Genomic DNA, 230,686 nt, shown 5'->3' with positions numbered 1-230,686 from the left:
ATCATTGCAAATGAAAGTTTGACATTATCAAATTCGTAGGAATATGTTTTTCCATTCTTTCCTTTGAAAGAAACTTTCAGTCCAGCCCAGTTTGGATTCACTGTAAATAATGTTGTATTTCCTGATGTTTCCACACAGACATCATCGAAGCCCTGATAAACAAATACATCTACATATTTTGTGCATACCTTGCCTGCGCTCTTGCTTGTAGAAACTGTAATCTTTGCATATCCACCACTCTTAGCTGTGATCTTTCCTGTGGAACTTACTGTTGCTACTTTTGTGTTACTGCTTTTGTAATACAGTTTGGCATTTACCATTTGTTTTCCACCCGGATATACTTTTGTCTTAATCTGGGATGTCTTTCCTTTTCCAAGGGTCAGGGATGCTTTTGAGGTCAGTTTGATGGAAGTCACTGGTTTTCTTACATAGACTTTCACTTTCTTTGTGCTCATTCCACTTGCTTTAAGTGTGATCACCGCTGTTCCGTATTTTTTACCTTTTACGATTCCTTTCGAACTGACTGTTGCAACAGATTTCTTTGAACTTTTGTATGTAATTTTTTTCTTTTTATTTACTGCCTTTGCTTTTAAATTCAGAGTCTTTCCACATAATACCGTGACTTTACTGCTGACTCCTGTTTTAATATATGCCTTTTTTGATGCCGCATGAACTGGTTCGGCAGTCATTACAGCAAGCAGGCATACAGACATTAAAAATGCTGTGATCTTTTTCTTCATTGATATGATCTTCCTTTTATACTTTCCTGTATGTTTGGTTTTCTATCTCGTAACCAATCTCTTATAACAAAACAGGAATCCCAGAAAAAAATCTCCTCCAGAATTCCTATGATGATCATTTGAAATGATTATTTTGTTACTGTAACAGTCTGAGTGATTGTTAAATCTTTTCCGATAGATGCTGGTAATTCGATTGTGTATTTACCATTAGATTTTTTAGCTGTGTACACATGACCATTCTCTATGTTTTCAGCTGTAACTGTTCCGTTAGGTTCAACTGTTACTTTGATGTTGCGTGTTGCACTAGTAGAATTCTTAACTGCTTTTACGCTGTATTTTGTTCCAGCTTTTTCTTCTGTTACAGTTACTGTGTATTCACCATTATACTGATCGTTTACATTTGTAACTTTTACAGTCTTTGTTGCGCTGCCTTTTGTACCTTCTACTGTCACGAATAATTCTGTACGTAATGTTGTTGCTAACCATTCTTTGTAAGCAGATGCTGGATTACCAAGGTATCTTAATGCTTCTTGTACATCAGCTGCTGAAAGGATTGCTTCTTTACCATTGCGTTTTACAACATACTGTGTTGCATTTGCATCGATTCCGCTTAATGTAGCTTTGTTACCAGAAACAACTGGGTTAACTGTTGTAGTTTTAGTAGTTGTTGTAGGTTTTGCTGGTGTTACTGCTTTTTTCTTAACAGTTACTTTAAAAGTAGCTTTCTTCTTACCAGCATCTTTACATGTTGCTGTAATTGTTACTTTACCAGCTTTCTTTGCAGTTACTTTACCTTTAGAAGTTACTGTAGCTACTTTCTTGTTGCTAGATTTGAATGTTACAGCTTTTGTAGAAGCTTTCTTTGGTGAGTAAGTTGGGTGAAGAGTGAATTTCTTTCCAGCTGTTACTGTTTTCTTTGTTCCTTCTTTGAACTTGAGAGTTTTTACAACTTTACCAACAGTCAGTGTCATTGTAGCTTTTGCTTTCTTATTATTCTTAGCAATTGCTGTGATTGTTACTGTACCTTTTTTCTTCGTTCTTAAGATACCTGTTTTAGAAACTGTCGCAATCTTTTTGTTGCTTGTTTTGTAAGTCAGATTCTTAGTTTTAGAGCTTTTTGGTGAAAAGTTCAGACGGATTCTTACGTTCATCCAACGTCCTGCACTCTTCATTACATAGCCTTTCTTTTTGAAAGAAAGTTTCTTAACTTTTTTTGTTGCAGCGCTTACATTTGTTGTCTTTGGTGCATCTGTAACTGCAACAAGTCCGAAAGCCATAACTGCTGATAATGTACAAGCTGTTGCTTTCTTGATCATTTTGTTACTCATACTTACATTCCTCCTTATTAAATATTTTAATGTCTGTCTTCCGCATCAGAATCACCATAGTATGAATATGAATATTTATAATCATAAGCTCCATACGCTCCGATACGTTCATCAACTTTATTTAATACAGCCCCAAGGATACGCACCTTGCCCCTCTTAAGCTGCTTGATGACATCTTGTACTACTTTACGTTTGATAACTCCCTGCTCGATCACAAGAACTGCACCATCACAGTATTTGCCAATGATCGCTGCATCGATCACTACTCCAAGAGGAGGGGCATCAATGATCACATAGTCGTAATCTTCTCTTACTTTGTCAATAAATTTCTGAAACTGATCAGAATCAAGAAGACTTGTTGGATCTGGTGATAATGGTCCGGCAACGGACAGATAAAATCCTTCTGTCTCTGTCTCATAGATGATATCTTCGATTTCTGCCTGTCCTGTCAGGTAATGACTTAATCCTTTATCAATTCCCTGAATATGATACTTCGCAGCCAGCACGGACTTTCTAAGGTCTGCATCAACCATCAGAATCTTCTTACCGCCTTCTGCCATCGTCTTGGAAAGATCAAATGCAACTGAACTCTTTCCTTCGTTTTGCACACTGCTTGTTATAGTAATAACTTTGATGTCTTTTCCGCAAAATGCAAGATTTGTCTTTAATTGATTTAATCCTTCTGTCAGACGATAGTCTTTGACCTCTGGCAGATTCATTGTTACTTTCTTCATTGTACTACCTCGCCCTCTTTACTTTCTTTGTACGCTTTGATGTCCCTTTTACTAATGGTAACTGCGCTAAAGTATTGATTCCAAGATATTTCTCAATATCATCTTCCTTAAGGATTGTATCATTCATCAGATACTGGATCACAATTGCTGCTGCCATCAGAATAAATCCAAGAATCGCTCCGATCGCTACATTCTTCTTGAGACTTGGGCTGTCTGGCTGTTCTGACTTATAAGCATTCTCAATGATCGTTGGTGATTTCACATCCATCTTCTCTGCAACTGTCTTTGATGTTACTTCTGCAAGATCCTGTGTGATGTTCTTCGCAAGTTCTGGATCATTATCAGATACTGTGATCTGCATGATTCGTGTATCTGTTGGATTCTCAACTGTGATCTTTTCGCTTAATTCTTTGTAATCCATATCAAGTTTCAGATCATTGATCACCTGTTCAAGCACTGGTCTTGTCTTAACAATTACCATATAATCCTGTGTAAGCTGTGTTCCCATTGTTAAGTCTGTTAACTGTGAAATTCCACTCTTAGACATAACATAAAGCTGTGCACTGGAAGAATAAACTGGTGTCATTGCAAATTTGGTAATGAGTCCTGCTGCTCCTGCAAACACGATCGTTGTAAGCAGAATCCAGACAATTTTTTTCTTTAATGCAAGAAATAACTCCCTTAAATCAATTTCAATTTCATCGTCATTTTCTAATTCATACATAGATATTGCTTCCCTTTCCTTAGATACTTTTCCCCTCCAACATATTCCTTGGATTTGTTTCAAGAATCTGTTGTGCATTCTTCTTAAGAACTACCTCTGCCGCTTTCTTCATATTCGGTCTGCGGTTTCTAAAATCATGGCAGTCACTTCCTAAAAAATGTATCAGTCCTTCTTTTGTAAGCTTCTTACAAAAAGATGAACGTTTGTCAAAGATTCCCCCGATCAGACTTTCTGCGTTAATCTGAATATATGCTCCAAGACTAACTAGTTCTTCAATCCTGTTGATATGGCAGAACACTGCTTCATAACGTTCTGCATGTGCTATGATCGGAATGTAGCCTGCATATCCGAAGCTCTGGATCGCACGATATATGTATGTATAAGGATCGTTCACTCCAAATTCTACTAAAACATATCGTGTTCCATTCATCGTCAATGCTTTACCACTGTCTAAATCTGAGATCGTACTTTCCTGATAATATAATTCACTTCCAAGATATAACTCTATCTCTGGATAATACTTCTCTGCTTTCTTGGAAATCTCTTCAAAATGTTCCATTATTATCTCTTTGTCCGGATATCCAAACTTCGGTCCGTAATGAGGAGTCATTATCACTGTATCCACACCTTGTTCACGTTCTTCATCCAGAAGTTCCATTGAATCACTGAGCGTCTTAGCCCCGTCATCAACCCCGTATAATATGTGTGTATGAATATCTATCATTCCCATAACAATCTCTTTTCTAATGTTGGCATAATATCAGAGTATTCTTTTTATCTTAAGAACTACTCTAGTATAATATATCATTCTTTTACTTAAGTTACAATCTTTTTGCTTTTCTAAAAATAATACAATTATCCGGTTTATTCTTTGCTGAATTCAACAAGCTCTAGTCCTTCATTTCTGTCTAATACAAACTGAATTCCCCATTCATTTTTAAACAGTAATAATGGATTTCCTCGCATATCTTTGACTTTCTTAACTTCAGATACACCACGAAGCTTGTTCATATCTGTATCGCGGTCTTTGATCCAGCGGATTGCCTGATATGGAAGCGGTTCTAAACGGATCTCACAGTTATATTCATTTTCCAGACGATATTTTAATACATCAAACTGCAGTGTTCCTACAACTCCTACGATGATCTCTGCAAATCCTGCCTCGTGTTCCTGGAAGATCTGAATAGCTCCTTCCTGTGCGATCTGTTCGACACCTTTGACAAACTGTTTTCTTTTCATGGAATCTAACTGAATAACTCTTGCAAAATGCTCTGGTGCGAATGTTGGAATTCCTTCGTATTCAAAATCATCTTTTGGAAGACATACTGTATCTCCGATGGAGAAGATTCCTGGGTCAAATACACCGATGATATCTCCCGCATAAGCTTCATCAACGATCTTACGTTCCTGTGCCATGATCTGCTGTGGCTGGGATAATCTCATTTTTTTCTTGCTCTGTACATGTTTTACTTCCATGTTTGCTTCGAATTTTCCAGAGCAGATTCTCATAAATGCGATTCTGTCTCGGTGGTTTTTGTTCATGTTCGCCTGAATCTTAAAGACAAATGCTGAGAATCCATTTTTCACAGGATCTACTTCTTCTCCTTTAGATGTTCTTGCAAGCGGTCTGTTTGTCATCTTTAAGAAATGCTCTAAGAATGGTTCTACACCAAAGTTTGTAAGAGCTGATCCGAAAAATACTGGTGATAATTTTCCCTGATGTACTTTGTCCATATCTAATTCTGCTGCTGCGCCATCTAATAGTTCAATCTCTTCCATAAGATTATCATAGAAATCTTCTCCGATTAAGTCTGCCGCATTATCATCGTCAGCAGAAATAATTGTTTCTTTTGCTTCTTTTGCTCCACCTGTGGATACTGCCTCGAATCTTAAGATATTTCTTGATGCACGTTCGTATACACCTTTGAATTCCTTACCGCATCCGATCGGCCAGTTGATCGGACATGTTTCGATTCCTAAAACTTTCTCGATATCATCTAACAGGTCAAATGTATCTTTGGCTTCACGGTCCATCTTATTGATAAATGTAAAGATTGGGATATGTCTCATGACACATACTTTAAATAACTTAATTGTCTGTGGTTCAACACCCTTTGATGCATCAATTACCATGACGGCACAGTCTGCTGCCATTAATGTACGGTAAGTATCTTCTGAGAAGTCCTCATGTCCTGGTGTATCAAGGATATTAATACATTTTCCTTCATATTCAAACTGTAATACAGAAGATGTTACAGAGATACCTCTCTCTTTCTCAATCTCCATCCAGTCAGATACTGCATGTTTTGAGTTTGCTTTTCCTTTAACTGACCCTGCTGTATTAATCGCTCCTCCATATAAAAGGAATTTCTCTGTCAGCGTTGTCTTACCTGCATCCGGATGGGAGATGATCGCAAAGGTTCTTCTGCGGCCAATTTCCTGCTCAATGCTGTTTGCCATAGTTTTTTCCTCTTTTCTATTCTTTCTATCTATCATTTTACTTTTCTACGCATACTTAGTCATATTATCACACACCTATAAAAATTTCTACTGATTCTTATGAAAAACAATGTTTTTCCTTATAAAATGTACGTTTTTTTACAAGCTGATTCATGGTATAATAAAAAATAATATTAAATCTAGGAGGATTTCTCATGAGCAACACAACTTTACACAATGAAAATGTATCTGTTACTTTAAAATCTCTTGGTGCTGAATTAACTTCTATCAAAGATGCTTCTGGCACTGAATATCTCTGGCAGGGGAACCCTGAATTCTGGAGTGGACAGGCTCCTGTATTATTCCCAATTGTTGGATGTCTTCGAAATGGAACTGCCACGATCGGCGACAACAAAACATGTTCTTTCGGCCGACACGGACTTGCCAGAAGATTAGAATTTGATCTTGTTTCTTCTTCTGATACAAGCGTTACATATTCTTTAAAAGCTAATGATAAAACAAAGGAACAGTATCCATATGATTTTGAACTTCAGATGACATATGAATTGACAGAACACGGCGTAAAAGTAAGTCACACTGTGATCAATCATGATTCTGTAGTAATGCCATACTGTGTTGGTGGTCATCCTGCATTTAACTGTCCTGTTTTTGAAAATGAATCCTTTGAAGATTATATCGTAGAATTTGAGCAGCCAGAGAATGCTGCCTGTGCACAACTTACAGAGGATGGACTGATCAACAACGCTGACCGAGTTTCTGTTCTTGAAAATGAAGCGGTTATCCCTGTGAGACATTCTTTATTCTATAAGGATGCTTTAGTCTTTGATGCGTTGAAATCTAGAAAAGTTGCTCTGAAACACAAGAAAACTGGTCATGGTATTTTAGTTTCTTTCCCTGATTTTGATTATCTTGGGGTTTGGTCTAGTGCGAATGATGGACCATTTGTTGCTTTGGAACCTTGGAGCGGAACTTCTACATGTAGTGATGAGGATGATGTGTTTGAGCATAAACGCGGGGTTCGATTCTTACAATCTGGTGAATCAGAAACTTTAAGCTTCTCAATCGAAATCTTATAATCAAAAAAGGAACCTCTTGATATTTTTTTTGGGGGGTTCCTTTTTTGTTAATTATATGGATTTTATATTCCAGTCCACCTCCTATATTCTTTTGCTTCTATCCCAAATGGTTCCAATAGTTTTGCTGCAATATGATATGTCATCTCCTCAATTGTCTCTGGCATATGATAAAATGTCATCATCGGAGGAATAATATGAACTCCTGGAATCATCGCCAATTCTTGAAGATTTCTTAAATGAATCGCACTTAATGGTGTCTCTCTTGCTGCAAGTACCAGTGGTCTATGCTCCTTGATCGTTACATCTGCTGCCCTTAATACCAGATTATCTGCATATCCACTGTGAATTCCTGCGATCGTCTTCATACTGCATGGAACAATGAGCATTCCTTCTGTTTTAAATGATCCACTGGCTGGGCCTGCTCCAATCTCTCTTGAATCTATGACATGATCCGCAAGTTGTTCTATTTCTTCTATTTTCATTTTTGTTTCATGTTCCAAAGTTAACTTTGCACTGTCTGTCATAATTAAATAAGATTCAAAATCATCCTGCTCTTTCATCAGTTTTAGACACTGGATCAAAATTGGCATTCCACTTGCCCCCGTTGCTCCTATGATCAATCGTTTCTTCATTAAAATAAATTTCCTTTTCTTAATTTATAACCAATGTTCTGGATCTACTTCCATAAATCTTGCTCTCTTAAATCGTTCTTTCTGATCGTATGGAACCGTACAGTCAAAGATCGTCTTGCATGCGATTCCATGATCTCTGATGCTTGGAGAACATGTTGGATCGTTGGATGGATCTAATGGATGGCATCTGACTCCCGGAATCGTGATGATATCTGCATCTCCTTGGAATCTTGTATTCATTGCCCATAAGACATCATTCATATCAAAGCAGTCAACATCTTCATCTACTAAAAATACATGTTTCAATTCACTAAACGCAGAAAATGCTAATAATGCTGCCTGTCTTTGTCTTCCTTCGTCACTGGCTTCTCGTTTCTTAAACTGTAGGACTGCCATATATTTTCCACCACCTGCTGATCCACAGTATACGTTCTGAAGACGTCCCGGCATTGCTTTTTCTACCATTCCGTAAATACTTGCTTCTGTCGGAATTCCTGCCATGGATACATGTTCTTCACTTGGTCCAATACATGTCTGCATGATTGGATTTTCTCTATGTGTAACAGCTTTTACCTTGATCAACCAGCACTGGGAACTTGCTGGTCCTGTGTATCCTGGAAATTCTGGCATTGCGTATCCTGTGTGGCTATTCTGGTCTTCCTGTACTCGTACATTTAGAATGACTTCTCCTTCGATGACATATTCTGCATTTGCAATTGCCATTTCGTTCACTGTTAAACATTTGCATAATTCGACTGGTTCATTTCTTAATGCTCCTGCAACAGCGAGTTCATCATATCCAAGTGGGGTTGTTGGTGCTTCAAAGCAGGAACCGATCTCGATCGCTGGATCGACTCCGATACTAATGGAAATTGGAAGTTTCTGTCCTAATTCTTCTGCACGTTCTGCCATTGCTCCGATATGTCTTGCTCCTGGCGTGAAGAAAATAGATAATTCATCTTTTCCCTGAATGCATAAGCGATGGATCGTCACATCATGAACTCCTGTGTCTGGATGTGTTGCATAGCACATTCCAAGGGTGATATATGGACCTGCATCATCTGGTGTGTTTGTTGGTGCTGGTACCAGATCGTATAGGTTGAAGTCTGGATCTTCTGCTTTATGAATGACCTGCTGACATGGTGGCGCTCCCTGATATTCAACTGGTGGGATTGGGTTATCTACACTGTGATAAAGTTTCTTTCCTAATTCTTCTGGTTTACAGTCTAAAAGAGCTGCTACACGCTTTCTGCTTGCTAGAACACCAATCGCTACTCTGGCATCTTTATGTCCTTTGACATTGTTAAATACCATTGCTGGTCCTTCTTTTGTCGGACGTTTGACTGTTCCACCTGCACCTACATAACGGTAAACTCCGGCAAGTTCTGCCATTGGATCAACTTCTACGTCAGTTTCTATGTATTGCCCTTCCATTGTTTTTAAACGTTCTAGGGCACTTCTTAAGTCTCTTACTTTGTCTGCCATACTTTTCCTTCTTTCTTTGTTATGATGATATCTTAATTTGCAATTTAATAATCCATTTTATGTTTTTTATTATATCTTGTGAATTTCCATGATTCAATTCATTTTTTGATATAATCATTTCCATATTTTATCCTAAAGTTTTATCTAAGGCAAAAAAATCTGATATATAACCCACAGATTACATATCAGATTTTTATTTTTATATTAGTTCTTATAAATGACGAATCTCTATCTCTTCTTCGGCTAATGCCTTGCGAATCTTCTCAACAAATAATAATGCTTTCTCTCCATCTCCATGCACGCAGATAGAGTCTGCTTTAATATCAATATCTTTTCCAGTAATTGAAGTAACTTTTCCTTCTTTTACCATGCGGATGACTCTCTTGATTGCTTCGTCTTCATCTTCGATCATGGCTCCTGGCTTTCTTCTGTTTACCAGGGTTCCATCTTCTTCGTATGCGCGGTCAGCAAATACTTCGCTGGCTGCTTTTAATCCGCAATCATGAGCGGCTTTGATCATTTCGCTTCCGGATAATCCCATGACAATCAGATCTTTGTCGTATTCGTAAATTGCTTCGCAGATTGCTTTGGACAAATCATAGTCTTTGGCTGCCATGTTATACAGAGCTCCGTGTGGCTTTACATGCTGTAATTTCACTCCGGCTGCTTTGCACATTCCGCCTAAGGCACTGATCTGATATAGTGTATATGCTTTAGCTTCTTCGTTGGAAATCGCCATACTTCTTCGTCCAAATCCCATCAGATCTGGAAGTCCTGGATGGGCTCCAATTCCAATTCCTGCTTCTTTGGCTCTCTGAATGGTCTGTGTCATTACGACTGGATCGGATGCATGGTATCCGCATGCTACATTTGCGGATGTGATCAGTGGAATGATCTTTTCATCATTTCCAATCGTATATCTTCCAAAGCTTTCTCCAAGGTCGCTGTTTAAATCTACCTGATACATAATAAATGATGCCTCACTTTCTTTTGTATACTCTGTTTATGAGTATCTTTCTTAGCTAATCTTAATAACTAGTCTAATATTCTTAATACTTAGTCTAATCTTAATAATCTCTCGATAAATCCTGTATCTGCTTTTCCTTCACAGAACTCTCGATTGTTCATCAGCTGATACTGGAAATCAAGGTTTGTATGAATTCCTAAGATTACCATTTCATCGAGGGCTGTTCTCATTTTTTGTAATGCTGCATCACGGTCTGGTGCATGTACAATGACCTTTGCGATCATGGAATCGTATTCGGATGGGATGCGGTATCCTGTGTAGATCGCTGTATCCACACGAACTCCATTTCCAGCTGGAAGATGCATATGTTTGATCACTCCAGGGCTTGGCATAAAGTTCTTCTCTGGAATCTCTGCATTGATTCGGCATTCGATGGCATGTCCATTGATATGAACATCTTCCTGTGTAAAGCTTAATTCCATTCCCATTGCTACACGGATCTGTTCGATGATCAGGTCTGTCCCTGTTACCATCTCTGTCACTCCATGTTCTACCTGAATACGGGTGTTCATTTCCATGAAATAGTAAATTCCTTTTGGATCAAGGATAAACTCTACGGTTCCTGCATTTGTATAACCTACGGCTTTTGCTGCAAGGATCGCATCGTGATTCATGGATTTTCTGATCTCATCTGTGATCGCTGGGGATGGTGATTCTTCGATCAGTTTCTGGTGATTTCTCTGAACAGAGCAGTCACGTTCTCCTAATGCTACGACATTTCCATGTTCATCTGCCATGATCTGAATCTCGACATGTCGTGGATTCTCAATGAATTTTTCAATATACATCGTGTCATCACCAAATGCATTGGCTGATTCTCTTTGTGCAGTATTGAAATTAAATTCAAAATCTTCTTTGGATTTTGAAACACGCATTCCTTTTCCACCACCACCGGAAGATGCTTTGATCATAACCGGATATCCGATCTCGTCTGCTAATTTTTCTCCTGTCACTGCATCGTAGACAGGTTCTTTTGTTCCTGGTACAACTGGAACTCCTGCTTCCATCATTGTCTTTCTTGCATTAGATTTATTTCCCATGCTGTCGATGACTTCTGCACTTGGTCCGATAAATGCAATATCATTTTCCTTACATAAACGGACAAAGTCTGCATTTTCAGATAAAAATCCGAATCCTGGATGAATTGCATCGGCATCCGTGTTCTTTGCTGCTGAAATGATACGTTCCATATTCAGATAACTATTTTTTGCAGGACCTTCTCCGATACATACTCTTCGGTCTGCAAGTTGTACATGAAGACTGTCTTTATCTTCTTTTGAATAAACCGCGATACTCTTGATTCCCATATTACGACAGGCACGGATGATCCTGACTGCGATTTCTCCACGGTTCGCGATCAATATACTTCGAAACATATAATGCCTCCTTTAGTCTTCAATTTTCTTTACTTTAAATAATGGCTGTCCATATTCGATCTTCTGCTCGTTACTTACTAAGACAGCTTCGATCTCGCAGTCAAAATCACTTTCGATCTCGTTCATTAATTTCATCGCTTCAAGGATACATACTGTCTGTCCTGCTTTAACGCGGTCTCCAACTTTCACGAATGCTTTTGCTTCTGGAGATGGTGCAGAATAAAACGTACCTACGATCGGAGATGTAATATATCCTTCATCGTCAGAATCAAGACCATCTGCTGCATTATCAACCCCCTGTGTAGAAACTGCCATCGGTGTTGATGGTGCTCCAGCACTTCCTCTTCTGCTCATTTTAATTTTTACATCGCCTTCCTGAATACTGAAATCCAGCATAGAAGAATTCTCGATGATCTTTACTAATTTTTCAATTTTTTCTAAATTCACAGTGTTTCTCCTTTTCTATTCAAATAGAGCGCTGATTCGTTTTGCAACTAGTCTGCAGTCTAATACTTCTTTACAAGGTGTATAAATCTGACTTCTGAAATCATTCAGTTCTTTCATCTCATCTGCTAACAGCTTCTGAGCTTCTTCGACTGATACGGCCTGAAATCTTACTTTTTGTTCTGTCTTTCTCTGGACAAGTTTCGGAATATCCACAGAGATGACCGTTGCAATCTTTGCATATCCACCGGTTGTCTGTCGATCTGCTAATAAGATGATCGGTTTTCCATGGCTTGGCACCTGAACAGATCCAAATGCGATTCCATCGGAAATGATATCGGATGTCGTTTTGTATGCAATAAATGGACCTTCTAAGCGGCATCCCATACGGTCAAATTCACTTGTCACTGTATATTCTGAATTTAAGAATGTCTCGCGTCCTTCTTTGGTAAACATCTTCTCCTGTGGACCCATGACAACTCTTAAGGTTACTTTTTCCTGATCAAATTCATTTAAATCCAAACTTCTTGATAAATAGTATGGAAGATATCTTCGTTTTGCTCTGAATCCGATATAATCTCCATCTTCGAGTTTACGTCCTTTAAATCCACCGATCTTGCACTTGATATTGGTTGAACGGCTTCCCATCACAACTGGTATATCAAGATAACTTGAAAATGCAATATATCCTCTTGTTCCAGTTCTTGCTCCGCCAAATGTCAGGATATCTCCACGATGCATATAAATTGCTGTATACATCTTCGCAGGTTTTCCATTGATCTGTGGGCGGAAATTTCCACCTGTGATCGAAATAATCGTCTCTGATGTAAATTCAAGAGTTGGTCCCATTAAAGTAAATTCGAGGACTGCTTCATTTTCCGGGTTGTCCAGTAAGAGGTTTGCGATCTTAAAAGAACGAACGTCCATAACTCCGGATACGCTGAATCCTTGACTCTGATATCCTGTTCTTCCAAGATCCTGCACGGTTGTCAGCATTCCACCTTTTAGTATACGAACTCCCATTGTTTACACCTCCTTTGTATGAATGACACATTCATAAGTTCCATTTTCAACCTGTTCTTTGATCTGTTTATATTCTTCTTCTGATACAGGCACAAAACGGATATAGTCTCCAGCTTCAAAAAGAATTGGATCCTCTCGTTCTGGATCATAAGTTTTTACCGGTGTCATTCCAAGGAGCTGCCATCCTCCCGGTGAATCCAGTGGATAAATTCCCGTCTGGGAACCACCGATCCCGACACTTCCTGCTGGGATTCTGATTCTTGGATTGGCAAGTCTTGGTGTATGGATTCTCTCATCCAATCCACCAAGATAAGAAAATCCTGGTAGGAATCCAAGCATATAGATTAAATAGTCCTTAGAAGAATGAATCTCAATAACTTCTTCTTCCGTTAAACCAGCATGTTTTGCGATATTTTCGATATCTGGTCCGTATTCTCCTCCATAGCATACTGGAATCTCAAAGACTCTGGATGCAGAGGCTTCTTCATTTACATCCAGTTTTAATAACTTCTGCAAACGTTTTGTCAATGATTTATAATTTACCACTCTTGGATCATAATTGATCAAAAGACTGGTAAATGCCGGGATCATATCCTGTACTCCTTCAATATGCTGTGCTTTTAAAAGATGTACAAAGGCTGTGATCCTTGCGTTGATCTCTGGAGAGATTTCCTGTCCAAACTCAATAAGCAGGGCTGAATCTCCCGCAGTGCTAATCTTTACTTCTTCCATTTTTTCACATAACTCCTTTCGGTCAGTCTGTGTTTTTTATATTTTAATCTTAACTACTTATGTAAATAACTCTACTTATGCAAACAGTGCAGTTAAGCTGCTTAATGATGTAATTCCAAGATATCCTGAAACAACGACTACCACGATTCCAAGGATCAGTAATAATACTGGATGATGATAATCTTCTCCCATGATCGATTTCTTCTGGGAAGCGATCAGGCAGACACCTAATGTGATCGGTAAGATCAGTCCATTTAAGGCTCCTGCAAGTACAAGTAATACGGCTGGCTGTCCAGCAAGTGCCATACAGATCGTGCTGACTGCGATAAATCCAACGATAAACCATTTCTCGTTCTTCTCAATCGTCTTGCTGAATGTCTTAAGGAAAGATACTGATGTGTATGCGCATCCAACAATTGACGTGATCGCTGCACATAAGATCACAAGTCCAAAGAAACGGTATCCGATCTGTCCTGCTCCCTGTAAAAATGCATCTGCTGTTGGGTTTGCTGGATCTAGTGTATGAGCTGGTGATGTTGCTGTTGCTACAACAACTCCTAAAACTGCAAGGAATAAGAAGATACGAACGATCGTTGCGATTCCCATTCCCATAACAGAACTCTTATTGATCTCTTTTAATTTTTCTTTTCCAGTGATTCCTGCATCGATCAAGCGATGAGCTCCTGCAAATGTGATATATCCACCAACAGTTCCTCCAAGTAATGTAAGGATTGCTGGGAAAATATCACTCATAGATGCTGTAGGAAGTACTGTCTCTTTTACTGCCATACCAACTGGTGGCTGTACAATAAGAATTACGATAAAGATGACAAGGATCATGATACCACCAAGGACTTTTGTAAGATTATCCATTGCATTCATAGCGTTTTTCATCAAAAATACAAGGATCGCGATCGCTCCTGCGATAAAATAGCCAACAGTTGTTGGAATTCCAAGTAATGTATTAAAACCTAAGGCTCCTCCACCAACGTTACCAATATTAAATACAAGTCCCCCAGCGACAACTAAAAACGCGATCAAATATCCAAGTCCAGGAAGCACTTTGTTGGCTACATCCTGTCCACGCATTCCAGATACACACAAAACTCTCCATACATTTAACTGTACGATCGCTGCCAAGATCACGGAGATCAGAATTACAAATCCGAAACTTCCATGAAGACTATCTGTAAATTTACCAGTCTGTGTGAGGAATCCAGGTCCAATTGCCGATGTTGCCATAAGAAATGCTGCCCCGATCAAGGCGCTTGCACTTTTCTTGTTATTCTCTTTCTTCATAGTAAATAATTTCCTTTCATTTTCAATATAATGAAACGATTATATCAAATTTTCTGATAATATGCAACTTTAAAGCGATAAATGAGTATATACAAAACTTATCAGTCAATACCCTATAATATACACTCTGTATACTGGTTTCGATAGACTTCTGTTTTATGTGACGGAAATAAGATAACAAGAAATATTGATAAGAAACCGGTGGCAACGATCAGCAGATTTTACTTCAGGAAACTCAACACTGCCTTATAAACTTTCTCCACCCCATCTTCATTCAAAATCTCATGTCTGCGATTTAAAAACAGCATTCCTCTGACATTATTGTATCCTCGTTTTTTCAATGTTGTCATAGCTTTTGCATATTGTTTCTTTGATCCGATGCATGGATCATCTGCTCCTGCGATAAATAAAATCGGCAATGATGGATGTTTTACCTGCCATCCTTTGTTATTATATGTTTCATCCATTAATAAGAAGAGATTCAAAAATCCATTATTGCTAAATACAAACCCATCGAGTGGATTTTCATCATAGGCCTTTACATTTTCTTTATTATAACTGATCCAGCCGTTTTCTGATTCTCCTTCTTCTAGTATTTTCCCGTATAAACCAAATGCCAGTTTCTGAAAGAAATCACCTCTTTTATGTGGTCTTATTTTACACGCTGCCTTTGCCAGCAAGGTTGCTGCCTTCGCAGCTTTATTCTCGCTTGGACTTCCGCATATGATCAGTGAATCTAATTCATTATCATATTTTTTCAAATAACATCTTACAACTAGTGATCCCATGCTGTGTCCAAATAAATGATATGGCATTTCTCCATATCGATCTTTTGCCCATTGAGTGATCTGATGTACATCTTCAACGATTGCTTTTCCACTTTCGTCGTAAAAATATCCGAGATCTTCTTTTGCTCTTATACTTTTTCCGTGTCCTCTATGATCATGAATTATACTGATATATCCTTGTTTACATAGCATCTCCATAAATGGCTCATACCGTTCTTTGTGCTCTGCCATTCCATGAACAATCTGTACGATTCCTTTTGGTTCTTCTTCTGGTTCCATTAATAATACGTGTAGTTTTAGTCCATCTTGTTTTGATGTCAGATATACTGTTTTCTTCACTTTTGGCACCTCCATCCTGTTTATTTCTTTTAGTTTAATTCTAATGAATTTTTGTGTCAAATATTGATTTGTGGTAAACTATGAACATAACTATCAACGCTTTTATGGAGGACTTTATTATGAAAGCAAAAATGAAAAAAATCAGTGCATTGTTTCTATCCTGCATCCTGCTTTTTTCAATTACAGCATGTCAGAAGAAACGAACAGCAAAAGAAGTTATGCAGTCATCTCTTAAACAAAGCAGCAGTCTAAAAGATGCTGATTTTAATGGAAATGCCTCTTATACAATTGAAACGGGAAAAGAGGGATCTCAATCAACAATTAATTTTAAGATGAACTTCGATACCAAACTTCAAACACTAAAAAAAGATAACCTCAAAATGTCCATGACTTCTACCATCAATATGCTTGGTCAGAATATTAACATGACAATGTATTATGCAGATGGATATTATTATATGAATTCTAATGGTACAAAGCAGAAAATGAAAATGGATATCGCCAGTCTCCAAAAACAAATTCAATCAACCACAGGACAGTCAACTTTGCCGATCAAATATTATAAAGATCTTAAACTTAGTGAAGATGATGGTAACAACGTCATCAGTTATAGTATTAACAGTGATGGATTAAATAAATATGTTGAGAATATCACAAATTCCATGTCTGCGATCACAGGCGGCAGTGATTCTATTAAGATCACTTCTATGTCTGGTAAAAAAACGCTCAATGATAAAGATCTTCCTGTGAAAGAATCTATCAAAATGGTAATAGAAAGTAACAGTAATGAAGTTGGAAAAATAACTTTGAAAATGGATCTTATTTATCATAATCCTGGAAAATCTGTTACTGTTTCACTTCCAAAAGATTTAAATACCTATCAGGAAGTATCTTCTAACAATTAGTGAACAAAGAATATAAAAAATCCCTTTTCCTATTTACATGATAAGTTAAATACAAACTTTTCGATATAAATAGAAAAGGGATTTTTATTTTATATTCGTTTATTGGCAAGATATTCTCTCATTGTCTCTGTTTTTATGTTCAATAGACATAATTCGACATAAAATATTATACTCTTTTGTAGGAAATACTGTCAATCATAGTAAATATTGATCTGAAAATAGTTTTATGAACATTTTGTAACTTAAAATCACTGGAATTTCCACATTTTTCATGCTATCTTGTATATAACAAACTTGTAGTTAGGAGTTATGATCTTATGAATTGGCACGGGAAACGTTATTATTCGTTTGACAGCTTTTTAAAAAATTATTTTGGTGAGAAAATTTATAAAGTATCTTTAGATGGCGGTTTTACATGTCCAAATCGAGATGGAACACTTGGAACTGGCGGCTGTATTTTCTGCAGTGAAGGAGGATCTGGAGATTTCGCTTCTTCATCCTGCTTATCTGTAACAGATCAGATCTCTGCTGGAATTGAGATGGTTTCTAAGAAGATTGAGAACGGAAAGTATATTGCTTATTTTCAAGCATTCACAAACACTTATGGTCCTATTGAGAAATTAGAATCTTTATATATGGAAGCGATCCATGATCCAAGAATTGTTGCTCTTGCGATCGGTACAAGACCTGATTGTCTGCCTCCTGAAGTTCTTAACCTGCTTGAGCGTTTGAATCAGATCAAACCTGTGTTTGTGGAACTTGGATTACAGACAATTCATGAAAAGACTGCTTCATTTATCAGGCGTGGATATCCTTTGTCTTGTTTTGATGAGGCGGTTTTGAATCTTCATAAAATTGGAGTGCTGACGGTTGTTCATCTGATCCTTGGACTTCCTGGTGAAACAACTGATATGATGCTTGAATCGGTTCGTTATTTAAATCAACTTCCTGTTCATGGAGTGAAATTTTCTATGCTGCATATTTTGAAGAATACAGATCTGGCAGCTTATTATGAAGAACATCCATTTGATGTTTTTACTTTGGATTCTTATGTTGATCTGCTTTTAAAATGTATTGAAAATTTAAGTCCTGAGATCGTGATTCATCGATTGACCGGGGATGGCCCGAAAAATCTGTTGATCGCTCCTGTTTGGAGTCTTCATAAGCGGAAAGTTTTAAATACGATTTCGCATGAGATGAAGATTCTTGATATTAAGCAAGGAGATCTGTTGTGATTTTTAGTTGTGTATTCTTCAGGAACATGATCATGTAATTTGATGCATTTTCAAATAGCTCTACTAATTTATATAAATATTTGTTATATTTAAGAAAAAAAGGGCCATAAAATAAACTATTTCATCTCTAAGATTACGTTTATTTTATGGCTCTTGCTATTATACCCTTGTACTATATTTTATATAATGCTTCTTCCTATTTAAAATATTTATCTAAGATCTGGCGCTCTCCTTCGTTATCATTGATATCTGTGATAATATCTGCTGCCTCTTTTACCTCATCGGTTGCATTCCCCATGGCGACTCCAAGTCCTGCGTATCTGATCATATCGATGTCATTGAAATTATCTCCAAATGCCATTGTCTCTTCCTGTTTTACATGAAAATGATCTTTTAACATGTGGATTGCATCAGATTTGGATGCTTTCATGGACATGATCTCTAAGTAGGTGTCCTTAGATCGATAGATTCTGATCTGTGGAAATTCTTTCACTAACTGTTGTTCCAATGCAGCAATATCTGCTTTATCACCCATACATAATACTTTATGCACTTCTTTATAGACTTCTTCATCTTCAAAGGATACTTCTTGTGGAATCACGCCTGTGATATCACTTTCCTGAGCTGCCCAGTATTCTTTTTTATCTTTTACCAGCCATTCATCGTTTGTGTAAATGTTGATAGAAATCTTTGGATTCAACTCATAGACTCTTCTGCATAACTTCATGGCAACTTCTTGTGGCATTGCCACACTGTAGATTGGATGATCTTCTTCATCAACAACTAAGGCACCACTATAGCAGATCATTGGACTCTTCGCCCCTAATTCTGCTCTGATAGCTGTCATACCTTTGGGCATTCTTGCGGATACTAAGACATATGGAATTCCATTTTCATTGATCTGTTTTATTTTTTCTTTTGTACTTTCTGGTATCTGATGCTTTGAATTTAATAATGTTCCATCAATGTCACTGAATACTGCTTTATATTTTTTCATCATGTCTTCATCCTTTCATTTTTCTACTTTGTTATCCATTTCTTCTATTATAAAGTAAGAAAAGCCATCTGGCGAGGATAAAATGTTCCAGATGGCTTTCTCCTTTTTTTAGGTCTTGGATCTTTAATATGCTTTCACTGATTTTGCTTTAGAATATGTTCCATATACTTTCTGATTTGTTGAATCATAATAGTAATAACGAACCTGTACGTAATATTTCTTACCTTTTTTCAGACCTGTTTTGGTATAAACGTTTTTCGCTAAACCTGTTGTTTTGTATTTTGCAGATTTCATCTTTTTACTTGTAGAATAACGGAATCTAAATCCTCGTTTTTCTCCATATTTATTTGTGTATTTGATAGATTTCGCTACAAATCCTGTTCCTTTTCCAGACTTACCTTTCAAAGATGATAGTTTCGCTGTTTCTACTTTGATTTTAACAAATTTTGCTGTTAATACAATATTTTTATCTGAAGCAGGTACTTTATTAACAACTTTTCCTTTATAAGTCCATCCTGCAAATACATAACCTTTCTTACCAGCAGCTTTATATTTTGTTTTATTCCATCCTGGTAATTTAGTTCCAGCTTTTGTTTTATTTATTGTTGTAACAGTTTTTCCACCATTACCTTTTAATGTTACTGAAATTGTTTTTGGTTTTTCTGATGGTTTTGTTGGCTCTGATGGTTTTGTTTCTTCTTTTTTATCTACATATAAATTCTTGAAACTTACTGCACCATCCCATAAACCAAGTCCCATATATCCAGTTTTGATATCAAAGAAATCTTTGTCTGACTCTTTATCTGCATCAAAAGTATAATTTAAGCATTCCTTATCATCTACATATACTTTCACTGCATTTGCTTCTTTTTCAATCTTCACATGATGATATGATCCATCACTAATGCTAGAAGACATCTCTCCTACTGCAATATCACCATCTTTATACATTCTGAACAAGCGCACTTTGTTACTACCTGGAACAAACTGAAGACAATATGCTCCATTTGGATCCGTTGATTTTGATGCAAAAATTAAGTTAACTAATCCTTTTTCAAAGGACATATCCGCTTCTATTGTTGATTTTTCATTAACTACCGCATCTTCAGACATATAAAAATCATTTGCAGACTGGTTGGAATCTGATAACACTTCTCCATCAATCGTCCAATTACCACTTACATTTACAAATTTCTTAATGTTTGTTTTGAAGTTATTTTCTTTTACATTAATCGTAAATATCTTTTTCTTTGATGGATCTGATTTACTCGATGCAGTAACTGTTGCTTTTCCTGATTTTAATGCTGTTACAACTGCTTTTCCATCTGACTCTTTGATACTTACAACATCTTTTCCTTCTGTAACATCCCATGTTATCGTCTGATCCATAGAAATTGGAAATACATATGCACTTAATTCTACACTATCACCAGCATATAATGTCTGGTTCTCATTCTGCATAGATCCAACAGATTCCACATCTGTCAATTCTTCCTTATCTGTCCAAATTGACTTCATTGGATAAATATCAATATCTGCTTTTACAGGATCACCTTCTACTAGAACAGATGCTCCTAAACTTGTTGGTGTTGGGAATATCTGGTTCGCTCCTGCTGCTGTATTATTACTGCTAAATACTTCGACACTGGCTTTGTCTACATAAATATGTAATTCTACAGAACCATCTTCATTCTTTTTCACATTAGACTGCTCATTTATTTTTTTGAATTCTTGACTGATAATCTTTCCTGATTTACTTCTATCGATAGATAGTTTCTCATTTTCTAAATCATAAATTACATCGGTATATTCTGTATCATTTTGATTCTTTCTCAGTCTGAACCCAACTTTCTTTGTTTTCTCTGATGGTTTAAATTTAGCAACAATCTCATATGTATCCTTTGCAAAATCCTTTAAGAGATCATTATCTTCTGAAATTGTAACATTTTTATAAGAAATCTTATTTTCTGCATCTCTTAAACTCTCATATGCACTAATTGGTGTCTGTGTTAAAACGTATTTTCCATTTTCCTGTTTTAATCCTACTTTAAGATTCAGATTATAAGTTCCATTAAAATTCTGTCCTACAGTATCTGCAACTTTATTACAATAATCATCCCATGTATTCATCCAATTTCCTTCAATAATCTCTGGAATCGTTGGATTTTCCTGTGTTCCGAAGTCTTGTACATAATATGTCATTGCTGCATAAGAATCCTTACCAAAGTTCATAACACCGTCACTGTTTTTGTAAGCTTCATCTGCAACAAATTTCCATTTTCCATCAACTTGTTTAAAATCACCGACTTTATAAGATCTTCCACCGCGGGAAAGTACCCATTTCACACCATCTTTTGTTTCAATTGGATAAAGGTCAGGGCACTCTGTATGAAGATCTGCATATGTAGATTCACATTTCCAATCTGTCAGATTGTCTGATGAATAAATACGAAGTGGTCCGCCTGCAATTACCATGAACCATTTATTTTCCCATCTAAAAACTTTAGGATCTCGGAAATCTCTATTTTTTAATGGATCTTTTGACCAGTCTGCTGCAATTTTATTTGTTTTTTTCCAAGTTTTTCCTTCATCTGTACTATAGGCAACTTTAATACGTTGTCCATTTCCATCTGCTGTGATCAATGCAACTAATCCACCTTCATTGCCGTTACCAAAAAGTCCTGATGTATTCTTTTCATCCGCTACAATACATCCTGAAAACATAGCTCCATTTGCATCTGGATATAATGCAATTGGCTGTTCTTCCCAATGGATCAAATCTTTACTTGTTGCATGTGCCCAATGCATTGGTCCCCATTTTGTATCATCATAGAACTGATAAAACATGTGATATGTTCCTTTATACTTAACCAATCCATTTAAATCATTTCCCCATCCGTCCTTTACAGAATAATGATACTGATTTCTGTATGCTTCATTATAATAAGTTTTATCTGCTGCTCGGCGATGCACATTTACACGATATGTTAAAGTTGCTGTCTGTCCATTTTCTCCCTGAACTGTGCTCTTTACTGTAATGTAATTCTTACCAACTTTAACTGGAATATTCTTTCCATCGTTATATGTTTTTCCATCATATTCAACCTGTACATCTGCATTTTTATTTTTCTTTTCGATATTCAAGTCTACTGTTTCTGCATTATTCTTTACATACTGAATCATAATTGGTTCTGTGGATGTAAATTGTGCTGCTTTCTCCACATCTCCAGTTGAGGAAGATACCGAGATATTTTTTAACTCTGGTGTGTTTTGATCATTTAATTCTGTATAATAGGTATTTTGGAATGTCATCTCACCATTCCAATTTAATAGACCAAGAGAACCTTCTGTCAAAACAGTACTCTGTCCTTTGTCGCCTTTTTGAAGTGTATAATCACCTGTACTTGCTATCAAAGTATCATTTACATAATAAGAAATCCATGAATCGTAAGCCACTACTTTTAAAGTATATTTCTCATCATCCGTTGCTTTTACTTCTTTTTCATCAATCAACTGATAATCACTATTTTCCTGCCATCGCCAAAACTTGCATTTATGCGAACCTCCATCGATATTTACCGCATAGCATTCTTTATTATCAAGATTATTATTACAACGGAAAATTAATGTTGCTGCACCTTGATTTCTCTTAAATGTTACGTCTGTAGAATATACAAAATTCTTAGCTGTTGTTTTACTGAATGCAAAACAGTCTCCTTTATCAACTGCATTGCTGTACAGACCATCTTTTGTTTCTTTCCAATCACCTTTCTTATAATCAAAACCTGTTAAATTCGTTTGATATCCTTGCGCTGCCTCTTTCTCCTGACTATCTGTTGCAGCATTTACAGTAATCGTTTGATATCCTGTTACTGGTGTTATGGAGGTAACTGTAACAGCTCCTGCCATCATTAGTGCCAATAATCTTGGACTTATTTTTCTCATAATTTTTCCTTCTTTCTTTGTACAAAAAAAGGACGATCAAACTATAATCGTCCTTTTCACTCAAAAAACAATAAGTTCTTATACCTATGCTTTAATCAATTGTATAATCTTATCTATGTTTTCTTTGCCTCTCTTTATCCCAAGTCCTATGACAACACAAAGTATCACACTGATGATCGTAATGATCACTCCAACTACACCAAATACTGTAAATGGCATTTTACTTTGGACACCTAGTCCCCAGTACGCAAGTATGATTCCGATAGAGGATAAAATAATGAGATTGCGAATCCATTTTTTGAGGTTATTGAGCATTTGTGTCTGAAATTCAATTTCTTTTAGCTGCTGTGCTCTTGTTTGTGTTGTCATAATATACTTCCTTTCTTAGTATTTTAATCCTGGGTTAAAGAATCCAATCATAACTCCGATAAATGCTACAACTACTAAGATCAACATTGTAACAACTGGAGATACTTTTTTCTTTGACATTAACCACCAACAGAAGATTACAAAAGCTGCTGTTAAGAATCCTGGATATACTCCGTCTAACTGATTCTGAAGATTTAAGAATTCTTTTCCTGCACTGTTTACGAGATGGAATGATGTTTTTACTGATACCCATGTTGCTGCTACAGATCCAACAACCATTGTTCCTAACATAACGATTGCTTCACGGATCGCGGTTGCTTGCTCACCAACCAGGATATCTACGGCTTTTCCACCCAGTTCATATCCTTTGAAGTATAAGAACTTCATTCCAAATGCCATAATCAAATTCCATGCTACGATATAGAAGATTGGTCCTACGACAGATCCACCTGTTGATAATCCCAGTGCGATACCAAGTAAGATAGGAATTAATGTACCTACAACTAAGGAATCACCAATACCTGCTAAAGGTCCCATAAGACCGGCACGGATACCATTGATCGCTTCTGCATCGATATCTTCATTTCCATTTGCTTTTGCTTCCTCAAGACCAGCTGTGATACCTACGATGATAGATCCAACCTGTGGTTCTGTATTAAAGAAAGCTGTGTATGTATTCATTGCTTCTTTCTGTTCTTCTTTTGTATCATATAACTCTTCTACCAATGGAAGCATTGCACACAGATAACCAAATGTCTGCATATGTTCCTGAGAGAAACATGTTAAGTTTCCATAAGCCCAGTTACGGAATGATTTATTTAACGCTTTTTTAGATAGTTTTTTCTCTGCCATATTAAATATCCTCCTCGTCATCATCGTCAAAGGAACCGCCAGAAGCTAAGGCTGCTTCTTTTGCTCTGATTCCTACCATTTTAATGTTGTAGTAAATAATTGCGAACATTGCTGCTACAACTGTTACTGATACAAGGTTTAATCCCATACTTGCTGCTAATGTAAATCCGAAGAAGAATGGTATAAAGTCAACTGCTTTTGTTACTACCTGTTTTAATAAGATCGCAATACCTACGCAAGGAAGTAAGCTACCTACTGTAAACAGTGTTTTCATTGCAATTCCATCCATTGGTAATGTTGTTTTGATCGCTTCTACAACTGGAACTCCTAATTTACACATTACAACTGCTGGTAAGAAACTGCAGATGATATGAGAAATCCATGGAAGAACCATATCTACAACGTATAATCTCTTGAATTCACCTTTTTCAACGGCCTGCCATCCAATGTGCTGCCATACAAGGTTGATCGTTGCTGTTCCATAGAATAATACTGTACCGATTGTTCCTACCATTGCTCCAAATGATGTTGCCATGGAGATACCTTTTGCTGATGCAGGATCTAATCCGTATGAATTTAATGCTAACATTGCCAGTGGAATACCGATATAAGATACGGCACGAACGTCTGCTGATACAGTTCCTCCTGGTGTAACCAATGCGATATATACAACCTGCATTGCCGCACCGACTAAAACACCTGCCTGAATATCTCCAAGTACGATACCACAGACAAGACCTGCAACTAATGGTCTTCCTAATGTGTAGTTACCAATGGTTGTACCTCCCATACCAGGCATACTGGATAAGCAGGCAAAAATACCTAAAATGATTGCTTGTAACCAACTAATTGTCATAATAGTTTCTCCTCTCTATTGGTTTTTTAGTTAAATCCAAACTGACCTCTGAATTTGTCCCATGTTCCGATGGACGCTTCTTTGATCAGTGCAAATTCGATTTCATAACCAGCTTTGCTGATTGCTTCTAAAGCTTCTGCTTCTTCCTGTGTAATAGATTGGTTATTACCAAGTTTGACAGCTCCTGGTCTGTCATTACATGGTCCTACGATTACTTTCTTTACATCACTTGGAACAAATCCATCATCCACTAAGATCTTCTTCATCTGGATTGGATCTTTTGTGATCAGGAAGTAATTGTCTTTGCTGTCTAATACTTTCTGGTTTTTCTTTTTCCATGCTTCATATGTCCAAACAAATGTTTTCTTTGTGCTGGCACTCTTGTATGCCATCTTAAGTGCATCTGTTGTTGCTGCTTTGTCGTTCACTGCGATCAGCCCATCGCATGGATACTCTAGTGACCAACGTGTTACTGTCTGACCATGAATCATACGGTCATCAATTCTTAAAAATGAAACTGACATAATATTTTCCTCCCTACTTCTTAAATATCATCTTCGTCATCATCATTTACTGGTGTCATAACAAATTCTTTCACTGCGTCTTTTGCCTCATTGATCAAGCTATCTTTTAGCATGTCTGTGTCTACGCCGTCTTTCATTAATGTTGCTGTTAATGCCATTGCCAGGTTCATTCCTCCAAAGATCATGGTCTTACCAATCAGTCCTTTGTTTGATACCTGTTCAATTGCATTTGTAAGAGGTGATCCACCCACAATGTCACCAAGAAGAATGATCTCATCGTCTTCTGTGATCTTGCTGATCGCATTGCTAAATTTCTCTGCAAATTCATCAGCACTCATTCCGTCCTCTAATCCAACGCTGATCACGTCTTCTCTTTCTCCACCAGCTAACATCTTAAGTACACTGTGAAGTCCTGGTGCAAATGTTCCGTGGCTGACTAATACTACGTATTTCATCCTCTTCTCCTTTCTTTTTTCCTATCTCTTATTTACAAGCTTATTCTACCAATCACGCAAAAAAAGGACATCTGTAAATTGTCATGACTTTCAATTTACAAATGTCCCTTTTTATGTGACAAATGTCATATTTGTGTTTTGTTTGTTTTGATCTTCTTATTATTACTGATTTAAAAGCTTATCAATCTCCTGTTTTAGTTTCAAGATATTGGAATCAAATTCTTCTTCATCTGTAAGAATTTTTGTCATCTCACTGTCAATCTTTTGGTAGGCTTCATTGTATCTTCGGAATTTTGGAATCTGCAAGGCATTGTTCATGAGTTCATCTAACAATTTCATTTTATCTGTCATATTCTCACCCATGCTTTTTTCTAATACCTGCTGTGCTTGTTTTGAATTCGTCACAGCTTTTAATGGTGAGATTCCCTGACGATACTGAAAGATCTTTTGCTGTGTCTTTGTTTCATAACATAATTTCTTTAAAAACTGCCATGCCATATCTCCTTGCTTGGTCTGATTGCTGATTCCCATCAGCAGATTATCTACCTGTGTCTTATTCTCTCCATCTGGTCCGGAAGGGAGTCTGATACAATCCCATTTGAAATCAAAGTATTTATTGATTTTCCATGGATATGGTTTATACGTTCTAAATTCTGAAAATGTCATAGGACGAAATGCAATATTTCCTGAGTCAAAATCATCTGAGGTTAGATTTCGAAATGATGATATTCTTTCAATCTTCTTTGTAAACAGAATCGCATTTTCAATTGGTTCGGATGACAAGTTGCATTTTGTTCCACTTTGATTAAACAATGTTCCGCCATTGCTCAGAGTTGCATCATTCCATTTATAATTATATACACCAAATTGGTCTAAACGGCCATCTCCATCGGTATCTTTGGTTACTTTTTGACAGATCTTATAAAAATCATCCCAAGTCCAGTGATTCCCTGGCATTTTGATATGCTCTTTTTTTAGTAGTGTCTTATTGACTAGCATCAAAGTTGGTACACTTTCATATGGAAGAGCATATTGCGTTCCCTTATAGGTTCCAGCATCATAACTTCCTTCATAATAGTTGCTTTTTTTGAACGCTTTATCAATCTTTGTATAGGAGTCTAAGTTCTTTAACATTCCTACGGATGAAAATGTGCTAAAATCTTCTGGCAAGACCATAAAAACATCTGGCAGATCTCCTTTTAGTGCCTTTTGTGACAGCCATTCTGAATAATCATCTTTCATCACACCACTTTCGTATTTGATCGTGACATTCGGATATTCTTTTTCAAATTCTTTGATTACTTGATCGATCATCTGATAGCAATTATCATCTGGAACATCCCACTTGTTTCCTGCGAACATTCCAAAGGTTAAAACAATTTTTTGTTGTTTGGGATAGATCACAAAACCAACAGATAATAAACTTATGACCAATCCAACAGCAATGATTCGTTTCCACCATTTTTCTAGTTTCTGTCTCATCTATCTTCTCCCGTATTTGGCTGAACCTGACTGTACTTCCCAGATTGCAAGCTGGGTTCTGTCTCTTAGGTCTAGTTTACTTAAGATCGTGCTGAGATAATTTCGTACAGTTCCTTCGGAAAGGCTTAGTTCCGTCGAGATTTCTTTATTTGACATGCCTCTTCCGACTAATTTAATGATCTCCCATTCTGCATCTGTGATCTCTTCTACATTCTGTGCATGAATTGATGTATCATAATTGCTTTGTGCCATTTCAGAGAAGAAATCGACCACCTTTGTTGCCACTTCTGGATTGATCATGGCCCCGCCGCTATGTACTGTATTGATCGCTTTTTCTAATTCATCCATAGAAATTCCTTTTAACAGATAACCACTTGCTCCATGTTTTAATGCATTGTATACATACTCATCATCATCGAACGTTGTCAAAATAATGATCTTGACATCTGGATATTGTTCTTTGATGATCTGTGTACATTGCACTCCATCCATTTCTGGCATACGCACATCCATTAAAATAACATCTGGCTTGTCTTTCCTGACTTCCTGAATGACTTCTCTTCCGTCCTTGGCAGTTGCAGTAACTTCGATTCCTTCTTTCATCTCAAGTACGATTTGTAAACTTTGTCTGATCAGTTCCTGATCATCTGCTATCATTACTTTAATCATAGTTTTTCACCCCATCTGATCGGTATTCTTGCTGTGACTTTAAATCCATTACTTCCATCATATTCTACAGTTCCTTTTAACATCTTGATCCTCTCTTCGATATGGATCAATCCAAATCCTGTATGAATCTCTTCACATCCGATTCCATTGTCTTTGATCTCTAGATTGAGCCACTTATCTTCCTTCCATAAGTTTACATCAATCTGCTTCGCTTTTCCATGCCTGATCGCATTTGTGATACTTTCCTGTACTACACGATAGATCATATCTTCTTCATCTTGATTGAATTTCAAGACCTCTACCTGACAATCATAATTAATCTTAACATCTGATACCTGCATCGTCTCATTGATCATCTTTTCTAAAGCTTCTTGCAATCCACTATGCTCTAAGGCATCTGGTCTTAATTTATTGACCGATCTTCGAATATCTTTAATTCCTTGCCTTGCAACCTGTGATATTTTATTTAACTGTTCTTTCGTTGCATCTACAGAAAAATCGATCATCGCGATACATGCGTCAATTCCTGCAGACAGTCCAGTCATCGTATGCCCCAGTGTGTCATGAATCTCTCTGGCAATTCGATTTCGTTCCCTTGTCTCCGCCATTTTTTCTGTCATCTCTGAATAGTCCTTCAGCTGTTCATTCATTTCTTTTAAACGTATATTGGCTGTCTGAAGCTGAAGGTTTAACAATCCAATCCTTGCATTCTCTTTCATCTGATTTCTCATCAAAATGATCATGTATGCAATAAATGCGATCGCATTCAATGCAACTAGTATATTTCTTGTTCCTTGGATCATCATACTGACTTTCGCCGGGTATACACTCAAAAATTGTTGGAACGATATCATATCTATAAACATTGATATGATATCGTAGTCTGAGAATAAATATATCATTCCCATGATGACAAAGAAAATTCCCCTAGTGTGTTTATCTTTGATATCCGTTACAATATCTGCAATGACAAGAAGAATGATTCCATTATAATTTACATAAACAAATTTAATAATGATCAGACATAACAAAATCTCTGCTGCATATAAGATCACAGATACCTGTTGCCTTTTTCTTTGTTTTCTTCGAATTTCTATAATGCCTAACAATAAGAAAAAAGCAATAAATATCAACACTGTTGATGTCACTGGTTCGTTTGGGAGATATGTGATATTCTCTAAGAAATTCCTTGCTCCAAAATCACAATTGATCTTATTTAATGTTAAAATAAAAACTGCAGAAAGGAAGGATAAAATGATGAAATTTATGACTCCCATCAGAATCTTGATATAATATAAATTTTGATTTTTTCGATCCATATCATTTCCTCTTTACTGCCAACGGCTAATATCAGTCTGCTCTACATTCTTTTTTGTTATCATTTGAACAGAGATTACCTTTTTCTTCTCTACTTTTTTCCCTTGCAAAATCTTGTATGCTGCATTGATCGCTGTGTCTGCCATCTGTTTGGGAGACTGTGCTGCTGTTCCTGTCATCATACCTTCTTTGATCAGTTTCTTTCCTTCTGGAGATCCATCAATTCCGTATACGAGAACACCTTCTCTAGCCCCCTTACTGTCAAGAGCAGCTAAAGCTCCCATCGCTGCCGGGTCATTTAATCCCATGACGACATCAATATTCTTGTATTTTTCGATGATCTTATCTACCTTGGGAAGTGCACGTTCGATCTGTCCCTGAGTATCTGCAGATGCAAGGATCTTATAGTTTTTATTTTTCTTGATCGTATCTGTAAATCCATTGATACGATCTACCGCAGATCTTGCTGCATTATGTGTTAACAATACAATATTCGCATGATCTTTTTGCTTCATCATTTCCTTTGCACATAAAACACCTGCTTTGTAGTTATCTGACACGATCGTCATTGTGACAAGATCATTTCTATAAACCTGTGAGTCGATAACGATCACTGGAATCTTCGCTTTCTTCGCTGCCTTCAATCCAGACTCTACTTCTTTCCAGTCGACTGAATTTAAAAAGATTGCATCTACCTTTCGTTTAACCAGCTGTTTGATCTGCTCATTCTGCTTCTTCTGATCAAGTGCCGGATCCAATGTGATCATCTCATCTCCATTCTTCTCAACCTGCATGCGGATCTGGTTATTGACCACTTTATAGAATTCATTATTCATCGTCATATAAGTCGCCCCGAATAATTTTCTTCTTGTTCTATTTCCTTTCAGATAATTTGAACATACACTGACATAGATTGCTATAAAAAAAACAAAAACCATGATTCCTGTTAAGCTTATGATCTTATTGGTTAGATTTCTTTTCGATTGTTGATTCATATTTGTTCTTTCATTCCTCTTTTTCGCATTTTCTTTCCGTAATATATAATCATTATAACGAAATTTATTTATAATTCCAACAAATTTTCACATATCCTAAAACAAGTTATGTTCTTTATTTTTACCAACAAACTTTCACTAAAATAAATAAAAGCCAGTTGAAAACCGTAGGAGCTCGTCGGCACTTAATGAGCAGTGACGAGTATTCGTCGCTGTCGAATTTAGTGTCCGCTACGTGCGAGTCGAGCGAAAGCGCGTTTCCAACTGGCTTTTATTTATTTTAGATCCATGCCGTTGGACTTGCGTCACTTGGCATTCTTAAATCTCCTCGCGGTGATACTGCTACACTACCAACCTTAGGTCCATCTGGCAGGCAAGAACGTTTAAACTGCTGGCTGAAGAATCTCCAATAGAATTTATCCAGCCATTTCTTGATCGTTTCATCATCGTATACACCATCAAATGTTAATTTTGCCATGCGGTATAATTTGGATTTTGGGAATCCGAATCTTAACATATAATATAAGAAGAAATCGTGCAGTTCATATGGTCCGACTAAGTCTTCTGTCTTCTGTGAAATGACTCCGTCAACTGGTGGAAGTAATTCTGGACTTACTGGTGTGTCTAGGACATCCATCAGTACTTCAGATAATTTCTTATTATCTGTTGTTTCAGCATAATAGAGTACAAGATAGCGTACTAATGTCTTTGGTACAGAACAGTTCACTGCATACATGGACATATGATCGCCATTATATGTTGCCCAGCCAAGCGCTAATTCTGACATGTCTCCAGTTCCGATGACCATACCATTGTACTGATTTGCCATATCCATCAGAATCTGTGTTCTTTCTCTTGCCTGAGAGTTTTCATAAGTTACATCGTGGTTATTTTCATCATGCCCGATATCTGCAAAATGCTGGCGGACTGCTTTTTCGATTCTTACTTCTTTGAGTGTCGCTCCTAATTCTTTGATCAGGGATACGGCATTCTGGTAAGTTCTGTCTGTTGTTCCAAAACATGGCATTGTCACACAGATCAGGTTTTCTCTTGGAATGTCTAACAGATCAAAAGCTCTTGCTGTAACTAAGACTGCTAATGTGGAATCTAATCCACCTGAAATTCCTACGACTGCATGTTTGCAGTTTGTGTGTTCCAGACGTTTCTTAAGTCCCATAGACTGTAAAGATAAGATTTCATCGCATCGTTTATCTCTTTCATCTTGATTATCTGGTACAAATGGTGCTTTCGGGAATGTTCTTGTGATCTTGTTTTCTTTGACTTCTAGTGAAAATTCCTGTTCAAAATAATCATCTGTTTGGCCTCCTGGGAAAGAAGTCATCTTTCTTCGTTCTGCTGCCAATTTCTGCACATCGATATCTGCATAGATAATCTCATTTGTAAATCGTTTTGCTTCTGCTAAAACTGAACCATTTTCACAGATGAGATGGTGTCCACTGTATACAACATCCTGTGTGGATTCTCCTTCTCCTGCATCAGCATAGATATAAGCCGCTAACAATCTTGCTGACTGATTTGATACAAGGCTTCTTCGATAAGATTCTTTTGTTGTTGTCTCTACACTTGCAGATGGATTACAGATCACCGTTGCTCCTGCCATTGCGTGATATGTGCTTGGTGGAAGTGGTACCCAGAGATCTTCACAGATTTCACATGCTACCACAAGTTCTGGAATCTCTTTGCATTTGAATAACTGATTCACGGCTACATTTACATAACCAAATTCTTCTCCAAACCAAAGATCTTCTTCTAATCCTTCTCCAGATGTAAAATGACGTAATTCATAAAATTCTGAATAGTTTGGTAAATGTGTTTTTGGCACGATTCCTAAAATACTGCCATCACTGATCACAATCGCACAGTTATATAATTTTTGTTTTATAACGATCGGACATCCTACAACAACTAACATACTCTTATTTTCAGTTGCTTTCACAATTCTTAAAAGCTGATTTTTACATTCTGTTAAAAGTGGCTGTTGCAAGAATAGATCACCACATGTATATCCACTGATCGTTAATTCAGAAAATACCAAAATACTTGCTCCATTTTTTTCTGTCTCATCGATGATCTTTAAAATTTCTTCTGTATTGTATGCAGGATCTGCCACTTTGATCTTTGGTGTTGCGGCTGCAACTTTGATAAATCCATCTTTCATTTTGTATACCTCAATTAAATATATGCAGGGGCCAGGTTTGATCACCTGACCCCTTATAAATCTCTTTGTATTATTCTTCTTCCATGTTACTTAATTTTGCTGCCTGATCTGCTGCTGTTAAGCTGTCGATCAATTCATCTAAATCACCGTTCATGATAGAATCTAATTTGTGAAGTGTCAGCTTGATTCTGTGATCTGTAACACGACCCTGTGGATAATTGTATGTTCTGATCTTTTCAGAACGGTCTCCTGTACCGATCTGGCTCTTTCTCTTTGCTGCTTCTTCATCATGTGCTTTCTGCTGTTCTAATTCATACAGACGGGAACGTAATACCTTTAACGCTTTGTCCTTATTCTTTAACTGGGATTTTTCATCCTGGCATGATACAACGATTCCTGTTGGAATATGTGTTAAACGTACCGCAGAGTCTGTTGTATTGACACACTGTCCACCATTTCCTGATGCACGGAATACATCAAACTTACAATCGTTCATATCAATTTCTACTTCCACATCTTCCACTTCTGGCATGATCGCTACCGTAATTGTAGATGTATGGATTCTTCCTCCAGACTCTGTTGCAGGGATTCTCTGTACACGGTGTACACCGCTTTCGTACTTGAATCTTGAGTATGCACCCTGTCCAGATACCATGAATACAAGTTCTTTAAATCCACCGATTCCACTCTCATTAAAACTTAATGTATTTACTTTCCAACGTTTGCTTTCTGCATAATTTCGATACATACGTGCAACGTCAGCGACGAATAACCCAGCTTCATCTCCACCGGCACCGGCACGCATCTCAACAATGATATTCTTGTCATCCATTGGATCCTTTGGAATTAAGAGAATCTTTAACTCTTCTTCTAATCTTTCCACATTTGCCTTAGATTCATTCAGTTCTTCCTTGGCAAGTTCTTTCATCTCTTCGTCAGACTCTTCTTCTAAAAGCATCAAACTATCTTCGATATTCTGTTTCTCTGCTTTGTATTCTTTGTATTTTTCCACGATCGGTGTCAGCTCATTTTGTTCTTTCATCAGATCACGGAAACGATTCTGGTTACCTGCTACATCTGGATCATTCAATTCCTGCAGTACAGTGTCCAGACGATCTACTAAACCTTCTAACTTATCAAACATCTTATTCTCCTTCTCTTGCAAATCCAAAGACCAGCCGGTCTAATCCTGCCAGGTCCTTTTTTATCTCAACACAGGCAAAATCCTGTGCTTCCATCAAATTCTTCACTGCTTCTCCCTGATCATATCCGATCTCAAATGCGAGCATTCCTTGTGGATTTAAATAGTTTTTCGCTTCTTTGATGATCTTCTTATAAAAATAAAGTCCATCTTCCTTCCCATCGAGTGCTAACATCGGTTCATAGTCTTTTACCTCCGGCATCAGCTTCCCACATTCTTCCGTTGTAATATAGGGCGGATTCGAAATGATCAGATCATAGCTTCCTGTGACATTCTCAAAAAGGTCACTTTGAATAAATTTTACCATAGGTGCGAGATTTTCGCCATTAGCTTTTGCAATTTTTAATGCTTTTTCACTAATATCCGTTCCAACACAAACTTCTGGCTTTAAAATCAATGCCAGACTGATCGCAATACATCCTGAACCAGTGCATAAATCCAAAATTTTCAGATTCTTTAAGGTCTGCGGGACCTTAAGAAGCACTTCCTCCAATACTGTTTCTGTATCTGCTCTTGGGATCAGCACATCTGGTGTTACCTTAAATGTATATCCCATAAATTCCTGTGTTCCTAAAATATATTGCAATGGCACATGTTCTTTTCTCTTCTGAATCAATTCTTTATATCTTTCTTCTGCTTCTTTATCATTGATCTCATCCGTCATTCCGAACAGATAGTCTTCCCTTGATATATGAAAACATTCAGAAAATAAATACCATGCATCACCAGATGCATTCTCAATCTGTGCTTCTTCTAGTTCTTTCTGTCCATAGAGGACCCATTCTCTTCTATTCATCTTCTTTTTGTTCCCCTTTATTCAGACTATCCAGATATTCTCTCCAGTCAAATACGCCTTCCACTGATGCGATCGCAACTTCGATCATAGAATGATCTGGTTCTTTCGTTGTCAGTTTCTGAAGTGCCAGTCCTGGTTTTGAGAAAATCTGTACAAGTGGATGGTCACTGCTTCCTGCAAGTCTGATAAATTCATAGGAAACGCCAGCCACCAATGGTAAAAATAATAATCTTAACACGATTCGTAACCAGATGGTATCCACTCTTATAAAGAAGAAAAATACCATACTGATGATCATGACGATAAAAATAAAACTTGTTCCACATCTTTTGTGTAATCTTGAATAGTTATCCACATTTTCAGTGGTAAGTTCCACACCTGCTTCTAAACAGTTGATCGTTTTGTGTTCTGCTCCATGGTACATAAATACCCGTTTGATATCTTCCATCTGTGAGATCAGTACAATGTATCCAAGAAAAATCACAATTCGGATCACTCCTTCCATCAACAGGATTCCGTATTCATTATGAATTAGCTTTCCTGCTGCTTCTGATGCAATATATGGAAGGATCATAAATAATCCGATGGAAATTGCTAATGAAAATACAAGGACTATTCCCATGATTACCTTCTCTGCTTTTTCTCCTAGAAATTTCTCCAAAAACTGTTCGGTCTTTTCTTCTGTTTGTTCTTCTTCATCTTCATAAAAAGATGCAGAGTAATTAAGCGTCTGCATTCCGATCACCATTGATTCTAAAAAGTTTACCATTCCACGAAGGATCGGTAATTTAAATAATGGATGTTTCTCTGCGAAGCTTACACATTCTTCTACTTTTGTCTCTATCTTTCCATCGGGCTTTCGCACGGATACTGCATAACGATCCATGTTCTTCATCATTACGCCTTCGATCACTGCCTGCCCGCCAATACGAACCGCCATTGTTATCTCCTATTACTATGTTGGGACTTCCCCATTGCATAAAAAAAAGGTTGAGATTTTGATAACCTCAACCTGATTTCTTAATTTTCTACTTAACACCATATTTACGATTGAACTTATCAATACGTCCACGAGCCTGAGTAGCTTTCTGCTGTCCTGTGTAGAATGAATGACATTTTGAGCAGATTTCTACGTGGATATCTTCCTTTGTAGATCCTGTTACGAATTCGTTACCACAGTTACATACTACTTTTGCCTGATAATACTTTGGATGGATTCCTTCACGCATGTTCTTTCACCTCTTCTAAAAAATTTGTTGGATTTTGCCAACATTTACATACTTTGACTTTCGTCATTTCTTGTTTAATAAACAGCTTTTTTATTCTATCACAATTTATTTGAAATTGCAAACATTTTTTTATTTTCTTAATAAAGATCTTTTTGTTAATGCGACAAACTCTTTGTTGTCCTTGGTTCTCTTGAATAGATCAAGCATCTGTTCCATAAATTCTTCGGAGCGATTTCCAGATAATTCTTTATGGAGTGCTGTGACAACTTCTCTCTCGTCTTTTGTAAGTAATAATTCTTCTCTTCTTGTTCCTGATTTGGCGATATCAACAGCTGGGAAGATTCTCTTCTCTGCGAGTTTGCGGTTTAGAACTAATTCCATGTTACCGGTTCCTTTGAATTCTTCAAAGATCACATCATCCATCTTGCTTCCTGTCTCAACAAGTGCTGTTGCAAGAATCGTTAAACTTCCGCCCTCTCTCATATTTCTGGCTGCACCGAAAAATTTCTTTGGCATGTAGAGTGCTGCGGGATCAAGTCCACCAGTTAATGTTCTTCCACTTGGTGGTACTGTAAGGTTATAGGCTCTTGCCAGCCTTGTGATACTGTCTAAAAGGATCACAACGTCTTCTTTATGTTCTACCAGACGTTTTGCACGTTCTAATACCATCTCTGATACTCTCTTGTGATGTTCTGGTAATTCATCAAATGTAGAATAGATAACTTCAACATTCTTTCCTTCGATAGATTCCTTAAAATCTGTAACTTCTTCTGGTCTCTCATCAATTAATAATACGATCAATTTGATATCTTTATAATTCTTGCTGATACTTTGTGCCATCTGTTTTAACAAAGTTGTCTTTCCTGTCTTTGGAGGTGATACGATCATTCCTCTCTGACCTTTTCCAACTGGCGATAACAGATCGACCATACGCATTGGAATGGATGATTTCTCTGTTTCCATGCTTAGTCTTTCGTGTGGAAAGATTGGGGTCAGATCTTCAAAATGCTGTCTTCTTGCTGCCATCTCTGGCTCATATCCATTGACAGATTCCACAAATAACAACGCACTGAATTTCTCACTCTGTGTTTTGATGCGGATCGCACCTGTTAAGATATCTCCTGTTTTTAAATTGAACTTACGAATCTGTGCAGGGGAAACATAAATATCATTTTCTCCTGGAAGATAATTTTCACAACGAATAAATCCATAACCATCCGGCATAACTTCCAGAATTCCATGTGCTTTCTGTCCACTGTCCAGGCTCTTGATATTTTTAGGGAATTCCTTCTGATAATGCTTTCTTCCCTGATGCTCTCCATGAGTTTCTTCTTTAGATTTTACTTCTTTATAATTCTCTTGATCATATTTTTCTAATGTCTCAATTAATTCTTTCTTCTTTAATGTTGAAATCCCTTTGATCTTTCTTTCTTTTGCAATTTCACGCAATTCGATCACCGATTTTTTTTCATATGTCATATTGATTCTTTCTCCTTTTACCTGGGAAAATGGATGAACTATCCTTTAACGATCGGTTCAGATTTGTATTGTTTTTTTCATTTTAGCATATTTTTCAAAATTTTCCAACCATTTGTCTTTTTAGCTTTTTTAAAATCTTTTTTTCCATTCTTGAAACCTGCACTTGGGAAATATGAAATAATCCAGCGATCTCCTGCTGTGTCTTTCCATCAAAATATCTATATTGGATGATCTGTCGTTCTCGTTCTTCCAAATGTTTCATCGCCTGATGTAGTAATACATGGTCGATCACTTTCTCTGTCTCATTTCCTTCCTTTGATAATTTTTCCATCAGAAGAATTTCGCTTCCATCTTTCTGGTACGCAGGTTGGTGTAAAGATTCTACTTCACTGCTTGCTTCCATGGATGTCACGATCTCTTCTCGTGCGATCTGTGTGATGCTGCTGATCTCATCGATAGTTGCTTCTCTTTGATATGTCTGGCAAAACATTTCTCTTGCTTTCATGATCTTATACGCATTTTCTTTTAAGGTTCGGCTTACTTTGATCATCCCATCATCTCTTATAAATCTTCGAATTTCTCCTGTGATCATCGGCACCGCATATGTTGAAAATTTGACATCATAGGACAGATCAAACTTGTCAACTGCTTTCATAAGCCCAATACTCCCTATCTGGAATAGATCATCCGATTCGTATCCCCTGTTAGTAAAACGCCTGACTACACTCCATATCAGCCCTACATTGTCTAAGATAAGTTTCTCTCTTGCTTCTTCATTTCCTTCTTTGGTAAGCTGCAAAAGTTCTCTTACCTTATCCATTCAGATGATTCTTCTCTCCCATTTTCTTTGTCATAATTACTTTGGTCCCTTCCCCTTCTTTTGAATATACATGCACTTCATCCATAAAAGCCTCCATAAAAGAAAATCCCATTCCTGTCCTCTCTTCTTCTGGTTTTGTCGTATACATTGGTTCCATCGCTTTCTTCACATCCGGAATTCCAATTCCATGATCTGTGATCTCTATTTTCACAATCTGTTCCTTATCAGAAATGTCCATCTCAATCTTTCCATTTTCATCGAAATACGCATGTACAATGCAGTTTGTTACAGCCTCAGATACCGCTGTTTTTACATCTTCCATTTCCTCCATATCTGGATCAAATCTCATGATATATGCAGATGTTACGATTCTTGCGATTCCTTCATTTTCTGATTCACTGTTAAATTCTAAATGCAACATATAAATCCTCCCATATCTTTTATATTTCTTCTACTAATTGATGCAATCCTGCCATATGAATGATCTTTTTGACTGATGGGCTCATATGGCTTAATCTTACGGTGCCTCCCATTGCTTGTACATAACGGTATCTTCCAAGGATCACTCCGATTCCTGAACTGTCAATAAATGGTGAGTTTGTAAAATCAAATTCTATATCCTTGATCGGATATGATTTCAAAATGATATCACACTGGTATTTTATTTTTTTCGCAAGATGATGATCCAATTCTCCATCCAGATAAATATATAGGTTTCTGTTTTCAATTTTGTACTCTGTTGCCATATTCTTTCCTCCTGACCTTTTATAGAATCTTTCATTAAAATCTTCTATAGAAAAAGATACAAAAAATAAAAGAAAGAAGCCCAAACATCTTCGTTTGTTCTTCTTTCTCTTATCTTTTGTATCTTAGTCTTTGTTATTATTTACAGACTCTTTGCATCCTTCTTGCCCATAGCATCAATTTTTGTCTGTGCTAATCTTGCCTGTGATGTTCCTGGGAATTTCTTGATCAGTGTCTCATATGTCTTCTTCGCATTCTTAGTATCTCCTGAAGCTTCATATGCCTGTCCAAGATAGCTGTATGCATAACTATTTGTATCTCTTACTTTGATTGCTTTCTTTAAGTAGTTGATCGCTGTCTTGTAGTCTTTTGACCAGTATGCATTCTTTCCTTTGCTGTATAATCCTGTTGCAGCGTTTGGATAAACCTTTGTTGTCAGATCATTATAGATGCTCTTCATATTCTTTGTTGTCAGTTTCTTGCTGTCAATATCAAGTAATGCGTCTGCTGATCCTGTATAATCACGATCACTGTATTTCTGTAATGCTTTTAATAATGAATCATAGACTCCGTCTTTCTTGCTTGTTCCGATATATTCTGATAATTCATCTTCTGCTTTCTTCTGAGCTTTCTGTGCTTCTTTTACTTTCTTGTCACTTGCTTTTAGCTGTGTATCTTTTGCTAAAATCTGTTCTTTATAATCTTCAACCTGTGTTGTACTCTTGTGATTAAAGCTTGCTCTGACTGTTGGATAGATCAAAACAGCTGCAACGATCACACCGATCACAATACCTGTTACCATATAAAACATAGGGCTCTTTCCTGCAGATTCATTTTCCTGGAAAGATGAGATCTTAAATGGGCTCTCTTTCTTCTTTGGTGGCTGCTCTGTCTGTGCCTTTGTCTGTTTTTTCTTTTCTTTTTTCTTTTCTTTCTTATCTGATTCTTTTTCCTCTGGTTCTTCTTCCACTACTTTTGACTCAAATTCCTTACCATATTCAACGGCTAATTCATTATCTGGTTCAATCTTTAAGATTGTATCAAGAAACTGTCTTGCATCATCATAATTCTCTTCTTTGATGGATAATAGAGCCATCAGAAGATATGCATCTACAAAATTAGGAATTGCTGCTACAACGTTCTTTAACTGCAGCATTGCAAGGTCATCATTGCCCTGTTTTGCATAATTCAGTGCCTGGTTATATTTCTTGATCATCTGATTTGCTTTATATAATTCTGTCTTATTCTTCTTAATCTCTTCAAGCTCTTTACCATAAATATTCTCTTCTGCTGATTCAAGATCCGCACATGGCTGGAATCTTTCTAATTCTTCATTATAATTTAACATCTTTCTCCTCCTGATTTATGAAATCTTTGGCCATGCCTGCCAGGTAAAATGACCCGACTACAAAGCAGACCGTATCTTTCTCTCTTCGATCTATCATCTGACGAAAAACATTCTGAAATTCTTCTTCTCTGATCCTTCTGTGATCGATCGCCACTGTATAAAAAGCTTCGATCTGTGGTATCTGTTTCAAAATATTCTTCATGTATTCTTCTTCATTCTTGTGAGATGCTGCAAATAATATGCGTTTTTTTCCTTGGAAATTGGCTTCTACAGTCTTTACAAAGCCTTCCATTCCCTGAATATTATGTGACACATCAACAATGATCCCTGGTGAGATCTCTTCCATCCTTCCCGGAATCTTTATCTGTGACAGTGCATTATAAATCTTGTCAGCATCTAACTGCTGGCATAAGATCTTGGCTGTCTTAAGTGCAACTGCTAAGTTTGCCCTCTGAAATGTTCCTGCAATATTCGTTCTCACATCTCTTCTCTTATCATACGCACTCGCATTTAAAAAATCAATATATTTTGCTGCTTTTTCTTCAAATTTAAGATTATCTTCAGAAACGTCATAAAATGGTGACATTTTCTGCTTTGCTTCTTCTCTTAAAATATCAGATACTGCCTGTTCCTGTTCCATTGTTACAACAGGAATCGCCTTTTTTATGATTCCTGCCTTGTGTGATGCGATCTCTTCGATCGTGTGTCCAAGGAATTCCATATGATCCATACTGATTGATGTGATCACGCTGACTTCTGGAATGATAACGTTCGTTGCATCATATCTTCCACCCATCCCTGTCTCGATCAGACAGATATCCGGCTGTTCTTCTTCCATGATACATAATGCCATCAAAAACATCATCTCAAAAAAAGAAGGCTGATTAACTCCTTTTTCCACTGCTGCTTCCACACATTCTTTCACCCGGCTGCAGGCATCTTTAAATTTCTCATCTGAAATATCCTGTCCATTCAGCCGGATTCGTTCATTTACCTTTACCAGATGTGGTGAAGTAAATGCTGCTGTCGTTTTCCCATGCTCTTTTAAGACTGCTTCCAAAAATGCACAGACTGATCCTTTGCCATTAGTTCCAGCTACATGTACAAACTTCAGATCCTTATGCGGATTTCCAAGCTGCTCTAATAAATAGTTTATATCTTCCAGAGAAGATTTTTTGGCGAATCCTGCGATTTTGTATAAATATTTTACAGATTCTTCGTATGTCATGCCAATTCTCCGCGTAATACTGCTTTTAACACCTGTAATACTCCGTCTTCTTTATAAGAAGGTGCAATAAAATTCGCTACCTCTTTTACTTCTTCTCTTGCATTTTCTACTGCAAAACTGTGGCTGGCACGTTTTAGCATTTCAATATCATTGATATTATCCCCAAACGCAAGTGTTTCATCCGGACTGATCTTATATGCTTCCTGAAAATGCTGCAGCGCTGATCCCTTGTTTCCACCTTGATTTGTGCAGTCCAGCCAGAATTTTCCTGAGACAGCAATATTCATTGTTTTGCTCCATTTGTCCACAAATTCCTGACTTACCATCTTTTCTGCGCAATTGTGGTGGAAGATGCTGATCTTACATACGTCATCCAGATAATCTTCAATATTATCAACTAATTCTCCTCTATATCCATAATCATCGATCATATAACGATATAATCCAACATTTTCAAAATACGCCATATTATCCTTATTGATCGTAATTTCACATCCTGGAAACATTCTTGCTTCACGAATGTATGCTCTTGCAACATCTTCTGGAATCTTATTTATAAACTGATAATCTTTTGAATAAACAGCTGTTCCATTCTCTGAAATAAAACTTATTTCATCAACGATCGGTGCAAACACTTTCTCAATACTAGAGCGCTGTCTTCCACTGGCTGCGATCACTCGCACTCCTCTGTTTCGCAGTTCCTTGATCACATCGTAATATTCTGGATTAATTTTTAATGTCCCATCTGCTAATAATGTTCCATCGATGTCTGTTGCGATCAGTTTTATCATTTCTTTTCCTTTCTTATCTTTGTCTGATTTATTGTAAATATCTTATTTCTTTGTTCTCTTATAACTTGGGCCTTTCCCCTTCTGCACTTTTACAGATAATCGTTTGCCGTCGCTTGTGATCACAATCGTTCCTCTGCTTCCTGTATCATAAACATTCGCAGTTTTTAATTCATTAAGTGTCTTCTTATGTGGTGCCTTGTAACTGTTTTTATAACCATTACTGATCACAGCTATTTTCGCTTTTACACGTTGAAATAAATATCGATGATCTGATCTTGCTTTTTTAGTGTTTTTTAAAATATCCTGCATTCCATGATGCGGTACTTTTAAAACCTGTGCCTGTAGATTATACCCTTTTTTCACTAACTGTTCAATTGTCTCTTTTTGTGCATCTCCTGTAAATAGAAATGAATTGCTTTTATAGGTAAGTCTGGTTACAATAGAATATTTGTTTACCTGACGATAATTCAAATCTCCTCGTCTTCCATATTTGTATTTTGCATTCATAACACCATAGAATCTCATACATGCTTTTCCAAGATAAACTTTATCTCCTGCTTTTGGAACAACATATACGGTTTCTTTTCGTTTCACTTTCTTTTGAATCTTTGCGATCACTTGTGCATATATTCCCTCATCGTCTCGATATTTGATCAGCTTTGCTGTTGATGCACTTTGTTTCTTTTTATTCTTACTACTTTGAAGTACTTTCAGATCAAAATTATTTCCATAGATCGTATCAATCTTGATCTTCGGATCATCTAAAATTTTAATCATTCCTCCAATATGATCCTGGTGTGGATGTGTCAGGAGAACAAATTTTAAATGTGTGATCTTTTGCTTTTTTAAATAGTTTCTTGCTCTGTTGGATGTATTTACATCTTTCTTATTTGTTTTGGTATAGTAAACGGGTCCTGCATCGATCATTCCGTACTCTGCTTTTACCCCACTTCCATATTGGATCAATATTGCATCCCCACACCCAACATCTATAAAATGTACTTTAAGCTTTGTTGCAGCATTTACCTGTACTTTATCTTTGGTAACTGTACCGCATACAGCCATCATAAGACTCATACAAAATGCTATGACTTTGATCCATATGCTTTTCTTATTCTTTTTCATTCTATCTTTCCTTACAATTTTATATCTATTGTACGATCTGCTGTATTTCCTTTATACGCACAGAAAGGTCGCTGTATCTTTTGATCTTACAACAACCTTTTGTTTTTATTTTTTCTTTTCAAGATCGTATGGTGTTACCTGATATACATAATAATTTAACCAGTTATAATACATTGTATTTGCATGGCATCTCCATGACTTGACTGGTTTCTTTGTTGGATCATTATCTTTGTAATAATTCTTTGGTATATCTGGATTCAGTCCGCGCTTCACGTCTCTTACATATTCATAATGAAGTGACATCACATCGTATTCTGGATGACCTGTTACAAATACCTGGCTTCCTGTGGAATTCAGAATGATATATGGTCCCGTTTCATCTGATTCCGCAACAACTGTTAATTCTTTATTTTTCTTGATCGCTTCTCCGTCAACACCTGTATTTCTTGAATGTGGTACATAAAACTTATCATCGAATCCTCGAATGATCGGAACTTTACTATGTAATGGATGATGTTCATAAACACCTGAAATCTTCTTATCTAAGACATGTTTCTTGATTCCATAATGGTAATAAAGCCCTGCCTGTGCCGCCCAGCAAATGTAAAGTGTTGAAGTTACATGTGTTTTTGACCATTCCATGATCTCTACTACTTCATCCCAGTAGTCAACTTCTTCAAATTCCTTCAATTCAACTGGTGCCCCTGTAATGATCAATCCATCAAAACGTGTATCTTTAATCTCCGAAAAATAATTATAAAATTTCTCCATATGTGATTCTGATACATGAGTTGGAACATAGGATTCTGTCTGTAAAAATGTGATATCTAACTGTAATGGTGTATTTGATAAACTTCTCAGTAAATGAAGTTCTGTATCCAGTTTATTTGGCATCAGATTTAAAATTGCAATCTTTAAAGGCCTGATATCCTGTGTGCATGCCCTTTCATTATCCATCACAAATACATTCTCTTCTTCTAAGATCGCCTTTGCTGGCAGATCACTGTCTATTCGAATTGGCATTTTATCAAATCTCCTTCTCTCTTTTTTCGATTGCTTTCTAAGCTTACAGGATTTTCCTGTCAAATATCTATTATAAAACTCTTGCCTTTTTTATGCAATCTCTATTTATCGTCCAATTAACTCTAAGAAGTCCTCTTCACTCAGGATTGGAATATCTAATTCCATTGCTTTTTTATTCTTAGAAGACTGAGACATCTTGTCGTTGTTGATCAGGTAATCTGTTTTCTTGGATACAGATCCTGTGACTTTGCCTCCCATCTGCTCAATCTCTTCTTTTAACTGTTTTCTATTATCAAAATGATTAAGTGAACCTGTGACAACAAATGTCTTTCCTTCTAATATCTGTTCAGTTTCTACTTCTTCTTTCTTTTCAAACTGCACATATTTTAAAAGTTCTTCTAAAATCTTTTCATTATGAGGTGTATGGAAGTATGATACCATTGCCTTTGCGATCATCGGTCCAATCTGGTCGATCGCTGTAAAATTTTCTTCTTTTGCTTCTCTAATCGCTTTGAAATCTTCTTTAAAATGCTTGCAGATCAATTTCGCATTGGATAGTCCTACATTTGGAATTCCCAAACTATAAATAAAGTTTGCCAATACCGGCTTTCTGGAATCTTCGATTGCTTTTGTCAGATTCTCAAAAGATTTCTCCCCAAATCCTTCTAATTCTAAAATTTCTTCTTTATGTTCTTTTAATGTAAAGAGATCATAAATTTCATTTAATAGTCCAACATCGATCATCTTCTGCAATGTTGCCTCAGAAAGTCCATCTACATTCATTGCATCTCTGGATACAAAATGTGAAAATGACTTGATCTTCTTGGCACTGCAAAATTCGTTGGTACAGATCAGAGTTCTGATTCCATTTTCATCTTCAATCTTTGTCTCTCCTCCGCATGCTGGGCATGTATGTGGAATCTCAATCTTGCCGCTTTTCGTTTTATTCTCTGCGACCTGAGGAATGATCATGTTTGCTTTGTATACAACAATCTCATCACCAATTCCTAATTCCAGTTCTTCCATCACACTGATATTATGAAGACTTGCTCTGCTTACGGTTGTTCCTTCTAATTCTACTGGTTCAAAGATTGCTACCGGATTGATAAGCCCTGTTCTTGATGGACTCCATTCGATCTCTGTCAATGTTGTATCTGCCGTTTCATCCGCCCATTTAAATGCAATGGAATCTCTTGGGAATTTGGCTGTTCTTCCAAGACTTTTTCCATATGCAAGATCGTTATAAACTAATACTAATCCATCAGATGGCAGATCAAAATGTTCGATCTTCTTTGAAAATTCTTCAATCTCACCTCGAATCGTATCTTCTGTTACTCTAATATGTTCAACTACGTCAAATCCAAGACTTGCTGCCCAGTCTAGTTTCTGTTCAAAAGAATTATTAAAATCCATTCCTTCGATGTCACTTACGCTAAATGCATAGAAATGCACATGGCGCTTTGCTGTGATCTCATTATTTAACTGTCTGACGGAACCACTGCATAAATTTCTTGGATTCTTGTACTGGCTGTCAACATCTTCAATCTCTTCATTCATCTTATAGAAATAAGAATATGGAATGATCGCTTCTCCTCGGACCACTAACGTTCCGTCGTAAGAAATGTGTCTTGGAACATTGTCAAATACTCTTGCATTGTTTGTTACAACTTCTCCGACTTCTCCATTTCCACGGGTTACTGCTTTGACTAATTCTCCATGTTCGTAAGTCAGTACGATCGTTAATCCATCTAATTTCCATGATAAGATTCCATCATGTCCACTAAGCCATGCTGCCAGCTGATCTGGTTCTTTTGTTTTGTCTAGAGAAAGCATTGGTGATGGATGTGCTTCTTTCTCTAATGATGTCATCAGTTCATATCCGACATGGATCGTTGGACTGTTGGATAATACAGTGTTTGTCTTTTTCTCCAGTTCTAAAAGTTCATCGTACATCTTGTCATATTCAAGGTTGCTCATGACTTCTTTATCCTGCTGGTAATAAGCCTTTCCTGCTTCATTTAAGATCTGGATGAGTTCTTTCATTCTCTCTAAATCATTCACTTTTTAGCTCCTTCTTTAACTCTCTCAATTCGTCCGGAGTTAATTTTCGATATCTTCCTTCTTTGAGGTTTCCAAGTTCTATGTTCATAATTCTGACTCTCTTTAATTTTGTCACACGATATCCAAAGTATTCACACATTCTTCGGATCTGGCGATTTAATCCCTGTGTCAGAATAATACGGAACTGATCTGGTCCTTCTTTTGTTACTTTGCATCTTCTTGTCACTGCATTGATCTCATCTAATGGAACCGGATTCCTCATATTATGAATGAATTCGTTTGTAATCCGCTTATTTACTGTAACTTCATATTCCTTTTCATGATAATTTCTCGCTTTCATGATCTGATTGGCTGCTTCTCCGTCATTCGTAAGAAGTATCAGACCCTGTGAATCCTTGTCCAGACGCCCTACTGGATAGATTCTTGTTGGATAATTGATATAATCAATAATATTATCTTTCTCTTCCTTGCTTGCTGTGCATACAATTCCTCTTGGCTTATGAAAAGCCAGAAAGATCAGATCTTCCTGAATCTTTACCGGCTTTCCATCAAATGTCACGCTCTGCCCCGGAAGTACTTTGGTTCCGCTTACTGCAATTTCTCCATCGACTTCTACTCTGCCTTCTTCAACATAAGTATCTGCCTGTCTTCTGGAGCAGATTCCTGCCTGACTTAAATATTTATTTATACGCACTGCATCTTCTGTTTTACGTTTTGTCTCTTTCATTGTTACCTTTCCCACTTGTCACAGAGGGCTATGATCTGATCGGCAAACTTACCAAGATCTTTGTTCGTACCGCCCTCATTATGCTCTATTACAGATTTCAAACGCTCGCTTGCTGTAAGAAGTCTGATATAAGCACTACTCTGTTTTGGTTTCTTCTGGATGCGTTCTCTTGATCCCCATTCGATCCATTCACTTGAAATAAGATCATACACATCTCCGCTGTATGGTGCTCTCGCTTTAAATTTATATTCATCTTTTAAACACGATGTAAATGCTTCACAAACTGCATCTTCTCCATGAACTACAAATACTTCTTCTGGTTTCTTCTCGAAACTATTGACCCATTTTAATAGTCCATTCTTATCTGCATGTCCACTCAAGCCTTCTAACCGAATGATATCTGCTGACACTTTGATCGTTTCACCAAATAATTTCACTTCCTTGGCTCCTTCGATCAATGATCTTCCTAATGTTCCGTATGCCTGATATCCTACGAATATGATCGTATTCTCCGGTCTCCAAAGATTATGTTTGAGATGATGTCTGATTCTTCCAGCTTCACACATACCTGAAGCTGATATGATAACCATCGGCTCTGTCTCAAAGTTGATCGCCTTGGATTCTTCGGTTGTAATAGATAAATGAAGATTGGAAAATGTGATCGGATTAATGCCCTCTTTCACTAATTCCATTGCTTCTTCATCATAAGTCTCGTCAATGTTCTTATTAAAGATCTTAGTTGCTTCTACCGCTAACGGACTGTCTACAACAACCTTGAAATCGCCATGATTCTTCACTCTGTCTTCTGCTTTGATCTGACGGATATAATATAATAATTCCTGTGTTCTTCCTACCGCAAATGATGGGATGACGACATTGCCTCCTCTGTCAAATGTTCTCTGGATCACATTGGTAAGCTCTGTTACATAATCCTGATGTTTTCCATGATAGCGGTCTCCATACGTGGATTCCATAATAACATAATCTGCCTCTTTCGTATAGCTTGGATCTTTGATCAGAGGCTGATCAAAATTCCCAATATCTCCAGAGAACACAAGTTTCTTCTCTACATCATCTTCCCTTAACCATACTTCAATACTTGATGAACCAAGCAAATGACCGATATCCGTAAATCTGATGGTAATCCCATCTGAAACTTCGATCTGTCTTCCATATGGGCATGGTACAAAATACTGCATAACATTTACCGCATCATCCATTGTATAAATTGGTACAACTTCTGGTTTTCCAGATCTCCTTGCCTTACGATTCTTCCATTCTGCTTCAAATTCCTGAATGTGCGCACTATCCTGCAACATGATCTCGCATAAATCTGTCGTTGCTCTTGTTGCAAATATCTTTCCTCTGAATCCTTTTGCATACAGCAGCGGAATTAATCCTGAATGATCAATATGTGCGTGTGTCAGCAAAATAAAATCCAGACTGCCTGCATTCACTGGCAGCTCGACATTCTCGTACACATTTAACCCTTGTTCCATTCCATAGTCAACAATAAACCTTTTGTCGCAGGCTTCCACATAGTGGCAGCTTCCGGTTACTTCATGATCTGCTCCGATAAACATTAACTTCATGGCTTATACCTCCTCTGAAATATAGATTGGGCCAGCCGGCACGATATCTTTCAGATACTCATGCTGTTTTAATATCTGTCCTGCATTGTTGTCAAAAAACACCTGTGTCAGCTCGTCAATTGAAATTTCATCTTCCCATTCTTGTGCATCTGATCGTCCTTCTTTGCATGCATTTTCTTTTGATGAATCTACACATTGAATGGATATCTTATGATTCAGGCATTGGAATTGGTATACACCATTCTGATCCTTGATATACGGATCTTTGACCAAAATCCTGAATGTAAAATCACTCTTTCCATGAAGGATCTCTCCCCACGCTGTGAGATCTGTGATCCTTGCCATAATCTTTGGTATTTTTTCTCCTTTGGTTAAATTACCTTCTGTAATATAAATCTTCTTATTCTTATATCGATATTTTATCTCATTGAGCATATTCTCTGGCTGCGTTGAATATGCCCATCGGATATACACTTTATCATCTTCAAAACTCTCTGCAAAAACACCTGTCAATTGTTCTCCCTCATAATATACCATGAGGTTCCCTTCACCACTCTGGCTTTCTTTTGAAAGTCTTCTTAAATATTGCTTATCAGGAATTGTATAAATCTGATATGGCTGCATAAATTGTTCTAAAAATATAGTAATTCGGTCATATTCTTCTTCTGGTGCTGTGACAATTCTTGCATCTTGTTGTATTGCTGGAATTATCTTGTCCGAATCATTCATTGAATGAATCATCGTTTCTTCCCAGTCCATCACAAAGGTAAACTGAAATGGCTCATAATATGCTTTATTCGCCGGCATCAGATAAGTAAACGGCTGTCTCTTCTGATGCATGTCATTTAAGCACTTTGTAAGCATTGCTGCCATTATTCCTTGTCTTCTGTATTCTTTCCATACCGCTACAGCTACAATGTAATTTAATGTGTATGTCTTTTCCCCTGTTCTTATATGGTATGGATTCAAATGTATCATTCCTAAGATCTTCTGGCCTTCTCTTGCCAGAAGCACTTCATTGGATGCATAGACTTCTTCAAAATAATACTTTGCAAATTCTTCAGGATCTTCAAAAATCTTCTGATACATGTCATAGACTGGTTTTACTTCTTTCTCTTCCTGATAAATTAATTCCATATTATTTCCTCTCGTTTAGCAAACATACAGCTTGTGCGCTAATTCCAAGCCCTTCTCCTGTAAATCCTAAGTGTTCTTCTGTTGTTGCCTTGACGTTCACCTGATCTGGATCAACTTTGAGAACTTTGCTGATGTTTTCTTTCATCATTGGAATATAATTTAATAACTTTGGTCTCTGTGCGATCACTGTTGCATCAACATTTCCTACCTCGTATCCCTTGTCTTCAATCAGTTTCACTACTTCTTCTAATAATTTCATGCTGTCTGCATTATGATATGCAGGATCTGTATCTGGAAAATGTTTTCCAATATCTCCGAGTGCTGCTGCCCCCAGGATTGCATCTGTGATCGCATGCAGCAAAACATCTGCGTCTGAATGACCTAATAGTCCCTTCTCGTAAGGTACTTTTACACCACCTAAGATCAGGTCTCTTCCTTCTACTAATTTGTGGACATCATATCCCATTCCTACACGCATATATAAGTTCTCCTTTTTTGTTTTTATTATAACATGATTAAATTTTTTTATCATCTTTTCGGCAAAATTTCTGGGGATGGTTTTGAAGAATTTTATTCATTATGTGATTGAGAAAAAGTGTAACTATCAGAAAGCCTTATAAGCATTTATAAAGAAAAAAGACATATTCCTAATGAATATGTCTTAGTTAAGTAGCGATGAGCAGATTCGAACTGCTGACACTACGGGTATGAACCGTATGCTCTAGCCAACTGAGCTACATCGCCATATGTTATGAAATTACTCCATGAAGTTCATGGATAGTGGGACCAATAGGACTCGAACCTATGACCCTCTGCTTGTAAGGCAGATGCTCTCCCAGCTGAGCTATGATCCCTTGTGTCTTTCAAGCTCTCTTGCCTGACGACAAATAATAATATACTCTCATTTTCGATAAATGTCAACACTTTTTTGAAAGTTTTTTTAATTTTTTTAAAAAGCTCGTAAAAATGGCTTATTTACGAGCTTTGTTGTGTGTTGTTTTTTTTATATTATCGAAAGTTACCATGCAGCCAAACTTCTTCTTGCCTACCATCACTGTGATCTTTGCTTTTCCTTTCTTTACTGCTGTAATCTTTCCTTTGGATGTTACTTTTACGATCTTCTTGTTGGAAGTCTTGTATTTTGCTTTATAAGTACATGTGATCGGATTGATCACTGGTTTTAACTGATAAGATCTCTTGCGTTTTAGTGTCAGCTTCTTTGGTACATTTTTAATGAATGTACAGGCTACTGCTTTTTTCTGTACTTTAACACCGATTGTCTTTTTCAGGTTTGATCTCATTGTGATCGTGATCTTTGCACTTCCAGTTTTCTTACCGGCTTTGATGATACATGTTCCATTTGGTTTCCCTGAAACAGTTACGATCTTCTTGTTGCTGCTTACCCATGACTTAACAGAATCTCCTTTTGCTATATCAGTTAATGTGAATTTCTGTGTTTTCTGTCTACATTTTAACTGTAGTTTTGGTGTATTGACCTTTAAGACTGGTTTTAGTTTGTCTCCAACAATCCTTGTTTCTTTTTTACCGCAGGCATTACAGGTACGTTTCTGTACAGCTCCGCTGTAGATACTCTGGGCTTTTACAGTCTTCCAGGAATCAAACTTGTGCCCAGTCGCTGGAATCGTCTCTGTCTTTGTTTCTCCACAGTTCTTGCAAGTATAGATCTTTGTTCCTTCTTTCTTGCAGGTCGCAGCTTCGGTTACTTTTCCACTATTCCAAGAATGTCCAGTGGCTTTCACTACTGCTCCTTTACTGATCAGCTGACCACAATCCTTGCAATAAGTGTCACCTGTGTAACCATCTTCTTCACAAGTTACTTCTTTTTTATCACGGACTTCTGTATGCTGATGCCCAGTGGCAGGAATCGTTTCTACATATGTTTTATCACAATCTGCATCCGTACAATGATACGTTTTCTCTCCGTTTTCTGTACAAGTAGCTTTCTTTGTGATCGTTCCCTGATCCAAATGGTGGGATGTAACTGGAATCTTTTCTGTCTTTGTTTCGCCACATGTCTTACAGGTGTATGTCTTAACACCTTCCTCGGTTTCTGTTGCTTCTTTTGTAATCACTCCGTTATCCCATGTATGACCGAGTTTATTGACCACTGTTCCAGATTCCAGTTTTGTATTACAGTCTGTACAGTAGGTATCTCCGGTGTAACCATCTTCGGTACAGGTAGCTTTCTTTGCGTTTCTTACTTCTTTGTGCTGATGTCCGGTAGCAGGAATGACTTCTGTCTTTGTCGTATTGCAGACAGTACAGGTATAAGTCTTTTCTCCATCTTCCGTACAGGTAGCTTCTTTTGTTACTTTTCCGTTATCCCAGGAATGCTCTCCTAATGGATTACTTAATGTCACATCTTTTGTCTCTCCACAAACGCTGCACTTATAATGTTGGATTTCTCCAATGGTGCATGTAGCAGGTGTTGTTGAGACAAGTTTCCATGAATGATCGACTTTATCAAGGACATCAACTTCTCGGTCTCCGCAGTTCTTACAGATCCTGTGTCTTACTCCGTATTTTTTGCATGTTGGAGCCTGATCAAGAACCCATTCTCCGTAGTCATGTTCTTTTTCTACCAGTTTTGGAATCACGGTTCCTGTTTCCCGTTTCTTACCACAATCTTTACAGTAAGTATCTCCAGTATAACCATCGTCTGTATAAGTTGCATCCTTTTTGTTACGGACTTCTGTATGGATATGGCCAGTCGCAGGTGTCTGTTTTTTTGATGTTGTAAGTCCGCAGTTTTTACATACATAGTAACTGACGCCTCTGGATGTACAGGTTGCCGGAGTTTCGACATGCTCTTCATAGTCATGTTTTGTTTTTGGGATCTCTTCGTTTTTTGTTCCACCACAGCGAGTACAGGTATAAGTCTTAACTCCTGTTTCGGAACAGGTAGCTTCTTTTGTAACCTTTCCTTCATCCCAGGTATGACCTAGGGCGGGTTTGGTTTCTACTTGTTTTTTTCTTCCACAAAGACTATGTGTACACGTATAAGTTGTAATTTCAGGATTTTCACAAGATTGCTCTTGAGTGATTTTTGCATTACCCCATTCATGACCAAGGGCCGGTGCTGTTTCTACATACTTTTTATATAAACATCCCTTATTTTTGCAAGAATATACTGTTGTTGCAGGGTTTTCACATGTAGCTCCATTGTGTCCACTTTCCCATAAATCATGATTTCCTTTGCATATGGAATGTTCTTTCAAGTAGTCATCCTGTGAGATATTTTTATAGGTATCCTCTATTGTAGTATTATCTGGAGTATAAAGACTGAATAGATATTTTTGACCAAGTAACAGTTCTCTTCCCGGTTCTCCATCCTCTTTAAAATAAGCATTTGTAGGATCTACATAGTAGTATGTTCCATCAATCTGAACCAGATTCCATGCATGTCGAATTCTATTACTGTTTGTTATACCATCTTCAAACAAAGCATTTAATCCTACAGCATTTGCCATATAATAAAAAGTCCCTGCATACCCATCGCAAACTGCTAATCCATCTAAAACGGCTCCGGTTAAATCGTGTTGGTATTTTGTTTCGTTATCTTCATCATATCGCACATTTGAAACAATCCAGTTTGTAACTGCTTTAAATTTATCATAATCCGATTTCCCATCAAGATTCAATGATTTAATAACTTCATCTAATTTTTTTGTCGCTTTTTGATATCTATCCCGTCTATCTCCATATCCGCCATTCCCAGAATAGTATCCTTTATATCCACCATCTGAATATTTTATCCCATCTGAACAATTCTCTGCCAACAGATTACCACCACCAACAGTAAATGCAGACATTGTATGCCCTTCATTTGGTTTCCCTGTATCTTTATAAATTTCATTACGAATATCTTTATCACATTTTCCATTCTCGATTTCTTCAATCGTATGATCCGATTTTATTTCAACGGGAATATCAAAATCATACCTTGCATATTTATTTTCAAGAAAGATTCTTTTTGCTATGGAAGCAATTTCTTTAACCATTTGATCATACGATGTGTATACACAGGTTTTATCCGTTACACACTCAATATTTCCATACTGATCTTCCCTGTAATAAAAACCATCTACACTAGAATCAGCTAATTTAGTCCACGTTCTATCCGATTCTTCTGCATGCACATAAACCGCTGTATTCGGTAATACCCCCGTTGTTACCGTAGCAACAGATAACACAACCGCCATTGCTGCAGCCATTACCCTTTTTCCTTTTCTTCCTTTACTCATAATAATCTATCCTCCATCTATTTACTTCTTGTACTTCCTTTCTTTTCGCTATTTCCTTCGTTTGATCTTGTCCAAAGAGCATTTATCTTCTTGAATAATTCATTAAACTCATTTCTTATTTCTTTCTAAAGATCACAATTCCTTTTTTCTTTTTGAAGTAATAGAATACTACAGCTAAGATCAATGCAAAACCACCGATTAATGGTACATAAGCTTTGATATTATTGAATCCACCAGTAGTTGGCAGTTTCAGGTTTGCATCATTTGTGATCTCATACGTTGGATGATAGAAATAATAAGTATCTCCCTGCTTGATGGCATTGGAGGTATCTACATTTCCCTTGTCTACTTCTGCCTGTGTTACAGATAACGGAAGAGTTACGACCAGAGGTTCTTTTAGCAGATTCTTGCCGCTGGCTGTTTTGGTTTCCGTGATCGTGTAAGTATCTGGCAGCAGATCATCAAACAGAAGTTCTCCTTTTTCATCCGTTTCCTTGGTTGCAACTTCTTTTCTATCAGAATCCTTGATCGTAAACCGAACACCTTTTAAGACTTTTCCTTTGGAGTCTTTCTTCTTTAGCTTAATGCTTCCTTTGATCATCTGGTTTCGGAAGGTTGCTTCTCCTGTGATTTTTGCAGATGCACTGCTTTCTTCCGGTCCGATGTCAAACGTAACCGTTCCTGCTTTCTGATCCACTCTTCCATTGGTACTCGTCGTTGAGAGATGATTCAGCTTAAAGTATTCTTTCATGCCGCTTTCACTGCATGTATAAGTTCCATAGTACAGATCATCAAATGTTGTTGAAAGGCTGATCATCTTTCCAGGGTTTTCTTTTGTGAAGTTTTCCACTTCATTTTTCGTAAATTTCACATCTTTTTTATAAGCATGCTTCTTTCCGTAAACATCGGTTCCTGTCAGGCCGAATGTAAATACAGCATCTCCAACATCCATGTTCAGATTGGATGGATCTAATTCTTTTGTGATGGTAATGCTTCCTCTGCCCGGTGTATGAGAGTTGGTTGCGATCGTTGTGTCAGAATCATCTTCATCATCGTATGAAACCTTGTATCCGATCTGTTCATTTCCTATCGCAACACCTTCTTTTACCTCTTCCCATGTATACTCGATCTCATTTCCATTCTCGCATTTTGGAAGGACTTTTGATCTTGTTTTCCATCCGTTTTCGGAATTTAAGGTTACGATATCTACCACATCTTTTCCGTTTGCTAACAGATTAAACCTTACGGAATCTGGACGGATCTTATCCTGATCATTTTCATCATCCCATACTTTTCGGATCGTTTTCTGTACGGTCTTTGGTTTATGTGTGTTTGTGATATTGGTTGTGATCGTTGTGATATCACTGGATTTATCTGTAGATTCCTTTACTTCATAAGCAATCTCATATCCAGTCTTGGCATTTCCATTCACAACAGAGGATGAATCCTCTTTGACTTCATATTCATACTTTTCGCCAAGATCATCTTCTTTTGGAAGATCATTAAATTCTGCCGTCCAGTTATTAGCTACACTTAATATTTGATCTTTTTGCATATCTGTTCCATTACGATATAATTTGATATTTACTGAATCCGGACGGATTCCATCACTGTTATTACTGTCATCCCAGTTTTTCTTAACAACAAGTTTTACACTTCCACCTTTATCATATTTGTTTGTATAAGATAACGTATAGGTATTTTTGTCCCAATCGCCACCTGCTTCACTGACTCTTGTATAATTAGCTGCATTACAAACCTCGCTAAACGTATAGTTTCCTTCCTCGCCTCGCTTGATATCTGTCTGCATGGCCCAGTTGTTATCCTTATTCAGCACATAAGTCTTCACTTCATGTGTGTTCTTATTTTCTGCTTTGATCGTCACTGATACTGGTCTTGTGTTCATGGAGTTGTTATCATCGATCCAATATTTCTTCACCTGCACATAGTCAGAAGGATTGTTGACCAGCGTCTTGGAATCATGGACATATGTTATTTCATCATTGTTAGTATTTCCCTGTGTCGCCACGTCATGGATGAAATCTGCGGTCTGATCATTTAAGACCTCTCCACTGAATGTCATCGTTTCATCAGACTTTCCATATCCAAGTGGTGCTTCCACTTCTTCTACGGTGTACATTTCTTTTCCAACACCGTCTTTTGCATAAATGCCAGTTGGCAGTCCAAAGAATTCCAGATAACCGAACTGATCATCTCCGGAAACCGTGGTTGCGATCGTATCTCCTTTGTGAAAGATCGTCTTTTCATCCTTATTTACGATCTCACAGGCTGCTTTTAATGCAAACTTCGCACCTGGCAACATCTCTCCTTTCTTATCTGTCTTGATAAACTGAATGCTGTACTTCTGTAACAGATCGTTACATTCCAGATTGATATCTATGTGCTTGTCAGTATCAAGAGATACATCGACATCTTCCGGATCGATCACATTGACTGTTGTTTCGATCGAATCATAGCCTTTGTATTTTCCGGAATCTTTAAAGGAGATCGTTACTTTCTGTTTTCCGGCAGCTTCTGCGGTTTCCGGTTCAAAGGTTACATCATCATCCGTTACATCAGTAAGCTCCTGTTGTCCATCATCGTCATAATCGCTTGAGAATGCAAAATCATCTGCATGATAGACTGCACCTTTTACAAAATCTGTTTTTGGTGTGGCACTGATACCGGTAACTTTTGCATCCGTGTAATCATCGTCTGCCTTTACCATCTGATCCTGTGCATAGGTCGTCTTTAAGCTTGTACAGCCATAGAACATCTTTCGTACATCTTCCACATTTGAAGTATTAAAACTGGAAAGATCTAATTCTTTTAATCCGGTACAGTTGGCAAACATTTCAGACATATCTGCAACTTTGGATGTATCAATGTTCTTAAAATTGATCTTTGTCAGACTCTTGCATTCTGAGAACATCTTACTGGAGATCGTGTTCATGTAAATGACCTGATCTGCTTTCTGGGAGGAAATATAATAATCATTTCCATCGTTCCATAAGACGATACTTCCGTCTTTGTCCTGTGAAACGTCTTTGGTATCTGTTCCATCCGGAGCATTTTCCCATGTAAATGTAATACTTTCTGCATCCTGGATCTCCTGATTCAATGCTTCTCCCGTTTCCAGTACATAGATCCCGCCGTTTGGAGAAGGTGTATTGTTTCCATGTGGTTCTTCCACATCCGGAACATCCTCCGTGTCTCTGATATCGTTCATCTTTCCAGGTTTTGTATCCCAGTTGATCACGACCTCCTGTTCTTCCTTGTCGATACAATATCCGTTTGGTCCTGATATCTCTTTCACATAATAAGTTCCCTGATAAAAGTCCGTGGTATCTTTTCCATCGTCTCCTTTTCTGGTAAATTGTACGGCTTTGTCTTTCAATGTTGTTTTCTGGTCGATCAGAGTTCCGGCTTTCCAGACAAGAGTTCCATCGTCTTTTTGGATGTCCTCTTTGGCATACAGTCCATATACAGCTCCGCTGATCTGGTCATTTTCATAAACAAAGCTGGCATCTTCAAATCCGCTTAACGTTTCACCTGTCTTTTTTAGTGAAACAGATCCATACACTGGTTCATCGGTATCTTCATAGGTGTAAGTACCATTTCCATCGCTGTCGTAGTCCACACTTTGAAGATCTAAGGTAAATTCTTTCGCTGTATCATTTTTATTGTATCCATCCGGAGATTTTGTTTCTTTGATCTTGTAATGGCCATAAGGCAGCTTGCATGTCGCATATCCGTCTTTCATCGTTCCGGAGGTCAATCTTGCGATTTCTTTTCCATCATCATCGTAAATGACATATTCTGCATCATTTAACAGTTTCTTTGTTTCTTTGGAACGTTTTACCAGAACAAAATCGATCTCATTTTCCTGATCAACATAACTGTATTTGATCGTTTTTCCCTTATCTTTCTTGGTCAGCACGATGACCTGATCTTCTAAGAATGCATGTTTGTTCGAACCACTCTTCTGATGTAATGTGTACATTCCAAGGGCGATACCACTGACTGTTGCAGTCCCCTCTGATCCTGTGGTCAGCGTTGTTACAACGTTTCCATCCTGATCGATCAGTTCAAAGACTGCTCCTGTTTCAGCTTCCGTTTTTGTATCGGATACTTTCTTTTCCTTTTTGATCTGGATCGATGCGGAATCGGAATATACATCTTTTGCAGTAAATTCATAAACTTTCATGCCATCGACTTCTTTTGGTTTATGATCTCTGGAATCATAGACAGGGGCCAAGTCATATCCTTCGGCTCCTTTTGTCTGAACAACAATAAAATCATGATCTGCTTTCAGGTCTTCCAGAAGAAGGCTTGCGATTCCTTTTGCATCTGTTGTTATCGTTCCGATCACGGCATCTTTCGCCAGGGAATCGATATAATCTTTTCTGTTTTCTTCTGTATCAAGATCTGTATTTTTATATCCATCTGCTTTGGATGCATCTAAGATGGTAAATTCTGCGGATACTTCGGCTTCTTCCACCTTATTTTTTTCCATTGTTTTCTTGATCATGAGTTTCTTTCCGATCCATGGATTCTTAAGATCATACATATGGTTTGTTTTATCTCCGTCTTTTAATGTGACATCGAAATCTTTTACAAATGCATAATTATCTGATCCTTTGATCTGATGTACCGTGTAAGTCCCAGGATCCAACTGTCTGGATGAAGCATATCCATTTTCATCGGTTGTCAGTGTCTCAACGACTTTCTGATCTGATTTTCTGATGATCTCAAATTTGGCTCCGGCTTCTGGTCTCTCTGTGTTTGTGGATGTCTGTGTATCCGTGATGACCTTTGTTTTTGAAATGGAGATCGCGGCAGCTTCTCTTGGGTTGTTCGCTTCGATCTGATAAGTTTTTATGGACCCATCGATCACTTTTATCATATCTGGGATCTTGGAGAATCCATCCGTTCCTTTGGTCTGATGTAAGCGGTAAGGACCATATGGAAGCTCTTTACTCGTTGCCATTCCATCACTTCCGGTTGTGATCGTATCGACCAGCTGATTTTTACTGTCATATATTTCAAATACCGCTCCGGATTCCGCCTTTTTATCATTATCATAGGTTTTGTGGATCTGCAGCTTTCCTTTGACTGGTGTTTCATATACAGTAATGAGCTGATCATTGTTCAGTGTGATATTTGTACTGTCTTTGTTCAGTTCAAATCCTTTCGGTGGATTCTTTTCTTTGACATAGTACTCTCCGACCGGCAGTTTCTTTGCACATCCATAACCCGTCGCATCGGTAATGATCGTTGCGACTTCACTGTCTTTTTTATATCTGACAGTTTTGTTATCGGATGCGAGAATATCAGATCTGGCATAAACTCCATATTCTGCATTTGCATAGGTTGCATCTGTCCCAAAGTCTTCCAGGATACTTCTTTTGTTCAGTTCCAGATCGATCGTTTTTTCTGTATCATACATACTTCCAAGATCGACCTTTGCCGTTTTTCCCGTTGCTTTTTTTGTTTTTGTTGTTGTGTTTTTATTATGCCTTACATCTGCTTCGATCTCTTTTGCCGTCCACGTATGTGTCTTGGATCTCTTATCCTCAATGATCCCCTGCAGTAATTTGGCGACTTCTTCTTCCGCCGCAGCTTTGGCCTTGGCTTTGGAATCATAGTATCCTTTTTCCGTATACGATTCCTGATCATCTTTCGATAATTCTTTCCAGTTCTTAATGTATTTTTTGGTTACCTTTTTTGTTCCAGAAGAAATCGTCTCATTATATGTAAGACTGGCAACACCTTTTTCATCTGTCACTGCTGTACCAACGGATTTTCCATCCCTGAAAAACTGGAACTTGACGCCGGATAATACAACAGCTGTTGCCTGATCACGTTTTGTGATCTTCACTTCCGTTTGATCACTTTCCGATGTACTGTCTGAATATATATATGAACCGGTCTTCGCCGGAGTTACATCTTTCGTCATACGATATAACATCTGATGTTTATCATGCTTCTTTCCTTTTACACAGTGTGTCACTGTATAGTAATAGATCGTACCTTTTGGATCTGTTTTCTTGATCTTATCGCAGAAAGCCTTTGCATCACTGCTTGAAAACTTATCATTCAGATTTTTTCCTGCCTGATAAACCGTTGTCTTTTTGCTGACACCTGCTCCACATGCCCAGATATAGGCCTGTGTTAATGCAAATGCCTTTGTATTTTTGGAACTCTTCCAGTAATAATAAGTCAGAGCTTTTGCAACTCCCTGATTCTTATAAGTCACAGCGTTGTGTGTCTTATACTTTACAGTGTCACCATTACACATGGATTTTCCGGAATTTAGGCAAAAGGTTCCTTTTCCATTTGCAGTGATCTTCCATAGTCCTTCACTTGCCGGCCGGTTTAACGCACTGATCTTATTACAATCCATGACCTGACTCATACCAACGGTCGCTGTTCCTTCTTTCGCCGCAACATTGACGACTGGTGCTGGCATTCCGGCCATTCCTCCAAACAACGAAGAAAAAAGTGTTAACAAGGCCAGGAAGAACGTCCCGATCTTTTTCAGTTTTCTTTTCAACTTGTATTTCATAGTTCCCTCCTGATTCATTTGATCTTATCCATTTTTATCGTAACAGCAGAAAGAGGACTTCCTGCTGTTATCTTTATCGATACCGATCTGTAAAATATCCGGGAGCATCTGTCTTATCAATGTTTGCATATTCGGAGTCCGTATGAGCATGACTATATCCTGTTCCATTCTGCCCTTCGATCTCAATGTCTCCGGTAAACATGCCTTCATCATGGATGATGTTTGTTTTATTGATGCTTCCGTCATTCTTTTTCCATATCGCATACAGCTTGATGGTCTTTCCGGCATCTGTAAGATCAGAGACAGCTGCTCCATTCGTATAATCTGCCCTGACTGCATCCGGAGTCTTTGCCCATCCTACAAACGTATATCCTTTTCTGGTAAACAGACCGGATGGTATGGTATAAGATTCTCCTGTCTTTACCGGTATGATCTTTGCATCTGCCTGTGCTCCATTTGGCATGAAGCTGATCTTATACTGGCCATTTCCCCATATCGCATATAAGGTAAGGTCAGAAGCCGTCTGATATTTGATCGCTTCCTGATCTTCGTAAGCTGCAACATCTCCATCCTTTGTCTTACTCCATCCAAGGAACTGATAGCCGTTATTTGTAAATGTATTTTTGGGAAGTGTGAACGAACCATCATATGTCACGGTACTGTCATTCATTGTTCCGCTTCCACCATTGGAATTGTAATGGATCTTATACTGATTTGCTTTCCACTGGGCATATAAAGTTAATGCTTTCCCGCAGATCGTACTGTTTGTCGTATAAGACATCCCTGTACTGTTTGCCGTATCCTTCCATCCGGTAAGGGTGTATCCTGTTCGATTTGCCACTGGAAATGTCAGTTTACTTCCACAGGCAAAACTTTTTGTTGAATCTGCGGATGCGATCGTTCCATTGTTCCCTTTATAAGTCACTTTGTATTGTGTCTTATTTAGGTTGATCGTAACTTTACAATCATAGTATCTGTAATATTTCTGGTCACTTGGTTTTTTATACGGTGCAACACCGGTGTCATAAGCACTCAGTCCGATCGTAGTTTCAAAATCCGTTTGTTCTTTCGTGCTGTGATCGGGTGTTTTTGTCAGTTTATGCGACTGGCTGGATGGTGCATCATATGTCACATTGTTATATTTTTGATGAGCCGGAACCGTATATTTTACTTTTACGCTAATCCATGAATACGATCCAGAATTGGATTTTGTTGTTTTAACTGACGTTGTAGAAAGTTTCAAACCATATGGATTCGGATTGCTTGCAGAGACCTGTTTGATATTCAGTGTCCGGCTTGCATTATCGAATGAATAGTTTTTACAGGCTAATCCAGAATGGGTTACCTGTAGTTTTAATGTGGAAGTTCCCGATGGACCTTTTACTTCAACATAGGTATATTTATCATTGTTTGGGAATGATGTACTTCCCGCATTTTCTTTCGTCTTATAGGATGCCTGTACCAAATCGTGCCATGTAAGGACGGTAATAAAACTTATGGCAATCACAAGTGCCAATATCGCATATCCTTTTTTGCCTTTCATCTTATCCCTTTTTTTCATGTCCTTTTCCTCCTTTCCTTTTGTCTGATCTTATAAGTTCCATTCCAAAAAAGAGCAAGATCCCTAACCCTGCATATCGGACGATCTTCTCTCTTTGAATATCCCATTTGGAAGATTCAAAAGAAGTATCATTCATTGTACGGATCTTTTGAGCTGGAAGCTTTTGTCCCTGATCTCTTATGCAATAAACCACATATCGAAATTTTCCATGACTGCGGTATGGATGACAGGTAAGAAGTGTTACCATATCTTTTTCTTTCTGAATCCGGATCTGATCTGAATCATCCGGTTTTATGATCTTGATCTTTTCGACCCGATAAGAAAGTTTTTCCCATGGGTTTTGAATGGTGACTTTGTCTCCTGCTTTCAGCTTCTCGATCTCCCTGAAATATAGGATCCCCTGATATCCACGATGTGCAGCGATCACACAGTTACTGTTCTTCGTGCCAAGCGGTAATGATGTCTCTCCCATGATCGCAGCACCTTTTCTCATGTTTTCTAAGGTTGCTCCAAGATACAGTGGAAGTTTGACATGCATCTTTTTGATCCTGATATATCCAAAGTTGCTCCTGCCATCTTTCAACCGGATCGGTGACGTGCGATAACTCCAGACATCCTTTAGATCTTTCTGGCCTTCTTTATAGATCTTTTGATCATACTGTACGGCCTCCTGATAGAAAGGATCTTTTTCCTTCGGAATCTTCTTTTCCTTTTGAAAGGCTTTGATCTCCTGATCTGCATTTTTTTGTTGTCTATACGCAGAAAAATCGGGAGAAAGAAACAAAAAGGTTCCGATCCCCATTAAGATAATGCCTAATAAATTGATCAGATTCCTTTTCATTCCTCTCTCCCTTTCTTTCTGTTGATTTGTCTATGTTCTGTTTTCTTTCGATGAAGCTTTTGAAATACTTTTCCTAATAAGATCAGGGCTGTAACGATCATAAGCCCGATGGCGATCGCTTTTTTATAAGTTCTCATCCACTGGGAATCCTGATTTCTTGGCCGTATCGATGATCGTTGTTTCTTTACATATTTGGTTCTGACACCCCGTACCAGTAAACGATGGTCATTGACTCCATATGGGGTACATGTTACCAGTGTCACATAATCTTTTCCTTTGACGATCTGGAGTTTTCTTGTATCCTCTGGTCTTACCACAGAGATCTGATCCACTTTATAAGCTAAGGTTCGATCCAGTACATGAATAAAGAACAAATCCTCTTTTTTCATTTCCGTCAGATCTGTAAATAACTTTGCGGAACTAAGTCCGGTATGTCCAGTTAATACACTATGGGTACTTTTTCCACCTACCGGAATCGAAGATGCTGCAAGATGCCCAACTCCACGTTCCAGTATTTCTGCATCTGTACCGTGATAGATTGGGAGATTGACTGAGATACAGGGAATTTCCAGATATCCCATCACTCCTGAATGATCGATATTTAAGATATTATTATAGATCAGTGTCTCTCCATTGCTTTTTTTGACTTTGAACGGGTCCGTCAATTGTACCACTGACTTAATCAGGTCTTTGTTATATTCTTCCGCTTTCCGAAATGCCTGTTCTTTTTGCTTCTGATCATAGGTTTTTGCCTGTTTTTCATAGGACTTGATCGTTGAACCAGCACTTTTTTCAAACATGTAGTTACTGATGAACGGATAAGACAACAAGGCAAAACCAAACAATATGATCAGTATTGGAATGATTTTTTGTCTCATATTTTTAAGATCACCCTGCCAGTTGCCTGACAGGGTTTATCAAAACATTTTTAAGTTTCTAACTCTTACTGAACTTCTTTACGTTTCTGGTTCTTTTTAACGATCATAAATCCGCATCCGGCAATAACGACACCTGCGATGATCAGTGCATAGCTTCCTGCACCACCTGTCATTGGCAGTAAGAACTGTTTCTGGTTTGTAACTTCCATATCAACAAATGCGTTTACGGATTCTCCATTTGCACTCATTGTTGCTTTTTTGCTGTCAACCGTTGCAGATGCACCTGTTGTCTGGACTGCTACATCATTAGCGAGTTCTGTACCATTTTTTACACCATCGTTTGCTGTGGAATCATTTTCGTTCTTAGACTGGATTCCTGTGATGTTTGCTTGTGTTGGTGTGATATCTGCTTTTGTTGAATTGATCTTTACGATGATCTCTTTTTTCAGTAATGTATATCCAGCATCGGAATGTGTTTCTGTAAATCCATACTCATCACCTTCAATACCATTGATGATCAGTTTTCCATCGGCTGCAGGGCTGAACTGTGTTGCACCCTCTTCTGTTGCAGATTTTCCAGTTACCTGATAAATTCCGTCACTGTCTGCTTTTGCTACTAAATAGTAATTGTCAGATTTGTTCTGGATCACGAATTTAACTTTTGTTGCATCTCCTTTGTTATCAGAGAATTTCTTTGTGAAGTTGTAACCAAAGCTATATACGATACATTTATCTTTTAAGATATCCCAGTAATCTGTAGATGTTCTCTTCCATGTTAAGGACACATCGTTAGGGTTACCTATGTCACCAAGAACGACTGTATCATCTGTGTTTACATCTGCTGTATAGTAAACAACGATATATTTGTCAGAGTATTTCTTATTGATCTCGTTTAATCCGGATTTTGTCATTTCTACTTTCATTGTAGAATCATCTCCAGATTTACCATATGTTACTGCAAACTTAGGATCTGTATCAGATGATTTCCATACTGCGATCGCACCACTTTTGTCAACGTTGTTAACGTTTGTTGTATCTGCTGCATCTTTGTTGTCATAGATCGCAATCACTGCATTTTTGTTGTATGTCATACCTTTTGCCATCTTATCATCGAACGCGTATGTTGAAAGGTATGTTGTTCCTGATGTGATGTGTGGTAATTTTGAGATAAACTGATAATCAAGCTTTTCTGCTTTGGATGCTGTAACTGTGCTCTGGTATTTGTATTCTTCTCTTGCATTTGTGAAATCTGCTAAAGCACTCTGTTCTGCTGTTGTTACATTATCCTGATCTGGATTGTTTCGAACTCTTTTATCAAGGGTTGGGATACCAGTTTCATTTTTTGGATAGCATACAACATCATAGAACCAGTCATCCCCTTCGGAATCAGTGGATGGTAACTGCACGAACCAAGGGTTTGTTGTATAAGTGACATCTTCTGGAACTTTTGTCTCTACGATCAGATAAAGACCAAGTGGCAGCTTGTCTTTCTTTGTCACACCCTGTGCATCTGTAAGATCCATGGCAGTTCCGTTGTTTGTCTTCATGTAATCTTCCAGTTTGTCTTTGGATGCAGTGTTATCTTCTAATGCAGAAGCTAACTTGTCATTGATGATCTGGCTTGTAAAGTAATCTTTACTTCCTTCTGTCTTTGCCGCATCTGAATCTGCTAATCCTAAGATCTTCTGTAATGCATCTGGCAGTTCATAGATCATCTGAACTTTACCAGCTTCACTCTGCTGCTCTACATCACCGACACGCAGATAGCTGAATTCAACACCTTTGATCGGATACTTCTTTAAAGCTTCTTCTGCTTTTGCATCCTGTTTTCCAGTAGCAGTAAACTGACTTAAATCAACTCCGCCTTTCTGTGCTGCTGTCATGTCGTATTTGTGGATTGTTAAGGATGCCGTTCTTGATGTATCGATCACATCACTCTGTGCTGCATGTACTGAACTTATTGTCTGTCCAACAGTTGCTGCAAACATTAACATACACAATGCTCCCGCTGTAATTTTTGTTATCATTTTTTTAATATTCATAATGTTTTCCTCCTGAAATTTCCTATGAAGTAAAAAAGCACAGAAAACTTTTACATTCTCTGTGCTTCTTATCTCTTACTATGTAATTTAAAATTATTCTGTTACACTTGTTTTATTAGGTTCAATCGTTACTGTATTCCAAAAAGAACCTTTGACTGCATCTGTCTTAATCTCAGATACTACTTGCTGAAGATCAACATCTGTTGTAAGTTTCTTAGACACATCCATAACTGTAACTTTATCATTGATCGTTAAAGAGCTAACTGTGACAAACTGATCTTTATTGACCAAAGTTCCTTTCTTAAGCGGTACACTCAGATGATAGTTCTTCTGTAAGACTGCTTTGATCTCTGCATACATCTTAGATGTATCTTTAAATTCTTTCTTCGCCTGAATTGTCTTAGTCTTTGTATCGGTTGTCTTCTTTGCTTTCTTATCTTTAGAGTAAATCTCCCAGCAAGGTCCTCCTGCTGAAGCAGCTTTTGTCTGGGCTACTACATCTTTTAATAGATATTTATATTGTGTACGTTCTCTGCTTCCAACATCAGCTACTGTTACCTGATCATTGTTATCAATCGCTACAAGAACAATAAAATGTCCTTTCTTTGTAAAATAACCAGGTCCCATCAGTGCTACTACCGGATGTTTCTTCTTCAAGGCACTGCGTATTTTATTAATATCTGTTCCTAGTCCATTACATGAAAGTTTATACTGCTTTGCCAATGCCGGTACCATCTCATGACTTGCACCCGCACTTGTATAATATCCATGCTTATATGCCCAAACTGTCGTATCTACTGGTGTAACCCATTTACCAGTTAATGAACTGATGCAGACAGCCATTGCTGTTGGTCCGCATCCGCTGCTATGAATCTGGTAACCATTATCATTCCATGCTGCATCTGCCTGATTAAAATAAATAAATCCTTGAATAGATTCTTTCTTTCCTTTCATCTCAATGCTATGGTCATTATAGACTTTTGGAATGATCGCTTTCTTATCTTTTTTGTCTTTCTTTTTATCTTTCTTCTTGTCTTTGGTATCTTTCTTTTTCTTCTTATGTTTCTTTATTGTATTACGCTCTGTCTTCTTAGTTGTTGCTTTCTTCTTATGACTTGTATTTGTCTTATCTTTCTTTTCTGTCGTTGGCTTAGCTTCTGTTTTCTTTTCTGTCGTTGCCTCAGTTGTCGAAGCTTCTGTCGTCTGGGCAGAATTATCTTTGCTAGTGTCAGTCTGCTCATTTGTCTGTTCTCTTGCAAATGTCTTATCATTTACCTGATCTGCACTTACTACAGACGCTGAACTAAGCATCAAAACCGCATACAGAGCCAATACAGCCGCTGTTTTTCGCGTTTTTCTCATTCTTATATTTCCCCCCTAACTATTTAAACATACTTATTATATCACTTCAAATAACATCGTCAAGAATTAAGAACTAATTTCTCAATCGCATATGCCACTCCGTCTTCATCATTTGTCTTTGTAACAAAATCAGCAATTGCTTTTAATTCTTCTCGTCCATTTCCCATAACAACACCTGTTCCTGCTGCCTTGATCATCATGGTATCATTTCCAGCATCTCCACATGCCATAACTTCATCCATTGTTAAGCCAAGACATTTGGCAAGATGTTTTAATCCATCCCCTTTATCACAGCCAAACTGATTAAGCTCAATATTATTATCAAGTGCACTTGATACACTAGCAATATTTTTTTCAGTCAATTCTTTTATTGCTGCCGATCTTTCTTTCATATTATCAAAAAATGCATTGATCTTCTCAATTCCTAATGGATTTTCTTTGAGATGCTTTTTAAGATCATCCACTGGCAGCCTTGTATCATTTACCAGTTTCAGTAAATGTCCTGATACATTATATTCTGAAAGGTGATCCAAATAACGTTTTTCCATATATCCCTGTCCATTTTGATAAATATCATGTGTGGAATGATATTTTTCAAGTATTCTAAATAACTCCAATGTCACATCCACGGATAAATGATTCGTATAAATAATCTTTTCTTCATACTGATCATATACTGTTGCTCCATTACAACAAACTGCATAACGAACACCTTCAATATTTCTCAAAAACTCCGGAATCGCTTTGAAAATACGTCCTGTAGCAGGTACAATATAAACTCCCTGTCTGATCGCCTCTTTTAACACTTCTTTTGTATGTTCTGATATTTGTTTATTACTGTCTAATAATGTATTATCAAGATCCATTGCAACCAGTTTTATCTTACTCATGTTATCCCTCCGCAAAAAAATAATTTTGAATATTGATCTGAAGACTCTTATATCCCTGATATTCATTGATCACAGGATAATAAGTGCATGTAATATACTTGTTTGTCCCCATTTTTTCTCTAAATTCTGTTTCATCCTCAAAAATCATACCATCAATCCGTGTTCCCTGACTACTCTTTAATGCTAATTTAATTACATTTTTATTTTTTCCAAACACATTGACACGTTCAATCTTTAATTTACGGTGTGCAAATAGGGGCTTTTTATTTTCTTTCCCGAAAGGTTCCAGTACTGACAACTGATGAATCAGATCCATTGTGATATAATCAACCGGCATATCGATGTCGATCTGCACCTTCTTTGCGAAATCTTTTTCATCCAATGTACAATTTTCATTGATCTTTTTACGAAATGCTTTAAGGTTCTCCTTCTCAAGAGAACATCCCGCTGCCATCGGATGCCCGCCAAATTTAGTAAACACCTCTTTAACTTTCATCATCTCTTCAAACATGGAATATTCTTCGATAGAACGTCCTGATCCCTTAATTCCATCTTTTGCATCAGTAAGTACAAAGACTGGATGGTTTAGACGATCCTTAATTCTTCCAGCAATAATCCCAGCAATACTTTCATGACAATCTGGTAAATATAAAACAAGTACTTTATCGCCTTTTGCTTCATATTTCATTGCCTGATCTAATGCTGCTTTTACACCATTCTCTGTCATACTTTTTCTAAGATCATTCAGCTCTTTTAATTCTTTTGCTGTCTGCATTGCTTTCTTTTTATCTTCTTCCAGGAACAGATTCAATGCTTTTTCTGCAGATTCCAGCCGGCCACTTGCATTAATGCATGGTCCAATAATAAAGCCAAGAGCATAAGACTGTATCTGTTTTTCCATAAGATCATGAACATCCAATAATGCTCTAAGACCCACATTTCTTGTCTCTTTGATCCTCTTTAATCCTTCTTTCACAAAAATCCTGTTCTCTCCTGTAAGATCTACAACATCACATACAGTCGCAATCGCAAGCATAGATAACAGATCTTCCAGTTTGTTTTCATCCTCGCCCATAGATTTATACAATGCTCTCACAAACTGAAATGCAACTCCTGCTCCACAAAGAAGCGGATATGGATATTTACATTCTTTTTGTTTGGGATTAATGACAACATCAGCTGGTGGAAGAATTTCTTCTTTACTTCCATCTTCATTTAAAATAAATGGTACATCGTGGTGATCTGTAATGATCATTGTAAGACCATGTTCTTTTCCAAATCTGATTGCTTCACTAGCTGCAATTCCATTATCACATGTAAGGATCGTATCAATCTGATCCTCTACTGCCTTCTCAATGATATTTTCATTGATCCCGTAACCATCTTTCATACGGTCTGGAATCTGAAAATCAATCATTCCACCAAGATCATAGATTGCTTTCCATAAAATATAGTTAGAAACAACTCCGTCTACATCATAATCTGAGATAATGCGGATTGTTTTTCTGTCTCTGATCTTCTCTCTTATGATATCCACACCTTCTCTGACTCCCTTCATCAGAAATGGATCTGAAATATCCGAAAGATTTCCATATAAATATTTATGTATTTCTTCATCCCCGATCACATCTCTGTTTCTGATCAGTCTTGCGATCACGGGATCAATCTGAAATTTCTCACCAATCTTTGTAAAATCGGCTTTTTTCTTATACAGATACCACTGTTCCATCATGTTTCTCCATCTTCTAGAAAAAGAGCATTCAGTCTTTACTGAATACTCTTTTTACTTGTCTTATTTTCTTTTCTTTTTCTTCTTTTTCTTGCGGTTTGGATTCGCTGTGATCTTCTCTGGCTGTACAGATGTCTGTCCATTACTTTCTTTTATAGCATCAGAGCCCATACGAGTCTTCATCATATACCATAATGGTCCTGTCAAGAATACAGAAGAGAATGCTCCACCAATAACACCAACGATCAATGCCAGGGCAAATTCTCTTAAAGATGATACTCCGCAGATAAATAACGCCAATACCATAACAAATGTTGTTAAACTTGTATTGATCGTACGAACCAGTGTACTTGAAATACTCTGATTTACAAGTGCTTTGATATCATCTCTTGTACGGATCGTTTGAAGTTTCAGATTCTCACGGATACGGTCAAAGATAACGATCGTTGAGTTGATAGAGTATCCGATGATCGTTAGCATACATGCGATAAATGTTCCACCCACAGATAATCTTCCGATAGAATATGCCGCAAATACAACTAACACATCATTTAACAATGCGATGATCGCACTAGATCCAAACTTAACATCTTTAAATCGGATTGCAATATAGATCAACATACAGATTGCTGAAATGATAACTGAGATAAATGCATCTCTCTGCATTTCATTACTGATCGTTGAACTGATATTCTCTGTTGTAACTGATTTAACTTTATAATCTTTCTTTAATGTCTTTTCAATCTGTTTTCTCTGATTCAGGTTAAGTTCTACACTCTTAACAACCATCTGGTTATTCGCTTTTACTTTCTGACTCTGAACAGATGTTGATTTGCTGACTTTCTCATAGGCTTTCACAATCTGTTTTTCTAAAGAATCATTTACTTTCTGATCATCTTTAAATGTGATCGTAGATGCTGTTCCTCCTGAGAATTCAAGATCATAATTTAAGATCGTACCAATCTTACTTCTGTTCATAGGCAGTGCTGCAAGTCCGACTAAAATGATCACACCTGCGACTGCAACGTATTTCTTACCAGCACAGACAAAATCTCTTGTCTTGATCGTTCTTGGTTTTCCATACCATTTCTTATCACGAAGTCCAAAGTGATATGCTGCATATACAAGGAATCGGCTGATCACAAGTGCTGTAAACATGGAAATTAGTACACTCATTCCTAATGTCTGAGCAAATCCTTTGACCGTTCCAGATCCTTTAAACCACAGTACTAAAACTGCGATCAGTGTTGTAACATTACCATCAATAATAGCTGAAGCTGCTTTTCCAAATCCAGACTTGATCGCAGCTCCTGTACTCTTACCTGCTCCGATTTCTTCCTGAATTCTTGCATAAATGATTACATTGGCATCGACCGCCATACCGATACCGAGGATGATACCCGCAAGTCCCGGCAATGTCAACGTTGCATTAAATCCATTCAGTGCAAGTAACATCATTAGCATATAAATTGCAAGTGCTACACATGCAATGATACCTGGCACTGCATAAAATGCGATCATGATCAAGCATACCAAGGCAAATCCGATGATTCCAGCCTTAATCGTTGTCTGGATCGCATTAACTCCTAACTTAGCAGACACTACGTTAGAACGAAGTTCTTTTAATTTGACTGGTAAGGAACCAATTCGAATAGATGAAGCAAGATTCTCGGCTGCTTCATAACTTTCCATACCATCGATCGTACATTCACCTTTTGTGATCGCTTCCTGTACATTTGGTGCACTGATCACCTGGTTATCATAGATGATATAAATTGGTTTCCCGATGTTTGCTTTTGTAGCTTTGGCAAAAGCTTTTGTTCCTTTGGAGTCAAATTCAAGGGCAACTAAATATTCTTTCTTACCAGTTGTCTGATTCTGATTTGTGACAGCTTTTGCTTTCTTAACATTCTGTCCTGTTAAAATGGTATCTAAAGTAGTCTGTGTTGTTGTTTTTCCATTCTGCTTTACTTTTACCTGTTTCTGAACTGCAAAAGAAAGTGTTCCTGGTTTACCAAGTTCATCTAAGATCTTGTTTGCATCTGTTACTCCGGGGATTTCGATATTGATACGATCTTTTCCTTCCTGATAAACTTCTGCTTCTGTGCTGTAACCTTCCACACGTTTCTGAAGTTTGTATACGGTATCCTTCATATCACTGTCAGATACGTTCTTACCATCAACTTCATATGTGATACTGACTCCACCTGCAAGATCCAATCCAAGTTCAATGTTGCTTGCTCGTCCAATCTTGTTCTTTGTGATTCCTTTTGTTGTAATAAATACTCCAAATACACACAACGCAATCAGTAAAATAAGCCCTGCAATATACTTGCCGCTGCTATTACGCTTCTTCATTCTCCGTCTCCTCTTCTAACGCTAATGCTGCTTTTACCATAAGTGCACATTCAACTCTCTTGCGTTCTAATTTACATCCGATCTCATAAGTTCCATTGATCGTACCATTAAAGTTATAAGAGTTTGCGCTGCATCCACCGCTGCAATAGAATCTTGCAAAACATTTTTTACATTCTTCTTTGGAGTATACATTACATGCTTTGAATTCTTTGACGATCTCATCTTTCTTAATACCTTCGAAGACATTACCCATTAAGAAATCTTCTTCTCCTACAAACTGGTGACATGGATATAAATCTCCCCATGGTGTTACTGCAAGATATTCTGTTCCAGAACCACATCCAGATAAACGTTTCGCTACACATGGTCCTCCTGTTAAGTCGATCATAAAATGGAAGAATGTAAATCCTTTTCCTTCTTTCTCTCTCTTGATCATCTCTTTTGCCAGAAGATCATATTCTTCCATGATCTTTGGAAGATCTTCTTCTTTGATCGCATAATCTGCTGTATCTGGTGCCACAACAGGCTCTACGGAAATCTGTTCGAATCCTTCATCTGCTAAATGCATAACATCTTTCGAAAAATCCAGATTATGATGTGTAAAAGTTCCCCTTACATAGTATTTCTGCTGATTTCTACTGTCTGCAAATTTCTTAAATTTATCAATAATAAAGTCATAACTTCCTTTTCCATTTCGAAATGGTCTCATAAAATCATGAACTTCTTTTCTACCATCAACACTTAATACAACGTTATCCATCTCTTTATTCGCGAATTCCATGATATCGTCGTTTAATAATACACCATTTGTTGTCAGTGTAAAACGGAACTTCTTATCATGAGTCTTCTCTAAATCACGTCCATAAGCAACGATCTCTTTGACAACATCAAAGTTCATTAAAGGCTCTCCACCAAAGAAATCTACTTCCAGATTTCTACGATTTCCAGAGTTCTCTACAAGAAAATCTAAAGCTTTCTTACCAACTTCAGCACTCATTAAAGCACGTCTTCCTTTGTATTCTCCTTCTTCTGCGAAGCAATATCGACAGGCAAGGTTACAATCATGTGCAATGTGAAGACAAAGTGCCTTTACAACTGTTGGTCTGTCTTTGAATCCGCAAATGTATTCTTCATAACAATCTTCTGTAAATAATACACCTGCATCTTTTAATTCTGTAACTTCCTCATAAGATTCTCTTACATCTTTTTCATCCCAAGATGATAATTCTTTGATGATCTCTTCTAATGTATGGTCTTCATATAAAGCGATCACTTCATAAGTCAGATCATCTACAACATGAACAGATCCACTTGCTACGTCAAGGACCATATTATATCCATTGTTCTTATACTGATGAACCATTGTTTCTTTCTCCCTTTATCTGTTATTTATTTTCTTTCATGTAAAAAATGAGGCGGCCCACAAGGAACGCCTCAAGCATAGAGTCTTTGTTTTATTTGACTATTTGCTGTGTTCGCAGGTCTGGTTACCTACTGTACAAGATGTCTTACATGCTGACTGGCAAGATGTCTGGCATTCACCACATCCACCTTTTTTTACTGTGTTCTGTAATGTTTTATTTGTCAGAGTTTTAATATGTTTCATCTTATCGTCCTCCTGATTCTCATAAAATAACTTGCTATATTGTATCATATCCTAAGTCAAATAGCAAGCATTCCACCTAAAGTTCCTCCAGCAATACATAAGAACAATGCTGTGATGCGTTCTGTTGAAAAAATAACTGTATTTTCCTGAAACACAACAGATATTAAAGTTAATATTGCGAAATATAATACTCCAACAAAAAATCCCCATAAGAACTTCCGTTTTCCAATCTTTTTTCCAATGATCATTCCTGCAAGGATTGAAGCAAAAATGTATGTAAGTGTAATGCCAAGATTCGCCATCTTCGTCCCTGTATTGCTCTGATAAACAATAAATGCAAGAAGACACAACAATAGTCCGGTAACAATATAAGCAGCAACCAGACTTTGCACAATATATAACACTTTCTTTTCTGGCCCCATAGCAAATACTCCTTTCTTTCATTTAATATATGTCTGTTGTTTTGCTTCTATGTCTTTTTGTGATAAACTAACATTAAATATGTGAAAGGAGTTTTAAAATGATTGATCTTCATATACATTCTACTTGTTCTGATGGGACTTTTACTCCGAAAGAAATTGTCCATAAAGTAATTGAAAAGAATTTATATGGTTTTTCTCTTACTGATCATGATACAGTTGATGGTATTTCAGAAATCTTGGCAATGAATCTTCCTAAAGATTTAAAATTCATTCCTGGAATTGAAATTTCATGTGATACACTTCATCGTGAGATCCATATCTTAGGTTATGGAATTGATTGCAAGAACAAGGATTTAAATACCACATTAAATGATCTGAGAGACAAAAGAATGAAACGTAATCTCGATATGATCGAATTATTCCAAAAAGATGGATTTCCTGTTACTCTTGAGAAATTACAACACGGAGACCCTAATACAGTTATTACACGTGCTCATTTTTCAAGAGTTCTTGTGGAAGAGGGCATCTGCACTTCCAGGGAACAGGCTTTTTCCAAATATCTCGGTGAAAAATGTAAATACTATATTCCAAAACCATTTTTTGATCCGAAAGACTGCCTCAAATTAATTCTTGATGCAGGTGGCATTCCAGTTCTTGCTCATCCTTTTTTATATAAATTTTCTAATAAGGATACAAAACAGCTTATCCATGATCTGAAAGATTATGGTCTTGCTGGAATTGAAGTTTACCATTCTTCCCACCATAAGGGACAAATCGCAAAATTAAGAGAATGGAAAAAAGAATATCATCTTTTAGCCTCTGGTGGTTCTGATTTTCACGGAGCAAATAAACCTGATATAGATATTGGTACTGGCCGTGGGACACTTTATGTACCAGATCATCTTCTTGATGAACTTCTTAGATAAAAAAAGAATCTGGATGAAATATGAGCTCTATTCTCATATTTTCCAGATTCTTTTTATTCATGAATTATCTTACTCGTCGTCAGATGATCCGTTTGCTTTCTCCATTGCCTGAATCGCTGATTTTTCCATTGGAATACGACAATGTTTGTCATTACCAAATTCAACAATGATCGTAGTTTCATCAACTTTATCCACAACAACTCCGTAAAATCCACTTGTTGTTAACACACTGTCTCCAACTTCCAGAGCTTCCATCATCTGTCTTAACTCTTCATCTTTCTTCTTCTGTGGTCTGATTGTTAAAAAGTACATTAATGCAAAACAAATGACCAGCATCAGAATTGTCATTGTAACCTGATCCATTTTCTTCCTCCATCTTTCTAATAAGATTACTGATTCATCATGCCATCAATCTTACGTTTCTTGTATTCTTTATAGTTTCCTTCTTCGATTGCCTGACGAATCTCACTCATCATTGTATTATAAAAATACAAGTTATGCAAGACACATAATCTCATTCCAAGCATTTCTTTTGCTTTCAGAAGGTGTCTGATGTAAGCTCTGCTGTAACTTCTGCAAGCTGGACACTGGCATCCTTCTTCGATTGGGCGATGATCAAGTTCATATTTTTTGTTGAACATGTTTAATTTCCCCTGATTAGTATATACATGTCCATGGCGGCCATTTCTTGTTGGATATACACAGTCAAAGAAATCAACTCCACGGTCTACAGCCTCAAGAATATTCACTGGTGTACCAACTCCCATCAGATACGTTGGTTTATCTTCAGGCAGATATGGAACTGTTTCTTCGATGATATGATACATCTCATCATGTGTTTCTCCTACTGCCAGACCGCCAAGAGCATATCCATCAAGATTTAGTTTTGAAATTTCTTTGGCGTGTTCAATTCGGATATCTTCAAATGTTCCACCTTGATTGATCCCAAATAACATCTGATGTGGATTGACCGTGTCTTCCAAAGAGTTCAAACGATCCATCTCTTTCTTACATCTTACTAACCATCTTGTTGTACGATCTACAGAATTCTGCATATATTCTCTTGTTGCAGGATGTGGCGGACACTCATCAAATGCCATCGCAATCGTAGACCCAAGATTAGACTGAATCTGCATACTTTCTTCTGGTCCCATAAAGATCTTTCTTCCATCGATATGAGAGGAGAAAGATACTCCTTCTTCTTTGATCTTGCGGAGTTTTGCCAGAGAAAATACCTGAAATCCGCCAGAATCTGTAAGAATTGGGCGATCCCAGTTCATAAATTTATGAAGTCCACCAAATTCTTTGATCAATTTATCACCTGTTCTTACATGCAGATGATATGTGTTTGATAACTCTACCTGAGTTCCGATCTCCCTAAGATCATCTGTGCTGACTGCACCTTTGATCGCTGCGACTGTTCCGACATTCATAAATACCGGTGTCTCAATCACTCCATGGACGGTTGTTAACCTTCCTCTTTTTGCTCTTCCGTCTTTTTTAATTAATTCATACATTCTTACTCACCATAAATCTTTTTAATATTATCCATTGTTGCTCCTAGATTCTTTAACACACCATCAAGAATCGTAACGGCTGCCATTGATTCTACCACAACTACAGCCCTCGGCACAATCATTGGATCATGGCGCCCATGAATTTCAATCTCTACATTGTCAAGATCACGGTTGATCGTCTTCTGTGTTCTCGCAATGGATGGAGTTGGTTTGACCGCTGCACGAAATACGATCGTACTTCCGTCACTCATTCCTCCAAGAACTCCGCCAGAATGATTCGTTTCTTTCACGGCTTTGCCATCCATACTGATAAAATTATCATTATTCTCTGATCCTCTAAGGTTTGCAGCTGCAAATCCATCTCCGATCTCAAACCCTTTAACAGCTCCAATAGACATAATTGCCTTCGAAAGTTCTGCATCCAGCTTATCAAATACAGTTTCTCCAATACCAACTGGCATCCCTGTGATCTGGCATTCTATAATTCCACCGATCGAATCCTGTTCTTTGATCATCTGATCTGCTTTCTTGGCTACAAGATCTGCTGCTTCCTTATCTGGCATATTAAACGGATTGTTATTCATCTCATTAAGATCAAATCTATCCTCTGAAATCTCAATACCTGCAATTGCCTTTGCATATGCCTTTACAGAAATTTCTAGTTCTTCAAGCACTTTCGCTGCAACTGCACCTGCAGCAACACGTCCGATCGTCTCTCGTCCTGATGATCTTCCACCACCACGATAATCTCTGAAACCATATTTCATATCAAATGTAAAATCTGCATGTCCTGGACGGTAAACATCCTTAATATTACTATAATCCTTAGATCTCTGATCCTTATTATATACAACCATGGAAATCGGTGTTCCTGTTGTCTTCCCTTCAAATACTCCAGAAAGAATCTCTACCTGATCTCCTTCCTTTCTCTGTGTTGTATACTTAGACTGTCCCGGTTTCCTGCGATCCAGATATTTCTGAACATCTTCTCTATCTAATGATAGCCCTGCCGGACATCCATCCACAACTACTCCAACACCAGCACCATGTGTCTCTCCCCATGTTGTGATGCGGAAATTTGTACCAAAACCTGATCCTGCCATATGACTTCCTTCCTATAATTTGATATTTGCCAGTAAATCTCCAAGACTCGTTCCTGCAGCATCTTCTGTATACTCTACTCCAGTTTCTTCTGCTTTCTTGGCTGCTTCTTTGTCATCTTCTAATGCTTTGATGCTTAAGCTTACTTTACCATTTGCAACTTTTATGATCTTAACTGTTACCTGTTCTCCTTCTTTCACAACATCTTCTGGAGATTTTACTCTCTTCTGGCTTAACTGTGAAATATGAACTAATCCGCTGATTCCATCTCCAATATCAACAAACGCTCCATAAGGCATGATATTTTCTACAGTTCCTTCTACAACTGTTCCAACTTTTAACTCATTGATCTTATTTTCACGTTCTTTTCTTGCTTTCTCCTGCTCTACTGCTTTTGCTGATAAAACAAGTCTCTGCTCTTCTGGTTCCACTGTAATGATCTTTGCTTCTACATCTTTCTGTAACCATACATTTAAATCTTCAACATATTTTGTTGATAATAAAGATGCTGGAATAAATCCACGGATTCCTTCAACATAAACAATAACTCCACCATTAACGACTCCACCAACAGTCAGTGCAAGCACTTCTCCACTTTCTTTAAGCTCTTCTAAATGATTCCATACTGCATCTTCATTTGTTGCTGCTTTATTTAAAGATTCTTCTAACTGAGTTTCGAATTGTTCCATTGTTTCTTTTACTTCTTCTGCCATAATAATCTTCCTCCGCTTTATTTTCTTAAACATTTATTTCATATTATAACATAGAATAAGAAAGATTCAAGAACGCTGATATTCCTTGTTATTTTGAATATTTTCTGTAAAACAGCCATGCTGCTGATATAACACCAACCATGCCTGCAGCTATCCATAAGCCAAGCATCGACTTTTCTCTTTTGTCCTTGACTTTTGTCTCCTTTTTCTGATCTTTTTCTACCATTTGCTTGACCGGATGTGGCAGGATTTTGGTTACCGCAAACTTTATTCTTTTGTTTGTTACATTTCCAGCTGCATCTTTTGCTTGAAGTTTTAGCACATGAATCCCTGGTTCCAGCTTCTTAAAAGATATTTTGTTTGTTAAATTTTTTATTTCTTTTTCATCCAGCTTTACCTTTGTCCAATAATCTTTCTTATTTTCCAGAGATACTGCAACGATTGTTCCATAATCACATTCACTCTTTTCATTAAGACCACTCATCTGGATCACTGGTTTTTTTGTATCATAAAAAAATGTAATCTTTTTACTTGATACCCGTTCTCCATTTGCATCTACCGCATTAAGACTTATCCTATAATTTCCATTCTCTGTAATTGGCTGTTTTATATAAACTTTATCTTTTTCCCATTCATATGAAACCTTCTGCCCATTCATAAGAAATTCTGTTACCTGTACAGGCTCTAAACTTACAACTTGAAATCCCGGTCTAAAACTTTTCTCTGAAATATTCTTTCCTGCAAGTATTTTCTGCAAAAAATAAATATGAACGCCCTTTTTGTTGATCGTAAATTTCTTTGTCACAACATTTTGATTTCCTGCCAGATCTAAAGCTTCCACTCGTAATACATAATACCCATCGTCTTTTATCTTATCCGGTATCCATCTTTTCCCATTCAGATAAATTCTTGTCTGCTTTTCATCCAGATTTTCATCTTTTACATGTAGTTTTACATTTACAAATGTTTTATAGGACTTATTATTTTTTATCCCACTAATATAAATTTCAGGTTTTTTCATATCAATCTTAAATACTTTTTCCTCACTGATCGACACATTTCCTGCCATATCTTCCACTTGAACCAAAAGATTATGCTTACCATTCCGGTCAAATACTACTTCACTCTCATAATATTCTCCTTTTTGAACAAAACCTTTCATCTGCTTCCCAGAAGTTATAACTTTTACAGCATTTTTTTGGAGATTTTCATCCTTGATCCTTATCTTTACTTTCTGATATCTGCTGACTTTTTGAAATTCATTTTGAGATCGTATCAATATTTCTGGCTTCTTTGTATCCAAAAAACAAACTGTATGGAAACTATTTTCAGATCTATTTCCTGCTTCATCCTTTGTCCATATTTTCAGCTGATACTTTCCATCTTTTTTAATCTGTGGAATCTGATCTGTTTCTGTCTGTATTTGACCTGTCTGAAGCTGAGTTAATTGTGCATAAACGTGTACCAGAGGTCCTTCCGCCTGTTCTGATTCATATGTAAATTCAGGAATCTTTCCATACCATCCATTTAGAGATCTCTCACTGCACGTTATTTTAAATAACTGCGGCTTCTTTTTCCATAAACGGCACCAGATTTTTTGAATTTCACTATATCTTCCTGCATTAGAAACTGCTCTGATCAAAACAAAATCATCCATATCACGTTTCAACTCTAGTCTGCCATATTTCATTGATCTCCACTCATTATTACCAGTCTTATATTCATAGTGAGAAATTTTCGAAACTGCTTTTGAACCATGTGCTTCAAGTAAAATATCCTGATTGGTCCATTTTCCTGCCGTGTATGATCCACTGTCAACTTTTGGTATCATTGGATTACTCAGTTCTATCGTGATTTTTCTTGTTTCCTCATATCCATTTCTATGAATCAGATGAATCTCATAATTTCCTTCTTCATAAAATGTCATCTTCAAAGTTTGTTCATAATCCCATTCTCCTTCCCACTTCTGCCGGTTTACAAAAATCATAATATCATCTTTTGTACAGGATCCTTTCAGATCTACTTCCATTACCACGCTGCTTCGAAAAAATGGTTCTTCCCCAGTTCCTTTCCATGTAATATCCCAGACTGCTGTCTCTTCCATTCCTTTGGTATCAGCAGGTATTGCAGATAAAAGGAGAAATAGTATGGCTGTCATGGTCATCAGTATTTTATGTTTTCTCTTCATAATCCAAGTTTCCTCCTCAACGCTTTTGCTCTGTTACTTGTCATTCCTGTCTGTTTTAGTCCCTGCAGATAAACATCCTTTGCCTTCTCTATCTGGTTTTTCTGGCATAGATAAATTCCATATTCAATATAAGCTTCCATGACTTTTGGATAATGTTTTATAAAACGTTCATACTCATTTCCAATATTCACAGATTTTTCTCTAAGATACGATAACTTTCTCTCATATATTTCCCATGCTTCATTTTTCTCTAATTTCTCATGAAACACTCTGTCAGTCTCTTGAAAAAAAAGCTTATCATCTCCTCTTTTTGCCTTAATCTCATACAGATCGATCTTTTGTTTTTCCAGCATCTTTTTTTGTTCTTCCTTAAGTCTGAACTTTTCTGTCTTATAAAGCAGTTTTTCTGCCTTCTTTACAACAAACTCTGGAAGTTTTTCCTGCCACAAAATATAATGATCAATAAAAAAATATGCTGACCAGAAATCATGTACGTCCTTTTGACAAATTTCTAATGCTGACACCAGTTCATCTTGTTTCACCTCCTTTTCAGGATCATTTAATACTTCTATCAGCAGAAGATATGCTTCTGTTTTCTTTTTATTTGTTTCTTCCTTCTTAAAATATTGACCGGCCAGTGTCAGATCTTTCTCTGTCCTTTCGTTTCCATAAAAATAAACCATACCTTTTTTGTAGAAATCCTCGTATGTTTTCACTGACTGTACTTTCAATTTTTCTTCTTTGTGGCTGTCTGTAAAACCCAAAATACCGATCATGCCAATGCAGGCTAAAAAAACGACACTTTTTTCTGATCTGCTTTTCCAGACAATTTTTCTAAGATCTCTCTTGATATCTCTGGCGCTCCGATAATTCTTTTTCTCATCCTCACAAAGACATTTCTGTATGATATTCTCTATAGGATACTTTTTATTCTGTTCTGTATTTAGCTGAATGATCTTTCCTATACTGTAGACATCCATAAAAAATTCAGCTCTTTCTCCTGCTTTTGTCTGTCGTTTGGAAGCATAAATCCTCGTTCCATACCCGGTCAGAAAATCTCCTTTCATTGAAGATGCTCCAAAATCGATCAAATACAGACGTCCTGATGGATGAAGTATGATATTCTCTGGTTTAAGATCCATATGTACAACACCTCTCTTATGAACCTGTTCCAACACCTTGCAGACCTTATACATAAGTAGTATCAAAGTTTTTTCTGAAATTTTTCCATGGACTGTTTTATATGTTTTTAGAGATTGTCCTTTAATATATTCCATAACCAGAAAATGATCTTCGGTGTTTTCTGCAAGGAATAATTTGGGAATACCCTTGATATTTTTTAATTGATTTAATATCTCTTTCTCCCGTTTCCACTGATTTTCATCTTTAAGTATTTTCACTGCAACCTTTTTCCCTGTCTTTAAATCTTTTGCAAGAAATACTTTCCCCATTCCACCTGCACCCAAAAGCTTCTGAGTCTGATAACGGTTATGGTATATTTGAGCTATCTCTCTTTCGGAACTTTGACGATCACACAGGATAGATTGTCTAGTTCTCCACGTTTTTTTACTTTTCGAAAACATCTTTCTACCCATTCTTTCATTTGTTCCCTGGACGCTTCCACCTGATAAATCTCTTCCTCTTCAAGTAATCCATAAAATCCATCTGTACAAAGCAAAAATTCCATTCCCGGATGCAGTCTTCCCTTATAGCAATCTACTCTGACGTCCTTCGTCACACCGACACACTGCAGAAGAATATGTCGTCTCGGATCTTTTCTTGCCTGTTCTTTCGTCAAATGTCCTGCCCGAAGTTCAAGTTCTACCAGCGTATGATCTGTTGTCACAAATTTTCTATTTCTGTCAAACCAGTATGTTCTGGAATCTCCAACATTTAATACAAAAAATTCGTGATCTTCCACAAATAATAATGTTAACGTACTTCCCATTGATTTGACTTCTTCCATTTTTCTGCTCATCAACAAAAGGTTCTGATTGATCTTTCGGATCAAATCGATCAGATTTTGTTCGATCATATTAATTCCCATTTCATATAATCCTTCAAATAAAGTTTCATCAAACCACTGTTTCAATACTTCTACAATATAACGGCTTGCGATCTCTCCTTTCTTCAAACCACCCATTCCATCACACACAACAGCCAGAAGATAAAGCTTCCCATTCTTTTCCTGCTGCCTTAATAAATAAGCATCCTGATTCGACGGTCTTCCGTTTCCAATATCCGTCATTCCAATCGTATCTATCATATGTTCCTCCAAAAAATTCTTCATAATAGAAAAAAGCCTGTAAAGATTATTCTTTACAAGCTTTCTCTGCTGTTCTTGTTTGTTTCATTATTCTTCGATGTCTTCGCCATCCTCGAATTCATCTTCTTCGCCTTCAATCTCCTGTTTGAGAATCTCAATATCTCCTCTAAGTTTCTCGATGAGATTGAACAGATCAATATATTCTGCCTGTGGGTAGTCCATATGTTCTTCAAAATATTTCTCTCCCACCTGACGATACAAATCATTCAAATCTCTTTTCGCCACTCGCAGATCATTATGTCTCTTCGCAGAATCTGCCACTTCCTTCGCCTTCTGTGCAGCTGCTTTTCCTGTTGTTGAAATAGTTTCTTCCAGACGTCCGAAAAAATCTTTTGCCATATACGCTCACTCCCAACGTTTTTCTTTCATTGTACCTTATTCAGCTGCTTTCGTCCAGCCTAAAAGCGCCTTTCAAGACTTAATGTTTCTTCTTACGATATAATAGTAAAATCCCTGAAAATGCTGCAGCTGCCATAGCAAATATCCATCGAAGATCACTTTCGTCTCCTGTTTTTGGTCCAGAAGAAGTATCTGTATTTTGAAAATCATTTCCCTTGTTTTTTGTATAAGTTATATTTTCAGGTATTTTCTGTTTTCTTACTTTGATCTCACGAACTGCTGTCACTTCTTTTGCGTTATCGGCCTTTGCTTTTGCCGTATTTTTTATCGTTCGATCTTTCATTATTTTGTTATTTAACTTTACCTGATAGATTACTTTTATTTTCTGGTCATTTGTAAGATTTTCTTTTGTTTCAATTCTGAAACTGTTATCTGATACAACAATCCTGCATTTCGAAGTGATATCTGCTTCATCTGGTGAAAAAACATGAACACTTTCCTTTATGATCTTTGCATATTTATGATCGATCTTATCTTCGATCACAATGTTCTTTGCAACTGCATCTTTCACAATCTGTGATACGAAAATCTGATATTCACAAATACCGCCAGCTTTATATACTGTCTTATCGCTTCTCTTTGTGATCAAAAGCTGTGGAATATTCTCCTCCATCGTTACAACAATATCATCTCTTACTTTATCTGCATCCTCACTGTACGCAAATGCTGTATTTTTAATATCTCCATCAATCATTGAAAGAAATGCTGTATCATAAATTACAAGAAGCTCATCCTTATCACTTAAATCTCTTCCTGTGGCGATCTTAAACTTTCTACTGGTATCATCTCTGCTGATCTCACACTGATTTGTTATATCTTCCCCATTATATTTTACACGGATCATACCAATATCCATTCCTTTCTTCTCAAATGAATCTTCTATGATAACTTTATGTGCTGTCATCCCTTCATTTTTCTGTGTCACACGAATCTTATATGATCCAGTCTGACCTTCTTTATATATCTTATGATCTGATGTTTTCTCGATTTTTAACATTGGAGGTTTTACAACAACTGTATTTTCATCCTGTGCTGGCTCTGTGTTATCACTTTGTACGATCGCTGTATTTTTTATAGCACCATCAATTCTTTTTTCAAATAATACTTTATATATGATATCAATAGAATCACTGTCTCCAAGATCTTTTCCTGTTTCTACAACAAAATTTCCATCTCTTGCTTCTATTTTACATTCATCTGTAATATCTTGTTTGTTATACATGACTTGAATATCAGAAATCTTCATTCCTTCTTTTTCAAATTCATCTGTAACTATTATATTTTTTGCTTTTACACCTTCCTTCCCCTGTTTAATATGAAGTTTATAACTTCCTGTTTCTTCCACACTGTAAATCTTTTTATCGGACTGTTTAAGAATCTGAAGTTTAGGTGCCTTGATCTTGATCATCTCTTCTGCCACACCACCTCCTGAAGGAATATCTGCATCTTCACGGATCAGTTCTTTGTTACTGTTTCTTGTTGCTGGAACTTTCATTACATTTTTTATGTCTTTTCCCTCTAGTCCATCCTGCTCGATCACTGCCTGATAGCTGATCTCAATCTTGTCCGTCATCCACAGATCATTGTAATTTGTATCTTTTTTTCCACATTCAGAAGCGAATACCGGTATTATTCCGTTCTTTAATGCGATCGGAGTCTGTATCGTATAACTTCTTTCGTTATCATCAAATTCAGCCTGACATTTTGATGTTATATTTTTACCATCTGCCATCACTGATAATGTTCCAGGTATAATACGGATCCCTTCTGCTTTGATTTCATCCTCGATTCTTATATCTCTCATAAATGTTCCAGGATTTGGATTCGTTATCACTGCCTTATATGCCACATGATCACCTTTTTTATAAATCTGTGCCGGAGCTGATTTTATAACATCATTTTTAGGAGAATTGATATATATCTGTGCCTGATCTTTTGTCTCCGGAATTCCCGCTGCCCATGCAGATGCTTCATTATCGATCAACTGGCCATTTGCTGCCACTGATGTTTTCATTGTGTATACAATCTGGATTTCATTTTCATACGGAAGAACATAATCACCTTTTGACTTTAAGATCCAGCTGTTTCCTTCTTTCTGCATTGTGTAGCAGTCTTCTGGAATTCCTGATACTTTTATATCCTTTAGCGAAACTCTGGAATTATCTGCAAATGATCTATCCTGAATCGTAAAGTATGCTGTTCCTGCTTTTGGATTTTTATTTTTCACAGTAACCTTGTAGGTAACCTCATCTTTTGCCTGATATTCATACTGCTTTGTCTCTTTTGTAAGCAAAAGGCCCGGATTACTCTCATCTTTTTTGGGCAGTTCTATGTCAACCCTGACTTCATTCGTCATTGTGTTTTTGCCATCAATGATCGTCTTTGCCTTATTATTTTGTGTAAGAACTGTTTTATTTTCATTATAATGTCCATGCTTTTCCCAAAGATTCCTTAACTCCATAAGCTGCTCTTTCGATGCATCTTTCATAATGTTCATCTTGATCTTGATCTTTAATACATATATACCGCGCTTATAAAATTCAGGATCATTCGGATCTTTTAATCTGGCTTTTACAAGATTTCCGTTTTGTGAGATATCAAATTCACTACTGACATCTTTATTGTCTCCATATACTTTGATATCAAGAATCTTCTGACATTCTTCTACATTGTCCTCGAATGCAAATCCGCTGAAATAATGGGCTTTCGGAATATCTCCGGCAATTGCCTGGCTTACTTCATAAGTCCATGTCTTTGCAAGATCTGGACAATTGTAATGCTCTGTTGATTCTCCATTCGACGTTATGATCTCTTTTTTTGGAGCTGGTGGATCAAATTTTACCATGTTCTGTCCATATCCAACATATTGTTCCTGATTTGTTGGTCCATCATCCATAATTCTTCCAAATGTATATTCAAACGTATCTGAAGCAAATGTAAATCCCGCACATGTAAAGTCTTCACTGTCATAATTTTCAGAAAAATCAGCATAATAAATACTCTTATTTCCATCTTTGTTATAACTTAATTTTGTGTTTTTAGAAACATATTCTCCATGGATGTCATCTGCTTTTACCCCGATATACTGGTGTGTATCAATATCCTGTAATGTCATATTACTTTTGATCGTTACAGGAATATTCGTTCCAGCTTTAAAAAACTGACTTTTCATTGTCATCTCTTCAATTCCGATATAAGAGCAGCCACTAAGATCACCTCCTACTGCCACATATCCTTCCATGTTCTTATATTTTTCGATTCCCGTGATCGTCATAACCAGATCAAATGTCTGCCATCTACCATGGCTTCCATCCTTGTCACACTGATAAATCTCCATATTCGTTTTCTTGATCTGTATATTTCCAGCTGTGTTTTCTGAAGTATCAAACCATAGATATTGTTTTAAAAATCCAGGCATAGAAATGTCCGGGAGTTTCTTGGTATCTTTTCCTTTGGTAATGATCGTCTTCGTCTGATCCGTTGGATGCATCTTAAATCCATAGGATGCATCCACACTTAATGCTTTCTGATCATCAAATGATGAAAAAATATGTTTGTCATCTCCCCAACTGCTTGTAATTGGCTTTGCTTTGCTACAATTAAGCTGAGCCAGTACGGATTTTTCCTTTATTTTTGCTGTCAGTGCTGCTGATAATGAAAATACTACAACACCCAATGCCATAAGAGTTCTTCTTGCTTTCTTCATGAATACTACCCTCCTTATTATTGCCTTTTCTTTTCCTCATTCTCCAGCAGACAGAATTGTCTCATAGCATCTCAGCTCCCCTCATTCTTATGACAGGCTGCACTCACCTCCATGACCATGCAGAAGTCTCATTATCATATCCTTGTTCGCTCCCTGTCTCCAGATCATGGCGGGATATGTCCTCTTCGGACTGTACTAGAAAATGGTCTTATTCAGTTGTCAAAACTTCCCTTGGATTCATCATTTGATCGTCTTGTCGTGAATGGATTATCTGATTTGATTGATCAATCATCATTTTGATTTGTTTTTAGAATTTTCTGATATTGTATTCTCTTCCATTTATTCCCTATCTTGGTTCATCATAACATTTTCACATAAAAAAAGCAACCCATATTTTTATGAATTGCTTTTTTACTTTTATTTATTCTATTATACAAGAATGTATTCCTTAGATTCCAAGAATCTTTTTCACTTCATCTTCCATTGCTACTGTTTCGCACACTGTGTCATGAAGTACTGGTGCTGTTCTGATCTCTTCGATCGCTTTTGGAATTTCTGTCTTTGATACTTTGTTAAGTTCATCAACTAATTCAAAATCATCTTCTGCATCGTATGCTGGATCGATCGCATCCATAACACTTCTTGTAAATTTGTATGGACTGGCTGTTGAAGCAATGATTGTTGGAGTTTTGTCATCTCCAGTTGCTGCTTTGTATTTGTCATATGCAACGGCTGCTACTGCTGTATGTGTATCCATTACATATCCTTCTTTGTCATATACTTCTTTGATCTTCACTGCTGTTTCTTCTTCACTTCCAAAAGCTCCAAAGAACTCAGATAATTCTGCTTTCATTGCATCTGTGATCACATATTCTCCGTCTTTTGTAAGTGCTGCCATAAATTCTGCACACTGTTTTGGATCATTTCCTGCGATTCTGTAGATCATACGCTCTAAGTTGCTTGAGATCAGGATATCCATAGATGGAGATGTTGTAACATAGAATTCTCTGTTACGATCATATTTCCCTGTCTCAAAGAAATCAAATAATACTTTGTTCTTATTAGATGCACAGACAAACTTATTGATTGGAATACCCATCTGTTTTGCATAGTAAGAAGCTAAGATGTTACCAAAGTTTCCTGTTGGAACTACAACATTCATAGGTTCTCCTGCTTTCAGGGCACCCTGTTTTAATAAATCTGCATAAGCTTTTACATAATATACGATCTGTGGCACTAAACGTCCGATATTGATAGAGTTCGCAGATGAGAACTGGAATCCATTATCATTCATAACTTTCGCTAACTCTTTGTTAGAGAACATTTTTTTAACACCTGTCTGGGCATCGTCAAAGTTTCCTTTGATTCCGATCACATATGTATTGTTACCCTTCTGTGTTACCATCTGTTTTTCCTGAATTGGACTAACTCCAGACTTAGGATAAAAGACAATGATCTTGGTTCCTGGTACATCAGCAAATCCTGCCAGAGCTGCCTTTCCTGTATCTCCAGATGTTGCAGTTAAGATTACGATTTCATTCTTAACGTTATTCTTTCTTGCAGATGTTACGAGTAAATGTGGAAGAATAGATAATGCCATATCTTTAAATGCAATTGTTGCCCCGTGGAACAATTCCAGATAATATGCTCCGTCTACTTTCTTTGTTACTGCAATTTCTTCTGTGTCAAACTTGCTGTCGTATGCATTATTAATACAAGTCTTTAATTCTTCTTCTGTAAAGTCTGTAAGGAATTCTTTCATGACTGCATAAGCAATTTCCTGATAGGACATCTTTGTCAGATCTTCCAATGCTACATTTAACTTTGGAATACTGTCTGGTACGAATAATCCTCCATCGCTTGTTAATCCTTTTAAAATAGCTTCAGAGGCGGTTGCTGTTTCTTCACTGTTTCTTGTGCTGTGGTATACTAAATTCATATTTCCCTACCTTTTCTTCTATCAAATATGCGTGTTTCTGTTGGTTTCTGATTATAACATATGTTGTATCCATCTACAACAGATTTTCATGAACTATATCTTATACAATTACAAATGTCAGCATGAGACGGACACCGCTGATCAAAGCTTTCTCATCAAAATCGAACTTTCCATGATGATTTGCAGGGTGGTCTCCACCTCCGATAAACGCAAAACATCCATCGATTTCCTCTAAGTAATTAGCAAAATCCTCTCCTAACATCATCGCAGGAACATGCGTAAATTCTGACGGATCGAACACTTCTCCTGCCTTCTCCATTACATTTTCTACAATCTCTGGATCATTGATCAGTGCTCCATGACTTGATGGCTGAAAATCAACTGTGACATCGATCCCATACATCTGTTCATGGGCTTTTGCAATATCTTTGACTCTCTCTTCGATCATTTCCTGTGCCTGCTTTGAAAATGTTCTTGCTGTTCCTTCGATCTTAGCTTCTCCCGCAATCACATTTCTTGCTGTTCCTGCTTCAATCTTCCCGATCGTTAATACTGCGGGATCTAATGGATTTAGATTTCTACTTACGATGGTTTGCATATTCATTACCATCGATGATACTGCCACCGCGGTATCAATTCCTTCATGTGGCTTTCCTGCATGACCAGACTTTCCATATAAATGAACTGCCAGCCAGTTTGTCGCCGCCATTCTTGGTCCTGCCTCCAGAGAAATCTTTCCGGATGGAATTCCATTGAAAATGTGAACTCCATAAATTCGCTTTACACTATCCAGGATTCCTGTTTTTAACATAAACCTGGCACCTTCCGCAGTTTCTTCTGCTGGCTGAAACACAAGATAAACTCTACGATTTAATTCTGCCTCATGCATCTTTAAAATCTTCGCTGTTGCCATAAGAATCGCTGTGTGCCCATCATGTCCACACGCATGCATACAACCATGATTTAATGATGCAAAATCAAGTCCTGTTTCTTCTTCCACTTCAAGAGCATCCATATCTGCTCTAAGTGCAATACTGTCTTTCCTTCCATTACCAACAACTGCAATAATTCCTGAGGGATCAAAAATCTTATACGAGATCTCCCATTCTTCCAGATGTTCTCTGATATATTCCATCGTCATAGTCTCATGAAATGCTGTTTCCGGACATCGATGCAGTGCCCGGCGAAATTCTACGACTTCTTGTTCAATTGCATATGCTTCCTGGTTTATGTCCATATTGCTTCCTTTCTTTGCTGACTACCTTCCTGTAAGATTCATGATTAAGGCAACGATCAACCCAACAATGATCACTGGTCCCAGCACGATCATCATTGCATTAAATATATGAAACAGTAAGTAAATAATGAAAATAAAAATGATCACGGATAAAAGACATCCGAGTTTAAATTTTGTAGAATTCATCGTGAAAATATGTGTATTTCCACCAAACATATCCTCTGGAGTTTCCTCCTGTTTATCCTCATAATATTCTGTCTGTGCATAACTATCATCCACACCTGCTGCGTCAATGATCGACCTTGCGATCAGTCTTGGACTACCTAATTCGTTTAAAATTTCTGCTTCTGTCTTTCCACTTCTGATCTGTTCATTGATATAATTCTCATAATAGTCAATATTTTGTTGTACTACCATCGGCGATACTATTCCCTCTAGTGAAGATCTTAACTCCCCCATAAATTGTTTTCTTGTCATAAATTTATTCTCCATCCTTATTATAGAAAATCTCTGACTCCTTTAATACGTGACAGGTTCCGTCTTTTACTTCGATCGTTGTCACTCCACAATTCTCCTGTCTTGGTGCATGCCAGAATTCCTCGATATCTCTTCCGTATATATGAGTCAGCAAACTATGTATCCAGGCTCCATGGGAAAAAACAGCAACGTGCTGATATTTTCTCTCATTCGGCAGAATCATATCTTCCAAAAATTCTACTGCCCTTCCTATAACTTCTCTATGTGTCTCACAACCATTAGTCGTTTCAAAATGTACTGGATCATTAAAAAAATCAAGAAATGGATCATTCCTGTCTTCCAATTCTTTTAATGTCATTCCTTCAAACGTTCCAAAACAAGCTTCTTTCACCCTTTCGTCCTCATATAACGGAACATTTCTTCCACCTAAAATGATCTCCCCTGTTTCTTTTGCTCTCTTTAATGGACTGGTATATCCTATATCAAATGGTACATGACGAAGTCCTTCTCTTGTCATAAATGCAAGTTCTCTTCCATATTCATTCAACTCTATATCTGAACTTCCCTGAATTCTATGTACTTTATTCCAGTCAGTTTCTCCATGCCGGATCAAATATAACTTCAAAACATTTTACCTCCAATTTAACAATAGCATACCTTATTTTTTTGATTGAGTCTAGTCCTTCTTCATTGTACATTTTTTCACTAAAATATAAAAAACTATGGATTTTTTATCGAACTTTGCTATACTAAGATTATACATATAAACTGAAATTTTAGGAGAGAAAAATTATGAACATTCATGTTGGAGACGAGATTGAATTAACAGAACAAGTAGTTCCAGAAAACACTGCAAAGGAATGGGGAAGTGGAAGCCTTCCTGTTTATGCAACACCTGCTATGATCTTATTAATTGAGAAAGCCGCTGTTAAATTATTAGATGGCAAACTTGAAGAAGGTCAGACAAGTGTTGGAACAAATTTAAACATTGCACATGTTTCCGCAACACCAGTCAATGGAACGATCAAATGTCACTGCTCATTATCTGAGATTGACCACAAACGTCTGGTATTCCATATCGAAGTAACTGATAACAAAGGACGTGTTGGAATCGGTACTCATGAAAGATTCATCGTTGCTGATGAACCATTTATGGAAAAAGCTGCTAAGAAATTAGAAGATTAATTTTTAACTCTATGTACAAAAAAATGGTGTCAGGATTTAATCCCGACACCATTTTTATTATATTTTTATCTGCTTGTTCCCTTTAAGATTGGGGAAATCTTCTTATAAATAAAGAATGTAATCACTACACTGCACATTCCTTTGATAAATGTGAATGGCATATTAAACCAGATCAGTGCATCCCATAATGTCTTCACGTTCTTGTTGATCGCCTGATATGCACCAAGAATCGCCTGCATTGGCATGAAGTTTGTGTATACTGGATATACAACAAAGTAGTTTGAAAATACGCTGACGACTGACATAAGGACTGCCCCTGCTAATGCTCCGATCATTGCACTCTTCTGTGTTTTCTTTTTCTTATAAATAAGTCCTGCTGGTAATACAAAGCATACGCCTAAGATAAAGTTAGAAAGCTCTCCAACTCCACCTGTCTGTGTATGAAGAAGGTTGATCGCATTCTTGATAAAGCATACTGCAATTCCAGATACCGGTCCCATCGCATATGCTGCTAATAATGCTGGAAGTTCTGAAAAATCAAACTTGATAAATGGTGGTATTAACATAGGAATTGGAAATTCCAAAAACATCAGCACTGTTGCCAATGCTCCCAACATACCTGTTACTGCGATCGTTCTGATATTGAACTTTGTTCTTTTCATTGTCATTGTGTCTCCTGACATGATCATTCTCCCTTTCTTATCTAAAGATTTTAAATTTGTCCGCCAGAAGTTCTTGCAAAATTTTATAATTGTTTTATACAAGAAAAAATCCTGTCCATTTATCTACATAAACGACAGGGCTTCTGACTTGATCACATATCTTATATCTTATATCTTCGTAATATCTTAAGACATGTCATCCAACTACTTCTTTCATCCAGACTATACTGTTGGTTCAGGATTCTAACCTGATCGGCTTTACGCTCGTGGACTTATCTCTCTTAGAGTATCACCACCAGTCGAGAATTGATATCTTCGATATCTCACTCTGCCCTGAAGTTGGAGAATCAATCTTCTCTACTTCAATATTCAATTACCAGAAAATGAAAGTGTTTTCTGTTCACATTTTCTATTATAATAACTTCTGTTTTATTTGTAAAGTATCATTTCATATTTCCTTATCTTTACACAAAGATTATTATTTGTTAAAATATACACAAGCAAAATGCTTTATTGTATGAATTGTTAAGGAGAAAACAACTATGGGAATGCACAAAATTGCGAAGATGCCTTCTCCAGAGGAATTAAAAGAAGAGATGCCTCTGAGTGAAGAAGCAAAACAAATCAAAGCTGCAAGAGACAAAGAGATCCGTGATGTATTTACAGGTAAATCTGATAAATTCTTAGTCATCATCGGGCCTTGTTCTGCAGATAATGAAACTGCTGTTATGGATTATCTTGGACGTCTGGCAAGAGTTCAGAAAGATCTTGCTGACAAGTTACTGATCATCCCTCGTATCTACACTAACAAGCCTCGTACAACAGGTGATGGATACAAAGGCATGGTTCATCAGCCAGACCCAGAGAAAGCACCAGATATGGCAAGTGGTCTTCGTTCTGTTCGTAAACTTCATATGGAAGCATTAGAAGAATTCCATATGCCTGCCGCAGACGAGATGCTCTATCCAGGAAACTGGCCATATATGGATGACCTTTTATCCTACGTTGCCGTTGGAGCCCGTTCTGTAGAGAACCAGCAGCACCGCCTGACAGTCAGCGGATTTGATATCCCTGCTGGAATGAAGAACCCTACTGGTGGAGACCTGACAGTTATGATGAACTCTATCACTGCTGGACAGCACCAGCATGATTTCATTGCCAATGGATACGAGGTCAAAACAGATGGTAACCCTCTGACACATGCCATTTTACGTGGTTCCGTGAATCGTCATGGAAATAATATTCCAAACTATCATTATGAAGATCTGACTCGTGTTGCTTATATGTACGAGAAATTCCAGCTTAAGAACCCTGCAGTTATCGTTGATGCAAATCACTCTAATTCAGGTAAACAGTGGGATCAGCAGCCTCGTATCGTACAGGAAGTTCTCCACAGCAGAAGTTTCTTACCTGAGATCAAAAATCTTGTCAAAGGTATCATGATCGAAAGTTACATCGAAGATGGTAACCAGTCTATCGGTAATGGTGTTTATGGACAGTCTATCACTGACCCTTGTCTTGGATGGGACAAATCTGCTGCCCTGCTTTATCGTATGGCAGATTATGTATAGAATAAATACAAGATTCTAGATACATTACTTCCAAAGTTTCAGCATTCCTGACATTATCGATGGATTTATGAAACTTTCCAGAATGCATCCCAGTATCATAAATATTATTTCAAACAGAATACTATAACGTAGAAGGAAGGAACTGCTTGTTTCATAAAGCATTTCTTCCTTTTTTTCTTCTTGAAAATTTCGTTTTATGAGCAAAATAAGGCTCATTCCATATAAAATAAACTGCGGAAACAAACTCAAAAGCACAAGAAATAATCCTCTCATTCCCATCTGTATGATCTGAAGTGATAACATCGAACCTAGAAAAAATGCCATACTAAACGTAAATCCGTACAAAAAAATCCATGGTTTTAATAAATATCCTGCCAGATAGATCATTGCATACTGTTTCACACGTTTAAATAGAATATAAAAAAATAAGCTCATGCTTGCACTATATAATTTCTGATTATGAAATACCAGATATTGCACCTGCCCTCCATATGCAAGATAATCCTGATATATAAAATTCGTAAACAAACTTCCTAGGATCAGACCTGCTATGATCCATAATCCTGAAAAAAATTTCTCTTTATCCACACATTTCCCCTCCCTGCCTCATTATATCATATGCAGTGCCTGTCTTTTATATTCTATTTTATTAGATGCTTCTCTGATGTATAAATTTACTTCTCCATATTAAGATATCCAAGAACTCCTGATATCGTCTTTGCATCGATAATCTTTCCTGAAAAGATCATATCTTTGATCTCATCTGTTGTATATTCTTCTACGTCAATAAACTCATCTTCATCAAGATGCTGCTTCGATGGCTTTAGATCCGTTGCAACATAAATTGGTATCTTTTCATCACAAAAACCTATCGCTGTGATCACAGTCATCAGATGTTGCATATGTCCTGCAATATATCCTGTTTCCTCTTCAATCTCTCTTGTGACACATTCAAGTGGTGTCTCCCCTGGTTCAATTCCTCCAGCTGGAATTTCAAGTGTTTCCTGATCAAGTGCATTGCGGTATTGTCTTACAAGTAGGATCGTTCCTTTGTCGGTGACTGGAACAACTGCTGCCGCACCTTTATGTTTTACAAGATCCCATGTGACTACTTTTCCACTTGGAAGTTTCACAATATCTTCGTAAAATCCAACAACTTTTCCTTGATGCATCAGGCGCTGTTCTAATTTCTCGTATCCTTTCATGATTCTATCTCCTTTTCTATCTATTCTCTACTGTTAATATTCCTATTAATTGGAAAAAGCGATAGATTTCTCTATCGCTTCTTGTTATTTCGCATAGTCAACAACTCGTGACTCTCTGATCACATTAACCTTGATCTGTCCTGGATAATCCAGATTCTCTTCGATCTGATTTGAAATATCTCTCGCCAGTAAGATCATATCATCGTCACTGATTTGTTCAGGAACTACCATAACTCGAATTTCTCGACCTGCCTGAATTGCAAAAGTTTTATCAACACCCTGGAAGGAGTCTGCAATCTCTTCCAGCTGTTTTAATCTTGTTGTATAACTTTCCAGTGTCTCGCTTCTTGCACCTGGACGTGCTGCTGAGATTGCATCAGCTGCCTGTACCAGACATGCGATCAATGATTCTGGCTCCTCATCACCATGATGAGATGCCACTGCATTGATGACAATTGGATTCTCCTTATACTTCTTACACAGATTCACACCGAGTTCTACGTGAGAACCTTCTACTTCGTGATCGATTGATTTACCGATGTCATGAAGCAGACCTGCTCTCTTGGCCATTCTTACATCGACACCGATCTCTGCTGCTAAAAGTCCGGATAACTGTGCAACTTCCATGGAATGTTTTAATGCATTCTGTCCATAACTTGTACGGAACTTCATTCTTCCAAGAAGTCTTACAAGCTCTGGATGGATTCCATGAACCCCAAGTTCTAATGTTGCTGCTTCTCCTTCTTCGCGCATCATAGTTTCGACTTCTTTTGTCGCTTTCTCAACCATCTCCTCGATGCGTGCTGGATGAATTCTTCCATCCACGATCAGTTTCTCTAAGGCGATTCTTGCGATCTCTCGTCGAACCGGATTAAAGCTTGACAGTACAACTGCTTCCGGTGTATCATCGATAATCAATTCAACCCCAGTAGCGTTCTCAATGGAACGGATATTACGTCCTTCACGACCGATGATTCTTCCCTTCATCTCATCGTTTGGAAGCTGTACCAACGAAATCGTTGTCTCAGCCACATGATCAACTGCACACTTCTGAATCGCAGTTACCACATATTCTTTGGCTTTCTTTCTGGCATCTTCTTTCGCTCTTGTCTCCATCTCTTTGACATACATTGCTGTCTCGTGTTTCACATCTTCTTTTACTGCTGATAATAATTGCTCTTTTGCCTGATCAGAGGTCAATCCGGAAATTCTTTCCAGTTCCTGTAGATGTTTTGCCTGCAGTTCCTGCAACTGAGCTTTCTCTGTTTCAATGTTCTTCTCTTTCGATGCTAATGACTGTTCTTTGCGCTCTAATGTTGTAGCTTTCTTCTCTACAGTCTCTTCTTTAGAGAGAACTCTCTGCTCATACTTCTGCAGTTCTGCCCTGCGTTCTTTTGTCTCTTTTTCAAAGTCATGTCTCGCTTTTATAGTTTCTTCTTTTACTTCCAAAGAAGCTTCACGTTTCTTCGCATCCGCTGCTTTGATTGCTTCATCTATAATCTCTCTTGCTTTATCTTCTGCATTACCGATTGTGATCTCCATCGCCTTCTTGCTTCTTGTATTAGCAATATAGACAGATACCGGTACAGCGATAACCAGAGTTGCGATAATGGCTATAATAATACCAACCACAGGTTTCCTCCTTATTCAATTTTTTGTGTATTCACACTTATCTAATTCTATATGTTTTCAACATAAAAGTCAAGGAAGGGATACCTCTTCTGTTCGAATTATCATTGCTGTTTTTCCTTTGATCACAAGTCCTCCTCCAAAATCTACAGATTCTCCTGTGATCAGATCTGTTCCGCATCCGGCCTGTGCATCAAAATGTGCTGTAAATTCATTATCTCCACAGTTCATTGCAAATATGATACGGTCTTCATTTGTTCTTCTCTGAAAAACAAGAACATCTGGCGCGATCGCTAACTGTAAATAATCTCCGTATTTTAATGCTGGTGACCCCTCTCTTACCTTTGCAAGCTTTGCAATATAATCTGTCAGTTCATTTTCCACTAAGTCTTCTTTGTGGATTCTTGGACGAAGGCTGTCATCGCTTCCTTGCTCTTTCTTTCCTTCCATTCCCCATTCACTTCCATAATACACTCCGGGAACCCCTGGCATTGCAAACTCCATTGCATAGATCAATAGTAAATGTTCTTTGTCCTCTAACTGACTTGCAATTCTTTCTACATCATGATTATCGACAAAGTTATATAACGGAAGTCCTTTATATAATGTCCATTCCTCTGGTCCAAACTGACGATTTAAAGAATATCCGATCTCATGCATATTGTGTGTGTTAAAACTTGAATAAAGTCCTTTGTAACATTCATAATTTGTTACAGAATCAAGTAAATCCGGATTCACAAGCTGTGTGTAATCTCCATGAAGCATTTCCCCGATCATTATAAATTCTGGATTCTTGCTGTGAACAAAATCTACTAATGCTTTCATAAAGTTTCTATTTAACATATAAGCAACATCAAGTCTTAATCCATCAATTCCAAGTTCATCCATCCATTTTCCAACGGATTCTAATAAATAATTTCGAACCTGCTCATTATCAAGATTTAATTTAACAAGTTCAAAATGTCCTTCCCATCCTTCATACCAGAATCCATCATCATAACAGCTGTTTCCGTCAAAATTGATATAAAACCAGTCTTTGTATGGAGAGTCCCATTTCTTTTCTTTCACATCCTCAAATGCAAAAAACTCTCTTCCCACATGGTTAAATACTCCATCTAAGATCACTTGAATTCCTTCTTTGTGCATCGCATCACACATTGTCTTAAAGTCTTCATTTGTTCCAAGTCTTTCATCGATCAGCTGATAATCTTTCGTATCATATCCGTGGTCACTTGATGAAAATACCGGTGAAAAGTAAACAGCATTCATTCCTAATTTCTTAATGTGTGGAATCCAGTCGATCATCTCTAAAATTCCATGGGAAGGTTGCCCATCTGTTAATGCTCGTAGTGGAAACACCTGATAAATCATTAATTCGTTCATTTTCATAGTCTCTTTTCCTTTCTGTCACTCTGTGCTTTTCAATGATTCTACCATATCAATCTTCTTTAGTTGGAAATACATAAAGAAGTTTACGAGAATCGAAAAAGCAATTGTTAGTAAAATACTGTAAACATAGCTTGGAAGATAAATCTGTCTTCCAAACATGATCAAGTCGACTTCCGTTGTAAAGATTACATATTTGTGTAAAAGAATCCCCAAAATAATTCCTGCGATCGTTCCTAAGATCGTCAACAAAATATTCTCACGATAAACATAAGCGCCGACTTCTCCATCATAAAATCCTAGCACTTTGATCGTTGCGAGTTCCATTCTTCGCTCTGAAATATTGATATTATTCAAGTTATATAATACCACAAATGCAAGTAATCCTGCTGATACGATTAATACAACAACAACAATATTTAGATTATTTACCATATCTTCCATCGTCTTTGCGTCATCAGATGAAAAATGAAGTGCTGAAGCCTCATCTTTTGTAAGAATCTTCTTTCCATTTTCCTGCATCTTTTTCTTAGATATATTCTTTTCGATACAATATATACCTGTTGGCTCTGCTTTTTTGTGATACAATCTGGCATATAATTTCGGTGTCATGTATACTTTGTGTTGCAGATAATTTTCTGTGATCTGACTGATTTTTGCCTTAATGCTTCGATCACCTGATTTCTTGATCGTTATCGTATCTCCTTTGCTCACACCGAGTAGTGATGCTGCTTTCTCTGTCAGAATGATTCCTTCATCATCTAACTTATATTTGGTCTTACTCTTTCTATCCTGTAATGTAATATATCCGTTAAAATCGTCTTTTGACATTGGGAGGATCATCGTTGCATCTTGTTTTTCACCATTTGCACGGATCGTTACCGCAGATTCACTAACTTCCATTAAATCTGTCATGTGATCTTGTTTTTTCGTCCAGTTTACGAATTCTTCTTTCTTAGCTTTTTTTATTCCATCTTTGTATGTGATAGAAAAATCATAGGTGATAATCTCTCCGTACTGATTCTTTGAAATTGCTGAAATCGAATCTTTAATTCCAAATCCCAATAGCAACAACGCCATACAGCCGCCAATTCCAAAGATCATCATAAAGAATCGTTTCTTATAACGGAACAGATTTCGCATCGTTGCTTTCCAGATAAAGCTTAACCGTTTCCATACAAATGGAATCCGTTCTAACAGGATTCGTTTTCCTTCTTTCGGTGCCACAGGACGCATCAGCTGTGCTGGCTTCTCTTTTAATTCTTTGTAACATGCAGATAGCACTGCGAATACAACAACCCCGACAGCAAGTCCTGCTGCCATAACTGAATATTCTGTTTCCAATGGCGTATACACATCTCCAAGCCCTGTATACATCATCTTATAGGCATTGATAATGATCCACGGAAGAAGCTTTTCACCGATCACTGCCCCAAGAATACTTCCTGTAAGTGTTGCTGCCAACGCATAACTGACATATTTCATTGCAATATGAAATCCACTGTACCCTAGAGCTTTCATCATTCCGATCTGTGTTCTTTGTTCCTCAACCATACGTGTCATTGCCGTTAAACTTACCAACGCTGCCACTAAGAAAAAAATAACTGGAACAACCTGTCCAAGTGCTGCAATTCTGTCTGCTTCCTGTCCGTATTCGACATAAGACTGCATCTTTTCACGATTCAAAATATACCATTTGCCTTGTTTGATATTCTTTACATCTTCTTTAGCATCTTTGATCTTATTCTCGGCATCTTTTAATTTCTTCTCGGCTTTCTTTCTTGACTTCTTTAACTTCTTCTCTCCATCATCAAGCTTTCTTTCTGCTTCTTTGATCTTGGTTGCTCCTGAATCAATCTGCTTTTGTGCTGTTACTAATTTTGCTTCATTTGACTCTATTGTCTGTTTAGCTGTCTTTAACTGACTGCTTTTCTGATTCAGTGTTCTTTCTGCATTTACAATCTTTGTCTGTGCTGCTTTTAACTGTTTTTTTCCAGAAGTGATCTGTGCCTTTGCTGTCTTTATCTGTTGCTTTCCTGCATTGATCTGTATCATAGAAGCCTGTGCTTCCTGCTCTGTGATCGCTCCTGCCTGTAACGCCTGATTGATCTGTTGTTCTTTTTTCTCTAACTGCTGTTCCTGTTCTTTTATTTTAGCTTCCTGTGTGTCAAGCTGGCTGCTTTTTGTTTTGATTGTCTGTTTCTGTGTCTTTAACTGTTTTCTTGCACTGCTGATCTGTTTGATTCCTGACTGATACTGTGCTTTCGCTGTCTGAATCTGTGATTTTGCACTTGCAAGTTTTTTCTTGCTTTGTTCTAATTCAGATTTAGAATCATTGATCTTTTGTCTTGAATCTTTCAGCTCCTTATCTGCCTTATCTAGTTTATTTAAGACTTTTTTACGTTCTTTTTTAAATGTCTTTTCTTTCTTGGAAATCTTATCAGAGGCTTCTTTCCAAACAGAACTTAAACGCTTCTTATTCTCGTCCTTAGAAATGTCTTTCAGCTGATCTTCTAACTCTTTTACTTTATCCTTATATGCATCGCTGTATGCTCTTTCTGATTTGGCACCCTTTGCTGTAAGATAAACTTCTGTATAAATGTCAGAGGAAAATTCTGATTGCTTAACAATGATAAATCCAGATAATGTTCCAGTTCCAATTGTTGTGTTTCCTCTTGATCTTGACAGATATTCTGCTGATCTTCCAATAGCTGTGATCTTATATGTCGTATCATTTAAGGTATCTTTAAGATCATCCTCTGTTCCTGAAGATAACTCCAAAATATCTCCAATTTTTAATCCATTCTGAGTCGCATACCATTCATCCACAAGGCATTCCCCTGACTTCTTCGGGAGCTTTCCTTGTACGATCGTAATCTGGTTTAATTTCTTCGTCTCTGCCACGACTTTCACTGCGTGTTCGTCGTCACTTCCCTGCTTCTTTGATATAACATCTGTAGAATGACCGCCTTCGATATCCGCTGTTTTCGAAAGCTTCTTCATCGATTCCAGATTCTCCTTCGATATTCCCAAAGTTCCCATCACTTTCACGTCCATAAGTTTCGAATCATCAAACTGATGGTCTGCTGTGATATGCATATCTTTCTGTGTTACACGGATACCTGCATAAAATGCAACCCCAAGTACCACAATAAAAAAGATGGACAGAAATCTTGGAAGCGTACCTGTGATCGTTCTGTATATATCTTTGTGTAATGCTGTCTTTTTCATACGCACTTCCCTGCCATTCTTTCTACCATTCAATCGTTTCCACCAGCTGTGGATTGTCATTTATCGTAATGTTACTGATCTTTCCATTTTTCATCTCGATCACACGGTCTGCCATTGGTGCAATTGCAAGGTTATGTGTAATAACCACAACTGTTTTACCTTTCTTATGACAAGTATCCTGAAGTAATTTTAAAATGGATTTTCCTGTCTGATAATCAAGTGCTCCTGTCGGCTCATCACAAAGTAGTATCTTGGGATTCTTCGCAAGCGCACGCGCAATGGATACTCTCTGCTGTTCTCCTCCAGATAACTGTGCCGGAAAGTTATTCAATCTATGTCCAAGTCCTACATCTTTCAGTACTTCTTCTGCATCCAGTGGATCTTTGCTGATCTGAAGTGCTAATTCCACATTCTCTGTTGCAGTCAGATTTGGAACCAGATTATAAAACTGAAAAACAAATCCGATATCGTCTCTACGATACCCTGTCAGCTGTTTTTTATTCCATTTGGAGATATCTTTTCCATCTACAAAAACAGCGCCACTAGTTGCAGTATCCATACCACCTAAAATATTCAATACGGTAGTCTTTCCTGCACCACTGGCGCCAATGATCAAGGCAAACTCACCCTTATTCACCGTAAAATCAATCCCGTCTACGGCTTTGGTGATCACCTCTCCTGTCTTATATATTTTCTTTACATTTTCTAACCGAATCAATTCCATAAATATGCTTCTCCTTTATAAAGAATTTTACCATATTTTGATTGATTCAGCCAGTCTCTTACTTAAACTGATTTAATGAATCATTATACTCATATCCAATGGATGAAAGTTTCTGTTTTATCTCATTTTCATCAAGATCAAGTGCTTTACACAGGTTCTCAAAGGAATCATAAAAATCCCTTAACTGGGTGTTAATATAACTTAGTAACATAACTGGGTCTTTTGGTACCATCTTTGTGTCTCCTATAAGATATTACTTAAGAAATTAGTTGCTGACCCTGCTGCACTTCCTAATGCAGAGAATACAAATTCTTTCATAATGAAATATGCTACAATTGCTCCTACGATCTCAACGATCAATGCGATGTAAGCAACTGCATTCTTATTTACACCAGGATAACTCATCATTGCCACCATACTATAAATGAATGTCAGTACGCTTCCAACCAGTACGATCAAAACTGCAAACTGGTACATTCCAAGCAGTAATCCTAAAATTGCAAGAATCAATGCTAAAATTGATCCTAGAGATCTCATTCCAACAATCTGGCATGCCTGAAACCAGTTGATCTTTGCATGACCCATTGCATTCATAAGTCCGAGAATAACACCTGAAATAATCAGAGATACGACAATTGACAAAATAACTCCATATCCAAAAAACTGTCCAAAAGATGGTGTCTGTCCCACATATCTTGACACTCCTAAAAAAGAGCTTACACCATTCAACGCTGTTGAAACGATTTTCTGAACAAATACATACAAATATAATCCTGCTAAAAGTGCCTGAATTCCCATAAGAATCAGCCCGTTTTTACTGTTTTCATCCGCGACAGAAGATGCAAAACCTGTGCTTGGATGTTTGATCATCTCTAATGCTTGTGTAAAGAAATTCTTTGTCATGGCTGCTACATCACTCTGATTTTGTTCAGATGCTGGGCCTTCATAATTGATTTCTTCATAGTTTGTATACTGCTGCTGTGTCTGCTGGCTTTCTGCCTGTGCAGTTTCTGACTGATATGCATTTTCCTGTGTATCTTCTGCATTCTGCTGTGTACAGATACAAGGCTGTCCGTTAATTAATTTTCTTCCACATTTTGTACAAAAGTTTGCCATAATATTCTCCTCTCTTCTCTTTAGTAATATGAAGCCGTATCGATCAGCCATTTTCCATTTTTCCTGATCATTCTAGCTACACCACTGATCTTCAATGTCTGTGTCTCATATCTATCCCATATTTTATATTTATAATCTCTTGAACCACTGACTGCAACAAATACACCATCTGCAACCGTGTTATAAGATGAATCCGAACTTGTTGCCTGACATTTTGTTAATTTTACACTTCCAAGTGATTTTGCATCACTTCCATAATACCAAATAGAATCACATAATCTGACTCCATAATTTTCTGCGGCTTCTGTTGATGTAAAATAAGATGTAAGACCTGCATTTCCTTTGTCTTTGATCTTAGCTTCTGTAATCTCCGGCATATAACTCTTTAACGCTTTTGCAGCTTCCGTTTTTGCTGTTCCTGAATACTGCACGACATTCAATGGATTGTCATCATTTGTATTGAACGTATAGCTGTCCTGATCAAATAGACCATCCGCTCCTGAAAATGTAAGCTTATGTTTTCCTGCAAACATTGTTACGTTATATGTATTTTCTGATGTATCTTCTGGAACCTTTGCTGCAATTCCATCGATTTTTAAAGTAACACCTGGCATTGTAAATAATTTTACGCTTTCTGTTGCCAATCCTGTATCTGTAGCACTTGTTACTTCATATTTATCAAAAAACAGGAAATTCTTCTTTGCTGATTTTGCGATATGAATCTCAACTTCATCAGAACCTTTCTTTGCCTGATATACATATTGTCCGGCATAAGTTCCATAATTCACATAACCACCAGTTGGTGTTGATAAAGTCTTTGTCTCATTCTGATCCATTGTCTTTTCAAATGCTTCTTCATTGATAAATGTATCTTCTGACAAATTAAACTTATCATAGATATTGGACCATTTCTTATTATTATAATCTTTTACAAACTGATTCGCTGCTGCCTCTGGACTGCTTTTGCTGTTTCCGATATAAAAAAACGCTGCGATCAGAACGACTAATACTGCAACTTCAGCAATGACGATCTTCTTGGCTTTGCTGCTAAATCCTTTAAATAATCCTCCACTCTTTGCCGGTGCTTTATTTGGTGCTTGATTCGGCTGTACTGGTCTTGATTTTTGTGTTTCATTCTGGTCTGCTGTCTTCTGGCTTTCTGTCTGCTGATTTTCTGACTCCAACGGTTCCATTCTCATTCCACATTCTCCGCAGAACATATCTCCGTCTTTTACTTCACTTCCACACTTTGGGCAAAACATATTTTCTCTTCTCCCTTCTCTTTTTTTATCTAAGTCCACGTTTCTTCAATTCTGCTGCCATTGTATCTACATTTTTCTTCTCGTATTTATTCAAAGAAATACTGTCCTGATCATCCACAGTACCGTTATACCATGCTTTCTTTTCAAAACGTTCTTTATTAACCTTTTTCGTAAATTTTAATCCATGTCTTGCATAGATTTCATTCACTGCATATTGAAGTTCGCTGTCAGATAATTTCTTTATGTCAGATTTGCTGATATATTCTGTATCGGCATCTGGAAAAACATATCCATCATCGGCATCCATGATCTCACTTGCTGACTTTGTATCACTATCAGATGCTTCCGTTGTTGTTTGTGCTTCTGTTGTGTTGTCGTCTGTTGAATCAGCCACGTTCCCATCCCCAACATCTTTTCCTTCATTATTTTTCTTGTTATTTGTTTCTTCTTGTACGGCATTTTTCAATGATGTACTGGCACCTTCATTGTCTGTTGTGTCTCTGCTTGTGACCAACATGGCAATGAGAATAACCGCTACGACTGCGATAGCTGCAGCAAGTACTGCAATTACCTGTTTTTCATTTTTCTGCATTTTTCTCTCCTTCTCTTTGGTAATATCTGTCAACTCCATCTGCAATTCCTTCTGCAAGCATTGTCTGATAATGACGATCTGATAACTTCTGATCTTCGTCTGGATTTGACATAAATCCCATCTCTACGATTGTTACAGGAATCTTACTCCAGTTGATCCCTGTCATCTCATCTGTCTGTGTTACCCCACGATTTTTAGCACCTGTTCTGCGGCACAAAGTACTAACTACACATTCAGATAATCTCTGACTGTCTGCTGCAATTACCTTGCAATAAGGATTGGATGAAGTAGGACTCATTGTTAAAGCTCCATTTGCTGACTGTGAATCTGCACTATTGCAATGGATCCTAAGTAAAATACCAGCACCACTTTCATTTGCCATCAAAGCTCTTTTTTTGTTGCTTAATGATACATCATTAGTCTCTCTGATCATATAAACATCATATCCTCTGGCGATCAATTCACTCTTAAGCTTTAATGACACTTCTAAATTTACCTGATATTCTGTTCTCTTCGTAACGACTCCTTCCGTTCCTGAAGATACCATTGGCTTTGTCTTGTCAGCACCTGGTCCGATCGCTTCCTGTTCACTCATCTGTTTCTTTTGATGTCCTGCGTCAATTGCGATCTTTATACGTTTTTCCTCTTTGGGCAGTGTTGTTGTCTCTTTCTTATTTTGTGTCGTCTTCTGAGACGCTTTCTGTGTTGTCTTCTGCTTAATAATCTCTGTCCGCTTCTCTGTTGTCTTCTCTTCTGCTTTCTTATCCTGTGTGATCACTTCATCATCTTTGCACCCCACACAAAAAATACTAAGCATCACACAAAGGATCAGAACTTTCCATATCTTTTTCATACTTATCCCTCTTTCGTTTCGATTTATGGTTCGACTACTTTTAATTCACCTGTTACTGAATCCATAACGTATCCTGAAATCTTTACATCTTTTGGAATCAGTGGGTGTTTTCGAAGCATTTCCACAGAATCTCTTACAGAACTTTCTACACAGTCAAAACCTTCTAACCATGTATCAAAATCAACTCCACAGTGACGGATCAGCTCAATCTTCTCCTCATCGATTCCGCGCTCCATCATATGTCCGATCATCATATCACTGTTGATATGCTGTACTCCACAGTCTGTATGTCCGATCACCATGACTTCCTCAATGCCTAGCTCAAATATACCGACTAAAATACTTCGTACCACACTTCCGAATGCATGACTTACAACTCCTCCTGCATTCTTAATGATCTTGACATCACCATTTTTAATTCCAAGTGCTGCTGGTAAAAGTTCAGTAAGTCTTGTATCCATACAAGTAAGAATCGCAATCTTCTTATCAGGGTACTTACTTGTCTTATACTGTTCATATTTTTTCTCTTTTACAAATTCCTGATTGTATTTTAAAATCTCATCAATCATCTTATACTCTCCCTTCTATAAAGTAATATCAGCAGTCTTTCCTTTGCATGCCTTAAGATAATCCTGTGTCGTAAGCTCAATCTGAATTCCATTCTTTCCACCACTTACAATGATCTTCTCCTGATCATTTGCACTTGCATCAAGAACTGTTGGATAATCTTTCTTCATGCCAATTGCTGTACAGCCTCCACGAATATATCCTGTGATCTTATTGATATCTTTTACATGGATCATCTCAACAGATTTCTCCCCCGCTGCCTTTGCAGCTTTCTTAAGATCAAGTTCCTTATCGATTGGAACTACAAATACAAAATATCCTCCGCTTTTTCCTTCTGTTACCAGAGTTTTAAACACTCTTTCATATGGTTCATTTAACATATCAGCGATCGTAATTCCATCGATAAATTCTTTGCACTCATAACGATGTACTTCAAATGGAATCTTCGCTCTCTCAAGCATTCTCATTGCGTTTGTTTTTGGTTCTTTCTTTGCCATTCTCCTGCTGCCTCCTTGCTGATTTATTTATCTAGCAAACATGTTATGGTGTTCATTTTACACCACCTTTGCACATTATATCATATTTTTTCATATATTGAGAGTAAAAGATATTCCGAGGATATTTTTATGCCAGAAATACAAAATAAAAATCTTGTCGATCAAGGCCGTTTAAAAATACAGGTAACTTCAAGCATCGGATCAGTTCCCATTCCTGATGCTTCGATTGAAATTTCTTACACTGGCGATCCTGACTCTGTTCTTGAAACAGTAAATACAGATGAAAATGGCCAGACTCCTGTTATTGATCTTCCGGCACCACCCGTCGAATACAGTATGTCACCAGGAGAAAACCAGCCTTATTCTGAATATAATTTAAGAATCCGTTCCAAGGATTATGAATCCGTCACGATTTCTGGTGCACAGATTCTCTCTGGTGTCCAAGGTCTTCAATCTGTTTCCTTGATCCCTGAAGAAACCAGTATTTCTACAGAAGAAAATCCTATTGTGATCGGTCCTCACACTCTGTGGGGCAATTATCCACCGAAAATTGCGGAATCTGAAATTAAGCCTGTTAACGAAACTGGTGAGATCGTCTTAAGCCGAGTTGTAATTCCAGAATACATTATTGTTCATGATGGTTCTGTTGGTGATAAGACTGCACAGAATTATTATGTGCGTTATAAAGATTACATCAAAAATGTTGCTGCCTGCGAAATTTATTCTACCTGGCCTCGTGCAACTCTTGAAGCAAATATTCTTGCGATCATGTCATTTACTTTGAATAGAGTATATACTGAATGGTATAGAAATAAAGGGCATGACTTTACGATTACATCTTCTACAGCTTATGACCACAAGTTTATTCCTGGAAAGACAACTTATGATTCTATTAATACGATCGTTGATGAGATTTTTGCAGATTATCTGTCCAGACCGAATGTAAGACAGCCGATCCTTACGCAGTATTGTGATGGAAAGAAGGTTTCTTGTCCCGAATGGATGACGCAGTGGGGTTCTAAATACTTAGGTGATCAGGGTTATGCACCAATTGAGATTTTGAGATATTATTATGGAGAAAGTATGTATATCAATACCGCCGAACAGATTTCTGGGATTCCATCTTCCTGGCCGGGATATGATTTGACGATTGGGAGCAGCGGAGATAAAGTTCGTCAGATGCAGCAGCAATTAAATCGGATTGCGCGGGATTATCCTTCTCTTCCTACAATTGCTGCGGATGGTGTATTTGGAGAATCTACAGCTAATGCGGTTCGAAAATTTCAAAATGTCTTTGGGCTGCCTCAGACTGGAATTGTGGATTATCCTACTTGGTATAAGATTAGTGAGATATATGTTGGAGTCAGTCGGATCGCAGAATTGAATTCTTAGGTAACTTATTTTAAGCCCCACTAGGTCATCCATGTGGGGTTCAAAATTTTAGTCAATACATTTACAAAAAAGCCTGTGCATTTATATTTTGCACAGACTTTTTATCATCTTATTTACATCTCACAAGACACCTTTTTTTATAAAATGAAATTCCATAACACAAAACCTCATCATAAGTATCTTCAAATTCTTTCGCATACATCTTTGTATCAATCTGATCCAATGCTTTTTGACAATCTCTTTCCAGATCATCTAATTTTCTAGAATATTTTGCTTCAAATACTGCAACCTGTCCCGTCACATCATTGTAGATTACAATATCACTTCGTCCTTCTCCATGTTCCCTGTTAGACTCCACACTATAACCAGCTCCTGCAAAGATTCCTGCAAGAAATGCATGGTAGAAATCTTCTCTGTAATCATAATAACTGATCGTCATTCGAAGCAAGGTACTGATCTCTTTTGTTAACTTGTCCGTATCTTTATTCCACACAGCATCGAACAAAGCCTTTCGATTCATCACCCTTGTGCTGTCTTCAAACCATTTTCTTACCGTTGATTCAAAAATCTCTTTGATTTCTTTGTTTGGAATTCTTAGCTCAACCAATCCCTCTGCATCACATTCCCCTGCTTTTGTAAGATATCCGGTAAGATAAAGAATGCTCCACAGATTATCCTCTGATGAATGCAGATAATCATATGTGAGATCTTCCTCTATCTTCTGACGGATACTTCCACCAGCAATCAGTGTTTCCAATTTCTTTCGAATAGCTGCTCCCGTATAATCAATAAATGAACGAATGATCGCATTATCACTAGTGTTCTTCCAATAACTTACTGGTCTTGCCTGAATATTATTCTGAAGATCTCTCAAGTAATTCATAACATCCCAAGGACAATACACTTCAAATTCGCCAAAATTATATCCATCGTACCATTCCTTTATCAAATCCGCTTTTTCTTCCATCCCCGCATCTGCTAAAAGTTTATCTACATCCTGTTGTGTGAATCCGTAATATTCATTGTATCTGGTTGAGGAAATCGTATCTGATACAAGGTTATTTGTTCCAGTAAAGATACTTTCCTTTGCAATCTTTAAGCAGCCAGTGATTACCGCAAATTTTAATGATGAATTATCCTTTAATGCAGTACTGAGCATGCCCTTCATGATCTCTAACATTTCTTTGTAGTAACCATTACTGCTTGCTTTTGCAATCGGAACATCATATTCATCAATTAGAAGTATAACTGGTTTTTTGTAGTAACCTTCCAACATATTAGTGATTCTTAATATACAACTTTGAATTTCTATCAAACTGGCATCACCGCTCTTTAATTTTTCATATACCAGTTTATCTTCTTTATCTACATCATCACTATCCAGCAAATACATATGCTGCTTGCATACCTCTGCCACAATATATTTAAGAAAATTAAATGCATTCTCAAATATACTACCATCCACATCTTTAAATGACAAAAACAAAGTCGGATACTGATTCATCCATCTTTCACAAATTGCTGTCTCCTTAGATATTTCAAGCCCCTCAAACAACTCCCTGCTATCCTTCCTAATATCCAAGAAACTATTCAACATGCTCATCGCCATCGTCTTCCCAAAACGCCTAGGACGAGTAATCAACGTCACCTGATCCATCTCACCCCGCAGCAACGTCTTAATCAAACCAGTCTTATCCACATAGTAATAATCCAACTCCCGAATCCTCTCAAAATCCGAAATCCCAACAGGAATATTTAAATTCTTCATCTTCTACTCACTCCCTCCTTTCTTTTATTAATTATATATCAATAAGTAAATTCACACAATTCAATATTTAAATTCTAAAACAACAAAAATTATCGCCAACTATTTATTTACATTCAAAATGCTGATAATCCTTAGAACTTCTCCAATTTCCACCCCAGCTAAATCCATATTTCTTAAAGATCTTATAAGCCGTATCATTCTTATGAATCATATAACGTTTATATTTTCCCTTGCACTTTGATGTCTTTCTCTGTTTATAAACCTTTCCATTCGAAGGAGAAACCTTATTTCCCTTTACCCATGGATTGATCCTTGGATTGATATCAATTGCTAATCCATAAGAATGATTAGACAATTTCTTCGTTCCACTGATCACACGATAATTAAACGCAGAAGTATTATTCGCAGACATAGACTTATTATCATTCGCATTATAATCATCGATCAGACGCATTCTCTGTATTCTGTATTTCTTCTGATATAATTCGTAAAATACCTTCACTGTTTTCTTTGCGATCTTCTTATTAACGATCAATTCACCATGCTTCACTTTTCCATCAAACCCATAATGAAGCACCTGAACATATCGAAGATCAGATAACTTAACATTCTTATTCTTACGATAAGACTTCCCCGTAATCCTCTTTTCAATCTTTGGAGAAATCGTCTCATAAGTAAAACCCTTTTTATATGTATATTTTGAAGCCGCATTTGCTGACTTCTTCTGTAAACAAACTGGTACCGCAACCACAGTAAGTGCCGTCAATGCAATCAAAGTCTTTAATTTCCATTTTGAATTATTCATATCCATTCTTCCTTTCCAAATTTTGATTTCATTATAACATAGTTTTCCCCATCTGTAGAAAAAGAAACACACACCAAATTCCTCAGCAATCACTATCCATTTCTATGTATCACCATATATTCATATTCATCTATCCATATTCCCAATAACCTACAGCCAAGAATATTTTAAATAATAACTGCCCCGTGACCGTATGAGCTCGTCGGTGCTTAATGAGCAGTGATGATTTATCATCGATGTCGAATTTAGCATCCGCTACGTGCGAATCCGAATGGGTCACGGGGCAGTTATTATTTAAAATATTCATTGAAAGACTAAATTATTTACCATACACAACAAATTGATACTCAATATCAAAGTACGTCTCTTCTTCACTTTCTTTCACAAGTTTCCACTCTGGCATCTCATCCAGATTTGGAAAATAAGTATCAGCATCATAAGCAAAGTCTGTTCTTGTAACATACGCTTTATCACAGTATGGAAGCATCATACGATAAATACTCTCTCCACCGATAATAAAAATATCTTCATCTTTATATTCTTCAAGTTCATCTAATAATTCTTCCTTGCTTCCAACAACGATCGCTCCTTTGGCATCGTAGTCTTTATCGTGTGTTAAAACAATATTAGTTCTCTTTGGAAGCGGCATTCCATTTGGAAAGCTTTCTAAGGTTTTACGTCCCATAACAACAACTTTTCCTGTTGTCATCTGACGGAACATCTTCATATCATTGGGGATATGAACTAAGAGTTCATTATTCTTTCCGATTCCCCAGTTCTTATCTGCATTTACAATAAGGTTCATTTGTTTTCTCCTTCTTATATCGCAATTGGAATATCTTTGATCTGTTCTCCTGCCTGATAATCTTCGATCTTGAAATCATCTGTTGTAAATTCATAGAAATCTTTGACTTCTGGATTCAGTGTTACTTTTGGTGCAGGATATGTCTCTCGTTTGATCATTTCTTTAATGATCGGAATATGACGATCATAAATATGGGCATCTGCGATCACATGTACTAATTCTCCTGCTTCCATATCACATACCTGAGCCATCATATAAACTAAAGCTGCATACTGTACAACATTCCAGTTATTTGCTGCTAAAATATCCTGTGAACGCTGATTTAAGATTGCATTTAATGTCAGTTTATCATGTCCTGGCTTCTTTGTTACGTTAAATGTCACGCTGTATGCACATGGATAAAGATTCATCTCATGTAGATCCTGATGAACATAAATATTGGTCATGATCCTTCGGCTGTATGGGTTATTCTTAAGATCGTAGATCACACGATCTACCTGATCCATCATTCCCTCTTTGTATTGATGTTTGATTCCCATCTGGTATCCATAAGCTTTTCCAATGGAACCGTCTTCATCTGCCCATTCATCCCATACGTGACTCTTAAGATCATGAACATTATTTGATTTTTTCTGCCAGATCCATAATAATTCATCGATTGCTGACTTGATATATGTCTTTCTTAATGTCAGAGCTGGAAATTCTTTTGACAGATCATATCGGTTTACAACGCCAAACTGTTTGATCGTATACGCAGACTCTCCATCCGGCCAGTGAGGGCGGACTTTCTCGCCTTCTGTACTTGTTCCATTCTCTAAAATATCTTCGCACATAGATATAAATACCTGATCTGCATAACTCATTCTTTCTTATTCTCCTTTTCTTCTTCCTCACTATTTGTTGTAAGCATCTCAAATCTTCGTTTGAAAAATGCGATCTTACGGTCAAATACACCTAATCTGTATAAGTTGATCACAAACATTCCAAGGATCAGTGCCAGTAACATTCCGCCTAATCCTCCAAATTTCAGACCAACATAGATCAAAAAGATTGTTGTCAGCGCAGAAATTCCCATGCTGTCTCCCATCATCTTTGGCTGCAGAACCTGTTTTAACACTAAACAGATTGCGTACACGATCAGTAAGAGGATTGCTGTCTTGATATCGCCTGTGATCATCTTAAATATTGCCCATGGTATAATGACTGTACCTGTTCCAAGAATTGGAAATATATCGACAATTCCTACTAAAACAGCATAAATGAATGAATGTCCAATGCCTGCAACAAAAAATCCAATCCACAAAATTGCTATGATCACAACCATAATCTTTAACTGTGCAAAACAGTAGCTCACTAAAACTCCTACAGAATTCTTCATAAATACATCTATTTTATGTTTTACAAATCCTGGAATACATTTTTCATACCATGCAATGATCTTTTCTCGTTCTAGCGAGAACATATAAGCTGAAAATAACATAACGACAAGTCCCAAAAGTCCACTTGTCACACCTTTGGCAACTCCTCCTGCATGAGCTACCCCATAGTCTCCTGCAGATGTTGCTGCTTTCTTCAACAATTCTCCGATCGAACCACTCCACTGTTCAAACTGTTTTCCAAAGGAAAGTGGTAAAATACTTAAAAAATGTTCTATCTTCTTCTGGAAAATAATTCCCTGTCTCATAATTTCCTGTCTGATATCCGGCATATCTTGTACAAATCCGATGACCTGCAGTGCAATTCCTCTCACTGCAAAATACAAAACTGCAATGATTGCTGTTATAACAACTGCAATTAGTATCGCAGAACCAAATTTCTTCGGCAATTTTACTTTCTTCTCCAGATATTCAATCACTGGGTGTGCTATCATTGATATGATCCAACCAGCCACAAATGGCCACAAAAATGCCAGTGTCTTAGGCAATACAAAGATCAAAAGCAATGCTCCCGCGAGTATTACCAGTAATTCCATGATAATATCCAGATAAATCTCCCAACGTTTCATAATCGTATCACTCCTTGATGTAATTAGTATATCATTGAATTTTCATACCATTTTCCATCTCTTAAAGAACCATTATACGTTACAATCTCTTACTTGGCAATTCTAATCTCATCTTTCTCTCTGTCATAATAATATACATGATCTGATAAAATTTCTTCCCTATCCACAACGATACGATTTGTCTCTCTTACCATCCTGGCAAGTTCTTCTGGGGCTTTTGCATATTCATTATCTAATAAAATGATAACCTCATGAATGCTGCTTGGCAGAATATAAAGATCATGTTCCATATATTTTGCAAAATCCCTCAAAACATCTTTGTAAAGGATCACGGATGCTCCGTTCATATAATCTCCATTCGACATAACAAACAATGGAATCTCTTCTTCAATGATGTGAATTGGAAGTACAGACTGAATCTTTCTCATCACTGGTGGAAAAATCTTCTCTGTGTTCTCTCTAGCATCCTTCATCATCTGATCTTTTGAAATGCCCCACATCAAAAGTTCCTTGTTGCGGACTAATGCACTTGCCATTCCATCATGATTCCGGTACGCTGCCCATCTATAAGTCACTGCAAGATCTAAAAAGCGTTCATGTGGTGTATATTTGAGCAATTCCTTATTCTTCTCATAGTTAATGATCCTGTAGAACAGATTCTTTTTAATATACTCATAATCTGAAACTTTATCCTCATCAAGGTAAAATCCCACCTGGTGTCCCTGATAAACACTTGCGATCTCTCTCATCGTCTCTTCAATCGTCTGTCCTCTTAAATGAGTACGATAAAACGGTTCAAGATATAATACTGGAAGCAGATAATTCTTCTGCTCTCCGATCGATAATCCCATCATAGAAACCTGATTGTTTTTCTTAACCCTCTGTACCATAACCTTCTGATCTTCCATCTCTGGAAGATACTTTAAAATATTCTTCTCTACATACAAATAAAATTCTTTCTCGCTTAACATGGCTTTCTCCTTCCTGTTGGCCGAAAACTCATGCCATAACCCCTTAATTTCTTATTTTCCTCACTTGTTCTCGTATGTAAATTTTTTCCATATAATCATACAATATTTTCCAGTTAATTGCAAGAAAAAAAGAAATTTATTTTTCAAAATTCCTTTTCCCCCACAATGTCGCATTCTGCTTATAATAATTTTATTGTGCTGTAAATTCTTTTAGGAAATCAAGCAATGTTTCCATTTCTTTTCTTGTACCGATCGTGATTCTTAAATAATTATCGATTCTTGGCTGATCGAAATAACGAACATAAATCTTTGCTTTCTTCGCTGCTTCAAAAATCTCTTTAGCAGGAACACGCTCATGCGTAGCAAAGATAAAGTTTGCCTTAGAATCTGCAAAATTAAATCCGATCTTTCTCATTTCTATCTGGAACCATTCTCTTGTCTCAATAATTTTCTTTCTTGTCTCCTGAAAATATTCTTCATCTTCTAAAACAGCTGTTCCAAGAACGATCGATGGTTCATTCATTGTATAAGAATTGTAAGAATATTTGACATCGTTCATTGCTTTGATCAGTTCTTTGTTACCGATCGCATATCCGATTCGAAGTCCCGCTAACGATCTTGATTTAGAATATGTCTGAACGACTAATACATTGTCATATTTTCTTGTCAGTTCTTTTGCTGTGTCACCACCGAAATCAATATATGCTTCATCAACGATCACGACAACATCCTGGTTATGTTTGATGATATCTTCTACAACATCTAAGGATAAAAATGCTCCTGTTGGCGCATTTGGATTTGGGAACACAACTCCGCCATTTTCCGCATAATAATCTTCTTTCTGAATCTCAAATGCAGCATTGACTGCTTTCTTCTCATATGGAATTCCAAATAATTCTGCCCATACAGGATAGAAAGAATATGTGATATCTGGGAAGAAGATTGGTTTCTTGCCGTTGAAAAATGTCATAAATGCAACAGCAAGCACATCATCAGATCCAACTCCTACAAACACTTCTTCTTTATCAAATCCATGATAAGATGCAATTGCTTCTACCAGTTTGGTTGCTGCAGGATCTGGATATTTGCGAAGATTTTTGATCTCGCTCATCGCTTCCTTGATCTTCTCTGATGGTGGATAAGGGTTTTCATTTGTATTTAACTTGATCACACCTTCTTCTTTTGGTTGTTCCCCTGGTGTATAAGGCTCTACTTTTCGTACATTATCTCTCCAGCTTTTCATGAAAGTCTCCTTTATCTGTATTGGCTTATTTGCGGTAATCGTCGATCAGTTTCTTAAATAATGGAAGGGCTTTTTCAATACGTTCTGTTGGTACGCAGTATGAAATACGCACATAACCTGGGCATCCAAAGCTGTCTCCAGGCACGATCAGAAGATCGTATTCTTTTGCCTTTTCACAAAATGCATTAGCATCTTCTTCTAATGCTTTCGGGAATAAATAGAATGCTCCACCTGGTTCTACGCATTCATATCCCATGTCAACTAATGCATTGTAGAATAAGTCTTTGTTCTTCTGATAAATAGAAAGATCAGAAGTTAAATCTACACATTCTCCAACAACTTTCTGATACAGTGTTGGCACACAGACATAAGAAAGTAAACGTGCGGATGCAATAAATGCTGGCAGTAAATTATCAAAATCTTCTGCTTCATTTGGTGCTACAATATAACCTACTCGTTCTCCTGGCAGTGATAATGATTTACTGAAAGAATATGCAACTAATGTATTATCATAAAAATGTGGAACATATGGCACTTCAAATCCATCATATGCGATCTCTCTGTATGGTTCATCAGAAATGATATAAATACTGTGTCCGTATTCTTTTTGTTTCTTCTCTAATAATGCAGCTAATTTCTCAATTGTTTCTCTGGAATAAACAACTCCAGATGGATTGTTTGGAGAGTTAATGAGGATTGCTTTGGTATGCTCGCTGATCGTTTCTTCTAATTCTTCAAAATTGATCTGGAATGCTTTGGTATCTGCAGAAATAACTCTTAATTTACATCCTGCTCCCTGTGCATAGACTGCGTATTCCGGGAAATGTGGTGCAAATGTAATAATATCGTCTTCTGGTCCATCAACTAATGTCTTAAAACAGATTCCAAGGGCTGCTGCTGCTCCGATCGTCATAAAGATATTTGCTGCTGTATAATTTGTATCAAATCTTCGATTTAAAGATTTGGCAATATTTTCTCTTACTTCTAACACTCCGGCATTGCTTGTATATCCGTGGATATCCACTGGATCAGATGTCTTTAACAGACGAAGTGCTGTCTTATCAATTTCTTTTGGTGCTGGAACACTTGGATTTCCGATACTGAAATCAAATACATTCTCTGCTCCAACTTCTTTTGCTCTTTTCATTCCATATTCGAAAATATCACGGATAACGGAATGCTGTTTGGATAATTCTACTACTTCTTTTGATAACATGATCTGTTTCTTCCTTTCTTTGCCATTAGTTTTATTTTACAAAAAAATGCAGAAAATTACAACAATCCTCGCTGATTGCTGTAATTTTCACTTCATTTTATTTGCAGATCATTTTATTCATCTAAAGCATCTCTTAAGCTCTTTGTAAATTCATAAACTTTTTCAGGACTTTCTTCGCCATATTTGCTGATCAGTTTCACGATCGCACTTCCAACAATAACACCGTCACAGTAAGTACTCATTTTCTTCGCCTGTTCTGGGCCTGAAATACCGAATCCTACAGCACAAGGAATCGTTGCATTTTTCTTGATGATTCCAAAGAATTCGTCAAAATCTGTTGTAAATTCATTTCTTGTTCCAGTCACCCCAATAGATGAAACACAGTATAGGAATCCTTCCGCATCTTTTGCGATCTTAGCGATTCGATCATGTGAAGTTGGTGTTACCAGGCTGATATTATCAACGCCATGAGCTGTCGCAATTGGCTGAATCTCGTCCTTTTCTTCGTATGGCATATCTGGAACGATCACTCCCTGAACCCCGCATTCATTACAAAGCTCAAAGAATCTCTCTGTTCCAAAACGATAAATTGTATTGATATACATCATCATGACAAATGGTGTTTCTTTAATCTCTTCTCTTAATTCTTTCACCATCTGAAAAATACCTTTTAATGTTGTGCCACCTGCAAGAGAATGCTGGCTGGCTTCCTGAATGACAACACCTTCTGCGATTGGATCTGAGAATGGAATTCCGATCTCGATCACGTCAGCGCCTGCTTTTACCATCGCTCTGATATTTTCTTTTGTTGTCTCATATCCATAATCTCCAGATACAATGTAAGTTACTAATGCCTTTTGTCCATTCTTTTTTCGATTCTCAAATGTTTCTCTAATTTTCATCTAACTGCACTCCTCTGTATCTTGCTACCTGATAAACGTCTTTGTCTCCACGACCGGACAGACAGATCACGACTGACTGGTCTTTGCTCATTGTTGGAACGATATCCATGGCTGCTGCCACTGCATGAGATGATTCGATCGCTGGAATCACTCCTTCTGTTTTAGATAAATATTCAAAGGCTTTGACTGCCTGTTCATCTGTGATACTTACATACTCCGCTCTTCCGATTTCATGAAGATGTGCATGTTCTGGCCCGATTCCTGGATAATCAAGTCCCGCAGAAATAGAGTATACAGGATCGATCTGCCCTTCTTCGTTCTGTAAGAATAAACTCTTCATTCCATGGAAAATACCTTTGCTTCCTTTGGCGATCGTTGCTGCATGATCTAAGGTATCAATTCCACGCCCAGCTGCTTCTGCACCGATCAGTCTGACACTTTCATCTGGGATAAAATCATAGAACATTCCCATCGCATTGGATCCACCACCAACGCAGGCAAAAACTGCATCTGGAAGTTTTCCTTCGGCTTCTTTCATCTGTGCTTTTGTCTCTTCTCCGATGATCTTCTGGAAGTCACGCACCATGGTTGGATATGGATGAGGACCCATTACAGAACCGATGCAATAAAATGTTGTCTCAATATTTGTAGCCCAGTCTCTCATGGCCTCATTGATCGCATCTTTTAAGGTTCTTGTTCCGCTTTCTACCGCATGAACTTTCGCTCCAAGGAGTTCCATACGATAGGCATTTAAACTCTGGCGTTCCACATCTTCTACTCCCATATATACAACACATTCCATATCAAATAATGCTGCAACCGTTGCTGTGGCAACTCCGTGCTGTCCTGCACCTGTCTCTGCGATGATCCTTTTTTTGCCCATTCTCTTTGCTAGTAAGATCTGTCCTAATACGTTGTTGATCTTATGAGCACCTGTATGGTTTAAATCTTCTCGTTTTAAATATACTTTTGCCCCGCCAAGATCTTTTGTCATCTTCTCTGCGTAATATAAAAGAGATGGACGGTTTGCGTAATCTCTGTATAACTGACGTAATTCAGATAAAAATTCTGGGTCATTTTTATATTTTTCATAAGCCTCATTTAACTCATTTACTGCATTCATTACGATTTCTGGTACATACTGTCCACCATACTCTCCGAATCTTCCTATTTTACTCATGTCTTCCTCCTATTATCTGCATGATTTCTTTCATTTTTTTCAAATCTTTGTATCCATCCGTTTCGATCCCACTGGAAATGTCGATCCCATATGGATGAACTTTTTTTATGATTTCTTTTATATTGTTGCTGTGAAACCCTCCTGCAATGAAAAATGGTTTGCTGATTCCTTCTTTTGGAATCAAGTTATAATTCATTACTTTTCCAGTACCTCCATACATATCTTTTTCTTCTGTAAATGTATCCAGTAACAATTTATCGACTGGAAGCTTTTCAACTTCTTTGATATCGTTGGTATCCTTTACTCTGACAACTTTCCAGATTTCTTTATCTGTCTGTTGTTTTAACTGTTCAACGTAAGTATGATCTTCATCTCCATGTAACTGGATCACATCTAATGGAACTTGGTTTGCGATCTCTATGACTTTCTCAATTGTTTCGTTTACAAAAACTCCAACACTTAAGATATCCTGATCTAAATCTTGGTCAAATTCTTTTGCCTGCTGTCCTGTCACATATCGTTTGCTTTTCGGAAAGAAGATATAGCCGACTGCATCTGGTTTTACTTCATTTGCATATGCGATATCTTCTTTTCTTCTCATTCCACACATTTTTACTTTCATAAGCAACTCCGTAACTGTTCCATGGTTTCTTTGATATTGTCAGATCTCATAAATGTCTCACCGATCAGTACAGCATCGGCTCCCTGTTCTTTGACATTTTTCATATCATTTTCATCTTTCATTCCACTTTCAGAAACTAAGACGGCTTCATATGGAATGAGTGGTGCAAGTTTGCTTGTTGTATTGAGATCAACATCAAATGTCTTTAAGTTACGGTTGTTGATTCCAATGATGTCACATCCACATGCGATAACTTTCTTTAATTCTTCTTCGTTATGAACTTCTACCAGACAATCAAGGTCTAAGCTTTTTGCCAGATCATAAAATTCTTTGATCTTTTCTTCGGAAAGAATAGCTGCGATCAAAAGAATCGCATCAGCTCCGAGCACCTTTGCTTCGTAAATCTGGTATTCATCAAAAATAAAATCTTTTCTTAACATTGGGATATTTACTTTTGCTCTGATATCTGCAAAATATTTGCTGCCACCTTTGAAATAATGTTCCTCAGTTAAGCAAGAAATCGCTGCTGCACCTGCCTCTTCATAGGCGATCGCTGTTTCCACCGGCCGAAAATCTTCTGCGATCACACCTTTGGATGGGGATGCTTTTTTGACTTCTGAGATCACGGATAATCCAGATTCCTTTAAGGCTTCTTTAAATCCATGATTTTTATTCTTGGAATTTAACGCCATTTCCTTCATATCTTGTGGCTCAATATTATCTTTTTCTCTCTGTAATTGTTCTTTTCGCTTTTCTACGATATCATCTAAGATCATATTTCACCTCATCTATCTTGCATTTGTATATGCAATAAACTGTTCTAATTTCTCATTTGCTTTTCCAGAATCGATCATCTTGGCTGCTAATTTCACCCCGTCTTTGATCGTTTCTGCTTTTCCGATCGTGTAAAGAGCTGCTCCTGAATTTAATAAAACGATGTCTCGTTTTGCTCCCTGTTCCTTTCCAGTTAAGATATCTTTTGTGATCACTGCATTTTCATCGGCTGTACCACCGACGATATCTTCTTTCTTCGCAAGTGTGAATCCTAATTTTTCTGGATCGATCGTATATTCTTTGATCTCATCTCCATTGATCTCACAAACACTTGTTGTAGATGAGATTGAGATTTCATCTAATCCGTCATCTCCGTAAACGATCATAGCTCTCTTCACTCCAAGATTCTTCATAACATCTGCCATCGGACGAACTAGCTCTTTTTCATAAACTCCAAGTACGATATAGTTTGTCATTGCTGGGTTTGCTAAAGGCCCTAAGATATTAAATACAGATCTGACTCCAAGCTGTGCTCTGACTGGCCCTGCATATTTCATGGAACCATGATGTGTCTGTGCAAATAAGAACGCTGCTCCAACTTCATCCAAACATTCCTTACTTTCTTCTGATGTTAATCCGATCTTTGCTCCCAAAGCTTCTAAGACATCGGCTGCACCGCTCTTTGAAGATACGCTTCGATTTCCATGTTTTGCAACTTTAGCTCCTGCTGCTGCGATCACAAAGGATGATGTGGTGGAAATATTAAAGCTGTTTGCAAGGTCCCCACCAGTTCCTACGATATCGATCGCTTCTGTTTCTTCTGGAACGATCGCTGCTTTAGCTCTCATAACTTTCGCAAATCCTGTGATCTCTTCTGGTGTTTCATGATTCATCCGAAGACCTGTTAGGAAACTTCCCATCTGTGCGTCAGTCGCATTTCCTGACATGATGCAGTCCATCGCTTTATAAGCTTCTTCTTCTGTCAAATGATTTCCTTCTACGATCTTTGCTAAAAATGGTTTTAATGTTTCTTGATTGACTGCGCTCATAGTTTCCTCCTTTGTAGAATCTCCAAGTCTGATTCCTGCGATGTTTGTTAAAAAATTTTCTAAGATCTTCATTCCCATTTCGGTTAAGATGGATTCTGGATGGAACTGAATTCCATAAACCGGATATTCTTTGTGGCACACTGCCATGATCTGTCCTTTTTCATCTCTTCCGATGATTTCTAATTTATCTGGGATTGTTTCGTCGTCAATGATCAGTGAATGATATCTTGCGGCATATATTTTATCTTCTAATCCTTCGAATAAAGGATTTTTATTATCAATTGTGATCTCGCTCATTTTTCCATGCATCAATTCTTTTGCTGGAACAACTTTTCCACCATATACTTCTCCAATCGCCTGATGTCCTAAACAGATCCCTAAGATTGGGATATCTTTTCCAAATGTTTTGATCACATCTTTTGAAATTCCAGCACTATCTGGATATCCAGGTCCTGGGGAGATAACAAGTGCTTCTAGGTTTTGTAAGTTTTTGATCTCTTCAATTGTGATCTCATCATTTCGTACCACCTGAATCTGTGGATACAAAGATCCGATATACTGATATACGTTATAAGTAAATGAATCATAATTATCTATCATTAAAATCATAACTTTGCTGCCTCCTTCACTGCATTTACAACAGCTAATGCTTTATTCTTTGTCTCCATAAATTCTTTTTCTGGAACGGAGTCGTTGACGATTCCAGCTCCTGCCTGTACATATCCTTTTCCATCTTTAAATACAACTGTTCGGATTGCGATACAAGTATCAATATTTCCATCAAATCCAAGATATCCGACGGTTCCACCGTAAACACCTCGTTTTTTGTTTTCCAGCTCATCGATGATCTCCATCGCTCTTACCTTTGGCGCTCCAGATAAGGTTCCTGCTGGTAGAACGCTCATCAATGCATTGATTTGATTTTCGTCATCTCTTAATTCTCCCTGTACATCACTGACTAGATGAGTGACTTTGGAATATTTCTCAACTGTCATAAAGTTTTTGACTTCTACTGTTCCGAACTTGCTGACTTTTCCAACATCATTTCTTCCAAGATCGACTAGCATTGTGTGTTCTGCTCGTTCCTTTGGATCATTGACTAACTGTCTAACCAACATATCGTCTTCTTCTTTTGTCTTTCCTCTTGGAACCGTTCCTGCGATCGGCTTGGTTGCTACGATTCCATTTAAGACACTGACTAGCTTCTCTGGAGAAGCTCCGACGACCTGATAGTCGATGAAATCGAAGAAATAAAGGTATGGAGATGGGTTTGATGTTCTTAAGCATCGGTAAACATCAAATGGATCAACGTCTGTATCTATCTCAAATCTCTGGGATAATACGACCTGGAAAATGTCTCCGTTTTTAATATATTCTTTGGCTTTCTTTACATTTGCTTCGTATTGTTCTTTTGTAAGATTTGATACCACTTTGGCTTTTGCTGGTGTGAATCTATCTTTGGAAAGTGATACCGGGCGTTCCATCTTGTGAAGGATCAATTCTGCTTTGTCTTCTAATTCTTCGTATTTCTGTTTTATATTATCTCCTTTATGAATGTTCTGAATGATCACGGCTTTGTTTGCTAAATGATCGAATGCAATGATCTCATCGTACATGCATAAGTGGCACTCTGGCATATTCAAGTCATCTTCTGGAACATTCGTTAATTTCTTTTCCACTTGACGGATCATGTCATATCCAAAATACCCGATCAGTCCACCTGTTAACTTTGGATAATCTTCCATCACTGGAGATTTGTATTTCTCGATCAGATCACTTAGGTACCTCATCTGGAATTCTTCTTTCTGTTTCACTCCATTGACTTCTAATTCTTTTCCAGAAATTTTAATCTCTGATCTTGGATTGATCCCGATGAAAGAATATCTTCCCCACTGGTCTTTATTTTCCACACTCTCAAGCATGAAACATGGGGTTCCTTGTTTTCTTAATGCCTGAAACATACGAATCGGTGTCATGTAATCAGCCAGCACTTCGTAAAATACAGGTACCATCTGATAATCTTTTAATAGTTCTTCAACTTCGTTTAATGTCGGATATAACATATCTTCCTCCTGATCAAAATATATCGCCATAGTTTATTTCATAGTTTATATATCTGCAAACTATGAATTATATATAGAACCGTCTTGCATGAGCAGTGCCTTTGTTCATATTTTAGGAAACACGAAAGAATCCTACTTTGTAGATTTCCTATGAAATAAAAAAGGCCCATCGTTCCTATTGCTAGGGACGATAGACCGTGGTGCCACCCATATTTAAGAAATATCTTCTGGTTTCCTTATCTTCTTAAAATATCTTAGAAAATATTCCTCCTCACTTAAGATACTCCGCTGATCTGTAATGATCAAAGCTTTTATATCTCGTTCCCGTAACGTGGGATAACGGCGACAGTTACTAAGTTTCATAAACAGTTCTCTGTGCTCCTCACAAATCCATTCACTTATCACATATCTATGACCTTCCAGCAACCGGTCACTCTCTGTAAGATTGTTTGATAAATTACTTACTTTTGTTCATCGGATTTATCACTTTAATTTGTTAAATATTTTTCTATTATTATATGGGTTGATATTTTATTTGTCAAGAATTTTCTGATTATATTTTTAATTTGTTGAAAATTCTCATATTTTATTTTTCTAATTCCTCAGTTTCAATAATAAATTTCACACTACCTTTCGTTCCACTAGCCTTCTTAGTAAATGTCTGATAATTCTCTCCTTCATCCATCACCGCATCAACTCTGTCTAAGATATCTTTCGCATCATCATTGATCGTATTGACAAGTTTATCAATTCCGTCTTTTCTGTAAGTCAACATTCCTTCATTTAATGTAACCGCACCATTTTTCAATGTTGCAATTCCTGTGGACATCTGTCCCATTCCGTTATCTAATGTTGATGCACCTTTGCTTAATTTCTTAGCTCCGCTTGCTGCTGTCTTTGTTCCGTTATTTAATGTTTTGGCTCCTGCATCTAACTTCTTAATGGATGCTGTCAATGTCTTAGATGATTTCTTTAACTGTCCAGTTCCTGCTGCCACTTCTTTTAATGCTGCTTCTAATTTGGCTGTAGATGTCTTTGTAGTTGATAGCAGGTTCTGAATCTGTGTCAGGCATCCTGCCACAATTTTCAAATCACTTTTTGTCTGTGTCAGATTTTGCCCAATTGCTGTTGCATCATCTCCTATAGATCCTGCTTTCGCACTGATTGAACTGATGGAACCTTGCAGTGACGTAACATCTTTGCCTAAAGAATCTGCTACTTCTTTTAATGCCGTTTTTTCATCCTCTGACATTGTACTGGAATTAGCCACTAATGCCTTAATTGTTCCTTCCTGTGTTCCTACATCAGTTGCTGTTTTTCCAATCTCTTTAGCAATTAATGGGAAATCATTTTGTAATGTTGATTGCATACTATACAAATGTTTTTGTACACTTGTTAATTGTGTTGTAATATCTGACTGTGCATTCTGTAAGTTTTCCTGTAATTTTGCCTGCTCACTTGCACTTGGTGTGCTGTTCTGCAGTTCCTTAATAATCTGTCTGACACCGCTGTCTAATTTAGCTGTTGAAGATGGTAATGCACTTGTTCCCTGTGCTAACTGGCTTGTTCCACTCTTTAATGCAGAAGAACCATTTACCAGTTTATCCAAACCGCTTGCTAACTGTTTTGTGCTGACAGCAATCTGCTTGCTTCCTGATTTTAATTTACTAGATGCTGTGACTAATTTCTCAATTCCTTTAACTAATTTCCCAGATCCATCACATAATTTGTCTGTTGCATTTTCAAGGTCCTTTAAGGAATCCGTCAGTTCACTTAAATCTCCTGCATCATCTAAGCCGAATTCGGATAGTGTATCAGAATTAGCAACTGTTGCTGTGACTGTCATCTGGAAATCTTCTACATCCGCTGTGATCTCAAAGTCTTCTGGAATATCGAAGTTTGATCCGATGCTTGTATTCTTAAGATTTAAGCTGTCGGATAGTCCTGGCATTGCAACTCCGATAACAATATGTTTGCTGCCATCAGAGATCACTTTTCCATTTGTTACTTTGACATTGGAAAAATTATCCGTATTTAAGATTGCTGCTGTGATCATTGTAAATGGTGTATAGATCGTTGTCTGTTTTCCATTGATCGTCTTTGTCACTTCGGAATGGTTTTCATATTCATAATGTATCTTTACTTTTCCAGATTTACCGATCAGATCTTTTGGTTTGATTTCTTTTCCGTCCAGATAATACGTGACTTTCATAGATACTGGCAGATTCTTATCACTACTTCCCTGATAGTAAATATCATTTCCGTTGGCATTCCATGTAATGTTATGTTTCTTTCCTTGTTGGTATGTTTCGTTTCCTTTGACATTCTCAACATCTGTAAGGTCAGTGGCATCTTTGATCTTTGCTTCTCCTGAGAAGTTCTTTAACCAGTCACTGACGATCACTGTTTTTTCTTTTCCATTTGCATCTGTTTTTACATAGACTGTTTCTTCTTTATCTGCAGTGGACTCGCTAGCTGCTACCGGAACTGCTGCCGGGATTGTAAGAGCTGCCGCAAGGAACATTGCTAATGCTTTTGATAATCTTTTTTTTCTCATAACAATCGCTCTCCTATTCTAAATGCCCCATTTTGAGGGTTGTTTTACAAATTAATTTGTCAAATATCATAAACATTGCCGGCAGAATAAAGATTACGGCAACGGTACTGATCACGGCTCCTCGTGCAAGTAAGGTACAGATTGCACTGATCATATCGATGTTTGAATAAATCGCAATACCGATCGTTGCTGCGAAGAAACTTAATCCACTGGTGATGATAGACTGCATGGATGTTTCATGCGCAATACGGATCGCTTCCATTTTCTTCTTGCCATTCATACGTTCCTTCTGGTAACGGCTTGTCATCAAGATCGCATAGTCAACCGTTGCTCCTAACTGGATCGTTCCAATAACGATACTTGCAACGAACGGCAGTGATAATCCCGTGTAATATGGAACCGCCATATTAACACAGATTGCAAATTCGATCACGGCAACCAAAATTACTGGTAAGGAAATGGATTTAAATACGATCAGGATGATCACAAAGATTGCCGCGATCGAAGCAATATTTACATTTCTAAGGTCAACATTGGTGACAGTCTCCAAATCGTTCATCAATGGTGCTTCCCCAATAACCATTGATCCTGGACTGTATTTCTTCACAATCTTGTTGATCTGATCAATCTGTTTATTAACCTGTTCGGTTGCTGATTTGTAATTGGAACAGATAAACTGCATCTCATATTCATCACTTTGTAACATCTCTTTCATAGAAGACGGGATCATATCAGATGGAATACTTGAACCGATCACAGAGTTCATTCCGAGACACCATTCAACGCCATCGACTTTATCGATCTCTTTCTGCATACTGCTTAATTCCTTCTGGCTCATACCGTTCTTGATCATGACCATATGAATGTTACTCATTCCAAATTCATCACTTAACTTCTTATTTGCCACATTACTTGGCAAACTCTGTGGAAGTGATTTATCAATATTATAGTAGATCTCTGTATGATTATTTCCATAGATTGCTGGGAAAATCATAATCAAAAATACGACGATCGTTGCTTTATAATGCTTTGTAATAAAATGTGATGCATTCGTTAAATCTGGCATCAAAGAACGATGGTGTGTCTTCTCGATCAATTTATCACAGATCAGTATCAGTGATGGTAAAACAGTCACACAACAGATAACTCCGATGATAACACCTTTCGCCATAACAATCCCTAAGTTAGCTCCTAATGCAAATGTCATAAAGCACAATGCAAAGAATCCAGCAACCGTTGTAACAGAACTTCCTGTGATAGACTTAAATGTATTGGAAATCGCATGTGCCATGGCACGTTCTTTATCATTTTCAAATCTGATCTTATTACTCTCATAGCTATGAAGTAGAAAAATCGAGTAATCCATCGTAACTCCCAACTGCAAGATCGCAGTCAATGCCATTGTAAGATAAGACACATCACTTAGGAAAATATTTGTTCCTAGATTATAAAGGATCGCCATTCCGATACTTAACAGGAATAAAAAGGCAACCGCAAAGGATTCCATCGTAACAAATAATACGATCAGTGAAAGTACTGCTGCGATCGTAACGTAAATTGGAATCTCCTGCATAACCAGGTTCTTGATATCTGTAACTACCCCGGACATACCACTGATAAAACACTGTTTTCCAACAATCTTACGCATCTGCGTGACTGCTTCCATCGTGTTATCAGATGATGTCGTTTCTTTAAACATTGCGATCATCATGGTTGCGTTCTTATTAAAGAATATTTTCCTTACTTTCTCAGGAAGCATTTCTTTTGGAACGCTTAGATCTGCGATATCATCATACCAGATGATCTTGTCAACGTGATCGACTTTCTCTAGTTTCTGTTTTAGCTTCTGTACGTCATGAAGATTCATATCTTCAACGATGATCATCGAATAAGCTCCGGCCCCAAACTGATCTACCATGATATCTTGCCCCTTCACCGTCTCTAATGAGTCTGGAAGATAACTTAAAATGTCATAATTGATCCTTGTCTTCACGATTCCGATCGTTGATGGAATCAGTAAAATGAAAGCCAGGAAGACGATGAATTTTCGATGATGTACTAACTTCTTTGCAAATTGTATCATAGCATCCTCCCATTTCTAATTCTGACGAATAGTCATTTTCAACCTATCTATGTTATACGCCAAAAATGACCAAAAGTCAATAAAATTGATAAATCTTTTTGACTTTTGGTCATTTTTTAGTTATACTAGAGAAAATGAGAGGAGAGATCGCCATGAAAAAGGTCGAATTAAATAAAAAGAAAAAACAAGATGCCCTTTTAAATACAGCTTATCATCTGTTTACAGAGAAGGGATTTCAAAAGACCTCCATCTCCGATATCGTAAATGAAGCGGGTGTTGCAAAAGGTACTTTTTATTTGTACTTTAAAGATAAACTAGATATCCGCTATAAACTGATTGCAAAGAAATCAGCGGAAGTTTTTAAACATGCTTATCAGGAACTTCAAAAACAGTCTATTGATAACTTTGAAGATAAACTAATCTTTATTGTTGATCAGGTCATTGAATCATTGAATGACAGTCCTACACTTTTAAAACTGATCTCTAAGCATCTAAGCTGGGGAATGTTTAAGAACTCTTTAGTAGAACCAATTGATGATGCCCAACGAAATATTTACGATATATATATGGATCTTTTGAAAAATTCCGGTTATGAATTTGATCATCCAGAGGTTATGATCTATATGATCATCGAGATAGTTGCTGGTTCATGTTATAATGTAATCTTAACAAAGGAACCCGTACCAATTGATGAATTAAAGCCTTATTTATATCAGTCAATTCGGTTGATCATTAAAAATCATATTATTTCATAGCATCATTTTTAACCTTTTGAGAATACCACAGATTGAGCATTCATCTGTGGTATTCTCTTTGTTTATGAAGTTTTAATGGCATTATCCTATGTAATCTATAATGATCTTCGCTGCTTTTTCTATTCCAGTTCTTGCAGAATTGATCATCAGATCATAATTACCTGGATCTCCCCATTTTTGTTTTGTGTAATAGTTATGATAAGAAGATCTCTCCCAGTCTGTCTGCTTGATCATCTTCTTGGCCTGTCGTTCACTGACTCCTTCTGTCTCTACTAACCGTTTGATACGATCTTTTACTGGACTGTGGATAAAGAAGCTGTAGCAGTTTTCATGGTCTTTCAAAACCACATCTGCGCATCTTCCAACAAAGATACAAGAATCATGTTCTGATGCTAATTCATGAATCACCTTTGCCTGAATCATAAATAGTTTCTCTGGTGTCATGATCTCTTCCGTTTCAACACCTGGGAATCTATGTCCGATCGGTACGTTTAATATGTGACTGTAAGTTGCACTTTCTTCGTGGTTCTTTACAAATTCTTCAGACATATCACTTTCTTTGGCAACACGGGAGAGAATTTCTTTGTCATAGAATGGAATTCCTAATTTCTCTGACAGAAGTTCTCCTACTGCCCTTCCACCGCTTCCGTATTCTCTGGAAATGCATATGATCGTATTTTTCTTCATATGTAACACCCCTTTTCTTTTAATCCTTGGTGTCTCAAGTACTGTTTTCCTTTTAATACAATTTTATCACATATGATGAAAATTTACTATCTATACTATCTTATTTTTATCCAACTATTAATTCTGCTTCCTTACGATCGCATACTCATCATCCATCTGGAAATAAGGGCAATCCCAGTCGCTGTAACTCATGAATCTTGCCATTTCATCTTCATCTAAATTAATGTCGCATACATAATATTCATAATCTTCGTCATATACATAATTACTGCAGTATTCACATCCTGCACTTTTTTTCTTTGCCATATTTGTTTCCTTTCTTCGTATTTCTTCTATATCTAATCTAATACTTTTATTCTTCCGTGTCCAATTTAATACTTTTCAAAATCTCTGCAAATTCCAATAAAGATTTGCATTTTCCAAACAGCAATGCATCTACTTTGCTTGTATCCTGTACGATATCTGGGATCATCACTGGATTCATTCCTGCCCCGTGTGCAGATCTGATTCCATTGATTGCATCTTCTAATGCGATTGCATCCTTTGGATCTACTTTTAGCTGTCTGCATGATTCTACATAAATATCCGGTTCAGGTTTTCCATGTTCGATCATCTCTCCTGTTATGATAGAATCAAAATAGTGCGTAATCTGTTCTCGTTCAAAATTATCGAGTGCATGTTCTCTTGTTGAAGATGTTGCTACTCCAATTTTTAAATTCTTTTCTTTTAACACTTCCAAAATCTCATGCAGTCCTTTTTTTGCTGGTATCCCATCTTTTGCCAGATCATAATATGCCTTTCTGTATGTCTGTAAAAATTCATCAAATGGAAAATCATTTCCGTAATGTTCAAGAAAATATTTCTTTCGGTTCGTAAGATTGGTTCCTAATGTATTTACTATATTATACCCTAATGGTCCGTATCCAAGTTTCTCTCCTGCGATATCCCAAGATTTCTGTACGTAGTGTTCGCTGTCAAACATTAAGCCATCCATATCAAAGACAACTGCTTTGATCGTTTTTAACTTTTCAAGATCCATCGTTTCATTTCCGCCTTTCTGTCTGGTCATTTTCTTATGATACCACGGATTTTGTTAGATTTCATCTTGTTTACAAAAATATATCAGACTGTTATCATTATTTTGCAGGAATAAAATTTTCTGCTTTATCTTAAAGGAGGAATTATTTATGAAATCATCATCAGATTTAAGATCTATGTTAAAAAATATCGACCGGAAAGGATATCCGGCATATAAAGGAACTTATGGAATTTATGATTTTGGAAATTATTATTTATCGATCGATCATGTACAGGGGGATCCTTTTGCATCACCATCGAAATTAAGTATTGAAGTTAAAGGGAAAAAAGCTGGATTCCCTGCTGAATTTTATAATGCAAAATACAAACGCATTGCTCTTTGCGATCACCTGACTCGTCTGTTTTATAATGCTTTATCCAAAATATCTTTTCGTGCAAAAGGTTCTGGAAAAAGTGGGTTATTTTCTATCAGCAAATGTGGACAGGAAGTTTTGGAACGAACTGCCTGTACGATCAATCCTTCAAATGGAGATATTTCTATTCATTTTGAAGCCGGTTTCCCTGCAAATGGTCGAACTGTCAATGGACGTGAATTATCTAAAATGTTATTTGACCTTCTGCCTTCCTGTGCAATCTCTTCATTGTTTTATAAAAATATAGATCAAAAAGCCTTGAAATCTGCGATTGATCTATCTGAAGATCAATATAATATCCGAACAAAACTAGATTCTATGGGACTTGTTGCATTTATTGCAGATGGTTCTATTTTGCCAAGAGAAAGCGGAGTTTCACAAAGGCCTATGAAACATTGCGTTGCTTTTAAATCTCCTGACAGTTATCGTGTATCCTTTGATCTTCCACATCATGGGAAAATTACTGGTATGGGAATTCCAAAGGGTATTACTTTGATCGTTGGTGGAGGTTATCATGGAAAATCAACGTTACTGAAATCTTTAGAACTTGGTGTCTATGACCACATCAAAGGAGATGGCCGTGAATTTGTGATCACTGATCCTACCGCCATGAAAATACGTGCCGAAGATGGCCGAAGCATTACAAATACGGATATTTCCATGTTTATCAACAACCTTCCAAACGGAAAAGATACGATATCTTTCTGTACCGAAGATGCCAGTGGAAGTACCTCTCAGGCTGCAAATGTAGTGGAAGCGATCGAAACTGGTTCTTCTTTATTTTTAATTGATGAAGATACAAGTGCTACTAACTTTATGATCCGTGATGAATTGATGCAACGAGTGATTCTTCGTGATCAGGAACCGATCACTCCATTTATTGAACGTGTCAGAGAATTGTATGAACGATATGGTATTTCCTCTATTATTGTAGCTGGAAGCTGCGGTTCTTATTTCCACCCAGCAGATCATATTATCCAGATGGATCAGTATATGCCAAAAGATATTACAATGATTGCAAAAGAAGCAGCCAAGGATTTCCCTATAGTGTCACTTCCTGAAAACAAACATCCTGATCCTTGTTTTGACCGATGTTTTAAAGCTGGAAATGATCTGAAAAAAGATCGGAGAATTAAAGTGAAAACTCTTGGAAAGGATGCCTTTTCTATTAATAAAGAAACTGTAGATCTTCGTTATGTGGAACAGATTATTGACAGTGAGCAGACTGCTGCTCTGTCTTATGCTTTGTTATATGCGAAATTGCATTTAATGGATGGAACAAAGAATCTTCGCCAGATTATTGATGAATTGATGAAATTAATTGATACGAAAGGCTTAGCTGCTTTGCTTAATTGTAAATATGTCAATACAAACCTTGCTGTGGTTCGGAAACAAGAGATTATGGCTGCAATTAACAGGTATCGAAACCACTAGAGATGTGCATGTTAAACGGTATTGGCTAATAATTTTTGTATTCGCTGACAAAAGATTTTCTTTCTTACGAGGACCTCCATGAGACTGGTAGCTTCTTTTTTATGTCGTTATCATCATGGAGGTTTTTATCAGTCTATTTATGAAATATCTTGGCTACAAACCTTGCTTTTTTATACAAATATGTCTTGCACATCCCATGGGATCAGGATCTTGTTCCAAGAATGAAGCGGGATACCAGACTTCCTCAGCTTCTTTCGATGAAACTGTGCCGGAAACTTTTAAACTGCAGGCAGTATATTTCGAAGCTTCGGGGACAATATATGCTGAATTGAGAAAAGAAGAATTAGATGGGAAATATGAAAGGAACAGCGGAAGTTACTGATAAAACAGTCAATTTTTGATAAAACGAAGGAGATAGCGAATGATTGAAACCCCATACAATATTATTTTCCATACACACCACCTCAAATTTTCCAATCTTGTGAATTGTCCACTCTATAGACTTCAGCTATATGATAAAAAATAAATAAGCAACCGAACACGATGCATTGGAATTTTGCCATATTTTGAACAAATTCGCAGCCCAATTGGACGAATGTCTGAGCTTCAAAGATTTTTGTCTTAAACAAAACTTCAAAGCGAGTTTTCGTAGGAAATTGGGCGGATCAGCGATTTGTTCAAAATATGAGCAAAATTCCACCGCATCGCGTTCAGTTGCTTATTTATTTTTTATCATATACTCGAAATCTACAGTTGGCCAACCAACTCACAAATTAGAATTTAAAGTAAGTTATCAGCCAATTCTTCCATAGTCTTAACATTCTCATCATTCATCGTAGACTTGATCGTAACAACAGGATCAACGATCTCAATATTCTTAAATCCTTCTACGATACCCTTCATAATCTTCGCAGCCATTGGTGCCCAAGATCCATTTTCCATGAATGCTACTTTACGTTTCTGATAGTTCTTAGCTTTTAAGTGATGTAAGAAGTCTTCCATGCATGGGAAGATTCCTGCATCGTATGTTGCTGCTGCTAATACGAGTCTGTCATAGCGGAAAGCATCTTCGATCACTTCTGCCATGTCATCTCTTGAAAGATCTGCTACTACGACTTTTGGAGCTCCTTTTGCTTCTAAGATCTCTGCTAATTTCTTTGCTGCAGCTGCTGTATTTCCATGGATAGATGCGTATGCGATCAGAATTCCTTTATCTTCTGGTTCGTATTTGCTCCATGTATCATATAATCCGATATAATATCCAAGGTTTTCTTTTAAAATTGGTCCGTGTAATGGACAGATGATCTCGATATCTAATCCTGCTGCTTTCTTTAACAGATTCTGTACCTGTACTCCGTATTTACCACAGATGTTAAAGTAATAACGTCTTGCTTCACATGCCCAGTCTTCATCTGCATCTAAAGCACCGAATTTACCAAATCCATCTGCTGAGAATAAGATCTTCTCTGATGTTTCGTAAGCTACCATAACTTCTGGCCAGTGAACCATTGGTGCCATAACAAACTGTAATGTATGTGATCCAAGAGATAATGTATCTCCTTCTTTTACTACCACTTTACGTCCTTCTAGATCGAATGCGAAGAACTGAGGGATCATATTAAATGTCTTGGCATTACCAACAATCTGTGCTTCTGGATATTTTTCTGCTAATACCTGTAAGCTTGCTGCATGGTCTGGCTCCATATGAGATACTACAATGTAATCTACATTTCTTCCCTCTAATGCTTCTTCTAAGTTTGCAAGCCATTCATCTGTCTTGCGTGCATCTACAGTATCCATAACGGCTACTTTCTCATCTAAGATTACATAAGAGTTATAAGAAACACCGTTTGGTACTACATACTGGCTCTCAAATAAGTCAATATCATGATCATCTACACCAATATATTTTACTGAATCTGTAACTTTAATATCTTTCATTGTATTACCTCCAAAATAAGATTGTTTTTATTTTAACTGTTCTTACTATAACATAGTTTTATGGAAATATCTAGTAGTAATAGTTACTGTTTTTAATACAATTTACACTTATTTTATAAAACTTTCCCATAAAACAAAATAACATTCTGAGTCATAAAATAATTATGTTCTACTCAGAATGTTATTTATCTTACTTTAATGCTTCATATACTTACTAACTGCATGATTATCTATGCATTGAGAAGCTATCCATATCATAACGTTTTAAGTTGTCTGTGATCTTACGATCGTCTGCGGATTTGATCAGATTTTCTCTGACTTTACGTGCTTTGATGATCTCTTCGTTACGGCTTGGTCCACCAACGCATCCGCCTTCGCATGCCATACCTTCGATGAAGTCTTCTGGTAATCTTCCTCTCTGTAAGAACATTAATGCTTTCTTACATTCTGCTGCTCCGTTGGCTTTGCATACTTTGATATCTTCGTTCTGTTCTGTTTCTTTCATGTATTCTAATACAGAATCTGTAACTCCACCAGAGTTTCCATAGAATTTACCGAATGTTGTAGCATCCTGGTATGTATTCTCTGCTGGTTCTAATTCTACGTCTTTTGCTTTCAGGATTGCTAAGATCTCGTTGTAGTTTAATGCGTAATCTGCATTTCCTTCGATCTTCTGATCTGCTACTTCTGACTTCTTAGCTACACATGGTCCAACGAATACTGTGACAGCTTCTGGATCTTTTGCTTTGATCATTCTTGATACTGCACACATTGGAGATACTGTTGTAGAAATAAGATCTGCAAGATCTGGATAATGTTTGCGGATCATATTTACGAATCCTGGGCAACATGAAGTTGTTCTCTTCTCACCATTTCTGTAAGCTTCTAACCATTCTTCTGCTTCGCTGCATGTTGTCATATCTCCACCTAAACCTGCTTCGATAAGATCTTCAAATCCAGCTTTCTTTACTGCCTGTCTCCAGCTTTCCATTGTAATGTCTTTTCCGAACTGTCCTTCTGTTGCTGGTGCAAGGATCGCATAGACTTTCTTACCTGCTTTTAAGTCTGCGATTACATTTGTGATCCATGTCTTTGTTCCGATCGCACCGAATGGACATTTTGCTGCACACTGTCCGCAACGGATACATTTTTCTTCATCGATCACTGATACTCCGTATTCATCATAAGAAATTGCGTCTACTGGACAGCTGTCTTTACATGGTCTTGATACATGAGCGATCGCATTGTATGGACAGGCTTTCGCACACATACCACATTCTTTACATTTCTGAGAATCGATTCTTGATCTTGTATGTCCTGGTTCGATTGCTCCGAAACGACATGCTTTGATACAGTCTTTTCCAAGACAGTTCTGACAGTTGTTTGTTACAACATAGCTTGAGATTGGACAGTCTGCACATGCAGATTTGATCACCTGCACGATATTTCCATCGTCTTCTGCTCCTGGAGCTTTTCCCTCTGCTAAACGGATTCTCTGTCTTACGATTTCTCTCTCTTTGTAGATGCAGCAACGGAATGTTGGTTCTGGTCCTTCGATCATCTTCTCTGGAATGTGATCGCGTTCTTCTTCTAATGTTCCTTCAAACGATGCCTTTGCTACTAAATACAGTACATCTTTTTTCAGATTCTGAATGCTTGTTACATCATACATAATAGTTTACCCTTCCTTATAAAACACTTAACTAAAACACCCTAGATATTGTTATTTTTTTATCTATGTGCATTATAACAAATATTTTCTTTTTTCTCTACAATGCTTAAAGAAAAGTACAAAAAATATGCAATTTTTTTAATATTGTACAATTAACAATTTCTTATCAGAAACATTGTCCGTACATTGCATACAATCATTGTTAAAAGCAAGACATAATTATCTGAAAATTATTCTCATTATAGCTTCAGGTTATGGCAAACTGTTATTTATAGTTATTTCACTTTCTTATTTATATTTGATATTCTATATAATATTAGTAGGCAAATAATAAAATATTTAATATAGAAAGGATTTATACTTATGAGACCTTACAGATATGATATCGTTGGTAGTTTTTTACGACCAGATTATTTAAAAGATGCACGTACGGAATATGCAGAGGGGACTTTATCTGCTGACCAGTTACGTGAAGTGGAAGATAAAGCGATCAAAGAATTAGTTGAAAAAGAAAAAGCTGCTGGATTAAAAGCAGTGACAGACGGAGAATTAAGACGTCGTTACTGGCATCTTGATTTCCTTGCTTCTTTAGTTGGGGTTGAAGAGATCAAAGCAGATCACTGGTCTGTTGCTTTTAAAGGACATCAGCCAAAAGCTGCAACTCTTGAGATCGTTGATAAAGTTGATTTTGATGAGAACAGTGAATTCTTAGATCATTTTTCTTATTTAAAAGAAGTTGCTGGAGATATTGATTGCAAGATGACAATTCCTTCTCCTACAATGCTTCACTTAATCTGCTGTGTTCGTGGAAGTGAATCTTATCAGCCAATCGATCGTTACAAAAATGAAGATGATCTGTATCATGAGATTGCTCTTGCTTATCAGAAAGCGATCAAAGCATTCTACGCTCGTGGATGCCGTTATTTACAGTTTGATGATACATCTTGGGGAGAATTCTGTGACCAGAGCAAACGTGATGATTATGCAAGCCGTGGGCTTGATCTTGACCAGATTGCAAAAAATTATGTGAAGATGATTAATGAAGCTTTAGAAGCAAAACCTGAGGATATGACGATCACAATGCATATCTGCCGTGGTAACTTCCGTTCTACATGGTTCTCTTCTGGTGGATATGAGCCAGTTGCTGAAACTTTATTTGGCGGATGCAAGATTGATGGTTTCTTCTTAGAGTATGACAGTGATCGTGCTGGTGATTTCAAACCTTTACGTTTCATCAAAGATCAGAAAGTTGTATTAGGTCTTGTTACTTCTAAAGATCCTCAGCTTGAAGATAAAGAAGAGATCAAAGAGCGTATCAAAGAAGCTACACAGTATGTTGCTCTTGATCAGCTTTGCTTAAGCCCTCAGTGTGGTTTCTCTTCTACAGAGGAAGGAAATATCTTAACAGATGACGATCAGTGGAAAAAGATGGCTCTGATCAAGGAGATTGCTGAGGAAGTCTGGGGATAGGATATCCGTAAAGCATATTTCATAATAATATATCAAAAATAATAGAGGATGTATCATAAACTTGATGATACATCCTCTATTATCTTTAACAACTATTTTATAACTGCATTGGCTAATCTGCAATATTTATTATTATCCCCATCAATCTGATAAACTGTTGCATATACTTCATCTTTATCCATCTTTACCAGATCATAATCTATTTCCTTTTTTGATGTTTTCTTCGATATCGTATGATTTCCACATCCTGTAAATATAAATATCATCAGTCAGATTCCCGCCATGAGTCTTATATATTTTTTCATATGATCACATCGCTATAACCTTTCCAAAAATACTTGCTGTCGCAAAAGCTATCCAATAGCAAGTATTCCTACGATCAATGCATACCATACAAACGGATATTGGAAATAAAACTCTTTGCTGCTGCCACCAGATAATTCTCTGTAGCATCTTTTATCCAGATGTTCTCCTGGAATGCTTTTTAAATATTCTAATAACTGTATCATTTGTTTGGTTCTATATTGTGATTTCCTTGGCAATTGGTCTTCCTCCGTATATCCTAATTTGAAAATGATTTTCATTTTATTGTTAAATTATTGAACTGTCACGATTGAAAAAAGCCTCTGGACAATAACATCCAGAGGCTTAAAAGGGCTATTATTTACATTTTTTTATAATTGTGTTCTTATTATTTATTATTTTACGTTGAATGCTATGATTCCAGGATATACTGCACTGTCTCCTAAAGCTTCTTCAATTCTTAATAACTGATTGTATTTTGCGACACGTTCAGATCTTGAAGGTGCTCCTGTCTTGATCTGGCATGTATTTAATGCAACGGCTAAGTCAGCGATCGTTGTATCTGCTGTTTCACCAGAACGATGAGATGTTACGGCTGTGTATCCAGCTTTGTGTGCCATCTTGATCGCTTCTAATGTTTCAGAGATAGATCCGATCTGGTTTAATTTGATCAGGATAGAGTTTCCTGCTCCCATTTCGATTCCTTTGGAAAGTCTTTCCGTATTTGTTACAAATAAGTCGTCTCCAACTAACTGTACTTTATCTCCAAGTCTTTCCGTAAGTTTCTGCCATCCTTCCCAGTCTTCTTCATCTAATCCATCTTCGATTGAGATGATTGGATATTTTTCACATAATGCAGCCCAGTGCTCGATCAGTTCTTCAGCTGTATACTCTGTTCCTGCTTTTGGCAGTTTGTAATATCCTTTTCCTTTTTCGCTCTTCCATTCTGAAGATGCAGCATCCATAGCGATCTTGAAGTCTTTTCCTGGCTCGTATCCTGCTTTTTTCACTGCTTCTAAGATAGTTTCGATTGCTTCTTCATCTGATTTTAATGCTGGCGCGAATCCACCTTCATCACCTACGGATGTAGCAAGTCCTCTTTCTTTTAAGATTCCTGCTAATGCGTGGAATACTTCAGCACACCATCTTAAACATTCTTTGAAGGATGGAGCTCCAACTGGCATGATCATGAATTCCTGTACATCAAGTCCTGATGATAATGCATGACATCCACCATTTACGATGTTCATCATTGGCACTGGAAGTCTGTTTCCTGACACCCCACCTAAAAATCTGTATAAAGGTACTTCAAGAGATGTAGCTGCTGCTCTTGCTGCTGCGATAGATACAGCTAAGATTGCATTTGCTCCGAAGTTTGATTTATCTTTTGTTCCATCTGCATCAATCATTGCTTTGTCTACTGCATATGTATCAGAAGCGTCTAATCCGATGATTGCTTCACTGATCTTTGTATTGATATTTTCTACGGCTTTTGTAACACCTTTTCCTAAATATCTTTCTTTATCTCCATCTCTTAATTCCAGTGCTTCAAATTCTCCTGTCGATGCACCACTTGGAGCTGTTCCTCTTGCGACTGTTCCGTCTACCAATGTGATCTCAGCCTCAACTGTTGGATTTCCTCTGGAATCTAAGATTTCTCTTCCGACTACTTTTTCAATTTCTAAATAATTCATTTTCGATTGTGACTCCTTTCCCTATACATAGCAGTACTCCTCGCTGGAAGAAGGGTAAGCTTCCAGTTTGAGATCGTTTTGTTGCAGGTGTCGATCTCAATCGAGGAGTCCACATGATTCATTCACGTTTTAGTTAGTGTTGTCTAACTGATATTTATCATACTAGATTTGTCTGAAAAAATCAATGGGGATATATGATAATAATTATCATATATCCCCTGGTTGATTATTTTTTAATTTCATTGGTTTCTTAAATCCCGTCTTTGATGTAAATAACTTTTTATATTTATTATACTGCTTCTTTGGCACTTTGATCACAGCTTTCTTATAGATTCCCTTGATTGCATTCTTTCCTATTTTCTTAAGAACTGTGGATTTGATCGTAATGGATTTTAAATTCTTACATCCATTAAATGCATTATCTTCTATCGTCTGTACATTCTTTCCTATCGTAAGTTTCTTTAGTTTTGTGCCTTTGTACAAAGCTTTCTTATTGATAGATACAACTTTACATTTTACTCTTTTTACTGTGACATAATCTGGAATCACGATGGATGATTTCTTTTTATTCAAGCTCTTGATCATCACCTGCGCATTTTTAGTATTTACTACTTTTGTAACTTTATAGGTAATTCCATTAATCGTTGCTGTCTGATTTACCTTGATTCCAGTATTCGTAGCTGGTTTCTGTACTGTTGTTGGCTTACTGCTGGTAGTTGGTTTTGGATCTTTGACTGGTGGTTTTTCTTCTTCCTTTTTGGTAACCTTAATTCCTTCCCAACTATCTCTTGCTGTATTTCCTGCTGTATCCTTTGCAGTTACATAAATTATATAAGTTCCCGCATTAGAAGGCTTCCATGTGTAATCTGCATCTTTTGTATAATCTCTGATAATCTCTTTTTTGCCATTATTATCAATTGCATAAAATTGATACTGCAGATTTTCATCACTTGGATTTACTGAAAGTGAAATCGAATCTCCTGTCATTACTTCCGTTTTATCTACTAGAAGTGAAATTCTGGTTCTTCCATCTGCTTCTACTGTCTGTGTTGTATAATGTGCTGTATCATTAGGTGTAAATTGAACAGTTGATTTATATTCTCCCAATGGTATCAGTTGATCTTCATTAACAATCTTCCATGTTCCATAAATTGGCTGGTATTTACCTTTGATCATTACGGAAGCAACACCTGTATCAATAGCAATCTCCTTAAATGTCTTTTGTGAATCATAGATACTTCCATCCAATCTCACACCTTCTAATTTTGGAGTCTGTTTGGTTACATTGATTGCTATGTTTCCTATGTATGATTTATATTGTTCCTCATCCGGTGTAAATGTATATTCTACTGTTTTGGTACCAACTTCTGGCATCTCATCTGGAGTGTTAAATTTTAATATTCCAGATACTTCTGTTCCGTCTGGTATTACAAACTTTGCTTTTTTTGTATTTAATTTTAATTCAGAAATTGTTTGTCCATAATATAGTTCATTACTTCCTTCAATTGCAGGTTCTGTGCCTTCTTTTGGAGTTACTGTGATTCTATCAGTTAATGTTATATGAACTTTAAATGTAATATCTTCATAATTATTGCTGTGGATTGTAAATTCAATCTCTGCCTGATTACCAATATTTCCATTTTTGCTTACATTATAGCTATAGCTTGCATCTGTTTTCTGTGCTTCTGTCACAATTTCATTAGATACATTTGTTATCTTTGCTTCATAAGATGTATTGGAAATATCGGAAGGAAGATAATCTTTTAGATTGATCTTCTCTTCTTTTGCCCCAGCTAGATAACAGTATGTTTTTTCAATGTCTTTGACCTTTGCCTGTTTCTTAGTTACTGTAACATTTTCCAATGATTTTTTCTTAATATTTCCTTCGGAATCTTTGACTTCTACATAAAGTGTGCATTTTCCAAGAGCTTTTGGTGTCCATTCGCAGGTTGATTTTGTGGAATAGTCCTGAATCTTTGTCTGATCTCCGTCTTCATTTTCTTCATAAAATTTATATTGTAAATCCCCTGACCCATTTTGTGCTTCAACTGACAGATTTACCTTTTCTCCTATTTTAGGATCATTGGTATCTGCCTCAAATTTATTAATCTGTAGTGGGTCATATACTGTAATCTTATATGTTTTTGCACTTGCTGGGTTATATTTTGGTCTGACTGTTACTGTTGAGGTTCCAGCCTTGTTAGCAACCAATTTTATATTAATTCCTTTTGCTTTTTCAACAGATATTACACTTTTATCGGTAGAAGTAACTTCTAGTTCTGTATTTGTTTCTGCACTTGCATCAGAACTTGTTGTTGCGTATTTGATCAAAGACGTCATCATTGTTCCTGTCTTCTGTTTCCATCCTCTTTCATACCACCAATAAGAATCATCGGTTGCCTCACTGTTTCTCCAATACACTTGATCTAATACAATTTTCTTTTCTATCTTTTGGGCATCACATGCTGTACAGCGGAATGTGATCGTATCATCTGTGTCAGAATCTGGATCATAGGCATACTGATGTCCATTATGAATCTCTGTTATATGGTTTACTGATAAATCAGTTGTTTTGATATCATAGAAATTAATATCTCCATTGTTCCATGTATACCATACTATTTTGTTTCCTGAAACAACAGGTTGGCAATCTGACAGATTTCCTTTAAAATGATGGATATTTTCGACTTTTTCTCCATTATTATCAACCATTGTGTAGTATACTTGATCCCCTCTGGTCCATAAAACCATAAATCTGGTTCCTGAAATTTTTACTAATTGAGGCGTTGTTGTTGTTTCTTCACCTTCTGCATAGTTTGTCAGATAATTAACCTTGACATCTGATGTACTCTTATCGACTGCTGCCACGAATACATTTCTTGTTTTATAACTGCTAAAACGGCTGTCCTGAACGACTGTATTTGCTGCTGCAAGATAGTGATCATCAGCCAGCTCAAAGCCTCCAACACTGGCTCCTGTTGTATTATTTCCAGTGTTTCCCTCAAATTGCAGCACTGGGATTTCTGTGCAGAGACTTCCCCATGATGGTGTAAATTTTTCGTTATTAATGTCTGTTTGATATTTTAAAATCGCAAACGCTCTTGGATATGCATCTCCATGATCTAATGTTATGATGTGTCCGTCCTCGATCTTTACAAACTGATTAAAAGAATGGCTTACATATCCATAAGATGAATTCATAACTCCTGTATAAGAATCTGTGATCTTCATCTTATCAATATCTACTTGAATCGTAACATTTGCCTGATGGTTATATCCGTCATCACTTTTGTACATTTCATGACATGTATGAATGATCATATAATTTCCTGAAACATCTATTCTACATGATCCTGCATTAAATGGTTTTGTTGTATTGCAGTTTGTTAATCCTGTTGATGTTATCTTGTTCCAGTGTTTATTGTATTTTGTAATTCGATATACTTCTTTTGTATTGTCTTCGTCTGTGTTATTCTCTCCTGTTACGACATAATAATTATCTTTTGTTGCATAAAATCCACCAAAAACTGGTAATTCCTTACCTATAATCTTAGTTCCTGTCAGATTAAAATCTTTGTCATAATACTCAACTAATAATCCATTAATCTTACTTCCATACTGTACCCTCATAAATGAACCATCGTCCAATGCTGTCAGGTATGACTTCATAGAACTGCTCCATCTGGAATAATTCTGCGATCCAACATTACTTCCTTCGTAGGTTGTGCATTGCGTTTTTACTGCTGCATTTACTTTCTTTCCATGACATCCACTAAATATTGTAATGACCATAGCAATGGAAAGAATCATGGAAAGTGTCTTTTTGATTCTTTTTTTCATACGTTCCTCTTCTTTCATTCATACTTTGCTCTTTTTATTGTAGCATTTTTGAATACAAAAAGAAAAGCCTTCCAGTAAATTTCTCCACTGAAAGGCTCTGTATATTCTTTGTATCTTCCGTAACGTATGATTAACGTTTTGAGAACTGTGGTGCACGACGTGCTTTGCGAAGACCTGGTTTCTTTCTTTCTTTCATTCTTGGGTCTCTTGTTAAGAATCCAGCTTTCTTTAATGTTGAACGGAATTCTCCATCAACCTGTAATAAAGCTCTGGAAATACCATGACGGATTGCTCCAGCCTGTCCTGTAAATCCACCACCATGAACGTTTACTAATACATCATATTTGTCAATTGTATCTGTTGCAACTAATGGCTGACGTACAACTACTTTTAATGTTTCTAATCCAAGATATTCATCGATATCTCTTTTGTTGATTGTGATTTTTCCTGTTCCAGGTACTAAATATACTCTGGCAACACTGTGTTTTCTTCTACCAGTTCCGTAATATTTTGCTGTAGCCACTGCTTCTTCCTCCTTCAAAAATTAATACTTGATCTCTAATGCTTTTGGCTGCTGAGCTGCATGATTGTGCTCTGCACCTGCATATACGTGAAGTTTCTTAATCATCTGTCTTCCTAAAGGTCCTTTTGGAAGCATTCCTTTAACTGCAAGATAGATTACGTCTTCAGGTTTCTTAGCTAATTTTTCTTTTAATGTCTGTTCTTTCATTCCACCAACATAGTCTGAATGATGATAGTAGATCTTCTGGTCTAATTTCTTACCAGTTACTTTGATCTTTTCAGCGTTGATAACGATCACGTTATCTCCTGTGTCGATATGTGGTGTATAAGTTGGTTTGTTTTTTCCTCTTAAGATTGTTGCGATCTCAGATGCTAAACGTCCTAATGTATGTCCTGTAGCATCAACTACATACCATTCTCTTTCAATTGTTGATGGGCTGGCCATAAAACTTTTCATGGTGTTCCTCCTTAAAATTTCTATCAATCATATGTGTCTATATTAAATACTCCCACCGGGGCATTGGGGTAGTATTCTCTCTCATGTCACAGTTTCTTATTATATAATACAGTGCCGGGTGTGTCAAGATTTTTTCTCGTTGTTTTTGATAATTTTTTGATGTTATCCACAAGATGGTCTGTATTTTTATATTCTGTCCACAATATATGGGTATATTATGCCTGTTTATGTTGAAATTGTGTTGATAAATCTTATTTTTTATATCAAATATGCCACAATCGGCAGCGTTATGATTGATAACAGTGTTGTCAGTACGATTCCTCGACTACAGATTGAACTGTCTAAACCATAATCGATCGACATCATTACCGCCATACTTCCATTCGGCATTCCAAACATTAATACCATGATTCCTGAAAGTACTGGATCAAGATGAAAGTTTCTGATCAAAACTGCTGCAATGATTGGAATCACCAACATCTTTAAAAATGTAAAGAAATACATTTTCTTATCCTTGAAAACTTCTATCAATGGAAGTTTTGCTACCGATACTCCTGTCAGGATCATAGACAATGGAATACATGAATTTCCAAGATAATCCACGAAACTTACTGCTGGTGCCGGCACCTTGATCTGAAATAGGAAAATAACCATTGCAATCAAGCTCGCTGCAATCCCTGGATTGATCATCTTTTTCCATTCAAACTTGATCTTTGCTTTTTCCCCTGTCTGCAATGCCTTCTCTTTCTCAAACAGATAAATTCCATATGAATAGAAAATAATGCTGTAAACAAAAGAATACAGTACAACATAAATGATCGCACCTTTTCCATATAATTCTTCTATGATCGGGATTCCCATAAATCCAAGATTTGAAAAGATCAGCATCACGGAATAAATATTTCTTTCATTCTTTGGTATTCTTAGAATTCTCACAAACAATGGACTAATGAAGATCAATATTGCAAATAAGATAACTGCAAGAAGCAGATTTATAAGCACCATTGTCCAATTCCCATTTTCAGAAGATCCAACGACCCCTGAAATGATCAGAGCTGGATTAAATATATTAAGTACCAGTCCTGATAATTGTGATTCTGTGTGGTTTGTGATCCATTCTTTTTTGTAACTTAAATATCCAATGAACATAAACCCAAACAGCACTAATAATTTCTGAAAAATGATAAAGCTATTCTGCATTCGCTCTGTCCTCCGGATATTCAATCTGAATTAATGTCAGTCCTTTGGCTGGAAGTTTTGGTCCTGGTGTGACTCTTTCTTTGGATGCTAAGATTTCTTTGACCCATTCTGGCTCTTTTTTACCTCTTCCGACCTCTAAAAGTGTTCCTGCCATTAATCGTACCATATTATAGAGAAAACCGCTTCCTGTGACCCTCATGGTGATATATCTGCCATTTTGTGTGACATTACATTCGTAGATTTCTCTTACATAGGATGTAACCTGGGCCTTGCTGCTGCACATGCTGATAAAACAATGTTCTCCTAAAAAATAAGAAGCTGCCTTTTTCATTTTCTCTACATCAAGTGGTACATATACAAAATGATGGTGGCGACTCGTTACAGGATTGTCGTATCTTGCATTATAAAATGTATATTCGTATGTCTTTCTTGTATCCTGAAATCTTGGATGGTAATCTAGTGGCACTTCTTTGGAACCCTGAATGATGATATCTTCTGGAAGTCTTGCATTTAATGCTTTTGCCATCTTCTCTCCTGGAATACGACTTTCTGTATCGAATACTGCTACATTTCCAAGGGCATGTACTCCAGAATCGGTTCTGCTGGCTCCGATGACTTTGATATCTTCTCCTGTAAGTTCTGAAATATGCTTATTTAAAACACCTTCGATCGTAATCTCATTTGGCTGTACCTGCCATCCGCAATAATTTGTTCCATCGTAGGCTACGACTAATTTCACTCGTTTCATCGTGTCTTACCTCCATGGACTAAAAAAAGATAAATAGATCATCACTGCTAAAAATGCAAATAGGAAAATGTATGCCATTTTATCTCTTTTTTCATATTTTAATGGTTTTAATTTGGTTCTTCCAACTCCGCCATGATAACAACGAGATTCCATTGCCATCGCAAGGTCATTGGCTCTTCGGATTGCCGCAACAAACAGAGGTACGATGATCGGTACCATACTTTTCACTCGTTTTAAAAGTCCTCCAGATTCAAAATCAATTCCCCTGGCTGTCTGGGCTTTCATGATCTTTTCTAATTCCTCAGTCAAAATTGGAATAAATCTTAAGGCAATTGACATCATCATTGCAATCTCGTGAACTGGCACTCCGATCTTATTTAAAAATCCTAAGGATTTGTCCAATCCGTCTGTCAGCTCATTTGGTGTTGTTGTAAATGTCAGTAAGGATGTTCCTAAAACTAACATGATCAGACGACTTCCTAGATAGATCGTTGTCCTGATTCCTTCCGCAGAAATGGATATGATCCAAAACTGGATCACTGGCTTTCCTGGAATAAATAGCATATTGATCATCACAGAGAACAACAAGATCACTGCAATTGCTTTGAGTCCTCTTAAAATATATTTTACTGGTACTTTTGATATCTTGATCGTTAAAACTAAAAATAACAGTGACATCACATAAGTTGCAGGTGATTTATGCATAAATAATGTAATGACATAGATCAAGACTGCAAATAATTTCACTCTCGGATCTAATCTGTGGATCAGAGAGTCTTCTTTATAGTATTGTCCAATTGTTATATCTTTGAGCATTTTATTTTCCTCTCAGTTCCTTTAATCCTTGTATGATCGCGTCTTTTGTTTCTTCTAATGTCAGTAAGTCTCTTTGAATTGGAAAACCTCTGTCTGCAAGTTCTTCGCATACCTGACGATAAAATGGTACAGCAAGTCCTGCCGCTTCCAATTCTTTCTTATGAGAAAATACTTCTTTTTTATCTCCTTCATACATGACCTGACCATGATTCATAACAATAACTCTCTGTGCATAATCTGCAACATCCTCCATGCTATGAGAGACTAAGATGATCGTGATCTTCTTTTCTTCATGAAGTTTCTTTAAGAGATTTAATATCTGATCTTTTCCGACTGGATCTAATCCTGCAGTTGGCTCATCAAGAATAAAGTATTCTGGTTCCATTGCAAGAATTCCTGCGATCGCTACTCTTCGTTTCTGCCCACCTGATAACTCAAATGGAGATTTCTCATATAATTTTTCTGGTAATCCGACATCTTTTAAACATTTAATAGCTATTTCTTTGGCTTCTTCTTTTGTCTTACCAAAGTTCATTGGTCCAAAACATACATCATCCAAAATTGTTGTCTCAAACAACTGATGTTCTGGATACTGGAAGCAGATTCCAACTTTCCCTCGAAGTTCCCGTAATGGATATCCATCTGCATAGATATCTTCATCATCAAAATAAATCTTTCCTGATGTTGGGCGGATCAGACCATTGAGATGCTGGATCAGTGTTGACTTTCCAGAGCCTGTATGGCCGATCACTGCGATAAATTCTTCTTTTTTTATTTCTAAATTTACATCTTTTAATGCATAATTCTTCTTACTGGAATTATCTTCATATGCGTAACTTACATGTTCTAAACGAATTGACATAATTCTTCCACCAGCTCTTCCTTTGTTGTGATCGTATCCGACAAGTTGACACCTTCTTTTTTGAGTTCCCATGCAAGTTCAGTTGCGTATGGAACTTCCAGACCTAACGCTTTCATCTCATCGACTCTTGAAAAGATTTCTTTTGGTTTTCCATCCATAACAATCTTACCCTGATCCATCACAATGATGCGGTCGGCTAAGATTACTTCTTCCATATGATGAGTTACCATAAGAATCGTGATATTCTTTTCTTTATTCAATGCTTTGACAAGTGATAAAACATGTCTGCGGCCTTCTGGGTCTAACATGGCTGTGGGTTCATCTAATACGATACATTCTGGTTCCATTGCCATGATTCCTGCGATCGCTACTCTTTGCTTCTGTCCTCCTGAGAGGTGATTGGGACTTGCTTCTTTGTAGGCCATCATTCCTACGCCTGTCAAAGCTGCTGTAATCCTTGTCCAGATATCTTTTGGTTCGACTCCAAGATTCTCTGGACCAAAGGCTGTATCTTCTTCGACAGTCGTTCCTACGATCTGATTATCTGGATTCTGAAAGACGATTCCTGCACTTTGTCTGACATTTAAAAGTGTACTTTCATCTTTTGTATCCATCCCTTTAATATAGACTGCTCCTTCTGTTGGCATTAACAATCCGTTGATGTGTTTTGCAAGAGATGATTTACCAGAACCATTCTTTCCAAGGATTGCTACAAATTCCCCCTTCTCGACATTGATATCAATATGATCGATCGCTGCAATCTCTTGTTTGTCTTCTTCTGTATCTCCATAAGTCACATATTTGTGAACTAAGTCTTTGATTTTTAGTATGGACATAAATATCCTCCAATCTGATTTTTGGCTTTTATTTCTTAAACCTATTTCAAGCCATAATAATGTTAGTATAGTATACCTTGGAAGCGGACGCAAGATTTCATAAGCGATTCCCTAGGATTTTCCTATAGAATAAAGAAAAGTCTTATCCCGGTGGTTCCGAGATAAGACCTCTTTGTTGTTGTTGTCGATTTGGAATTTAAATAATATAGTCAGTACTGAACTGTTGATTAAACTAATTCAAGTACTACTTTTAATGCTGCATCACCTTTACGCTGAGCAATCTTAACGATTCTTGTGTAACCACCGTTACGTTCTGCATATTTTGGTGCATACTCGTCGAATAACTTAGCTGTTAAATCAACTTTCTTTGTATTAGCTTTCTTACCAGCTGCTGCTGTAGGAACTTCTGTTACAGGATATAATACCTTTAACATCTGTCTTCTTGCATGTAAGCGGGATGGTAAATCTTTTTTGATTTCTTTCTGAACTGTTTCATAAACAGTAACTTTCTTACCATCTACAACTTCTTTCACGCGTTTTCCGTTTTCATCTTTTTTAGCAACTTTAGCGTCAACTGTAACTGTTTCAAAGTTGTCTTTTTCTCTTACAGCTAAAGCGATAAGTTTTTCAGCTACCTTGCGGATTTCTTTTGCTTTTGCTTCAGTTGTAATGATTTTTCCATGATGTAACAGATTTGTTACTTCTGCACGGATCAGTGCTTTTCTCTGGGAAGCTGATCTTCCTAATTTTCTATATTTTGCCATTATAATGACCTCCTGTGTTTTTTCGCCTTGCTTACTTATTCCTTCAGCCTAGGCGGGTCTTGGTTTCTATTCTTCTCCTGAACTTAGGGATAATCCTAATTCACTTAATTTAGCTAAAACTTCTTCTAATGATTTACGTCCTAAGTTACGAACTTTCATCATATCTTCAGAAGTTTTATTTGTTAATTCTTCTACTGTATTGATGCCAGCTCTCTTTAAGCAGTTGTAAGAACGAACTGATAATTCTAATTCGTCAATGCTCATTTCAAGAACTTTTTCTTTTTCGTCGTCTTCTTTTTCTACCATGACTTCTGCTGTCTTGGCATTCTCAGAAAGATCAACGAATAAGTTTAAGTGCTCGCATAATACTTTCGCTGCTAAACTTACAGACTCATCTGGTGTTAATGTTCCGTTTGTGAATACATCTAATGTTAATTTGTCATAATCTGTGATCTGACCTACACGAGTATTCTCAACTTTTAAGTTTACACGTTCTACTGGTGTGTAAATTGCATCAACAGCGATCTCATCGATTGCTTTTCCTTCTTTGTCTGCTTTGTCTGCGCCTACATATCCGCGTCCGTTTGTGATTGTAAGCTCCATATCCAGTTTGCTGTTGTCATCACTTAATGTTGCGATCACAAGCTCTGGATTTAAGATTTCGATATCACTGTCCGCTTTAATATCTCCGGCAGTTACTACACCCTTTCCTGAAAACTCGATATAAGCCTGCTTTGTTTCAGCGGATGAGCTGTTGTTTTTAATTGCCAGAGATTTGATATTCATGATGATCTCAGGTACATCTTCCTTAACTCCCGGGATGGAACTGAATTCATGCAGAACACCTTTGATCTTTACTGAACTTACTGCTGCACCTGGCAGAGAAGAAAGCATGATACGTCTTAAGGAATTTCCTAAAGTTGTACCATAACCTCTTTCCAAAGGTTCCACAACAAAGCGTCCAAAACGGTTATCTTCTGAAATCTCATTAATCTCAATATTTGGTTTTTCAAATTCAAACATACGTGCCCTCCTTTTGGCTTAGGTTTAACTTGAGGGTTATTATTTAGAATATAACTCGACGATTAATGTTTCGTTAACTGGTACGTCGATTTCATCTCTAGATGGAAGTTCTTTTACAGTTCCTGTAAAGTTATCATGATCTGCTTCTAACCATGAAGGGATCATTCTTCCTTCTGTTACTTCTAAGATCTCTTTGTATCTTGGAGATGTTCTGTGTTTTTCTTTAATTTCGATAACGTCCCCAGCTTTTACCTGGTAAGAAGGAATGTTAACCTGTTTTCCATTAACTAATACATGTTTATGGTCAACGATCTGTCTGCATTCTTTTCTTGTTCTTCCGTATCCTAAACGGAATAATACGTTATCTAAACGAAGCTCTAATAATGTCATCAGGTTTGTACCAGTCTGACCTTTCATTCTTTCTGCTTTTGCATAGTAGTTACGGAAAGGTTTTTCTAATACACCATAGATGAATTTAGCTTTCTGTTTTTCGCAAAGCTGAAGTCCGTATTCACTTTTCTTTCTGTTTGATCTATTTAAACTTCTGTTTGATTTTTTATCAATTCCTAAAAAGACAGGATCTAAACCTAAGGATCTGCATCTCTTTAAGACTGGAGTTCTATCTACTGCCATCTTTAATTATCCTCCTATAATTAGACTCTTCTACGTTTTGGTGGGCGACATCCATTATGTGGAACAGGTGTTACATCGCTGATGCTTGTAACTTCTAATCCTGCTGCTGATAAAGCACGGATTGCTGCTTCTCTTCCTGATCCTGGACCTTTAACCATTACATCTACTGATTTTAATCCATGCACTAATGCTGCTTTTGTTGCAGTTTCAGCTGCCATCTGAGCTGCATATGGTGTAGATTTTTTGGATCCTCTGAATCCTAATCCACCTGCACTTGCCCAAGAAAGAGCATTTCCCTGTGCATCTGTTAATGTAACGATTGTATTATTAAAAGATGACTGAATATGTGCCTGTCCGTGCTGTACATTCTTCTTTACACGTTTTTTTGCACTTTTCTTTGTAACTTTAGCCATAATTACGTATACCTTTCTTTCTTCATTTCAATTCCAAAAAGATTGCCGATACTGCAAATCTTATGCTATTCCGGACTGTCCATACAGCCGGGTGTGTCATAACACTACAAATCTAGTGTTTATTATTTCTTCTTGTTAGCTACTGTTTTCTTAGGACCTTTACGTGTTCTTGCGTTTGTTTTTGTTTTCTGTCCACGGCAAGGAAGTCCCTGTCTATGACGTTTTCCTCTGTAGCATCCAATTTCTTTTAATCTCTTAATGTTAAGAGCGATTTCTCTTCTTAAATCACCTTCTACAACCTGTGTATCATTGATGACTGCACTGATTCTTTTAACTTCATCATCAGTTAAGTCGCGTACACGAGTATCAGGATCAACATTTGCCTCTGCCAAAATACGTTTTGCGCTTGAAAGACCGATTCCATAAATATAAGTAAGACCAATCTCTACACGCTTTTCTCTTGGTAAATCAACACCTGAAATACGAGCCATGTTTTTCTTTCCTCCAAAATAAATAATTACTTGTCTATTAAGGGCAATCCATATATCCGCAGTACGGTGAAATGATATATATGTCTCTTCCTCAAATTATCTTTCTATCTATAAATAATCAGTATGAGCGTACCTGTACTCACACTGCAGCCGCCTAAATTATGCGTGTGTATCTCTACACATCACAAAATACACCTCTAAACTGTTCTTGCAGTAAATAGGTGAATACACAACAAACCAAGGGTTATTGCGATATTCTTATCGAACGTCGTAATTATCCCTGTCTCTGTTTGTGTTTTGGATTCTCACAGATTACTCTGACAGATCCTTTTCTCTTGATAACCTTGCATTTTTCGCAAATTGGTTTTACAGATGCTCTAACCTTCACTTGAATATCTCCTTTCAAAAAACGTTCGGGTATGATTATATCATCATATTCTGAATATTTCAAGACTTTTTTCTAAATTTATTTGTCTCTCCAGATAATTCTTCCTTTTGATAAATCATATGGTGATAATGCCAATGTTACTTTGTCACCTGGTAAAATCTTGATGTAGTTCATTCTAAGCTTTCCACTAATGTGAGCTAAAATTACGTGTCCACCTTCGATTTCTACTTTGAACATAGCGTTTGGTAACTTCTCTAACACTACTCCTTCTACTTCAATTGCTTCTGATTTTGCCATTTTACTCCTCCTATTCAGACAAAGTCAATATTTCACAACCATCTTCTGTGATGACGATCGTGTTTTCATAATGTGCCGCCAGACTTCCATCTTCTGTAACAACTGTCCAGTCATCATCTAGCCAGACGACATCATAACTACCTTCATTTACCATTGGTTCAATGGCAAGTGTCATTCCCGGTCTTAATTTCATTCCTTTTCTTCTTTGTTTGAAGTTCGGAATCTGTGGGTCTTCATGAAGATGTGTTCCAATTCCATGTCCCACCAAATCTCTGACTACGGAATATCCATTACTTTCTACATATTTCTGAATTGCTTCAGATATGTCAAACAAATGATTTCCTGGAACTGCAAGTTTGATTCCTTCAAAGAAACTTTGTTTTGTAACTTCAATAAGTCTCTTTGCTTCTTCGGAAATATTTCCAACAGCATGCGTTCTTGCTGCATCGGAATGATATCCTTCATGGATCAGCCCTGCATCCAGACTTACAATATCTCCATCCTGTAAAATCCGGTCTTTTCTTGGAATACCATGTACGACTTCGTCATTGACAGATACACAGATGGATGCCGGATATCCATTATAGTTTAAAAAGTTTGGTACACATCCAAGATCTCTGATCGCTTTTTCTCCAAACTGGTCAATCTCTAATGTAGAGATTCCTGGTTTTATGAAATCAGCTAGCTTATTGTGAACCTCTTCTAACATTTTTCCAGCTTCCCGCATAAGTTCGATTTCTTTTTTTGATTTGATCGTAACTGCCATGGTCTGCCTCTTATCCTAAAATAGATTTGATTTCTTCAAAAACAACTTTGATATCCTGTGTTCCATCAATCTCATGTAAGCTTCCTGCTTCTTTATAATGTGCGATCAATGGAGCTGTCTGTTCATGATAAACGTCCAGACGTTTTTTTACAGTTTCTGCTTTGTCGTCATCGCGAAGAACTAATTCTCCACCACACACGTCACAACAGTTTTCTTTCTTTGGAGGATTATACTGAACATGGAAGATTGCTCCACAGTCTTTACAAGATCTTCTTCCAGACATTCTGTTGATGATATTTTCATCTGGAACTTCGATATCAATTGCATATTCAATCTTTTCTCCGTCTTTTGCAAGTGCTTCATCTAATGCATTTGCTTGTGGAATTGTTCTTGGGAATCCATCTAAAATATAACCTTTTTCACAGTCATCTTTGTGGATACGATCAACAACAAGATCACATACAAGTTCATCTGGTACTAACAGACCTTTGTCCATGTATTCCTGTGCTTTCTTTCCAAGTTCTGTTCCTTCTTTAATGTTTGCTCTGAAAATATCACCTGTTGAGATGTGTGGAATATCGTACGCCTGTGCAATCTGTTTTGCCTGAGTACCTTTTCCAGCACCTGGAGCTCCTAACATAATAATTTTCATGACAAATCCTCCTTCTTGTCTTTCTTTCATTTCACCTTGTTACCATACAATCGTTTTTTTGTGCTTTTATAAAAACATCTAATAAAAGCACAAAAAGCTGTAGCACAAAACTACAGCTTTTCTTATAGTTACTCACTTAAAAAACCAGAATAATTCTGTACTAACAACTGTGACTGGATCTGTTTGATCGTTTCAAGGATAACTCCAACGACGATGATGATGGATGTTCCTCCAAATGAAACGCTTGCTCCAAATACTCCGTTAAAGAAGAATGGAACGACTGCCACGATTGTCAGTCCTGCAGCACCTATAAATATAATATATTTTAATATTTTATTCAAATAATCTACTGTAGGTTTTCCCGGTCGGATTCCTGGGATAAATCCACCCTGTTTCTTCATATTGTTTGAAATCTCTAATGGATTAAATGTAATCGATGTATAAAAATAAGCAAACAGTATTACTAAAACAATGTAGATCAATAAACCGATTGATCTCTTCGGATGGGATGCATCAAACCAGGTAGATGAGTTCAAACTTGTTAATGCTTTTCCAATGAATCCGTTATTTTCGTATTTTAAGACATTCTGCAGCATGATTGGGAACTGCATAATGGATGATGCAAAGATGATTGGGATTACACCTGCTGTATTGACTTTCAGTGGAATATTACTCTGCTGTCCGCCAACCAGTTTTCTTCCCTGCATCTTCTTAGAATACTGTACTGGGATATGTCTTTCCGCATCAGATAAAATGACAACGAATACGACAACTGCCAGAACAACTCCTACGATCACACATCCTGCGATCAGAGCTGGTCCGATCTGTTTTCCCTTCATAAACTGATTATAAAGAGAAGTAAAGTCTCCCGGCATTCCGGATACAATGTTTACGAGCAGGATAATGGAAATACCATTTCCAATTCCACTCTCTGTGATACGTTCTCCAAGCCACATAACCAGAACTGCACCTGCGGTTAAAGCAATGATCATTGTAAAAATGGTAAACGTTGTATAATTGGTGCCTAATGCACCTTGATTGGCAAATCCGATCGCAAGACCAGCACCCTCAATCACTGCGAGTACAACCGTTACATATCTTGTAATCTTTGCCATTCTTTTTCTTCCGTCTTCTCCATCTTTCTGCATCTCTTCAAGCGCTGGAATAACGATCGTCATCAGCTGCATGATGATGGAAGATGTGATATACGGTGTTACACTTAATGCAAATACTGACATCTGCATGAAGGAGCCTCCGGTAAAAGAGTTCAAAAGGTTGAACGAATCACCTAATGTACTCTTTAAGTAGGCACTGATCTGTGCACTATCTATCTCCGGAATTGGTAATTGTGATCCAAAACGTACAACAATAAGAATTAGTGTCGTAAATAATAGCTTCTTTCTTAATTGCTTGTTTTTAAAAGCGCTGACAACAGCGTTTGACATACTAGATCACCTCAGCTTTTCCTCCAAGTGCTTCGATTTTCTCCTTAGCACTAGCACTAAACGCATTTGCTTTTACATTTAATTTCTTTGTTAATTCACCGTTTCCTAAGATTTTAACTCCATCTCTAGGATTTTTAACGATTCCTGCTTCGATTAAAGCTTCTACAGATACTTCTGCTCCGTCTTCAAATCTTTCTAAAGCTGAAAGGTTGATACCAACGATTTCCTTAGAGTTTCTGCATTTGAAACCTCTCTTAGGAAGACGTCTGTATAAAGGCATCTGTCCACCTTCGAATCCAGGTCTTACTCCACCACCTGAACGAGCTTTCTGTCCTTTATGTCCTTTACCTGCAGTTTTTCCATTTCCTGAACCATGTCCACGACCTCTTCTGAAAGCGTCGCTGTGCTTAGATCCTTCTGCAGGGCGTAAGTTTGATAATTCCATTCCGTTACACCTCCTTGCCGAATATTATTAGATTTCTTCTACTTTAACTAAATGTTTCACCTGGTGAATCATTCCGCGTGTTGCTGCGTTATCAGGCAGCTCAACTGTTTTGTGAAGTTTTTTAAGACCTAATGCTTCAACAGTTTTTTTGTGCTTTGGAATTGCACCAATTGTAGATTTTACTAATGTAATTTTTAATTTATCTGCCATTTCAAAATTCCTCCTATCCTAAGAGCTCTTCTACTGATTTTCCACGTAGTTTTGCTACCTGCTCTGGAGTTTTTAAGTTCTTTAATCCTTCGATTGTTGCTAATACAACATTCTGTTTGTTGTTAGAACCTAAAGATTTTGAACGGATGTTTTTATATCCTGCAAGTTCCAGAACGATACGGGAAGGTCCACCAGCGATGATACCAGTACCTTCTGGAGATGTTTTTAATAATACAGATGCTCCACCGAAGTTTCCTGTAAAGTCGTGTGGTGTTGTTCCTTTTTCATCGATTGGTACTTCAACAAGGCTCTTCATAGCTGCTTCTTTTCCTTTGCGGATAGCTTCTGGAATTTCAGCTGCTTTTCCTAATCCAGCACCAACATGACCATTTTTATCCCCTACTACAACCAGTGCTGCAAATCTCATGTTACGTCCACCTTTTACTACTTTAGTAACACGTTTGATGGATACAACTCTTTCTTCCAGCTCTAACTGACTAGGGTCAATAAGTGTATGCTTCATTTGACTTCCTCCTATTAGAATTTCAGACCAGCTTCACGAGCTGCATCTGCTAATGCTTCAATTTTACCATGATAAATAAATCCGCCTCTGTCAAAGACAACTTCTGTGATACCTTTTGCTAAAGCTCTTTCAGCGATTACTTTACCTAAGTAGCTAGCTGCGGCAACATCATTTGTTTTTTCCAGTTCTGCCTTTACGTCTTTCTGAGTTGTTGAAGCAGATACTAATGTATTTCCAACAGTGTCGTCAATAATCTGAGCGTACATATGATCATTACTTCTAAATACACTTAAGCGAGGTCTTTCGCTTGTTCCATTGATTCGATTACGAAGCTTGTAGTGTTTTTTCGCACGAATCTTGCTTCTTGATTCTTTTCTAATCATCCTATATCACTCCTTTATTTAGCCCCAGTTTTTCCAACTTTACGTCTGATAACTTCATCAGCATACTTAATACCTTTACCTTTGTAAGGTTCTGGTTTTCTAAGACTTCTGATTTCAGCTGCGTACTGTCCAACTTTTTCTTTGTCGATACCTTTAACGATAATAATGTTCTGTCCGTCCATCTCTGTTTCGATTCCTTCTGGATCAGTCATAACTACCGGATGAGAGAAACCAAGGTTGAAAGTGATTTCTTTTCCTTTTTTCTGTGCTCTGTAACCAACACCGTTGATTTCAAGCTTCTTTTCGTATCCTTCAGATACACCTGTGATCATGTTTGCGATCAAAGATCTTGTAAGACCATGTAAAGATTTCATTTTCTTTAAGTCATTTGGTCTTGTTACGACAACCTGATTATCTTCCTGTTTGATTGTCATTTCTACTGGTAAACATTTTTCTAATGTTCCTTTAGGACCTTTTACAGTCACTTTGTTTCCTTCTTCAATCTTTACCTCTACTCCTGCAGGGATAGCGATTGGTAATCTACCTATACGAGACATAGGTTACCTCCTTAAATTGTCGGAAGGGACAGGGTTGGTGTCCCTTCTGTTTTCAGAATTTGTGAATATCGGTGTTTGTAAGGTAAATCTTACCAAACAAATGCTAATACTTCTCCACCCACGTTCTGTTTTCTTGCTTCTTTATCTGTTAACAGTCCTTTGTTTGTAGAGATGATCGCAATACCAAGTCCTCCTAATACTTTAGGAAGCTCTTCAGCTCCTGCGTATACTCTAAGTCCTGGTTTAGAGATTCTCTTAAGTCCTGTAATGATTTTTTCATTTTTGTTAGCACCATATTTTAATGTGATTACGATTGTGCTGAAAGAACCTTCTTCTTTGATGTCATATGCTTTGATGAAACCTTCTTTTAATAAGATTTCTGCAATCGCTGTCTTCATCTTAGAAGCAGGAATTTCTACTGTATCATGTTTCGCAGTATTTGCATTACGGATTCTTGTAAGCATATCTGCAATAGGATCGCTCATTGTCATTTTCGTGTTCCTCCTTCCTTAATCTTACCAGCTTGCCTTTTTGACACCTGGAATCTGTCCTTTATATGCTAATTCACGGAAGCAAACTCTGCAGATACCATATTTTCTTAAATATGCATGTGGACGTCCGCAGATTCTGCAACGGCTGTATTCTCTTGTTGAGAATTTTGCTTTTCTTTTCTGTTTTGCAACCATTGACTTCTTAGCCATGGGAACCCTCCTAACTATTTCTTAAACGGCATACCAAATAAAGTTAATAATTCACGAGCTTCTTCATCAGTGTTCGCTGTTGTAACGAAGATGATGTCCATACCTCTTACTTTGTCTACTTTATCGTATTCGATTTCTGGGAAAATTAACTGTTCTTTAATACCTAATGCATAGTTACCTCTTCCATCGAAAGAGTTCTGGTTAACTCCTCTGAAGTCACGTACTCGAGGTAATGCTAAGTTAATTAAACGATCAGCGAATTCATACATTCTTTCACCACGTAATGTAACTTTGCATCCGATAGGCATACCTTCTCTTAATTTGAAGTTCGCAACAGATTTCTTTGCTCTTGTTACGACTGCTTTCTGTCCAGCGATCTTTTCAAGATCAGCTACTGCAGATTCTAAAACTTTTTTATTTTCTTTTGCTTCACCAACACCCATGTTGATTACGATCTTCTCGAGTTTTGGTACCTGCATAATATTGCTGTATTCGAATTTCTTCATCATAGCATCTTTGATCTGATTGCTATACTGTTCATGTAATCTACTCACTTGCGTAAACCTCCTCTCTTAATTAGTCAATGACTTCGCCTGTTGCACGTGCAACACGAACTTTTTTACCGTCAACTACTTTGTATCCAATTTTTGTTGTTTTTCCATTGTGCACTAACATTACATTGGAAACATCCATTGGGCCTTCCTGGCTTACGATACCACCCTGCTGGTTTGCAGGACTTGGTTTTGTATGCTTTGTGATCATGTTGGCACCTTCAACTGTTACAGTACCTTTTTTATGATCAACAGCAATTACTTTTCCTTCTTTGTCTTTATCTTTACCAGCGATAATCTTAACTAAATCGCCTTTTTTAATTTTAATTGCTGACACAGTGTTTCCTCCTTATAATACTTCTGGTGCTAATGAAACAATCTTCATGAATTTCTTGTCTCTAAGCTCTCTTGCCACTGGTCCGAAGATACGAGTTCCTTTTGGGTTCATATCATCTTTAATAATTACAGCAGCATTTTCGTCAAATTTGATATAAGAACCATCTTTACGACGGGCACCTTTCTTTGTACGAACAACAACTGCTCTTACTACGTCACCTTTTTTTACAACACCGCCTGGTGTTGCATCTTTGACTGTAGCAACGATAACATCACCGATGTTAGCATATCTTCTTGTAGATCCTCCTAACACACGAATGCAAAGGATTTCTTTTGCTCCTGTGTTGTCGGCTACTCTAAGTCTTGACTCCTGCTGAATCATGCCTTTATTCTCCTTTCCAACCAAGCAAAATTATTTTGCTCTTTCGATAATTTCAACAAGTCTCCATCTCTTATCTTTAGAAAGAGGTCTTGTTTCCATAACCTTTACTCTATCTCCAATGTTACATTCGTTATTTTCGTCATGAGCTTTTAATTTGTAAGTTCTTTTAACGATCTTTTTATATAAAGGATGTTTTACGTTGTCTTCGATTGCAACTACGATTGTTTTATCCATTTTATCACTAACGACTTTCCCTACACGGGTTTTTCTTAAATTTCTTTCCACAACAAATTCCTCCTTTCGAAATGATTACTAAGCGTTTGCTTTTGCTGTAATTGCACCCTGAATACGTGCAATATTTCTTCTAACTTCTTTAATTCTGCTTGTATTCTCAAGTTGGTTTGTTGCATTCTGGAATCTTAAGTTGAATAATTCCTTTTTCGCAGCTACTAGCTCATTATTTAATTCGTCTACTGACTTATTATTTAATTCTTTTACAAAATCTCTAGTTTTCACTGTTGTCACCGCCTTCTAAAGCTTCACGAGAAACAATCTTACACTTAATTGGTAATTTGTGTACTGCAAGACGTAATGCTTCTTTTGCAATTTCTTCGCTTACACCAGAAATTTCGAACATTACACGTCCTGGTTTAACAACTGCTACCCAATATTCTAAGTTACCTTTACCTTTACCCATTCGAGTTTCAGCTGGCTGAGCTGTTACTGGTTTGTCAGGGAAAATTTTAATCCAAACTTTACCACCACGTTTGATGTAACGAGTCATAGCTACACGGGCTGCTTCGATCTGGTTTGCTGTGATCCATGCTGGCTCAGTTGCTACGATACCATACTCACCGTAAGTGATCTTATTACCGCGTAATGCTTTTCCGCGCATGCTTCCACGGAACTGTTTACGACGTTTTACTCTTTTTGGCATTAACATTATTTATTTCCCCCTTCCTTTTTTGATGGAAGTACTTCACCATGGTAAATCCATGTTTTAACTCCGACTTTACCATATGTTGTATCTGCTTCTGCAAATCCATAATCAATGTTAGCACGAAGTGTCTGTAGAGGAATTGTTCCCTCGCTGTAGAATTCTGTACGTGCCATATCTGCTCCACCTAAACGTCCGGATACAGATGTTTTGATTCCAAGAGCTCCAGCTCTCATTGTACGCTGCATGCAAGATTTCATTGCACGTCTGAAAGAAATACGATTTTCAAGCTGCTGTGCAATATTCTCTGCAACTAACTGAGCATCTTTGTCTGGTCTTTTTACTTCTTTAACATCGATCAGTAATTTTTTGTCTGTCATTTTCTGAAGATCTTTTTTCAGTTCTTCGATGGAAGATCCACCTTTACCGATTACTACTCCAGGTTTTGCTGTATATACGATTAATTTTACTCTGTCGGAAGCTCTTTCGATTTCAATCTTAGAAATTCCAGCATTGTATAATCTTTTCTTTACATATTTTCTGATTTTGTCGTCTTCTACAAGGTTGTCTGCAAAAGCGTCTTCTGCATACCATCTAGAATCCCAATCTTTAATAATTCCGACTCTCAGACCATGAGGATTAACTTTCTGTCCCATGTTTGCCTCCTTCTATCTATCTTTCATCAAGCACTACTGTAATGTGGCTCATTCTATGTTCGATTCTGTAAGCTCTACCCTGTGCTCTAGGTTTAATTCTCTTCATTGTAGGTCCTTTATTTGCATAACATTCTGCAACGTAAAGGTTTGCTGGGTCCATTCCGTTATTGTTTTCTGCGTTAGCGATTGCAGATTTTAATAACTTTTCAATTAATGATGAAGCATATCTTGGATTGTAAAGTAAAATTCCAAGTGCTGTTTCTACGTCTTTTCCTCTGATCGCATCTAATACAAAAGCTGCTTTTGTTGTAGAAACTCTAGCGTTTCTTAATGTAGCTTTTGGTCTAGTATCTTTATTTGCATTTCTCTCTTTTTTGTACTGAGATCTGCTATATTTCTTTGCCATTTATATGGAACCTCCTTCCAAAATTAATTAATTCATTCCGGTTTTCTTTTCCGTTTTCTTATGTCCACGGAAAGTTCTTGTTGCTACAAACTCTCCAAGTTTGTGTCCAACCATATCTTCTGTAACGTATACCGGTACATGTTTTCTTCCATCATGAACAGCGATTGTGTGTCCTACGAATGATGGGAAGATTGTAGAACGACGAGACCATGTTTTAATAACACTCTTGTCTCCTGCTTCGTTCATAGCGTCTACTTTGTTCAGTAAACTCTTATCTGCAAATGGTCCTTTTTTAAGTGAACGAGCCATAAGTTACCTCCTTGTACTATTTAACAGTTTTACCATCTCTTCTTCTTACGATCATCTTGTTAGATTGTTTGTTTTTCTTACGTGTCTTCAATCCAAGTGCTGGTTTACCCCATGGTGTGCATGGTCCTGGTCTACCGATTCCAGTCTTACCTTCACCACCACCGTGTGGATGGTCATTAGGGTTCATAACAGAACCACGGACTGTAGGACGGATTCCCATGTTACGTTTACGTCCAGCTTTACCAATGTTCACAAGATCATGTTCGATGTTTCCAACCTGACCAATAGTAGCGCGGCATACTACAGGCACCATTCTCATCTCGCCAGATGGTAAACGAAGTGTTGCATATTTTCCTTCTTTAGCCATTAACTGTGCTGAGTTTCCTGCGGAACGAACTAACTGTCCACCTTTTCCAGGATGCATCTCGATGTTATGGATTTCTGTACCAACCGGAATATTTGCCAATGGAAGGCAGTTTCCTACTTTGATTTCAGCTTCTGGTCCATTCATAACAGTTGTTCCAACTGCTAATTTGTTTGGAGCGATAATATATCTTTTTTCACCGTCTGCATAAACTAACAGAGCGATGTTAGCTGTTCTGTTTGGATCGTATTCGATTGCAGCAACTGTTGCTGGAATACCATCTTTATCATTTCTCTTAAAGTCAATAAGTCTGTATTTTCTTCTAGATCCACCTCCGCGGTGTCTTACAGTAATTTTACCCTGATTGTTACGACCAGCGTTCTTCTTTAAAGAAACTACCAGAGATTTTTCTGGTGTAGATTTTGTAATAACATCAAAATCAAGTCCAGTCATATGTCTTCTAGAAGGTGTATATGGGTTATATGATTTAATTCCCATGTCAGTCTCCTTTCAAATCTGATTTAATATCACGCTTTTGTTGCGTATAGTTTCATGTCTATCTTATAAGGTAGTTACACTCGACTAAGCATTCAGCTTTCGCTTTCGCTCGGCTTCATTGAGTCTCGGTAACGGCTTTCTCACTAAGTTCATGCTTCGCATTCACTAAGTGTTCAATGCCTATAGTCCTTCGAAGATTTCGATATCTGCACTTTCTTCAGTAAGCTGTACGATAGCTTTCTTTGTCTTTGCAGTTTTTCCAAAAGTCATTCCACGTCTCTTTGTTTTTCCATCATTGTTCATTGTGTTGACTTTTGCTACTTTTGTTCCTTCGAACATTTTTTCCACTGCTTCTTTAATCTGATTCTTAGTAGCAGATGGATGAACTAAAAAAGTATATTTCTTTTCAGCCATTGCGTTCATACTTTTTTCTGTTACAACTGGCTTTAAGATAACGTCATAATATTTAATATCTGCCATTATGCATATACCTCCTCGATATTTGCAACTGCTTCCTTAGAAACAACTACAGTGTCATATTTTAAAATGTCATATACATTGATCGTGCTTGTTAAAGCAGTTTTAACTCCTGGAAGGTTTCTTGCAGATAATACTAAGTTATCGTTTTTAGATCCCATAACCACTAATGCTTTCTTAGCACCAACGCTGTCAAGCATTGCTTTTACGTTCTTAGTTTTGATCTCGTCGAATTTGAATTCGTCGATTACTACGAATTTGTCTGCCTGTACTCTAGATGTTAAAGCAGATTTTAAAGCAATACGTCTTTCTTTCTTGTTTAATTTCTTTGTGTACTCTCTTGGTGTTGGAGCAAATACAACTCCTCCGCCTTTCCACTGTGGAGCACGGATAGATCCCTGTCTTGCGTGACCTGTTCCTTTCTGTCTCCAAGGTTTTCTTCCACCACCGCGAACTTCAGAACGTGTTTTAGCTTTCTGTGTTCCCTGACGGTTATTTGCTAACTGGCTTACTACTGCCAGATGTACTAAATGTTCATTTATCTCAACGCCAAAGATGTTGTCGTTTAATTCTAATTTTTCAACTTCTTTGCCTTCCATATTTAATACAGATACTGTTGCCATCTTATATAGTCCTCCTTTCTTTTAAAGACCTATGCCTTTACTGATTCTTTTAACATTACTAAAGATTTTTTAGGTCCTGGTACAGCACCTTTTACTAAAATAATGTTCTGATCAGCGTCAACTTTTACGATTTCAAGATTCTGAATAGTAACTCTTTCTGCTCCCATTTGTCCTGGCATTTTCTTTCCTTTGAATACTTTGCTAGGATCAGAAGCCATACCATTAGAACCTGCATGACGATGATATTTAGAACCATGGGCAGATGGACCTGATTTCAAACCGTGACGTTTGATACCACCAGCATATCCTTTACCTTTTGATGTAGCAGTTGCATCGATTTTGTCTCCTGCTGCGAAGATGTCAGCTTTGATTTCCTGACCTACTGTGTATTCTTCAGCATTTTCAAATCTGAATTCTCTTACGAATCTTTTTGGTGCAACTCCTGCTTTATCGAAGTGTCCTTTCTGTGGTTTGTTGATCCCTTTTTCTTTCTTGTCAACAAAACCAACCTGAACTGCGCTGTATCCGTCATTCTCTTCTGTTTTTACCTGAGTAACAACACAAGGTCCTGCCTGTAATACAGTAACTGGAGTTAAAACTCCATCTTCGTTGAAAATCTGAGTCATTCCAACTTTTGTTGTTAAAATCGCTTTTTTCATTTTGATTGTTCCTCCTATTTAATCTACAGCGGATTATAACGCTTAACGTTGTAATCATCCTAGACGCTACAAGCTTAAGGGGATACCTCATTTACTCATAACCCTGTAGGGATTACCTATTTGTTTTTCATCTTGATATCGATGTACACACCAGCTGGTACTTCTAATTTAGATAATGCATCAACTGTTTTCTGTGATGGTGTGATGATATCAATCAATCTCTTATGAGTTCTCTGTTCGAACTGTTCTCTGGAATCTTTATATTTGTGAGTCGCTCTAAGAATTGTGATGATTTCTTTCTTAGTTGGCATTGGAACTGGTCCGCTCACCTTAGATCCTGTCTTTTTAACTGTTTCAATAATGCTTTTTGCGCTTGCATCGATTAACTGATGATCGTATGCTTTTAATGTAATTCTCATTACCTGACTTGCTGCCATAAAAAAAGCCGCCTCCTTTTCGTACTATAAATGTTTTTGTAGCACGACAAGTGGTGACTGTACACTCCTCCGTGTGTATCGTGAAATCTACACACTGCGTCTCTATTCCGGACTACACCGGTGTTCAATAGATTGTATATTCGTACAGTGACTTGTCGCCAGTTTTAACAACTTGACATTCGCTCCACGGAAAACCTGCAAAGGCTTTTGCCTCTACAGCAACCTCACGCTTCAACGCTATCAAGGTCACAACATTTGCTATTATATATGATGTTTCAAATTAATGCAAGGGGTTTTTCGATTTTTTTTGCATGTTTTTGATAAAATACAAAATGTAGTGTTTTCTGTATGAGTATTACCGTTTTGGGCACAAGATAATCTTGTTTTTTATGTTTTTTTGCATAAATGAAAACGAGTTCTTTCCTTATTATATATAGAAAGAACTCGTTTTGCAATTTTTATTTTGTTTTGATCGTCTTTTCTAAACCAGCTTGTTATACTCTTCCACGATTACTTTCGTCATTCGATCTTCTGGTTTTAATCCAATATATTTGACAACTGCTGCTTCCGGACCATTCTCTTTGATATAGTTTTGCAGTTCTACTGCCTGTGCATCTTCTTCGTTCTTATAAAACATTGCGCAAGCTGCTCCTTTTAATAGGTAACTGTTGTCTAACCCTAATTCTTCACACTGGATCGCAGGTCCCATGATACGGTCATTTGCAGAGATCTTTCTGATTGGTTCTCTTGCCACTCGTGCGATCGGATCAGATACTCCTGGCGTTGTAAATCTCTTAATGATCATTGAATTCATATATTCTACCAGATCTTCATGTGCAAATCCATAAATTTTTTCAAGTGCTGATGCTGATTCCATAACTGTTTTCTTAACATCCTCAAGCACCTGAGTATCTGCTAATCCTTCTTGTACTGTACTGTATCCTTTTACAAATCCAAAATAGCTTGTAACTGCATGTGCACAGTTTACCATATAAATCTTTCTCTGTAAGAACTTTGCCAGATCATCAACATATTCTGCACCTTTAACTGGTTCTGATTCTGGATCTTCCAACTTGTTTTTCTCAACCGGAAGTTCAAATGCATCTCCAACTTCAATTCCATCTTTTCCATGATGATGCCCATCAAATACCATACGGTCAACTGCTGTGTTAGGGAATACTGCGACTTTGTCCATTTCTTCTTCTGTCATGATTCCTGTTTCAATCATTGCTTTCTTAAGAATGTCAGTTCCCATGATCGCATTTTCACATGCCATAACAACTAATTTCTTGTCATTACTAGCTTCCACTCTTGCTTTTAAACCTTTTGTAATCGTTGGTGCTACTTTTGGAAGGTTTGTTGCCATAACAGATGTTGTTAAGACTTCTGCTTTTGCAATCTCTTTTATGACTTTATCTTCCTGTGTGATGGTGGAATATGCCTCCACCTGATCGATAACTTTTTCTTCATAATCATGATCGATCAAAAACAGACTGTATTCATGTGTTTCATTCACAAGGTCAACTAATGGCTGTACAACGTCTGCAAAAACAATTTTATATCCGCTGTCATGTAATAAATCTGCGATAAATCCACGACCAATCTTTCCTGCTCCAAAATGTACTGCTGTTTTCATGTGTTATATTCCACCTTTCTTTGAATTGCGGCATACTTTTTAATATCCGCATGCCGCATTATTGTTTATAAATTCAATAATTTGATAACTTCTTCTTTTGATGTTGCATTCTTTAATTTTTCAATTACACCTTCGTCCATTAAAGTCTGTCCGATCTTTCCAAGAAGTTCTACATGTTCTTCTCCTTTTCCTGCAACTCCTACAAGAATGTATGCTTTTTCTCCACCAAAATCTACTCCTTCTGGTACCTGTACAAAACAGATTCCTGAGTTTTTGATCGTTTCTTTCGAACTTGCAAGTCCATGTGGAAGCGCTACTCCATTTCCAAGATAAACAGACGCTTCTTTATCTCTCTGTAACATATCCGCCTTGTAACTTTCATCTGTATATCCACCTTTGATAAAAATATCAGCACAAGCTTTGATTGCTTCTTCTTTGTTTGTGTATTTTGCATTTAATACAATGTTATCTTCACAAAATACATCTGGCACATCATGCCCTAACATTCTCTGAATCTCTATAATGATTCTTTCATATTCTGACTGATCCATAAAGTTACTTAATGTAAGAATTGGAATATTCGTTCCTTCCACTGACATCTTTGCACGCTCTTCCAAATTTACATTTGTTACGACTACATCTGCATCTTTCGGAATGTCTGCAACTGCCACGTGTTTAATATCTGGTTTTAATCCGATTTCTTCTAATTTTTTCTTAAGGATCGTAACTCCCATTGCAGAAGATCCCATTCCTGCATCACAAGCAAAGATCACTTTATTTAATTTCTGAATCTTAGCATCTGCTGTTGCAGTCAGTGTTGGTGTTTCTTCTTCCTCATCATGTTTAAATGCTTTTAATACGATAGCTGCTCCTGCAAATGAAATTGCCAATGATCCAAAGTATGCAATCGTATTCACTAACATACATGCTTTTGGAGTCATCATGTAATAGGAAATAACTGATCCTGGTGATACTGGTCCAACAACTCCACCACCAAAGTTTGTCAACACAAATAACGAGAACATATTTCCAAGAATTGGTCCAATGATCGTTAATGGCATTGTCAGGCAGTATGGAAAACATACTTCAGCGATACCACCGAAGAACATGATGATCACAGCTCCTGGTGCTGATTTCTTTGCTGATTTGTTTCCAAAGATTGCAAATGCTAAACTTAATCCTACCCATGCAGCTCCACTTGCTTCTACCAAGAATAAGACAGATTTTCCTGCTTCTGCAGCCTGCTGTAATCCAAGTGGTGTCATGATACCATGGTTGATTGCATTATTTAAGAATAAAATTTCTGCTGGCTGTACAAATAATTCTGTTAATGGTAGCATGTTGTGATCAGTCAAATACTGAACTCCACCTGTCAGTACTGTCTGAATCGCTGTCATGATTGGTGCTACACCAACATAACCGATGATACAAATTACAAATCCGATAATACCAAGTGAAAAGTTATCAACCAACATCTCAAGTCCTGGTTTGACTTTTCCTTCAACAGCTTTGTCAAATGCACGGATACATACTGCTGCAACTGGTCCTAAGATCATACCTGCAACAAGCATTGTAACGTCTGCTCCTACAACTGCTCCCATCGTTGCAAATGCACCGATAACTCCTCCACGTCGTCCATAAATATTAGATCCTGCGGTATAACCGATCAGACAAGGCAGTAAATATGTTAAGATTGGTGATACCAGTTTATTTAAATATGCATTTGGCGCCCATCCTGTATCGATAAACAGTGCTGTTAAAAGACCCCATCCAATGAATACACCGATATTTGGCATAACCATTGCGCTTAACAGCGAACCAAATTTTTGAATCTTTGCCTGTGCCTTTTTCATATATTTTCTCCTTTCAACTTACTCCATGTTTGCATGGCGTTTGAACATTGTTTCTTCTGTTTCTCCAAGAATTGGCATTAAATCCATCACAATGCTGTCGTAAATGAGCCAGCTTAACTGCTCAAATAAATTTCCTCCCGGCTGTTCTGTCACTACATCGCTTGTATGTTCTGCATTTTTCTGTGTTGCTCCTGGAATTGTAACAATTGCGTCTGCCATCTCTCCGATCGCTGCTTCGGGACAGATCGTAAGTGTTGCAACCGTTGCTCCCTGTGCTTTTGCTTTTTCACAATCAGAGACAAGACTTGCTGTTTTTCCTGATCCTGATCCTACGATCAGAAGATCTCCTGCCTGAATGGATGGTGTTGTTGTTTCTCCTACAAAATAAACTGTAAATCCAAGGTGCATCATTCGGTTTGCAAATCCTCTTGCTGCAAATCCTGAACGTCCGGCACCTGCGATAAAGATACGATTTGCTTTCTGACAAAGATCTACAACTTCTTTGATTTCTTCTTCTTTAATCAGTTTACCATATTTGTATAATTCGTTTGTAATAATCTGAAGTGTTTTTGCTTCCATTTCTTTATCCTCCTGACTATTTATTAATAATATCATAAATTGCTTTTGCAGCTGCTACCGGATCTTCTGCATGGTTGATTCCACCACCTACGATGATTACTTCTGGATCTAATTTCTTGTAGTCTTCTAATGTCTTTTCATTGATTCCACCAGCTACAGATACGATAGAATGTTCTACACACTGTTTCATTTCTGCTAATTTCTCAAGTGGTGTGATTCCAACTGCCTGCTGGTCAACCCCTACGTGAACTCCGATAAAATCAACTCCGACTGCTTCGATTTCTTTGACACGTTTTGGTACATCTTCGACACAGATCATATCAACCATTGTCTGTTTTCCATATTTCTTCGCTGCTTTTACACATCCTTCGATTGTTAATGTATCTGTCACACCAAGTACTGTACAATAATCAGCTCCTGCTTTAAATGTTTCTTCTGCTTCGTATTCTCCAGCATCCATAATCTTTGTATCAGCTAAAATTTCGCAATCTGGATATTTTTCTTTGAAGATTCTAACTGGTCTCATTCCTTCTTCGATAATAAATGGTGATCCTACTTCTATGATGTCTACATAAGGATGAACCTTATCTAATAATACTACTGCCTCGTCTAATGTGATATCGTCTAACGCTAACTGTAATTTCATGTTTCTTTCCTCCTAAATAAAACCTTTTATGTTACGTTGTTTTGTTGTTCCTTTCGATGGCTTTATATTAGCACTGTTTGTGGCAACTTGCAACCTTTATTTTGTTATTTTACACATTTTAGTTGTTTTTTACAAATTATATTGGCTATTTTTGTGCATCTTTCCTATTTATGAGTTATGTCATTTGTTTTTTACACATTTTATTGCTGTTAAATTTGCATTTTTACAATTTGTCACTGTTATTCACTTATAAAATGTGGTAAAATACATATATATTATGAAGGAGGTATGGAAAATGGCTCGTTTAAATGCCCATGACAGGCAGTCACAGATTATAGAATTATTGAATAATAATGGTTCTATAAAAGCAACTGAACTTGCAGATTATTTTTCTGTTTCCAGAGAAACGATCCGAAGAGATTTAAATACATTGAGTGAAAATGGTTCTATCAAAAAAGGATTTGGTGGTGCGATCGCTATGAACGATTTCACAACACTTCCTATTGATTCACGTTTATTAGATGAACATGATGCGAAGAAAAGAATTGTGCAAAAAGCTTTATCATTTATTCCAGATCACGGATTTATCTTTCTTGATACTGGAAGTACTACTTTAAGTCTTGCTTTACAATTAAAAAATTTATCTGGTTATACGATCATCACAAATTCAATTCCTGTATTAACCACTCTCATCGACAGTAAAAATCATTTAATCTTTCTTGGTGGGGAGTGTGATTCTGAAGTTATGGCAAGTGTTGGTGTACAGGTCATTGAACTTTTAAAGACTTTAAGAGTTGATATTGCTTTTCTAGGATCAGCAGGATTCGAACATCATCATGGACCGGCAACGAATGCATTTGCAGATGGTCAGATTAAATCATGTGCAATATCATGTTCGCAGACAAGTATCGTATTATCCGACAGCAGAAAGGCAAAATATTCTTCTTTCCAGCAATATGCTTCTTGGAGTGATATAGATTATCTGATCTCAGATACAGATTTTCCACAAGAAACTGCCTCACAGTTGCAAAAATCCACAAATGTGATCCTTGTGTAAACAAAATGAGGATTGTATTAAACATTTTGATGATCAAAAAAAGAATATCTAGCAACAGAGATCGGAGGTAGGAGCCATAAAAACTAAAATTAAAGTATTATCAGGAGCACAATTAAAATACATTGCATTTTTATCAATGCTGATCGATCACACAAATAAAGCGTTGATCTATCCAAATTTAAATGGTGGCCGATTGAATACAGTTAGTGACATATTTGACATTATCGGGAGAATTGCATTTCCAATCTTTGCATTTTTACTTGTAGAAGGTTTTTTTAAAACAAGAAGCAGGGCTAAATATCTTGCAACTTTATTAGTATTCGGGGTAATTTCAGAAATTCCTTTTGATCTGTTTACAACAAAGCAATTTTTTGAACCAAACTGGAATAACATTATGTTTACGTTAGCACTTGTACTTGTTACAATTTGGATGATCGACGTGTTAAAAAAGAAAATGGAGAAGTTTCCTAAGATATTATGGTTTCTCTTGTCATTTGTGATCCTGGCGGTCATGTGCCTGATTGCTGCCATTCTCAGCCTTGACTATGATTATCATGCAATTTTAATTGGATATTTTTATTATATTTTCCATGGAAGGGAACTTATTGCAATTCCATTTAATTTCTTATCCATGTATAAAGAACCATGGGCACTTCTTGGATTTGGATTGGTACTTACGTATAACGGAGAACGTGGAAAACAGAATAAGCTGATCAATTATTTATTTTATCCTGTACACATGTTGATACTTGGACTGTTGAGAATATACTTAGGAATATAAGCAGAAAAAAATAGTTAAATTTGTAAGGTGGTCAACTGCAGTCTTTCAGTATATGATAAAAAATAAATAAGCAACCAATACCGTATAACATACACTCTGTGTAGTGATTTGAATAGTGTTCCGTTGTATGAGTCAGAAAGAAGATAAGAAGAAATATTTATAAGAAAAAAGGGTGACAACATGAGCACTTTTTGAATGCGTTTTTTACAAATTCGCAGCGCCCTGTGGTCGATTGTTTGAACGTAGCTGCGGGCATTTTGGCTCGCAGCAAGTGAGTTATCGAAGGAACAGGCGCGGATCAGCGATTTGTAAAAAACGCTTTCAAAAATGCGGAGTGTCATCCCTTTTTCTTATAAATATTTCTTCTTATCTTCTTTCTGACTCATACATGCAACACTACCTACAAATCAGAATTTTCGAAATCTCTGATACCTCTGTTCCACCAATTCTTCCGGCGTCATCTTATCATATTTCTCAATAAATCCAAGTATCATCTCTTTCATCTGCTCAGAAATATCTAAAATATTATCAATACTAACCGGTTCTGGCTCTTCAATCACCTGTTCGATCACACCTAATTCTTTTAGATCGTTCGCTGTGATCTTCATAACCTTAGCTGCCTCAGAAGCTCTGTTTCCGTCTTTCCAAAGAATTGCTGCAAATCCTTCTGGGGATAAAATGGAATATGTAGAGTTCTCTAAACTCCATACTTCATTACCAATAGCCATTGCTAAGGCTCCACCGCTTCCTCCTTCTCCGATCATGATGGAAAGGATTGGTACTTTGATATTTGACATCTCGAATAAGTTTCTTGCGATTGCTTCTCCGACTCCGCCTTCTTCTGCTTCAATTCCACAGAATGCTCCTGGTGTGTCTACAAAGAGGATGATCGGACGGTGAAATTTCTCTGCCTGTTTCATCAGTCTTAAGGATTTTCGATATCCTTCTGGTGATGGCATTCCGAAATTTCGTCTGATATTTTCTTTGGTTGAGCGTCCTTTTTGTTGTCCGATGACTGTGACTGGTCTTCCGCCGATGGAAGCTAAACCACCAACGATTGCTTTGTCATCTCCAAAATAACGGTCTCCGTGTAAGGACATATATCGTTCAAAAATCGTAGAAATATAATCAAGACTTGTTGGGCGTTCTGCTGATCTTGAGATCTGCACTCTTTCCCATGGGGTAAAATTACTGCTCATATTCACAACTCCTTATGATCGTTACCAGCACTTTTCTTAATTTCTTGCGCTCTACGATCTTATCTACAAATCCATGTTCTAACAAAAATTCTGCTCGCTGGAATCCTTCTGGCAACTTCTGTCCGATCGTCTGTTCAATGACTCTCGGTCCAGCAAATCCGATCAATGCTCCTGGCTCTGCTAAGATAACATCTCCAAGCATTGCAAAACTTGCTGTAACACCTCCAGTTGTAGGATCTGTTAATACTGTGATATATAATAATCCTGCTTCATCATGGCGTTTCAATGCTGCGGATGTTTTTGCCATCTGCATCAGAGATACGATTCCTTCCTGCATTCTAGCTCCACCAGAGCATGTGAAAATGATGATCGGTAATCTCATCTGTGTTGCACGTTCAACTGCTCGTGTGATCTTCTCACCAACAACTTCTCCCATGCTTCCCATCATGAAATCTGCTCCCATGACTGCGATCACAACATCTTTTCCTAAAATCTTACCTTTTCCTGTAACGACTGCTTCATCAAGATTTGTTACAGAACGTTGACGTTCCAGTTTATTTTTATATCCTGGGAAGTTCAGTGGATCGCTTGTATCCATCTTTGCATCCCATTCTTCAAAAGTATCTTTATCTAATACCATGGCAATTCTTGTCTTTGGACGAATTCTGAAATAACTGCCACAGACTGGACATACATAATCATTTTCGATCAGATCCTCATTATATACAGGCTTTCCACAGCAGTTACACTTCTGGAATAATCCTTCTGGTGCCTGAAATTCAAGGAGCGTATCCTTTGCTTTTCGTACACGTTCTGCCTGTTTTACTTCCTGAGGTGATAATGTCCTTTTCTTAAACATATCTTTTAATGACATGATACTCACCTTAACTTTCTTTATTTAACTTCATTTTCAGACTGATGTTTTTTCTGAAAACGTTCAATAAATCCTGTATCAACATTTCCTTCGATGAAATCTTCATCATTGATGATCTCATACTGATAATCGATATTTGTCTTCACGCCTTCTAACACAAGTTCTCCTAATGCATTGCGGAGTTTTCTTAGTGCAAGTTCACGGTTCTTATCATACACGATCAGTTTTGCGATCATGGAATCATAGTATGGCGGAATCTTGTATCCTGCGAATAATGCAGAATCAATCCTTACTCCCTTTCCTCCTGGAAAATGCACATTTGTCACAGTTCCAGGGCTTGGACGGAAATCATGTTCTGTATCTTCCGCATTGATCCTCACTTCGATCGCATGTCCATGCACATGAACATCTTCCTGAGAATATGTCAGATGTTCCCCTGCTGCGATACGGATCTGTTCACGGATCAGATCGATTCCTGTAACCCATTCAGTCACTGGATGTTCTACCTGAATTCTTGTGTTCATCTCGATAAAATAGAAATCTCCGTGTTTGTCACGTAAGAATTCAATTGTTCCTGCACTGTAGTATTCTGCTGCTTTCGCTGCTTTGACTGCAATCTCACCCATCTTCTTTCGCTGTTCATCACTGATAGCTGGAGATGGTGATTCTTCGATCAGTTTCTGATGTCTCCTCTGGATGGAACAATCTCTTTCTCCAAGATGGATCGTATTTCCATATTTATCTGCAAGGATCTGGAATTCGATATGTCGTGGATCTTCGATATATTTTTCAATATACATTGTTCCATCACCAAATGCATTCTCTGCTTCTAACTTCGCTGTCTCAAAAGTATGTACGAAGTCTTCAGAGTTATAGCAGACACGCATTCCCTTTCCGCCACCACCTGCGGAAGCTTTGATCATGACTGGGTATCCCATATCATCTGCGATCTTCTGTCCTTCTTCTGCTTCATATACAGCATCTTTTGTACCAGGAACTACAGGAACTCCTGCATCCATCATCGTCTTTCTTGCTGCGGATTTGTTACCCATGCGGTCAATGATCTCTGCAGATGGACCAATGAATGTAATATTACATTTCTCACACATTCTTACAAATTTACTGTTTTCTGACAAAAATCCAAATCCTGGATGGATCGCATCCGCTCCGACTGCCATTGCAGCCCCAAGTACACGTTCCATGTCAAGATAACTGTCTTTGGCAGGTGCTGGTCCGATACAGACTGTCTGATCTGCCAATTGGGCATGGAGTGCGTCTTTATCTGCCTCAGAGCAGATTGCAACGGACATGATATCCATCTCACGGCATGCACGAATAATACGAACCGCGATCTCTCCTCTATTTGCAATTAAAATCTTCTTAAACATTTAAGAAACCCTCTCTATCCAATCATAAACGTAATCTCTGCAGATGCTACTTTCTTTCCATCTACAGTTGCTGTCCCTTTTGCAACACCGACTGGTCCTTTGACTTTGATCATCTCAACTTCTAATGTCAGCACATCTCCAGGAACAACTTTTCCTCTGAATTTTGCTTTATTGACTCCGCCTAAGAATGCGATCTTTCCTTTATATTCATCAGCAGAAAGTGCACATACGGCTCCTGTCTGTGCTAACGCTTCAATGATCAGTACTCCAGGCATAACTGGTTCTTGTGGAAAATGTCCTGCAAAAAATGGTTCATTATATGTCACACATTTTTTACCAACGATACGTTTTCCTTCTTCCATCTCCTCAATGCGATCCACTAATAAAAATGGACTTCTGTGAGGGATTGTATTCATAATATCTTTAATATCCATTACCATAATAAATATTCTGCCTTTCTTACTGGATAACCATTAATGGCTGACCATATTCAACCATCTCGCCATTCTCAACTAAAATAGCTGCAACTGTTCCATCGTATTCGCTTTCTACTTCGTTCATAAGTTTCATTGCTTCAACGATTCCAATAACCTGTCCTTTTTTAACTTTGTCTCCAACGGATACGAATGGTTCTGCTCCTTCTGATGGCGCTGCATAAAATGTACCAACAAGTGGTGCTTTGATCTCATCTCCGTAGAGGACCTCTTCCGGCTGTTCTTCACTCTGCTCTGGCATGATCGCTGCATTCTGTACTGGAACTCCAGCAACAGATGCATCAACTGTTGCGATCTTAGCTTTTTTCTTAGCGATTCTGATTGAAAATTCTTCATTATTATATTCAAATTCATCGACATTTGCAGCGGATACTGCAGCGATCAATTCTTTCATTTCTTTGACTTCCATGTAAGTCTCCTTCTAAATTAATCTTCAAATTTCTTCACAAGAAGTGTTGCGTTATGTCCTCCAAATCCAAGGGAGTTACTCATAGCGTAATTTACCTTGCGGTCTGTTACTGGCTCTAATGTATAATCAAGATCACATTCTTCATCTGGAACTTTTAATCCAACTGTTGGATGAATGTAATCTTCTTCGATTGATTTGACACATGTGATAAATTCGATTGCACCAGCTGCTCCAAGTCCATGACCGATCATAGATTTTGTAGAGCTGATCTTCACATCATATGCATGTTCTCCTAATGCTTTCTTGATCGCTTTTGTCTCAAATAAATCATTTGCATGTGTGCTTGTTCCATGTGCATTGATATAATCTACTTTATCTGGTGTGATCTCAGCTTCGTCCATTGCAAATACCATGGCTCTTGCTGCACCTTCTCCGTCTTCGCAAGGAGATGTGATATGATATGCATCACTTGTTGCTCCATATCCAACAACCTCTGCTAAAATATTTGCTCCTCTTGCCTGTGCATGTTCAAGACTTTCTAATACAACGATTCCTGCCCCTTCACCGATGACAAATCCATCTCTTTCTTTGTCAAATGGGATAGATGCTCTCTCTGGATCATCAGATCCGCTTAATGCTGTTAATGCTGCAAATCCGCTGACTGCTACTTCTGATACCGCTGCTTCTGTTCCACCAGCTACCATCACATCTGCTTCTCCAACCTGAATAGATCTGTATGCTTCACCGATTGACTGTGTTCCTGTTGCACATGCTGTGACAACATTGATACTCTTTCCACGAAGTCCGAATGCAATAGATACATTTCCTGCTGCCATATTAGAAATCATCATTGGAACCGCCAGAGGTTTTACTCTGTTTGGTCCTTTCTGATCAAGAAGTCTTGTTGTCTTTTCGATCATCTGAAGGCTACCAACTCCACATCCTACAGAGACACCAATTCTTGTTGTATCTTCTTTCTCAAGGTCCAATCCTGCATCTTCAATTGCTTCCTTTGATGCAGCAACAGCATACTGTGAAAATAATTCCATACGTCTTGCTGCTTTTGGTTTCATATAGTCTTTTGCATTGAAGCCTTTAACTTCCGCTGCCAAATGTGCTTTATATTCTGTCGCATCAAAATATGTAATCGGTGCAAATCCGATCTTCTGCTCCTTGACACCACTCCAAAATTCTTCCACGCTGTTTCCGATCGGTGTGATCGCACCCATACCAGTTACAACGACACGTTTCATGTTCTTCATATAAAAACTCCTTTACATTCCCATTCCGCCATCAACACTGATCGTCTGGCCTGTAATATATGCTGCCTTGTCAGATGCTAAGAAAGCAACTGTTTCTGCAATATCTTTTGTCTGTCCCATTCTCTTTAACGGAATACTTGCTAATAAATTCTCTTTGACATCTTCTGGCAGTACGTCTGTCATCTCTGTTTCGATAAATCCAGGTGCGATCGCATTGACCGTGATTCCTCTGGAACCTAATTCTCTTGCAAGAGATTTTGTCATACCAATGATACCAGCCTTAGATGCACAGTAATTGACCTGTCCTGCATTTCCCATGACCCCGGATACAGAAGACATATTGATGATATGTCCAGATTTCTGCTTTAACATGATTCTTGAAACATGTTTCATACAGTTAAATGCACCTTTTAGATTTACTTCGATGACTTTATCAAATTCTTCTTCACTCATTCTCATGATCAGGTTGTCTTTTGTGATTCCGGCATTATTTACCAGAATATCAATTGACCCAAATTCTTTCTTTACAGAAGTGATCATCTCTTTCGCAACATCAAAATCAGAGACATCTCCCTGATATGCTTTTGCATTACCGCCTGCTGCTTTGATCTCTTCTACTACCGCTTCTGCTTTATCTTTGGAACCGCAATAATTTACGATCACAGTTGCTCCATATCCTGCAAGAGTTAAAGCTGTTTCTCTTCCAATTCCGCGGCTTGCACCTGTTACGATTGCAACTTTTCCACTTAACATGATTACATGATCTCCTTTAATTTCTCTAAATCTTCTACTTTCGCAATGTTGATTGCTTTGACACTACGGTCGATCTTACGCATAAATCCACATAATGTCTTTCCTGGGCCGATCTCTACAAATGTATCTGCACCATCGGCGATCATCTTCTCAATAGATTGTTCCCAGCATACAGAAGAATAAACCTGTCTTCCAAGCAGTTTCTTGACTTCATCTTTGTTTGTGATAAATTCTGCTGTTGTATTGGATACATATGGTACCTTTGGATCATTTACTTCGACATCTACTAATACATCTAATAATTTCTCTCCCGCTGGTTTTAACATTGGAGAATGGAAAGGTCCGCTGACTTTCAGTGGAAGTACTCTCTTAGCCCCAGCTTCTTTTAATGCATCTCCAGCTTTCGCTACTGCCTCTGATTCACCAGAAATAACAATCTGTCCTGGACAGTTATAGTTTGCGATCGTTACGATTCCTTCAACGTCTGGTAAAACTGCTTCAATCGCTTCTTTTTTCATTCCAAGAACCGCTGACATTGCTCCTTCTCCTGCTGGAACAGTATCCTGCATAAGAATACCTCTCTGTCTTACCACCTTCACGGCATCTTCAAAGCTCATAACATCAGAAGCCACCAATGCACAGTATTCTCCAAGACTTAATCCAGCTGTCAGATCAGGCTTTAATCCCATTTCTTCGATCTTCTTTAAGATTGCGACACTTGCAGTTACCATAGCTGCCTGTGTATACTCTGTAATATTGATATCTTCATTCTCTTCAAAGCAAAGTTTCTTTACATCAATATCCAGAACTTCATTCGCTTTGTCGAAAATCTCTTTGCTGCATGCAAAAGAATCATAAAAATCCTTTCCCATTCCAACATACTGCGCTCCCTGTCCCGGAAACATAAATACGATTTTACCCATTATCTTTACCTCGTTGATCTATTCGTTCTTAAATAATTAGTTTGATATTCAAAATATTTTCTTCAAAAAATTGACTTATAACAGGAATGTTATAAGTCAATCTCACAATTTCTTTAGTCTTCTACACCTTTGTCTTTTAAGTAGTTGATAACATCACCAACTGTATTTAATTCTGCAAGATCATCAGATGGGATCTCAACATCATATTCTTCTTCTAATGCCATAACTAATTCAAACAAATCTAATGAATCAGCATCAAGGTCATCTTTGAAAGATGCTTCTAAAGTAACTTCATCTTCGCTTACGCTTAACTGATCCGCAATGATCTCTTTCATCTTCTCTAACATAATTATTCTCCTTCACACTCTAATTAGTTTGATTCTCAAAGTATACATTCTTCTAATGTCTTCTGTCAAGTTCTCTTGTAAAATTACTTCTATATTATACGAAACTATACATAATTATGCAAGTCTATCATTACCATTCCGTGCATCTTTTACGAAACATTTTCATATTATTCTGTATACTCTATACCAATTGCGTTTTTCACAAAATCTCCATATTTTAAACACAAACTATTCAGACTTTTATCACAGTTTGATTGGTTTTTTCCAATAAAATAAGGTTCAGCTATTGCAAAAGGAGGACAACATTTTGATAGAAGTAAAACATCTGACCAAAAAATATGGCACGCATCTCGCTGTGGATGACTTGTCATTTACAATTGAAAAAGGACGGATTTACGGTTTTCTTGGACCAAACGGAGCTGGTAAATCCACGACTATGAATATTATGACCGGATATATCGGTGCAACAAGCGGAGAGGTTATCATCAATGAGCATAACATTCTTGAAGAACCTGAAAAAGCCAAAAAATGCATCGGATATCTTCCGGAAATTCCACCATTATATCTTGATATGACTGTTTCGGAATATCTGCATTTTGTAGCAGAATTAAAGAAAATTCCGAAAACTGACCGTGATTCTCAGGTCTTAAAAGTTATGGAACTGATCAAACTTGTTAGTATGAAAGACCGCTTGATCAAAAATCTTTCCAAAGGTTACCGCCAGAGAACAGGACTTGCTGCCGCAATTCTTGGTTTCCCTGATATTATCATCTTAGACGAACCAACCGTTGGGCTTGATCCAAAACAGATCATCGAAATCCGTGAACTGATTCGTACACTTGCCAAAGATCATACAGTGATCCTAAGTTCTCATATTCTTGCGGAAGTGCAGGAAATCTGTGACGATATTTTGATCATTTCCAAAGGAAAATTAGTTGCAGAAGGAAGTCCTGAGCAATTAGAAAATTTAACTCATGGAAAAGAATCTGTTGAACTTACCATTCAGGCAGATCAAGTTTCTGTAAAACAGATCCTTTCTGATATTTCTGGCATTGATGATATCAGCTGGCTGAATATCAATGAAAACAGTTGTCATATTCAGATCAATACAAGCAACGATACGCAGGAATTATGTGCGGATCTCTCTCTTGCATTTGCACAACAGAAAATGCCTGTGACACAGATGTTTGTAAATAAGGCAACTCTGGAAGATATTTTCCTTGAATTAACTGGAGGTGAAAAATAATGCTTGCTATCTACAAAAGGGAAGTCCGTTCCTATTTTAATTCCATGATCGGATGCGTATTTGCTGCATTCTTAACGATCATTGGCGGTGTATATTTTATGGTTTATAACCTTTACAGTGGTTATCCATTTTTCGCCTACTCTTTAGCGGGCGTTATTTTCATGTTACTGATCTCTGTCCCTGTTTTATCTATGAAATCATTTGCAGAGGACCGAAAAAATAAAACAGACCAGTTATTATTAACTTCTCCTGTTTCACTTGTTGAGATCGTATTAGGAAAATATTTTGCTATGGTAACTGTATTTGCAATTCCATGTATCATTTACTGTATTTTCCCACTGATCATCAAACTTCAAGGAAATGCACATTTATTAGTTGATTATTCTTCTATCCTTGCATTTTTCCTGCTTGGATGTGTGTTTATCGCAATTGGAATGTTTTTATCTTCCCTCACTGAAAGCCCCGTGATCGCAGCGATCAGTACTTGTGCAGCGTTATTTTTCTTCTATCTGTTAGATAATCTGCTACAGTACCTTCCTACTAGTGCCATCAGTAACCTTGCGATCTGGATCATCGTATTTATCTTGATCGGCTTGCTGATCTATCATATTACGAAAAATCAGATGATCGCTGGTGTGATCACAGGTATTGGTATCATTACTGGTGTGATCATTTATTTTGTGAAAAAGACATTGCTTGAAAATCTGTTTTCCACACTTTTAGGGCACCTTGTATTAACAGATATCTTTTATAATTTCTCACAGAATTATATTTTTGATATTGGAGGACTTCTGACTTATCTGTCGCTGATCGTCCTTCTGGTATTTTTGACTGTACAAACATTTGAGAAAAGACGTTGGAGTTAGGAGGAAATTATCGTGGATAAAATCAAAAATTTATTTCAAAGTAATGATTCGAAACATGGATCTTATACCCTCGCTATGACATCCATCGTGATCGCAATCGTTATCATTTTTAATATGATCGTAAATCTTGTCCCAGAAAATATGAGACAGATTGATATCAGCAGTACAAACATTTATGAAATTTCATCTAAGAGTGAGAAGATCATCAAAAATGTAGATGACGACGTCACTTTTTATGTATTAGCACAAAAAGACAGTACAGATAAACGTATTAAAACTTTCATCAATAAATACGCTTCATTATCAAAGAAGATTCATGTAGAATGGATCGATCCTGTGCTTCATCCATCTGCACTGACAAAATACGGAACAGAAGAAAATAATATTGTTGTATCATGCAAGAAAACAAATCGTAAGATCACAGTTTCTTTTGATGATATTTTAGTTTCTGATAGTTCTTCTTATTATAGTACTTCCTCTTCATCTGCTTCTCAGTTTGATGGAGATGGACAGCTTACAAGTGCATTAAATTATGTCACAAGCACAAAAGAATACAAAGCTTATTATACTTCTGGACATGGGGAATCTTCTCTGTCTTCCGAAGTCACAAGCCTTCTTACTAAATCAAGGATTTCCACAAGTGATCTTCTTTTAATGACTGCAACATCCATCCCTGATGACTGCGATGTCCTGATCATCGATGGACCTACAAGTGATTTTACAAAAGATGAAATCAAATTATTATCTTCTTATTTAAAAAAGGGTGGAAAAGTTGTTACATTACTAGCCCAGACAGATAAGAGTATGAAAAACTTTTACGGCTTATTAAAAGATTATGGTCTAAATGTAGAAAGCGGTTATATTGCAGATACCGAACGTTCTTATCAGGGAAATTATTACTACCTTGTTCCAAACCTTTCTGTAAGCGGTGATATGGCATCTGGTATTACATCAAACTCTGTTATGATGGTCAACTCCAAAGGTATGACACAGAGTACGCCAACAAGAGATTCCATTTCTACAGAAGCTTTCATGACAACTTCAAGCAATGGATATGCTGTCACAGATAAGAAACAGGCACAGGGAACTTATGTCCTTGGTGCGACTGCAACGGAATCTGTAAAAGTCAAAAATAGCAAAGGAAAGAAAGTTACAAAGGAAAGTCGCCTAACTGTTTACGGAAGCAACATGCTGATCGATTCACAGGTCACAAGTTCTTTCTCTTCTTTAGAGAATCTTACTTTATTCACAAACTCTGTAACTGCAAGTTTAGATAATGCCGACAATGTTTCAATCTCTCCAAAGAGTCTTGAAGTAACTTACAACACGATTGCCCACCCAGGTCCATTCAGCATCCTTGTTGTCTTCGTAATCCCACTTGCACTGATCATTGGTGGATTTGTTGTATGGTTTAAACGCAGACGCCGCTAGGAGGTTTTTATGAAGCAGAAAAAAACATTACAAATTTTACTTCTCGTATTTGCAGGACTTCTAGTCCTGTATGCGGGAATCAGTTTCTACAAGAAAAATAAATCTTCCAAAGAAGATTCCGATCAAACACTGATCACAAATTTAAAAAGTTTGACTTCCATTTCTTATAACAACAATGGAGAAACTCTTTCCTTTGAAAAAGGCAGAAACAAATGGTATTACAGCAAAAACAAAAAATACCCGATCACACAATCCTCTCTCGAAAGCCTCGCTTCCACCTTCCAGAAAGTTGAAGCTGTCAGAGAACTTAAAAATGCAGATGCTCTAAAAGATTACGGACTTGATAAGCCAACTTACACTGTAAGGGTAAAAGATAAGTCTGGAAAATCCGTTATTTATTATATCGGAAACGCAACCGGTGAAAACTATTATATTACTTATGGAGATAAATCAAAAATCTATACAGTATCTTCTGATATTGCTTCAGGTTTATCTTCCTCTTTAGACGATCTGATCACAACTGACACTTTCCCTACGCTAAGTACAGGGAACTTAAAGAAAGTACTGATCACTAAAAATGGGAAAACAACTACTTATACAAGCAAGAAGAAAAACCTCGATGGAATTGCTGGAGGATTAGGAGTCTTTACTTTCGGAGACTGCCAGAATTATTATGCAAGCCAGAGTGACTTAAAGAAATATGGTCTAGATTCTGATTCTCGAATAACTGTGGATATTACTTATAAGGATACGGATACTAAGAAGACGAAGAATATTGTACTTTATATTGGTAAGAAGGATTCTGATGAGAAAAATTATTATGTGCAGTTGAAGGGATCACATATGGTTTATTTGAGTGATAAGGATGTCGTTAAAAATATCCTTAATTAAGTTTTGATTTGCGATTGTAGTCTTTCGTGTATGTTAAAGGGGATTGACTGATAATTTTTGTATTCGTTATCAGAAAATCAAAAAGACTTAAGAACACCGATTGGATGAGATGTTTGACATCCCCTTAAATTTTCAATCTTGTGAATTGTCCACACTATAGACTTCTGGTATATGATGAAAAATAAATAAGCAAAATTCCACCGCATCGCGTTCAGTTGCTTATTTATTTTTTATCATATACTCGAAATCTACAGTTGGCCAATTACAAATTAAAATTTTTCAATATACCCCTGCACAAAAATAAACAAAACAATCAAAGGCAGAATATAAGTAATATAAATCTTCGGCCACTTTGGAAACTTAATCCCCTTTCCTTCATTAGCCTCTTTCATAAAGTTATCCCATCCCCATCCATATCGAGATACACAGAATAACAGATAAACTAATGATCCAAGTGGCAGGATATTATTGCTTACAATAAAGTCTTCTAAATCCTGAATCGTTGTTCCTACTCCTAATGGCTGGATAAAGCTCCATACGTTAAATCCTAATGCACATGGCAGGGATAATAATGTGATCACTACTGCATTAAGTGCGATGGATTTCTTAAGGCTCCATCCCCATAAATCTTGTGCAAAGGACAGAATGTTCTGGAATACTGCTATTATCGTTGATAATGCAGCAAAACTCATGAACAGGAAGAACATAGCTCCCCAGATTCTGCTTCCTGGCATTTCATTGAATACGTTTGGCAGCGTGATGAATACAAGGTTTGGGCCGCTTCCTGGGTTTACTCCGAATGCGAAACAGGCTGGGAAGATTACTAATCCAGCCATTAATGCAACTAATGTATCAAGAATGGCTACGCTGATCGCTTCTCCTGTCAATCTGCGACTTTTGTCGATGTAACTTCCAAAAATTGCGATCGCTCCGATTCCTAAACTTAATGTGAAAAATGCCTGTCCCATGGCTGCTGATACCACTGTCATAACACCTTGTTTCTTTACTGCTGCAAAGTCTGGGATCAGATAAAATTTAAGTCCTGCGGATGCTCCATCTAATGTTACGCTTCTTACGATCAAAATCAGAATCACTACAAACAGACATGACATCATAGCTGTTGTAATCTTCTCTACTCCATTTTGAAGTCCTAGTGAACATACCAAGAATCCTAATGTGGTAGCAACTAACATCCAAAAGATCAATGTCTTTGGATCAGCTAACATATTTCCAAAGATATTTTCTATCTGCTGTGGGGTTTTATTTACAAAATCACCTTTTAACATCTTAAAGAAATAACTGATCATCCATCCGGCTACAGTTGTGTAAAACATCATCAGTACATAGTTACCTGCCATACCAAAATAGCTGTACCAGTGCCATTTACTTCCGGCTGGTTCTAATTTCTGAAATGATGTTGCAATACTTCTCTGACTGGCTCTTCCGACTGCATATTCCATGACCATGATCGGTAATCCTAAAATGATCAGGAAAAATAAATAGATCAGTACGAATGCAGCCCCACCATACTGTCCTGTAATAAATGGAAATCTCCATACGTTTCCAAGCCCGATCGCACATCCGGCTGAAATCAGGAGAAATCCGATTCTTGATGAAAATTTTTCTCTATTTTCCAAGCTACTTTCCTCATTTCTATAATATAATTTTGGGATATCACAGAATTTTATTGTATCATAGCTTGTTTTATTTTGGAACCAGATTTTTTGTATACATTTCTGTTAACAACACCGAAGGAGAAGGTTCTGAATTCATCGCTCTCTTCGTTTTGCAGTAGATCAAGAAAGTTTTTAAACTTTTGATTTTACCCCAATTTCCATTGCTTTTACAATATTTTTTCTGTATAATTATTTTATGATATTTGTGCGTGCAGATACCCATTTGTATCTGCACTTCCTTATATTACCAATTATATTTATATGGACTTAAGGAGGATTTATTTATGGTAACATGGAACAACCTTGATACTTTGAAATCTTATGACAAACTTAAAGAACTCAAAGGTCATGTAGACATCAAAGAAGCTATGGCAGGTGAAAACGGAGCAAAACGTGTCGCTGAATACACAGTACCTATGGCTTCTGGATTAAATTTTAACTACGCTGCAAAACAGGTAGACGATGAAGTACTTAACGTATTAGCTGAATTAGCTGAAGAACAGCAGTTAGTTGACAAATTTGAAGAATTATATAATGGAGCTGTGATCAACACTGGAGAACAGCGTCTGGTTCTTCATCATTTAGCACGTAGACAGCTTGGTAAAGATGTCATTGTTGATGGTGTCAACAAACGTGATTTCTATGTTGAACAGCAGAAGAAAGCAGCTGACTTTGCAAACAAAGTACATGCTGGTGAGATTACAAACGAAGCTGGTGAAAAGTTCACTACAGTTGTACAGATCGGTATCGGTGGTAGTGATCTAGGACCTCGTGCTTTATATATTGCTCTTGAGAATTGGGCTAAGACAAATGGATTTGATAAAATGGAAGCTAAATTCATCAGTAATGTTGACCCTGATGATGCAGCTGCTGTTTTAAATTCTATTGATGTTTCTCGTTCTTTATTTATCGTTGTATCTAAATCAGGAACAACTTTAGAGACATTAACAAACGAGGCTTTCGTTAAAGATGCTTTAGTAAAAGCTGGATTAAATCCTTCTAAGCATATGTTAACTGCAACAAGTGAGACTTCTCCTTTAGCTAAGAGTGATGATTATCTTGAAGCATTCTTCATGGATGACTTTATCGGTGGACGTTACTCTTCTGTTTCCGCTGTAGGTGGAGTAATCCTTTCTCTTGCATTTGGACCAGAAATCTTCGCAAGAATCCTTAATGGTATGGCTGATGAAGACAAACTTGCTACAAACAAAAACATCAAAGAAAACCCTGACTTATTAGATGCCTTGATCGGTGTTTATGAAAGAAACGTACAGGGATATCCTGAAACAGCGGTATTACCATACTCTCAGGCATTAAGCCGTTTCCCTGCACATTTACAGCAGTGTGACATGGAATCCAATGGTAAATCTGTTAACCGTTTTGGTGAACGTGTAAACTATGTAACAGGACCTATCATTTTTGGTGAACCTGGTACAAACGGACAGCATTCTTTCTATCAGTTATTACATCAGGGAACTGATATCGTTCCTTTACAGTTTGTTGGATTCAAAGACAGCCAGATTGGTACAGATGTTGTAATCGAAGGAAGTACAAGCCAGAAGAAATTATGTGCAAACGTTGCAGCTCAGATCGTTGCATTTGCTTGTGGTAAAGATGATGAAAACAAGAACAAGAACTTCGAAGGTGGTCGTCCATCAAGTATTATCATCGGAGATCAGTTAACTCCTGAATCTCTTGGATCTCTCTTAGCTCATTTTGAGAATAAGATCATGTTCCAGGGATTCGTATGGAATGTAAACAGCTTCGACCAGGAAGGTGTACAGCTTGGTAAATTACTTGCAAAACGTGTGCTTGCACATGATACAGATGGTGCTTTGAAAGCTTATAGTGATTTATTTGAAATCTAATAGATATTATCTAACTTTATAATGCAGAAGATGCACACAGCTGATATTTCTCATGCTGTGTGCTTTTTCTTATGCTATAATACTCATGTGTTGATATTTTATCTTCACCTGCATCTTCTTATACAAACGAATATACTGCAAAGGGTGTGCCTTACTATTATATGATCGATAATGGACATATCCTGGCAGGTTCTTTTTGGAAACCTAATAAAAACCGTTATTCTATTCCTTTAAACTGCCAGCTTGTAAAGATTCTTCAAAAATACGGATTTGAACGTGGACTCTGGGAATCCAGAAAAGACTATATGCATTTTTCATATTTTGGAACTTAATATTTTAGGATTTAAGTGATAAAAGATAAGTTTTCAACAAAAAAAGAACTGACGCACTTGTCAGTTCTTTTTATATTATATAAAAAGCCGAAAACCGGACTTGAACCGGCGACCCCTTCATTACGAGTGAAGTGCTCTACCAACTGAGCTATTTCGGCGTATATAAAAGCACAGATATGCTGAATCTATGCTCCTTTTGTAAGATAACCTTCAATCTTGCTGACTGCTTCTTCCTCATCTGCTCCGTCAGCTACGACTGTCAAATCTTCTAAACGATCTAAGTCTAACCCTAGACTCATCATTCCCATCATACTTTTTACATTGACTTGCTTATTCCCTGTCTCGAATAAAATCTTGCTCTCAAACTGGCTTGCCATCTGTACAAGAAAAGCTATTGGTCTATCTTCTTCTCTTAAGGCTACTTCCACTTTGACATTCTTTGAAATCATTCCTGTCCTCCCAATCTCATCTCTTCCGCAATCCGTCCAATCTTCTTCAATCGGTGATTCACACCTGACTTACCGACTGGCGGTTCTAGCATATCTCCAAGTTCTTTTAGTGTAGCTTCCGGGTGTTCCAGACGTAATCTTGCAATATCCTGCAACCCTTGATCTAAAAAACGGAGGCCTTTGTGCTTATCAATATATTCAATATCTTCCACCTGTTTGACTGCGGCAGAAACCGTCTTATTAATATTCGCTGTTTCGCAATTGACACGACGGTTTACTTTATTACGCATATCTTTCAGGATTCTAACATTCTCAAGTTCCATCAAGGCAATGTGTGCTTCCATAATATTCAACACATCTACGATCTTTGATCCTTCTTTCATGTATACTACATAGTATTTCTTACGCAAAACAATTTTAGCATCTAAATCAAAAAAATTCAAGACTTCTTTTAACTGTTCTGCGGTCTGCTCATCTGTAGAGACGACTTCAAAGTGATAATTCTTCTCAGGATCACTCATGGAACCGGCTGCTTGAAAAGCTCCTCGAATATATGCCCGCTTACAACATGTGTTTTGTAAAACCAACCCAAATTCCCGTAGGTCTAAAAGTTTCACTGTTTTCAATATTAAAACACAATCATTATGCTTGTCAACACTTATCGTATAATTTCGACTTCTTTTTAGAAATTCGTTGCGCCCGACATCAATCTTTGCATGAATATCAAACACTTCTTTTAAAAGTGTATAAAAACGTTTTGCAGCAGATACTGTCTCTGTCTGAATCTGTATCGTATAATTATCTGGTTCAAGACCGATATCTCCGCCAAATTTCAAAAAGCCGGCAATTTCCGCAATCTTGCAATGTCTGGCACTCGTTTCATTTCTTGATAATTCTTCTTTTATATTACTTGAAAATGACATTTGCTACCTCATAATATCTCTATGCTCAACTTTAACAGAATATGGCAGACGTTTTAATTTTTCTGCCAACTTATTTGTAATCGTAACAGATCGGTGTTTTCCACCTGTACATCCAATCCCAATAACAAGATTATACTTGCCTTCCTTGATATAATTTGGAATCAGAAATTCCATCATATCGTTTAATTTTTCAAGAAATTCTACTGATTCCTGATGTTCCATCACAAAATCCTGAATTGCTTTGTCATTTCCAGTGAGTGGTCGAAGTTCCAGATCGTAATATGGATTCGGAAGAAATCGTACATCAAAAACCAAATCCACATCTGCTGGAATTCCGTATTTGAACCCAAAAGAAACAACTGCAATCTGGAATCGTTCCCCTTCTTCACCTTCAACAAAAATATGATTAATCTCCTCTTTTAATTCTTTTGTGAGAAGCTGACTTGTGTCGATAACATAATCCGCTTTCTCCTGTAAAAATTTCATGATCTCACGTTCTTTTGCGATTCCATCTTCGACTCTTCCATCTCTTGATAATGGATGATTTCTTCTTGTCTCTTTATATCTTTTTAATAAAATACGATTGCTTGCATTTAGATAGAGAATCTCATATTTAATCCCTGCTTCTTTGATTTCTTTTAATTTCTGCTCTAATTCGCCGATTCCTTCTCCGTTACGGATATCAATCCCAAGTGCAGCATTTTCTATCTTGGCAGTCTTATCTAATAACATTTCTGCAAATTTATCAAGCAATGCCACTGGAAGATTATCAACACAAAAATATCCAACATCTTCTAACATCTTTAACGCACTGCTTTTTCCTGCTCCCGACATTCCTGTTACAATTACAAATCTCATCTTCGCTGCTCCTTCTTAGAATCTTCTTATCTAGAACCTTCCAACTCGTTTTACTTCCGGTTCCATCGTAACTCCAAACTGTTCTTTTACTTTATCTGCTACATCACTGATCAACTGCATAACATCTGCTGCTGTGGCGTTTCCACGATTGATCACGAAACCACTGTGTTTCTCTGATACCTGGGCATCTCCAACCTGATATCCCTTTAATCCAGCATCCTGAATCAGTTTTCCTGCAAAATATCCTTCTGGACGTTTAAATGTACTTCCTGCACTTGGATATTCCAATGGCTGTTTTGTTTTTCTCGCTAAAGCATACTCATCCATCTTTGCCTTAATTTCTTCTTTATTGCCTTTCTCCAGAGCGATCACACCTTCTAAGACAACATACTCGTTCTTAAGAACATTGCTTGTACGATATCCAAGTTCTAATTCTTCTGCTTTCAGGGTTTTGATCTCTCCATCTTTTGTAAGAACCTTAACTTCTTTTAATACCTGTACCATTTCACCGCCATATGCACCTGCGTTCATTACAACTGCACCACCAAATGTTCCCGGAATTCCTCCTGCGAATTCAAAACCTGTCAGTTCTTCATTCAATGCCGCTTTGGATGTAGAACTTAATAATGTTCCTGCTTTTACGGTAAGTTCATTTCCGTTGACTTCAATTCCACTGTAGTTTTTGTAAATCTGAAGAACAATACCATCCATTCCATCATCTGCAACTAAAAGGTTACTTCCATTTCCTAAAACAAATAATGGAATTCCTTCTTCTTTTGCAAAATGACAGACTGCTTCAATCTCTTCAATACTCTCTGGTGCTGCAAAAATATCTGCTGGTCCTCCAATGCGGAATGTTGTATGTTTCTTCATTGGTTCATTGCTTAAAATATATTTCTCTGGTATGATCTGTTTTAATTTATCGATCTTTACGTCCATAATTTCTCCATTCTATCTGTACTTATGAAAGCATCAGGCTGGCTGCACCATAGATTCCTGCATCATTTCCAAGTGTTGCCAGAACAAATTTTGTTTCCTGTGCTTTTCCAAATGTATATGTCTTATAATGTGCATTGATCGCATCTAAAAGGATCTGTCCAGCTTTGGATACTCCTCCTCCAATCACAAATACTTCTGGATCTACCATCAATGCAATATTTCCTGCTGCAAGTGCTAATTTCTTACCAAGATTGTCTACCTGTGTGGCTGCAAATTCATCTCCTGCTTTGGCTGCATCGAAAATGTCTTTTGATGTTACTTCAGTAATGTCTTTCAGTGTAGTTGATTTCTCGTATTTTTTGAGTGCTTTCTTTGTCTCATATACGATTCCTGTAGCTGAAGCATAAAGCTCTAAACATCCTGTTTTTCCACAATTGCATACTCGATCATCAAAAGGATCCACCGTCATATGGCCGATCTCTCCTCCATATCCACGACTTCCGTCAACAATCTTTCCATCAATGATGATTCCACCACCGACTCCAGTTCCAAGAGTGATCATAACTGCACTGTTATATTTCGCTGCTGCACCCATCCAGATCTCTCCTAATGCTGCTGCGTTTGCATCATTTGTTGCTTTGACAGGGCATCCTGTAAGTTTTGACAACTCACCTGCCACATCAACACTTCCCCATCCAAGATTTACACATTCATTTACCCTTGCAAATTCCAAAACTGCACCTGGAACTCCGGCTCCAATCCCGATCACATCCTCACGTGTAAGATCATTCTCTTTCATATGATCATTCACTGCTGTTGCGATATCTGAAATAATATTCTTTCCATTATCTTCTGTTCTTGTCTTGATCTCCCATTTTTCTTTTAATGTTCCATCTTCTGCAAACAGTCCCATCTTTATAGTTGTTCCACCGATATCAATTCCATAGATATATTTCATACAATTATTCCTCCATCTGTCCTGTAACACGTTTATAAAGCTCTTCTGCCGCATTATATCCCATCTTCTTCTGTCTGTGGTTGATCGCTGCTGCCTCTACGATGATTGCCAGATTTCGTCCTGGACGGATCGGAAGTGTATGTGCCGCAACTTTATTTCCTAAATATTCTACATATTTCTCTTCCAGTCCTAAGCGATCGTAATCTGCATCTTTATTCCAGTCTTCCAATTGAATAACCAGATCAATCTCCTGTTCCATCTTCACACTCTCAACACCATACAGATTCTTAACATCAATAATTCCGATTCCTCGTAGTTCAATAAAGAATCGTGTAACTTCCGGTGATGTTCCGATCAAAGTCTTTTTGCTGACTCTCTTAATCTCTACCACATCATCAGATACCAATCGATGTCCTCTTCGTATTAATTCCAAAGCAGCTTCACTCTTACCAATTCCACTTTCACCCGTGATCAGAATACCTTCTCCAAATACATCGACCAAAACACCATGAATCGTAATACTTGGTGCTAATACAACACCAAGCCATCGGATAACTTCTGCCATAAACTCTGATGTTGAATCCTGTGAAATAAGAACTGGTACACTATATTTCTTGGCAATATCTAACAGCATCTCACTTGGATGAAGGTTTCTGCAAAATACGATCGCTGGAATTCCAGCCCCAATAAATCTATTATAAATATTTTTTGCATTTTCAACATCTTTCTCTACTTCTTCAATAAATAAATGCTCTGCTTTTCCAATGATCTGCACACGATTCTTTGCAAAGTTTTCAAAGAATCCTGCCAGTTGCAATGCAGGTCTGTTGATCTCAGCCTGTTCAATATAAACTTCTCTAGAATTGATCTCTGGTGTGACTTCTTTTAAATTTAATTCCTTTACCATATCATATACTGATACTTTATGCTCTTTATCCATAATTCTTCTCACTTTCTGCACCTTTGATTACCGGTCTCTTTATTTATTGTAACATATTTCTTCTTTACTTGGAAACGTGAAAAAATTCATAAATTGCCTGGGCTGTGCTTTGATTCATACCTGGAACATTTAAAAGTTCCTCAATCTCTGCTGTCTTAATCTGACTGATATCTTTAAAATACTTCATCAGTTCTTTTCGTCTTTTGGGTCCAACTCCTTTGATATCATCAAGAACAGAATGCACCTGCCCTTTTGCACGCAGTGAACGATGATATTCAATCGCAAAGCGATGGGCTTCGTCCTGTATTCTTGTCACGAGTAAAAAGGCTTCACTATTAGGCGGGAACATAATTTCCTCATTATTATAATACAATCCTCTTGTTCTATGATTATCATCCTTAACCATTCCACAGACTGGAATATCAAGTTTTAATTCATCTAACACTCTGAGTGCAACATTAACCTGACCCTTTCCTCCATCCATCATCAAAATATCTGGAAATTTGGTAAAACCTCCAAGTTCTGTATCCTTCCCTTGTTCTTTTAATTCTTCCAGTTCCTTCTTCCCATGGAGAAATCTTCTCGTAAGAACTTCCTGCATACTCGCATAATCATCTGGACCTTCGATAGTTCTTAAACGGAACTTACGGTAATCTCTTCTTCTTGCTTTTCCTTTTTCAAATACGACCATGGATGCAACTGTTTGAAATCCGCTGATATTTGAAATATCAAATGCTTCCATTCGATTTAAACCTTTTATTCCAAGCAGTTTTTCAATTTCATGAACCGCCCCGATCGTTCTTTTTTCTTCACGTTTGATCTTCTCACGATCCATTCGCAGTACATTCTGAGCATTTTCTTTTGCCATCTCTACCATCTTATGTTTCTGTCCACGTACTGGTATCTTAAAATGCACTTTGGCTCCACGCTTCTTTGACAGCCATTCTTCAATAATCTCTTTCTCTGCAATGTCATGTTCAAGAAAAATTTCTCCAGGAAGATATGGCGTTCCTGCATAAAACTGTTTTACAAAAGCCCCTAAAACTTCCTCTTTTGAACTTTCCTCATCTGCTTCCATATGAAAATGTTCCCTTCCAAGAAGTTTTCCTTTGCGGATAAAGAAAATTGATACTACAACGTCTTTGTCATCCTCTGCCATTGCAATAATATCTCGATCTTCAAAAGCATAGGTATTGATCTTCTGACGGTCCATGATTCGCTCAATACTCTTAAGGAGATCTCTGTATTCCATCGCCTGTTCAAACTCCAGTTCATCCGATGCCTTTTGCATTTTCTCCTGAAGCATCTTTGCAACCTGTTTGTAATTTCCATTTAAAAACCTTAATGTTTCATCAATCTGCTTTGCATAATCTTCCTTTGATATATACCCCTGACATGGTGCATTACACTGCTTGATCTGATAATACAGACATGGCCTGTCCTTTCCCGTATCTTTCGGTAATCTGCGGTTACATGTACGGATTTTAAATATCTTTCGAAGCAGTTCAATCGTATCATTTACCGCTCCCGCACTTGTATAAGGTCCAAAATATTTGCTTCCATCAGCCTTCATCTTTCTAGCCAGCATGATCCTTGGAAATTCTTCATTGGTTGTCACTTTGATATAGGGATATCCTTTGTCATCTTTTAGTTTGGTATTGTATTTGGGATGATGCTCTTTGATCAGATTATTCTCAAGCACCAACGCTTCTAGTTCAGAATCTGTAATAATATATTCAAAATAAGCAACATTTTTTACCATGTGCTGAATCTTCACAGAGAGATTCCTGCTGTCCTGAAAGTACTGACGCACACGATTACATAACTTGATCGCTTTTCCAACATAAATGATCTCATCTTTACTGTTATGCATCAGATAAACTCCGGGCTTCGCCGGAAGTTTCTTCAATTCTTCCTGAATATCAAACATGAACTTCCCTCCATCTCTATTTTGTATCTTTTGGGGTTGCAAAATACACTTAAGCTTTATCATAGCATAAATTGGGGGTTAAAAAAAGTGGGATGTGTGGAGTGTTTTTGATCGTATATAATAAGGGACCACCATAAACAGCAGTCCCTTACGTTAATCTTTTTTAATTTTTCTTTCGCTTCTTCAACAATCTCACAATCATCACAACCGCTAAAACATCCACAGCAAGCATTATCCATTTTCGAATCTTATATGATGTTTTTTCTTCTGTATCCCCCACCAGACTAGTTTTATGATCCATTTGTTTTAATTTTTCTGAATTTCTTATTTCTTCAATTGTTAAATATTTCTTCATATTCCACCTCGCATCATAAATCTTTTTTCCTCGGTAATATACTTTATTTTTATTGCTTAGGCTTGAGAATTTATTCATCCTTCCATCGGAGTTGATAAAATATTTAAGTATGATACTTTGAACATCTGGACTTTTATCACATGGTTTGACAGATAGTGTCTGATAATCTTCGTTGTCTACCTCATATAGTCCGTTTGAGATTATCCATTTTCCTTTCGTCTTCTTTAATGATGCAATAACATAGTCTCCTTCTTCGAGTGTTGTTTTCCCATGATAGGATGATGTATAGGAAATTCCCCCATTTCTCATGATGACGTATCTATGATTTTCTGTCCTTTTCCCGATTGCTTCTGCCGTTGATTCTATATTGATATAATCTTTTGCGATGATTACAAAATAATCGTCTGAAATATGTGAAATAGTTCCCACAAATAATACATCTTGATTCTTATTTTTTATTATAGAATTTATCTTTGTATCTGCAGATACCAGCTTTATGTTACCAAGCATCATGAAAAAACAGATAAAACAAACTATTATACGTCTCATTCTGTCATGTACCTCCTTATGTTATTTATTATACATGCATTCTTAGAACGAAATATAATAGAAAATGTGAAATATGCTTATGTTTTTCTTAAATTTCATTATAACATCTCTGTGATCAGCAACTGCAATATCTGTATATAATCTGTCTCCCACAATTGCGATCTCATTCGGTTAGTATCCTGTTTCCTTTATGATATAATGACAAGCTTTTGAAAGTTTTTCATAAGTTAACGTTGTATCAAATCCAAGCACTACAACATCTGGATCTTCTAAACTTTTTACCCCCTGCACTTTCTCTAACATTGCAATGATTTCTTCATTGATCACTGCCATCTCCCAGAAATGTGCCATATGATGTTCTGCTCCTGATGCTGTCAGTCTCATTGGTGCATCTGTGATGATCCGACTGCGATCATACAGTCAACTTCTTTTCCTGCTGCCTCGTATGTATTATCATCACAAACCATAACCAGATGTTTATACTGATCATATGGTTCTTTCTTTAATATCAATCTTAATGATTATACCTCCTGATCTCAAAAAATAAGGGCATATTGCAAGATCTCATTCCTGCAACAGCCCTTATCTTTTCTTTCATTTATAATACAGAAACTGAATAACTATATTCTTTGCTTTCTCCTACTTCTACACTCTGTACATTTCTTTTTTCTTCAAAACGATCTCCTTCATCGCTACATGTTGACAATCCCGTCCATGGTTCAATTGCCACAAAATTCCCATGATTGGCACTTGACCACAGGATCAAGTATGGGAAATCCTTGTATTCCATCTCAATTCCTTTTCCGCTTTTCTTAGAAACAAGTTTTAATTTTCTGGATTTCAGTTCATCAAAGATAACTGCATCAATTTCAAACATTTCGTGATTCAATTCTACTGTGTCTGAATCTTCCAGATATAAAGATCTATGTTCCATATCAACTAAGCCTGTCTCTGGTACTGGTGTTGGAACTGTACATGTTTCTTTTTGTTCAAACACGATTTCATAATCTGTATATTCTTCTCCTGCAACCAATGGACAATTAAATCCTGGATGGCCGCCTGTAAAGAATGGGAATTTCTTCGTGTCCGTATTTTCTACTTCATATGTGATCTTTAATGATCTTCCCTCTAAAGTATATTTTGCCAGCAGACGGAAATCATATGGAAACATCACTTTTGTTTCAATATTGGATGTTATCTCAAATACGATATGTTTTTCGTCTTTTTCGATCATTTCCCACTCACGTTTTCTTACGATCCCATGTCTTGGCATCTGTGTTTCCAGATCATCTCCGATCAGGGCTTTGTCATCTCTTAGTCCACCACAGATTGGAAATAATATTGGTGCCTGTCCACTCCAATACGTTGCATCACCTTGCCAGAGATATTCAATTCCCTGAGAATCTTCAATGGAACATATTGTTCCACCTTTTGTAGTAAATGTTACTGTAAGTTGTTCATTATTTAAAATATATTCCATTTGATATTTTACCTACACTTCCAAACATTCCTCTGATTTATGCTTTTCCTACGCTTCCACAAACTTTCATTTTACTCATGACGTATTTCTTTACTTCTTCTCTTCCTGCTGCACTATATTTCTTAGGATCGATCGTATCTGGATTTTCTGCTAGATATTTGTTTAATCCATTTGTAAATGCAATTCGAAGATCTGTTGCATAGTTTACTTTGCAGATTCCACGTTTGATGCATTCTTCCACTGCTTCATCTGGCACTCCGCTTGTTCCGTGAAGTACTAGCGGAATGTCTACAACTTCTCTAATCTGGCTTAAGATATCAAACTGAAGTTTTGGTTCTCCTTTGTATACACCATGTGCTGTTCCAATTCCGACTGCAAGAGAATCAACGCCTGTTCTTTCTACAAATTCTTTTGCTTCCTGTGGATCTGTATATGGATTATCATCTCCACCATCAAGATCATCTTCTTTTCCACCAACTTTTCCAAGTTCTGCTTCTACTGGAACTTTTCCAGGATGGCATGCATCTGCAACTGCTTTGCTGACTGCAATGTTATCTTCAAATGATTCATGAGATCCATCAATCATGATAGATGTATATCCTGTTCTGTATGCCTGCATTGCAAGTTCAAAACTATTTCCATGATCTAAATGCATAACAACTGGAACTTTTGTTCTTTTTGCTGCAGCTTCCACATTTGCAAGATAATAATCAAGGCCTGCATATTTTACTGTAGATGGTGTTGTCTGCATGATAACTGGTGAATTGAATTCTTCTGCTGCTGCTAAAACTGCCTGTACCATTTCCATATTTTCTACATTAAATGCACCCACAGCGTATCCGCCTTCTTGTGCTTTTAACAGTAATTCTTTTGATGTTACTAACATAACCATGTCCTTTCTATGCTAATTTTATGATCTCAACATTCTTAATGATCTCATCTCTGTCCTTTGGATCAAATCTTCCTGTATGCGGAGATAATGCATTTGCTGATGCTACAGAAACCGCATATTTTAATGCTGCTTCCGGTTCCATTTTCTTCTCCAGTGCGACTGCAAATGCTCCTACCATGGAATCTCCACATCCAACTGTATTGGCAATTTCAATCTTTGGTGGTTTGCCCTGATAAATACCTTTTTCGCAAACTAACAATGCTCCATCTCCGCCAAGTGAGATAACGACATAAGGAATTTCCTTTTCTTTGTAAATTCTTTTTGCGTATGTAATAACTTCATCTTTACTTTGAATCTTTGTATGGAATAATAATTCAATCTCATCTTCGTTTGGTTTCACCATTGTCGGCTGGCTTTCCAGTCCTTTTTCAAGGTATTCGCCACTTGTATCTAAAATGACCTGTTTACCCTGATCTTTGATCACTTTGATCAGTTTCTGGTAAATATCTTTGCCCATGCCTTTTGGAGCACTTCCAGAGATTGTTATAACGTCACTGTCTTTTATGATTTCTGGAAATTTGTTTAGGAAGTCTGCTTCTTCTTCTTTTGTGACATTGCATCCGCCTTCTAAATATTCAGTTGATCCATATCCTGGATCTAAAATATTAATACAGCTTCTTGTTTCTCCCTGGATACGCCCAAATTCATGGTTGATTCCATCTGCGTCCAGAAGTGATTCCAGATATTGTCCATTAAATCCGCCAACCAGACCAGTTGCCTTTGAGTCAACGCCACAGAGTTTAATAACTCTTGCGACATTTAATCCTTTTCCTCCAGCACTGTTATCTGTTTTGGCGACACGCATAACAGTACCATTTTCAATTTTTTCTGTCATATGATAAGCTTTGTCAATGGATGCATTTAATGTTACTGTCGTGATCATATCATTTCCTCCATTGCTTCGATTACAGACTCTTAAAGAATTTGACACCTGCTGCTGCATCAGCTACAAGTCCATCAATATCTGTACCATCTTTAATCGCTCTCCATAAAGAAATACTCTTAGCGCTAGATGAACTTTCCAGTACGAATGGTTCCATAATAAATGGTCCTTCATAACCGATATCTTTAATCGTTGCTGCGATTGCTTTCCAGTCAATGTTTGTTTTCTTTTCACCATTTGGGATCTTTCGGTTTGCCTCTCCGATATGGATGTATCCTAAATATCCTTTATCAGAAGCTGCTCTGATCGCATCTGGGATATAGTCTTCTTCAATATTCATATGGAATGTATCTAACAGAAGTTTGCAGTATGGATTATTGATTTCTTCACAAATCGCGATTCCTTCTTCTGCTGTATTTGCAATATATTGTTCAAAACGGTTTACGATTTCAAGACAAAGCACAACTTTCACTTCTTCTGCGTGTTTTGCAACTTCTTTAAGTCCTCTGATCGCATTGGCTCTGCGTTCCTTTTTCATTTCAATCGCATCGTCATCTGCTCCTGGACGTGTATTCCACAATCCATAAGGAATTCCGGAGAACAGTTTTGCTCCCATTTCTTTGCTTAAATCTAACATATGACATAAATGTTTGATTCCTGCTTTATGAGATTCCTCGTCAGAACTTGATACGTCTCTTTCTGGTCTTAAACCTGTTCCATTGATCGTAATAGAAAGTCCTGCATCTTCGATTTCTTTTCTAAGTGCTGCTCGTCCTTCGATTGTCAATGGAACAAAATCTCCTGCTTTTAATTCGATTGTATCCATATTCGCCTTTTTTGTCAGCTCTATGATCTGATGAATATCTAATGCTGGTGTTGTTCCACTCCAATATGCTGTCTGCAATCCTACATTATTCTGCATCTTGTTCTCCTTCTTTCTGTCTGTTAATACCTAATACTTATCAATATCTATTCTAAACTTGCATGGCGTTTTGCCATATCTTCGTTGCTTCCTTCTTTTTCCTCGCTCATCTCAAGGATGATCGTGTCAAATACCATTAAAAGCATCTGTTCAAACAGGCTTCCAAGCGGCTGTACGCTGACCTTGGATGTCGCAAATTTGGTTGCTGCTTCAATCTCGATATCTGGTGCGTGAATCTTTCCAAGTGTTGATTCTGGTGCAGAAGATATCACGATCAAGTCAACTCCCTGTTTCACTGCTGACTCGGCTGTCATGCATACACTTCCTGTCTCTCCTGAAGCAGAAGCCACGATCAAGAGGTCACCCTCCTGAACAGATGGCGTTGTTGTCTCACCGACAACATAGGAATTTAATCCGATCTGCATCAAGCGCATTGCAAATGCTTTTAACATTAATCCTGAACGTCCTGTCCCATAGACGAAAATACGTTTATGTTCTTTGATCTTCTTGATCACTTCCTGAAGTTTCTCAGGAGCGATCGTTTTTGAAGATCTGTCTAATTCTTCGATGATCGTATTCATTCTCATAACGTATTTCCTCCTATCTGTCTTCTTCTGGATACAATAAGACTTTTCCATATCCTTTCGGATTAGCAATGATCTTCTTAAACATTTCTGGGCCTTCGCTTAAGTTTACCTGATGTGTTACCATACCGAGGACGTCAACTTTACCTGAACCGATGTATTCTACTGCATTTGTCCATTCTTTTCCTGGATATGGAGCAGAGATCGTACACCATGAACCGATGACATGTAATTCATTTCTCATGATACGTTCAAAGTAAAATCTAGGGATTGGTACGTCTGCATATGGAATTCCCATGTAGACAACCTCTCCTCCTTTATGAGGTAAACCTAAAACTCTGGCTGCTGTAAATGGATTTCCTGCGGATTCGATCGCAAGGTCAACTCCATTTCCATATTTACGAATTTCATCATGGAAGTCGATATCTGTTGAATTGATCAGAACGTCAGCTCCAAATTCTTTTGCTAACTGTAACTGTGCATCGTCAATATCAATTGCAAATACTCTCTTTGCTCCGAAAGCTTTCGCCCATGCGATTGCCATCAGACCGATATTTCCACATCCAACAACCGCTACTTCGTATCCCATTTTGATACTTGTCTGATACAGACCATGAATCGCAACAGTCGCTGGTTCTACTAAAGCACCCTGTTCGTAACTCATGCTGTCTGCCATTTTTACAAAGTTGATTTCTGGGAGTTTGATGTATTCTGCGTAAGCTCCTGGTACATAAGCTCCAATTGTGTTTAAGTTTTCGCATCTGGATGGATGACCACTCTTACAGTATTCACATTCGTGGCATACCATGTTTGGGCATCCTACGACACGGTCTCCCGGTTTTAAATTCTTAACACCTTCTCCGACTTCAACAACCTCACCGCAAAATTCATGTCCCCATACATTTCCTGGTACATATGGTCCAAGGTTTCTGTATCTTGCAATATCGGAACCACAGATTCCGACTGCTTTTACCTTTACGATGACATCATCTGGTTTCTCGATGACTGGGTCGGGTGCATCTTCATATCTTAAATCCTGTACGTCATAAAATCTTAATGCTTTCATTGTTATTTCTCCTTATTTTAATGCTTCTCTCAGTGTTTTGATCTTCTCGGCAATATCGCCTTTGAATACATATCCTCCTGATACAAAAACATTAACTCCTGCTTCTTTACATTTTGCAATGTTTGTGTTGTCAATTCCCCCGTCAACTTCCAGATCGATATCTCGATCTCCGATCAGTTCACGAACGTTTTTGATCTTTGTAAGCAGTTCTTCATGGAATCCCGGTCCTGCTTCTCCAGGATTGATCGTCATTAAAAGGATCATATCGATTTTATCCAGCACATATTTTAATGTATCTTCATTGGTTGCTGGACTTAAAACTACTCCTGCTTTCACACCACGGCTTTTGATCTTTTCAATACAGCTGTAAAGTCTTGTTGTTGATTCCTGATGAATTGTAATGATATCTGCTCCGGCATCAATGATCGTATCCAGCTTTCTTTCCGGCTTTTCAATCATCAAATGTACATCCAGAGGAATTGTTGTGAGTTCTTTTAACATTTTGATATGATCTGGACCAAATGCCATTTTCTCTACAAAATGTCCATCCATCACATCAACATGTAATAATTCGACATTATTTTCTTCTAATATTTTCAATTGTTGACTTAAATTTCCAATACCTGCGCCAAAAACTGATGGTGCTAGCTTCATAGTACGCATATAGCTTACCTCTTTTCTTCCTACTCTTCACTTTGTAATCTATCAGTTATATGTTATTATATGGATTTTTGACTGCTATGCTTCGCTGTCGATTAAGATCTTTCCTTTAACTGCTCCTCTTGTCTTGAACATTTCAAAACCTTCTGCAATTCTGGAAAGTGGTAATTTCTTGAAGATCAAGGCTTCCTCGCCTTTTAACTGACCTGTTGCGAAATAGTGTGCGACGCAATCCCATTCATGTCCTGGGAATGGTGCTGAATAAGATAACCATGATCCTGTCATTGTGAATTCTTTACGGTTCATGTTCTCCCATTCTTCTACTGTGAATGTTAACTCTTTGGTTGGTTTTCCAATATAGCAGATACCTGCTTTGTTTGCGGCAAGTTCATATGCCATTTTCATTGTGATGGTGCTTCCTGCTGTCTCGTAAATATAGTCAAATCCTTTTCCATCTGTCATTGCCATTGCTTTTTCCATGAAGCCTTCTTCTAATGTGTTGACTCCATCATAAGCTCCCATTTCTTTTGCAAGCTTGATTCGATCATCGTCGATGTCAAATACAACGGTCTTGGCAGCTCCATAAATGTTTGCCCACTGCATAACGAGTAATCCGATCGTTCCTCCACCAAGGATTGCTACCGTCTTACCACCTTCATATGGCAGGCACTCAAGTCCATGTAATGCAACTGCTGCCGGCTCGAATAATGCTCCCTGTTCGAATGACACACTGTCATCAAATGGAACCGCATTCTGTTCTGGAACACAAATGTATTCTGCAAAACTTCCTGGCTGTCTTGTTCCGATAAAACTGTAATGTTTACATAATGCATAATCACCTTTCATGCAGTCTTCACATTTCATGCAAGGAACAAGGGGAGCGCCAGCTACACGCTGGCCTTTCTTTACCTTTGTAACTCCTTCTCCCACTTCTTCCACAACTCCGGAAAACTCATGACCAAGGATGATTGGATAAAAATGTGCACCGTCTCCATTTACTCGTGGAACATCTGATCCACAAATTCCTGAATATTTTACTTTAACAAGTACTTCTCCTGCTTTCGGTACTGGAGTCTCTACTTCTTCGTATCTGATATCTTCTCTAGCATGTAAAACTCCTGCTTTCATCTTATAACACCTTGTCCTTTCTTAAACTTTTCCTGTTCTTATTCTTCTGCGAGTTTCTGAAGTAAATCTGCAACTTTCTTTCTTGTAGCATCTTTACCGATTCCGGATACAAGACCGAACACGCTTAAGTGTGGTTTTTCCAATGGGTTACGATAGTTTGCTGTTGTAAATACTACATCTACGTCTTTTTGTTTCATTGGAACTTCAGAGATCGTACCTTTCATCAGGCGGATTTTTACTCCTGCATTTTTTGCGATATCTTTGATTTCTTCCTGTGCAATTGTTGATGTTGCTACACCACTTCCACAAGCTACTAATACTTTAACTTCTTTTGCCATGATACTTATCTCCTTTTCTATCCTAATTGCTCAGTTAAATATGCTACTGTTTCTTCATTTGAAAGTTCTTTACATTTTAATAGTACTTCTTTGTTATTTAAAAATTCCATCATTCTTTGAAGCACCTGTAAATGTTCATTGGGATCTTTGATCGCCAAGTTGAAGATCAGATCAGTTTCTACTTGCTCTGTATCATCATCTAATCTTCGAAATATCACAGGGGATTCTAATTTTAACAGACAAATTGCGTTCTCTTTAATTCCAGATACTTTTGCATGTGGAATTGCTGTTGGGATTTCTGTTGGAAGTCCTGTTGGATAATCTTTTTCACGCTCTACACAAGCTTTTCCAAAATCTTCTCCTACGATTCCCGCTTTATGCAGGGCTTCTCCACACAGCGTGATCGCTTCTTCACTACTATTTGCTGTCCCCTGTATCACCAAATATTTTGTTGCCATTTTAGTTTCTCCTCTTATATCAAGTCTATCTATTATCCGATCATCATCATGATTCTATGGATGAATGATACGATTAAGTTACCTGGGTTCCATCCAAAGTGGGATGCTGTTACTGTACCTGCAAAGTGTACGTTTGTTACGGACATCATCTGTGTTGCTTCTGGAATGAACATATTAGCAAAGAACAGTGTTAAATACATCATAAGTGTCATACCGATCAATGATCTTACAAGATTTCCTTTACTGCTTAATACTACCATTGGTGTCATGTAGCATACTTCTGCTAATAAGCTTAATGGGAAGAATCTCATTCCTGGTACAAGGAATACTAATAATACTGTAACTGGGATCATGATAGCTGTACATGTGATACATGCTGGATCTCCAAGTCCAAGTGCGATATCCATTCCGATGTAGATGTCTGCATCTTCACCAACTTTTCTATGTGCGTATTCGCTTGCTGCCTGTCCTAATGGAGATAATCCTTCCATCATGATTGATACCATTCTTGGGATTAATACCATTGCTGCTGCAACTCCCATAGCCATTGTTACGATATCAGCTGGGCTCTGTTTTGTGATAACTCCTAAGAATACACCGGCGAAGATACCGATTACGGCTGGGTCACCGAAGATTCCTAATTTCTCACCGATCTTTGTCATGTCTACGTCTACTTTGTTAAGACCAGGAATTTTGTCAATGATCTTATTTAACAGGTAGCAGATTGGATAAGCCCATGCTACGAAGCAAAGACATGTACATGTTGTTCCTTCAAGTCCGAAGAATTCCTGCCATGGTTTTGCAATCCACTGTCCGAAGAATAAAACTGCCATACCACAGGCAAATGCTACGATAAATCCGATAACTGCATTCTTTGTTAACGCATATGCTAAAGCACCTGGTACTAAGAAATGCATGAAGTTCCAAATATCTACGTTTAATACTTTTGTTACTTTTAATCTAACCAAGATCAAGTTTGCGATGATGATCGCTGGAATTACAAGTACTGCAAATGGTGTTGTCCAAGATGCTGCTCCTAATGCTGCAAATCCAATCTCTAATGTGTCGTAACCAGATCCAAGATCTTTGTAATACTGCATGGCTGGTGTTACTGATGTGATCAGTAAGTTAACCGCTAATACTAATCCCTGGAAACCGATACCTACTAACAGACCAGCTTTGATCGCTCTACCGATCTTCATTCCAAAGAAAATACCTAAGATCGCGATGACGAATGGTAATAATGTACTCGCCCCCATGTTAATAAAGCCCTGAAAGAATTTTAATACTACTTCCATTTTTTAACCTCCGTTTTCTTATCCATATTTTTCGTTTGTTCACGAGATTTCTTTGGCCAATTTGTTTATCTCTTGTTTACAATACATATAGTACCATGCACATTAGACAAAAAACAGTGAAAGGTTTTTCTCTTTTTCGGAAATTTTTTATTCTGGTACAATTTATTTCTATGGTGCAGAAATAAAATAGATCAGTTGAATTCATTTCCCATAATGAGAAATAAATTCAACTGATCTATATTTGCTTATCCTACAATGCTGTATTCATATTGTTCAATAATGCGTGCCATCTCTTCTCCGTCGACTGCCTCATGTAACTTCTTTCGATATTCTTCATCTTTGAGCATATTGACAAGATTAAAGAATGCTTTTAAGTAACTTCTATGATCAATTGCACTCAAACAACAGACAAACTCGATCGGATCAAGTTCTTCTACTCCAAACGGCACCGGATTCTTCAAACGGATCAAATGCATTCCAAGACGAATACTTCCTTCTTCCACTTTCGCATGAGGCATTGCAAATCCTGGTGACAATACGATGTATGGTCCGTATTCATTGACGCTTTCGATCATCGCATCAACATAGCGGTCTTCTATGTAACCTTGGTCTACCAGCTGCTCTGCAGATCTTCTGATCGCATCTTTCCAATCTGTACATTCTACGTCAACTTCAATATCGGATGCCCGTAGCAGATGATGTAAGGATGGAGATATGATATTCGCATCATTTTCCACTGACTGCTTAAAATAATTCCTTACGACTTTACGCAGTTCTTTCATTACGACTCTTGCTTGATCTTTTGGCTCCACCAGTTCGTTGATCACAGGTGTGATCTCTTCAAGCAATTCTGATGCATTTAATTTATCATCTTCTGTTCCATCTGGAATGTTACGGCTATTTCTTAATGCATCAATTCGGTTTCCTACACGGATATAATCAGCATCATTGAATGCCGCAGAAACTACAACATACTCCAATGGGCAACTCTCAAGCGGCACTGTGGATATGACAAAATCTGCTGCATTCGGTTTGATATTGATTGCTTCGTGGGCAGAAATCACATCAACTACTCTGAATTTGAAATGTCGTTTTAATTTCTCTAATAACAAGATGGATGTACCAATTCCTGCATGACAGGCAACAATGACTCTGAAAGATACTTCCTTGTTCTTCTTACGTTCTATCGCCGCACAGACATGAATCGCAATATATTTTACTTCAATTTCTGTAAGTTTTCGTTCCGTAAACTTATAGATAACTGGCATCTGATCAATCACAACATCTAACACATCTTGATTATCTTCCAGAACTTCATCAATGATATCTGCTTCTGGATAATCCATCGGTGGTGCTGAAAAAATTGATTCCAAATGATTGGAGAGATTCTCAAAGAAATCATAATCTACATTCAGGTTAATTCCAAGTTCTGTGGAAACTGTGGAAATATACTGTCTGGTGATCATCTGGATGATCATTGTATTTTTATTAAATGTTCCATTGTTCTTAAATCTGACTTCATCCAAAAAAGTACTGAAATTCTTGATATCATCATCACTGATAACAACATCACAATACTGTGAAACATATTTTAAGATATCCATTGAAAACATATAATTATCGCTGTTGATCTCTGGCTGTGGTTCCAAAAACTCTCCAAGCTTATTCCTGTTAATGAGAATTCTTAAATATAGCAAAATCTCCCTAAATGAATTGTCTGGAAGGAACTTCTTATAGCATCGTTCTTGTTCTGCTATGATTTTCTGAATAATATTAATATCTCCAGACTGTACATGAACATGTTCTGAGATAATATTCTTATGATTATCATAAGTTCTTAATGTCGGGCGTAATAATTCAAACAGAAACTTTCTCTTGTCACTTTCCAATCCATCAATACGCAATCCTTTGTTTGCATGAGATATGACTTCAAGATTTCCCTGGCGTATAAACTTTTTTATTTCTTTTAGATCATTGATCACTGTTGCTCTACTTACCATTAGTCTGTCAGCAATATCTGCTAAAGTAATATAGTCTGCAGAATTAACTATGATTGCTGATGCAACCTTTTTTCGCTCTTCTTTTGATAGCTTGTAGTTATAAAAATTACCTTCTAACAATAAAGATAATGATTCCTTAAAATCTTTCGGAATAGAAACTATACCCCCCCCCGGTTTTATATCAATTTTTTGCTTTTTATTCTTGTCCAAAATTTCATTAATTTCTTTTAAATCATTTCGAATCGTCTTCTGTGAAACTTGGAAATATTCCGCAAATCCTGAAACTGTGATCTCATCTTTTTCCTTGCTTAACAACTGTACAATCTTTGTACTACGCTGATTCATCTTTATGTGCCTCCTGTCATAGTCTATCCTGTTAAACGTCTCTGTTTTGTAGTTTATATGACTTTTATTTTTTTTGCAAGTACAATTTTATAGAAAGTTTTCATTATAACTTAATGTAAATTTTAAAAAATTTTGTGCATTTTTACTCAATTGTCGATCTTTTCTCATTGCAAGACAAGTTTCTCTTTTCAATGTCATTTCTGGCATTTCAAGGATCTTTAAACCTTTCTTCATCGGTGTCCCATTCTGTGCGATAAATGCCCAACCCAATCCACTGGCTATAAAATTCTGAATCTCTTCGGACGAAGTACGGTAATGTATATCCGGTGTAATCTCCTGCTCTTTAAAAAATTCATTAATCTCCCGGTCCATTGCCGAGCCTTCTGTATAAGAAATTCCCGGCTTACTCATAAGATCCTCTGGATGCAACTGTTTCATCTTGCCCAGTACATCTTTTTGATTCACAACAAGCTTGATCGGATATTCCATCAGTGTGATCATTTTGATATCCGGATCTTCTTTTTCTCCAATCGAACAAAAGCCAAAATCTATTTTATCTTCTTTCAGATCCCTCAAAATAACCGATGTAGCTGCAGCATAGGATTCAATATTTATTTTCTTGTCTTTATTTGTTTTGAAGAACTCTCTTAACAGATTTGGAATATAATTTGGCGGCATTGGTCTTGTATATGCAAATCGAATATTTCCTGTATATCTCTGATAAATGTGTTCCTTTGTCTGTTCTGCCCTTTTAGAAGCCTCTACAACTTCTTTTGCATATGGAAGAAATTCCTTTCCCTCTTTAGTAAGAAATAAAACTCTTCCCTTTTTCTCAAATAATAAAAAACCGAGTTCTTCTTCTAATTTTCGAATTGCCTGTGTCAGACTCGGCTGTGCAATCAACAATTCTTTTGCTGTCTGTGTCAAATGACCATTTTCTGCGACTTTCACGAAATAATTTAATTGTGCTAATGTCATATTCCCTCCAAATTCATAGGTAAAACCTTTGTTTTCTTATCATAATACATATTTTACATTATGTTTTTGTAATTGTACAATACAAATATCAGCTGATCCTTAATTATTTTGTCAATGTCTCAAATTAATATGTTAATGTCTTAAAGGAGTTTAAATATGTCAGATAGAAATAATGAACTAAAAAAAGAAATTTTATATTATGCAAAACTCATGGATGAAAAAGGAATGGTCAACACTCTGGAAGGAAATCTTTCCATCCTTGATCGTGAAACAGGAAAAATGTATATCACACCTTCTGGAACAAGAAAGCGTTTCCTTAACGAAGATAAGATTGCTGTTGTAAATACTGAAAACGGGGAACAAATCGAGGGAACTGTCAAAAGATCAAGTGAAATTTTATTGCATGAAGCTGCTTTAAAAGCCCGCCCTGACTGCAATGCTGCTGCTCACATCCATGCCCCTTACTTAACTGCCTATGCTTACTGTGGGAAAGATATCAAGTTAAAATGTTCCACTACATTTTCACTGGTATTCGAAGAAATCCCATGCCTTCCTTATGGATTGCCTGGAACAATTCATATCGCAGATGGGATTGAAGATGCTATCAAAGACCATGATCTAATTTTACTTGGCAATCATGGGTGTATTGCTGTTGGAGAAACTTTGGAAGATGCAGTTAAGATTATCGAAGCTGCAGAAGAAGTTTTAAGAATCTATCATTTAACAAAAGATATCGGACCTGTTCATAATATTTCTGATAATGATCTAGAAGAATTATATGAAAATCATCCAGGAAGCCGCAGAAACCGTTATGGAAAATAAAAAGGAGGAAGAAAAATTATGCAAGCAGCTTTAATGTATGGACCAAATGATATCAGAGTTGAAGAAATTGATAGACCAGAATGCCCAGAAGGAGGATTTGTCCTAAAAGTTATGGCTGTTGGTCTGTGTGGATCTGATATCCGTAACCTGACAACAGACTCTAAATCTGGTAAATATCCTCACATTTATGGTCATGAGATCACTGGGATCGTTGATGAAGTTTCTCCTTCCTGCAAAGAATATAACATCGGTGACCGCCTTTATATTTATCCCGCTGATCACTGTATGCAGTGCGAACCATGCAGAACTGGTCATAGTGAAATGTGTGAGAATCTTGGAAATAATTTAGATCGTCCAGGTGGATTTGCGCAATATTACACTGTCCTCCCAAGACAGATCGCCCGTGACGTTATCTATAGAATTCCTGATAAAATCAGCTATGATCGTGCTTCTCTTGGGGAACCTTTATCCTCTGTCTATGCATGTCAGGAAAATATTGATGTCGGCTTCGGAGAAACCATCGTTATCATAGGTGCTGGCCCAATCGGATGCTTCCACGCAAAACTAGCCAAACTACGTGGTGCTAAAAAGGTTATTATGATTGAAATTAACGACAAGCGTCTGGAAACTGCAAAACAGTTTGGTGTTGATCACACGATCAACAGCTTAAATGAAGATCCAATCCAAGCAGTAAGAGAACTTACAGATGGTAAAGGTGCCGACAAAGTCATCTCCGCAAACCCATCTACCCAGGCACAGGCACAAGCCATTTTCATGGCAAAAAGAACTGGTATCGTTGTCTTCTTCGGTGGTGTCGCAAAAGGTGCCTTGACAGAGCTTGATACGAACTATATCCATTACAACGGTCTTTGGATTTATGGACATTATGGTTCTAACAGTATGCAGGTACAGAAATCATTTGAACTTGCGATTTCTGATGAATTTGAGGCTGAGAAATTTATTACACATGTATTGCCACTTAGTGAGATTAATAAAGGAATTGCCTTGACAAAATCTGGTGAGGCAATCAAGGTTGTATTACATCCAAATGAATTTTAATTTTGTAGAATTGAACAATTATAGAATTCGACTCTATAGTGTGGACAATTCACAAAATTGAAAAATTTGAGGTGGTGTGTATGGAGAATGATATTGGATAAGAATTAAGGTTTTCTCAAACAGATGATATGAAACTTATCAGCCAATACCATTTAACATACACACTATATAGCAGTTTCGATAGACTTCAGTTTTATGTGACGGAAATAAGATAACAAGAAATATTTATAAGAAACCGGTGGCAACAATTAGCAGATTTTAAGTGCGTTTTTTACAAATTCGCAGCGCCCTGTGGTTGATTGTCTGAACGTAGCTGCGGACATTTTGGTTCGCAGCCAGTGAGTTATCAAAGGAACAGGCGCGGATCAGAGATTTGTAAAAAACGCTCTTAAAATCTGCGTGTTGCCACCAGTTTCTTATAAATATTTCTTGTTATCTTATTTCCGTCACATATACGAAATCCTACCGTCGCAAATCAGAATTTATCGCTCCAATATTCCCTTCAAATACTGTCCAGTATATGATTCCTCAACTTCACATATCTCTTCTGGTGTCCCCGCTGCTACAACGGTTCCGCCGCCTGCTCCGCCTTCTGGTCCCATGTCGATTATATAATCTGCTGTCTTGATCACTTCCAGATTATGTTCGATAACGATCACAGTATTTCCGCCTTCTGTTAATCTTGCAAGGATATCTACCAGTTTGTGAACATCTGCAAAATGCAGTCCTGTTGTTGGTTCGTCTAAGATATAGATTGTCTTTCCAGTGCTTCGTTTGCTTAATTCTGCTGCCAGTTTTATTCTCTGGGCTTCTCCTCCTGACAATTCTGTAGATGGCTGTCCTAATCGGATATAGCCTAATCCTACATCTCTTAATGTCTCCATCTTACGGCTGATCGATGGAATGTTTGAAAAGAAATCGCAGGCTTCTTCAACTGTCATATTCAGAACATCATAGATGCTCTTTCCTTTGTATTTGACTTCTAGTGTCTCTCTGTTGTAACGCTTTCCATGACATACTTCACATGGTACATAGACATCTGGCAGGAAATGCATCTCAATCTTGATGATTCCATCTCCGGCACAGGCTTCACATCGTCCACCTTTCTTGTTGAAACTGAATCTTCCTTTGTTATAGCCTTTTGCCTTTGCATCTTTTGTCATTGCAAAAAGATCTCTGATCTGATCAAAGACTCCCGTGTAGGTTGCAGGATTGGATCTTGGTGTTCTTCCGATCGGAGACTGATCGATCGCTATGATCTTATCCAACTGATCAAATCCTTCAATATCTTTGTGCAGTCCTGGCTTTGTCTTTGCTCTATTTAATTCTTTTGCCAGACGTTTATATAAGATCTGATTGACTAGAGAACTCTTTCCTGATCCAGAAACTCCTGTGACACAGGTAAAGATTCCTAGTGGAATTTCTACGTCAATATTCTTTAAATTGTTCTCCTGTGCTCCGATCACTTTCAAGAAACCAGATGGTTTTCTTCTTACTTCCGGTACTGGAATCTTGATCTTTCCACTTAAATATGCCCCTGTGATAGATTTCTTGTTCTTCATGATCTGTTTGGCAGTTCCTGTTGCTACAACTTCTCCACCATATTCCCCAGCTTTGGGACCGATATCTACAATGTAGTCTGCTGCCAGCATCGTATCTTCATCATGTTCTACGACGATCAATGTATTTCCCAGATCTCTTAGATTCTTCAATGTGCGGATCAATTTGTCATTATCTCTCTGATGAAGTCCGATACTTGGTTCATCAAGAATATAAGCAACTCCAACCAGACCAGAACCAATCTGTGTCGCCAAACGGATTCTCTGAGCTTCCCCTCCTGATAAAGTTCCTGTTGCTCTTGAGAGTGTCAAGTAATCAAGTCCTACGTCGTTCAAGAAACCAATTCTTGCTTTGATCTCTTTTAATACCTGCTCTCCTATCATTTTCTGACGATCATTTAGTTCCATTGTCTCTAAAAATGTTACCATCTCACCAACAGACATATCACACATCTCGGCAATATTTTTACCAGCAACAGTAACGGCCAGTGATTCCTGTTTCAAACGCTGCCCGTGACACTCATCACATGGTGTGATCGTCATAAATGTTTCATATTCTGCTTTCATGTTCTGAGATGCTTCACGATATCTTCTTCCAACATTCTTGATGATTCCTTCAAATGCGACATCATAAACGCCTTCGCCTCTCTGACCCTTGTAATAGACTTTAACTTCTCTGCCACCTGTTCCATATAATAAAATATCCTTAATTTCCTGTGGATAATCCTTAAATGGTGTTTCCAGATCAAAATGATATTCTCTTGCCAGCGCATCTAAGATTGCTCTTGTGTAACTCTTCTTATCAGTTGATGACTGCCATCCAAATACCTGAATCGCACCCTCTGCAATGCTTAGTTTCTGATCTGGGATCATTAAATCTACATCAAACTCCATCTTGTATCCGAGTCCATGACATACTGGACACGCCCCAAATGGATTATTGAACGAAAAACTTCTTGGTTCTACTTCATCAATGCTGATATCACAATCCGGACATGAAAAACTCTGGCTGAAATTCATTGGTTCCCCGCCTATCACATCAACTGTCATCAAGCCATCTGCTAGATTCAGTGTTGTCTCAATAGAGTCAGTTAAACGTTTCTCGATTCCTGGTTTGATCACCAGACGGTCTACCACAATCTCAATGTTATGTTTCTTATTCTTCTCCATCGGTATATCTTCTGACAGATCATAGACATTGCCATCCACCCTGACACGGACATAGCCGCTTTTCTTCGCATTCTGAAATACCTTGACATGCTCTCCTTTTCTTCCGCGTACGATTGGTGCAAGAAGCTGGATTCTTGTCCGTTCTTCTAACTGCATTAAGCGGTCTACCATCTGATCAACTGTCTGCTTGCTGATCGGTTTTCCACACTTTGGACAATGTGGAATCCCAACTCTTGCATATAATAATCGAAAATAGTCATAAATCTCTGTGACTGTTCCAACCGTAGATCGTGGGTTTCGATTGGTTGATTTCTGGTCAATAGAAATTGCAGGTGATAATCCTTCAATACTGTCTACATCCGGTTTCTCCATCTGACCTAAAAACTGTCTTGCATAAGAAGATAATGATTCCATATATCTTCTCTGCCCTTCTGCATAGATCGTGTCAAATGCCAAAGAAGATTTACCAGAACCACTCAATCCTGTAAAAACAACAAACTGATTTCTCGGTACTTCCAAATCTATATTCTTTAAATTATTTTCTCTCGCACCTTTGATGCGGATCATCTCTTTCTTCATTGATACGCTCCTAATCTGTAAATTTGTAATTCATTTAAATTCAGTCATCATATTCCTGATATGCAATCTTAAATTCCTTCAATTCATCTCGAAGCTGTGCTGCCATCTCAAAGTTTAATTCTGCTGCTGCCTGATTCATCTTCTTACTTAACCGCTCGATCACTTCTTTTAGTTCCTTCTTGGACATAGATTCCATGTCCTTTTCATATCCCGTACTTTCTTCTTCGTGATCATCTGATATCTTAATGAGATCTCTGATATCTTTCTTGATCGTCTGTGGTGTAATTCCATGTTCTTTATTATACTTATCCTGAATTGTTCGTCTTCGTTCTGTCTCTGTGATCGCTGCATGCATAGAATCTGTCATGTTGTCTGCATACATGATCACATGCCCTTCACTATTTCTCGCAGCACGTCCGATCGTCTGTACAAGAGAAGTTTCAGAACGCAAGAATCCTTCTTTATCTGCATCAAGGATCGCTACTAACGTAATCTCTGGGATATCCAACCCCTCTCTTAATAAGTTGATTCCAACTAATACGTCAAAAACTCCCATTCTTAAATCTCTGACAATCTCAATTCTCTCTAATGTATCAATATCGGAATGCAGATATTTTACACGGATACCGACTTCACGCATGTAATCCGTTAATTCCTCTGCCATACGTTTGGTCAGTGTTGTAACAAGAACTTTATTCCCTTTATCTGTTTCCTTATGAATCTCTCCAAGCAAATCATCAATCTGTCCTTCTACCGGACGCACATCAATCGCTGGATCTAATAATCCTGTTGGTCTTATGATCTGTTCTGCCCTTAACAATTCATGCTCTTCTTCGTATTTACCAGGTGTTGCAGATACAAATAACATCTGATCGATCTTCTGCTCAAATTCACTAAATTCCAGAGGACGATTGTCCTTAGCCGATGGCAAACGAAATCCAAAGTCTACAAGTGTTGACTTTCTTGACTGATCTCCTGCATACATTCCTCCAATCTGCGGAACAGTAATATGTGACTCATCAATGATCATCAAAAAATCATCTCCAAAGAAATCGATCAATGTACTTGGTGGCTGTCCTGGTTCTAATCCTGCTAAATGTCTTGAGTAATTCTCAATCCCAGAACAAAATCCAGTCTCTCTTAACATTTCAATATCAAAATTTGTTCGTTCTGCAATTCTCTGTGCTTCGATCAGCTGGTCATGCTCTTTAAAATATGCCACTTGTTCGGCAAGTTCTTCTTTGATTCCTTTGATCGCACGTTCAATCTGCTCCTGTGGTACAACATAATGAGATGCAGGGAAGATTGCAACAAAATTAAGGCTCCTCTTTACTTCACCCGTTAAAACATCAAATTCTACGATCCGGTCAATCTCATCTCCAAAAAACTCAACTCTGACCGCATCCTCAAATGTAGATACCGGCAAAATCTCCAGCACATCTCCCTTAACCCTGAAGGTACCTCTCTTGAAATCAAGTTCGCTTCTTACATACTGAATATTGATCAGATCATCAATAACCTCATCCCTGTCTTTGATCATTCCAGGTCTTAGAGAGATCATCATCTCAGAATAACTTTCCTTACTACCAATTCCATAGATACAGGATACACTTGATACAACGATCACATCTTTACGTTCGATCAAAGCTGCTGTCGCACTATGTCTTAGCTTATCAATCTCGTCATTGACAGAGGAATCCTTCTCAATGTAAGTATCTGTCGATGGCACATATGCTTCTGGCTGATAGTAATCATAATAGGAAACAAAATATTCTACTGCATTATGCGGAAAAAATGCCTTAAATTCACTGTATAACTGTGCCGCCAATGTCTTATTATGGGCTAAGATCAATGTTGGTTTATTCAGATTCTGTATAATGTTGGCCATCGTAAACGTCTTACCGGAGCCTGTAACACCAAGAAGTGTCTCAAATTGATTTCCTTCCTTAAATCCCTTGGTAAGCTGCTCGATCGCCTGCGGCTGATCACCCATTGGTTTATATTCTGATACTAATTCAAAATGATCCATATAAATTCTCCCTGTGCAAAAAATCAAACAATTGCTATATGGTCTGCTGTTTATTATGTGCCTTTTCTTTTATTTTCATCTATGCTTGATTATATCAAAGTATAAAAAGAAAGTACAGAACAAATCGAATGTTTGTTCTGTACTTATTTTATTGATTATTTCTTCTGTAAAATAGAAATTGCTTTATCAAGCTGTTCATCTGCTTTTGTCTTTGTATTGTCTTTTACCTCAACATCTGGTTTGATTCCTTTTTTGTGGATATTATGCCCAGCTGGTGTGTAATAAGATGAATATGTCAATTTAACATAAGAACCATCCCCAACTTCAAAAAATCCCTGCACGATTCCTTTGCCAAATGTCGTTTCTCCAACTAGTGTTCCTGTATTTCTATCTTTGACTGCTCCGGAAAGAATCTCCGCTGCACTTGCACTGTTACCATTTACTAAGACACATAATGGCATATCAAGCTGTTCATTTTTAGTATCTTTATAATATTTTTTATTGCCATTCTTATCTTCTGTATAAACGATCGTTCCCTTTGGAAGAATCTGGCTTGCAATATCTACCACACTTGTTAACAATCCTCCCGGATTATCTCTAAGATCAATGATCAATTTCTTGGCTCCTTGTTTCTTCAAACTTGCAAGGCCGCTTTTAAACTGGCTGACTGTCACTTCATCAAATTCAGTAACCTGAAGATATCCGATCTGATCTTTCAACATTTTCGTCTCAACCGTTGGATTCTCAATGGATTGTCTTGTAAATGTATATGTCTTTGTTGTCTGATTTCTTGTAAATGTTAAGTTTACCTTGGTTCCTTCTGCACCTTTGATCTTCTTTACAATATCATCAAGCGCATCTGATGTTTTTACTTTGTAATTTCCTACTTTTATTAAAACATCACCTTTCTTTAATCCACTTCCATCTGCCGGACTTCCTTTGACTGGTTTAACTACTGTGATAATACCTGTCTTGATATCCTGTGTCATGTAAATTCCTACTCCATAATATACTCCACTTGTTGACTCTTCCAGTTCTTTAAAGTCACTCTCTGAATAATATGTTGAGTATACATCACCAAGTCCTGCAACCAATCCTTTATATGTGTAATCTTCCAGATCACTTTTCTTCACAGATCCTTTATAATATTTATCAATAATCTGTTCAATACGATTAATCTTTCTTGCTGTCTGCAGTGTTGAGCTTGGAACAACGTATGCACGATAAAGGAAAAAACCTTCCACAATGCATACAACAACAAGAAGTCCTACAAGTATTTTTGATAATTTCTTCTTCATGAAATTAGTTCCTTTCTTTTATGTAATGTATTCTGTTTGAACACATGTTATTATAAGTAATTTTGAGGATTTACATAATTTCCATTCTTTTTCACAACAAAATGCAAATGAGCTCCTGACACCATTCCTGTTGCCCCTGATCTCGCAATTGTCTGTCCCTTGCTGACTCTTGAACCTGAAGATACAAGAAGTTTTGAACAGTGAAGATACATTGTTTCCAACCCATTTCCATGACTGATCTTTAAATAATTTCCATTGTAAGAATTATATCCTGCATCTATGACTGTCCCAGATGCTGCTGCCACGATCGTTGATCCTGTCGAGCAGGGAATATCAATTCCTGCATGTAATTTCCTTACTCCTGTCACTGGATGGATGCGGTATCCATATCCAGATGAAATACTGTGGCAGGATGGAACCGGCCAGCCAAGATTTCCAGAAGAAGTAGTTGTTGTATTATTCTTCTTCGCTGTTGTCGCAGATGCCGACGGTTTTGTCTGTGATGGCCGTTTGCTTGTTGAACCTACTGATGTACCAGTATCTGATTTAGATTCTTTGGCTGATTCTTTTACAGAAGCCATATCCAAATCTTTCTGATCTGGCTCCTCTGCTTCAAATGCAGCAAGCAATGCACTGTTTGATGCTAGCTTCTTCTGATACCATACAATCTTCTCTTGTTTCTTCGCAACGGCCTGATCTAACTTCTCTTTCTTTACTTTTGCCTGCGCTGTTAACGTCTTTGCTGTTTGGTAATCCTTCTTTAAACGGCTTTCTGCGATCCGAATTGTGTCTTCCGTTGTCTGTAATTTCAAAAACATATTGCTGTCATATTTTGAAACCTTTGAGACATAATCTGCCCGTCTTAGAAATTCCTGAAAATTGCTTGCTTCAAAGATTACTTCCATATAAGCCATATTCCCATTCTCATAAAGAAATTTAATACGCTTGCTCATAATCCTTGACTGTTCTTCTTTCGACTGTTTTGCTTCTTGCAAACGCTCCTGCGTATCTTTCAGTTCTTTTTGGACGGAAGAAAGCTTTGATCTGTACTTTTCATAAGTTTCATGACTTGCTGTCATTTTCTCATCAAGCTCTTTGATCTCATTTTGTATTTTTTTATTTTTTTCCTGAAGTTTTTTATTTTCATTCTGAACTTGTTGTTTTTTGTCCACTGCCCAGACGGATACTTTATAAACATTTAATGTAAGCATTGCAGACAACATCATCAGGACAATTCCTATATGATATCTCCTTTTCATAGTCTCACCTTCCTAGACTTTTAAATACTTTCGGATCGTAATAGAACTTCCAAGCAACCCGATCACGATCCCAACTATTAAAGATAATGGTAATAAGTATATCATAATTTCCTGAATCGGTACAAACTTCATAAATACTGTAACTACATGGAATTTATCATTCATCCATGAAATGATACCCTCATAACCTGCAAAGATCACAGCTGTCGGAATCAACGAACCGATTACACCAATAATGATTCCTTCTGCACGAAATGGTGCTTTAATGAATCCATTTGCTGCACCTATAAGTTTCATGATCGCTATCTCTTCTTCTCTTACTGCTACTCCGACAGAAACTGTATTGCTCACAAGGAAAATAGAAACCGCCATCAGTATCACGATCACTGCTCCTGCAATATAGCTCCCCATCGTATTCATCTTTGTCATTCCTTCTGCTGCTCCCTCAGAGTAACGGACTTTTCTGACACCATCAATCTTCTCTAAATGTGATACCACCATTTTATATGATTCTACTTCCTTTAATGTGATCTCATAGGAATCAGATTCTTTTAATGGGTTGTTTCCTTCAAATCCTTCTAAAAGTTCTTCATTTCCCTGAAATACATCCTTCTTATAGATTTCCCATGCTTCTTCTGCTGATACATACCTCATCGTAGCAATATCTTCTTTTTGACGTATTTCTTTTCCAATCTCATTTTTTCTTTCTTTTGAAATTCCCTCATCAAAAAAAACAGAAATTCCAACCGATTGTTCCATCTGCTGCATCGTTGATCTGACATTTAATGCAACTGATAAAAAAGTTCCAAGCAAAAAGACACAAGCAATGATCGTTCCAAGTGATGCCAGTGAAAACATCTTATTCCTGAAAATATTTCTTGTGCCTTCCTTAATTCCATACAAAAATCTTCTAAATATCATAGAACCCCCTAGCTTCATCCTGCTGTATCTGTCCATCTTCGATCTGGATAACTCGTTTTCCCATCTCATTCACAAGTTCACGATTATGTGTAACAACCAATACTGTTGTTCCTTTCTTATTAATCTCTGACAAAAGTTCCATGATTTCCCTTGCCGTCACAGGGTCAAGATTCCCTGTTGGTTCGTCTGCCAGCAGTAATACCGGATGATTGACAAGTGCTCTGGCAATCGCTACCCTTTGTTGTTCTCCTCCTGATAATTCATTCGGAAATGCTTTCATACGATCTTTGAGTCCTACCATGTCAAGCATATTCTCCACTTGACGCTTGATATAGCGGTTTGGAGCCTCTACAACTTTCTGCGCAAAAGCCACATTCTCAAAGATGGTCCGATCCTTAAGCAGACGGAAATCCTGAAATACCATTCCCATCTGCCTTCGAAGTTTCGGAAGTTCCTTGCGTTTTAATTCTTTATAATTCTGTCCATTAACTATGATCTGACCACTTGTTGGTTCAAGTTCTTTCTGCAAAAGCTTCATAAGTGTCGTCTTTCCTGAACCACTTTTGCCAACGATAAATACAAACTCGCCCTTCTCTACATCAAGTGATACATTGGTAAGTCCTGTATTCCCTTTATCATATTCCTTCGTTACATTCTTTAATGTGATCATCATAATTCTAATCCATTGTGTCCATATGTTTCATATATTTGACTACCATCAGTGCTATTTTAAATGCAATAGCATCTTCAAAGTTTCTTAAGTCCAGATTCGTATTCTTCTGAATCTTGTCCAGACGATATACTAATGTATTACGATGAATAAATAACTGTCTGGATGTCTCGGATACATTCAGGTTATTCTCAAAAAATTTGTCGATCGTCGTTAATGTCTCTGCATCAATAGAATCTGGAGAATAATCTCCAAAAACTTCCCTGATAAACATCTTGCATAATGGAAGAGGCAGCTGATAAATCAGTCTTCCAATTCCAAGCTGATTGTATGCGATCACCTGAGCATCTTCATAGAAAATCTTACTGACTTCCAATGCGATCTGTGCTTCCTTATATGATCTTGAAACATCTTTGATCGTCTCTGCAATGTTACCAATTGCAATCTTCACTTCTTTGATACCATATTCATTCAAGCCCTTCACAATCTCCCTGGCATGTGCTAGGAATTCTGTCTGTCCTTCTTCTCCATTAACTGGTGTCACATATACAATACTCTTCTCATCCACTGCTGTAATAAAATCAGTATCTCCATCTGTCTCAACTTCTTTCATAGCTTCTAACAGATTCTGATCCTTCTCATATTCTGCCTGAATCAGAAATGCTACCCTTCTCTGCTCAACTTCAATATGAAGCTTCTTAGAGCGATTATAAATATCAACTAATAATAAATTATCTCTTAACAAATTCTTTACAAAGTTCTCCTTATCCAGGCGTTCTTTGTACGCTGTCAACAGGTTCTGAATCTGCATCACCGCCAGTTTACCAATCGTATACGCATTCTCGCTCATTCCATTCACAAGAAGAATATATTCCAATCTCTGTTCATCGAAGATCTTAAAATACTGAAAACCATCGATTACCTGACTCTCTGCCATAGACTCTGCAAATTCTGTAGCATGTTCTGTCAAAGATTCCTGAACCTCCATTGTTGTTACTACGATACGACCGGACAGATCTAAAATACACAGATCGATTCCAGTCACTTCTTTCATTCCACTAATTGTCTCTTTTAATATCTGATTTGAAATCATCCTTTTATCAACCTTTCATATTTGCCGTTCAACCTTTTCTTTTACTATACAGCATTTTAACCAAAAAAAAAAGAAAAATTTAGTAATTTTTACATGATATTGTGGATTTTATACAAATTTTTAGCAAAAAACATACAAACTTTAAGCAAACTCCTGTGTCTCATTGCAGTAAATTCCTGTTTTATCGTAAAAAAGAGATGTTTCGAAGCTATCTTTCTTCAAAACATCTCTTTTATATTATACCTTATTTACTAAATTTCATCTTCCGTTCCAACAATAATACAGATTCTTGCACCGCTGCTTACTGTTCCAACTGTATATTCTGGATTCTTAAAATAACTCTTTAAATCCTGTCCTAAAGACTTGTCTTCAACAATGATCTTCGTATGTGTCAGTGATCCCTCTCTGTATGTTTTAACAGAACCCACTGTATATCCATCACTTGACAGTTTATCTTTCCATCTTCCAGCTAATCCGGAAATTGATGTTGAATTTTGGATCTCAATAGAAATATTCTTGGATGATGACGAACTTTCTGTTGTTTTCTTTGCTTCTGTTGTACTTGAACTTAATGCAGAACTTAAATCTCCATCTTCAGATAACATCTCATCAAAAACTCTCTTGGCTTCATCTGTATCCAGTTTGAACTTTCCATTACTTTCTGTTCCATCTAACACTTTGAAGTTTAGATTCTTATCTTTAATCTGGCGAATTCTCTTAAGATAGCTTTCTACATTTTCATAAGACCCATCAGAATCAACTGCATCAAAATATTCCTGTGCATATTCTTTATATTCAGATAACGATTTATCGTTCAATGCAGCAGCAACAGCTACACAAATCTCACCTGTAAGTTCTGCCTGCTGGTTCTTGTCTTCAAAAATATCAGTTTCACTCATCAGTGAATAAACAGCTGTTCCATTCAGACTGTTCTCACCCTCATTCAATGTAACATATTTGTCTGTGGAATCAGTATAAGACATTGCCTGATCAAATTCTACTTTAATGTCCCCCGCCTTATTTATCAATGTTACAAACTTCTTGCGTGATAACAATTCATAAGAATTAATTGTAATTCCAAGTGTATTCTCCACCTGTTTTTTCATCAAAGCTCCGTCTTCCTTCGTTGCTTTGATAACATCTGCAACCGTCGCCTCGCTTACATTTGTTCCAAGAGTTTCCTTTACCGCCTTCTTACCGCTCTTTGTAAGTTTTAATGTCATATCCTGACGTAATGGAACAAAAATCATCTCTTGGTTTCTATTATGATAAATTCGGATCACGATGGAATTTCCTGTCTGGATCATTCCAACGTCTACCTTTTCTTTACTTTCTTCTTTTAACTGCTTTGCAATCTCAGCTTTCTTATCTTTTTTGAATTTACTTGCAAAATATGTCTTAAACCCAAAAAAACTTGCAACTCCACCGATGGCTGTCACCAGTATCACTACAAGAATTCTGGCAAATATCGCTTTCGCACCAAGCTTATTCTTCTTTTTCTTCTTCGCCATCTTTCTGCTCCTTCCGTGTATAAACTTCGTTAAGTATATCAAATTATTCGATTTATTTCAACAATCCTCTATGTTATAATCGTCTTAATATTTTCTTAAAACACTAGATTTATAAACGAAACGAGGTATACCAATGAAAACTGTACTGATCACCGGAAGTTCCCGCGGAATCGGCCGTGAAACCGCCTTATATTTTGCATCTCAGGGCTGGAATGTCATTATCCATGGATTCCGTCACCCTGAAAAACTTGATTCATTAAAAACAGAAATCCTTTCTCATTCTGTATCCTGCCTGTCTTTTTGCGGTGATATCAGCAATCCTTTGTTTGTTGATAAAATGATCACGGAATCTCTGAAAGTCTTTCCAAAAATTGACTGTCTTGTAAACAATGCTGGCATTTCCCAAGTTGGACTGTTCACAGATGTAACCATCGATGACTGGAATTTAATGATCAACACAAATTTAACTTCCGTATTTACAACTTGTAAAAATATCATTCCACACATGCTTCATTATCATAAAGGAAAAATCATCAATATTTCTTCCATCTGGGGCGAAGCAGGTGCATCCTGCGAAGTTTTATATTCTACTACAAAAGGTGGAATCAATGCATTTACAAAGGCTTTAGCAAAAGAAGTTGCTGCTAGTAATATTCAGGTGAACGCCATTGCTTTTGGAATGATCGATACGGAAATGAATGCAGAATTTGATGAAGAAGATCTGGCTATGATCAAAGATGAGATTCCGGCAGATTATATTGCCAGCCCGAAAGAGGCGGCACAAATGGTTTATCATGTGGCAGAAGCACCAGGTTATATGACTGGGCAGATTGTTACTTTTTCTGGAGGATGGTATTAAATTTTAAGTTAATAGTTGGCCAACTGTAGAATTCGAGTATATGATAAAAAATAAATAAGCAACCGAAAGCGATGCGGTGGAATTTTTGCTCATATTTTGAACAAATCGCTGATCCGCCCAATTTCCTACGAAAACTCGCTCTGGAGTTTTGTCTAAGACAAAAATCTTTGAAGCTCAGACATTCGTCCAATTGGGCTGCGAATTTATTCAAAATATGGCAAAATTCCAATGCATCGCTTTCGGTTGCTTATTTATTTTTTATCATATACCAGAAATCTATAGAGTGGACAATTCACAAGATTTTCCCCGAAGCTTCGAAATATACTGCCTGCAGTTTAAAAGTTTCCGGCACAGTTTCATCGAAAGAAGCTGAGGAAGTCTGGTATCCCGCTTCATTCTTGGCAGGTCATCGCACAGCGATTTAGTTCAATCGGTGTTATTTGATCTCTTTTAACTTCTGTTAACGAATGCAACACTATCTACAAATCAGAATTTACAATACTCCACAAATTTCTCCATCTCTTTCGTCATATATTTATTCGCATGATAAAACACCTGACGATACATCGTAATATCAATATCTTTGACATCTAATTTGGCAATTTTCCCTTCTTTGATATCTTTTTCTACAACAAATAATGGCAGATAGGAAAGTCCTTTTCCTGTCTTTAGCATTTTCTTGATAAATGCGGTATCACTGCATTCAAGAACCGGTGATAACGTCTGTTTTCGCAAGGATAATTCCTGTTCTAATGCCTGTCTGTAATTGGCATTTCGTTCGGTCAGATATAATGGTGCATTCAATATTTCTTCTACTTTGATATCCTTTTCCCCTGTGAATTTATAATTTGGTGCAGATACAAAGATCACAGGCTCGGCTTCCTCTAAGACTTTTACCCAGTTTTTATCCCATCTTGGTGTGTCCAGAATATAAATGACATCGAGTTCATTATGCTCCATCATCTGAATCAACTTTTCTGGTGAATCAATCGTTATTTGGATCCTTACTTGTGGATGTTCATTGCGAAATTTTTCTACAATCTCTGGCAATTTTACCGTACAAAGGGATTCGATCGTTCCGATATGTAATGGATTTTTTAACTCTGCAGTATCATTCATTGCATCTTTTGCCTTATACATTTCATCAATAATCTTATTTGCATGGATCCAAAATTCTTTTCCGCTTGGTGTCAGTGTCACTTTTTTCCCTGTTCGGTCGAATAACCTGACTCCTAATTCTGTCTCTAACTGACGGATCTGAACAGTGACTGCTGATTGCGAATAGCCCAGTAATTCTGCGGCTTTCGAGAAGTTTTTTACTTGTGATATCTGCATAAATGTCTGTATCTGACGGAATTCCATTTCTTCTCCTTTGTACTATTATGAATAATTTTCAATGTTACTATTAAATCTATGAATTTGATTCATCTATATGTGGATGATACAATACAAACATAAAGACGTCAAACATTTTTTTGTGCACATTAAATAAATTAAGATGATATGTGATTATACTTTTAGAGGAGTAAAAAAATGGAAAAGAAAAAATTTAAACTTGGTCTGGTACCAAAACTTATTATTGCTATTATCATTGGTATCCTGTTTGGACAATTCCTTCCAACTGGATTTTGCCGCTTTGTTGTTACATTATCTGGATTCTTCAGCACTTACTTAAAGTTCATCATTCCACTGATGATCCTTGCTTATGTAACAATGGGTATCGCTGATCTGTCACAAGGTGCTGGACAGCTGCTTTTGATCACGGTTGCTCTTGCTTATGGGTCTACTTTACTTGCTGGTACAGCTTCTTACCTTGTATCATCAAATCTGTTCCCACACTTTATGACTTCTGGGGCATTAGACCAGATCGCTGCAACTGCTGATGCATCACTGAAACCTTATTTTTCACTGACGATCACACCACTATTTGATACATTATCTGCAGTTGTTCTTGCTTTTATTTTAGGATTATGCTTATCCACAATGAAAGGAAAAGAAATTGGAAACAGCCTTTACAACGGAATGAGTGACTTTTCAACGATCATTGATAAAGTACTTCACAAAACGATCATTCCTTTATTACCACTGTATATCTGCGGTACATTTACAGATATGACAAAGTCAGGAAAAACATTTGCGATCCTTGGAATCTTATGGAAAGTATTCTTAGTTGTCATCTTAATGCACTTTGTATGTATCGCGATCCAGTTTACAGTTGCTGGTTCTATCAGCAAAAAGAACCCTCTGACTCTTATTAAAAATCAGGTTCCTGGTTATACTACAGCTTTAGGAACTCAGTCTTCTGCTGCCACAATTCCTGTTAATCTGGAATGTGCAAAGAATGACGAAGTCAGTTCTCAGATCCGTAACTTTGTCGTACCTCTTTGTGCCAATATCCACATGGCAGGTTCTATGATCACGATCACAGCATGTGCAACTGCTGTCTGTCTGATGAACCAGTTACCTATCAGTCTTGCAACTGTCGTTCCATTTATTATGACACTTGGTGTTGCAATGGTCGCTTCTCCTGGAGCTCCAGGTGGATCTATCATGACAGCATTGCCTTTCCTTTACATGGTATTTGGTACAACAGCAGGAGATACAAACGGACCAATCTGTGCTTTAATGGTCGCACTTTATATCACACAGGATTCCTTCGGAACTGCATGTAACATTTCCGGAGATAATGCGATCGGAATCGTCGTAGATTCTATTTACAAGAAATTTATCTTAAAAGAAGATACAGTGGAGGCTTAATTTATGTCTTTTATCAGTGCATTTGATGTTATGGGGCCAAATATGATCGGTCCCTCAAGCTCCCACACAGCTGGAGCTGCAAGGATCGCATTTCTCGCAAGAAAAATGTTAAATGGTACACTGAAAAAAGTTCAATTTACACTCTATGGATCTTTTGCAAAAACCTATCATGGACACGGAACGGATCGTGCCTTATTAGGTGGAATCATGGGATTTGGAACCGATGATATGAGAATCCGTGATTCTTTCGAGATTGCAAAAGACATTGGACTTGATTTCTCTTTTGTACCAAATGAAATAGAAACTGATGTCCATCCAAATACAGTGGATATCTTAATGACAAATGAAAACGGAGATCACATCATGATCCGTGGGGAATCTTTAGGCGGTGGAAAAGCCAGGATCTGCCGTATCAATGATGTAGAAGTCGATTTTACTGGAGAATACAGTACCTTGATCGTGATTCAGAAAGATAAACCTGGCGTCGTTACTTATATCACAAAATGTCTAAGTGATCAGGATGTTAATATCGCTTTTATGCGTCTTTTCAGAGAATCTAAAGGAAATACCGCTTATTCTATCGTTGAATCCGATGGTCTTCTTCCTGAAAACATCGCAGACGAGATCACAAAAAGCCCAAATGTCTCAGATGTTATGATCATTCAGCTGTAGAAAGGAGACTGAAATATTATGGATTTTAAAAACGCAAATGAATTGCTTGATTTATGTAAAAAACATGATCTTCCAATCTCCGAAGTGATGAGACAGCGTGAGATCGTAGAAGGGGAAAAAGAAGCTGATACAGTTCATGATGCAATGGCAAGAGTTCTTGAGATCATGAAAAATGCTGCTTTTACTCCGATCAAAGAACCGGTTCGTTCCATGGGTGGACTGATCGGTGGCGAGGCAAAGAAGATTGCTTCCCGGTATCATTCTGGATTTGGAATCTGTGGTGATCTGTTAGAAAAAAGTATGATCTATGCGATGGCGACTCTTGAGACGAATGCATCCATGGGGTTGATCGTAGCATCCCCAACCGCAGGGTCTGCCGGAATCGTTCCTGGACTTTTACTTGGACTTCAGGAAGTTCATAAATTAGATGATGAACAGATCATTCAGGCACTGTTTAATGCCAGTGCGATCGGATATCTTGCTATGAGAAATGCAACGGTTGCAGGTGCTGTCGGCGGGTGTCAGGCGGAAGTCGGTGTTGCTTCTGCGATGGCTGCTTCTGCCATTGTCGAACTGCTTGGCGGTGATCCAGAACAATGTCTTGGAGCTGCCTCTACCGTTTTAATGAATATGTTAGGTCTTGTTTGTGACCCCGTTGGCGGGTTGGTGGAATATCCATGCCAGAACCGTAACGCTGCTGGGGTTGCAAATGCGATCATTGCAGCTGAGATTTCCTTATCTGGAATCCGTCAGCTGATCCCGTTTGATGAAATGTTAAACGCGATGTATATCGTCGGCAAACGACTGCCGGCTGAACTAAGAGAAACCGCCCAGGGAGGCTGCGCTACAACTCCTTCTGCATGTGCCGCATGCGGAGGTTGTGCGTAAAAATTCCTTCAGAACACAATTTATATAGTAGGTAATGAATCAATCAATCTCTTTCTTGCCTCTCTTGGGTGTTTTCATATATATTATCTAAATATACAAAAGCAGCTAGTATCCATTTTCGATACCGCTGCTTTTTTTCTATATAAGAATATATGGAGTGCAATTTATAATATTTTTATCGAATACCTTGTGCTAATTTCTTCGCTTCTTTTGTTAACTGTTCAATTTTATCAAAATCTCCTGCCTTCACAAGATCTCCTTTGACCATCCAACTTCCACCTGCTTGTTCTGCTGGGAAGAATTTTACTACTTTCAGTCCTTTTTTTACTGCCTGTGCTACTTCAGTCGGTCATTTTTTGCGGACAGTTCATACATGCTATCCTTTTCTGTTCTCTGCTCCTGCGTTTGCTCTCGTTTGATTTCTCCCTCCGTATCTTCTTGGCACAAGCAGGACAATACCTTGATGCACCAGAGCCCGGGACATATTCAACGCCGCACACCGTACAATTTTTAGCGGGCATTGCTGCCCACCGTTTTGTAGGTATGATATGTAATTCATCGACAAAGCCGATGAATTTATAGTAAATCTTGATTTCCTGCTTCACTGTTCCGTCTGCCATCTTCTCACGCTCCGAAACAAGTATCTTGTCTATGAGTGCGTTTATAACTGTTGCATCCAGTTCTTTTAAGCCTTGATAATTTCGGATAAGGGCGAGGAAGTCACGGATTCCCCGTGATTTCTCGTAGCTTTCATTAAGAGTTTCCGTCACCTCTTTCAGCCTTGCTTCAATTTCAAGCTGCTCTTTCTGGTATTTCCCCGACATCATCTCAAAATTCCGCTCGGTAATACGCTCCATGACCTTATCCTCGTAGAGAGAGGAAAACAGCCTGTCCAGTTCCGCAAGGCGTTTGTTCAGCTTCTTACGTTCTTTCTCTAATGCTTTCGCCCTGCTCTGGTCTGTTTCCGTGAGCCGCTTTTCTATGGCCCTGACCGCCTTTTCATCATTCACTGCCATATCCGCAAAACAGTTGATGTCGGCAAGAACGGCATTGAATAAATCCCTTGCTTCTATATTGTGGGCACTACACTCGCTTCTTCCGTTTCTTGCATAATTATTACATGAATACTGTACACAGTCGATAATCTCTGGGCGTTTCCTCCTGTGTACGTTCATTGCCCGCAGAGCACATCCGCAGTCCACACACTTGATAACGCCTGCAAAAATATTTACAAATCCTCCCTTGTTCTGTGGAAGCCTACGACTTGTAATAAGCTGTTGGACAATATCAAATTCCTCCTGCGTGACTATTCCCTCATGGGTATTGGGTATCACTTCCCATTCTTCGGGCAGCTTAGAGGGGCGTTTCTTGCTTTTCATATTGGCGGCAATCCGTTTGTAGCCTACAAGATTTCCCGCATATATCGGGCTTCTTAAAATGCTCCTCACGCTGTTCCCACTCCAAATATAGCGTTTGTCCTCGTTCCCCTCAAAATGACGTTCAAAGCCTGTTTCGCCACGCTCCGCCGCATAAGCGGCAGGGCGTAGGATATGCTGTTTATTAAGATGTCTGCAAATTTTGGCAACTCCATTCCCTTTTAATGCAAGGTCGAATATCTCTTTTACAACATGTGCCACTTTATCATCTATCAGCAGATGGTTGTGGTCGGCAGGGTCTTTGATATAGCCATAAGGGGCGGTAGTTCCCATGAATTTCCCCTGTTGAAACCTCGCCCGATATGCCGATTTTATCTTAACAGATATGTCAG

At 37.4% G+C, this 230,686-nt stretch carries 216 protein-coding genes, 3 tRNA genes, 3 pseudogenes, 1 riboswitch and 1 other annotated feature (1 of these 224 cut by a window edge); of the genes and pseudogenes, 24 read left to right on the top strand and 198 right to left on the bottom strand.

The window, feature by feature from the left end; translation table 11 throughout:
- From KE503_RS01105 to KE503_RS01080, 6 genes are all read right to left on the bottom strand, one after another.
- On the bottom strand, positions 1–740 hold the 5' portion of the coding sequence (locus tag KE503_RS01105; RefSeq protein WP_212384302.1) for an Ig-like domain-containing protein. It extends 205 nt beyond the left edge of the window; only the first 740 of its 945 coding nucleotides appear in the window; its start codon is at positions 738–740; its stop codon lies beyond the left edge, outside the window.
- Positions 741–868: 128 nt separating this feature from the next.
- The gene (locus KE503_RS01100; protein WP_212384301.1) at positions 869–2,068 is read right to left on the bottom strand and encodes an Ig-like domain-containing protein; all 1,200 of its coding nucleotides are present in this window, start codon (positions 2,066–2,068) and stop codon (positions 869–871) included.
- Positions 2,069–2,094: 26 nt separating this feature from the next.
- Positions 2,095–2,802, bottom strand: a complete 708-nt coding sequence (locus KE503_RS01095; protein WP_022374886.1) for a CpsD/CapB family tyrosine-protein kinase — start codon at positions 2,800–2,802, stop codon at positions 2,095–2,097.
- 4 nt (positions 2,803–2,806) lie between these two features.
- Positions 2,807–3,526 (bottom strand): YveK family protein, encoded by a 720-nt coding sequence (locus KE503_RS01090; RefSeq protein ID WP_022374885.1) that lies wholly within the window; start codon positions 3,524–3,526, stop codon positions 2,807–2,809.
- A gap of 19 nt (positions 3,527–3,545) precedes the next feature.
- On the bottom strand, positions 3,546–4,256 hold the full coding sequence (locus tag KE503_RS01085) for a CpsB/CapC family capsule biosynthesis tyrosine phosphatase (RefSeq protein WP_212384300.1): 711 nt from the start codon (positions 4,254–4,256) through the stop codon (positions 3,546–3,548).
- 134 nt (positions 4,257–4,390) lie between these two features.
- Positions 4,391–5,986, bottom strand: a complete 1,596-nt coding sequence (locus KE503_RS01080; protein WP_022374883.1) for a peptide chain release factor 3 — start codon at positions 5,984–5,986, stop codon at positions 4,391–4,393.
- A gap of 194 nt (positions 5,987–6,180) precedes the next feature.
- On the opposite strand from KE503_RS01080, the gene KE503_RS01075 reads away from it, so the two are divergent.
- Positions 6,181–7,062, top strand: a complete 882-nt coding sequence (locus tag KE503_RS01075; RefSeq protein WP_212384299.1) for an aldose 1-epimerase family protein — start codon at positions 6,181–6,183, stop codon at positions 7,060–7,062.
- A gap of 62 nt (positions 7,063–7,124) precedes the next feature.
- On the opposite strand, the gene KE503_RS01070 is transcribed toward KE503_RS01075, so the two are convergent.
- From KE503_RS01070 to KE503_RS01030, 9 genes are all read right to left on the bottom strand, one after another.
- The gene (locus KE503_RS01070) at positions 7,125–7,694 is read right to left on the bottom strand and encodes a UbiX family flavin prenyltransferase (protein WP_022374881.1); all 570 of its coding nucleotides are present in this window, start codon (positions 7,692–7,694) and stop codon (positions 7,125–7,127) included.
- 24 nt (positions 7,695–7,718) lie between these two features.
- Complete coding sequence (locus tag KE503_RS01065; RefSeq protein WP_212384298.1) at positions 7,719–9,179, bottom strand: UbiD family decarboxylase; 1,461 nt, start codon at positions 9,177–9,179, stop codon at positions 7,719–7,721.
- Between the two features lie 211 nt (positions 9,180–9,390).
- Complete coding sequence (locus KE503_RS01060) at positions 9,391–10,146, bottom strand: LamB/YcsF family protein (protein WP_022374879.1); 756 nt, start codon at positions 10,144–10,146, stop codon at positions 9,391–9,393.
- An 89-nt stretch (positions 10,147–10,235) separates the two neighbouring features.
- Positions 10,236–11,582, bottom strand: coding sequence for an acetyl-CoA carboxylase biotin carboxylase subunit (gene accC / locus KE503_RS01055; protein ID WP_212384297.1), 1,347 nt, complete (start codon positions 11,580–11,582; stop codon positions 10,236–10,238).
- Between the two features lie 12 nt (positions 11,583–11,594).
- The gene (accB, locus tag KE503_RS01050; RefSeq protein ID WP_022374877.1) at positions 11,595–12,029 is read right to left on the bottom strand and encodes an acetyl-CoA carboxylase biotin carboxyl carrier protein; all 435 of its coding nucleotides are present in this window, start codon (positions 12,027–12,029) and stop codon (positions 11,595–11,597) included.
- A gap of 15 nt (positions 12,030–12,044) precedes the next feature.
- Complete coding sequence (locus tag KE503_RS01045) at positions 12,045–13,049, bottom strand: biotin-dependent carboxyltransferase family protein (RefSeq protein ID WP_212384296.1); 1,005 nt, start codon at positions 13,047–13,049, stop codon at positions 12,045–12,047.
- A gap of 3 nt (positions 13,050–13,052) precedes the next feature.
- Positions 13,053–13,781, bottom strand: coding sequence for a 5-oxoprolinase subunit PxpB (gene pxpB / locus KE503_RS01040; protein WP_117944298.1), 729 nt, complete (start codon positions 13,779–13,781; stop codon positions 13,053–13,055).
- A 75-nt stretch (positions 13,782–13,856) separates the two neighbouring features.
- Positions 13,857–15,080, bottom strand: a complete 1,224-nt coding sequence (locus tag KE503_RS01035) for an NRAMP family divalent metal transporter (RefSeq protein ID WP_212384295.1) — start codon at positions 15,078–15,080, stop codon at positions 13,857–13,859.
- Positions 15,081–15,301: 221 nt separating this feature from the next.
- The gene (locus KE503_RS01030) at positions 15,302–16,207 is read right to left on the bottom strand and encodes an alpha/beta hydrolase (protein WP_022374873.1); all 906 of its coding nucleotides are present in this window, start codon (positions 16,205–16,207) and stop codon (positions 15,302–15,304) included.
- Between the two features lie 119 nt (positions 16,208–16,326).
- On the opposite strand from KE503_RS01030, the gene KE503_RS01025 reads away from it, so the two are divergent.
- Positions 16,327–17,112 (top strand): DUF6612 family protein, encoded by a 786-nt coding sequence (locus KE503_RS01025; RefSeq protein WP_249182919.1) that lies wholly within the window; start codon positions 16,327–16,329, stop codon positions 17,110–17,112.
- 317 nt (positions 17,113–17,429) lie between these two features.
- Positions 17,430–18,347, top strand: coding sequence for a TIGR01212 family radical SAM protein (locus tag KE503_RS01020; RefSeq protein ID WP_022374871.1), 918 nt, complete (start codon positions 17,430–17,432; stop codon positions 18,345–18,347).
- A gap of 196 nt (positions 18,348–18,543) precedes the next feature.
- Here the strand turns inward: KE503_RS01020 and KE503_RS01015 are convergent, their stop codons facing one another.
- The 45 genes from KE503_RS01015 to KE503_RS00795 all read right to left on the bottom strand — a co-directional run bounded on the left by KE503_RS01015 (position 18,544) and on the right by KE503_RS00795 (position 74,810).
- Positions 18,544–19,347, bottom strand: a complete 804-nt coding sequence (locus KE503_RS01015) for a Cof-type HAD-IIB family hydrolase (RefSeq protein ID WP_242852094.1) — start codon at positions 19,345–19,347, stop codon at positions 18,544–18,546.
- Positions 19,348–19,467: 120 nt separating this feature from the next.
- Positions 19,468–23,289: a GH32 C-terminal domain-containing protein gene (locus KE503_RS01010; protein ID WP_212384294.1), complete on the bottom strand. Its 3,822-nt coding sequence runs from the start codon at positions 23,287–23,289 to the stop codon at positions 19,468–19,470.
- A gap of 84 nt (positions 23,290–23,373) precedes the next feature.
- Entirely contained in the window at positions 23,374–23,658 is a 285-nt protein-coding gene (locus KE503_RS01005; RefSeq protein WP_212384293.1) for a hypothetical protein, read from the bottom strand.
- Between the two features lie 15 nt (positions 23,659–23,673).
- Entirely contained in the window at positions 23,674–24,510 is an 837-nt protein-coding gene (locus KE503_RS01000) for a PTS system mannose/fructose/sorbose family transporter subunit IID (RefSeq protein WP_009265455.1), read from the bottom strand.
- A 1-nt stretch (position 24,511) separates the two neighbouring features.
- On the bottom strand, positions 24,512–25,366 hold the full coding sequence (locus KE503_RS00995; protein WP_008390531.1) for a PTS mannose/fructose/sorbose/N-acetylgalactosamine transporter subunit IIC: 855 nt from the start codon (positions 25,364–25,366) through the stop codon (positions 24,512–24,514).
- Between the two features lie 26 nt (positions 25,367–25,392).
- On the bottom strand, positions 25,393–25,890 hold the full coding sequence (locus KE503_RS00990) for a PTS system mannose/fructose/N-acetylgalactosamine-transporter subunit IIB (RefSeq protein WP_117944305.1): 498 nt from the start codon (positions 25,888–25,890) through the stop codon (positions 25,393–25,395).
- Between the two features lie 20 nt (positions 25,891–25,910).
- Positions 25,911–26,345, bottom strand: a complete 435-nt coding sequence (locus KE503_RS00985; RefSeq protein ID WP_212384292.1) for a PTS sugar transporter subunit IIA — start codon at positions 26,343–26,345, stop codon at positions 25,911–25,913.
- Between the two features lie 162 nt (positions 26,346–26,507).
- On the bottom strand, positions 26,508–27,827 hold the full coding sequence (locus tag KE503_RS00980) for an ABC transporter substrate-binding protein (protein ID WP_212384291.1): 1,320 nt from the start codon (positions 27,825–27,827) through the stop codon (positions 26,508–26,510).
- A complete protein-coding gene (locus KE503_RS00975) occupies positions 27,828–28,496 on the bottom strand; it encodes a response regulator transcription factor (RefSeq protein ID WP_009203604.1) in 669 nt (222 codons plus the stop codon).
- Positions 28,493–29,815: a sensor histidine kinase gene (locus tag KE503_RS00970; protein WP_008390541.1), complete on the bottom strand. Its 1,323-nt coding sequence runs from the start codon at positions 29,813–29,815 to the stop codon at positions 28,493–28,495. The genes KE503_RS00975 and KE503_RS00970 overlap by 4 nt, the downstream gene beginning before the upstream one ends.
- 12 nt (positions 29,816–29,827) lie before the next feature.
- Positions 29,828–30,808: a sugar ABC transporter substrate-binding protein gene (locus KE503_RS00965; RefSeq protein ID WP_212384290.1), complete on the bottom strand. Its 981-nt coding sequence runs from the start codon at positions 30,806–30,808 to the stop codon at positions 29,828–29,830.
- Positions 30,809–31,088: 280 nt separating this feature from the next.
- Entirely contained in the window at positions 31,089–32,987 is a 1,899-nt protein-coding gene (locus KE503_RS00960) for an NAD(+) synthase (RefSeq protein ID WP_212384289.1), read from the bottom strand.
- 70 nt (positions 32,988–33,057) lie between these two features.
- On the bottom strand, positions 33,058–34,131 hold the full coding sequence (gene prfA, locus KE503_RS00955; RefSeq protein WP_009265461.1) for a peptide chain release factor 1: 1,074 nt from the start codon (positions 34,129–34,131) through the stop codon (positions 33,058–33,060).
- 1 nt (position 34,132) lies between these two features.
- A complete protein-coding gene (gene prmC, locus KE503_RS00950) occupies positions 34,133–34,984 on the bottom strand; it encodes a peptide chain release factor N(5)-glutamine methyltransferase (RefSeq protein ID WP_022091989.1) in 852 nt (283 codons plus the stop codon).
- Positions 34,977–35,924: a DUF1385 domain-containing protein gene (locus KE503_RS00945; protein ID WP_055196479.1), complete on the bottom strand. Its 948-nt coding sequence runs from the start codon at positions 35,922–35,924 to the stop codon at positions 34,977–34,979. The genes prmC and KE503_RS00945 overlap by 8 nt, the downstream gene beginning before the upstream one ends.
- Positions 35,925–36,012: 88 nt before the next feature.
- A complete protein-coding gene (gene rpmE / locus KE503_RS00940; protein ID WP_022374625.1) occupies positions 36,013–36,213 on the bottom strand; it encodes a 50S ribosomal protein L31 in 201 nt (66 codons plus the stop codon).
- Between the two features lie 129 nt (positions 36,214–36,342).
- Positions 36,343–37,692: a transcription termination factor Rho gene (gene rho / locus KE503_RS00935; protein WP_022374624.1), complete on the bottom strand. Its 1,350-nt coding sequence runs from the start codon at positions 37,690–37,692 to the stop codon at positions 36,343–36,345.
- A 94-nt stretch (positions 37,693–37,786) separates the two neighbouring features.
- The gene (locus KE503_RS00930) at positions 37,787–38,512 is read right to left on the bottom strand and encodes a SigF/SigG family RNA polymerase sporulation sigma factor (protein WP_022374623.1); all 726 of its coding nucleotides are present in this window, start codon (positions 38,510–38,512) and stop codon (positions 37,787–37,789) included.
- Positions 38,505–38,933 carry an anti-sigma F factor gene (spoIIAB, locus tag KE503_RS00925; RefSeq protein WP_022374622.1) on the bottom strand — a complete coding sequence of 143 codons (429 nt, stop codon included), beginning with the start codon at positions 38,931–38,933 and terminating at the stop codon, positions 38,505–38,507. The genes KE503_RS00930 and spoIIAB overlap by 8 nt, the downstream gene beginning before the upstream one ends.
- A 19-nt stretch (positions 38,934–38,952) precedes the next feature.
- Positions 38,953–39,258 carry an STAS domain-containing protein gene (locus KE503_RS00920; protein WP_022374621.1) on the bottom strand — a complete coding sequence of 102 codons (306 nt, stop codon included), beginning with the start codon at positions 39,256–39,258 and terminating at the stop codon, positions 38,953–38,955.
- Positions 39,259–39,398: 140 nt separating this feature from the next.
- Entirely contained in the window at positions 39,399–40,604 is a 1,206-nt protein-coding gene (locus KE503_RS00915; protein WP_022374620.1) for a tetratricopeptide repeat protein, read from the bottom strand.
- Entirely contained in the window at positions 40,591–41,832 is a 1,242-nt protein-coding gene (locus KE503_RS00910; protein WP_212384288.1) for a bifunctional folylpolyglutamate synthase/dihydrofolate synthase, read from the bottom strand. Before KE503_RS00910 ends, KE503_RS00915 begins: the two co-directional genes overlap by 14 nt.
- On the bottom strand, positions 41,829–42,623 hold the full coding sequence (locus KE503_RS00905; protein ID WP_117944312.1) for a Cof-type HAD-IIB family hydrolase: 795 nt from the start codon (positions 42,621–42,623) through the stop codon (positions 41,829–41,831). Before KE503_RS00905 ends, KE503_RS00910 begins: the two co-directional genes overlap by 4 nt.
- Before the next feature lie 42 nt (positions 42,624–42,665).
- Complete coding sequence (locus tag KE503_RS00900; RefSeq protein ID WP_022374617.1) at positions 42,666–43,748, bottom strand: ComEC/Rec2 family competence protein; 1,083 nt, start codon at positions 43,746–43,748, stop codon at positions 42,666–42,668.
- A 105-nt stretch (positions 43,749–43,853) separates the two neighbouring features.
- On the bottom strand, positions 43,854–44,771 hold the full coding sequence (metA, locus tag KE503_RS00895) for a homoserine O-acetyltransferase MetA (protein ID WP_022374616.1): 918 nt from the start codon (positions 44,769–44,771) through the stop codon (positions 43,854–43,856).
- A 105-nt stretch (positions 44,772–44,876) separates the two neighbouring features.
- On the bottom strand, positions 44,877–46,814 hold the full coding sequence (ligA, locus tag KE503_RS00890) for an NAD-dependent DNA ligase LigA (RefSeq protein ID WP_249182922.1): 1,938 nt from the start codon (positions 46,812–46,814) through the stop codon (positions 44,877–44,879).
- Positions 46,815–46,824: 10 nt separating this feature from the next.
- Entirely contained in the window at positions 46,825–47,559 is a 735-nt protein-coding gene (locus KE503_RS00885; RefSeq protein ID WP_055196477.1) for a pseudouridine synthase, read from the bottom strand.
- A 2-nt stretch (positions 47,560–47,561) separates the two neighbouring features.
- Entirely contained in the window at positions 47,562–49,151 is a 1,590-nt protein-coding gene (locus KE503_RS00880; protein ID WP_212384286.1) for an MBL fold metallo-hydrolase RNA specificity domain-containing protein, read from the bottom strand.
- A gap of 3 nt (positions 49,152–49,154) precedes the next feature.
- Positions 49,155–50,288, bottom strand: a complete 1,134-nt coding sequence (locus tag KE503_RS00875; RefSeq protein ID WP_212384285.1) for a GNAT family N-acetyltransferase — start codon at positions 50,286–50,288, stop codon at positions 49,155–49,157.
- A 1-nt stretch (position 50,289) separates the two neighbouring features.
- Positions 50,290–50,766: a 2-C-methyl-D-erythritol 2,4-cyclodiphosphate synthase gene (ispF, locus tag KE503_RS00870; protein WP_022375033.1), complete on the bottom strand. Its 477-nt coding sequence runs from the start codon at positions 50,764–50,766 to the stop codon at positions 50,290–50,292.
- A gap of 192 nt (positions 50,767–50,958) precedes the next feature.
- A tRNA-Met gene (locus KE503_RS00865) sits at positions 50,959–51,032 on the bottom strand.
- 37 nt (positions 51,033–51,069) lie between these two features.
- A tRNA-Val gene (locus tag KE503_RS00860) sits at positions 51,070–51,142 on the bottom strand.
- 117 nt (positions 51,143–51,259) lie between these two features.
- A complete protein-coding gene (locus KE503_RS00855; RefSeq protein ID WP_212384284.1) occupies positions 51,260–54,553 on the bottom strand; it encodes an Ig-like domain-containing protein in 3,294 nt (1,097 codons plus the stop codon).
- 115 nt (positions 54,554–54,668) lie between these two features.
- A complete protein-coding gene (locus tag KE503_RS00850) occupies positions 54,669–61,121 on the bottom strand; it encodes a SpaA isopeptide-forming pilin-related protein (protein ID WP_249182918.1) in 6,453 nt (2,150 codons plus the stop codon).
- Between the two features lie 73 nt (positions 61,122–61,194).
- Complete coding sequence (locus tag KE503_RS00845) at positions 61,195–62,682, bottom strand: InlB B-repeat-containing protein (protein WP_212384282.1); 1,488 nt, start codon at positions 62,680–62,682, stop codon at positions 61,195–61,197.
- Positions 62,666–63,523 carry a class C sortase gene (locus KE503_RS00840; RefSeq protein WP_212384281.1) on the bottom strand — a complete coding sequence of 286 codons (858 nt, stop codon included), beginning with the start codon at positions 63,521–63,523 and terminating at the stop codon, positions 62,666–62,668. The genes KE503_RS00845 and KE503_RS00840 overlap by 17 nt, the downstream gene beginning before the upstream one ends.
- A complete protein-coding gene (locus tag KE503_RS00835) occupies positions 63,520–64,401 on the bottom strand; it encodes a class C sortase (protein WP_212384280.1) in 882 nt (293 codons plus the stop codon). The genes KE503_RS00840 and KE503_RS00835 overlap by 4 nt, the downstream gene beginning before the upstream one ends.
- A 65-nt stretch (positions 64,402–64,466) precedes the next feature.
- The gene (locus KE503_RS00830; RefSeq protein WP_212384279.1) at positions 64,467–66,443 is read right to left on the bottom strand and encodes a SpaH/EbpB family LPXTG-anchored major pilin; all 1,977 of its coding nucleotides are present in this window, start codon (positions 66,441–66,443) and stop codon (positions 64,467–64,469) included.
- A 93-nt stretch (positions 66,444–66,536) separates the two neighbouring features.
- Positions 66,537–67,805: a C39 family peptidase gene (locus KE503_RS00825; protein ID WP_022375025.1), complete on the bottom strand. Its 1,269-nt coding sequence runs from the start codon at positions 67,803–67,805 to the stop codon at positions 66,537–66,539.
- Between the two features lie 59 nt (positions 67,806–67,864).
- The gene (locus tag KE503_RS00820; protein WP_022375024.1) at positions 67,865–68,695 is read right to left on the bottom strand and encodes a Cof-type HAD-IIB family hydrolase; all 831 of its coding nucleotides are present in this window, start codon (positions 68,693–68,695) and stop codon (positions 67,865–67,867) included.
- A 1-nt stretch (position 68,696) separates the two neighbouring features.
- Entirely contained in the window at positions 68,697–70,424 is a 1,728-nt protein-coding gene (recJ, locus tag KE503_RS00815) for a single-stranded-DNA-specific exonuclease RecJ (protein WP_212384316.1), read from the bottom strand.
- A gap of 63 nt (positions 70,425–70,487) precedes the next feature.
- The gene (locus KE503_RS00810; RefSeq protein WP_055198332.1) at positions 70,488–72,782 is read right to left on the bottom strand and encodes a protein translocase subunit SecDF; all 2,295 of its coding nucleotides are present in this window, start codon (positions 72,780–72,782) and stop codon (positions 70,488–70,490) included.
- Positions 72,769–74,145 carry a thioether cross-link-forming SCIFF peptide maturase gene (gene scfB, locus KE503_RS00805; RefSeq protein ID WP_022375021.1) on the bottom strand — a complete coding sequence of 459 codons (1,377 nt, stop codon included), beginning with the start codon at positions 74,143–74,145 and terminating at the stop codon, positions 72,769–72,771. The genes KE503_RS00810 and scfB overlap by 14 nt, the downstream gene beginning before the upstream one ends.
- Positions 74,146–74,244: 99 nt before the next feature.
- Positions 74,245–74,388 (bottom strand): six-cysteine ranthipeptide SCIFF, encoded by a 144-nt coding sequence (scfA, locus tag KE503_RS00800; RefSeq protein WP_009203580.1) that lies wholly within the window; start codon positions 74,386–74,388, stop codon positions 74,245–74,247.
- A gap of 56 nt (positions 74,389–74,444) precedes the next feature.
- Positions 74,445–74,810 carry a TIGR04086 family membrane protein gene (locus tag KE503_RS00795; protein ID WP_022375020.1) on the bottom strand — a complete coding sequence of 122 codons (366 nt, stop codon included), beginning with the start codon at positions 74,808–74,810 and terminating at the stop codon, positions 74,445–74,447.
- A 98-nt stretch (positions 74,811–74,908) separates the two neighbouring features.
- Here KE503_RS00795 and KE503_RS00790 point away from each other — a divergent pair, with 98 nt between their 5' ends.
- A complete protein-coding gene (locus KE503_RS00790; RefSeq protein ID WP_212384278.1) occupies positions 74,909–75,736 on the top strand; it encodes a PHP domain-containing protein in 828 nt (275 codons plus the stop codon).
- A gap of 69 nt (positions 75,737–75,805) precedes the next feature.
- Here the strand turns inward: KE503_RS00790 and yajC are convergent, their stop codons facing one another.
- The 13 genes from yajC to KE503_RS00725 form a co-directional block, all read right to left on the bottom strand.
- Complete coding sequence (gene yajC, locus KE503_RS00785) at positions 75,806–76,099, bottom strand: preprotein translocase subunit YajC (protein WP_055198335.1); 294 nt, start codon at positions 76,097–76,099, stop codon at positions 75,806–75,808.
- Positions 76,100–76,125: 26 nt separating this feature from the next.
- Complete coding sequence (gene tgt, locus KE503_RS00780; protein WP_055198337.1) at positions 76,126–77,253, bottom strand: tRNA guanosine(34) transglycosylase Tgt; 1,128 nt, start codon at positions 77,251–77,253, stop codon at positions 76,126–76,128.
- A gap of 2 nt (positions 77,254–77,255) precedes the next feature.
- Positions 77,256–78,356 (bottom strand): chorismate synthase, encoded by a 1,101-nt coding sequence (aroC, locus tag KE503_RS00775; RefSeq protein ID WP_055198339.1) that lies wholly within the window; start codon positions 78,354–78,356, stop codon positions 77,256–77,258.
- Positions 78,357–78,368: 12 nt separating this feature from the next.
- Positions 78,369–79,067, bottom strand: coding sequence for a S1 RNA-binding domain-containing protein (locus tag KE503_RS00770; RefSeq protein ID WP_022375016.1), 699 nt, complete (start codon positions 79,065–79,067; stop codon positions 78,369–78,371).
- Between the two features lie 88 nt (positions 79,068–79,155).
- Positions 79,156–81,255: an Ig-like domain repeat protein gene (locus KE503_RS00765; RefSeq protein ID WP_212384277.1), complete on the bottom strand. Its 2,100-nt coding sequence runs from the start codon at positions 81,253–81,255 to the stop codon at positions 79,156–79,158.
- Positions 81,252–82,838, bottom strand: coding sequence for a serine/threonine protein kinase (locus tag KE503_RS00760; protein WP_212384315.1), 1,587 nt, complete (start codon positions 82,836–82,838; stop codon positions 81,252–81,254). Before KE503_RS00760 ends, KE503_RS00765 begins: the two co-directional genes overlap by 4 nt.
- Entirely contained in the window at positions 82,760–83,521 is a 762-nt protein-coding gene (locus tag KE503_RS00755) for a PP2C family protein-serine/threonine phosphatase (RefSeq protein ID WP_022375013.1), read from the bottom strand. The genes KE503_RS00760 and KE503_RS00755 overlap by 79 nt, the downstream gene beginning before the upstream one ends.
- 87 nt (positions 83,522–83,608) lie before the next feature.
- Positions 83,609–83,920, bottom strand: a complete 312-nt coding sequence (locus KE503_RS00750) for a hypothetical protein (RefSeq protein ID WP_022375012.1) — start codon at positions 83,918–83,920, stop codon at positions 83,609–83,611.
- Positions 83,921–83,999: 79 nt separating this feature from the next.
- Positions 84,000–87,686 carry an LPXTG cell wall anchor domain-containing protein gene (locus KE503_RS00745; protein WP_212384276.1) on the bottom strand — a complete coding sequence of 1,229 codons (3,687 nt, stop codon included), beginning with the start codon at positions 87,684–87,686 and terminating at the stop codon, positions 84,000–84,002.
- 448 nt (positions 87,687–88,134) lie between these two features.
- Positions 88,135–89,625 carry a threonine synthase gene (gene thrC / locus KE503_RS00740; RefSeq protein WP_212384275.1) on the bottom strand — a complete coding sequence of 497 codons (1,491 nt, stop codon included), beginning with the start codon at positions 89,623–89,625 and terminating at the stop codon, positions 88,135–88,137.
- Between the two features lie 100 nt (positions 89,626–89,725).
- Positions 89,726–90,862 carry a M20 metallopeptidase family protein gene (locus tag KE503_RS00735; RefSeq protein WP_055198351.1) on the bottom strand — a complete coding sequence of 379 codons (1,137 nt, stop codon included), beginning with the start codon at positions 90,860–90,862 and terminating at the stop codon, positions 89,726–89,728.
- A 21-nt stretch (positions 90,863–90,883) separates the two neighbouring features.
- Entirely contained in the window at positions 90,884–91,339 is a 456-nt protein-coding gene (locus KE503_RS00730; RefSeq protein ID WP_212384274.1) for a DUF1700 domain-containing protein, read from the bottom strand.
- A 4-nt stretch (positions 91,340–91,343) separates the two neighbouring features.
- On the bottom strand, positions 91,344–91,964 hold the full coding sequence (locus KE503_RS00725) for a histidine phosphatase family protein (protein ID WP_117944328.1): 621 nt from the start codon (positions 91,962–91,964) through the stop codon (positions 91,344–91,346).
- Positions 91,965–92,131: 167 nt separating this feature from the next.
- Here KE503_RS00725 and KE503_RS00720 point away from each other — a divergent pair, with 167 nt between their 5' ends.
- Complete coding sequence (locus KE503_RS00720; protein ID WP_212384273.1) at positions 92,132–92,524, top strand: thioesterase family protein; 393 nt, start codon at positions 92,132–92,134, stop codon at positions 92,522–92,524.
- 65 nt (positions 92,525–92,589) lie between these two features.
- On the opposite strand, the gene KE503_RS00715 is transcribed toward KE503_RS00720, so the two are convergent.
- Positions 92,590–93,207: an ECF transporter S component gene (locus KE503_RS00715; RefSeq protein WP_055198355.1), complete on the bottom strand. Its 618-nt coding sequence runs from the start codon at positions 93,205–93,207 to the stop codon at positions 92,590–92,592.
- Positions 93,208–93,387: 180 nt separating this feature from the next.
- Positions 93,388–93,531: riboswitch (FMN riboswitch) on the bottom strand.
- A 197-nt stretch (positions 93,532–93,728) separates the two neighbouring features.
- On the opposite strand from KE503_RS00715, the gene KE503_RS00710 reads away from it, so the two are divergent.
- A complete protein-coding gene (locus KE503_RS00710; RefSeq protein ID WP_055198357.1) occupies positions 93,729–94,757 on the top strand; it encodes a 3-deoxy-7-phosphoheptulonate synthase in 1,029 nt (342 codons plus the stop codon).
- A gap of 24 nt (positions 94,758–94,781) precedes the next feature.
- On the opposite strand, the gene KE503_RS00705 is transcribed toward KE503_RS00710, so the two are convergent.
- From KE503_RS00705 to ybaK, 13 genes are all read right to left on the bottom strand, one after another.
- Complete coding sequence (locus KE503_RS00705) at positions 94,782–95,345, bottom strand: hypothetical protein (RefSeq protein WP_022374967.1); 564 nt, start codon at positions 95,343–95,345, stop codon at positions 94,782–94,784.
- Positions 95,346–95,431: 86 nt separating this feature from the next.
- Positions 95,432–95,962, bottom strand: coding sequence for an NUDIX hydrolase (locus KE503_RS00700; RefSeq protein ID WP_055198361.1), 531 nt, complete (start codon positions 95,960–95,962; stop codon positions 95,432–95,434).
- Between the two features lie 84 nt (positions 95,963–96,046).
- Complete coding sequence (rny, locus tag KE503_RS00695; protein WP_055198362.1) at positions 96,047–97,594, bottom strand: ribonuclease Y; 1,548 nt, start codon at positions 97,592–97,594, stop codon at positions 96,047–96,049.
- Between the two features lie 69 nt (positions 97,595–97,663).
- Entirely contained in the window at positions 97,664–98,980 is a 1,317-nt protein-coding gene (locus tag KE503_RS00690; RefSeq protein WP_212384272.1) for an alpha-amylase family glycosyl hydrolase, read from the bottom strand.
- A gap of 18 nt (positions 98,981–98,998) precedes the next feature.
- Complete coding sequence (locus KE503_RS00685) at positions 98,999–102,208, bottom strand: ABC transporter permease (RefSeq protein WP_212384271.1); 3,210 nt, start codon at positions 102,206–102,208, stop codon at positions 98,999–99,001.
- A 22-nt stretch (positions 102,209–102,230) separates the two neighbouring features.
- Positions 102,231–102,932, bottom strand: coding sequence for an ABC transporter ATP-binding protein (locus KE503_RS00680; RefSeq protein WP_022374144.1), 702 nt, complete (start codon positions 102,930–102,932; stop codon positions 102,231–102,233).
- Between the two features lie 58 nt (positions 102,933–102,990).
- Positions 102,991–103,164 (bottom strand): DUF4250 domain-containing protein, encoded by a 174-nt coding sequence (locus KE503_RS00675; protein ID WP_212384270.1) that lies wholly within the window; start codon positions 103,162–103,164, stop codon positions 102,991–102,993.
- Positions 103,165–103,175: 11 nt separating this feature from the next.
- Positions 103,176–104,048, bottom strand: a complete 873-nt coding sequence (locus KE503_RS14370) for a hypothetical protein (protein ID WP_242852163.1) — start codon at positions 104,046–104,048, stop codon at positions 103,176–103,178.
- Between the two features lie 20 nt (positions 104,049–104,068).
- Positions 104,069–105,310 carry a zinc-ribbon domain-containing protein gene (locus KE503_RS00665; protein WP_022374141.1) on the bottom strand — a complete coding sequence of 414 codons (1,242 nt, stop codon included), beginning with the start codon at positions 105,308–105,310 and terminating at the stop codon, positions 104,069–104,071.
- Positions 105,311–105,335: 25 nt separating this feature from the next.
- Positions 105,336–105,902, bottom strand: coding sequence for a YARHG domain-containing protein (locus KE503_RS00660; protein WP_212384269.1), 567 nt, complete (start codon positions 105,900–105,902; stop codon positions 105,336–105,338).
- Complete coding sequence (locus tag KE503_RS00655; RefSeq protein ID WP_212384268.1) at positions 105,889–106,755, bottom strand: N-acetylmuramoyl-L-alanine amidase family protein; 867 nt, start codon at positions 106,753–106,755, stop codon at positions 105,889–105,891. The genes KE503_RS00660 and KE503_RS00655 overlap by 14 nt, the downstream gene beginning before the upstream one ends.
- A 23-nt stretch (positions 106,756–106,778) precedes the next feature.
- On the bottom strand, positions 106,779–107,324 hold the full coding sequence (locus KE503_RS00650) for a beta-class carbonic anhydrase (RefSeq protein ID WP_212384267.1): 546 nt from the start codon (positions 107,322–107,324) through the stop codon (positions 106,779–106,781).
- Between the two features lie 15 nt (positions 107,325–107,339).
- Positions 107,340–107,819 (bottom strand): Cys-tRNA(Pro) deacylase, encoded by a 480-nt coding sequence (gene ybaK, locus KE503_RS00645; protein WP_022374137.1) that lies wholly within the window; start codon positions 107,817–107,819, stop codon positions 107,340–107,342.
- 129 nt (positions 107,820–107,948) lie between these two features.
- Here ybaK and KE503_RS00640 point away from each other — a divergent pair, with 129 nt between their 5' ends.
- Positions 107,949–109,211: a peptidoglycan-binding protein gene (locus KE503_RS00640; protein WP_022374136.1), complete on the top strand. Its 1,263-nt coding sequence runs from the start codon at positions 107,949–107,951 to the stop codon at positions 109,209–109,211.
- A gap of 109 nt (positions 109,212–109,320) precedes the next feature.
- Here the strand turns inward: KE503_RS00640 and KE503_RS00635 are convergent, their stop codons facing one another.
- From KE503_RS00635 to KE503_RS00560, 16 genes are all read right to left on the bottom strand, one after another.
- Complete coding sequence (locus KE503_RS00635; protein WP_212384266.1) at positions 109,321–110,979, bottom strand: AAA family ATPase; 1,659 nt, start codon at positions 110,977–110,979, stop codon at positions 109,321–109,323.
- A gap of 103 nt (positions 110,980–111,082) precedes the next feature.
- Complete coding sequence (locus KE503_RS00630; protein ID WP_055198381.1) at positions 111,083–111,784, bottom strand: M15 family metallopeptidase; 702 nt, start codon at positions 111,782–111,784, stop codon at positions 111,083–111,085.
- 319 nt (positions 111,785–112,103) lie between these two features.
- Positions 112,104–112,589, bottom strand: coding sequence for a dihydrofolate reductase (locus KE503_RS00625; protein ID WP_022374132.1), 486 nt, complete (start codon positions 112,587–112,589; stop codon positions 112,104–112,106).
- 14 nt (positions 112,590–112,603) lie between these two features.
- Positions 112,604–113,452, bottom strand: coding sequence for a thymidylate synthase (thyA, locus tag KE503_RS00620; protein WP_022374131.1), 849 nt, complete (start codon positions 113,450–113,452; stop codon positions 112,604–112,606).
- Positions 113,449–114,594 (bottom strand): AI-2E family transporter, encoded by a 1,146-nt coding sequence (locus KE503_RS00615; RefSeq protein ID WP_022374130.1) that lies wholly within the window; start codon positions 114,592–114,594, stop codon positions 113,449–113,451. Before KE503_RS00615 ends, thyA begins: the two co-directional genes overlap by 4 nt.
- Positions 114,595–114,683: 89 nt before the next feature.
- Positions 114,684–115,565 (bottom strand): DUF5688 family protein, encoded by an 882-nt coding sequence (locus KE503_RS00610; protein WP_249182916.1) that lies wholly within the window; start codon positions 115,563–115,565, stop codon positions 114,684–114,686.
- A gap of 190 nt (positions 115,566–115,755) precedes the next feature.
- Entirely contained in the window at positions 115,756–116,808 is a 1,053-nt protein-coding gene (hisC, locus tag KE503_RS00605; protein ID WP_117944341.1) for a histidinol-phosphate transaminase, read from the bottom strand.
- Between the two features lie 25 nt (positions 116,809–116,833).
- Positions 116,834–118,024, bottom strand: coding sequence for a pyridoxal phosphate-dependent aminotransferase (locus KE503_RS00600; protein ID WP_055198389.1), 1,191 nt, complete (start codon positions 118,022–118,024; stop codon positions 116,834–116,836).
- A gap of 113 nt (positions 118,025–118,137) precedes the next feature.
- Positions 118,138–118,926, bottom strand: a complete 789-nt coding sequence (trpA, locus tag KE503_RS00595; RefSeq protein ID WP_212384265.1) for a tryptophan synthase subunit alpha — start codon at positions 118,924–118,926, stop codon at positions 118,138–118,140.
- Positions 118,916–120,106 carry a tryptophan synthase subunit beta gene (gene trpB / locus KE503_RS00590; RefSeq protein WP_212384264.1) on the bottom strand — a complete coding sequence of 397 codons (1,191 nt, stop codon included), beginning with the start codon at positions 120,104–120,106 and terminating at the stop codon, positions 118,916–118,918. The genes trpA and trpB overlap by 11 nt, the downstream gene beginning before the upstream one ends.
- Positions 120,099–120,728 (bottom strand): phosphoribosylanthranilate isomerase, encoded by a 630-nt coding sequence (locus KE503_RS00585; RefSeq protein ID WP_212384263.1) that lies wholly within the window; start codon positions 120,726–120,728, stop codon positions 120,099–120,101. Before KE503_RS00585 ends, trpB begins: the two co-directional genes overlap by 8 nt.
- Positions 120,725–121,504 (bottom strand): indole-3-glycerol phosphate synthase TrpC, encoded by a 780-nt coding sequence (gene trpC / locus KE503_RS00580; protein ID WP_147604497.1) that lies wholly within the window; start codon positions 121,502–121,504, stop codon positions 120,725–120,727. Before trpC ends, KE503_RS00585 begins: the two co-directional genes overlap by 4 nt.
- A gap of 12 nt (positions 121,505–121,516) precedes the next feature.
- On the bottom strand, positions 121,517–123,160 hold the full coding sequence (locus KE503_RS00575) for a bifunctional anthranilate synthase component II/anthranilate phosphoribosyltransferase (RefSeq protein ID WP_212384262.1): 1,644 nt from the start codon (positions 123,158–123,160) through the stop codon (positions 121,517–121,519).
- Positions 123,157–124,614: an anthranilate synthase component I gene (gene trpE / locus KE503_RS00570; RefSeq protein ID WP_147604495.1), complete on the bottom strand. Its 1,458-nt coding sequence runs from the start codon at positions 124,612–124,614 to the stop codon at positions 123,157–123,159. Before trpE ends, KE503_RS00575 begins: the two co-directional genes overlap by 4 nt.
- Positions 124,615–124,794: 180 nt before the next feature.
- Positions 124,795–125,098: a binding site (T-box leader), on the bottom strand.
- Positions 125,099–125,200: 102 nt separating this feature from the next.
- Positions 125,201–127,171, bottom strand: a complete 1,971-nt coding sequence (locus KE503_RS00565) for a hypothetical protein (protein ID WP_212384261.1) — start codon at positions 127,169–127,171, stop codon at positions 125,201–125,203.
- 13 nt (positions 127,172–127,184) lie between these two features.
- Positions 127,185–129,254 (bottom strand): efflux RND transporter permease subunit, encoded by a 2,070-nt coding sequence (locus tag KE503_RS00560; RefSeq protein ID WP_212384260.1) that lies wholly within the window; start codon positions 129,252–129,254, stop codon positions 127,185–127,187.
- A gap of 152 nt (positions 129,255–129,406) precedes the next feature.
- On the opposite strand from KE503_RS00560, the gene KE503_RS00555 reads away from it, so the two are divergent.
- Positions 129,407–130,009, top strand: coding sequence for a TetR/AcrR family transcriptional regulator (locus KE503_RS00555; protein WP_022374196.1), 603 nt, complete (start codon positions 129,407–129,409; stop codon positions 130,007–130,009).
- Between the two features lie 81 nt (positions 130,010–130,090).
- On the opposite strand, the gene KE503_RS00550 is transcribed toward KE503_RS00555, so the two are convergent.
- From KE503_RS00550 to KE503_RS00540, 3 genes are all read right to left on the bottom strand, one after another.
- Positions 130,091–130,696, bottom strand: a complete 606-nt coding sequence (locus KE503_RS00550; protein ID WP_022374195.1) for a cytidylate kinase-like family protein — start codon at positions 130,694–130,696, stop codon at positions 130,091–130,093.
- 117 nt (positions 130,697–130,813) lie between these two features.
- Positions 130,814–131,002 (bottom strand): DUF6472 family protein, encoded by a 189-nt coding sequence (locus KE503_RS00545; protein ID WP_008392367.1) that lies wholly within the window; start codon positions 131,000–131,002, stop codon positions 130,814–130,816.
- 46 nt (positions 131,003–131,048) lie between these two features.
- On the bottom strand, positions 131,049–131,765 hold the full coding sequence (locus KE503_RS00540; protein ID WP_212384259.1) for an HAD family hydrolase: 717 nt from the start codon (positions 131,763–131,765) through the stop codon (positions 131,049–131,051).
- A gap of 118 nt (positions 131,766–131,883) precedes the next feature.
- Here KE503_RS00540 and KE503_RS00535 point away from each other — a divergent pair, with 118 nt between their 5' ends.
- Positions 131,884–133,581, top strand: a complete 1,698-nt coding sequence (locus KE503_RS00535; protein ID WP_212384258.1) for an ABC-ATPase domain-containing protein — start codon at positions 131,884–131,886, stop codon at positions 133,579–133,581.
- A gap of 780 nt (positions 133,582–134,361) precedes the next feature.
- Here KE503_RS00535 and KE503_RS00530 read toward each other — a convergent pair.
- Positions 134,362–135,522 (bottom strand): FprA family A-type flavoprotein, encoded by a 1,161-nt coding sequence (locus KE503_RS00530; protein ID WP_117944455.1) that lies wholly within the window; start codon positions 135,520–135,522, stop codon positions 134,362–134,364.
- A gap of 226 nt (positions 135,523–135,748) precedes the next feature.
- A complete protein-coding gene (locus KE503_RS00525) occupies positions 135,749–137,194 on the bottom strand; it encodes a 4Fe-4S dicluster domain-containing protein (RefSeq protein ID WP_055197579.1) in 1,446 nt (481 codons plus the stop codon).
- 363 nt (positions 137,195–137,557) lie between these two features.
- On the opposite strand from KE503_RS00525, the gene KE503_RS00520 reads away from it, so the two are divergent.
- Complete coding sequence (locus KE503_RS00520) at positions 137,558–138,664, top strand: 5-methyltetrahydropteroyltriglutamate--homocysteine S-methyltransferase (RefSeq protein ID WP_055197581.1); 1,107 nt, start codon at positions 137,558–137,560, stop codon at positions 138,662–138,664.
- 92 nt (positions 138,665–138,756) lie between these two features.
- On the opposite strand, the gene KE503_RS00515 is transcribed toward KE503_RS00520, so the two are convergent.
- The 46 genes from KE503_RS00515 to hxlA all read right to left on the bottom strand — a co-directional run bounded on the left by KE503_RS00515 (position 138,757) and on the right by hxlA (position 170,982).
- Entirely contained in the window at positions 138,757–138,930 is a 174-nt protein-coding gene (locus KE503_RS00515) for a hypothetical protein (protein ID WP_212384257.1), read from the bottom strand.
- 87 nt (positions 138,931–139,017) lie between these two features.
- Positions 139,018–139,206, bottom strand: coding sequence for a hypothetical protein (locus KE503_RS00510; RefSeq protein ID WP_212384256.1), 189 nt, complete (start codon positions 139,204–139,206; stop codon positions 139,018–139,020).
- A 156-nt stretch (positions 139,207–139,362) separates the two neighbouring features.
- Positions 139,363–140,661, bottom strand: coding sequence for a phosphopyruvate hydratase (gene eno, locus KE503_RS00505; RefSeq protein ID WP_212384255.1), 1,299 nt, complete (start codon positions 140,659–140,661; stop codon positions 139,363–139,365).
- 207 nt (positions 140,662–140,868) lie between these two features.
- Complete coding sequence (locus tag KE503_RS00500; RefSeq protein ID WP_212384254.1) at positions 140,869–144,501, bottom strand: leucine-rich repeat protein; 3,633 nt, start codon at positions 144,499–144,501, stop codon at positions 140,869–140,871.
- 130 nt (positions 144,502–144,631) lie between these two features.
- Positions 144,632–145,024, bottom strand: coding sequence for a 30S ribosomal protein S9 (rpsI, locus tag KE503_RS00495; protein WP_022091912.1), 393 nt, complete (start codon positions 145,022–145,024; stop codon positions 144,632–144,634).
- 21 nt (positions 145,025–145,045) lie between these two features.
- Positions 145,046–145,480: a 50S ribosomal protein L13 gene (gene rplM, locus KE503_RS00490; protein ID WP_008393360.1), complete on the bottom strand. Its 435-nt coding sequence runs from the start codon at positions 145,478–145,480 to the stop codon at positions 145,046–145,048.
- A gap of 258 nt (positions 145,481–145,738) precedes the next feature.
- A complete protein-coding gene (locus tag KE503_RS00485) occupies positions 145,739–146,680 on the bottom strand; it encodes an AEC family transporter (protein WP_022374212.1) in 942 nt (313 codons plus the stop codon).
- The gene (gene truA / locus KE503_RS00480; protein ID WP_055197593.1) at positions 146,670–147,428 is read right to left on the bottom strand and encodes a tRNA pseudouridine(38-40) synthase TruA; all 759 of its coding nucleotides are present in this window, start codon (positions 147,426–147,428) and stop codon (positions 146,670–146,672) included. The genes KE503_RS00485 and truA overlap by 11 nt, the downstream gene beginning before the upstream one ends.
- A gap of 6 nt (positions 147,429–147,434) precedes the next feature.
- On the bottom strand, positions 147,435–148,244 hold the full coding sequence (locus KE503_RS00475; protein ID WP_055197595.1) for an energy-coupling factor transporter transmembrane component T family protein: 810 nt from the start codon (positions 148,242–148,244) through the stop codon (positions 147,435–147,437).
- Position 148,245: 1 nt separating this feature from the next.
- Entirely contained in the window at positions 148,246–149,106 is an 861-nt protein-coding gene (locus KE503_RS00470) for an energy-coupling factor transporter ATPase (protein WP_117944463.1), read from the bottom strand.
- A complete protein-coding gene (locus KE503_RS00465) occupies positions 149,091–149,942 on the bottom strand; it encodes an energy-coupling factor transporter ATPase (RefSeq protein ID WP_022374216.1) in 852 nt (283 codons plus the stop codon). Before KE503_RS00465 ends, KE503_RS00470 begins: the two co-directional genes overlap by 16 nt.
- Before the next feature lie 227 nt (positions 149,943–150,169).
- Positions 150,170–150,706, bottom strand: coding sequence for a bL17 family ribosomal protein (locus KE503_RS00460; RefSeq protein ID WP_055197599.1), 537 nt, complete (start codon positions 150,704–150,706; stop codon positions 150,170–150,172).
- A gap of 66 nt (positions 150,707–150,772) precedes the next feature.
- A complete protein-coding gene (locus tag KE503_RS00455; protein ID WP_212384253.1) occupies positions 150,773–151,729 on the bottom strand; it encodes a DNA-directed RNA polymerase subunit alpha in 957 nt (318 codons plus the stop codon).
- 39 nt (positions 151,730–151,768) lie between these two features.
- Positions 151,769–152,362 carry a 30S ribosomal protein S4 gene (gene rpsD / locus KE503_RS00450; RefSeq protein ID WP_055197600.1) on the bottom strand — a complete coding sequence of 198 codons (594 nt, stop codon included), beginning with the start codon at positions 152,360–152,362 and terminating at the stop codon, positions 151,769–151,771.
- 20 nt (positions 152,363–152,382) lie between these two features.
- Entirely contained in the window at positions 152,383–152,775 is a 393-nt protein-coding gene (gene rpsK, locus KE503_RS00445) for a 30S ribosomal protein S11 (protein WP_008393375.1), read from the bottom strand.
- Positions 152,776–152,897: 122 nt separating this feature from the next.
- A complete protein-coding gene (gene rpsM / locus KE503_RS00440) occupies positions 152,898–153,266 on the bottom strand; it encodes a 30S ribosomal protein S13 (protein WP_008393376.1) in 369 nt (122 codons plus the stop codon).
- A 274-nt stretch (positions 153,267–153,540) separates the two neighbouring features.
- Positions 153,541–153,654 (bottom strand): 50S ribosomal protein L36, encoded by a 114-nt coding sequence (gene rpmJ, locus KE503_RS00435; protein ID WP_009203726.1) that lies wholly within the window; start codon positions 153,652–153,654, stop codon positions 153,541–153,543.
- 78 nt (positions 153,655–153,732) lie between these two features.
- Positions 153,733–153,951, bottom strand: a complete 219-nt coding sequence (gene infA, locus KE503_RS00430; protein ID WP_008393377.1) for a translation initiation factor IF-1 — start codon at positions 153,949–153,951, stop codon at positions 153,733–153,735.
- A 10-nt stretch (positions 153,952–153,961) separates the two neighbouring features.
- Positions 153,962–154,717: a type I methionyl aminopeptidase gene (gene map / locus KE503_RS00425; RefSeq protein WP_117944465.1), complete on the bottom strand. Its 756-nt coding sequence runs from the start codon at positions 154,715–154,717 to the stop codon at positions 153,962–153,964.
- Positions 154,718–154,727: 10 nt separating this feature from the next.
- Complete coding sequence (locus tag KE503_RS00420; RefSeq protein ID WP_055197604.1) at positions 154,728–155,369, bottom strand: adenylate kinase; 642 nt, start codon at positions 155,367–155,369, stop codon at positions 154,728–154,730.
- Between the two features lie 128 nt (positions 155,370–155,497).
- Entirely contained in the window at positions 155,498–156,814 is a 1,317-nt protein-coding gene (gene secY / locus KE503_RS00415) for a preprotein translocase subunit SecY (RefSeq protein ID WP_055197606.1), read from the bottom strand.
- 1 nt (position 156,815) lies between these two features.
- Positions 156,816–157,259: a 50S ribosomal protein L15 gene (gene rplO, locus KE503_RS00410; protein ID WP_055197608.1), complete on the bottom strand. Its 444-nt coding sequence runs from the start codon at positions 157,257–157,259 to the stop codon at positions 156,816–156,818.
- A gap of 27 nt (positions 157,260–157,286) precedes the next feature.
- Positions 157,287–157,469: a 50S ribosomal protein L30 gene (rpmD, locus tag KE503_RS00405; RefSeq protein ID WP_008393384.1), complete on the bottom strand. Its 183-nt coding sequence runs from the start codon at positions 157,467–157,469 to the stop codon at positions 157,287–157,289.
- Between the two features lie 13 nt (positions 157,470–157,482).
- Positions 157,483–157,992 carry a 30S ribosomal protein S5 gene (gene rpsE / locus KE503_RS00400; RefSeq protein ID WP_008393385.1) on the bottom strand — a complete coding sequence of 170 codons (510 nt, stop codon included), beginning with the start codon at positions 157,990–157,992 and terminating at the stop codon, positions 157,483–157,485.
- Between the two features lie 14 nt (positions 157,993–158,006).
- Complete coding sequence (rplR, locus tag KE503_RS00395; protein WP_008393386.1) at positions 158,007–158,375, bottom strand: 50S ribosomal protein L18; 369 nt, start codon at positions 158,373–158,375, stop codon at positions 158,007–158,009.
- Positions 158,376–158,389: 14 nt separating this feature from the next.
- Positions 158,390–158,932, bottom strand: coding sequence for a 50S ribosomal protein L6 (gene rplF, locus KE503_RS00390; protein WP_055197612.1), 543 nt, complete (start codon positions 158,930–158,932; stop codon positions 158,390–158,392).
- Positions 158,933–159,021: 89 nt separating this feature from the next.
- Positions 159,022–159,423 carry a 30S ribosomal protein S8 gene (gene rpsH, locus KE503_RS00385; protein ID WP_055197614.1) on the bottom strand — a complete coding sequence of 134 codons (402 nt, stop codon included), beginning with the start codon at positions 159,421–159,423 and terminating at the stop codon, positions 159,022–159,024.
- Positions 159,424–159,447: 24 nt separating this feature from the next.
- Positions 159,448–159,633, bottom strand: a complete 186-nt coding sequence (locus KE503_RS00380; RefSeq protein WP_008393389.1) for a type Z 30S ribosomal protein S14 — start codon at positions 159,631–159,633, stop codon at positions 159,448–159,450.
- Positions 159,634–159,647: 14 nt separating this feature from the next.
- Positions 159,648–160,187: a 50S ribosomal protein L5 gene (rplE, locus tag KE503_RS00375; protein ID WP_008393391.1), complete on the bottom strand. Its 540-nt coding sequence runs from the start codon at positions 160,185–160,187 to the stop codon at positions 159,648–159,650.
- 22 nt (positions 160,188–160,209) lie between these two features.
- Positions 160,210–160,521 (bottom strand): 50S ribosomal protein L24, encoded by a 312-nt coding sequence (gene rplX, locus KE503_RS00370; RefSeq protein ID WP_055197616.1) that lies wholly within the window; start codon positions 160,519–160,521, stop codon positions 160,210–160,212.
- 12 nt (positions 160,522–160,533) lie between these two features.
- The gene (gene rplN, locus KE503_RS00365) at positions 160,534–160,902 is read right to left on the bottom strand and encodes a 50S ribosomal protein L14 (protein WP_055197618.1); all 369 of its coding nucleotides are present in this window, start codon (positions 160,900–160,902) and stop codon (positions 160,534–160,536) included.
- Positions 160,903–160,932: 30 nt separating this feature from the next.
- Entirely contained in the window at positions 160,933–161,187 is a 255-nt protein-coding gene (rpsQ, locus tag KE503_RS00360) for a 30S ribosomal protein S17 (protein WP_055197619.1), read from the bottom strand.
- 27 nt (positions 161,188–161,214) lie between these two features.
- Positions 161,215–161,418: a 50S ribosomal protein L29 gene (rpmC, locus tag KE503_RS00355; protein WP_055197622.1), complete on the bottom strand. Its 204-nt coding sequence runs from the start codon at positions 161,416–161,418 to the stop codon at positions 161,215–161,217.
- Positions 161,408–161,845, bottom strand: a complete 438-nt coding sequence (gene rplP / locus KE503_RS00350; protein WP_008393397.1) for a 50S ribosomal protein L16 — start codon at positions 161,843–161,845, stop codon at positions 161,408–161,410. Before rplP ends, rpmC begins: the two co-directional genes overlap by 11 nt.
- The gene (gene rpsC, locus KE503_RS00345; protein WP_055197624.1) at positions 161,845–162,495 is read right to left on the bottom strand and encodes a 30S ribosomal protein S3; all 651 of its coding nucleotides are present in this window, start codon (positions 162,493–162,495) and stop codon (positions 161,845–161,847) included. The genes rplP and rpsC overlap by 1 nt, the downstream gene beginning before the upstream one ends.
- Positions 162,496–162,511: 16 nt before the next feature.
- Positions 162,512–162,901, bottom strand: coding sequence for a 50S ribosomal protein L22 (gene rplV / locus KE503_RS00340; protein ID WP_055197626.1), 390 nt, complete (start codon positions 162,899–162,901; stop codon positions 162,512–162,514).
- Between the two features lie 27 nt (positions 162,902–162,928).
- Positions 162,929–163,210, bottom strand: coding sequence for a 30S ribosomal protein S19 (gene rpsS, locus KE503_RS00335; protein WP_055197627.1), 282 nt, complete (start codon positions 163,208–163,210; stop codon positions 162,929–162,931).
- A 16-nt stretch (positions 163,211–163,226) separates the two neighbouring features.
- Positions 163,227–164,072, bottom strand: a complete 846-nt coding sequence (gene rplB / locus KE503_RS00330) for a 50S ribosomal protein L2 (protein ID WP_015530291.1) — start codon at positions 164,070–164,072, stop codon at positions 163,227–163,229.
- A gap of 180 nt (positions 164,073–164,252) precedes the next feature.
- The gene (gene rplW / locus KE503_RS00325) at positions 164,253–164,552 is read right to left on the bottom strand and encodes a 50S ribosomal protein L23 (protein ID WP_008393404.1); all 300 of its coding nucleotides are present in this window, start codon (positions 164,550–164,552) and stop codon (positions 164,253–164,255) included.
- Positions 164,552–165,172 (bottom strand): 50S ribosomal protein L4, encoded by a 621-nt coding sequence (gene rplD, locus KE503_RS00320; protein WP_008393405.1) that lies wholly within the window; start codon positions 165,170–165,172, stop codon positions 164,552–164,554. Before rplD ends, rplW begins: the two co-directional genes overlap by 1 nt.
- Before the next feature lie 29 nt (positions 165,173–165,201).
- Positions 165,202–165,831, bottom strand: coding sequence for a 50S ribosomal protein L3 (gene rplC / locus KE503_RS00315; RefSeq protein WP_008393406.1), 630 nt, complete (start codon positions 165,829–165,831; stop codon positions 165,202–165,204).
- Between the two features lie 116 nt (positions 165,832–165,947).
- Positions 165,948–166,268: a 30S ribosomal protein S10 gene (gene rpsJ, locus KE503_RS00310; RefSeq protein ID WP_008393407.1), complete on the bottom strand. Its 321-nt coding sequence runs from the start codon at positions 166,266–166,268 to the stop codon at positions 165,948–165,950.
- 481 nt (positions 166,269–166,749) lie between these two features.
- Positions 166,750–167,904: a mannitol-1-phosphate 5-dehydrogenase gene (locus KE503_RS00305; RefSeq protein WP_055197632.1), complete on the bottom strand. Its 1,155-nt coding sequence runs from the start codon at positions 167,902–167,904 to the stop codon at positions 166,750–166,752.
- Positions 167,905–167,969: 65 nt separating this feature from the next.
- The gene (locus KE503_RS00300; RefSeq protein WP_055197634.1) at positions 167,970–169,757 is read right to left on the bottom strand and encodes a PTS sugar transporter subunit IIA; all 1,788 of its coding nucleotides are present in this window, start codon (positions 169,755–169,757) and stop codon (positions 167,970–167,972) included.
- Between the two features lie 18 nt (positions 169,758–169,775).
- Complete coding sequence (gene hxlB / locus KE503_RS00295) at positions 169,776–170,336, bottom strand: 6-phospho-3-hexuloisomerase (RefSeq protein WP_055197637.1); 561 nt, start codon at positions 170,334–170,336, stop codon at positions 169,776–169,778.
- 16 nt (positions 170,337–170,352) lie between these two features.
- The gene (gene hxlA / locus KE503_RS00290; protein WP_055197639.1) at positions 170,353–170,982 is read right to left on the bottom strand and encodes a 3-hexulose-6-phosphate synthase; all 630 of its coding nucleotides are present in this window, start codon (positions 170,980–170,982) and stop codon (positions 170,353–170,355) included.
- A 295-nt stretch (positions 170,983–171,277) separates the two neighbouring features.
- Here hxlA and KE503_RS00285 point away from each other — a divergent pair, with 295 nt between their 5' ends.
- Together KE503_RS00285 and KE503_RS00280 are read left to right on the top strand one after the other, a co-directional pair.
- On the top strand, positions 171,278–172,039 hold the full coding sequence (locus KE503_RS00285) for a DeoR/GlpR family DNA-binding transcription regulator (protein ID WP_212384252.1): 762 nt from the start codon (positions 171,278–171,280) through the stop codon (positions 172,037–172,039).
- 76 nt (positions 172,040–172,115) lie between these two features.
- Positions 172,116–172,820 carry a TraX family protein gene (locus KE503_RS00280; protein ID WP_212384313.1) on the top strand — a complete coding sequence of 235 codons (705 nt, stop codon included), beginning with the start codon at positions 172,116–172,118 and terminating at the stop codon, positions 172,818–172,820.
- A 407-nt stretch (positions 172,821–173,227) separates the two neighbouring features.
- Here KE503_RS00280 and KE503_RS14935 read toward each other — a convergent pair.
- From KE503_RS14935 to acpP, 8 genes and pseudogenes are all read right to left on the bottom strand, one after another.
- Positions 173,228–174,893 (bottom strand): annotated as a pseudogene (locus KE503_RS14935) (acetyl-CoA carboxylase carboxyltransferase subunit alpha).
- 20 nt (positions 174,894–174,913) lie between these two features.
- Positions 174,914–176,281 (bottom strand): acetyl-CoA carboxylase biotin carboxylase subunit, encoded by a 1,368-nt coding sequence (locus KE503_RS00270; protein WP_117944468.1) that lies wholly within the window; start codon positions 176,279–176,281, stop codon positions 174,914–174,916.
- Between the two features lie 14 nt (positions 176,282–176,295).
- Positions 176,296–176,721 carry a 3-hydroxyacyl-ACP dehydratase FabZ gene (gene fabZ / locus KE503_RS00265; protein WP_055197651.1) on the bottom strand — a complete coding sequence of 142 codons (426 nt, stop codon included), beginning with the start codon at positions 176,719–176,721 and terminating at the stop codon, positions 176,296–176,298.
- Positions 176,722–176,740: 19 nt separating this feature from the next.
- Complete coding sequence (gene accB / locus KE503_RS00260; RefSeq protein WP_055197653.1) at positions 176,741–177,184, bottom strand: acetyl-CoA carboxylase biotin carboxyl carrier protein; 444 nt, start codon at positions 177,182–177,184, stop codon at positions 176,741–176,743.
- 17 nt (positions 177,185–177,201) lie between these two features.
- On the bottom strand, positions 177,202–178,446 hold the full coding sequence (gene fabF / locus KE503_RS00255; protein WP_081020087.1) for a beta-ketoacyl-ACP synthase II: 1,245 nt from the start codon (positions 178,444–178,446) through the stop codon (positions 177,202–177,204).
- A gap of 12 nt (positions 178,447–178,458) precedes the next feature.
- Positions 178,459–179,199, bottom strand: coding sequence for a 3-oxoacyl-[acyl-carrier-protein] reductase (gene fabG, locus KE503_RS00250; protein ID WP_055197655.1), 741 nt, complete (start codon positions 179,197–179,199; stop codon positions 178,459–178,461).
- Positions 179,200–179,201: 2 nt separating this feature from the next.
- The gene (fabD, locus tag KE503_RS00245; protein WP_055197657.1) at positions 179,202–180,122 is read right to left on the bottom strand and encodes an ACP S-malonyltransferase; all 921 of its coding nucleotides are present in this window, start codon (positions 180,120–180,122) and stop codon (positions 179,202–179,204) included.
- Positions 180,123–180,235: 113 nt separating this feature from the next.
- The gene (acpP, locus tag KE503_RS00240; protein WP_055197659.1) at positions 180,236–180,469 is read right to left on the bottom strand and encodes an acyl carrier protein; all 234 of its coding nucleotides are present in this window, start codon (positions 180,467–180,469) and stop codon (positions 180,236–180,238) included.
- A gap of 307 nt (positions 180,470–180,776) precedes the next feature.
- Between acpP and KE503_RS00235 the strand changes: the two genes are divergently transcribed.
- The 4 genes from KE503_RS00235 to KE503_RS00220 are packed head-to-tail and all read left to right on the top strand — an operon-like array spanning position 180,777 to position 184,903.
- The gene (locus tag KE503_RS00235; protein ID WP_212384251.1) at positions 180,777–181,715 is read left to right on the top strand and encodes an ABC transporter ATP-binding protein; all 939 of its coding nucleotides are present in this window, start codon (positions 180,777–180,779) and stop codon (positions 181,713–181,715) included.
- Positions 181,715–182,581: an ABC transporter permease gene (locus KE503_RS00230; protein WP_212384250.1), complete on the top strand. Its 867-nt coding sequence runs from the start codon at positions 181,715–181,717 to the stop codon at positions 182,579–182,581. The genes KE503_RS00235 and KE503_RS00230 overlap by 1 nt, the downstream gene beginning before the upstream one ends.
- A gap of 12 nt (positions 182,582–182,593) precedes the next feature.
- On the top strand, positions 182,594–184,012 hold the full coding sequence (locus KE503_RS00225) for a Gldg family protein (protein ID WP_212384249.1): 1,419 nt from the start codon (positions 182,594–182,596) through the stop codon (positions 184,010–184,012).
- Between the two features lie 9 nt (positions 184,013–184,021).
- Entirely contained in the window at positions 184,022–184,903 is an 882-nt protein-coding gene (locus tag KE503_RS00220) for a DUF4340 domain-containing protein (RefSeq protein WP_055197667.1), read from the top strand.
- A 269-nt stretch (positions 184,904–185,172) separates the two neighbouring features.
- On the opposite strand, the gene KE503_RS00215 is transcribed toward KE503_RS00220, so the two are convergent.
- A complete protein-coding gene (locus KE503_RS00215) occupies positions 185,173–186,540 on the bottom strand; it encodes a sodium-dependent transporter (protein ID WP_022375327.1) in 1,368 nt (455 codons plus the stop codon).
- 323 nt (positions 186,541–186,863) lie between these two features.
- On the opposite strand from KE503_RS00215, the gene KE503_RS00210 reads away from it, so the two are divergent.
- Both KE503_RS00210 and KE503_RS00205 read left to right on the top strand, forming a co-directional pair.
- Positions 186,864–188,447: a glucose-6-phosphate isomerase gene (locus KE503_RS00210; RefSeq protein WP_212384248.1), complete on the top strand. Its 1,584-nt coding sequence runs from the start codon at positions 186,864–186,866 to the stop codon at positions 188,445–188,447.
- Between the two features lie 161 nt (positions 188,448–188,608).
- Positions 188,609–188,779 carry a M15 family metallopeptidase gene (locus KE503_RS00205; RefSeq protein ID WP_249182914.1) on the top strand — a complete coding sequence of 57 codons (171 nt, stop codon included), beginning with the start codon at positions 188,609–188,611 and terminating at the stop codon, positions 188,777–188,779.
- Positions 188,780–188,864: 85 nt separating this feature from the next.
- On the opposite strand, the gene KE503_RS00200 is transcribed toward KE503_RS00205, so the two are convergent.
- The 24 genes and pseudogenes from KE503_RS00200 to KE503_RS00090 form a co-directional block, all read right to left on the bottom strand.
- Positions 188,865–188,937 (bottom strand) — tRNA-Thr (locus tag KE503_RS00200).
- A 27-nt stretch (positions 188,938–188,964) separates the two neighbouring features.
- Positions 188,965–189,228 carry an HPr family phosphocarrier protein gene (locus KE503_RS00195; RefSeq protein WP_022375329.1) on the bottom strand — a complete coding sequence of 88 codons (264 nt, stop codon included), beginning with the start codon at positions 189,226–189,228 and terminating at the stop codon, positions 188,965–188,967.
- Positions 189,225–190,151, bottom strand: a complete 927-nt coding sequence (gene whiA / locus KE503_RS00190; RefSeq protein ID WP_055197670.1) for a DNA-binding protein WhiA — start codon at positions 190,149–190,151, stop codon at positions 189,225–189,227. The genes KE503_RS00195 and whiA overlap by 4 nt, the downstream gene beginning before the upstream one ends.
- Positions 190,152–190,154: 3 nt before the next feature.
- A complete protein-coding gene (gene rapZ / locus KE503_RS00185; protein WP_055197671.1) occupies positions 190,155–191,009 on the bottom strand; it encodes an RNase adapter RapZ in 855 nt (284 codons plus the stop codon).
- 30 nt (positions 191,010–191,039) lie between these two features.
- Positions 191,040–191,948 carry a UDP-N-acetylmuramate dehydrogenase gene (gene murB, locus KE503_RS00180; RefSeq protein ID WP_117944478.1) on the bottom strand — a complete coding sequence of 303 codons (909 nt, stop codon included), beginning with the start codon at positions 191,946–191,948 and terminating at the stop codon, positions 191,040–191,042.
- Positions 191,949–191,970: 22 nt separating this feature from the next.
- The gene (locus tag KE503_RS00175) at positions 191,971–192,906 is read right to left on the bottom strand and encodes an ROK family glucokinase (protein WP_022375333.1); all 936 of its coding nucleotides are present in this window, start codon (positions 192,904–192,906) and stop codon (positions 191,971–191,973) included.
- Positions 192,907–192,910: 4 nt separating this feature from the next.
- Positions 192,911–193,846 carry an HPr(Ser) kinase/phosphatase gene (gene hprK, locus KE503_RS00170; RefSeq protein ID WP_022375334.1) on the bottom strand — a complete coding sequence of 312 codons (936 nt, stop codon included), beginning with the start codon at positions 193,844–193,846 and terminating at the stop codon, positions 192,911–192,913.
- A gap of 64 nt (positions 193,847–193,910) precedes the next feature.
- Positions 193,911–195,776, bottom strand: coding sequence for an excinuclease ABC subunit UvrC (gene uvrC, locus KE503_RS00165; RefSeq protein ID WP_212384247.1), 1,866 nt, complete (start codon positions 195,774–195,776; stop codon positions 193,911–193,913).
- Positions 195,777–195,939: 163 nt separating this feature from the next.
- Positions 195,940–196,680: a hypothetical protein gene (locus KE503_RS00160; protein WP_249182913.1), complete on the bottom strand. Its 741-nt coding sequence runs from the start codon at positions 196,678–196,680 to the stop codon at positions 195,940–195,942.
- A 102-nt stretch (positions 196,681–196,782) separates the two neighbouring features.
- Positions 196,783–196,950: pseudogene (locus KE503_RS14930) on the bottom strand (HAD hydrolase-like protein); the annotation flags it as partial.
- A gap of 110 nt (positions 196,951–197,060) precedes the next feature.
- Positions 197,061–197,192 carry a sn-glycerol-1-phosphate dehydrogenase gene (locus KE503_RS14665; protein WP_147340799.1) on the bottom strand — a complete coding sequence of 44 codons (132 nt, stop codon included), beginning with the start codon at positions 197,190–197,192 and terminating at the stop codon, positions 197,061–197,063.
- Positions 197,193–197,278: 86 nt separating this feature from the next.
- On the bottom strand, positions 197,279–198,160 hold the full coding sequence (locus KE503_RS00150) for an aldose 1-epimerase family protein (RefSeq protein WP_022375338.1): 882 nt from the start codon (positions 198,158–198,160) through the stop codon (positions 197,279–197,281).
- Positions 198,161–198,197: 37 nt separating this feature from the next.
- On the bottom strand, positions 198,198–199,046 hold the full coding sequence (fba, locus tag KE503_RS00145; protein WP_117944482.1) for a class II fructose-1,6-bisphosphate aldolase: 849 nt from the start codon (positions 199,044–199,046) through the stop codon (positions 198,198–198,200).
- Positions 199,047–199,059: 13 nt separating this feature from the next.
- On the bottom strand, positions 199,060–199,995 hold the full coding sequence (pfkB, locus tag KE503_RS00140) for a 1-phosphofructokinase (protein WP_212384246.1): 936 nt from the start codon (positions 199,993–199,995) through the stop codon (positions 199,060–199,062).
- A 22-nt stretch (positions 199,996–200,017) separates the two neighbouring features.
- The gene (locus KE503_RS00135) at positions 200,018–200,917 is read right to left on the bottom strand and encodes a sugar phosphate isomerase/epimerase family protein (protein WP_212384245.1); all 900 of its coding nucleotides are present in this window, start codon (positions 200,915–200,917) and stop codon (positions 200,018–200,020) included.
- Positions 200,918–200,964: 47 nt separating this feature from the next.
- Positions 200,965–201,504 (bottom strand): 6-phospho-3-hexuloisomerase, encoded by a 540-nt coding sequence (hxlB, locus tag KE503_RS00130; RefSeq protein WP_022375342.1) that lies wholly within the window; start codon positions 201,502–201,504, stop codon positions 200,965–200,967.
- A gap of 13 nt (positions 201,505–201,517) precedes the next feature.
- The gene (locus KE503_RS00125) at positions 201,518–202,567 is read right to left on the bottom strand and encodes a galactitol-1-phosphate 5-dehydrogenase (protein ID WP_022375343.1); all 1,050 of its coding nucleotides are present in this window, start codon (positions 202,565–202,567) and stop codon (positions 201,518–201,520) included.
- A 12-nt stretch (positions 202,568–202,579) separates the two neighbouring features.
- Entirely contained in the window at positions 202,580–203,230 is a 651-nt protein-coding gene (gene rpe, locus KE503_RS00120) for a ribulose-phosphate 3-epimerase (protein ID WP_022375344.1), read from the bottom strand.
- A 75-nt stretch (positions 203,231–203,305) separates the two neighbouring features.
- Positions 203,306–204,355, bottom strand: a complete 1,050-nt coding sequence (locus KE503_RS00115) for a galactitol-1-phosphate 5-dehydrogenase (protein WP_022375345.1) — start codon at positions 204,353–204,355, stop codon at positions 203,306–203,308.
- A gap of 38 nt (positions 204,356–204,393) precedes the next feature.
- Entirely contained in the window at positions 204,394–204,693 is a 300-nt protein-coding gene (locus KE503_RS00110; RefSeq protein WP_022375346.1) for a PTS sugar transporter subunit IIB, read from the bottom strand.
- A 17-nt stretch (positions 204,694–204,710) separates the two neighbouring features.
- On the bottom strand, positions 204,711–205,151 hold the full coding sequence (locus KE503_RS00105) for a PTS sugar transporter subunit IIA (protein WP_022375347.1): 441 nt from the start codon (positions 205,149–205,151) through the stop codon (positions 204,711–204,713).
- Between the two features lie 32 nt (positions 205,152–205,183).
- On the bottom strand, positions 205,184–206,449 hold the full coding sequence (locus KE503_RS00100; RefSeq protein ID WP_022375348.1) for a PTS transporter subunit IIC: 1,266 nt from the start codon (positions 206,447–206,449) through the stop codon (positions 205,184–205,186).
- A gap of 245 nt (positions 206,450–206,694) precedes the next feature.
- Entirely contained in the window at positions 206,695–208,794 is a 2,100-nt protein-coding gene (locus tag KE503_RS00095; protein WP_022375349.1) for a BglG family transcription antiterminator, read from the bottom strand.
- A gap of 87 nt (positions 208,795–208,881) precedes the next feature.
- The gene (locus KE503_RS00090) at positions 208,882–209,772 is read right to left on the bottom strand and encodes a LysR family transcriptional regulator (protein WP_022375350.1); all 891 of its coding nucleotides are present in this window, start codon (positions 209,770–209,772) and stop codon (positions 208,882–208,884) included.
- Positions 209,773–209,928: 156 nt separating this feature from the next.
- On the opposite strand from KE503_RS00090, the gene KE503_RS00085 reads away from it, so the two are divergent.
- Positions 209,929–210,594, top strand: a complete 666-nt coding sequence (locus KE503_RS00085) for a class II aldolase/adducin family protein (RefSeq protein WP_022375351.1) — start codon at positions 209,929–209,931, stop codon at positions 210,592–210,594.
- A gap of 18 nt (positions 210,595–210,612) precedes the next feature.
- On the top strand, positions 210,613–211,653 hold the full coding sequence (locus KE503_RS14925; RefSeq protein WP_055197693.1) for a zinc-binding dehydrogenase: 1,041 nt from the start codon (positions 210,613–210,615) through the stop codon (positions 211,651–211,653).
- Positions 211,654–212,135: 482 nt separating this feature from the next.
- Here the strand turns inward: KE503_RS14925 and uvrA are convergent, their stop codons facing one another.
- The 8 genes from uvrA to KE503_RS00040 all read right to left on the bottom strand — a co-directional run bounded on the left by uvrA (position 212,136) and on the right by KE503_RS00040 (position 223,742).
- The gene (gene uvrA, locus KE503_RS00075; RefSeq protein WP_117944491.1) at positions 212,136–214,961 is read right to left on the bottom strand and encodes an excinuclease ABC subunit UvrA; all 2,826 of its coding nucleotides are present in this window, start codon (positions 214,959–214,961) and stop codon (positions 212,136–212,138) included.
- Positions 214,962–215,001: 40 nt separating this feature from the next.
- Positions 215,002–216,990 carry an excinuclease ABC subunit UvrB gene (gene uvrB, locus KE503_RS00070; protein ID WP_022375354.1) on the bottom strand — a complete coding sequence of 663 codons (1,989 nt, stop codon included), beginning with the start codon at positions 216,988–216,990 and terminating at the stop codon, positions 215,002–215,004.
- A 155-nt stretch (positions 216,991–217,145) separates the two neighbouring features.
- A complete protein-coding gene (locus KE503_RS00065; protein ID WP_022375355.1) occupies positions 217,146–218,288 on the bottom strand; it encodes a S41 family peptidase in 1,143 nt (380 codons plus the stop codon).
- Between the two features lie 50 nt (positions 218,289–218,338).
- Positions 218,339–219,547, bottom strand: coding sequence for a murein hydrolase activator EnvC family protein (locus KE503_RS00060; RefSeq protein ID WP_212384244.1), 1,209 nt, complete (start codon positions 219,545–219,547; stop codon positions 218,339–218,341).
- Positions 219,548–219,559: 12 nt separating this feature from the next.
- The gene (gene ftsX / locus KE503_RS00055) at positions 219,560–220,468 is read right to left on the bottom strand and encodes a permease-like cell division protein FtsX (protein WP_055197701.1); all 909 of its coding nucleotides are present in this window, start codon (positions 220,466–220,468) and stop codon (positions 219,560–219,562) included.
- On the bottom strand, positions 220,458–221,138 hold the full coding sequence (ftsE, locus tag KE503_RS00050) for a cell division ATP-binding protein FtsE (RefSeq protein WP_117944535.1): 681 nt from the start codon (positions 221,136–221,138) through the stop codon (positions 220,458–220,460). The genes ftsX and ftsE overlap by 11 nt, the downstream gene beginning before the upstream one ends.
- A gap of 7 nt (positions 221,139–221,145) precedes the next feature.
- Positions 221,146–222,231 carry a PucR family transcriptional regulator gene (locus KE503_RS00045; RefSeq protein ID WP_022375359.1) on the bottom strand — a complete coding sequence of 362 codons (1,086 nt, stop codon included), beginning with the start codon at positions 222,229–222,231 and terminating at the stop codon, positions 221,146–221,148.
- Between the two features lie 251 nt (positions 222,232–222,482).
- Positions 222,483–223,742, bottom strand: coding sequence for an LCP family protein (locus KE503_RS00040; RefSeq protein WP_022375360.1), 1,260 nt, complete (start codon positions 223,740–223,742; stop codon positions 222,483–222,485).
- A gap of 133 nt (positions 223,743–223,875) precedes the next feature.
- Here KE503_RS00040 and ymfI point away from each other — a divergent pair, with 133 nt between their 5' ends.
- The gene (gene ymfI, locus KE503_RS00035) at positions 223,876–224,601 is read left to right on the top strand and encodes an elongation factor P 5-aminopentanone reductase (RefSeq protein WP_212384243.1); all 726 of its coding nucleotides are present in this window, start codon (positions 223,876–223,878) and stop codon (positions 224,599–224,601) included.
- 486 nt (positions 224,602–225,087) lie between these two features.
- Here the strand turns inward: ymfI and KE503_RS00030 are convergent, their stop codons facing one another.
- Positions 225,088–225,963, bottom strand: coding sequence for a LysR family transcriptional regulator (locus KE503_RS00030; protein WP_212384242.1), 876 nt, complete (start codon positions 225,961–225,963; stop codon positions 225,088–225,090).
- A gap of 171 nt (positions 225,964–226,134) precedes the next feature.
- Here KE503_RS00030 and KE503_RS00025 point away from each other — a divergent pair, with 171 nt between their 5' ends.
- From KE503_RS00025 to sdaAA, 3 genes are read left to right on the top strand one after another with little or no spacing between them, the layout of a single operon-like run.
- Entirely contained in the window at positions 226,135–227,358 is a 1,224-nt protein-coding gene (locus KE503_RS00025) for a dicarboxylate/amino acid:cation symporter (protein WP_117944495.1), read from the top strand.
- Between the two features lie 3 nt (positions 227,359–227,361).
- A complete protein-coding gene (sdaAB, locus tag KE503_RS00020; RefSeq protein WP_212384241.1) occupies positions 227,362–228,030 on the top strand; it encodes an L-serine ammonia-lyase, iron-sulfur-dependent subunit beta in 669 nt (222 codons plus the stop codon).
- Between the two features lie 18 nt (positions 228,031–228,048).
- Complete coding sequence (gene sdaAA, locus KE503_RS00015) at positions 228,049–228,918, top strand: L-serine ammonia-lyase, iron-sulfur-dependent, subunit alpha (RefSeq protein ID WP_212384240.1); 870 nt, start codon at positions 228,049–228,051, stop codon at positions 228,916–228,918.
- A 175-nt stretch (positions 228,919–229,093) separates the two neighbouring features.
- Here the strand turns inward: sdaAA and KE503_RS14920 are convergent.
- A pseudogene (locus KE503_RS14920) lies at positions 229,094–229,267 on the bottom strand (bifunctional 4-hydroxy-2-oxoglutarate aldolase/2-dehydro-3-deoxy-phosphogluconate aldolase); the annotation flags it as partial.
- A partial coding sequence (locus KE503_RS00005; RefSeq protein ID WP_212384239.1) for a recombinase family protein occupies positions 229,260–230,686 on the bottom strand: 1,427 nt, incomplete at its 5' end. The gene KE503_RS00005 and the pseudogene KE503_RS14920, both read right to left, overlap by 8 nt.

It is taken from the genome of Anaerostipes sp. Marseille-Q3525 (genome assembly GCF_018223505.1).
In the GTDB taxonomy this organism is placed as follows: Bacteria; Bacillota; Clostridia; order Lachnospirales; family Lachnospiraceae; genus Anaerostipes; species Anaerostipes amylophilus.
The sequence above is the reverse complement of the archived record's forward strand: the minus strand, read 5'-3'. Positions and strand labels throughout refer to the sequence as shown.

Coding starts and splice junctions, on each gene's coding strand:
- KE503_RS01100 (WP_212384301.1), bottom strand. CDS start 2,068: ATGAGTAACAAAATGATCAAGAAAGCAACAGCTTGTACATTATCAGCA.
- KE503_RS01095 (WP_022374886.1), bottom strand. CDS start 2,802: ATGAAGAAAGTAACAATGAATCTGCCAGAGGTCAAAGACTATCGTCTG.
- KE503_RS01090 (WP_022374885.1), bottom strand. CDS start 3,526: ATGTATGAATTAGAAAATGACGATGAAATTGAAATTGATTTAAGGGAG.
- KE503_RS01085 (WP_212384300.1), bottom strand. CDS start 4,256: ATGGGAATGATAGATATTCATACACACATATTATACGGGGTTGATGAC.
- KE503_RS01080 (WP_022374883.1), bottom strand. CDS start 5,986: ATGGCAAACAGCATTGAGCAGGAAATTGGCCGCAGAAGAACCTTTGCG.
- KE503_RS01075 (WP_212384299.1), top strand. CDS start 6,181: ATGAGCAACACAACTTTACACAATGAAAATGTATCTGTTACTTTAAAA.
- KE503_RS01070 (WP_022374881.1), bottom strand. CDS start 7,694: ATGAAGAAACGATTGATCATAGGAGCAACGGGGGCAAGTGGAATGCCA.
- KE503_RS01065 (WP_212384298.1), bottom strand. CDS start 9,179: ATGGCAGACAAAGTAAGAGACTTAAGAAGTGCCCTAGAACGTTTAAAA.
- KE503_RS01060 (WP_022374879.1), bottom strand. CDS start 10,146: ATGTATCAGGTAGATTTAAACAGCGACCTTGGAGAAAGCTTTGGAAGA.
- accC (WP_212384297.1), bottom strand. CDS start 11,582: ATGTTTCGAAGTATATTGATCGCGAACCGTGGAGAAATCGCAGTCAGG.
- KE503_RS01045 (WP_212384296.1), bottom strand. CDS start 13,049: ATGGGAGTTCGTATACTAAAAGGTGGAATGCTGACAACCGTGCAGGAT.
- pxpB (WP_117944298.1), bottom strand. CDS start 13,781: ATGGAAGAAGTAAAGATTAGCACTGCGGGAGATTCAGCCCTGCTTATT.
- KE503_RS01035 (WP_212384295.1), bottom strand. CDS start 15,080: ATGAAGAAAGAGAATAACAAGAAAAGTGCAAGCGCCTTGATCGGGGCA.
- KE503_RS01025 (WP_249182919.1), top strand. CDS start 16,327: ATGAAAGCAAAAATGAAAAAAATCAGTGCATTGTTTCTATCCTGCATC.
- KE503_RS01020 (WP_022374871.1), top strand. CDS start 17,430: ATGAATTGGCACGGGAAACGTTATTATTCGTTTGACAGCTTTTTAAAA.
- KE503_RS01015 (WP_242852094.1), bottom strand. CDS start 19,347: ATGATGAAAAAATATAAAGCAGTATTCAGTGACATTGATGGAACATTA.
- KE503_RS01010 (WP_212384294.1), bottom strand. CDS start 23,289: ATGAGAAAAATAAGTCCAAGATTATTGGCACTAATGATGGCAGGAGCT.
- KE503_RS01005 (WP_212384293.1), bottom strand. CDS start 23,658: ATGACAACACAAACAAGAGCACAGCAGCTAAAAGAAATTGAATTTCAG.
- KE503_RS01000 (WP_009265455.1), bottom strand. CDS start 24,510: ATGGCAGAGAAAAAACTATCTAAAAAAGCGTTAAATAAATCATTCCGT.
- KE503_RS00995 (WP_008390531.1), bottom strand. CDS start 25,366: ATGACAATTAGTTGGTTACAAGCAATCATTTTAGGTATTTTTGCCTGC.
- KE503_RS00990 (WP_117944305.1), bottom strand. CDS start 25,890: ATGTCAGTTTCATTTTTAAGAATTGATGACCGTATGATTCATGGTCAG.
- KE503_RS00985 (WP_212384292.1), bottom strand. CDS start 26,345: ATGAAATACGTAGTATTAGTCAGCCACGGAACATTTGCACCAGGACTT.
- KE503_RS00980 (WP_212384291.1), bottom strand. CDS start 27,827: ATGAGACAGAAACTAGAAAAATGGTGGAAACGAATCATTGCTGTTGGA.
- KE503_RS00975 (WP_009203604.1), bottom strand. CDS start 28,496: ATGATTAAAGTAATGATAGCAGATGATCAGGAACTGATCAGACAAAGT.
- KE503_RS00970 (WP_008390541.1), bottom strand. CDS start 29,815: ATGGATCGAAAAAATCAAAATTTATATTATATCAAGATTCTGATGGGA.
- KE503_RS00965 (WP_212384290.1), bottom strand. CDS start 30,808: ATGAATCAACAATCGAAAAGAAATCTAACCAATAAGATCATAAGCTTA.
- KE503_RS00960 (WP_212384289.1), bottom strand. CDS start 32,987: ATGAAAGATGGATTTATCAAAGTTGCAGCCGCAACACCAAAGATCAAA.
- prfA (WP_009265461.1), bottom strand. CDS start 34,131: ATGTTTGATAAGTTAGAAGGTTTAGTAGATCGTCTGGACACTGTACTG.
- prmC (WP_022091989.1), bottom strand. CDS start 34,984: ATGAATAGAAGAGAATGGGTCCTCTATGGACAGAAAGAACTAGAAGAA.
- KE503_RS00945 (WP_055196479.1), bottom strand. CDS start 35,924: ATGGCGGTTCGTATTGGCGGGCAGGCAGTGATCGAAGGCGTAATGATG.
- rpmE (WP_022374625.1), bottom strand. CDS start 36,213: ATGCGTGAAGGAATCCATCCAAAGTATTATCAGGCAAAAGTAGTATGT.
- rho (WP_022374624.1), bottom strand. CDS start 37,692: ATGACATATGAAAAAAAATCGGTGATCGAATTGCGTGAAATTGCAAAA.
- KE503_RS00930 (WP_022374623.1), bottom strand. CDS start 38,512: ATGGATAAGGTAAGAGAACTTTTGCAGCTTACCAAAGAAGGAAATGAA.
- spoIIAB (WP_022374622.1), bottom strand. CDS start 38,933: ATGTTGCATTTAGAATTTAACAGTGAATCAGAAAATGAAGGAATCGCA.
- KE503_RS00920 (WP_022374621.1), bottom strand. CDS start 39,258: ATGGCAACAGAGTACAAAATTGAAAACAGAAACCTATATATTTATCTG.
- KE503_RS00915 (WP_022374620.1), bottom strand. CDS start 40,604: ATGTTAAATTATAATGAAGAATTAGAAAGATTCCAGCCATGTGCGGAT.
- KE503_RS00910 (WP_212384288.1), bottom strand. CDS start 41,832: ATGACATACGAAGAATCTGTAAAATATTTATACAAAATCGCAGGATTC.
- KE503_RS00905 (WP_117944312.1), bottom strand. CDS start 42,623: ATGATAAAACTGATCGCAACAGACATCGATGGAACATTATTAGCAGAT.
- KE503_RS00900 (WP_022374617.1), bottom strand. CDS start 43,748: ATGAAAAAGAATAAGAAAAGCATATGGATCAAAGTCATAGCATTTTGT.
- metA (WP_022374616.1), bottom strand. CDS start 44,771: ATGCCAATTCGAATAGACAGTGATCTGCCAGCAAAGGCGATCTTAGAA.
- ligA (WP_249182922.1), bottom strand. CDS start 46,814: ATGAAAGAACTCATCCAGATCTTAAATGAAGCAGGAAAGGCTTATTAC.
- KE503_RS00885 (WP_055196477.1), bottom strand. CDS start 47,559: ATGAAAGAGACAAAACGTAAAACAGAAGATGCAGTGCGTATAAATAAA.
- KE503_RS00880 (WP_212384286.1), bottom strand. CDS start 49,151: ATGAAGTTAATGTTTATCGGAGCAGATCATGAAGTAACCGGAAGCTGC.
- KE503_RS00875 (WP_212384285.1), bottom strand. CDS start 50,288: ATGGAATTAATTTATCAGGAAGAGAAAGAAGTAAAACCAGTCTATGAC.
- ispF (WP_022375033.1), bottom strand. CDS start 50,766: ATGCGTGTAGGAATGGGATATGATGTCCACAAATTAGTAGAAGGAAGA.
- KE503_RS00855 (WP_212384284.1), bottom strand. CDS start 54,553: ATGAGTAAAGGAAGAAAAGGAAAAAGGGTAATGGCTGCAGCAATGGCG.
- KE503_RS00850 (WP_249182918.1), bottom strand. CDS start 61,121: ATGAAATACAAGTTGAAAAGAAAACTGAAAAAGATCGGGACGTTCTTC.
- KE503_RS00845 (WP_212384282.1), bottom strand. CDS start 62,682: ATGAAAAAAAGGGATAAGATGAAAGGCAAAAAAGGATATGCGATATTG.
- KE503_RS00840 (WP_212384281.1), bottom strand. CDS start 63,523: ATGAAAAGGAATCTGATCAATTTATTAGGCATTATCTTAATGGGGATC.
- KE503_RS00835 (WP_212384280.1), bottom strand. CDS start 64,401: ATGAGACAAAAAATCATTCCAATACTGATCATATTGTTTGGTTTTGCC.
- KE503_RS00830 (WP_212384279.1), bottom strand. CDS start 66,443: ATGAATATTAAAAAAATGATAACAAAAATTACAGCGGGAGCATTGTGT.
- KE503_RS00825 (WP_022375025.1), bottom strand. CDS start 67,805: ATGAGAAAAACGCGAAAAACAGCGGCTGTATTGGCTCTGTATGCGGTT.
- KE503_RS00820 (WP_022375024.1), bottom strand. CDS start 68,695: ATGAGTAAGATAAAACTGGTTGCAATGGATCTTGATAATACATTATTA.
- recJ (WP_212384316.1), bottom strand. CDS start 70,424: ATGGAACAGTGGTATCTGTATAAGAAAAAAGCCGATTTTACAAAGATT.
- KE503_RS00810 (WP_055198332.1), bottom strand. CDS start 72,782: ATGAAGAAGCGTAATAGCAGCGGCAAGTATATTGCAGGGCTTATTTTA.
- scfB (WP_022375021.1), bottom strand. CDS start 74,145: ATGGTTCATCAGTATAAGAACAATGGATATAATATGGTCCTTGACGTA.
- scfA (WP_009203580.1), bottom strand. CDS start 74,388: ATGAAACATATTAAAACTCTGACAAATAAAACATTACAGAACACAGTA.
- KE503_RS00795 (WP_022375020.1), bottom strand. CDS start 74,810: ATGGGGCCAGAAAAGAAAGTGTTATATATTGTGCAAAGTCTGGTTGCT.
- KE503_RS00790 (WP_212384278.1), top strand. CDS start 74,909: ATGATTGATCTTCATATACATTCTACTTGTTCTGATGGGACTTTTACT.
- yajC (WP_055198335.1), bottom strand. CDS start 76,099: ATGGATCAGGTTACAATGACAATTCTGATGCTGGTCATTTGTTTTGCA.
- tgt (WP_055198337.1), bottom strand. CDS start 77,253: ATGTATGAATTAATTAAAAAAGACGGAAGAGCAAAAAGAGGAAGGTTA.
- aroC (WP_055198339.1), bottom strand. CDS start 78,356: ATGGCAGGATCAGGTTTTGGTACAAATTTCCGCATCACAACATGGGGA.
- KE503_RS00770 (WP_022375016.1), bottom strand. CDS start 79,067: ATGGCAGAAGAAGTAAAAGAAACAATGGAACAATTCGAAACTCAGTTA.
- KE503_RS00765 (WP_212384277.1), bottom strand. CDS start 81,255: ATGAAGAGAAAACATAAAATACTGATGACCATGACAGCCATACTATTT.
- KE503_RS00760 (WP_212384315.1), bottom strand. CDS start 82,838: ATGTTTTCGAAAAGTAAAAAAACGTGGAGAACTAGACAATCTATCCTG.
- KE503_RS00755 (WP_022375013.1), bottom strand. CDS start 83,521: ATGATAGATACGATTGGAATGACGGATATTGGAAACGGAAGACCGTCG.
- KE503_RS00750 (WP_022375012.1), bottom strand. CDS start 83,920: ATGGCAAAAGATTTTTTCGGACGTCTGGAAGAAACTATTTCAACAACA.
- KE503_RS00745 (WP_212384276.1), bottom strand. CDS start 87,686: ATGAAGAAAGCAAGAAGAACTCTTATGGCATTGGGTGTTGTAGTATTT.
- thrC (WP_212384275.1), bottom strand. CDS start 89,625: ATGAATTTAGTATACCACAGCACAAGAAACAGTGAAGAAACAGCAACC.
- KE503_RS00735 (WP_055198351.1), bottom strand. CDS start 90,862: ATGGACATAAACCAGGAAGCATATGCAATTGAACAAGAAGTCGTAGAA.
- KE503_RS00730 (WP_212384274.1), bottom strand. CDS start 91,339: ATGACAAGAAAACAATTTATGGGGGAGTTAAGATCTTCACTAGAGGGA.
- KE503_RS00720 (WP_212384273.1), top strand. CDS start 92,132: ATGAACATTCATGTTGGAGACGAGATTGAATTAACAGAACAAGTAGTT.
- KE503_RS00715 (WP_055198355.1), bottom strand. CDS start 93,207: ATGTCAGGAGACACAATGACAATGAAAAGAACAAAGTTCAATATCAGA.
- KE503_RS00710 (WP_055198357.1), top strand. CDS start 93,729: ATGGGAATGCACAAAATTGCGAAGATGCCTTCTCCAGAGGAATTAAAA.
- KE503_RS00700 (WP_055198361.1), bottom strand. CDS start 95,962: ATGAAAGGATACGAGAAATTAGAACAGCGCCTGATGCATCAAGGAAAA.
- KE503_RS00690 (WP_212384272.1), bottom strand. CDS start 98,980: ATGAAAATGAACGAATTAATGATTTATCAGGTGTTTCCACTACGAGCA.
- KE503_RS00685 (WP_212384271.1), bottom strand. CDS start 102,208: ATGAAAAAGACAGCATTACACAAAGATATATACAGAACGATCACAGGT.
- KE503_RS00680 (WP_022374144.1), bottom strand. CDS start 102,932: ATGGAATTGATTCGGTTAGAAAATGTAAAGAAAATATATAAGACAGGA.
- KE503_RS00675 (WP_212384270.1), bottom strand. CDS start 103,164: ATGGTACCAAAAGACCCAGTTATGTTACTAAGTTATATTAACACCCAG.
- KE503_RS14370 (WP_242852163.1), bottom strand. CDS start 104,048: ATGGCAAACTTTTGTACAAAATGTGGAAGAAAATTAATTAACGGACAG.
- KE503_RS00665 (WP_022374141.1), bottom strand. CDS start 105,310: ATGTTTTGCCCAAAGTGTGGAAGTGAAGTAAAAGACGGAGATATGTTC.
- KE503_RS00660 (WP_212384269.1), bottom strand. CDS start 105,902: ATGCAGAAAAATGAAAAACAGGTAATTGCAGTACTTGCTGCAGCTATC.
- KE503_RS00655 (WP_212384268.1), bottom strand. CDS start 106,755: ATGAAAAAGATATGGAAAGTTCTGATCCTTTGTGTGATGCTTAGTATT.
- KE503_RS00650 (WP_212384267.1), bottom strand. CDS start 107,324: ATGATTGATGAGATTTTAAAATACAATCAGGAATTTGTAAAAGAGAAA.
- ybaK (WP_022374137.1), bottom strand. CDS start 107,819: ATGGCAAAGAAAGAACCAAAAACAAACGCAATGAGAATGCTTGAGAGA.
- KE503_RS00640 (WP_022374136.1), top strand. CDS start 107,949: ATGCCAGAAATACAAAATAAAAATCTTGTCGATCAAGGCCGTTTAAAA.
- KE503_RS00635 (WP_212384266.1), bottom strand. CDS start 110,979: ATGAAGAATTTAAATATTCCTGTTGGGATTTCGGATTTTGAGAGGATT.
- KE503_RS00630 (WP_055198381.1), bottom strand. CDS start 111,784: ATGAATAATTCAAAATGGAAATTAAAGACTTTGATTGCATTGACGGCA.
- KE503_RS00625 (WP_022374132.1), bottom strand. CDS start 112,589: ATGAACCTTATTGTAAATGCAGATAAGAACTGGGGAATCGGAAAGAAT.
- thyA (WP_022374131.1), bottom strand. CDS start 113,452: ATGAGTTATGCAGATCAGGTATTTATATCTATGTGCGAAGATATTTTA.
- KE503_RS00615 (WP_022374130.1), bottom strand. CDS start 114,594: ATGAAACGTTGGGAGATTTATCTGGATATTATCATGGAATTACTGGTA.
- KE503_RS00610 (WP_249182916.1), bottom strand. CDS start 115,565: ATGTTAAGCGAGAAAGAATTTTATTTGTATGTAGAGAAGAATATTTTA.
- hisC (WP_117944341.1), bottom strand. CDS start 116,808: ATGAAAAGCTGGAGAGATAATGTACGAAAAGTAGAGCCTTATACACCA.
- KE503_RS00600 (WP_055198389.1), bottom strand. CDS start 118,024: ATGTTATCAAAAGAAGTAGTAGAATTATCCAAACAGCATTCCGTTATC.
- trpA (WP_212384265.1), bottom strand. CDS start 118,926: ATGAAAATTAGAGAAACATTTGAGAATCGAAAAAAGAATGGACAAAAG.
- trpB (WP_212384264.1), bottom strand. CDS start 120,106: ATGAGTAAAATAGGAAGATTCGGAGAGTATGGTGGACAGTATGTACCA.
- KE503_RS00585 (WP_212384263.1), bottom strand. CDS start 120,728: ATGAAAGTAAAAATGTGTGGAATGAGAAGAAAAGAAGATATCGCATAT.
- trpC (WP_147604497.1), bottom strand. CDS start 121,504: ATGATCTTAGATGATATCGTAGAAAAGCGAAAAGAACAATTACAGAGA.
- KE503_RS00575 (WP_212384262.1), bottom strand. CDS start 123,160: ATGATTTTAATGATAGATAATTATGATTCATTTACTTATAACGTATAT.
- trpE (WP_147604495.1), bottom strand. CDS start 124,614: ATGTTATATCCGACATTAAACGAAGTTGAAGAACTATTAAAAGATTAT.
- KE503_RS00565 (WP_212384261.1), bottom strand. CDS start 127,171: ATGAGAAAAAAAAGATTATCAAAAGCATTAGCAATGTTCCTTGCGGCA.
- KE503_RS00560 (WP_212384260.1), bottom strand. CDS start 129,254: ATGATACAATTTGCAAAGAAGTTAGTACATCATCGAAAATTCATCGTC.
- KE503_RS00555 (WP_022374196.1), top strand. CDS start 129,407: ATGAAAAAGGTCGAATTAAATAAAAAGAAAAAACAAGATGCCCTTTTA.
- KE503_RS00550 (WP_022374195.1), bottom strand. CDS start 130,696: ATGAAGAAAAATACGATCATATGCATTTCCAGAGAATACGGAAGCGGT.
- KE503_RS00545 (WP_008392367.1), bottom strand. CDS start 131,002: ATGGCAAAGAAAAAAAGTGCAGGATGTGAATACTGCAGTAATTATGTA.
- KE503_RS00540 (WP_212384259.1), bottom strand. CDS start 131,765: ATGACCAGACAGAAAGGCGGAAATGAAACGATGGATCTTGAAAAGTTA.
- KE503_RS00535 (WP_212384258.1), top strand. CDS start 131,884: ATGAAATCATCATCAGATTTAAGATCTATGTTAAAAAATATCGACCGG.
- KE503_RS00530 (WP_117944455.1), bottom strand. CDS start 135,522: ATGAAAGATATTAAAGTTACAGATTCAGTAAAATATATTGGTGTAGAT.
- KE503_RS00525 (WP_055197579.1), bottom strand. CDS start 137,194: ATGTATGATGTAACAAGCATTCAGAATCTGAAAAAAGATGTACTGTAT.
- KE503_RS00520 (WP_055197581.1), top strand. CDS start 137,558: ATGAGACCTTACAGATATGATATCGTTGGTAGTTTTTTACGACCAGAT.
- KE503_RS00515 (WP_212384257.1), bottom strand. CDS start 138,930: ATGATATTTATATTTACAGGATGTGGAAATCATACGATATCGAAGAAA.
- eno (WP_212384255.1), bottom strand. CDS start 140,661: ATGAATTATTTAGAAATTGAAAAAGTAGTCGGAAGAGAAATCTTAGAT.
- KE503_RS00500 (WP_212384254.1), bottom strand. CDS start 144,501: ATGAAAAAAAGAATCAAAAAGACACTTTCCATGATTCTTTCCATTGCT.
- rplM (WP_008393360.1), bottom strand. CDS start 145,480: ATGAAAAGTTTTATGGCCAGCCCATCAACAATTGAAAGAGAATGGTAT.
- KE503_RS00485 (WP_022374212.1), bottom strand. CDS start 146,680: ATGCAGAATAGCTTTATCATTTTTCAGAAATTATTAGTGCTGTTTGGG.
- truA (WP_055197593.1), bottom strand. CDS start 147,428: ATGAAACGAGTGAAATTAGTCGTAGCCTACGATGGAACAAATTATTGC.
- KE503_RS00475 (WP_055197595.1), bottom strand. CDS start 148,244: ATGCTCAAAGATATAACAATTGGACAATACTATAAAGAAGACTCTCTG.
- KE503_RS00470 (WP_117944463.1), bottom strand. CDS start 149,106: ATGTCAATTCGTTTAGAACATGTAAGTTACGCATATGAAGATAATTCC.
- KE503_RS00465 (WP_022374216.1), bottom strand. CDS start 149,942: ATGTCCATACTAAAAATCAAAGACTTAGTTCACAAATATGTGACTTAT.
- KE503_RS00460 (WP_055197599.1), bottom strand. CDS start 150,706: ATGGCAAAATATAGAAAATTAGGAAGATCAGCTTCCCAGAGAAAAGCA.
- KE503_RS00455 (WP_212384253.1), bottom strand. CDS start 151,729: ATGTTTGAATTTGAAAAACCAAATATTGAGATTAATGAGATTTCAGAA.
- rpsD (WP_055197600.1), bottom strand. CDS start 152,362: ATGGCAGTAGATAGAACTCCAGTCTTAAAGAGATGCAGATCCTTAGGT.
- rpsK (WP_008393375.1), bottom strand. CDS start 152,775: ATGGCTAAAGTTACAAAGAAAAGTGCAAAAAAACGTGTAAAGAAGAAT.
- rpsM (WP_008393376.1), bottom strand. CDS start 153,266: ATGGCTCGTATTTCAGGTGTTGATTTACCAAGAGAAAAGCGTGTAGAG.
- infA (WP_008393377.1), bottom strand. CDS start 153,951: ATGGCAAAATCAGAAGCAATTGAAGTAGAAGGAGTAGTGTTAGAGAAG.
- map (WP_117944465.1), bottom strand. CDS start 154,717: ATGGCAGTTACGATCAAATCAAAAAAAGAAATCGAACTTATGCGGGAA.
- KE503_RS00420 (WP_055197604.1), bottom strand. CDS start 155,369: ATGAAAATTATTATGTTAGGAGCTCCAGGTGCTGGAAAAGGTACTCAG.
- secY (WP_055197606.1), bottom strand. CDS start 156,814: ATGTCAAACGCTGTTGTCAGCGCTTTTAAAAACAAGCAATTAAGAAAG.
- rplO (WP_055197608.1), bottom strand. CDS start 157,259: ATGGAATTATCAAACTTACGCCCTGCAGAAGGATCTAAGCACAGCGAC.
- rpmD (WP_008393384.1), bottom strand. CDS start 157,469: ATGGCAGATAAATTAAAAATTACATTAGTAAAATCTACAATTGGTGCA.
- rpsE (WP_008393385.1), bottom strand. CDS start 157,992: ATGAAGCATACACTTATTGACCCTAGTCAGTTAGAGCTGGAAGAAAGA.
- rplR (WP_008393386.1), bottom strand. CDS start 158,375: ATGATTAGAAAAGAATCAAGAAGCAAGATTCGTGCGAAAAAACACTAC.
- rplF (WP_055197612.1), bottom strand. CDS start 158,932: ATGTCTCGTATAGGTAGATTACCAATCGCTATCCCTGCAGGAGTAGAG.
- rpsH (WP_055197614.1), bottom strand. CDS start 159,423: ATGACAATGAGCGATCCTATTGCAGATATGCTTACAAGAATCCGTAAT.
- KE503_RS00380 (WP_008393389.1), bottom strand. CDS start 159,633: ATGGCTAAGAAGTCAATGGTTGCAAAACAGAAAAGAAAAGCAAAATTC.
- rplN (WP_055197618.1), bottom strand. CDS start 160,902: ATGATTCAGCAGGAGTCAAGACTTAGAGTAGCCGACAACACAGGAGCA.
- rplP (WP_008393397.1), bottom strand. CDS start 161,845: ATGTTAATGCCAAAAAGAGTAAAACGTCGTAAACAGTTCCGTGGAAGC.
- rpsC (WP_055197624.1), bottom strand. CDS start 162,495: ATGGGACAGAAAGTTAATCCTCATGGTCTGAGAGTCGGAATTATTAAA.
- rplV (WP_055197626.1), bottom strand. CDS start 162,901: ATGGCAAAGAAATATAGCAGATCTCAGTACAAAAAAGAGAGAAATGCA.
- rpsS (WP_055197627.1), bottom strand. CDS start 163,210: ATGGCTCGTTCACTTAAAAAAGGACCATTTGCAGATAAGAGTTTACTG.
- rplB (WP_015530291.1), bottom strand. CDS start 164,072: ATGGGAATTAAATCATATAACCCATATACACCTTCTAGAAGACATATG.
- rplW (WP_008393404.1), bottom strand. CDS start 164,552: ATGGCAGATATTAAATATTATGACGTTATCTTAAAGCCAGTTGTAACA.
- rplD (WP_008393405.1), bottom strand. CDS start 165,172: ATGGCAACAGTATCTGTATTAAATATGGAAGGCAAAGAAGTTGAAAAA.
- rplC (WP_008393406.1), bottom strand. CDS start 165,831: ATGAAAAAAGCGATTTTAACAACAAAAGTTGGAATGACTCAGATTTTC.
- rpsJ (WP_008393407.1), bottom strand. CDS start 166,268: ATGGCAGCAAGTCAGGTAATGAGAATTACATTAAAAGCATACGATCAT.
- KE503_RS00305 (WP_055197632.1), bottom strand. CDS start 167,904: ATGAAAACAGCAGTACATTTTGGAGCAGGAAAGATTGGTCGTGGATTT.
- KE503_RS00300 (WP_055197634.1), bottom strand. CDS start 169,757: ATGAAAAAGGCACAGGCAAAGATTCAAAAATTTGGTTCGCTGTTAAGC.
- hxlB (WP_055197637.1), bottom strand. CDS start 170,336: ATGGAAGCAAAAACACTTCAGATTATTACAAACGAATTATACAAATAT.
- hxlA (WP_055197639.1), bottom strand. CDS start 170,982: ATGAAATTACAGTTAGCGTTAGACGATATCACATTAGACGAGGCAGTA.
- KE503_RS00285 (WP_212384252.1), top strand. CDS start 171,278: ATGGCTCGTTTAAATGCCCATGACAGGCAGTCACAGATTATAGAATTA.
- KE503_RS00270 (WP_117944468.1), bottom strand. CDS start 176,281: ATGTTTAAGAAGATTTTAATTGCAAATAGAGGAGAGATCGCGGTTCGT.
- fabZ (WP_055197651.1), bottom strand. CDS start 176,721: ATGGTAATGGATATTAAAGATATTATGAATACAATCCCTCACAGAAGT.
- accB (WP_055197653.1), bottom strand. CDS start 177,184: ATGGAAGTCAAAGAAATGAAAGAATTGATCGCTGCAGTATCCGCTGCA.
- fabF (WP_081020087.1), bottom strand. CDS start 178,446: ATGAAGAACATGAAACGTGTCGTTGTAACTGGTATGGGTGCGATCACA.
- fabG (WP_055197655.1), bottom strand. CDS start 179,199: ATGTTAAGTGGAAAAGTTGCAATCGTAACAGGTGCAAGCCGCGGAATT.
- fabD (WP_055197657.1), bottom strand. CDS start 180,122: ATGGGTAAAATCGTATTTATGTTTCCGGGACAGGGAGCGCAGTATGTT.
- acpP (WP_055197659.1), bottom strand. CDS start 180,469: ATGTTAGAGAAGATGAAAGAGATCATTGCGGATCAGTTAAGCGTAAGC.
- KE503_RS00230 (WP_212384250.1), top strand. CDS start 181,715: ATGCTTGCTATCTACAAAAGGGAAGTCCGTTCCTATTTTAATTCCATG.
- KE503_RS00220 (WP_055197667.1), top strand. CDS start 184,022: ATGAAGCAGAAAAAAACATTACAAATTTTACTTCTCGTATTTGCAGGA.
- KE503_RS00210 (WP_212384248.1), top strand. CDS start 186,864: ATGGTAACATGGAACAACCTTGATACTTTGAAATCTTATGACAAACTT.
- KE503_RS00205 (WP_249182914.1), top strand. CDS start 188,609: ATGATCGATAATGGACATATCCTGGCAGGTTCTTTTTGGAAACCTAAT.
- KE503_RS00195 (WP_022375329.1), bottom strand. CDS start 189,228: ATGATTTCAAAGAATGTCAAAGTGGAAGTAGCCTTAAGAGAAGAAGAT.
- whiA (WP_055197670.1), bottom strand. CDS start 190,151: ATGTCATTTTCAAGTAATATAAAAGAAGAATTATCAAGAAATGAAACG.
- rapZ (WP_055197671.1), bottom strand. CDS start 191,009: ATGAGATTTGTAATTGTAACAGGAATGTCGGGAGCAGGAAAAAGCAGT.
- murB (WP_117944478.1), bottom strand. CDS start 191,948: ATGGACGTAAAGATCGATAAATTAAAACAGATCATACCAGAGAAATAT.
- KE503_RS00175 (WP_022375333.1), bottom strand. CDS start 192,906: ATGAAATATATCTATGGAATTGATATCGGTGGAACAACTATAAAGATG.
- hprK (WP_022375334.1), bottom strand. CDS start 193,846: ATGGATAAAGAGCATAAAGTATCAGTATATGATATGGTAAAGGAATTA.
- uvrC (WP_212384247.1), bottom strand. CDS start 195,776: ATGTTTGATATTCAGGAAGAATTGAAGAAACTTCCGGCGAAGCCCGGA.
- KE503_RS00160 (WP_249182913.1), bottom strand. CDS start 196,680: ATGAGACGTATAATAGTTTGTTTTATCTGTTTTTTCATGATGCTTGGT.
- KE503_RS00150 (WP_022375338.1), bottom strand. CDS start 198,160: ATGGAATATATTTTAAATAATGAACAACTTACAGTAACATTTACTACA.
- fba (WP_117944482.1), bottom strand. CDS start 199,046: ATGTTAGTAACATCAAAAGAATTACTGTTAAAAGCACAAGAAGGCGGA.
- pfkB (WP_212384246.1), bottom strand. CDS start 199,995: ATGATCACGACAGTAACATTAAATGCATCCATTGACAAAGCTTATCAT.
- KE503_RS00135 (WP_212384245.1), bottom strand. CDS start 200,917: ATGCAGAATAATGTAGGATTGCAGACAGCATATTGGAGTGGAACAACA.
- hxlB (WP_022375342.1), bottom strand. CDS start 201,504: ATGAGAATGAATACGATCATCGAAGAATTAGACAGATCTTCAAAAACG.
- KE503_RS00125 (WP_022375343.1), bottom strand. CDS start 202,567: ATGAAAGCATTAAGATTTTATGACGTACAGGATTTAAGATATGAAGAT.
- rpe (WP_022375344.1), bottom strand. CDS start 203,230: ATGCGTACTATGAAGCTAGCACCATCAGTTTTTGGCGCAGGTATTGGA.
- KE503_RS00115 (WP_022375345.1), bottom strand. CDS start 204,355: ATGAAAGCAGGAGTTTTACATGCTAGAGAAGATATCAGATACGAAGAA.
- KE503_RS00110 (WP_022375346.1), bottom strand. CDS start 204,693: ATGGCAAAAGAAGTTAAAGTATTAGTAGCTTGTGGAAGTGGTGTAGCA.
- KE503_RS00105 (WP_022375347.1), bottom strand. CDS start 205,151: ATGGCAACAAAATATTTGGTGATACAGGGGACAGCAAATAGTAGTGAA.
- KE503_RS00100 (WP_022375348.1), bottom strand. CDS start 206,449: ATGGAAGTAGTATTAAAATTCTTTCAGGGCTTTATTAACATGGGGGCG.
- KE503_RS00095 (WP_022375349.1), bottom strand. CDS start 208,794: ATGAATCAGCGTAGTACAAAGATTGTACAGTTGTTAAGCAAGGAAAAA.
- KE503_RS00090 (WP_022375350.1), bottom strand. CDS start 209,772: ATGACATTAGCACAATTAAATTATTTCGTGAAAGTCGCAGAAAATGGT.
- KE503_RS00085 (WP_022375351.1), top strand. CDS start 209,929: ATGTCAGATAGAAATAATGAACTAAAAAAAGAAATTTTATATTATGCA.
- KE503_RS14925 (WP_055197693.1), top strand. CDS start 210,613: ATGCAAGCAGCTTTAATGTATGGACCAAATGATATCAGAGTTGAAGAA.
- uvrA (WP_117944491.1), bottom strand. CDS start 214,961: ATGAAGAAAGAGATGATCCGCATCAAAGGTGCGAGAGAAAATAATTTA.
- uvrB (WP_022375354.1), bottom strand. CDS start 216,990: ATGGATCATTTTGAATTAGTATCAGAATATAAACCAATGGGTGATCAG.
- KE503_RS00065 (WP_022375355.1), bottom strand. CDS start 218,288: ATGAAGAAGAAATTATCAAAAATACTTGTAGGACTTCTTGTTGTTGTA.
- KE503_RS00060 (WP_212384244.1), bottom strand. CDS start 219,547: ATGAAAAGGAGATATCATATAGGAATTGTCCTGATGATGTTGTCTGCA.
- ftsX (WP_055197701.1), bottom strand. CDS start 220,468: ATGATATTTAGAAGATTTTTGTATGGAATTAAGGAAGGCACAAGAAAT.
- ftsE (WP_117944535.1), bottom strand. CDS start 221,138: ATGATCACATTAAAGAATGTAACGAAGGAATATGATAAAGGGAATACA.
- KE503_RS00045 (WP_022375359.1), bottom strand. CDS start 222,231: ATGATTTCAAATCAGATATTAAAAGAGACAATTAGTGGAATGAAAGAA.
- KE503_RS00040 (WP_022375360.1), bottom strand. CDS start 223,742: ATGGCGAAGAAGAAAAAGAAGAATAAGCTTGGTGCGAAAGCGATATTT.
- ymfI (WP_212384243.1), top strand. CDS start 223,876: ATGAAAACTGTACTGATCACCGGAAGTTCCCGCGGAATCGGCCGTGAA.
- KE503_RS00030 (WP_212384242.1), bottom strand. CDS start 225,963: ATGGAATTCCGTCAGATACAGACATTTATGCAGATATCACAAGTAAAA.
- KE503_RS00025 (WP_117944495.1), top strand. CDS start 226,135: ATGGAAAAGAAAAAATTTAAACTTGGTCTGGTACCAAAACTTATTATT.
- sdaAB (WP_212384241.1), top strand. CDS start 227,362: ATGTCTTTTATCAGTGCATTTGATGTTATGGGGCCAAATATGATCGGT.
- sdaAA (WP_212384240.1), top strand. CDS start 228,049: ATGGATTTTAAAAACGCAAATGAATTGCTTGATTTATGTAAAAAACAT.